Source organism: Nocardia grenadensis, assembly GCF_050942415.1.
In the GTDB taxonomy this organism is placed as follows: Bacteria; Actinomycetota; Actinomycetes; order Mycobacteriales; family Mycobacteriaceae; genus Nocardia; species Nocardia grenadensis.
The window spans coordinates 511713-742398 of sequence record NZ_CP192054.1; the positions used below are offsets into that span (position 1 = coordinate 511713).

Genomic DNA, 230686 nt, shown 5'->3' on the forward strand with positions numbered 1-230686 from the left:
GTATGTGCACCGCGCCGATCTGCCCTGCGGCTCCACCATCGGCCCGATGACCGCCGCGCGTACCGGTATGCCGACCGTGGACGTGGGTGCGCCCCAGCTGGCCATGCATTCGGCCCGGGAGATGATGGGCGCCGCCGATGTGACCGCCTACGCGGCGGCCCTGGCGGCCTTCCTCGCTCCATAGGCCGGTTCCGGTCCGGGTACGGCCGGGGTTTTGCGGTGACGGGGTCGGTAATCGGTCCGGCGCAGGTGGACGTAGGATTCGTGCTGGATCAACTCTGCCGGGGCCCCGCCGCCGAGGCCCGGCGTTCCGACCGAACCGTGGCACCGATGCCACCTGCCGTGAGCCGCGGCAGGCGCCCGGAGGGCCGGAGCCCGCGCGCGCCGGCGCGCCAACCTACGAAAGGATCCTGGTACCCCCGTGACTGCGCAGGTCGATACCGTCGCCACCGCCGCCGCCACCCCGGAGACGCCGCAGCCGTACGCCGAGCTCGGCCTCAAGGACGACGAATACGCCCGGATCAAGGAAATTCTGGGGCGCCGGCCCACCGATGCGGAACTCGCCATGTACTCGGTGATGTGGAGCGAGCACTGTTCCTACAAATCCTCGAAGGTGCATCTGCGCTACTTCGGTGAGACGACCACCGAGGAGATGCGCATCGCCATGCTCGCCGGTATCGGCGAGAACGCGGGCGTGGTCGATATCGGTGACGGCTGGGCGGTCACCTTCAAGGTGGAGAGCCACAACCATCCGTCCTATGTCGAGCCCTATCAGGGCGCGGCCACCGGTGTGGGCGGGATCGTCCGCGACATCATGGCCATGGGTGCGCGTCCCATCGCGGTGATGGACCAATTGCGTTTCGGTGCCGCCGACGCCGCCGATACCCGCCGGGTGTTGGATGGCGTGGTCCGTGGGATCGGCGGCTACGGCAACTCTCTCGGCCTGCCCAATATCGGCGGCGAAACCGTCTTCGATGCCTCGTACCAGGGAAATCCACTGGTCAACGCCCTGTGTGCGGGGGTCATGCGGGTGGAGGACCTGCACCTCGCCTTCGCCTCGGGCGCCGGGAACAAGATCATTCTCTTCGGTGCGCGGACCGGGCTCGACGGTATCGGCGGCGTTTCGGTGCTGGCCTCGGACACCTTCTCCGGTGACGATTCCGGTAGCGGTCGCAAGAAACTGCCGAGCGTCCAGGTGGGCGACCCATTCACCGAGAAGGTCCTGATCGAATGCTGTCTGGAGCTGTACCACGCCGGACTGGTGGTGGGTATCCAGGATCTCGGCGGCGCCGGACTGTCCTGCGCGACCTCCGAACTGGCCGCTGCCGGTGACGGCGGGATGCGCATCGAACTCGACCGGGTTCCGCTGCGCGCCGCCGATATGACCCCCGCCGAGGTGCTCTCCAGCGAATCGCAGGAGCGCATGTGCGCGGTGGTGACCCCGGAGAACGTGGACGCCTTCCTCGCCGTCTGCGCGAAATGGGATGTACTGGCCACGGTGATCGGTGAGGTGACCGACGGCGAGCGGCTGGAGGTCACCTGGCACGGCGAGACCGTGGTGGATGTGCCGCCGCGCACCGTCGCGCACGAGGGCCCGGTGTACGAGCGGCCGGTGCGGCGTCCCGCCGACCAGGACGCGCTCAATGCCGACACCCCCGACAACCTGCCCCGGCCCAAAACCGCCGAGGAACTGCGCGACACCCTGCTGAAGATGGTGGCCAGCCCGCAGCTGTGCAGCCGCCGCTGGATCACCGAACAGTACGACCGCTACGTGCGCGGTAACACCGTGCTCGCCGAACAGGCCGACGCCGGGGTGATCCGGATCGACGAGGTGAGCGGCCGCGGTATCGCGCTGGCCACCGACGCGTCGGGGCACTACACCAAGCTCGACCCGTACACCGGTGCGCGGCTGGCCCTGGCCGAGGCCTACCGGAACGTGGCCGTCACCGGCGCCACGCCGAAGGCGGTCACCAACTGCCTGAACTTCGGATCCCCGGAGGATCCCGGTGTGATGTGGCAGTTCCAGCAGGCCGTCCGCGGTCTCGCCGACGGCTGTGTGGAACTGGGTATCCCGGTCACCGGCGGCAATGTCAGCTTCTACAACCAGACCGGTGAGAACGCCATCCTGCCGACTCCGGTGGTCGGCGTCCTGGGTGTGATCGACGACGTCCATCGCCGCATTCCGACCGGTCTGGGCCTGGAACCGGGGGAGACGCTCATCCTGCTGGGCGACACCCGGGACGAGTTCGGCGGTTCGGTCTGGTCACAGGTGGCGCACGGGCATCTGGGCGGGCTGCCGCCGCAGGTCGATTTCGGCCGTGAGAAACTGCTCGCCGATGTTCTCACCGCGGGTTCGCGCGACGGCATGATCAGTGCCGCCCATGACCTGTCCGAGGGCGGTCTGGCGCAGGCCGTGATCGAGGCGGCCCTGGCCGGTGAGACCGGTTGCCGGATCCTGCTGCCCGAGGACGCCGACCCGTTCGTGATGCTGTTCTCCGAATCGGCGGGCCGGGTGCTGGTCGCGGTGCCGCGCTCGGAAGAGACCCGCTTCACCCGGATGTGCACGGCCCGGGAACTGCCCTGGGTGCGCATCGGTGTGGTCGATCAGGGTGCGGATTCGGTGGAGGTGCAAGGTCAGTTCTCCATCGGCATGGCCGAGTTGCGCGCCGCGCACGAGGGCACGCTACCTGCGCTCTTCGGCGGCCACGCCTGACCCGGACCCGCGGCTGGCGCGCCGGAGGTGACCCGGGCCACCCTCCGGCGCCGGTCCCGCCCGCCATACTGGACAGGTGCTGGAGACCGCCGATTCTGTGACCAGGTTGCGGCGGCGGTGTGTCGCCGCGGTCCGGCGGACCGAGCACATCATCGACCTGAACTATGTGGGTCTGGTGGTCGCGACGGTATTCTTCGCGTTGTCGGTATCACCGTCGCTGCTGCCGCGCGACTGGATGTTCCAGGGTCTGATCAGCGGGATCAACGCGGCCATCGGGTACGGCGTGGGCTGTCTGCTGGAATGGTTGTTCCGGTTGTGGGTGCGGCCCCGGCTCACCCGAATTCCGGCGCCGCCCACCTGGACCCGGTATGCCCTGAAATCCGCGGTGCTGACGACCGCCGCGCTGAGCGCCGCCTACATGCTGGTGCAGTCGGCGCACTGGCAGCGCGAGATCACCGCGCTGATGGGGATGGAGGGCACCACGACGCCCGCCTACCTGCGCACCGGCGGTCTCAGCCTCACGGTCGGGGTGCTGGTGGTCGCCTGCTATCGCACTGTGCGCGAACTCATCCTGTATCTGGCCCGCCAGCTCAACCGGTGGGTCAAGATACCTCGGGAGCTGGCTCCCTCCGCGGGCTTCCTGGTTCTGGTACTGCTCGTGGTGACCCTGTTCAACGGTGTCGCCACCCGTGCCTTCTTCGCCGCCGCGAACTCGGCTTTCAGCGTGCGCAACGACCACACCTCCGAGTACGCCGTCCAACCACGCCTCGCCGAACGCTCGGGCAGTCCGGAGTCGTTCGCGCCCTGGGAAACTCTCGGATTCGAGGGCCGCTGGTTCGTCTCGCACGGACCGAGTGCCCAGCGCATCTCCTGGGTCACCGGCCGGTCCGCGAAGGAACCCATCCGTGCCTATGTCGGACTGGAATCGGTCGAGGACACCGGACTGAGCCAGGCCGAGCTGGCGGTCGCCGAATTGGAGCGCACCGGCGCCTTCGACCGGGAGGCGCTGGTCGTGGTCACCACCACCGGCACCGGGTGGGTCAACTCCATGGCCGCCAACTCCATCGAATACATGTACGGCGGCGATTCGGCCATCGTGGCCACCCAGTACTCGTATCTGCCCAGCGCGCTGTCGTTTCTGGCCGACCGCGGCAAGGCCGCCACCGCGGGCCGGGAACTGTTCGACGCGGTTTACCGCAAAACCCTCACCCGCCCGGCCGCCGAACGACCGAAACTGCTCGTCTACGGCGAAAGCCTCGGGTCGCAGGGTTCGGAGGCCGCTTTCGACGGGCTCGCCGATCTGCGGGAGAAGGTGGACGGCGCGCTCTGGGTCGGACCGCCGAACTCCAATCGGCTGTGGCAGCAGTTCGTGAACCGGCGTGATCCCGGCTCCACCGAAACCGAGCCCGTCTACGCCGACGGTCTGGTGATCCGGTTCGCCGGAGACCGGGAGGACCTCGCCCGGCCCGGCCCGGAATGGCGGGCACCGCGGATCGCCTACCTGCAGCACGCCTCCGACCCGATCGTCTGGTGGTCCCCGGATCTCGCGCTGACCCGGCCGGATTGGCTGTCGGAACCGCGTGGCGTCGACGTCTCGCCCCGGGTGCGCTGGGCGCCGCTGGTCACCTTCTGGCAGATCAGCGCGGACCTCACGAACGCCCAGGGCGTGCGCGACGGGCACGGTCACCGCTACGGCACTCTGGTACTGGACGGCTGGGCCGCGGTCGCCCAGCCCCCGAACTGGAACCGCGAACTCGCCGAACGGATCCGGCTGGAGATCGCGGCGTACGAGGCATACGAGCGCGAGGTGAAATGAGAGTTCGGGTAGCGGGGGCAGTGGGTCTTCCGCTGTTGTGGAACAACGTGGTGCTGCCGCGCCTGCGTCTCTGCCACCGAGGGCGCACGGCAGCGAACGCCCTCGCCGCGACCGGGTACGCCCTGGTCTTCGACGGCGCACCGCGGTGGACTTCCGCGCGGGGGCTGGGCTACGGAATCGGTTGCGCCGGTATCGTCGCCGCCGGTTTCGCCGTCGCGTCGGCCGTGCCCCCGCTACGCCGCGTATTGTCGGCGCCGCCGGACCGGGTGCCGGAGACGAGCACGGTGGAATGGGTGGCCGTGCAGATCCCCCTGGGCACTGTCTACACCGAAGAGCTGATCTTCCGGGCCACGCTGGAACCGCTGCTGGACAGTGAATTCGGCGAGCGGGCCGGTCGGCTGCTGGGCGCGGCGGTGTTCGGCCTGTGGCATATCCATCCCGCCCGGACCGCCGGTGACAGTGTGCCCGCCACCGTCGCCTTCACCGGCGCGGCCGGTCTGCTCTTCGGCGCTCTGTACCGGCACACCGGCAGCGCCACCGCACCGGCACTGCTGCACTGGGCCGTGAACGCCGGCGGTGCGCTGGTACCCAGGCTGCTGCGCGGCAATCGGACGATGAACTAGGCGTGACTGTCCCGATGGTGACACACTGCGCCGGTGAGGTTGATCGACAGCGACGGATACGGTGTGGAACTCTCTGTTGCCGGATACCAATTTCCGGACCACATCGATCCGCGAATCCGGTACAGCTGGCTGGTGATCGCCGGTACCGCGAATTGCCCCGACGGGAACTGGTCCTTCCGCTGGCAGGCGCTGAGCCTGGACGACACGGTCGAGTTGGCGGACTGGCTGGGCCGGATCGCGGCCGAGGCGGAACCGGCCGGCGCGTCCACCGACGGTCCCGCCCGGCTGGCCTTCACCGAACCCGATCTGAGTTTCACGGCCACCCGTACCGGCGGTGAGATCGAATTGCGGATCGGCCTGGATCTGGAGTTCTCCCCGCCCTGGGACCGGCGGGCCACCGCGGGCTCGCCGTACATCGTCACGGCCCGGCTCGCGGCCGCCGATATCGCCACGGCCGCCAAGGACCTGGGCGCCGAGGTCGACAGTTACCTCCCGCCCGGTGGCAGCCTGCTCGGTCGTGCCCGCTGAGCGGTGCGCACGGGTCGCGTTCCCGGCGCCGCCACGGGTGATATCGCCCACGTTGCGCCGGGCGGCGCGCGGGGCTTATGGACGAGGCGGCCCGGGCCGCACCGTGGCGAGGCCCGCAGTAGTCCGGCTCTCCCCCGTTTCAGCAGGTGAAAGGGGGGTTAACTGGGCGTGAAGGTTTGCTGGGCCGCTCGACGGCCGGCTGCGGGCCCCGGTAAGGGACGTTCCGGGCCCGCTTGCTACCCGAGTGCTGATCCGGTGACGCGCGAGCGTGACACACCCGTAGAATGTCGAGTGCCCCCCACACCCGCCCGACCAGGGAGCGCACGGTGACCCACGCCGACCAACCGGCAGTCAGCAATCCCACCGCAACCGATGAGACCGAGAATCCGCCCCGCGAGGAATGCGGAGTCTTCGGAGTCTGGGCCCCGGGTGAGGACGTGGCCAAACTCACCTATTACGGCCTCTATGCCCTGCAGCACCGCGGCCAGGAAGCCGCGGGTATCGCGGTCTCCGACGGCTCCCAGGTGCTGGTCTTCAAGGATCTCGGCCTGGTCAGCCAGGTGTTCGACGAGCAGACCCTGGCCGCCATGCCGGGCCACGTCGCCGTCGGCCACTGCCGCTACTCCACCACCGGAGCCACCACTTGGGAGAACGCCCAGCCGATCTTCCGCACCACCGCCGTCGGTTCCGGGCTCGCGCTCGGCCACAACGGCAATCTCGTCAATACCGCCGAATTGGCCGACCGGGCACGTGAACTGGGTCTGGTCGCCGGCCCCGGCCGCCCCGGCGCCGTCTCGGCGACCTCCGACTCCGATGTGATGACCGCGCTGCTCGCGCATGCCTCCGCGGATTCGAGTATCGAGCAGGCCGCCATGGAGTTGCTGCCCACGGTGCGCGGCGCCTTCTGCCTGACCTTCATGGACGAACACACCCTCTACGCCGCTCGCGATCCACACGGGGTCCGCCCGCTGGTGCTCGGCCGCCTCGAACGTGGCTGGGTGGTCGCCAGCGAAACCGCAGCCCTCGATATCGTCGGCGCCTCCTTCGTCCGCGAGATCGAACCGGGCGAATTGCTCGCCATCGACGCCGACGGCGTCCGCTCCTCCCGATTCGCCAATCCCGAACCCAAGGGCTGCGTTTTCGAGTACGTGTACCTGGCCCGCCCCGACAGCACCATCTCCGGGCGCTCGGTGCACGCCACCCGCGTCGAGATCGGCCGCCGCCTCGCCGCCGAACACCCGATCGACGCGGACCTGGTGATCCCGGTCCCGGAATCCGGTACCCCCGCCGCGGTCGGCTACGCACAGGGATCCGGCGTGCCCTACGGGCAGGGCCTGATGAAGAACGCCTACGTCGGCCGCACCTTCATCCAGCCCAGCCAGACCATCCGCCAGCTCGGTATCCGGTTGAAACTCAACCCACTGCGCGAAGTGATCCGCGGCAAACGTCTCATCGTCGTCGACGATTCGATCGTCCGCGGCAACACCCAGCGCGCCCTCATCCGGATGCTGCGCGAAGCCGGCGCCCTGGAGATCCACGTCCGGATCGCCTCCCCGCCGGTGAAATGGCCGTGCTTCTACGGGATCGATTTCGCCTCCCGCGCCGAACTGGTCGCCAACAATGCCGGCACCGACCCCGACGGAATGCCCGCCGATCCGGAGGCGATGCACGACATGGTCGAAGGCGTCCGCCGCTCCATCGGCGCCGACACCCTCGGCTACATCTCGATCGACGGCATGGTCGCCGCCACCGAACAGCCCCGCACTCGCCTGTGCTGCGCCTGTTTCGACGGGGACTACCCGATCCCGCTGCCCACCGAAGCCGCGATCGGTAAGAACCTGCTGGAATTCGGGGGTCGCTCCCAATCCCACGTCCTCACCGAGAACGTCAACGCGAGCGCCCTCAGCCGGCCGTAGGGGTTCGGGTCCGCACCCGTTTCGACGGCGGGACTCGATGGTGAAGTCACTCGGTCGCGCGCCCGGTCGTGAGGGTTAGGAGACGGCCTCGCGCGCGAAGCCGGACACGCACGCCCGCTTGCGCCGTCGGAGGTGGTCCTTGCCTGGTGAATGAAGGTACGGGCGTCGCGCAGTTCGGATACCGGCCTGTTCGTGAAGGTGGGATGTGGACCTGCTCGCGAAGGTGCTGTGTTTTTCGGCGCCGCCTGCGGCGGCGCGGGGTCGAGGCCCCCTTGGTCTCGCCGTTCCGGCCTCGAGCCTTGGCCGAAGGTGCTCAATGGTCGCACTCTATGGGCGGCTCACCGCACATCGCATGCGCTTCGAGGCCGAAACGGCGAGACGGGCCTCAACCCTTTGAGGTGTCGCGTAGAACTCGACGCATGCGGGTTGCGTCGGCATTCGAGGGTCGGATCGGATGCCGACTCGTTCCGATGGGATGCCGACTCGGCCACTGGTCGGCCGGGCGCCTGATCGCCTTCACGAACTGGCGCACCTTCGCGGTGCCGAGTCTTACGAGGCCCTGAAAGGGTCGAGGCCCGTCCCGCCGTTCAGGCCTCGAAAGCGCATGAGCCGAAGGCTCGAGTCTCGAGGCCTGAACGGCGGGACCTTCGGGGGCCTCGCCCCCGCGCGCCGAAGGCGCGCCAGAAAACACAGCCCGGCCCCCCACGCTTCGGGGCGACGCCATAAACTCTGAGCAGGCAATTATCCGCGAATTCGGTTTGGAGCTTTCCCCGACAATGACTGAGCAGAACCCCACCGGTGCCGGTGCGTCCTATGCCGCAGCTGGAGTGGATATCGAGGCCGGTGACAGGGCTGTCGAGTTGTTCGCCCCGCTGGCGCGTAAGGCGAGCCGGCCCGAGGTGCAGGGCGGGATCGGTGGCTTCGCCGGGTTGTTCGCGCTGAAGAAGAGCTACCGGGAGCCGCTGCTGGCTTCGTCGACCGACGGGGTCGGTACGAAGATCGCGGTGGCCCAGGCGCTGGACAAGCACGACACGGTGGGGCTGGACCTGGTGGCCATGGTGGTCGACGATCTGGTGGTGTGTGGGGCGGAGCCACTGTTCCTGCAGGATTACATCGCGGTCGGCAAGGTGGTTCCGGAGCGGGTGGCCGAGCTGGTGTCCGGTATCGCCGAGGGGTGCGTGCGGGCCGGTTGCGCGTTGTTGGGCGGTGAGACGGCCGAGCATCCGGGGATGATGGGTGCCCAGGATTACGATCTGTCGGCGACCGGTGTCGGTGTGGTCGAGGCCGATGATCTGCTGGGGCCCGACCGGGTGCGTCCGGGGGATGTGGTGATCGCGATGGGTTCGTCGGGTCTGCATTCCAACGGTTACAGTCTGGCGCGCAAGGTGCTGCTGGAGATCGACCGGATGGCATTGACCGGGCATGTGGAGGAGTTCGGCCGCACCCTCGGTGAGGAGTTGCTGGAGCCGACGCTGATCTATGCCAAGGATTGTCTGGCGTTGATCGCCGAGACCGATGTGCGGACGTTCGCGCATATCACCGGTGGTGGTCTGGCCGCGAACCTGGCTCGGGTGCTGCCCGCGGGGCTGGTGGCCGAGCTGGATCGCGGGACCTGGAATCCGGCGCCGGTGTTCAAGATGATCGCGCAGCGTGGCCGGGTGGAGCGCGTGGAGATGGAGAAGACGTTCAATATGGGCGTCGGGATGGTCGCCGTGGTCGCGCCCGAGGATGTCGATCGCGCGCTGGCAGTGCTCACCGCGCGCCATATCGAGTGCTGGACGCTGGGCAGTGTGAAGAAGGCCAAGGATGTGGATGCGCCGCGAGCGGTTCTGCTCGGGGATCATCCGCGTTTCTGATCCGCGGTCCGGCCGTCGTGATCCGGCGGCCGGATCTTCCGGATTCCATTGATGTTCTACGCGTCTGATAGTCCGCGCGTCCTGACATCGCGATAGCGCGGGGTCCCGATGGTCCGCGGGTCACCGCGTAGCTATCGGCGTTCCGCAGTGGTGCACTCGGAGCGCGAGCTCCAGCGCGGTGACCGGACTTCTCGGACTCGACTTCCGCCCGGTGGGTGACGGATCACCCACCGACTCTCGGTCGGAACCGACGCGAGGATTCAGATGCGGCTCGGGTCGTACCGCCGGTTCACGTCGTCCACCGCCGGGCGAACCGGCGGGAAACGGCGCGAACCGGCGTAAACGACCGAAAGGGAGGCCTATGGCCTCCCCCGAGCGTATGCACCCTGATCAGCGGCGCCAGCTGTCGTAGTCGTCGTCCTCGTCCCACTTGGACAAGGAATTATCCGCGTCGTGCTCATCCGACAGGACGCCACCGCGTGGGGCGTTGTCGCTACCGGAAAGCTCGCGCTGAAGGCTCGCGAAGTCGGTCGACGGCGAGCTGTACTTGAGCTCGCGTGCAACCTTGGTCTGCTTTGCCTTAGCCCGGCCACGGCCCATGGCTGACCCCCTCGCGTCACAGCGGGGCGGCCTGGGGATTGGTGGCGGCCCCGTTCGAATTAATATCTTCCTGACAGACACTTTAGCGCGTGTCCGGCCGTCGCGCTTCCACGAGTCGGCTATCCGCTGGATCAACCGACCGGTTTGCCGATGTTTCGCCGCTCAGTCGCCAGGCGGGACCGATCCGGGTATGACCCGGATCACACCAACCCGGGCCCCGCCGCCGAGCACCGGAGGGGCCGCCAGCGCCGCCAGTTCATCGGACCACCTGACGCCCATACGCTGCAGAACCGCCATGGTCAGCGGGATTCTGGCGCGATCGGCACCGTCGTCGATCTTGTACGCGAAGGCGCTGCCGTCGGGTAACGCTCCGGCGTGTACGCCATCGGCGCCGACCTTGCAGATGAGTCCGGGAACGGCGTTCATGGTCAGCAGGTCGGGACCGTTGGTGCCCGAAATCACCCGCGGGTGCGCGCGGAGCGCCGTGGCGATCCGGCGTTCGGGGGTGCCGTCGGTGGCCGTGGCCAGGGCCGCGAAGGCACGCGCCAGATTCGTCAGCGAGACCGGGACGATGGGCAGGCCGCAGCCGTCGATGCCGAGATCGGTTTCCGGCTCACCGGTCGTCTCGATGATCTGGGCCAGTACGGCTTGTTGCAGCGGGTGCCCGACATCGGTGTATCCGGCGACCGGCCAGCCGTTCACCGCGCAGGTCGCCAGCATGGCCGCGTGTTTGCCCGAGCAGTTCATATACCGCTTGGCGGGTTTCTCACCGCGATACAGCACCCCGGCGCGGGTCCGCTCGTCGCCGGGCAGGTCCGGGGGACATGCCAGATCGTCCTCGCCGAATCCGAACCGCCGCAGCAATCGCTCGACCAGTTCGATGTGCTCGGGTTCGCCGGTGTGCGACGCGGTCGCGATGGCCAGTTCCGCGTCGTCGAGCGGGGTGAAACCTTGTTTGAGCAGGGTGAGTGTTTGCAGCGGTTTATTGGTGGAGCGTGGGTAGATCGGCACGTGCACCGAACCGGCCGCGAAAGTCGGTTCGCCGTCGGGTCCGATGAGCACCACCGAGCCCCGGTGCACGCATTCCCGGAATCCCGAGCGCACCACCTCGACCAGGTCCACGCTCATCCGATGGTCTCCTGTTCCGGCGCCGGCTCGGCCGTGCGACGTCGCGTGTGCCGGGCGATCTGCGCGCGGATCTCGTCGGAGACGGTGGGCTCGGCGGTGAGCAATCGTTCGAGGCGTGCGGGGTCTGCGCCGGTGAAGACATCGCGGACGGTGATGCCGTGCTCGGGTACGTGGACGAACTCGACCGGGTCGCCGGCGCCCACCTCGCCCTCGGTGAGGACCCGGAAATAGCATCCGGTGTTCGCCCGCAGGGCGAATCGGCGCACCCACTGCCGTTCCCCCGACCAGTGCCCGAAGGTGGCGCACGGCACCCGGGGCGCGCTGACCTCCAGCAGTGCGTCGCCGACGCGGCAGCGCGCGCCGAGTACAGCGTCGCTGAGTGGCAGCCCGGAGATCCGCAGGTTCTCCCCGAACCAGCCCGGTCCGAGGGTGCGGCCGAGTTCGGCAGACCAGGTCCGGGCGTCTTCTTCGGCGTAGCCGTACACCGCCTGGTGGACGCCGCCGTGGTCGCGGGTGTCGCACACGTGATCACCGTCGAGCCCGAGTCGCCCGGCCCGCACCCGGCCGGGGACCGGGCGCTTGTCGATCGCGCTGCGCCCTACCCGGCCGGGTACCTCCAGGTCGGCATGGACCACACAGGCGGCCAGTACCCGACCGATGGCACCGACGTGCACAGCTGTCTCCTCTCGGCTCGTCGTCCGGGGCCGATCAGCGGCCACGGAGCCGTTCGACGGCGCGACGCCCGGCCTGCGGGGTGTCGTCGGCGATCACCGAATCGGGGTCGATGGCCGCGGCGATGCCACCCACGGTCAACTGGGTGTCGGCGGGGACGGATCGCTTGATCAGGGCGAGCGCGACCGGGCCCAGCTCGTAGTGGTCGATCGTGGTGCCGAGGACGCCCACCGCGCGGTTGCCGGCGGTGACCGGTTCACCCGGAGCCGGCCGTTCATCGGCGGAGCCGTCCAGATGCAGCAGGACCAGTCGGCGCGGCGGTTTGCCGAGGTTGTGGACCCGGGCCACGGTTTCCTGGCCGCGGTAGCAACCCTTGTCCAGGTGGACGGCACCGTATTCGGCGGGTCCGCCGATCCAGTTCACCTCGTGCGGGATGGTGCGGTCATCGGTGTCGACGCCCATCCGGGGCCGCACGGCGGCCACCCGCAAGGCCTCATAGGCCCAGGAACCGGCCGGTTCGGCACCCGCGCCGGTCAGCTCGTTCCACCGTGACATGAGCTGTTCGCGGGGCAGGATGAGATCGAAGGAGTCCGCGGTCGGCCAGGGCATCCGGCGCAGGAAACCGCCGGCCGGGACGGCGATCGCCTCGTAGGTATCGGGCAGTCGATCGATCCCGAGTACGCCGGTCAGGGTCGCGACACCCGGGCCGAGCAGGCTCACGACGGCGTGATCGGCCGCCTCCCGCGGCTGCGCATCGGCCCAGAACACCATTTTGGTGAGGAAATCCAGCAGGCCGGGACCCCGGTCGCCCTCGGTGTCGATCCACACCGTCGCGCCCAGTTCGGTGAGCACGAAATGGTGCAGTACCCGGCCGTTGAGATCGAGGTCCAGGTTCTCCGCGGAGTGGCCTTCGCCCAGGTCGGCGATGTGCTGGCTGGTAATGGTGTGCAGCCAGCTCAGCCGTTCGGCGCCGGCGACGGTGAGTACGAAACGATGCGAACGGTCCACGATGGCCACGCGTTCGATCGCGGCGCGTTGTTCGCCGAGCGGGTCGCCGTAATGCCAGGGGACGGACTCGTCCGGGGAGCCGGTCGGGGCCGCGACGGCTCCCGGTACTGCGAGGACAGGGCTGGGTGCGGCGAGCACGGACACGGCTTCCACTCTAGGAGCAGATCACCCTCTCGTGCATCAGCGGGGGTTGACCAGGCGATTCGCCGCAGGTCAGGTTTCGGGGCGTACCGGGACCAGCGGCAACCAGTGGCCGATCTCGGCGGCCCGGCTACCGGAGGCGTCCACCGCGCCCGTGGCGACGGCCGCCGCGAACTCCCGCAGGCCGGTCGCCAACAGCAGCCATGTCCGCGGGTCGGTCTCCACCACGTTGGGGGGAGTGCCACGGGTGTGCCGGGGGCCTTCGACGCACTGCACGGCGACGAAGGGCGGGACCCGCACCTCCACCGAATGTCCGGGAGCGGCCGCGGCCAGGGCCTGCGCGGTCCCGCGCACCGCTGCCGCCAGATCGGCCCGGGACGGGGCCGGATGGTTCTCGTCGAGCAGCCATTCCCGGACCGCGGTCACTGCGGCTCGCACCGCGCCGGGGTCGATTTCCGTCCGTCGCGCCATTGCCCGACCTTAGCCGGCGCGGCCGGCGTGATCGAAATGGTGGGCCCTGGGCGGATGCTGCGGTATGAGGGCCGGGAAATCGGCCGACATTATCCGGGCCGCCCGGATTTATGTCCGTCATAGTGAGCGGTGTTGGCCTACGCTCGTGCCATGGTGGATCGAGTTCTTGTAACACTCGACGGCGAGGTCCGCGATGCGGATCAGCCGTTGCTGTATGCCGACGATATCGGCGTCCTGCGGGGCGACGGAATTTTCGAAACGGCTCTGGTCCGCGGTGGCACGGTCTGCGCGCTCGATTTCCATCTGGCCCGGCTACGCCGTTCCGCCCAGGCGCTCGATCTACCCGAGCCCGACCTGGCCCGGTGGCGCAGCGCGATCGAGACCGCGGCCAAGGAATGGGGCAGCGAGCAGGAAGGGGTTATGCGCCTGGTGCTGACCCGCGGCCGGGAGAGCGCGCTCGGCAGCCCCAAGGCGGGGCTGCGCTCCGGCGAGCTGTCCGAGGCGGTTCCGGTCCCGACGACCTTCGTGATGGTCACGGAGCTGGCCGACCGGGTGGCGGCGGCGAGAACCGAGGGCGTCGCCGTGGTCACCTTGACCCGGGGTATCTCGATCGACCTCGCGCAGGCGGCGCCCTGGCAATTGCTCGGCGCGAAAACGCTCTCCTACGCGACCAATATGGCCGCGCTGCGGTTCGCCGCCCGGATGGGCGCCGACGACGTCATCTTCACCAGTACCGAGCACCGGGTACTGGAGGGTCCCCGTTCCACGGTGGTGATCGCCCGGGACAAACAGCTGATCACTCCGCCGGCGAAGAACGGTGTGCTGCCGGGAGTCACTCAGCGGGCGTTGTACGCCGAGGCCGAACGCCGTGGTTACGACTGCCGTTACGAACCGTTGTTCACCGCCGACCTGTTCGACTGTGACAGCATCTGGATGCTCAGCAGTGTGACGCTCGCCGCACGGGTCAATTCCCTTGACGGCGTACGGATGTCGGCGACGGAGTCGGTTTCGGAGATCATCGAGATGGTCGATCGCGGGATCGAACGGGCCGGGACCATCGCCGATTGGTGATCGCGGGCACCGCCGGGTGACCGGACCGTTTCCGGTGTGACCGGGACCCGTTGCCGAGTCGTTGGTGAATCGCCGCGCATGTCGTGTCCGCCGACACATTGATCGGGCCGCGGCGGCGCGTAGTCTGGGTCTACGACACGTCGTAGTAACAGGAGGCTCGGTGTGGACGCCCTGGATGTCTCGCGATGGCAATTCGGCATCACGACCGTCTACCACTTCTTGTTCGTCCCCCTGACGATCGGCCTCGCGCCGCTCGTCGCGGGAATGCAGACGGCCTGGGTCGTCACCGGCAAGGAGCACTGGTACCGGCTCACCAAATTCTTCGGGAAATTATTCCTGATCAATTTCGCGCTGGGCGTTGCCACCGGAATCGTGCAGGAATTCCAGTTCGGAATGAACTGGAGCGAATACTCCCGATTCGTCGGTGATGTTTTCGGCGCACCGCTGGCGCTGGAAGGCCTCGTGGCCTTCTTCCTGGAGTCCACTTTCATCGGACTCTGGATATTCGGCTGGTCGCGGCTACCCAAGCTCGTCCATCTCGGCACCATCTGGATGGTGGCAATCGGCGTCAACGCCTCCGCGTACTTCATCATCGCGGCCAATTCCTTCATGCAGCACCCGGTGGGTGCCCGGTACAACCCGGAGACCGGACGGGCCGAACTGTCCAGCATCACCGAACTGCTCACCAACAACACCGCGCTGGCTGCCTTCCCCCACGTGGTCGCGGGGTCGTTCCTGACCGCGGGCACCTTCGTCGCCGGAATCGCGGGCTGGTGGATGGTCCGCAAGGCGCGCAGCGGGGATACCGGAGAACTCGCCGAGGCGCGCACCGTATGGCGTCCGGCGGCCCGGGTGTCGTTGCTGGTGGTGGTCGTCGCCGGTCTCGCGCTGGTATACACCGGCGATGTCCAGGGCAAGCTGATGTTCGAGCAGCAGCCCATGAAGATGGCCTCGGCGGAATCGCTGTGCCACACCGAGACCGACCCGGACTTCTCGATCCTCACGGTCGGGACGCACAACAACTGCGACAGCGTCATCCATGTGCTCGAGGTGCCGTTCGTGCTGCCCTGGCTGGCGGAGGGCAAGTTCACCGGGGTGGAACTGGAGGGCGTCGTCGATCTGCAGCAGGCCTACAACGAGAAGTTCGGGCCCGGCGACTACCGGCCCAACCTCTTCGTCACCTACTGGTCGTTCCGCGCCATGATCGGCCTCGCCGCCGGGTCCGCGCTGCTGGTCCTCGCCGGATTGTGGATGACCAGGCGCGGCCGGATCCCGCATCAGCGCTGGTTCTCGTGGCTGAGCCTGCTCGCCATTCCGACCCCGTTCCTGGCCAACGCGGCCGGCTGGGTGTTCACCGAGATGGGCCGCCAGCCCTGGGTCGTGGTGCCCAACCCGACCGGTGACCAGGATCTGCGGTTGACGGTGCAGCAGGGTGTGTCCGATCACGCGGCCGCGACGGTTTGGATCTCGCTCATCACCTTCACGGTGGTCTACGGATTGCTCGCCGTCGTGTGGTTCTACCTCATGCGGCGCTATGTGCTCGAGGGACCGGAGCGGCCGGCGGGCGAACCCGCGGCCGGGTCCGCGGAGAAACCTGTCGCCGAACAGCTTTCGTTCGCCTACTAGGAGCCGGGTATGGGACTGCAGGAATTCTGGTTCGTACTGATCGGGGTGCTCTTCACCGGGTACTTCGTGCTCGAGGGTTTCGACTTCGGGGTCGGCATGCTCATGCCGATCCTCGGCCGGGGCTCTGCATCCGCGCGCGGTGCGCGCGGGCCCTCCGTGGTTACGCAGGCTGCCTCCTCCGGGCCTGATGCGCTCACCGCGGACACCCGTCGCCGGGTCGTACTGAACACCATCGGCCCGGTGTGGGACGGCAACGAGGTCTGGCTGATCACCGCCGGTGGTGCGCTGTTCGCCGCGTTCCCGGAGTGGTACGCGAGCATGTTCTCCGGTTTCTACTTCGCGTTGCTGCTGCTCCTGGTGGCCTTGATCCTGCGCATCTGCGCGATCGAATACCGGGGCAAGATCGACGATCCGCGCTGGCGGGCGCGCTGCGACCTCGGTATCGGGATCGGATCCTGGGTGCCCGCGCTGGCCTGGGGCTGGGTATTCGCCAATATCGTGCGCGGCGTGCCCCTGGATGCCGACAAACAGTTCACCGGTGCCTTCGGCGAACTGTTCGGCCCGTACGCGCTGCTGGGCGCGCTCACCACCGGACTGCTGTTCGCATTGCACGGGGCGGTGTTCCTGGCGCTCAAGACCGCCGGCGAGGTCCGCGACGACGCGCACCGCATCGCCCGGCTGCTGCTCGCGCCGACGGCCCTGGTCGTGGCCGGCTTCGGTCTGTGGACCCAGTTCGCCTACGGATCGGGCTGGACCTGGATCCCGCTGGGGCTGGCGGTATTCGGATTGCTCGCGGGCGCCGCGGCGCTGCTGGCCGGGCGCGACGGATGGTCCTTCACCGGGACTGCGCTCACCGTGCTGGCCGCCACCGCGCTGCTGTTCGGCGCGCTGTTCCCGGATGTGCTGCCCTCTACGATCGACCCGGCGTTCAGCCTGACCGTGGACAACGCCTCCTCGACCCCGTACACGCTGAAAGTAATGAGCTGGGCCGCGGTGATCGTGACCCCGGTGGTGCTGGGTTACCAGGCCTGGACCTACTGGGTGTTCCGGAAACGCATTAGTGTCGAACACATCCCACCCGGAATCGGACTTCCACCCCGCGTTGTCACCGAGGAGTGAGCCAATGGCCCGCCCGCCCGTGGACCCTCGCCTGTGGCGGTACGCGCGTTCGGCGCGACGCTATCTCGCACTGAGCGTCGCCCTTTCGCTGGTGACCACGGTCGGCATCGCCGGCGCGGCCGTGCTGCTGGGACGGGTGCTGGCCGGGGTCATCACCGACCCGGCCCGCCGCTCCCTCGGCTCGTGGACCGCGGAACTGGTGCTGCTCGCCCTGGCTCTCGGCGCGCGGGTGCTGGCGGCGTGGTGGCAGTCGCGGATCGCGCACCGGGCCGGCGCCCGGGTCGTCACCGAACTCGAACAGGCGGTCCTCGCCGCGGGCGCCGGACTGCCGCCCCGCGAACTCGAAACGCGGCGGACCGAACTCGCGGTCGTGGTGGGCAGCGGCCTCAACGGTTTGCGCGCCTACCTGACCGGCTATGTGCCCGCACTGCTGCTCGCGGTCCTCGTACCCCCGGTGATACTGACGGTGATCGCCGTCCACGACCTCACCTCAGCGGTCATCGTGGTGATCACCCTGCCGCTGATCCCGATATTCATGGTCCTCATCGGCCTGCTCACCGAAGGCCGGGCCCGGGAGACACTCGCGGCCACCACGCGCCTCTCGGATCAACTCCTGGACCTGTTCGCCGGTATGCCCACCCTGCGCGCCCTCGGCCGGGAGACAGGCGGGGTGACCGATATCCCCGGCCGCACGATGAGCGGGCGCGTCCGGGAACTCGGCGAAACGCTGCACCGGCGCACCATGAGTGCCCTGCGGATCGCGTTCCTGTCCTCGATGGTGCTCGAACTACTGGCCACCCTGTCGGTCGCGCTGGTAGCGGTGGCGATCGGGATGCGCCTGGTGCACGGCGATATGAGCCTCTACGCCGGAATCGTCGCCCTGATCCTCGCCCCGGAGGTCTATCTGCCGTTGCGGACGGTGGGGGAACGTTTCCATGCCGCGCAGGACGGAATGGCCGCCGCGGACCGGGCTTTCGCCGTGCTGGACCCCGCCGCCGGAGACGCCGCGGACGCGATCTCGCCATCCGGCGCCCCCGCGCCCAATGCGGCGAGCGTCGGCGGTATGCGGCACGATCGGCAGGATGCCCCGGGCGCAGGTGTTGTCGAACTCGTCGATCTGACGGTCGATTCCCGAGACGGTGCCGCACCGGACGGTCTGCACGCCGTTTTCCGCCCCGGCGCCGTCACCGCGCTGACCGGGCCCAACGGTTCCGGGAAATCGACCGCGCTGCAGGCCGTGCTGGGATTGATCGAACCCACCCGCGGCGCGGTGTTCGCCGACGGTGTCGATATCCGGGAGATCCCGGCCGAGCAGTGGTGGGCACGGCTGGCCTGGCTTCCGCAGCGGCCGGTACTGGTGCCGGGCACGCTCCGGGAGAACCTCGAACTGCTCGGTGCCACCGTGGCGGGGCCGGCGCGCCGGGGCCCGGCCCGGGTGCTCAGCGAATTGGACGCCGCCTGTGCCGTAACCGGTTTCGATGCCGTGCTCGAGGCGCTGCCCGCCGGGTGGGATACCGTGGTCGGGTCCGGGGGGATCGGACTGTCCCTCGGCCAACGGCAGCGGCTCGCGCTGACCCGAGTGCTGGCCGCGGATCGCCCGATCCTGTTGCTGGACGAACCGACCGCCCATCTGGATCCCGACAGCGAAGTCGCGGTGGCGGCGGCCCTCACCACACTGGCGCGTACCGGCGCGACCGTGGTCGTGGTCGCCCACCGACCGGCCCTACTGTCCGCAGCCGACGAGATCGTCGCGGTACCGACGACCTGCCCCCGAATATCGCGATGAGCTCTCGAACCGAAACCCCTCGTCCCCTACGCCGCCGGTCCCGCGCTGCCCGCCGCTGGGCCCGCCTGCGGCTGCTGCTGCGTGATACCCGCCAGATGTGGGATCTGCTGGAGGTATCCCGCCGACGGCTGGCGTTCGCGACCGGGTGGGGCGTGCTGGCCCTGGGCAGTGGACTGGGTCTCGCCGCGCTGGCCGCCTGGCTGATCGCCCGGGCCTGGCAGATGCCGCCGGTGCTGGATCTCACCGTCGCGGTGGTCGCGGTGCGGGCACTGGGTATCTCGCGCGGGGTCTGCCGGTATCTGGAGCGGCTCGCCACCCACGATGTCGCCCTGCGCTCGATGACCGCCGCCCGCGCATCGGTGTACCGCGCCCTGGCCCGGGCACCACTGTGGCTGGCCCGCCGCGCCGATATTCCGGCGATCACGGCGGGCGGGTCCACCGTCCCCACCGCGCCGGGTGGACCCGGGGTGCCCGGCCGACTGCGGCGCGGGGACGTGCTGGTGCGGGTCGGCACCGATATCGACGATCTGGGCGCGGTCGTGGTCCGGACCTTCGTCCCGATCGCGGTAGCGCTGGTGCTGGCAGTGGCCGCAGTGGGGTTGCTGGCCTGCATTTCCCCCCCCGCCGCCGGGGTGCTGGCGGCCGCCCTGGCCTTCTCCGGAATCGTCGCGCCCTGGCTCTCCGCTCGCGCCGCGGCGGCCGCCGAACGGTCGGCACGCGCGGACCGCGCCGAATTCGCCGCATACGCCCTCACCGTGCTCGACCATGCCGCGGAACTTCGGGTCGCCGGGAAATTGGATTCGGCGCTGCACACCGCGGCGGCGGCGAACCAGCGGGCACTGGCCGCCGAGGACCGGGCCGCCGGTCGCAATGCGTGGGCGGCGGCCGCGATCCCGCTGGCCACCGGGGTGACGGTGCTCGCCGCCCTGCTGATCGGGATTATCGGCTACGGTCCCGGCGGGGGCACACCGGGCGCGATGACTCCGATGGCGCTGGCCGTTCTGGTACTGCTACCGCTGTCCGCCTTCGAGGCGACCGGCCCGCTGCCGGCTGCCGCCCAGACTCTCACCGTCGCACGTGCCGCCCTGCACCGGTTGCGGGCGGTATCGCCCGACCACCGCCCGGAGCCCCTCGAACGGGACGACGAGCCCACCGTGGACGCCGCCGGCGGCATACCGCGGGCCATCGATACCCGCAAACGGTTCGGCACCGGCGGCTATCCGCATCCGTTCCCCTACGCCGACAGCCGCGCCGATGGTGTCGTCATCGGCTGGGTGGGCGATGGGCAGTGGCAGATCCCGGTACGTCCGCAGGCATCCCGGGTCGTGATGGTCGGCCCCAGCGGCGCCGGGAAAACCACCCTGCTGATGGCCTGGGCCGGTCTTTTCGATGATCCGGACGACCAGGTGCGGTTCTTCGCCGAGGACGCCCATCTGTTCGGCACCAGCGTGCTGGAGAACCTGCGGGTGGCCCGCGGTGATCTCGATGCCGAGACCGCCGAGCGGGCGCTTCGGACGGTCGGCCTGGGGGACTGGCTGGACGGACTGCCCGACGGCGTGCACACCGATCTTCCCGGCGGCGCCGCCGCGGTCTCCGGCGGTCAGCGTCGCCGGATCCTGCTCGCCCGCGCCCTGGTGTCACCCGCCCGCGCGCTCCTGCTGGACGAACCCACCGAACACCTCGACGCGGTGGCCGGCGCCCGGCTGATGCGAGATCTGCTCGATATCGACAGCGGTTTGGTCGCGGCCGACCGCGATGTGGTGGTGGTCACACATCAGTTACCGGCCGGGCATCGCGCCGGCCTGGTGATCACCGTCGATGAATCGGGCCAGGTCCGGGCGGCTTTCGCGGACGGGAAAGCGACCAGTTACGCCCTCGATGAAATTCCGTTGCCGACTGCCATCGGTGGTGGCTAAGTTCGGAGTTACACAAGGAAGGAGGTGATCCCAAGAATGGAAATTCTCAGGACGCGTGAGGTGGCTGCCAGCTGAGGCTGTAGCCGGCTGTCCTTTCGGATTCCGATCGCTATAGAGCTGAGCGAATCCACGGCAGCCACCCGGCCCCCGAGTCCCCGATCCGTCCGATCGGGATCGGCCGCGAGACCCATCGGTATTCACACCACGGGCCCGCGCCGATACGGCTCGGGGGTCGTTCTGTATCCGGGCCCCCGCGGCGTCAGCCGATATAGCGCTGCAGTCGTGCGGACAGGCGCGGCTGCAGCGGCCCGTCGGCCACCACACGCTCCTCCACATAAGCGAGATCGCCGCCCTCGACTATCCCGTACAACCGTTTGGCGCCGCCCACCACCGCGCCGCTCTGGCTGCGGATCACCACATCGGTGGCCAGTTCCCAGGATGCCTGGGTGAGTGCGGTGCCGTAGAAGAGTTCGACAATGCCGGTGCTGTGGGTGAGCAGCAGTTCCAGCACCTCGTCGCTGCCGTCGACCCCGACCCGCCAGAATCCGGTCTCACGCAGGTCCGGCCCGCCATAGCTGCCGTCGGATTCGACGAACCAGGACCGCGAATCCCAGCTCAGATAGTCGCCGCCGTCGTGGGAGACCACGATCTGCTGCCCGAAGCGATAGTCCCCGCGCTCGGGATTGTTGCCCTCGCCCTCACCCCGCCAGACGCCGACCATCGGCAGCAGCGCCAGCATGGCCGGATTCAGGTCCGGGCCGAGGCGCAGATTCGCCGTATCGTCGGGGAGCGGGAGGTCCGGGAGCACCGGGATATTGCGGCCGCCGGTCGCCTTGGCGCGTTCGGCCGCGTCGGCCACCGCCCGATCGCCGCTCAGCGACGACGGGGCATCGGCCGAACGGCCGTTACCGTTCTGGCCGTGCGTATCGGCCGGAGGCCTTCCGTTGCTGTTGTCGCTCGCTCGCTCGGCCGGATCGGAACCTTCGCTCGCGAGACCGCTCATGATTCGGTGAACAGCCGGTAGAAGACGTACAGGCCGAACCATCCGATGAGGATCGAAACGGCGATCAGCAGAATCTCGAAGAAGAGGACCACACACCGATTCTATTGCCCCGCCTCCGGCAAGCCGGGTCGGGGCCCTCGTGACCCCGGCCACGAATGCCCATCATTCGCGGTAGACGGAATGATCGCGCGGCTGCCCGACGTGATCGGTACGCACCGCACGGGAGATGCTCGCGGGTCGCTCCATGGCCGGATGGGCTGCACGCGCCGGGGAGCCGGGCGGGCCCGGCCTGGGATCCGACCCCCGCATCGCGGGGAGTGATGTGTTCGGCGACGTAGCCGGGTGGAAATGGAACGGCCCGGGATACGTCCCGTCAGAGGGCGTATCCCGGGCCGTGCGGTCCCGTCCTACTTCGAGACGGCGACGTCCAGGTTGTGGATGCCCGGGCCGTCGGGGGTGAGCTCGGCCGTGCCGTTGCCCGCCGAGGAGAGGGCGCGCAGCGTCCAGGTGCCCGGCGCCGCGAAGAAACGGAAGTCACCGGTGCCCGAGGCGACGACCTCGGCGGTGAAATCCCCGTTGCCGTCCAGCAGTCGCACGAAGGCGCCCGCCACCGGCTCACCGTCCGTGGCGAGAACCCGGCCGGTGATGACCGTTTCCTTCTCCACATCGACCCCGGCCGGGATGGCCTGGCCCTGGGTAGGTGCTGCACACATGCTGGTTATTCTCCCAACTCGATAGGGGCGCCGATGAGCGAGCCGTATTCGGTCCAGCTGCCATCGTAGTTCTTGACGTTCTGGTGTCCGAGCAGCTCCTGCAGCACAAACCAGGTGTGCGAGGAGCGCTCGCCGATACGGCAGTAGGCGATGGTTTCCTTGTTACCGTCCAGGCCGGCCGAATTGTAGAGCTCGGCGAGTTCGGCGTCGGAACGGAAGGTGCCGTCCTCGTTGGCGGCCTTGCTCCACGGTACGTTGATCGCGCCGGGGATATGGCCGGGGCGCTGGCTCTGTTCCTGCGGCAGGTGCGCGGGGGCCAGGATCTTGCCCGAGAACTCGTCGGGGGAGCGCACATCGACCAGGTTCTTGGTGCCGATAGCCGCGATGACCTCGTCGCGGAAGGCGCGGATGGAGTTGTCCGGCTGCGCGGCCTTGTACTGGGTGGCCGGGCGGCTCACCGGGTCGCTGGACAGCGGACGCCCGTCGAGCTCCCACTTCTTACGGCCGCCGTCGATCAGCTTGACATTATTGTGGCCGTACAGCTTGAAGTACCAGTAGGCGTAGGCGGCGAACCAGTTGTTGTTGCCGCCGTACAGGACCACCTCGTCGTCGTTGGCGATACCGCGCTCCGAGAGCAGTGCGGAGAACTGCTCCTGGTTCACGAAATCACGACGGACCGGATCTTGCAGGTCCTTCTTCCAGTCGAGCCGTACGGCGCCCTCGATGTGTCCGCCTTCGTAGGCGGTGGTGTCCTCGTCGACCTCGACGAAGACCACGCCGGGGGTCTCGAGGTTCTCTTCGGCCCAGTCGACGGAGACCAGGACATCGGAGCGAGCCATGTTTTCCCTTTCAGTGGTGACAGCGGATCGGTGTTCAGTTCGATGCGGGGAGTTCGGACGTGGTGTTCGGACGCAGCCGCGCGACCAGCGGGTACAGCTTGCAGCCGAGGCAGATACCGAACGCGGCATTGAGGAACGCCGCGAACAGGGCGAACCCGGCGAAGAGCGCGCCCACGGCAGTGCTGCCGAGGAGGAAGCCCAGCAGGCTCACCGCGGCGAACACGAACCCGAGCAACTGCGCGAATCGTAACGGGGCGGTCGGTTCGGTCTCGGTGGCCGGGCCCAGGCGCGGCGCGACGAAACGCGCGTAGATCGCGCCGTACGGGTGCCGGCGCGGCCCCAGCCCGGCGCCGAGCGCGAACACCAGCGTCTGGCCGGCGACCAGCACGGTGGCGGCGATCGGGGCGAACGCGGCGAGTACCAGGATCAAGACCAGAACGCCGGTGGTCACCCAGGCCACGAAGCGCGGACCGCGGATATCGACCCGATTCGCGAGGGTAGTGATAGTGGACATGAACAAAGCTCCTGCGCTCGAACTTCTCGGCGGAATTCGGCCGGTTCGCCGGGGGATGAAATCGCTCGCGCGGACGAACCGTGGTCGGCGTCAGGAAAGTAGACCCGACCGCTCAGCGGCACAGGCAGCAACAACCACCGAGGCGGCACAGGTCGACTGTGCGGCGACGGGTGAGCATCAGCTCGCGGTGGTTTTGCACAGAAGAAGTCTACCCAATTACTCCGCTGTGCCAATGCGGAGGGTGTCCCCTCCAGGACAGGGGCCTCACCGGACGGTATCGGCCGTTCTGGGAGCGGCGGCCACCGAGCACCTGCAGTACCGCGGACCTACTGGGCCGTTCGGGGCAGCGCGTCCGGAAACTTCCTCCGTCTGCCCCGACCGGTCCGCATTCGTGGTCGGGGCCGGCCCCCGGTTCCGGAGCGTATGCAGCCGCCAGTCCAGAGAATGCCGACCATTGAGCGCTTGCAGTGATGTGAGCCCACCCACGCTCGTCGAGGTGCTCGACGGCATGCACCTTCTGTCTATTCCGGATGGTCTACCACAATGGTCGGGGCCCGCCCCCGATTCTGGACCGACGGAGCGAAGGAGCGCAGCGACTGAGCGGAGGAGGGAAGAATCGGGGTCACAGGGCCCCGATCCGCGCGCCGAAGGCGCGCAAATAGGCACAGCTCAGCCGGCGGCCGAACCGGCGGTCAATGGGCTGAGCGCGCTGCGCAGGTCGCTGGTCTTGGGGACGCCGGAGATCCGGAACCGTTCCCGGCCCTCGGCGTCGAAAACGAAGGTGGTCGGAAGCGACAGCACATTGAGGGCCCTGGCCAGCGCCGGATCGGCGTCGATATCGATCTCGATATCGCGTGGCGGTCGCGGGGAGTCGGCCAGATCGCCGGTGGCATCGGCCACGACCCGGCGGACCGCCGCGCAGGGGCCGCACCAGTCGGCGGAGAAATGCAGTACCGCGGGCCCCGATCCGGTCAGACCGGCGGCGACGAGCAGATCGTCGCGCGCGGCGGTATCGCGGTCCAGGGTGACCGGGGCGGAGCGCACCGCGCCCTCGCGTCGGCGTAGGTACAGGCCGACGGCCAGCCCGGCCAGCAGCATTACCGCCAGAATGGTGATCTCGATCATGGGCGCCGCAATCTGTTCAAATCGATCGTCACATCTCTACCCCGGCCCTCGACCACGATATGGCCGCCCAGGGCGGTCACCTCGGTGGGCCGGATACCGAACGGCAGTTCCTTGGTATCGATCGTACGGGTGAACATCGCCAGCACCGCCGGGATGTCGGCGTCGTCGACGACCGGTTCGGAGGGGACCGGCGAGATCTCCTCCGAGTACAGGCCGGTGGCCACGATCCGTACCTGATCGCCGTCGAGCAGCAGATCGGCCGCGACGCTCACCCGTTCCCCGGCGAAACTCGCGCTCTGCTGCCCGCTCGGCGCCGACGGCAGCGTTCCGGTCAGTACCAGCGCGCCCGCTGTGGTCATTCCCGACCCGCCCGAACCGCCGGTGCCGTCCGATTTGTCCGCCGGACGGGAATGGACCTCCAGATCCGGGATGCCGAACAGCCGGCCCAGTTCGGTGGGTGCGACCCGCATCCGGACGTCGACCTGCTCCACCGGCACATTCCGCACCCGGCCGTCGACCAGATCGCCGAGCGGGAGGTTCATCCCCAGCAGCGTGGCCTCCAGGCCGATCTCGCCGGGAATATCGGGCCGGACGCTGTCGGCCTTGATCTCGATATTGTCGTAGCGGCCGTCGAGCGCCTGCCGCAGGAACGGGAAACCGTGGAAAGTGACCTCGGGATCGGCACTGAGGTCGGCACCGACCTTCAGCGAACGCGATACGCGGTATTCCGAATATGCGGCCGCACCGAAATCGACGACCACTGCCAGCCCCGCCAGGCACAGCAGTCCGATGATCAGCTTCCGCATGGCATGCACCCTAGTGGACGCGCCCGGGACGGGCTTCGCGCCCGTGGACGAGAGTGGCGGGTACGGGCCCCCGACCCGCGGCGCTGCAGGCGACGCGAATAAACACAGTTCGACGCGCTAATCTTGCAACGATTACAGATGGATGAGCAACGTGGCGACGGCGACGAAGCTGGCTTTCGCGTAGCTACGAGATGGGAGGAGTGCTTGTGGAGCTGCTCCTGCTGACCTCCGACGCCGACCCCGAATCGGTTCTGCCCTCGTTGTCGCTGCTCGCGCACAATGTGCGGCCCGCGCCCACCGAGGTGGCGTCGCTACTGGAGGCGGGTACCGCCGATATCGCGCTGGTGGACGCGCGCTCGGATCTGGCGGCCGCTCGCGGACTGTGCCGGCTGCTCGGCAGCACAGGTTCGTCGGTCCCCGTGGTCGCCGTGCTCACCGAGGGCGGGCTGGTCGCGGTGAATGCCGACTGGGGTCTCGACGATATTCTCCTGCCCAGTACCGGGCCCGCGGAACTGGATGCCCGGCTCCGGCTGCTCGTCGGCCGGACCGGCGGTTCGACCGGCCCGGAGAACTCCGGGAAGATCACCCTCGGCGAGCTGGTGATCGATGAGGGCACCTATACCGCGCGGCTGCGCGGGCGCCCGCTCGATCTGACCTACAAGGAATTCGAACTGCTGAAGTACCTCGCCCAGCACGCCGGCCGGGTCTTCACCCGGGCCCAGCTGCTGCAGGAGGTGTGGGGTTACGACTTCTTCGGCGGTACCCGGACCGTCGACGTGCACGTTCGGCGGTTGCGCGCGAAGCTGGGCAGTGAGTACGAGTCGTTGATCGGTACCGTGCGCAATGTCGGGTACAAGGCGGTGCGGCCCGCTCGTTCGAACAACAAGAACGACCCCGATGCCCGGTCGGCGGGCGGCGATAAGGACGGGACCGAAGAGGATTCGATGGCACCGGTCAACGGCACGGTCCAGTGAGTCCGGCCGATATGGGTGAGTACGCACTGCAGTGGTGCGAGCTTCCCTCCGCCGCCCGGACCGGTCGGCTGAGCGCGCTGTTCGACGCCGCGGCGACCGCCGACGGCGTCGAGCCGGTTTCCGAACAGGTCCGGCTGGGCCTGCGCCGGGAATCGCCGGCCCGCCACCTGCTGGCCGTGGCGGGCGACGAGGTGGCCGGATACGCGAGTCTGACTCCGGCGCACGGCGAGCACCCTGCCATGGCCGAGGCGGCGGTGGCCCCGGAATGGCGGGGGCGCGGAATCGGCGGGGATCTGGTGGCGGCCGTGCTGGCCGCCGGCGGGCCGGGAGCCCGGATCTGGGCGCACGGGAAACTGCCGGCCGCGGAGGCGGTGGCGCGGCGGCTGGGGCTGTCGGCGGCGCGGGAGCTCTGGCAGATGCGGCGCCCGCTGGCGATCCCCGAGCTACCGGCGGTCGAGGTGCCCGACGAGCTGGTGGTCCGTACCTATCGCGGCCCGGCCGACGACGCGGAGCTGCTGCGGGTCAACAATGCGGCGTTCGATTGGCACCCTGAGCAGGGCGGCTGGTCCGCCCGCGAGCTGGAGGAGCGCCGCGCCGAACCGTGGTTCGATCCGGCGGGGCTCTTCCTGGCCTTCGATGCGCAGCGGCCGCAACGGTTGCTCGGGTTCCACTGGACCAAGGTCCACCGTGACGAGGAGCCGCCGGCCGGTGAGGTGTACGTGGTCGGTATCGATCCGGCCGCCCAGGGGCGTGGACTGGGCCGGCTGCTCACCCTGATCGGCCTGCACCATTTGCGCGACGCGGGCTTGGGCGAGGTGCTGCTGTACACCGAGGCGGACAATGCGCCGGCGGTCCGCACCTATCGCGGACTGGACTTCGCCCCGGCGCATATCGATATCGCCTACTCGATACCGGGCTGAGACGGGGGAACCGGACGGTTACGGAGCGGTGTGCGACTGTTACCTCCAGGGGTGGGAATGTCGCATTCCGGTATGTGCGGAGTAACGGCGCGGCAAACATCACACATAACGGACGTGTTCGCGCCGCCCTGTTCACCTTCCGTTCACTTGCCCTGGTCCAGCTGTCCACCGACGCGCCCTAGTTTGATTCTGGGCGGCAGTGGGTCGCCCGGTGTGCAAGTTCCCCGCGAACGGCCGCACCACGACACGCGCCCGGGCCGGTGAGGGACCGGGCGAGTAGGACGTATCCGGAGGACTGGAGTGAAGTTCAAGCGCAGCAGCGCCCTCGTCGGTGTGATCGCGGCCGTGACCCTGCCGCTGGCCGCCTGCGGTAGTGACGACAATGCGTCCTCGACCGGAGTCGAGGCCAACTCCGACATCACCTGCGGCGGCAAGGAGGCCCTCAAGGCCAGCGGCTCCTCGGCGCAGAAGAACGCCGTCGAGCGTTTCACCGCCGCCTTCGAGACCAACTGTGACGGCCAGACCCTCAACTACACCTCGAGCGGTTCCGGCGCGGGCGTCAAGGAATTCCTCGGCGGCCAGACAGATTTCGCCGGTAGCGACTCCCCGCTCAGTGAGAAGAAGGGCGAGCCCGCCGCGGCCGCCGAGCGCTGCGCTTCCCCCGCGTGGAACCTGCCGACCGTGTTCGGCCCGATCGCCATCACCTACAACATCGACGGCGTCACCGATCTGGCGCTCGACGGCCCGACCGTGGCCAAGATCTTCAACGGCACTGTCAAGACCTGGGACGCCCCGGAGATCAAGGCGCTCAACGAGGGCAAGCAGCTGCCCGCCGAGCCGATCAAGGTCGTCTACCGGTCCGATGAGTCCGGCACCACCGACAACCTGCAGCTCTACTTGGACTCCGCGTCCGAGGGCGCGTGGGGCAAGGGCGCCGGCAAGGTCTTCAACGGCGGTGTCGGGGAGGGCACCCAGGGCAACGAGGGCACCTCGGCCGCGGTGAAGAACACCGAGAACTCGATCTCGTACAACGAGTGGTCGTTCGCCAAGTCGCAGAACCTGTCCGTGGCCCGGATCATCACCTCCGCGGGTCCCGAACCGGTCGAGCTGACCTCCGAGACCGCCGGTAAGGCGATCAACGGCGTGAAGATCAAGGGCGAGGGCAACGACCTGGTGCTCGACACCTCGTCGTTCTACAAGCCCACCGAGGCCGGTTCCTACCCGATTATCCTGCCGACCTATGAGATCGTGTGCTCCAAGTACACCGACGGGGCGACCGCGACCGCTGTCAAGGCTTTCCTGACCTCCGCCGTCACCAACGGCCAGGCCGGTCTGGCGGACAACGGTTACGTGCCGATCCCGGAGGAGTTCAAGACCAAGCTGACCACGGCGATCAACGCCATCTCCTGATAGCGCGAATATGACAGTCAACCCAGAGGTAGCCTCCGCGGGCTCGTCCAGCGCGACGGGCCTGCCGAAGGCAGGAGTCCCCGCATCGATGTCGAGCCATCCGAGCAAGCCACCACTAGGCGGTGAAAGTCGCGGTCACGGCAGGCGGGCCGAGTTGGTGTTCAAATCGCTGGCGACCACCGCCGCGGCGATCATCGTGGCCTCCATCGCGCTGATCGCATTGTTCCTACTGATTCGTGCGGTGCCTTCGCTCCGGGCTGACGAGGTGAACTTCTTCACCAGTGCGGAGTTCAATACCGGTGACGCGGACAATCTCCGCTTCGGCATCCGTGACCTGTTCATGGTGACGGTGTTGAGCTCCGCATTCGCGCTGGTTATCGCAGTGCCGATCGGTGTCGGGATCGCGCTGTTCCTGACCCGGTACGCACCCAAGCGGCTCGCCCGCCCGTTCTCCATGCTGACCGATCTGCTGGCCGCGGTGCCTTCGATCGTGTACGGCCTGTGGGGCCTGCTGGTACTGGCGGAGTATCTGAAACCGGTCCAGGAGTTCCTGAACAACAACCTCGGCTGGTTCTTCCTGTTCTCCGACGGCAACGTCTCGATCGGCGGCGGCGGGACCATCTTCACCGCAGGCGTGGTGTTGGCGGTGATGATCCTGCCGATCATCACCTCGGTCTCGCGCGAGGTCTTCGCGCTGACTCCGCGGGCGCATATCGAGGCGGCCCAGGCGCTCGGCGCCACCAAATGGGAGGTCGTGCGGATGACCGTCCTGCCCTACGGCCGCAGCGGTGTGATCGCCGGTTCCATGCTCGGCCTGGGGCGGGCGCTCGGTGAGACCATCGCGGTCCTGCTCATCCTGAAGATCTCGGCGACCCCGGGTACCTGGTCGCTGTTGGACGGCGGCTTCACCTTCGCGTCCAAGATCGCCTCGGCCGCCGCCGAATTCAGCGCACCACTGCCGACCGGCGCCTATATCGCGGCGGGCTTCGTGCTCTTCGCGCTGACCTTCGTCGTCAACGCGCTGGCCCGGCTCGCGGCGGGCGGAAAGGTGAACGGCTGATGACCACCACCACGACGATCGGCCTGGACAAGCCGATCAAGGCGCCGGCATTCCGGGACGTGAGTACCGCTCGCAAGATCAAGAACAACCTGGCGACCGGGATCTTCACGCTGTGCTTCCTCATCGCGCTCATCCCGCTGGGCTGGGTGCTGTGGATGGTGGTCAGCAACGGTATCGGTGTCGTCCTGTCGCTCGAATGGTGGCAGAACTCGCAGAAGGGCGTGCTACCGGATCAGACCGGTGGCGGTGTGTACCACGCCATCTACGGCACCATCGTGCAGTCGGCGGTGGCCGCGGTCATCGCCGTACCGCTCGGCATCATGGCAGCGGTCTATCTGATCGAATACGGCACCGGCCGGTTCGCCAAGGTGACCACCTTCATGGTCGATATCCTCGCCGGTGTCCCCTCCATCGTCGCGGCGCTGTTCATCTTCGCGCTGTGGATCGCGACCCTGGGCTTCCCGCAGAGCTCCTTCGCCGTGGCGCTGGCCCTGGTACTGCTGATGCTCCCGGTGGTCGTTCGCAATACCGAGGAGATGCTCAAACTCGTCCCGGACGAGCTGCGGGAAGCCTCCTACGCGCTCGGCATCCCGAAGTGGAAGACGATCGTGCGGATCGTCATCCCGACCGCCCTGCCCGGCATGATCTCCGGGATCCTGCTCGCACTGGCACGCGTGATGGGCGAAACGGCGCCCGTGCTGGTGCTGGTCGGCTACAGCAAGGCGATCAATATGAACATCTTCGACGGCAATATGGCCTCGCTGCCGCTGCTGATCTTCCAGGAATTGAAGAGCGCCGAAGACGCGGGCCGGCAGCGGGTGTGGGGTGCCGCGCTGACGCTGATCCTCATGATCGCGGTGCTCTACCTGGCGGCCGCGGCTGTCAACAAGCTCCTCACGCGGAACCGATAAGGGCGGAAACGGAAAACAGATGGCCAAGCGGATCGACATCAAAGACCTGAACATCTTCTACGGCAAATTCCACGCCGTCGCCGATGTCTCGCTCAACGTCTTGCCGCGCAGTGTGACCGCCTTCATCGGACCGTCGGGTTGTGGGAAATCCACGGTGTTGCGGTCGCTGAACCGGATGCATGAGGTGACCCCGAACGCCAGGGTCGAGGGCGCGGTGATGCTCGACGGCGAGGACATCTACGCCTCGCAGGTGGACCCGGTCGGCGTGCGCCGCACCATCGGCATGGTGTTCCAGCGGCCGAACCCGTTCCCCACCATGTCCATTCGCGACAATGTGGTGGCCGGCCTCAAACTGCAGGGTGTGCGCAACAAGGGCGAACTCGACGAGGTCGCCGAGCGTTCGCTGCGCGGCGCGAACCTGTGGACCGAGGTGAAGGATCGCCTGGACAAGCCCGGTGGCGGGCTCTCCGGCGGTCAGCAGCAGCGTCTGTGCATCGCGCGCGCCATCGCGGTGTCCCCGGATGTGCTGCTGATGGACGAGCCCTGCTCGGCTCTGGACCCGATTTCCACGCTGGCGATCGAGGACCTGATCACCGAGCTGAAGAAGGAATACACGATCGTTATCGTCACCCACAATATGCAGCAGGCGGCGCGGGTGAGCGATAAGACCGGGTTCTTCAATCTCGAGGCCCAGGGTAAACCGGGCCGGCTCGTCGAAATCGACGATACCGAGAAGATCTTCTCGAACCCGGGCGAAAAGGCCACCGAGGATTACATCTCCGGCCGCTTCGGTTGAGCTCCGAATACAGAGAAGGCCCGCACCATCCGGTGCGGGCCTTCTCGTTCGGGTCAGGACTCCGTGTCCTCGTCCGTCGGGAGCACACCGGTCACCAGGAAGATCACCCGGCGGCCGATCTCGACCGCGTGGTCGGCGAAACGCTCGTAGTAGCGGCCCAGCAGCGTCACATCGACCGCCGCGGCCACCCCGTACTTCCATTCGCGGTCCATCAGCAGGGTGAACAGGTGACGGTGCAGATCGTCCATCGCCTCGTCGTCCTGGTTCAGCTGGGCCGCGCGCTCGGGATCCCGGGTGTCGAGCACTTCCTGGGCGCCGTTACCCATACTGACCGCGATCCGGCCCATTTCGGCGAAGTAGCCGTTGACCGCTTCGGGCAGGGCGTGGTTCGGATGCCGCCGACGGGCCACCTTGGCCACATGCAGCGCCAGGGTACTCATCCGGTTGACATCGTTGACGATCTGGATCGCGCTGACCACCTGCCGGAGGTCGCCCGCGACCGGGGCCTGCAGGGCCAGCAGGGCGAACGATTTCTCCTCGGCGTCGGCGATCATCTCGGCGATCCGGTCGCCCTCGCCGATGACCTGTTCGGCCAGCGACAGATCGGCCTGGAGCAGAGCCTGCGTGGCGCGATCCATGGCCGAACCGGCGATACCGGCCATCTCGCCCAACAGGTGGGCGAGGTCGGCCATTTGCTCGTTGTAGATGACACGCATAAAACAGACAGTAGTTGGCGGTGCTGACCAAGTCACCAACAGGCGGTGAATCAGTGGTGCTCATACCTGGCGCCGTTACCGCGGTTCTGACGACGATGATTTCCTGCCTGATGTAGGGATGCCGGAGGACGACGGAGTCCGGGTAGGTTCGCAAAGAACTCCGGGTGGTCCCTGTGCGGGACCACCCGGAGTTCAGCTATGAGTCGACGGCGGTCGGTCGATCCGTGTCCGCGGGTCAGGCGGCGCAGGGGTCGTCGGCGGCGTTCACATGTTCGAGATCGCTGGGCAACTCCACCGGGGCAGCGCTCGCGGCGGGCACATCGGTGATCGGGCTGCCGACCGGCGTGGGTTCGTTCACCACCTGCTGGAAGTTCTCACCCAGGACCAGTTCGACGATACTGTCCAGCGTCTCGTCGAGTTCCATGGTGGCCCCAGGAACAGCGCTGGCAACCGTCGCCGCCTCGGCCTCGTGGCCGGGGGAGTAACGAACTTTGGTCTCGGTGGAATTGCCCTCGGTGTAATTACCGGCGTTGTAGATATTGAAACCGACATTTGCCAGTTGGCTGGCTGTCTGATTGGCGAGACCCGAGATGCCCGAACCGTTGGATACCAACAGCGACAGGATGCTCGGGTCCACCGCGGTCAGCGACGGTGGGACCGGCGCCTCCGAGGTCGGCGGCGGTGCGGGCGCGGTCTTCTCGCCCGGAAGCGGCTGGTCGTCGCGGATCGCGCGGAAGATCGCCTGGATATCCGCGGTTCTGGGGATCTCGTTGCCGTAGGAGGTCGTGCCCGCCGTGGGAACGGTCAGGAAAGTGACGGCACCGGACTCGAGGTCCTGTAGCGAACGTCCCAACATGAGCAGATCGTTCGGCTGTACATTGTCGACGAAGGTCGCATCCTTGAATGCTCCGATGATGCCGTTCAATTTGCCCGGATCCAGCAGGACTCTGCCGGAGAGGGTCCCGCGCAACAGTGAGGCGAGGAACTTCTGCTGCCGGTTGATCCGGTCGTAATCGCTGCGCTCTTCCCCGTATACGTGCCGTGCTCGGACATAGTTGAGGGCGGTTTTCCCATCGATGCGATGGCGGCCCGTTTCCGGGAGGATGGGGCCGAGCGTGTCGTCGATGAGAGGTTTGCTCACACACACCTCGACCCCGTTGACCTTGTCCACCATCTGCTCGAAACCGGCGAAGTCGATACCGATGAAGTGGTTGATCGTGCTGCCCGTCAATCGCTGGATGGTGGACAGCAGGCAGCGGGGACCGCCCAGCGCGTACACGGCATTGAGTTTGTCACCCATCGCCGAGTCGTACATCTCTTCGGTGTAGCTGTTGTTCTCGTTGTCGAAACCGTGGCATTCGGGCCGGGTGACATCGAGGTCGCGCGGGAAGGACACTACGACCACTCGCGACCGATCCTTCGGGATGTGCACCAGCATCGTTGTGTCGGCGCGAGCGCCCTCCGCGTCCTCCACACTGCCGGCGCCGATATCGCCGTTCGCGCCCGCCCTGGTGTCGGTACCGACGATCAGATAGTTCTCGTCGCCGAGCTGGGCTTGGGCGTCGATGACATCGTCCTCGTTCTCGGAGAGAGCGGATACCTGCGTGAAGCTGTTGCCCGCGGCACGAAGGTAGCTCCAGCCACCCCCGGTGATCAGGAGCGCGAGAACAGAGAAGAAGGCGACCGCGGCCCGGCCCGCGATCCGTAGTCGCCTGCTGCGCCGGCTTTCGGGGGCGCGCCGCCTCCTCGGTTTGCCGACCGTATCCGGTGCCGCCGGTCCGGAGGTGGGCCAACCGGCAGTGTCGGTCCGGCCGCCGATCCGAGGGTCGCTCTCGTCGAGCGGGTCGAGAATGTCGGTGACCGTTTCGGGTGGCTCGGCGGCCGCCTTCGCGCTTTTGCCGCGACGTGGTGTGCCGGAAGGTTGCCGAGGGTGTTTGGGAGGCGGTTCGCTACCCGGTCGCGAACCACCTCGAACGGGGTCGGATTGCCGCGGAACCGCCGTGGTCGGATCGGCGGACTCGACCGGTGCCGCGGCGGGTCGCTGTCCGGTCGGCGGGCGCTTCGACGGGTCTGGTGCGGGCTTGGCGGGCGGCGGTACCGCCGCCCGGTTGCCGGTCGCCGGACGGGAGGCATTCGGGCCCGGGGGCTTCTCCGCGGGCGCCCGGCCGGGGGGCCGAACCGGCCCGGGCTGATCCTGACCGGGCCGCTGCGGTGGTGCGGGCGGCTGGTTCCGGGCAGCGGGGGGTGGCGGAGGACCAGGCCGTCGTGGTCCGGCAGCAGAGGGCTGGGCCGCGGGGGACGAGCCGGTGGGCGGGCGGCCCGGGGTGGCAACGCCGCCTCGTACCGGTGGTGCGGGCGGGCGGTTCGGGCGGCCGACGGGCGGACCTTCGGGACCGGGTTGGTCGGTGCGGGGCCGTTCTTCGGCATTCGGTCGTGGCCCGTGACCCGCTGGACGCGCGGGGCGGTCCGCGGGCGCGCCGTGGCGCGGCGCATCGCCCTCACGTCGCCGGACCGTACGCTCACTGTCCACCCGGTCGACCAGATCCTGGACCGTCAGCGGCCCGGGGTTGGCGGGCGGCTCCGGCTGCCGTGGCCGACGGGACCCCCTCGCGCCGTCCATTTCGGGGGACTCTCCCGCGGGATACCGCTCCCACGGGGCGCGACCTCCGGGCCCTGATGATCGCCCGTGCCGATCGTCACCCACCAATGAACCTCGCTTTTCCGCAACTCGCTGCCGCCGCAACCATCCTCGAAAGGCTGCGCGGGATTCCGCAATGATAACGATCTCGCCACTGAGAGCCACTCGGACATTACGAGAGGGTCGGAAAAGCGGTTAATGCTGGGAAGTTGCCCGCAGTTATGTTTGCACGCGCATGCGATATTCTTCCGGCGTGTCGAATCGGCGTGTCGAATCGGTCGGCGGCCGGCTGTCGGTATTCAGCCGCCGCTGTGCATGACATCGGCGGCGGTCGGGACGGTCCCGTCCTCGGGGTCGTCCAGCCAGCCGTGCGGAAGCGCGACCTTACCCGGTGAACCCTGCCGCCCCCGGGGGCCTTCGGCGTCCTGAGGGAACGCAACGGTCGGATCCAACTGGTCGACGAGCGCACCGAGTTCGGCCAGCGAGGACACCGTCGCGAAACTGCGCCGCAGCTCGGCGCCCAGCGGGAAGCCCATGAAATACCAGGCCATATGTTTGCGCAGATCACGCATGCCTTTGTCTTCACCGTGGTGTTCGGCGAGTAGACCGGCATGGCGGGTCAGGATCGCGCCGACCTCCCCGAGGGTCGGCGGCACCGGCGCGGGTTCGCCTCGGAGGGCGGCACCGAGCTCGCCGAACAGCCAGGGCCGGCCCAGGCAGCCACGCCCCACCACGACCCCGTCGCAGCCGGTCTGTGCCATCATCGCCACCGCGTCGGCCGCACCGAAGATATCGCCGTTACCGAGTACCGGGATGGTGGTGACCGCCTCTTTCAGGCGCGCGATGGCCGACCAGTCGGCGGTTCCGGAGTAGCGCTGCGCCGCGGTGCGCGCGTGCAGGGCGACCGCCGCGGCGCCTTCGCTCTCGGCGATGCGACCGGTATCGAGGTAGGTCTGATGCTCGTCGTCGATTCCGATACGGAATTTCATGGTCACCGGCACTCCGGCCGGTTCGGCAGCCCGGACCATCTCCCGGACGATCCGGGCGAACAGATTGCGCTTGTAGGGCAGGGCGGCACCGCCGCCGAGCCGGGTCACCTTGGGGACCGGGCAGCCGAGGTTCATATCGATGTGATCGGCCCAGCCCTCGCCGACGATAATCCGGACGGCTTCCCCGAGGGTGGCCGGGTCCACACCATAGAGCTGCATCGACCGCGGCGATTCGCCCTCGTCGAACGACATCATGTGCAGCGTTTTCTCATTGCGTTCCACCACCGCGCGGGCGGTGATCATCTCGCAGACGTAGATCGCGGTCGGGCTACCGAACTCCCGGCAGAGCTTGCGGAAGGCCAGGTTGGTGATGCCGGCCATCGGCGCGAGGACGACCGGCGGGTCGACCGGGTAGGGGCCGATTCGCAGACGTGTCTCCTGCTCCAGCTGTGTTCGCACAATGTTCTATTTTCCCTCGAGCGTCCGGACCCGGTCACTGTCGGGTGCCTCACCGCGTGACCACGCACCGCCGGAGCCCCTTTCGGCGGTGGCGGTGAGCGGCGCGGCGCCCCCCGCGGGGTAGCTGCCGGTCCGGCCCGGCCGGGCGTTAGCCTCGTGAACGCCGGACCCGCCGGCCGCCCGATTTCCGCTGGATATACCGCCGGGGCCGCTGCCCCGATCGGGAGCAATCGAAAGAGGACGACATCCATGGCCGAGAACACCGACGACGCCGGCCGTGAGCCGGAGGAGAGCGCCGGTAGCCCGGGCGCAGCCGCCGCCACCTCCGCGAAACCGGCGCCGGCCGAATCCCGCCCGGGCGCGGTGTCCATCCAGGTTTCCAGCCTGATCCGCGGCGCGGTCGTCGCGGTGCTCGCTGTGGCGGCGACCATCTTCGCCGTGTTGTATTTCACCGCGCGAGGCGAAGTGGCCGATCGCGACGAGCGTGCCGCGGCCGACAGTCGTGCCGAGCAACTGGCCACCGAGTACGCGGTGGGAGCGGCCACCGTGAACTTCAAGGATCTCGATGTCTGGATCGCCGCACTGAAGAAGAACACCAGCCCCCGGCTGGCGGGCAAGTTCGACGACACCGCGCCCAAACTGGAACAGATCCTGGTGCCGCTGCAGTGGACCTCGACCGCCACCCCCATCACCGCGAAGGTCATGTCCGAACAGGACGGGGTCTACAAGGTGAATGTCTTCGTGAACGTGACCTCGACCAATGCCCAGAATCCGGACGGCACGCAGTCCACGGTCACCTATACGGTCACGATCGACGAGGACTCCGGTTGGCAGATCACGGACGTGGGCGGTGTGGACGGCGCCCTACCGGTGAAGTGAGGTGTTCTGGAGCGACAGAGTGAAGGAGCGCAGCGACTGGGCGGCGGAGTGAAGAATCGGTGTCACAGGGCCCCGACCCGCCCCACCGAAGGCGGGCATATAGACACCGAGACCGCCGGTGCCACCGGCGGTCTCGGTCGTTGTGTTCCCGGTTGCGGACGGCTCAGCCGTTCACCGTGGCGAAGGCCTTCTCCCGTTTGGCGGCCTCGCGGGCGAGCATCCGGTCGCGCTGTTCCTCGAACTTCACGACATCCTTGGACAGCTTGTCCAGGAAATCGGCGAGCTGCTCCCGCTTCTGCTCGCCGCGCGCGGTGAAGTCGGTACGGCCGAAGATGTTCCATTTCTTCAGCACCGGCTGCACGACCTCTTCGAGGTGCTGGCGCAGATCGTAGATGCCATGCTTGGCCATCAGCACACCGTTGCGCCGGAAATTCGGCATACCGGCGCCGGGCATCTGGAAATTCTCCAGAATCAGGGTGATGGCGTCCAGCGCCTGATCCGGGCACAGGTCCAGGGCGGCTCCGCACATGTTGCGGTAGAAGATCATGTGCAGGTTCTCGTCGGCCGCGATGCGCTGCAGCATGCGGTCGGCAATGGCGTCGTCGCACACCTTGCCGGTATTACGGTGCGAGACGCGGGTGGCCAGTTCCTGGAAGGTCACATAGGCCACCGAATGCAGAAAGCCGGCATCGGCCTCGGCAGGGGAGGCGAAACCGTTGGTCATATGAACCATGCGGGCCTGCTCCAGGGCGACCGGGTCGACGCCGCGGGTCACCACCAGGTAGTCGCGCATGACGATCCCGTGCCGGTTCTCCTCGGCGGTCCAGCGGCCGACCCAGGTGCCCCACGCGCCGTCCTGGGAAAAGTTCTCGGCGATTTCCCGGTGGTAGGAAGGCAGGTTGTCCTCGGTGAGCAGGTTGGTGATCATGGCCGCCTTGGCGACCTCGCCGAGCTTGGATTGCTCGGGGTCCCAGTCCTGTCCGCCGAGTGCGGCGAAGTTGCGACCCTCGTCCCAGGGGACGTAGTCGTGCGGATGCCACTCTTTTGCCAAGGAGAGGTGCCGGTTGACGTTCTGCTCGGCAACCGGCTCCAACTCTGTGAGCAGCTCGAGTTGAGTCAGATCCCTTGCCATGTAATCAAGCCCTTCATATGTGCGTTGGTGGGGGTCACCTGATGTAGACCGTTGCCGATGCGGCCATACCTTACGGCACCGTAGGTGTGATGCGAAACGCATCCGACCGCAAAAGAGTGCACGTTGGCGCAGGTGCCCCTGCCCGGGGTCACACCCGAGTGTATGGCCGGATCCGCAGTCATGGGCGTATCGCCGGGTGTCCCGATTGCGTTAGCGGCCGTGGGAAATAGCACAGCGGCCGGCGCGGGACCGGTGTCCGGCCGGTGGTTACGAGGCTGATCAGGCTGTTCGTCGTCATTGTGGAACCGCCCGAGCGGTGGGCTGAGGGAAGGCGGCGTGGGTCGGCTCCGGTCACAGTTCGGCCGGGTCGAGGCTGGTCCAACTCACAGGTGGGAGCTGCCGGGGTGGGAAGAAGGGCCGGGCGCCCGACCGGTGGGCCGGGCGCGCCCGGGGGTGCCCCCACCAGGGCTCGAACCTGGGACCTGCGGATTAAAAGTCCGTAGCTCTACCAACTGAGCTATAGGGGCGCGGCCGCAAGTGTACTGGTCGAGTCCGCGTTTCTCGTAATCGGGTGGCTATGCTGGTGCTTTCCGTCACTCAGGTCGCGGTGGCCCGGTCCGGCGTGGCTCGGGCGGAGGACGCCCCGGCGGGGTCGTAGGGGAGGTCGGGCCCGTTCGGTCGGCGGCCCGGTGAGCGGGAAACCATACCCATGAGTTCGGTATCACGGTACCTGCGGCATTGTTGATACAACGGGTAGCACGATACGATCCAAATATGTTGGATACCAATGCCTTTGGATGGGTAAAGGCAGATTTCTCGCAGATGTGGGGTCCGGGAACCGGCTTTCCGGAGTGTTGCGCTCCGAACGGGGCGTATGAGCGGGGCGGTATCAATCCAGGGGCCGGAGTGGCCTGCTGAGTACCGGTCCCGAACCTGCCCGAGCGGTCGAACATCCTGCGTTACCGGAGGATTCGCTCGGCCATTCGTTCGGTCTCGTCGGTGTCCGGTTCGTGAAATCCGGACGGCGAAATGGTAGCCCGCTGTATCGGTTTACCGCATGCCGGTACGAGATTCCGAGTACCGTGACGAATCAGCGAATTCGGGGTGTCACTCGGGACGGCGCTGCGGGAGGCGTATGGGGGACCAGGAACGGCGCAACGGAATGCCCGGATGCGCACCCCCTGCGGCGCACCCGGGCCATCGAATTATACCAGCCGGTGTGTTTCCTCTGCGGGCTGGGTTTCGTACCAAAGGTTCGGTACAGGTCAATAAACCGACCGCAGGTCTACATACAACAGGATAAGTTCGCGGCCCGGGCCCGCTCCTCGAAGGCGGATGGACGGTCGCGAGCATTCCGCGGGTGTAAATCCCGCGGATTGCACAAGGCTTCGGAGGCGTTTCGAGCATGGCACGGCAGCAAGAGCGGGCCCGTCGGACACGGGCAGCAATTATCCGGTCCGCCGCCGTTGAGTTCGGGAAGAGCGGCTATGCCGCGGCTTCACTCAACCGCATTTTGGAGGGATCGCGGGCGACCAAGGGCGCCATGTACTTCCATTTCGATTCGAAGGAAGATCTGGCGCGGGCCGTCCTCGATTCGGCGATCGAGCGATACCGCAGCACCATCGATCGCTGGCTCGTGCGCACGGACCTGGGCCCGCTCGACATTCTGCACGGCGTCTTCGACGAGATCGCGCTGCGACTCGAGCACGACATAATCGTGCAGGCCGAATTCCGGCTCGTCATCGATCCCGGCTTCCATCGGCAGGGCCACGGCGGCTGTCCGATGCTCTCCGCGGCCATCCGTGATCTGACGGTCGCGGCGATCGAACAGGGGCAGCTGCGCCCGGACACCGATCCCGACCGCTTCACCCGGACCCTCGCCGGCGCGCTGATCGGTCAGCGCTATATGACCGACGCCCACGGCGGTGAGCCGGATCTGCGCACTCGGTTCCGGGAGTCACTGGAGGTCTTGGTCCAGGCCGCTTGTACCCCGGCGTGGGTGGCGGAGTTCGACCGGTCGGGGTGGCAGGCGAGCGCGCGTCTGGAAGAGCTGGGTTCGTCCGCTTGACCAGCAGATTTGGGAATTGTGTGCACCCTGTCATAAGCTATGCGAGCTCCCAACGGACAGCCGTTGAAAGCCGGTCCGGAGAGATCCGGGACGAGCCCCCTTCGTCTAGCGGCCTAGGACGCCGCCCTTTCAAGGCGGTAGCGCGGGTTCGAATCCCGTAGGGGGTACCACCTATGCGAATAGGTGGCACACAGCAAGGCCCTGTGGCGCAGTTGGTTAGCGCGCCGCCCTGTCACGGCGGAGGTCGCGGGTTCGAGTCCCGTCAGGGTCGCCAATGGATGCCGGAGCAATCCGGCTTCCATCGGATGGCATTCGTTCCGGGTGCCTGCGGCCAGGTAGCTCAGTTGGTACGAGCGTTCGCCTGAAAAGCGAAAGGTCGCCGGTTCGATCCCGGCCCTGGCCACAATCAACCCCCTGATCACCACGATCGGGGGGTTTTTGCTGTTTCGGATCCCGGCCGGGTGGAATGCTGTGACCATGGCCGAACGGTGGTATTACTGCTTGAAGCATCAGCGCGCCGAGCGTGGGCGTCAGTGCTGGTTCCGGGACCGCATGGGGCCGTATCCGGACCAGGCCACGGCCGAACGCGCGCTAGAGATCGTGCAGCAGCGCAATGCCACCCAGGACGCGGCGGACCGGGCGTATCGCGAGGGCGACTGATTCGCCCCGAGAACTACCGATGGTCCCGCTCGGCGCCCCTATCACCGATGCGCTTCATTCCCGGGTGGGCGGTTGGGCTACCGTTCACGGGTAATACGTAGCGACGCTCGCGGCCTGCTGTACCCGGCCGCCGGGCGAGACCAGGTGAGCAGGGAGGGCGACCCTTGAGGGTTACCGTTGTTGTGCCGACCTACAACGAGCGGGACAATCTGCCGGTAGCGGTGGAGCGGTTGACTGCGCTACCCGTGCCCGACCTGCACGTACTGGTAGTCGACGACAACTCCCCGGACGGCACCGGTGAGGTGGCGGACAAGCTGGCCGTGGAGCTGCCCGATGTCGTGTCGGTACTGCACCGCACGGAGAAGGACGGGCTGGGCCGGGCCTACATAGCCGGTATCACCCGAGCCCTCGAGGAGGGCGCGGATGTGGTGATCCAGATGGACGCGGACCTGTCCCATCCCGCCGAGGTGATCCCTGCCATGCTCGCGGAGCTGGACCGGCCGGGTACCGGAGTCGTGCTCGGGTCCCGCTACGTGCCCGGCGGTTCCACCGCGGCGGAATGGAAGTGGTACCGCAAGGCGCTGTCGGCGTGGGCCAACTTCTATGTCAATGCCATCCTGCGGCTCGGGATCAAGGACGCCACCGCCGGTTTCAAGGCGTGGGAGGCCGATACGCTGCGCGCCATCGAGGTCGGCACGATCCGCAGCAACGGCTACTCCTTCCAGGTCGAGATGAACTACCGGGCCAAGAAGCAGGGCATCGGTATCGCCGAGGTACCCATCCGCTTCGAGGAGCGGACCCTCGGGGATTCCAAGATGAGCCTGAAGGTGCAGCTGGAATCGGCGCTGATGCCGTGGAAGCTGCTTCTCGGCCGCGCCCTCTGACCGTTCAGCGCGGCCAGTCGCGGAGTGTGTCGAGGTAGCGCTGCCGTACCTCGGCGACCTTCTCGTCCAGTTCGGCCGGGTCCTGTGTGTCCACCGCGATCGGCGGCAGGATCGCCACCTCGACCACACCGGGCCGCGCGATCATCGAATCCCGCCGGCCGACCTCGGCGGCATTGCGGATCACCACCGGGATCACCGGCACCCCCGCCTGCCGGGCCATGTGGAAGGCGCCCTTCTTGAATCCGCCGGGCTGCGCGGTGTACGAGCGGGTGCCCTCCGGGGCGATCGCGACGGACAGCCCGCCGCGCAGCGTATCCACCACCGGTGCCAGCGAGGCCTTGGCGAGGTCGGTGTTCGACCGGTCGATGAAGGTGACGCCGACGAACCGCATGAGTGGGCCGAAGATCGGATGCCGGATGAGTTCTTTCTTACCGACGCCGGTGACGTGTCCGCCGAGCACGGCGGGCACGATGAGCACGTCGAACTGACTCTGGTGGTTGAACAGGAAGACCGCGGGCCGCGGTTGGCGGGCGTGCTCCGCACCGGTGACGCGGAGCCGGATCCCGCACAGGCGCAGCGGCCAATCGGTGCCGTACTTCATCAGGGCGTCGGCCATGGCCCGCCGGTCGCGGGTGTAGGACTTGCGCAGTACCCCGTACAGCGCCCCGCCGAGCAGGGCGAAGAGCCCGAGTACGGTCCGCAGATAGTCGGCCGGGCGCGGGGCGGTCCGCGGGCCCACGGCGAGTGCGGCCCAGCCGTACTCGGCCGCCGTGGCCGCGAGTACGGGGCCCGGTGCGATCGGGACCCGCGTGCCGCCGCGGGACAGGAGCGGGAGATCGCTCGCGCTGCCGCTGTAGATATAGGAACGAGCGAGGTCGACCCCGTGGGCGGCCGCGAATTCCGCCACCGCCTCGGCCTTCTCGGGGCCGTAACGCACTTCGCCGTGGATGAGCCCGGTCAGCCGGCCCTCCGACACCGCCGCCCGGCTGCCGAGCACCCGTGGGATACCGAGCGCGGCGGCCGCCGGGAGTAACTGGAATTCCGCCGCGTCCCCGGTCAACACCACGGTGTGCCCGGCCGCGATATGTTCCTGCACCAAGCGCAGCGGCTCGGGGCGTAACCGGTCGTACCAGCCCCGTTTGAACAGGCGTTCGCCCAGCGCGGTGAGCTCTTCCGGTGTCCGTCCGGCCGCGGCCCGCACAGCGCGCTCGAGCATCTCGCCCGCCGCGTTCTCGCCGCTGTGCCGCAACTGGTCGAACAGCGTTTCCAGCACTTCACGGTCCGGCCCGCGCCACCGCGGCACGGGCACGGACCCGAGTTCGGCTACGGCCGTCAGATCGAAGACAGCGCCGACCTCGGCGCCGCGGGGGCCGGAACGGATGGTGGCCACCACGGCGTCTATCCCGGACGGCGCGGGATTCTCGCCGGTGCGCCCGGTGCCCGCTTCCCGGGTGCTCACCGGATCCGCCCGGCCGGGAGATTGGAGGGGTCGAGGGTGGCGGCCCGGGAGATCCGGAAGCCGATGGTGCGCAACCGCTCGGCGAACTCGGCACGCCGAGTGGCCAGTTCGGCCACCGATTCCGCCGATTCCGGGTCCGCGGGTTCGAGCAGCCCGCGATTGGCGGCCAGTTTCAGCGCACTGCCGAACAGCTCGGTGGACACCGACTCCGTACTGTGCAGCCGTTGCTGCAACAGCATCTGCCTGCCGACCGAGACGCATTCCTCGACGAACTCCTTGCGGTCGATCGGCGCGGCCGGGTCCCGGGCGGCCAGCCGTTCGGCCACCACCAGCTGCGCGTCGAAGAACGAGCGCAGTACCCGGTGGGCCATCATGAAGCCGGTGCCGGTGAGCGCGGCCAGGATCTCGCTGCCGAGAGTGTCACGTGACCGCGACCGCCAGCGCGGGTCGATGAGCAGTACCTCCGCGGTCATCCGCTCGGCGAACTCGGTCCGGTCCGGGAAGAAGAACTCGAATTTCAGCAGATCCCGCAGCCGGTAGGCCTCGTCCCAGCCGACGTCCAGGGCGTCGGCGTCCGGTCCGACGGCATCGCCGGCCGGATCGTCGGGCGCGGCGTCGACCGCGGCCAGGATCGCCAGCTCGACAATGGCCCGATCGACGAACCAATGCACCGCGCTGTTGCGGTAGAACGCGGCTTCGAGGTGGGCACCCGCTTCGATGGAGTACACCGGCTCGACACCCCCGCGGTAGACGGTGACCACCTTCGCGAGCGATAACTGCTCGAGGACCACCGCCAGGCTCTGCTCGTCGCGCAGTTTCGCGATCTCGCCGCAGGGCAGGTTCCGCTGTTCGATGTAGTCCAGTACCGGGGCGAGTACCTCGCACACCTCGGTCCGTGTCAGTGCCCGCTGGTGGACGCCCAGTAAGACCAGCGTGACCAGGGCGTTGACGGTGATCGGGGTGACCGAGTTGATGCCCACGGCGACATCGAACGCCAGCCGCTGTACCGCCAGGCGTTCCTTTTCGCCGATTTCGTCGGGTGGCTCGCCGGGTTCGGTCCAGGCCCGGCCGGTGGCGTCGGCCGGGTGCAGCGGGATGGTGACAGGGGGCGCGATCAGCGGGTCGCCGTGCGCGGCGAGACGTTCGCGGGCCGAAAGCGGGGCCCCGAAGCGGACGTAGACGTGCCCGGCCGAATGCTGCTGGTTGCGGACGTAGCGGGCCAGCCAGGCCAGGCCCTCGGGTTTCTTACGACCGCCCATCTGCTCGTCGGCGATGGCGCCGAGTTCGTTGAGCCGTTCGTAGGTGATCGACACCGGGACCAGCAGTGCGTCGGCGATCCGGTCCTGGCGCACGGCCGCGGCGAGATAGTTGAGCAGGCCGTAGCGGGGTGGGCGTAGCTTTCCGGTGCGGGTACGGCCGCCCTCGAAGTACCACTCCAGGTTGAACCGCCGCGCCATCAGATAGCCGAAGTACTCCTCGACCACCGCCTGATACACCGTGTCGCCCCCGAAACTGCGCCGGATGAAGATCGTTCCGGTACGCCGGGCGATCGGGCCCATGGGCCAGAACCGGAGGTTCGCGCCGCCCACCACGTGGTTGGGCGGGAAATCGTTGCGGGCCAGCACATCGCCCAGGACGAAGGCGTCCACATAGGACCGGTGGGAGGGGAGGAAGATCAGCGGGTAGCGCCGGTTGAGGTCACGCAGGGCGGTGAGCCCGGATTCGTCGCAGTCCACCTTCCAGGTCGACGCGTGGACCGGGCGCATGGCCTGGGTGAACAGATCCGAGACCGTGCGGCTCTGCGCCGCGACCAGTTCGTTCAGTGCTTTCTCGGCGCGCCGGTGCACCTCCTGAGGCGCGGCCCCGATCTCGTCGGCGATCGATTCGAGCCGGCGCAGGAATTCCGGCGAGTCCAGGATCTCCTCGGTGACCAGGCGGGGCACCTTGTACCGGTCACCGATCACGCCGCGTTCCGCGCGTTCGAGCGCGACGACCGCGGCACGTACCACCGCGCGGGCGAACGGGTCCGCGGTGCCGGCGTAGTGCAGGGCGGTGGCCTCGGGATTGTTGGCCCGCAGTTCGCTCAGCCGGGCCGGGCTGCCGGTGAGCACGAGGTGCCGGTCGGGGGATCGTTCGACCAGCCGCCGCTGGGCGAGCCGGTTCGGGCGGCGCGGGTTGGTGAGCTGGGCGAGATCACCGAAGGTCACCCGCCGGACGCCGTCGCGTTCGGGCGGTAGCCACAGCACCCGGACCGGGACCACCAGTGGATCGTCGGCGCGGCCGGTGAGCCGGTCGGCGACGGCACCGGCGTCCAGGTCGAGCTGGGTGACCGGGGCGCGTACGCCCAGTTCGGCGGTCAGGCCGCCGTCGGCGATCCAGCGACCGATCAGTTCCCGTTCGGTACCCGATGCCGAATCCACCAGCGCGACCACCGATTCCAATGGCAGATCGGAGAGTGCCGGAGCTCCACTGCGGTGCTCGATCATGGTGTGGATCCTCTGCTCGGATGGGGGCGGTCGGCCCCGGCCCGGATGGGGCCGTATGACCGGATCGGCGAAGCCCGATCGGTCGTCGGCTCGAAAATACTCCTTGCCAACCACTATGGACGGCTCTCGCGCCGTTGGGGTTGTTTGGCTCGTTTCCGGTCGTTTCCGAGACCTCCCAACAAAAGAGGTAATGCTAACCTTACTTCCGATTTCAGGTCGGTTAGCCTTGGAGGATCGTTGTCGACCACTGACGAACGTTTACGTGCCGAGTATGTGACCGACCCGGCGGCAGCGATGGCGCGCCTGGCGGCCGAGAACCACTCCGGCGACCATATGGTCTACGAGCGCGGCGGGGAATGGGTCTTCGCCGCGGATCCGATCGGCACCGTCGAACTCGACGCCGGCGAACTTCGGATCACCTGGGCCGGCGAGACCACGGTCCGCGGCTGGTCCGGCAGCCCGGCCGCGCTGATGCACAGCGTGCTCGCCGAACTGCCGATGACCGGCCGCAATGCCTACGGGTGGATCGGGTTCGAATTCTGCGCGTGGTCGCTGGGCGCCACCGGATATCTGCGCCCCGGCATTGCCCTGGCCCATCTGATGATCCCGCGCGTGGAGGTCCGAATCGACACCGCCGGGGCGGTGTGGATCACCGGAGCCGATCCGGCCGAGGCCGCGACACTCGCCGATACCGTCGCGAGTTCCCGGGATACCGCGCTCCCGCAACCCCATCCGGTCGATGTCCGGGTGGATACCTCCGGCTACCGCGAGCGCGTCGCCGCGGCCGTGGCGGAGATCGAGGCCGGGCGGTACCAGAAGGTCATTCTCTCGCGGAAGGTCGAGCTACCGTTCGCGGTGGACATCCCGGCCACCTACCGGCTCGGCCGGGCGCACAACACCCCCGCCCGGTCCTTCCTGCTGAATCTGGGCGGGTTGCAGGCGGCCGGATTCAGCCCGGAACTGGTGCTCTCGGTGGACGACGACCGGACGGTCAGTACCGAACCGCTCGCCGGCACCCGCGCCTTCGGGCTCGGGGCCGAGATGGACAGTGCCGCGCGCGCGGAGCTGATCTCCGATCCGAAGGAGATCGTCGAACATGCCCTCTCCGTACAGACCTGCTTCGCCGAGATCGGTACGGTCGCCGAACCCGGCACCACCTCGGTCTCGGATTTCATGGCGGTGCGCGAGCGCGGCAGCGTGCAGCATCTGGCCTCCACCGTCCGGGGGCGCCTCGCGGCCGGCCGTACGGCCTGGGACGCGCTGGACGCGATCTTCCCTTCAGTGACCGCCTCGGGCATTCCGAAGCGGCCGGGGGTCGATTCGGTCTTCCGGCACGACCGGCCGCGTGGTCTGTACTCCGGTGCGGTGCTGATGGTTTCGCCCACCGGCGCGTTGGAGGCGGCGCTGGTGCTGCGGGCGGTGTACCAGACCGGTGCGGGCGCGTGGTTGCGCGCGGGAGCGGGCGTGGTCGCGCAGTCGCGGCCCGATCGGGAATTCGAGGAGACCTGCGAGAAGCTGGGCAGCGTGGCGCCCTACGTGGTGAAGGCGTAGGGCACCTCGGCCGGTACGAAGACGGCCCGGCCCGTCTTCTCGCCTACACTTGGGCGCGCAGCGTCTTCTTGTCGATCTTGCCCACCGCGGTCAGCGGCAGGGCGTCCGCGCGGCGCAGGACGTCCGGGAGTTTGTAGGTCGCCAGGCCCCGCTCGGCGAGGAACTCCTTGATCTCGGCCAGGGCCGGCATATCGCCGGTGACGACCAGTACCGCGCAGACCTTTTCGCCGAGACCGGGATCTGGCAGGCCGACCGCGGCCGCGTGCCGGACAGCGGGGTGGGCGAGCAGATGCTCCTCGAGTTCGTCGCAGGAGACGTTCTCCCCGCCCCGGTTGATCACATCCTTGATCCGGCCCGACACCATCAGATGGCCACTGGGCAACTGCCGCACCAGGTCGCCGCTGCGGTAGTAGCCGTCGGGAGTGAAGGCGCGGGCATTGTGTTCGGGGGCGCGGTAGTAGCCGCGTAGCGTGTACGGGCCGCGGGTGAGCAGTTCACCCTCCGCGCCCGGTGCGACGTCCACACCGTCCTCGTCGACCACCCTGATCTCGTCCGCCGGGCACAGCGGACGGCCCTGAGTGGTGCAGACGATATCCGGATCGTCGTCGAGCCTGGTGAAGTTCAGCAGCCCCTCGGCCATGCCGAAGACCTGTTGCAGGGTCACCCGCAGCGCGGGCGCCACTTCGCGGGCGTTCACCTCGGCCAGTTTCGCGCCCCCGACCTGCAGCAACCGCAGGGAGGAGATATCGGCCTCCTCCCATTCCACCGCGGCCGACCACAATTGCGCCAGCGGCGGCACCACGGCGGTGACGGTGACCTGATGGCGTTCGATCGCCGCGAAGGCACTCTCCGGGCTCGGGTCGGTGACGAAGGCCAGCGCGCCCCCGGTCGCCACCGTGCCCAGGATGCCCGGGCAGGCCAGCGGGAAATTGTGCGCGGCGGGCAGGGCGGCCAGATAGACGTCCCGGTCGTCGAGTTCGCAGACGGCCGCGCTCGCGGTGGCGTTGTAGACGTAGTCGTCATGGGTGCGGGCGATGAGTTTGGGGAGCCCGGTGGTACCGCCGGAGACAAGCATGAGCGCGATATCGGCTGGGTCGACCGCGGGCAGCGATCCGGTGTCCCGCGCGATGGACATCAGTGCGGTGAATTCGCCGGCCGCACCGGCGACCAGGACGTGCCGCAACGATTCGACGGTGGTCAGCAGGGTGGCGGCCAGTTGCCGGTAGTCGAAATCACCCTGCCGGTCGGCGACCAGATACGCGACCGCGCCGGAAAGACCGGCCAGATGCTCGATCTCGGACCGGCGGTGCGCGGGCAAGGTGAGTACCGGAATGATGCCGGCGCGCAACAATCCGAACAGCGCGATCACGAACTCGGGGGTGTTGAGCAGTTGGACGATCACCCGGTCGCCCGGCGCGATCCCGAGGGCCAGGAATCCGTAGGCCATCCGGTCGGCTTCCGCGTCCAGTTCGGCGTAGGTGAGCGGCCGGTCGCCGAGCAGCGCGGGATGCTCCGGGCTGCGGCGCGCGGTATCGCGGAGCAGATCCCCCACGGTGGTGCCGGTCCAGTAGCCGACGGCACGGTAGGTCTCGGCCAGGTCCTCGGGGAAGGGAACGTAACCGTCACGGTGGGTGCCGGCGGCGGTGGAAGTCACGATATGCCTCATAGGGAAAAAGGGACTCGAAAGCGTGTGCGGCGCGTTTCCGGTCCATTGATAGGTTAGGCAACCCTATATCTTTTGAAAAGAGCGTGTCTCTGCCGCGCAGGTCCCGGCGGTGCGCGAGAGATCCGGATCCGGTCCGCGATACCCGGTCCGTCGCGCCCGGTGCACACCCCCGTCGCGCATTAGACTCGCCCCATGAGTGGTTGGGGCGTCGGGGACATCCCCGATCAGCAGGGTCGAACCGTCATCATCACCGGCGCGAACAGCGGGCTGGGCGCGGTCGCCGCGCGGGCCCTCGCCGGAGCCGGGGCCCAGGTGATCCTGGCCTGCCGGAATGTGGGCAAAGGTGAGGCCGTCGCCGCCGAGATCGGTGAACGGGCGCAGGTCCGGCGGCTGGATCTGGCCGATCTGGCCTCGGTCCGGGAGTTCGCCGCCGGGGTGGAGAGCGCGGACGTCCTGATCAACAATGCCGGCGTGATGGCGGTACCGCTGCGGCGGACCGCCGACGGTTTCGAAATGCAGATCGGCACCAACCATCTCGGCCATTTCGCGCTCACCGGCCTGCTACTCGGCAAGATCGGTGAGCGGGTGGTCACCCTGTCCAGCGGTGCCCACGTGGCGGGGGCCATCGACCTCGAGGATCTCAACTGGCAGCGGCGCCCGTACAAGCGCTGGTCGGCCTACGGTCAGTCGAAGCTGGCCAATCTGCTCTTCGCCTTCGAGTTGCAGCGCCGGCTCACCGCGGCCGGCTCGGCGAAGCTGTCGGTGGCGGCCCACCCCGGCTACGCCGCCACCGCACTGCAGTCGCATACCGAGACCGTGCTCGACTCGGTGATGAACATCGGTAACAAGGTGTTCGCGCAGAGCGCGGAAATGGGGGCGCTGCCGGAGCTCTTCGCCGCCACCGCCCCGGTCGAGCCGGGCGCCTACTACGGGCCGACCGGCCTGGGCGGGATGCGCGGCCACCCTGGTCGGTCGGGTTGCTCGAAGCGGGCGAAGGACCAGCTCACCGCGCGTTCGCTGTGGGAGCTCTCAGAGCGGTCGACCGACGTGAAGTTCGACTTCTCGGCCTGAGGGGCCCACCCGTCCGCGATACTCCCCGCGGGATGTCACGCCTGCGTTCGCTGCGCCGTCGTCTCTGTGACAAGGCAGGAACGAAAGGAATCCGGATATGGAACCCCGTGTGAATCTCGCAGAGAACAAGGTGACCGCGAGCTACGTCAAGAGGTTGGTCACCGCCGGCAAGGTGGTCGAGAACTCGGGTCTGCCCGCAGCCACCTACGAACTGGTGAAGATCCGGGCGAGCCAGATCAACGGCTGCGCGGTGTGCCTGGATATGCACACCAAGGACGCTCTGCATGCCGGGGAAACCACACTGCGGATCAACCTCATCGCCGCATGGCGGGAGGCCACCGTCTTCACCGAGGCCGAACGTGCCGCGCTCGAACTCACCGAAGCGGGTACCCGGCTGGCCGACGGCGGCGGGGTGAGTGAGCAGACCTGGCAGCGGGTGCGCAAGCACTACGGCGACGACCAGATCGGTGGGCTGCTCGTCGCCGTCGCCACCATCAACGCGTGGAACCGGCTCAACGCCATCGCCCACTCCCCGGGCGGGAACTACGAGCCCGGCCAGTTCTGAATAGACGGCGGGGCGAGATTGTGTCTAATATCACTTTCCGCCATGCGATTCCGCCCCGCGTCCATCCTCGTGGACAACCGCCTGGTACCGTCACCAATCGTGCAGCGCGTGTATTTCTGGTTTAGCAAGCCGGCCCGGGGTGGGTCGGTCTGCGGCTACCACGCGCGCTGACCAGTTTCCCCGAGCCGGATGACGACCGGCTCGACGGGCGAATATTTCCGTGGGTCGGCCCGAACGAGAAGGACACCACCCACGATGACAACCGCAGTCGATATCGACGCACGCCATTCCGATCTGGACGATCAGCGGACCCTCAGTGTGAGCCCGCTGCGCTCGCCGGCCGAAGTGCGCCGGGTCCACGCCATCACCGACGAGCACGCCGCCACCGTGCGGGCCGGACGTAAGTCCACCGTCGAGGTGCTCAACGGGGTCGACGACCGCCTGATGGTGGTCGTCGGGCCGTGCTCGGTGCACGACCCGGTCGCCGCGCTCGATTACGCGCGGCGGCTGACCGCCGCGTCGGCGGAACTCTCCGATCGGTTGCACCTGATCATGCGGGTCTACTTCGAGAAGCCGCGTACCACGCTGGGCTGGAAAGGGCTGATCAACGATCCGCATCTCAACGGCAGCTTCGATGTCAACACCGGGCTGGGTATCGGCCGTCAGCTGCTGCTCGACATCACCGCGCTGGGCCTGCCGGTCGCCTGCGAGTTCCTCGATCCCATCACTCCGCAGTACATCTCGGATCTGGTCTCCTACGGCGCGATCGGCGCCCGTACCGCGGCCAGCCAGGTGCACCGGCAGCTGAGCAGCGCCCTGTCCATGCCGGTCGGGATCAAGAACGGGACCGACGGCGATGTGCAGGTCGCCGTGGACGGGGTCCGGGCGGCCGCGGCCAGCCATGTGTTCCCCGGTACCGATCTCGACGGCCGGGCCGCGCTGATCCAGACCGCGGGCAACGAGGACTGCCATGTGATCCTGCGCGGGGGATCCAACGGCACCAACTACGACGCGGCCTCGGTGGCCGACGCCTGCGCGCGGCTGGAGAAGTCCAAGCTGCCACAGCGGATCGTGGTCGACGCCAGCCACGGCAACAGCAACAAGGACCACCGGCGGCAGCCCGTCGTCGTCGCCGATATCGCCGAGCGGCTGGCCGCGGGTGAACCGGGTGTGGTCGGGGTGATGCTGGAGAGCTTCCTGGTCGAGGGCCGCCAAGACCTCACTCTGGGCCGGTCCGCCGATCTCACCTACGGCCAGTCCATCACCGACGCCTGCATGGACTGGGACACCACCGCCGCCCAGCTGAACCGGCTGGCCGACGCCGTCGCCCGGCGCCGCCGGCGTTGAGGATCCGGTCGCTGCGCCGTACGGACCGGGAGTCCGCGGCGCGAGCGGCCGGGCCGGCGACCGTGCGTCTCCGGCAGCGACCACCCGACGGCCGGATCAGACCCCGGCCGGCCAGCCGTCCGCCGGACCGGGCGGATCGGTGTCCAGCCGGGCGGCCATCCAATGGTCGCGGCGACTCCCACGTAACACGCTGCCGAGCCGGGCCAGGCCCTCGTAACGGAAGCCCTGGGCGCGGACCGCGGCGGCGGATGCGTGATTACCGACAAAAGCCCGCCAATGGATACGGGCCAGGCCCATCCCGTCCGGGTCGAAGCCGAAATCGCACGCCAGCGTGAGCGCCCGCGATATCAGGCCCTGGCGTCGGTACTCGGCGGCGAGCCAGTAACCGATCTCGGCGGAGCCGCTGTCCGGCGGCCGCACACCCAGGCCCACGGTCCCGATGAGGCGGCCGTGCTCGCCGAGCCGGATCGCCCAGCACGGACTGCCATCGGCCCAGCCCTCCGCCGACCTGGTGCGGACGAAGTGCTCGGCGTCGGCGCGCGCGTAGGGCACCGGGACGGTCACCCATTCGGCGATCGCCGGGTCCTGGCAGCATTCGACAATCGACTCGATATCGGACTCCACCGGCCGGCTCAGCCAGACGGTCCCGTCGGTCAGTGTGCGCTCCTTCACGCGGCGATGGTGGCAGCCGGCGAAGGCCTTCGGCATCCGATTTCTCGGGCCGGCGCGCCGGGTCGCCACCCGGCCGGGCGGCGGGGCTCCGTAGAATTCCCGCGGTGGTAGCCACACTTCTCGCCGACCTCTTCGAGTCCCATCGCGGACATCTGCTGGCGGTGGCCTACCGGCTGACCGGCAGTGTGGCCGATGCCGAGGACGCGGTGCAGGAGAGTTGGTTGCGGCTGGCCGGCACCTCGCAGTCGGAGATCGAGGATCTGCGCGCCTGGTTGACGACCGTGGTCGCCCGGCTCTGCCTGGACCGGTTGCGCAGCGCCGCGGTGCGCCGGGAAAGTTATGTGGGGCAGTGGCTTCCCGAACCGGTGGTGAGTCCGCTGACCGGTGTGCCGGGGCCGGACCCGCTCGCCGCGGTGGTGCTGCGCCAGGAGTTCCGGATGGCCGCCCTGGTGGTGCTCGATCAGCTCACGCCGCCGCAACGCGTGGCCTTCGTCCTGCACGAAGGCCTGCAGGTGCCCTACGCCGAAATCGCGAACATCCTCGACATCACCCCGGACGCGACCCGCCAGCTGGCTGCCCGGGCGCGCAAGGTCGTACGCGAACAGACCCCGCCGGTCGCCGCCGACACCGAGCACGAGGCGGCCGTGCAGAAACTCCTGGTGGCACTCGAAACCGGTGATGCCCGTGCGGTCGCGGCGGTGCTGCACCCCGACGCGAAGATGATCGGCGATTCCGGCGGCACCACCCGGACCGCGCGCAATGTGATCCTGGGACCGGACAAGGTCGCCCGGCTGTTCCTCGGCCTCATCCGCCGCTACGGGCTGGACCGGCCGGGCGCCGGTCTCGGGGCCGAGGATATGGAGTTCGTCCGGGTCAACGGCCAGCTCGGCGTGCTGTTCCATGCTCGTCCGGGTGACGGCGACTATCCGGGATTCCCGTCGCGGGTCATGGGATTCACCGTGGTGGATGGTGTGATCCAGGGTGCCTACGACCACGCCGATCCGGCGAAACTGCGCGGGGTCCGGTTGCGCTGACTCGACCGTTCAGGCCGGCACCGGACGGGTCCGGTCGGTGAGCAGTAGGGCTGCCATCGCCCCCAGCACCGAACCCATCACGAAGCGCTGGACGCGTAACCACAGCGGCCGCCCGCTCAAGAACCCCGCGACGGTGCCGGCGGTGCACACGATGAGTGCGTTCACCACCAGCGCGACGGTGATCTGCACCGCCCCGAGGCACAGACTCTGGGCCCATACCGGGCCCGCCCCGGGCGATACGAACTGCGGGATCAGCGCCAGGTACATGACGGCGATCTTCGGGTTCAGCAGATTGGTCACCAGCCCCATGGTGAAGAGCTTGCGGCCGGGATCCCGGGGGAGTGGTTCGGGGGTGAAAACCGAGACCGCGCCCGGCCGGATCGCCTGCCAGGCCAACCACAGCAGGTAGGCGGCCCCGGCCGCCTTCAACGCGGTGTACAGCGCCGGGACCAGAGCGAACACCGCGGTGATCCCGGTCGCGGCGGCAGTCAGGTAGACGCCGAAACCGGCGGCGACCCCGGTCAGCGAGATCATTCCGGCGCGCCGGCCCTGCGAAATAGTGCGGGAGACCAGGTACATCATGTTCGGGCCGGGGGTGAGCACCAGGCCGAGCGCGGCCACCGCCACCCCGGCCGCCGCCGCGAGTTCGATCATGGGTTCAATACTGGTTTGCCGGTCGGGCGGTGTCTCGGTCCAGTTCGCACCAAGTGGTTGTGCAAGACAGTGCCGCGGGTCAGGCTCCGGTCACGTTCACCGTTCCGAGATGGGTGAATTCGGCGGCGATCTGCGTACCGGACTCGACGGGGACGGCATCGGTCATCCCGCCGGTCAGCACGATCCATCCGGCTTCGAGCGCCAGTCCGCGTTCGGCGAGCGCGTTCGCGGCGAGCGCGAGCGCCTGGGCCGGATGGCCCTGAACGGCCGCACCCGTCGCCGAATCGACCACAGTGCCGTCCACGCGCAGCACACACTCCTCGAGTGCGAGATCGAGGTCGGCCGGGCTCCGCTCGACCCCGCCGACGACGAATCGAGCCGAGGACGCGTTGTCGGCGAGGACATCGGGCAGGGTGAAGCGGAAATCGGTGAATCGGCTGTCGATCACTTCCAGGCCCGCGAAGACGGACCCGACGGCGGCCATCGCGGTGGCTGCGGTGACCCCGGGACCTTCGAGTCGTTCGCCGAGCACGAAGACGATCTCTGGCTCCACCCGGGGGTGGATGAGCTCCCCGGTAGGAATCGGCGTACCGGCCTCGAGCACCATCGCGTCGGTCAACCATGCGGTCAGCGGCGAGCTGATCCCCATCCGCTGCTGCTTGGCCTGTGAGGTCAGCCCGAGTTTCACCCCGACGATCTTCTCGCCGGCCGCCACCTTGCGGGCGATCAACGCATCCTGCACCCGGTACGCGGTCGCCACGTCGAGACCGGGCCAGTCCTCGGTGACCGGCTTACGGTCGGTCCTGGTCCGCTCGGCGCGGAGCAGGACTTCGGCGGCGGTCTCGACATTCCACCCGGTGCTGTCTGTATTCATGCGGAGAAGAGTTCCTTTCCTGCGGTGATCCCGGCCTCGGGCTATCCCGCGTCGGGCTGTGGTCAGCGGGCGAGGTCGTCGGATGGCCCGAGGTTCCCGGTCTCCAGTTCACGCCCTCGGGTCTCGGGCAGGAAGAAGAAGACGATCGCGGCGGCGAGCAGGTAGAACAGGGCTGTACCCATCATCGCGGCGCCGACTCCGGCCGAATGCGCCATGAATCCGACCATGGCCGGGGCCAGTGCGCTGGCGGCGCGGCCCGCGTTGTAGATGAACCCCTGCGCGAAGGCTCTGATCTCGGTGGGGAAGAGTTCCGCGAAGGTGGGACCGAATCCGGAGTAGAAACCCGTGCCGAACAACGCCATCACCGGGCCGAAAGCGAAAACGACGGCGGGAGCGGTCAGCGTGAGGAAGATCGGTATGCAGATCACGGCCGCGCCGAAGTAGACGATGAAGGCGTTCCGCCGGCCGATCCGGTCGGCGACGTAGCCGAAGGAGATGAATCCGGCCGCGGCCCCGATCTGCATGACGATGATCCAGGTGGTCGACGACAGCATGTTCATCCCGCGCCCGCCTTCCTCGACCGGTGAGGCGAGGTAATTCGGGATCCAGGTGAAAAGTCCCCAGTACCCGCACATGGCGGCGGCGGTGAACGAGAGGCAGACCGCGACTGCTCTGGGTTGCTGCGTGAACAGCTGCCGCAGCGAGGCGAGAGCGCCGAGTCGGGTGCCCGCCTCGAGCCAGATCTTCGATTCCTTGGTCTCCCGCCGCACCCAGATGGCCAGCACCGCGGGGAAGACACCGATGAAGAACGCCCACCGCCACCCGAGCGTGGGTACGACGAGGAACGCGATCAATGCCGCGAGCCCGTACCCGGTGGCGAACGCACTCTGCACCCAGGCGAGGACCTTGCCCCGATGGCGCGCGGGCCAGGTCTCGGAGACGAGGGCGGTCCCCGCACCCCATTCCCCGCCGACACCGAGTCCGACGATGACCCGCGCGGCCATGAGCGTTCCCATACCGGTCGAGAAGCCGCAGAGCATCGTCCCGATCGAATAACAGAGAATGCTGGCGACCATGGCCTTGGTCCGGCCGAAACGATCGGCGATATAGCCGAAGATCATGCCGCCGAACGCGGATGCCAGCAGCGTGAAGGACGCGATCATGCCCGCTGTGTCCCGGTCGCTTCCGAAATCCGAGATCACGTAGGTCAGGACCATCGAGAAGATGACGAGGTCCATGATGTCGAGCACCCATCCGAGGTAGGCACTCCAGAAAGCGCGCCACTGATCTTTGGTGGCTCCGCGGTACCACCGCGCTTCCGGGGCTGGTCCTGTCACGGTCATCTCCTTCTGAGAACGCAACCGCGCCACATGTATCGATCAGCGAGACTCGAATTCAGACTGTCGTGACGTCGGCGTGGCGACGGTAACACGAAATCCGGTACTGTTGCGACCATTGGTACATGCGTATCGATGAGCGATACGAAGCTTGGATTTCGCGAAAGGGTTCCGCCATGCCACACACGATGTTCCTATTCGAGGACCACCTGCCCGCCGGCACCAAGCCGGTCTACCTGCCTCGCGGAAACCGCTCGATCTACGTCGTATCCGGCGGACTCGATATCCACTCCGACGACTGCACCCGGTACCTGTCCGAAGGCTCCGCCCTCGTCGCCGAGGACGAACTGGCGCTGCACGCCACCGAGGTCGACTCCACGATCTGGCGATGGGAACTGGCCGGCGCGGACTCCGACGAGACAGCGCACACGCTGCGTTCGGCCCCCCAGGCATCCAGCGCGCTGAAGCTGGCCGCGAGCCTCGATATCGACGAGCGCTACACCTGGCTCATGCGGTGCGACACCGTGACCTTTCCGCCCGGAGGTACCGCCCTGACCCATCTGCACCAGGGCCCCGGGGTTCGCATCACCCTGTCGGGCGAGATCACCATCGAGACCGAGGGCACGACGCAGGTGCACGGCCCGGGTTCGGCCTGGGCGGAGAAAGGAGTTGTCCCGGTTTTCGCGCCGACCACCGAGAAGGGTCCCACCGTCTTCGTCCGATGCTTCCTGCTGCCCAAACAGAACAAAGGCGCGAGCTCGATTCGTTTTGTCCATCCCGAAGACAACGAGAAGATCAACACCCAGAAGTACCGAGTCCTCATGGAAAGGGTGATCGTTGCCTGACAACGCGAACGAAGACGCGCTGCCCGAGCCGCCGGCGACCGGGCCCCGCGCGCCGGCCGTTCCCGCGTCGGACGCCCAGCCGACGCCGACCCTTCTTCCACTGCTGATCCTGGAGAAAGTGCTCGAACGCAGCGAGCCGTGGGGGGTGACGGCACTGGCCGCCGCGTTGGGTCTACCCAAAGCCCGTATCCACCGGCACCTCGGCAGCCTCAGGGACTCGGGTTTCCTCTCCCAGGATTCGGCAACGCGCGCCTACGAACCGGGGTGGCGTCTGCTGCTGCTCGGGCAGCGCATCGGCAAGCGGGCCGAGATACTCACTCTCGCGCGCCCCGTCATGACCCGGTTGCGTGACGAGATCGGCCAGACGATCGTGCTCTCGCAACTCACCGACCACGGCGTCACGGTCACCGAGGTCATACCCGGCGGGTCGCCGATCGATGTGATCTTGAGCCCGGGGACGCAATTCGGCTACAACAGCGTCGCGCAGGGGAAGGTGGCCCTGGCGTTCGGTTCCGCCGACCAGGTGCGCACCTGGTCGCGCCTCGCACCCGAATATCGCACGCCGAGTACGATCCTGGATCCGGCGCAGTTCCGCGCACAGGTGGCGACCGCCCGCCGGCAGGGTTGGGCATCCGCCCCGGAGGAGACGTTCCGCGGAGTAAATGCCGTCGCGGCGCCGGTGTTCGCGCACGGCGGCGACCTGGTCTGCACCTTGGCGGTGATCGCTTCCATCCACTATCTGCCGGATCCGCCGGCCGACGCTGTGGTCGACGCGCTCACGAGCGCCGCGCGGGCGTTGTCCGAGGAGCTCGGTCACCGGATTCGAGACCACCGACCATGATCGTTCGAAGGAGAACCCCGTGCCGATAGTTCAGATCACCCTCGTCGAGGGCCGGGCCGCGGAGAAAGTCGAGAATTGCATTCGTGAGGTGGCCAGAACCGTCGCCGAGACCTTGGAGGCGCCGATCGGGACGGTCCGCGTCGTGGTCCACGAGGTCGAGCCGAGCCGGTTCGCGGTCGGTGACACGTTGAAGAGCGATAGCTGAGGCAACTCGCCTCCCGGGTCCCTCCAGGTCGGCTGTCGCAGCCGGATCGGCGGGCCGGACGGGGCGCCGACCCGGCCGGTCGCCCCGCGCCGGCGCCCCTGTCGGTGGTTTCGGGGACAATGGGTCGGAGCCGAGGTGAGGAGGTGTCCGTGGCAGACGGGCCGCTGATCGTGCAGAGCGATAAAACAGTGTTGCTGGAAGTCGATCACGAACTCGCGGATGTGGCGCGCCAGGCGATCGCCCCGTTCGCCGAGCTGGAGCGGGCGCCCGAACATGTGCACACCTACCGGGTGACTCCGCTGGCCCTGTGGAACGCGCGGGCCGCCGGGCACGACGCGGAGCAGGTGGTGGACGCGCTGGTCGGGCATTCCCGGTTCCCGGTGCCCCAGCCGCTGCTGGTCGATATCGTCGAGACGATGGCCCGTTACGGGCGATTGCAGCTGGTGAAACATCCGGCACACGGATTGACGCTGGTCAGCCTGGACCGCGCGGTACTCGCCGAGGTGCTGCGGCACAAGAAGATCGCTCCCATGCTCGGCGAGCGCATCGACGAGGACACGGTGGTGGTGCACCCGTCCGAGCGCGGGCACATCAAACAGCAGTTGCTCAAGATCGGCTGGCCCGCCGAGGACCTGGCCGGCTATGTCGACGGCGAGGCCCATCCGATCGACCTGGACTTCCACGGCGCGAGCTGGCAGTTGCGCGACTATCAGGAGATGGCCGCCGATTCCTTCTGGGCCGGCGGGTCCGGGGTGGTGGTGCTGCCGTGCGGGGCGGGCAAGACGATGGTGGGTGCGGCCGCGATGGCGCGTGCCAAGGCCACCACCCTCATCCTGGTGACCAATACCGTCGCCGGCCGCCAGTGGCGGCGGGAGTTGCTCGCGCGTACCTCGCTCACCGACGAGGAGATCGGTGAGTATTCCGGGGAGCGCAAGGAGGTCCGGCCGGTCACCATTGCCACCTACCAGGTGATCACCCGTAAATCGAAGGGTGAGTACAAGCACCTGGAACTTTTCGACAGCCGGGACTGGGGCCTGGTGATCTACGACGAGGTGCACCTGCTGCCCGCTCCGGTTTTCCGGATGACGGCAGATCTGCAGTCGCGGCGGCGGCTCGGTCTTACCGCGACCCTGGTCCGGGAGGACGGCCGGGAGGGCGATGTCTTCTCGCTGATCGGCCCCAAACGCTATGACGCGCCGTGGAAGGATATCGAGGCCCAGGGCTGGATCGCCCCGGCCGAATGTATCGAGGTCAGAGTCACGCTGACCGATGCCGAGCGGATGACCTACGCGACCGCCGAGCCCGAAGAGCGCTACAAGCTCTGTTCCACCGCGCACACCAAGATCGCGGTGGTGGAATCCATCCTGGACCGGCATCGCGGGGCGCCCACCCTGGTCATCGGGGCGTATCTGGACCAGCTGGAAGAACTGGGCGCCGCCCTGGACGCACCGGTGATCCAGGGGTCGACGAAGAACAAGGAGCGTGAGGCCCTGTTCGACGCCTTCCGCCGCGGCGAGATCCCGGTGCTGGTGGTCAGCAAGGTCGCGAACTTCTCCATCGACCTGCCGGAGGCGTCGGTGGCGGTGCAGGTCTCCGGCACCTTCGGGTCGCGCCAGGAAGAAGCCCAGCGGCTGGGCCGGCTGTTGCGGCCCAAACAGGACGGCGGTCAGGCCCATTTCTATTCGGTGGTGGCCCGCGACACTCTGGACGCGGATTATGCCGCGCATCGGCAACGTTTCCTCGCCGAGCAGGGTTATGCCTATCGCATAACGGATGCCGACGATCTGCTGGGGCCCGCCATCGGACCCGGCGAACAATAAGGGCATTCCGAACTCGACGAATTGTGTTAGGAATGGCGACGTGCGACGCATCGAATTTGCGGTGGACCGCCGGCACGCCCACGCGGTCAATGAAGTAGTCGCCGAACGCCGCCGGGTGCGGCTGTCCGCGGTGCTCGCCGCCGTCGCCGCGACGGCTGCCACCACCTCTCTGGTGTGGCTGGGGCATCCCTGGTCCTATCCGCTGGCCCTGGCCTGCGCCCTGAGCGCGGCGACGGCGCTGTGGGTGGCGCTGTGGGCGCCGCGCCGGGCCGGAATCGACCGCCTCTACGCCGAGGGCGAACTGGTGCCGGCGGTGGTCTCGCGCATCCAGGCCCGCGGCGCGGTGCTGCTCGCCCTGGTCAATCTGGCTCGCCGCGATTCCGGCGAGCAGCGATACGCGCTGGTCACCAAGAAGGTGCGCCGTCTGCCCGGACATCGGGTAGTCGAGGGGGAACGCGTTCCGGCCGTCGCGGTGCGCGGCGACCGGACCACCCGCTCGATCGGCGAGCGCTGGATCCCGGTCGAGACGATGCCGATCGCCTGGGGTACCGCCGATACCGCGGTGATCGAGCGGGCCCGCGCGGCCATCGCCGAGAACGAATGGCGGCTGCTCACCGACAATCTCGCCCGCGCCGACGAGGTCCATCGCAGTGCGGCAAAGCGGTTGCTGCTCGACCCGGCTCAGCTCCCGGAGGGGCTCGGCGCCTGATCCGGCCCGGATACCGCCGGACGTGTAGTGGATCCGGCGTCGGGAAACGCTCGCGCGCCGCGTTTTCCCGGGTACCGGAATCCGAGACCGAATGCGACTAACGTCGTCGGACGAGATCACCCGGGAAACACGATTCGATCACGGAAGGTGGAAACGTATGAGGCTCGGCCGCTGGCTGATCGCCGGGGTGGTTGTGCTGGCGAGCCCGGCGCCGGTTCCGGCCGCGGCACAGGCGCCGTCCGCGGCACTGGCGGGATCGGACGGCCTGGGTGACCCATACTTTCCGCAGGACGGTAACGGCGGTTACGACGTCGCGCACTACGACGTGACCCTCGGCTACGATCCGGCCGATCACCGGCTCACCGGATCCACCCGGATCGACGCGGCCGCCACCCAACCGCTGACCGCGTTCAATCTGGATTACAGCGGCCCCCCGGTGCGCGCCGTGCGGGTGAACAACGCACCGGCCGGCTTCGAACGGCAGGAAGCGCACGAGCTGGTGGTGCACCCGGCCCTGCCGCTGCTGCCCGGGCTGCCCTTCACCGTCACCGTCGAGTACGCGGGTACCGCCCCGGATACCCGCGGCGAGGGCTGGACCTACGCACCCACCGGTGGCGTTTTCGCCGCAGGACAACCACATTCGGCGAGCAGCTGGTATCCGCTCAACGATTCCCCCCGGGACAAGGCGACCTTCACACTGCACACGACCGTTCCCGAGGAATGGGAGGTGGTGTCGGGCGGGGTTCGGGTGCGCGACGAGGTGCGCGACGGATTCCGTACGGTGAGCTGGGAGCAGCGGCATCCGGTGATCGGCTATCTCACCACTGTCGCCATCGACCGTTTCGACTACCTGGAGCAGCGCCGCGCGAACGGTATGCCGCTGCTCAGCGCTTTCGCGCCGGGCGCCGAGGGCTTGCGGCAGTATGAGGAAAAGCTGCCGCAGGTGCTCGATTTCATCGAAGGCCTGTACGGCCCGTACCCGTTCGACGCCGGCGGCGGTATCTTCCTGTCCGCCGATATTCCGTTCTCCCTGGAAACCCAGACCCGGCCCACCTACGCGGCCTGGGCGGACCTGAACACCGTGGTGCACGAGACCGCCCACCAGTGGTGGGGCGATTCGGTGTCGGTGCACAGCTGGTCCGATATCTGCCTCAACGAATGCATCGCCAGCTATACCGCCGACTATCTGTGGCCCGAGCGGACCGAAGGCGCCGATGTGGACGCCGAATACCGCAAGACGATCCGGGAGATGCTGGCGGAGCCGAAATTCTGGGCCGTTCCACTGGAGGATCCCGGCCCGGAAAAAATGTTCACCTCGGTGTATTACCGAGGGCCGCTGTTCTTGCACGCCTTGCGGAAACAGCTGGGAGACGAGGTCTTTTTCGCGGCTCTGCGTGAATTCGTGACCTTCCACGCCTACGGCAATGCCTCGATGCGGGACTTCCGTACCTTCGTCCAGTCGAAATCGCCGACCGATCTCACCGGTTTCTTCGACGCCTGGCTGCGCGGTACCACGCCGCCGCCCGAGCAGTACCTCTACCCGGGATCGCTACGCGGCTGAGCACCGCGGCGGCACGGTTATTCGAGCAGCGCCACCGACGAGATCCGGTGCAGGGTGAACTGCCGGACCGTGCCGGTGACCGGGTCCAGCGCGTCCAACTGCCCATTACCGACCCGCACCGGTTCGACGACCCGCTGGATCGCGGTGCCCTTGGCGTCGACATAGCCGATATGCACCTGCCGCCGCACCCGCGCGGCGAGCTGGAGCAGGGCCAGGGCGGCGGCCGTGCTGGTGCGGGTCCCGTCACTGCGTACCACCTGCCCGGAGGTGGCGGTCGCGGCACGCTCCCCGGCGCGTAGCTCGGTGACCAGCAGTTCCAGCTGATCGGATGTCGGCGGGGCCGGCCGATACGGTTGCCGGGCCAGCGGCCGCACACCGATCCGCGCACCGCGTTGACGCAGGTCCACGATCGCGCCGGAGGCGTCCTCGCCCGCGGGCGCGAAGCCCGCCCGGCGCAGTTCTTCGAACAGTTCGCCCAGCGGCGCCTGCGATATCGCCACCGTCGGCGCGATCCCACGCAGGGCCAAGGTCTCGGCCACCGGGGAGGCCAGGACCTGCGCCAGCAGGGCCGGGTCCTCACTGCGCACGAACGACTGCGCCATCCCGGCCCGCAACCGGCCGTGCCGCCGCGCCACATCGTCGATCAGATAGGTGAGGGTCTGTGGAACCGGAGTCCGGGAATGCCGGCCGAACAGGCTGTGCAGCTCGGCGGCGGTCAGACCGGCGTCGAGCGCGCGGCGCAGGGTGGACTCTCCGATCCGGTAGACGGTGGCCGCCCCGGCCGACTCCACATCGGCGACCAATTCGATCCGGCGCTGAAGATCGGCGGTCAGCGGTCCGGGAGCCACCACCGTCAGATCGGCCTGGACCAGCACATGGTCCACCGGCTCGGGGAGGGCGGCCTCCAGGGCGGCTTCGGCGGCCGCGAGGGTATCGGTCAGCAGCATCCGGCCCGCTCCGGTGAGCGCACCCCGGCCCACCACACCGAGCCCGGCGGCCTCGTACAGGGTGTTGTCCACCACTTCGCGGCGGAAATGCCGACGGCGCCGCGGGGTACGCCAGGCCAGCAGCCGGGCGAGTCCGGCGGGTTCGAGTTCGGTGCCGGGTGGTTGCTCGGCGAGTGCTTCGAGCACGATCCGCCGGTCCCGCACGGCGTACGGCACCCGGAGTTCGTGTGCGAGCGCGGCCAGCGGTTTATCCGCGGCATCGCGCAGGCCGATCATCCATGGATAGCGGTCCAGCTCCAGCCAGGCATGCACGAGCGGGACCCAGCGGCGGGCCGACGGCGCCTCCAGCCAGGAATCCGCGGCCGGGGTCGGCGCCCAGAAATCGTCGGCATCGGCCTCCGGCGGCGGGTCGGGGAAACCTTTCTCGATCAGTTTCGCCGCGGCCAGCAGTTCCACCAGCAGGCCCGCCCGGGTCTCATCGATACCGGCGGCCTTGGCTATCCGGCGCAGTTCTCGTACGCCGAGACCGCCCGCGCGCAGTGCCGGCGCGGGCAGCTGACCCAGCACTTCCAAGATCGCGGCGCAGTGCCGCAGCAGCTCGCCGACCTCGCCCGCACCGACGCCGTCGACTTCGCTCGGTGGGTGCGGGATCGCCCGGGGCCCGGGTTCGGCGAGCCGGTACGGGTCGGTGACCGGTTCGCCGCGCAGCAGCTGGCCCACGGCGGCCGGTAGCTCCACCGTCTCGTCGTCGATCCGGCGGAGCAGCCGGGCGGCCAGCAGCCGGGGGACGGGCCGGTCGGCGGGCGCGTCCGGGGCGGCATCCCGGGTACGTCCGCGTGGTCCGGTCCCGGCGAGTTTGTCCAACAGCGCGCGTTCGGCCTCGGGAAGATCGGTGAGCGCGGCGGCTATCTCCGATTCGGACAGCGCCGGGGCGGTCTCCACGCCGCTGCCCAACGGCCACGGCAGCGCCTCGGCGACGGCGGGTACGAGACGGATGCGGTCGCCTTCGAACCAGAGCAGCGCCCGGTCGGCCAGTTCGGTGACGGCCGCGTCCACCGTCGCGGCCTTGGCGTGGGCACGCAGCGCGCGTTTGAGTTCGGTGCGGGTCATCGGTTCACCGCCGCCCGCGGTATGCAGGGCCAGCATTTCCACGACCGCGAAGGGCACGGTGCCGAGATCGTCGGCCGCGCGCAGTACCGAAGCGCGCTGTTCGGCGCGGGCGGCGAGCACCGCCATGGAGGCCGGCAACGGGACCGCGAGATCGGGCCGACGTTCCAGCAGTGCCACCAGCTGTGCGTCGGACCGGGCGCCGAGCCAGGCGGTGAACGAGTCTTGGCCGGTCATCCGGTCCAGACTAGCCGGGCGCCGCGGGTTCGGTGGGGCGTGGCCCGGCGACTCACGCGGCTCGGTCCGGCGGGCCGGTCCCGAGCCCGCGGCGGGTGTCGCCGAGGCGGTTGACATGCGGTACCGCGGCGAGGCCATGCCAGAATGAGAGGGTGGTGAACAAATCGAAGAAACCCTATATCGACAACGGCTGGCCCGAGGTGGCCGACGGTGAGCACGCGGTCACCGAGCTGTCGTCGTCCCGCTCCGGTAATCTCTCGCCCTTCGGCGAGGACACCGAGTTCCCGGTGGCTGCCGACCAGCTGCCGTACCTGCACCCGCACACAGTGATCAACCGCTGAGCGGACGAACGAAAGAACCCCGCGTCACCTGATGGTGGAGCGGGGTTCTTTCGTAGTAGAGGTGCCCGGTCAGGAGGGCAGCAGGCCCTTGTTGGCCTCGAAGACATTGAGCAGGCCCGGGTCGAGCTGCGGGGTGCCGGCCTTGACGGCTTCGAACAGATCCAGTGCGGGCTGCGGGACCTGAACACCCTGCGCCTGAACGGCGGCGAGCGCACGATCCACGGCGGTGTAGACCTCCTGGGTCTGCGTGGGTGCCTGGGCCGGAGCCTGGGCCTGGGTGCCGGGCGCGGCCTGGCTGCCCGGGGTTTCGGTCTGCACGGCCGGAGTGTCGGCCGGGGTTTCGCGCGGGGTCGCGCCGCTGGACAGGCCCAGCGAGGAGGAGCAGGAGGGCCAAGCGCCCCAGCCCTGCGAGGCGAGCACATTCTCGGCGACAGCGATCTGCTGTTCGCGGCTGGCCTGGTTGGCGGTCGGCGCGTAATCTCCGCCGCCGTTGGCCTGCCAGGTGCTCTGCGAGAACTGCAGTCCGCCGTGATAGCCGTTGCCGGTGTTGATGGCCCAGTTGCCGCCGGCTTCACACTGCGCGAGTCGATCCCAGTCGGAGTCGGGTGCCGCGCTGGCTGTACCGGCGAGGGCTACACCCGCACCGCTGATCATGGCGCCGGTGACGGCAACCTTGGCCACAGTGCGACCGGTATTGGTGGGCTTGCGGTGGCGTCCACTCATTCGGGTTCGTCTTCCTCTCGTACGCACCTGCGAGGTATTCGCTCGGGTCCAGGCTGAGAGGGTGCCCGTCCCGCCCTCGCCCCTCTTGGTTTCCGTTGGGGTCCGGTACCCGCGGGGCGAGGTTCGGTGCGGCGGGCCGGTGGGCCGGATGTGCCCGGCTGGGGTAGACGGTACGACGTTCCGGCCGAAAAATCACTATTTGGTAACCGGCGTGTGCGGATGGGTTGCGGAGCGGTCACAACCGCCCGCCAGCGACTCTCCGCAGCTAGTGGGACTGCATGAGGTATCCGCCGGGAGACACGCTGCCCCGTTATCATGCCGTTATGTGATTATCATCACATCAGGCTTGGGAATTCGATGAGCCGGGTATTCGACAGTTGTCACCTGGATCGGCGACCGGAGCGCAGTGCGAAGATCAACGCCACGACAAAGCCGACGGGAGCCAGCATGGCGCCCAGGTACAACCAGAGCCCCGGCTCGCCGTCGGTGAGGATCGGGGTGAGGAAGATCGCCACCACCGACAACAGTCCGAGGGCGAAAAGACCCAGCGCGAGCTGAAGTAACCAGTTGCCGGGGGTGCGCCCGGACGGGGGGCCGGAAGGCCGCGGATCGGCAGGATTCGTCACCGCTCGACCGTAAAACTGATGTGCTGGGGCTGTACCCACCGGGGTAGACTCGAAACGATCTCGCGTCCTGCTGCTTGTGGGGCGCGTTTTTCGAGTAGGGGAAAAGACCTGCCAACAGCGGGTTTCAGCAGACGAGCGTGCCCGGGCCCGGTGGGCCGGGCGCCGAACAGACGAACGGGTGAGCGCAGTGCCGACCGGCAAGGTGAAGTGGTACGACGTGGAAAAGGGCTTCGGCTTCCTTTCCCAGGACGAGGGTGAGGACGTCTATGTCCGCTCGTCCGCGCTGCCCCAGGGCGTCGAGACGCTCAAGCCCGGTCAGCGGGTCGAGTTCGGGATGGCGGCCGGGCGGCGCGGGCCGCAGGCGCTGAGCCTGAAACTGGTGGAGGCGCCCCCGTCGGTCCGGCAGAACCAGGAGCGCGGCGCCCGCAAGGAGCCGATAGCTCGGAAACACAGCCCCGACGAACTGCACGGCATGGTCGAGGACATGATCACGCTGCTCGAGGCGAAGGTGCAGCCCGACCTGCGCAAGGGTCGCTACCCGGATCGCAAGACCGCGCAGCGGATCTCGGAGGTGGTGCGCGCGGTCGCGCGGGAACTCGACCGCTGACCCGACGCGCACGACGCCGTAGTGGGCCGGCCGGATCATCCGGCCGGCCCACTGTCGTCTCAGTCCGTTTTGATCGACCACACCGCGTGTGGGATGGGGAATTCGTTGCCGGCCTCATCGATCGCGATGATCATCACCTGCAACTCCACACCGATCAGCTCCAGCCCCGGTTCCGGCCGGGAGGCAACGGTCAGGGCGCGAGTATTCGCCGGATGGTCCCGGTAGGAACTGGGCCGCTCGACGATCTCCCCGTTCTCGCGGGCGTACAGCGGCAGCAGTTCCCACGGGCTCTCCACGAGAGCGTCCGGCAGCGAGATCTGCAGGGGGTTACCGGCCGGCACGTCGAGATAGACGGTTTCGCCCTGCCGGCAGTCCTCCATCCGCACCGTGCAGTAGCGGAACGGCGGCACCGTCACCGTGGTGCCGTGCGCGTAGGCGGTGAGTTCCGGGTCCTTCGGCTCGACGTTCCGGGCCAGCAGCCAGACCACGCCGGCGGTCGCGGCCACCAGCACCAGGATCCCGGTCAGGGCCAGCGCGAGGGTCGTGCGGACTTTGTTCGTACTCACCGGGCGGCTTCTCCTCGTGGGGGGTCGTAGTGCGGGAATTCCTGCTCGGCGTGCAGCGGTCGGCGACCGCCGAGACCGGGCAGCAGACTGAACCCGCGGTAGCTCAGCACAGTCTGGACGAGGCCCCCGACCAGTACCGCACTGACCACCGCGAAACCCTTCCAGTAATCGGTCGGCAGCAGGACTCCGCCGGCGCCGCCGATCACCCAGCTGAGCTGCAGGACGGTTTCGGACCGGCCGAATCCGGAGGCGATCGACTCGGGCGGTAGATCGTCCTGGATGGCGGCATCGAGCGACACCTTGGCCAGGGCGCTCGCCCCGGCGGCGATCAAGGCGGCCACCGCCGCGCCGAACAGGTTGTCCATCACCACGGCGAGCACGGCGACGGCCGCGCAGCCGATGGTGCAGTTCACCACGATCAGCGAAGGCCGGCCGAGCCGGAGCCGGGCCCCGGCGGCGTTACCCGCGAAATTACCGACGGCGGCCGCCGCGCCGACCAGGCCGAGCATCGCGGCTTGCTGTACCGGCCGGTGTTCGGTCGCCTTGGCCACGAACGCGACGTAGAAGGTCAGGAATCCGGTGAGCACGCGGATACTGCCGTTACCCCACAGCCCGGTGACGACGGCGCGCCCCAGCGGCTGACGGCGTTTGCGGGCCGGTACCGGGTCGTCGGCGGCGGCGCCGTAGGTCTCGGTGTCCCCGGCGCGGGCGTGGTAGCCGAGCGTGGTCGGCACTTCCCCCTCGGTGATCTCCACCCAGCGCGGGATCTTCCAGCTCAGATAGGCCCCGCCGACGGCGATACCGGTGGCCAGGATCAACGCACCGGTCGAACCCGCGATCGCCGCGACGGCCGCGGCGACGCCGCCGGCACCCAGGGTGCCGCCGACCAGGCCGAATACGGTCAGCCGGGAGTTCGTGCGCACCAGATCGATATCGGGCGGCAGCACTCTGGGTGTCACCGCGCTCTTGAGCACCGCGAACGATTTGCTGAGCACCATCATGCACAGCGCCAGCGGGTACAGCACCCAGCTGTCGAAACTGAAGATCAGCACCACCGCCACGACCGCGCGCGCGGCGAACGAACTCGCCAGGGCCAGTCGCCGGCCGCGCTGCAAGCGGTCCAGCGCGGGCCCGATGAGCGGCGCGATGACCGCGAACGGGGCGATCGTGATCAGCAGATACAGCGCGACCTTCGTTTTACTCTCCGCGGTCGCACTGGCGAAGAACAGGGTGTTGGCGAGCGCGACCGCGATGGCGGCGTCCAGTGCGAAGTTCGCCATCGTGGCGTAGGTGAGCGCGGTCAATCCGGATTTGTCCGCGCCGTCGGCCTCGGCCGCCCGCCGGAAGGTGGCGATACCTTTCTCGGTGATCTCGCGGCCGCGCATCGCCGCCACCCGGGTGACGGTGAGTTTGCGGGGGACACGCCGGCCCTCGGCGTCGTAGTCCGTGGCGGCTTCCGCGCTCGGGTACTCCTTGGTCGCGGGCGGTTCCTCCGCACCGCCGGCATGCGCGGCGGTGCGCCTGTCGCGCACGCCGTTCGGTGCGGTGCGGTCCCACGCGTCGGCCCCGGGGCCCGGCCGGTCCGCGGGCTCGGAGCGGCCCGCGGTGGGTGGCGGGCGTCGTCCGGCGGCACCGGACCCACCCGGATCACGCTGGGCCCCGGGGTCGGCCGGGGAAGCCGAGCCCCCGGGGGTGCGGTGATCCATGGGTGGGCCCGGTCGGAAGCGCGAGGTCGACCCCGCATCGGCCGCCGGTCCGGCACCACCGGCCCGCGGAGCGGAGCTGCCCGCGACGGGAGCACCCGGGATCGGCCGTTCCCGCTCGCCGGCGGGCCGCCGGCTGTTCCCGGGCGGGAGCGGCGCGCCGTTCGGCTCCTCGGCCCGCCGGCCGGGGCCCGGTTCCGCAGTCCCCGGCCGCACCGGTGGATCGGGCGGTTCCGCCGACCCGCGTGACCCGCTCAGCGAGCCGAGTATGCGAGCGAAGCGACCCCCTCGCCCCGGCGCACGGTCCCCGGACTCCACCGGCGGGTTCCGGTGACCACTCTGCGCCGACCGGGACGAATGGTCGTCCGGCCGCGCGCCGGACCCGGCAGCGGGCAGCGGGCGGGTCGGCGGCGGGGTAGGACGACGGTTGCCGGGGTCGGGCTCCCGATTGCGGTGTGGCACGTTCGGCGGGGGGTAGCGGTCGAAACCTGGATGCCGCTGCGGTGGCGGAGACTCGCCGGCGGGCCACTGACCGCGATCGGAACCGGAGGGCTCGCGGGAAGTGGGCACATCATCAATTCTGGCCCACCGCGGCGCCCGGCAAACTCCGCCCTGCTCACAGCGGCCCGAAAGTGAGATGTGTCGCGCCGTCAGGCCGGCACGAAACGGACCTCGAACACCGTGGGCCAGTACTTTCCGGTGAGCAGGAAGCGGTCGGTGCCCGGAATCTGGGCGATTCCGTTGAGCACGTCGGTCTGCGCGCGTTCGGCGGGTGGCAGCAAACCGGCGGCATCGACGATCGCCAGGACACGCCCGGTTTCCGGATCGATCCGCAGAATTTCGTCGGTGGGCCAGGAGTTGGCGTAGACCGAACCGTCCTCGGCGCATTCGAGTTCGTTCAGGCGGGCGTCGGTGTGCGTGGTCAGTCGCACCGATCCGGTCCGCGCGAAGGACACCGGATCGCGGAACGTGAGCCCGGCCGATCCGTCGCTCATGACCAACTGCCCGTCGCGGGCGCACAGGCCCCAGCCCTCGCCCTCGTAGCGCACCTGACGTTTCTCGGCCAGCGTCCGCGGGTCGCGAGCGAAGGCGACCCCTTCTTTCCAGGTGAGCTGCCACAGCGTGTCGCCGGCCAGGGTGATCCCCTCGCCGAAGAAAGGCGGCGGGAGAGGGACGCGGGCGAGTTCGGCGCCGGTCGCGCGATCGGTTGTCCGCACCCCGGAGAACCCGACCATCCCGGTGCTCTCGTACAGCACCTCGCCGTCGATCTCCAGCCCCTGTGTGAACGCGCCCAGGTCGTGCCGATGGGTCGCCAGCACCTCGATGTCCAGGCGCGGTACCGCGTCGTCGGTGTTCCGGCAGGCGGCCGTGGCGAGCAGGCAGACCAGCACGGCACCGACCCAGGTTCGCCGAGTGCGCTTCATACGGCAAAATGTAGACCGTGAGCGCAGTATCTGTTTCGGACACCGAGGTGCGGACGATCCTGGCAGGGTCCGTCGACCTGGCTCGTAGTGCGCTCGTGGACCTGGAACCGACCGGGGTCGGAGCGCATCTGGGAGTCCGGGCCGAGGACGAATGTTCGGCGACGCACCGTTTCGAGGCCACACTGCCCGGCTACCACGGCTGGCAGTGGGCGGTGGTGGTGGCCGCCGCGCCCGGCACCGACCGGGTGACCGTGAGCGAGTCCGCGCTGCTGCCCGGCCCCGACGCGTTGATCGCGCCGGAGTTCGTGCCGTGGGACCAGCGCGTCCGGCCCGGCGACCTGGCGCCCGGCGACCTGCTGGCCCCGCCCGCCGACGACCCACGGCTGGTCCCCGGCTATACCGCTACCGGCGACCCCGAGGTCGACGAGACGGCCCCCGAGGTGGGTCTGGGCCGTAAACAGGTGCTCAGCCGGGAGGGCCGGGCCGAGGCGGCCGAACGCTGGTACGCCGAGTACGGCCCCGATACCGAGATGGCCAAGGCAGCACCCGGCTCCTGCGAGACCTGTGGTTTCTATATGCCGCTGGCCGGTGCGCTGCGCGCCTGTTTCGGCGTCTGCGCGAACGCCATGGGCGCCGACGGCCATGTGGTCCACATGGGCTACGGCTGCGGCGCGCATTCGGACACCCAGCTGCCGACGGGCGCCGGGTCACCGATCTATCAGGCCTACGACGACGCCGCCATCGAAGTGGTCGCCGTACCGCCGAAGTCGCCGGAGACCGGATCCGGGAGTGAGGCGGCCGCCGAGGCCGACGTCGCGGCGAACACGGTGGTGCCGGGACACGCGGTCGTGGCCGCTCCGCCGGTGAGCGGGCCGGGGCCGGAGGCGGCAGCACCCGAATCCCGGACCGCTACCGAGGCCGTGAGCCCGGCCGGTGACGACCCGGCCGCGCAGGCCACCGCCGGTCCGGTCGCCACGAGCGAACCCGGTCCGGCCGGCGATTCGAGTACCGAAGCAGCCGCGGAACCGATCACCGATTCGAGCACCGGACCGGCTGCCGAATCGGCCGCTGAGCCGGTTGTCGAGTCCGGCCCCCCACCGGCCGCCGAGGCCGCCGAACCGGTTGTCGATTCGGGCACCGAATCGGCGATGGAGTCCGGTTCCGAACCGGCCGTGGAACCGGAAACCGCCGCCACGGACCGGACCGGTGTACCGGCCGCCGGGCGGGAGACCGGCGAGCAGACCACGTCGGAGACCGGCGACTCGGCCCACGGACCGGTCGACCACTGACCAGCCGGCCGCTGCCCCGGCTGTGCACGGTAAGCCCGCTGCGCTCGGGCACGTACGCTGGCTCGCGTGAGTGAGACCGGTGCGGTGGGCAATACCTTCGGGCCCGTGGGAACAGATGCCGGAACCGCGGATCCCTTCGGCACCGCCGATCTGCGTGCCGCGGTGCTGGCTGCCTGGCGCGATTCCCCGACCCGGCTGCGCGAGGACGCCGCTACCGAGGCGGACCTGGTGCGCGCCGGTTACCGCGATCGCCTGCTGACGGAGTTGGCGCAGAACGCGGCGGACGCGGCGGTGAAAGCGGGGGTGCCGGGCCGGATCGCCGTACGGTGCACGGGCCGGACCCTCTCGATCGCCAATACCGGCGCGCCGCTGGATATCGCCGGAGTGCACGCGCTGACGGCCCTGCGGGCATCGGGGAAATCGGGGAGCGGCGGGGAGACCGGGCGATTCGGTGTCGGTTTCACCGCGGTGCTGACGGTTTCCGACGAACTGGAATTCCGCTCCACCAGTGGATCGCTGCGCTTCTCCCGGGAGTCGACCCGTGAGGCATTGCGCGCGTCCGGCATTTCGGCGCCGGGTGATGGGGACGTGCCGGCGCCGCCGGTGCTGCGCCTCGCGTGGCCGGTGGCCGCCGACCCGGCCGTCGGCGCGGAGACCGAGATCGTCCTGTCGCTGCGTGCCGGGATCGACCCGGTCGCATTGCTGGAGTCCATGCGGGCCGAGGCAGCGGACCTGCTGCTGGAGTTGCCGGCGCTGCGCGAGATCCGGATCGGCGAGGAGGTGGTGCGCGCCGAGACCCGTGATGCGCCGTTCGCCGGAGTGCGCGAGTTGCGGATCGGCGGTTCCGGGTCCGAACGGGTGTGGTGGGAGTTCCGGACCGCGCGGGCGCGCTGGCTACTGCCGTTACGCGACGGGGTCCCGGTGCCCGCCGCGCCCGACGTGCTGCGGGCACCGACCCGTTCGGACGAAGAGTTGTCCCTGCCCGCGGTACTCATCGCCGATATCCCGATGCAACCCGACCGGCGGCGCGTGCTGCCGGGCAATCATTCGGCCGAACTCGCCGCCGGGTACGCCGATTTCGCCCGCGCGCTGCCCCGGCGGCACCGGCTCGTGCTGGTCCCGGCTCCGGGATTCGCGCGCAGCGAGACCGACGGGCTCTTACGCGAGGCGATCCTGCGTGAGCTGCGGACCGGTAGCTGGCTACCGGTGGTCGCCGCGCCCGCGGATGCCGGACTCGACGAGTCCCCCCGGAACGGCGACGCGGACGACCGGGTGGCCGTACCCGCGCGGGCGAGCGTATTTCCCGATCTCACCCCCGAACTGGCCGAGTTGCTGGGTGGTGTGCTCGATCCACTGGTGGTCCCGGAACTGTCCGGCGCCCGCTACGCCGAGGCACTCGCGGCGCTGCAGGTGCACCGGCTCGGTCCGGCGCGGCTGGCGGAGCTGTCCGCCGGACTGGAACGGCCGCCGGCCTGGTGGTTCGCTCTCTACTCCGCACTGGAACCGTTCGTCACCGACCCGCTGGCAGTGGAGGAACTCGGCGCCCTGGCGGTGCCGCTCGCCGACGGACGGACGGTGACGGGACCGCGGACGGTGGTGCTGGACGACGAACTCAAGGCGTTGCCCGCGGCGGTTCCGGTGCACTGGGCGCGGCTGGTGCATCCGGACGCGTCGCATCCGCTGCTGGCGCGTCTCGGTGCGCAGCGGGCGCGGATCGCGGATCTGCTATCGGATCCCGCCCTACAGGCGGAATTGACCGAGCACCCCGACGATCCGGAGACCATCGAGGCGGTGCTCCGCTTGGCCGCGGCGGCCGATCCGGCCGAGTTGCCGGACTGGCTCGGCATGCTCGAACTTCCCGACAGTTCCGGTGGTGTGCGTCCGGCCGACGAACTACTGCTCCCCGATGCGCCCTTGATCGAAATTCTGGTCCCGGACTCGCCGTTCGGGGTCGTCGCGCGGGAGACGGTCGCCGAGTACGGTGCCGACGCGCTGCGGGCGATCGGTGTGGGATGGGATTTCGGGGTGGTCGCCGAAACCGACCCCACCGGTCCCGACCATCACCTCGACGACGAGGAGACCTGGTGGTCCGGGCTCGCCGAGGATCCCGCGGAACTGGTCGCCGTGCGTGATCTGGATCTGGTGGATGACGCGGCGTGGCCGGAGGCGCTGTGGCGGTTGCTCACCGCCGAACGGACCCGGCCGCTGCTCGGTGACCGGGACGGGTATACGGCGTGGTGGTTGCGCCACTATGCCCGGATCGACAGCATCGCGTTGGGTGGCTATCGGCATCCGGCGGATACCGAATTCGCCGGACTACTGCCGGAACTGCCGATCACCGGCCTGTCCGCGGCCGACCTCGACGCACTGCGCGGCTGCCTGGCCGACCCCGCGACCTTGGATCGCGATCTCGTCGAAGCGCTGCTGGCGGCGCTGGCCGACAGCGAGAAGACCCCCGCGCCCGAGGTGGTCGCGCTGGTCCATGCCCGGCTCGGCGCCGCGGTGCCGCGGCTGGAGCTCGGCACGCTCGACCCGCCCGATCGCGTCCGGGCCCTGTCCGGAGCGGTGATCGATGCCGGCGACGCCCTGGTGCTGGACCGGCCGTGGTTCGGTCTCGCGGTGCCTGCGGACCGGCTCGTGGCCGCCGATCCGGCGACCGCCGCCGACCTGGCGCTGCTGCTGGATCTGCCGTTGGTCTCCGAACAGGTCGACGCGGAGGTCGTCGGCCGGGGACACGAAACCGATTGGGCACGCGAGCCGCTGGGTGTGGTGCTGCGCCGGCTGTTCGATCTACCCGCGCAGGACGGGCCCCTGATCCTGCACGACGAACTGTGTATCCGGCTGACGGGCGCGGTTGATCGGACGGTCACCGTGCCGTGGTGGCGGGACGGTTCGGCCACCCATGTGCAGCGTCCGGGCCGGCCCGCCTGAGCAGGCTATTCCGCGTGCCCCGCCAGCGCCGCGGCGAGCAGATCGAGTTGAGTGCGTACGCTGTCGCTGTCGTTGTCGACCAGCCAGCGCAGGACGAGGCCGTCGATCACGCTGAGCGTGAAACGCGAGAGCTGGGCCACCGGAACGGTCCAGGTACTCCCCGTGGCATCGCGGGCGTGGTCGAGGATATCGGCGACGGTGGAATCGTTGAAGGCGTACTGTTCCCGGGCGATCGCCAGTTTCGCGGGGGTCTGTTCGCCCTCGCGCAGGGCGTAGGTGGTGGTCTCGTAGGTGAGCAGCTGACGTTCGGGGGTGGCTTCGATATTGAGCCACATGAGTTCCAGACCCGCGCGCAGCAGATCGCGTAGCGCCGTAGTACCACTGCCCGCTTCCTGCCAGACCGATTCGCCTGTGTCCACCGAATCGCGCAGTTCCATCGACAGCGCCTTGACCAGCTCGGTCATCAGCGCGTCTTTGTTCTCGAAGCAGTAGTGCACCACGCCTAGCGAGACACCCGCCGCCTGAGCGACATCGCGGGTGGTCACCCCCGCGACCCCCTTCTTCTCGGCAAGGCCGATCGCGGCCTCGATAAGGTGGGCCCGTCGTTCTTCGACGCTCAATCGAGAGGACACCTGAGCGAGTTTGGCCCGAGAGGCCCGAACAGTCAATTCCCGGCGAGCAGCATCGGATCACCGGGGTCCCGCTCGACTTCCGGCTGCCGCCTGGTCGATATCGCCGCCGCCGCCGGAAAGCGCGGCGCTTCGGCGTCACAACCCGGTCTGTGCTCCCTTGTCACCGCGCCGGGCACCGCGGCGCTGTATCGCGAAGATGATGTACCCGAGCAGTCCGACCGCCAAACCCATCAGGCATACCGGGCGAGCCGATTCCCACCGGGGCCCGCTGAGCCAGACCACCGCGGTCGCGACGGCGAACAGCGCGCACCCGAGGGCGAGGACCGGCCGGGGGTCGGTCAGCCAGGTGGGGAGCTGCGGGAGCTGCGGGGCCATTCGGTCAGCGTAACCGCTGTACGCACGCCGATCCGACGTGTGTCACGTATGGTTCACTTTGTGACTACCCACTCGGATGTGCGGGCGCTGGCCAGCGACCTCTCGCTGGCGGTGGTGCGCTTGACGCGGCATCTACGGGGGCGGCGGACGGAATCGCAGATATCGCTGACCCAGCTTTCGGTCCTGGCCACCCTCGGGAACGAGGGCGCGATGACGCCCGGGGCGCTGGCGGCCAAGGAACGGGTCCAGCCTCCCTCGATGACCCGGGTGATCGCCTCGCTCACCGATCTCGGTCTGGTGGAGCGCAACCCGCATCCGACCGACGGCCGGCAGATCATCGTCTCGCTCTCCACTGCCGGTCACTCGCTGCTCGCCGATGAACGCAGCGCCCGGGAGGCCTGGATGAGCGACCAACTCGCGGGTCTGGAACCCGATCAGCTCGAAGACCTGCAACGGGCGGTCACGATCATGAACCAGATCGTCGCCGATTCGGAGTGAACCGGTAGCGGCGTCCTACCGGGGCCCCTGAATCCGCCCGGGTCGGAGATCATCCGCGGCACCGTGCGCCGTGGCCTCAGCGCGCCGCGAACGGCCGGTCACTGTCGACGATTTCGCGGCCCAGCGGGAAAAGGGCGAGCGGGATCAGTTTGAGATTCGCCCAGGCGAACGGGATTCCGATGATGGTGCAGGCCAGGGCGATGCTGGTACCCAGATGGCCCAGGGCCAGCCACCAGCCGGCCACCACGAACCAGATGATATTGCCCAGCAGCGCCCCCGCGCCGGCGCCCGGCTTCTCGACCGTGGTGCGGCCGAACGGCCACAGCATGTAGACGCCGTTGCGCAGCGCGGCGACCCCGAACGGGATCGTGATGATGAGCACGAAGCAGATCAGGGCGGCCAGGAAATAGCCCAGCGCCATCCAGAACCCCGCGAGCACGAGCCACAGGATATTGAGCAGGAGCTGGATCGGCTTCATATCTCGAGCATGCCCTAAAGCGGCGCCGAGCGCACCCGCCACCGAACGCCGGTGGTGGGGGTTGGCAGGATGGGCGCCGTGGCCGTGGTTCTCGAGGTGAACAGTGTGGACGATCCGCGGGTGGACGATTTCCGCGACCTGAAGGCCGCCGACCGCAGACCCGATCGGCCCGGCGGGAAAGGTCTGGTCATCGCGGAGGGAACCGTGGTGGTCCGGCGGATGCTGGATTCGCCCTTCCGGCCACACGCGCTGCTCGGCGTGGACAAGCGGTGGCAGGAACTCGCGCCCGAACTCGCGGCGGTGGATGTGCCGTTCTACCGGGCCTCCGCGGAAGTGATGGCCGAGGTGGTCGGGTTCCATCTGAACAGGGGGGTGCTGGCGGTGGCGCACCGCCCGCCCGAACGCGATTTCGACGAGATCATCGCCGCTGCCACCACAGTGGCGGTGCTCGAAGGCGTGAACGACCACGAGAACCTGGGGTCGATGTTCCGTAATGCGGCCGGCCTCGGAGTAGACGCGATCCTGTTCGGCGATCGCTGCGCGGATCCGCTGTACCGTCGGTCCGTGCGGGTTTCCATGGGTCATGCGCTGCGGGTGCCGTTCGCCCGGGTACCGGAGTGGCCGGACGGGCTCGACCGGCTGCGGCGGCGAGGGTTCCAGGTGGCGGCCCTGACCCCGGACCCGGCGGCTCCGACGCTGGCCACCGCGCTCACCGGCGACCGGGTGGCGCTGCTGCTGGGCGCCGAGGGCCCCGGCCTGACCGAGGAGGCCATGGCCGCGGCGGATGTGCGGGCGCGGATACCGATGTCGGCGGGGACCGATTCGCTCAATGTGGCGACCGCGGCGGCGATGGCGTTCTACGAGCGGGTGCGGGCGTCGTGAACCCGGTGCTCGGAGGCTCCGGGGCCGGCCGGCGGCCTGATGAACCCACCCCGTGGGCGGCGGGTATCACGGTCGCGGTGCTGGTGGCCGCGCTGACCGCCGTCGGGGTCTTCGCCTTCGGGGCGGCGCTGGCCCGGGTGCACCCCGTGCTGTCGCTGGCGGTGAATCTGGTCGCGGTCGGTGGGGTGGCGCCCACCGTGTGGCGCTGGCGGGCGCGCCCGGTGACCCGCTGGGTGCTGGCCGGCGCGAGTAGCGGGGTGGCGCTGGCCTGGATCGGCCTGCTGTTCTCCGTGTGACCGGGACCGGTCTACTGATCGGCGCCCACGGTGGCTTCGTGCCCGCGCAGCCAGGACAGCAGGCCCTTTCGTTCGTGCGTGACCCGATTGTTCGGCTGCGGTGGTTCCGGCTCGTCGGGGCGATCGCCGCGGGGCCGCAACCGGAAACCACACACTCGGATGTCCTTGGGATCCACCGGGCGGGCGGCGTCGGCGTCGGCCGCGGTCTCCCTATCCGCGCTGGCCGTGGGGAAGTACCGGAAACCCAGCCATTCGTGATTGGCGGTATCGGCGAAACCGGGGGGATCGAACGGTAGGACCAGCGGATCGGGTAGCTCCCCGAGCCGCCACGCGATGGGATGTTCGCCCGCCCAGTGCGGTCGCTCCCAGATATGGGGCAGACCGTGGTCCTGCAGAATGTTGAGCCGGGTGGAACTGAACGCCCGGCGCAGTTCGCCACGCTCCCAGTGCGCGAACGCGCCCCAGCCGTATTCGAGGTCGAACGACACCAGATAGGTGTGCTCTTCGGCGAGCGGCCGCACCAGCAGCTCCGGGATGGCGGTCGGCTGCACCCGGGCGGCGTAGGAACTGCACAGCAGAGTGAGTCCGGGATAGCTGCCGATATAGACCTCGTCGGCTTCCGGGCCGTCGAGGTCGCCGAGGGGGACCGATTCGGTGGGCTCTACGTCCAGATCGGGATGCAGTTGCCGGGCCAGCGCGTACGCCGCGTCCGGATCGGGGTCGGGATCGGCGCGTAGCACCGCCGGCGGGTCGGGGGTATCGACGTACCACACGGACGAAACCTTGGACAGCATCGGTCCACCTCCGATAGCGCACGAAACCAGGTCGCGAACTCCTCGGCGCAACTGCTGTCGTCGTCCGGGCTGGCCCCGGAATCATCGGACCGCGTCGCCGTATACACCGAACTTACTCGCGCAAACGGATGATCCGGGCGGTTGCGCGGGGTAACACGCCGGTCCGTAGCCGGTCAGTGACCCGAACTGCGGACGCCGAGCAGTACGTCCTCCCAGGACGGCATGGGTGCCTTGCCGCGCTTGGTCCGGGGCGCCGGCTTCGTGGCTTTGGCGGAGGGTTTCTCGGCCGCCGGTTTCGCCTCGGCCGGTGCGGGATCCGGTGCTTCGGCGGCAGGTTCCTCGGCGGGGGCCTCGGGCATATCGGCTTCCGCGGGCGCGGTCTCTCCCACGGCCGGCGCGGCGGTTTCCGCCGTGGCCGTCCCGGCTTCCGGGGCGGGAGCCGGTTCGGCGGCGACCGGCGCGGGCTGCGGCGCCGCCACGGGGGCGGGCGCGGCCGCCAACGGAGCCGGTTCGGGCACGACGGCAGCCGGTGCCGGCTCGGGCTCCGGCGCAACGAGTTCGGGGGCGGCGGTTTCGACCGGAGTGGTCGGCGATTCGGCCGCCGGGGCGGGTGCCGCGGGCGGTGCGGGCGCGGGCCGCGGCACCGCGGGGCGCGCCGGTTCGGCGGGGACCGGATACGTTTCGGCCGGGGGCCGGTAGGTATCCGCGGGGGGACGGTAGGTCTCGGCGGGAGCACTCGCCGCCGGGGTGCCGGCGGGCAGCGCCGTGCCGCCGGGGCGGGGGCCACCGGGGGAGAGCGGGGTCGCGGCGGCGGGCAGCGGTGTCGTACCGCCGGCGGCCACGGCGCGCTGCTCGTAGTAGTCGTCGACGGCGGCTCGGGCGGGTTCACGCCGTGGCTCCGCCATCGCTTCGGCCGCGGCCGCCGGCTCGGCATCGACCGGCAGGATCGAGGCGAGACCACGCAGCGCGCGACCGAAATCCGGGTCGATCAGATCGGTGGCCGGATCGTCGAGTGGGGAAACGCTGCCACCGTGCGCATCCGGCTGATAGCGCCAGTGCGCGGCGATCTCCGAACGGCCGTTCTGCCACTGCAACTGGGCGACCCAGAAGCCCTTCTCGTCCTTCCAGGCATCCCATTCGGCATTGTCGAGGGTATGTCCGCGCGCGGTGAAAGCGGCTGTCACCACATCGATCAGGATCTCCACGGCCGGGCCGTCGGGTCGGATCGGATGCGCCTTCTGTGCGAGCTCGGCCGCGCGGGCCCGCTCCAACAGCACCGGGTAGGCGAACCGCTCCACCCGGCTCACCGGCATACCGGATTCCTGTGTCACCTGCTCGACCGACGCGCCGGCACGGATTCGAGCCTGGATATCGCGAGGACGCATAGTAGCTTCCATTTCGATCTCGATCTGGCCGAATCGGGCAAGGTCGCCGCGGGCGGCGGCACGAAGTTTGTCGTCGGCGGGAAGCCGGAATTTCTGACCACTTTCGGTGTCGACGCACACGATATGGGCGGAGTCGGGCGTCACCCCGATCACTCGAAGTTCACGCACCGTAACCTCCTTATCGCGTCGCTCGCGATACCGCCCACGTTCTGGAACAGTAGTGCACTTCTGGGATTCGTGTGGCAAGACACGCGGCATCGAAATGTACCCTGTGGCCGTCATCTACCGCTAATCTGCTCTATTCCCTTGTGTATCAACTCGATTCCCCAAGACGTCGGCGGGCCCGCCGCGCGACACGCGCGACGGGCCCGAACCCGCAGGTGATCTCGTCTCAGCCGAGATTTTCCACGACCCAGTCGATGCAGCGGGTCAGCTGCCCGACATCCTCGGGGTCGATCGCCGGGAACATCCCGACGCGCAATTGGTTGCGGCCCAATTTGCGGTACGGCTCGGTGTCGACGATGCCGTTGGCCCGCAGCGTCTTGGCCACCGCGGCGGCGTCCACCGAGTCCGCGAAATCGATGGTGCCCACCACCTGGGATCGGTGCGCCGGATCGGTGACGAATGGAGTGGCGAATTCACTGGCCTCGGCCCATGTGTACAGCCGCGACGAAGAATCCAGGGTGCGTTTCACCGCCCAGTCCAGGCCGCCGTTGCGATTGAGCCAATCGATCTGGTTGGCGAACAGCAGCAGGGTCGCCAGTGCCGGGGTGTTGTAGGTCTGGTCCTTGAGGCTGTTCTCGATAGCGATCGGCAGCGAGAGGAAATCCGGAGTCCAGCGCCCCGATTCCTTGATTTCGGCCACCCGCGCCAGCGCGGCCGGGCTCATGAGCGCGATCCACAGTCCACCGTCGGCGGCGAAACATTTCTGCGGGGCGAAGTAGTAGACGTCGGCGTCGGCGATGTTCACCGGCAGACCGCCCGCGCCGGAGGTGGCGTCGATGGCGACGAGCGCGTTCTCCGAACCCGCCGGTCGCTGCACCGGCACGGAGACACCGGTGGAGGTCTCGTTATGCGCCCAGCCGATCAGGTCGGCGGCGGGATCGGCGACCGGCTGCGGCGCGCTGCCCGGATCGGCGGAGACGACGATCGGGTCGCCGAGGAAGGGGTTCTTCTTGGTGACACTGGCGAACTTGGCGCTGAACTCGCCGTAGGTGAGATGCAGGGAACGCTCGCGGACCAGGCCGAACGCGGCGGCATCCCAGAACGCGGTGGTGCCGCCGTTACCGAGGACGACCTCGTAGCCCTCCGGGAGGGAGAACAGGTCCCGTAATCCGGAGCGGACCCGGGCCACCACATCTTTGACCGGTTTCTGCCGGTGGCTGGTGCCGAATACCGAAGCACCCACCTCCACCAGGGACTGCAGCTGCTCCGGGCGAACCTTGGACGGCCCGCAGCCGAAACGACCGTCGGCGGGCTTGAGGTCTTCGGGGATGGTCGGGAACGCACTGGTCATGGCGAACAGCGTAGCCGCGCCGTTGCTGTGCCGCGTACCACACTCCGGCTAACGTGAACGGGTATGAGCATGCGGTCGTCAAGGGGCGCTGCCGGGGGTGGAGCCGGTGACAGCCGGGCGCGCGGCCGGAGTGAGCTCCCGGGTTCACCCGGGCCGCTCATCCGGTTGCGCGACCTGCTCCCACGCCGCCTCCGGCGTCGCGGCGAAGCCCCCACCGGCCCCGATCGCCGGGATCTGCTGGCCACCGGAAGGGCGGGTTCGGCGACCGTGCTGGCGACCCGCACCCGCCGGACCGAACCCGGCTACACCTTCCGGGTCCGTGTGCGGCTGCCCGGGTTGCCGCCGTACGAGGCACAGGTACGCCAGCGGGTATCCGGCGCCGAACTGGACCGGATGCGACCGGGTGACCTGGTGTGCTGCCGGGTCGATCCCGAGGACCGCGACCGCATGGTGCTGTATCTCCCCGGTGATACCGACCCCGGCCGGGCCGGCCTGACCAAGATCCTCGCCGAGGGTCGCCGCGCCGAGGCCACGGTCTTGGCGGTGACCGCGGTGGATGCCGACTATTGCGGCTGCGACGACCCGGTCCTGCGCCTGGACCTCGAATTACGCGCCCGGGACGAACCCGGGCCCTGGCGCGTCCGGGTGGTCCAGTCGGTTCCCCTGGCCGCCATCGGCCTCCTGGACCTCGGCGCCAAACTGGAAGCGGCCTTCTTCGCGGTCGACGCGGGGGAATCGGTCGCCATCGACTGGGAGGCGGAACCCGAACGGAGGTAACGGCCCGGGCGGCCTACACCGTGTGGACCTCGCCCCATCCCGCGACGTCGTGCGGTTTCCGCGGGCCCGGGCCGGTGTAGATCGCGGCCGGGCGGACCAGCTTGCCCAGCTTCTTCTGCTCCATGATGTGTGCGCACCAGCCGGCGGTCCGGCCACAGGTGAACATGGCGGGCATCATATGCGCCGGGACCTCGGCGAAGTCGAGGATGACCGCGGCCCAGAATTCGACATTCGTTTCGATGGCGCGGTCGGGCCGGCGTTCGCGGAGTTCGGCCAGGGCCGCCTGTTCGAGGGCGGCGGCCACTTCGTAGCGCGGCGCGGCCAGGCGGGCGGCGGTATCGCGCAGGACCCGGGCGCGTGGATCCTGGGCCCGGTAGACCCGGTGACCGAAGCCCATCAGCTTCTCCTTGCGGTCCAGGATCCCTTTGACCAGCGCGCGGGCATCGCCCGTGCGTTCCACCTCTTCGATCATGGGCAGGACCCGGGCGGGGGCGCCGCCGTGCAGCGGCCCGGACATGGCGCCGATGGCTCCGGAGAGCGAGGCGGCCACATCGGCGCCGGTGGAGGCGATGACCCGGGCGGTGAAGGTGGAGGCGTTCATGCCGTGTTCGGCCGCCGAGACCCAGTAGGCGTCGATGGCTTCGGTATGACGTGGGTCGGGGTCGCCCTTCCAGCGGGTCATGAAGCGGTCGGTGACCGTGGTGCATTCATCGATGCGGCGCTGCGGTACCGCGGGCTGGTAGATACCGCGGGCCGATTGCGCCACATAGGACAGCGCCATGACCGAGGCGCGGGCCAGGTTCTCCCGGGCGGTGGCGTCGTCGATATCCAGCAGCGGCCGATAGCCCCAGATGGGCGCGAGCATCGCCAGGCCGGCCTGTACGTCGACGCGTACGTCACCGGTGTGTACCGGCAGCGGGAACGGTTCGGCCGGTGGGAGGCCGTGCCCGAATTCGCCGTCGACCAGCAGAGCCCAGACATCTCCGAAGGTGACCCGGTTGCCGACCAGGTCCTCGATATCCACGCCGCGGTAGCGCAGCGCGCCCCCGTCCTTGTCCGGTTCGGCGATCTCGGTGGTGAACGCGACCACCCCCTCCAGGCCGCTGACGAAATCGTCCGGCACCCCACCGGACCCCGATACCGCGGAATTGGTGGTCATACGCGACTCTCCTCTCAACAGAACTCTAGCGCCGAGCTACCCGGGAGTAACGTCTGGCCCATGGCCGATGTGGAGGAGACGGGTGCCGATCTCGGCGCGATGCGCGCCGAATACGGTGCGGCCCATTCCGGTTCGCGTAACTCGGAACTGTTGCTGGGTGTGCACGACACGGAATTGGACGAACTGTCGGTGGCCGGCGGCTGGGAGCCGCTTCTGCGGTTGTGGATAGAACAGGCGACCGTCGCCGGGATCGCCGAGCCCAATGCCATGGTGCTCGGGACGCTCACCGGGTCGGGGGCCGATGCCCGGCCGGTGACGCGCACGGTGCTCTGCAAGGGCCTGTCACCGGAGGGCGTCACCTTCTATACGAACTACGATTCCGCCAAGGGCGCCCAGCTCGCGGCGACGCCGTACGCCTCGGCGACTTTCCTGTGGCCGCAACTGGCCCGGCAGGCCCACGTCCGCGGCCGGGTGGACCGGGTTCCCGCCGAGGTGACCGAACGGTACTGGCGGTCGCGGCCGCGGGAATCCCAGCTCGGCGCGTGGGCCTCGCATCAGTCCGAACCCATCGGTTCTCGCGCGGAACTCGATGAACAGCTGGCACGGACCGCACGGCGTTTCGCCGCGGTCGCGGAGGTACCCGTACCGCCGCGCTGGGGCGGTTATCTGCTGAATCCCGACGAGGTGGAGTTCTGGCAGGGTCAGCGCGGGCGATTGCACAACCGGATCGTGGTCCGGATCGACGACGCCGGTATGTCGGTGCGGCGGCTCCAACCGTGACGGCGCGAACCGGCCGGTTATTCGGTCGCACGGCCGTGTTCAGGCCCGTTACGCCCCCTCCGGTGATGTTTCGCACGGTTTCATCGACAGACTTGTGGGTACGTTCTGTGGGCGGTGGCGAACGGCAGTTTCCGTGGATGTGGCACGGGCGCTGTCCACAACCGGCCGAGATCGGTTATCAGGGGTATTTTCCCCGGTCACAGCCATACCGACCGGCAGGTGAACCGCTGAATCCCACGCCCGTGCGGGCCGATTGTGAGATCGGCGCGCGGGTACCCTCCCCGCCGGTCCCACCAGAGCAAGGACTAGCGTCTACCGATAACGCACCGTGTGCCGACCGCATGCGATGCCGACGGTCTTGAGCCTGAGAGGGAACCTTCCGTGCCGGAGAATCACATAAATGACGCCAAACCGGTTCTCACCTACCCCGGTGGCGAATACCCGATGACGATCGCCGAGGCTTCCGAAGGAAACGACGGTATCGACCTCGGCAAGCTGCTGGCGAGTACGGGATATACAACCTATGACCCGGGTTTCGTCAACACCGCGTCGACCAAATCGGCCATCACCTATATCGATGGTGAACAGGGCATTCTGCGCTACCGCGGTTACCCGATCGAGCAGCTCGCGGACAATTCGACTTTCATCGAGGTCAGCTATCTGCTGATCTACGGCGAACTACCCACCCAGGATCAGCTCGAGGATTTCACCGACAAGATCCGCCGGCACACCCTGCTGCACGAAGATCTGAAGCGCTTCTTCGACGGCTTCCCCCGTAACGCGCACCCGATGCCCGTCCTCTCCTCGGCGGTCAACGCGCTCTCGGCCTACTACCAGGACTCGCTGGACCCCCGCGATCCCGAACAGGTCGAACTGTCCACCATTCGGCTGCTGGCCAAACTGCCCACCATCGCCGCGTACTCGTACAAGAAGTCGGTGGGCCAGCCGTTCCTCTACCCCGACAACTCGCTGTCGCTGGTGGAGAACTTCCTGCGGATGACCTTCGGTTTCCCGGCCGAGCCCTACCAGGTCGACCCGGAGATCGCCGCCGCCCTGGACATGCTGCTCATCCTGCACGCCGACCACGAGCAGAACTGTTCGACCTCCACGGTCCGGCTGGTCGGCTCCTCCGACGCCAACCTGTTCACCTCCGTATCCGGCGGTATCAACGCGCTGTGGGGTCCGCTGCACGGCGGCGCCAACCAGGCGGTGCTGGAAATGCTGGACGGTATCCTCGCCGCCGGTGGTGACGTCAAGGAATTCATCCGCAAGGTCAAGGACAAGGAAGACGGTGTGAAGCTGATGGGCTTCGGGCACCGGGTCTACCGCAACTACGACCCGCGCGCCACGATCGCCAAGAAGCACGCCGACACCATCCTGAGCAAGCTCGGCAGCGATCCGCTGTTCGATATCGCCCAGGCCCTCGAAGAGGCCGCGCTGACCGACGATTACTTCGTCGAACGCAAACTCTACCCGAACGTCGATTTCTACACCGGCGTCATCTACAAGGCCATGGGCTTCCCGACCCGCATGTTCACCGTGCTGTTCGCCATGGGCCGGCTTCCGGGCTGGATCGCGCACTGGCGGGAAATGCACAGCGAAGCCATCAAGATCGGCCGTCCGCGGCAGATCTACACCGGCTATGGTGCACGGGACTACACCGAAATCACCAACCGCTGAAGCGATTGAATCGAAGGGGATTCAAGGTATGAGCAAACCGGAGATCGAATTTCAGGCGGGCCCCCCGCCCACCGAACTGGTCATCAAGGACATCACCGTCGGCGAAGGCCCGGAAGCTGTGCCCGGCGGCACCGTCGAAGTGCACTACGTCGGCGTGGAATTCGATACCGGCGAGGAATTCGATTCGTCGTGGAACCGCGGCGAATCGATCACCTTCCCGCTGCGTGGTCTGATCCAGGGCTGGCAGGACGGAATTCCGGGCATGAAGGTCGGCGGTCGCCGTCAACTCACCATCCCGCCGGAACTGGCCTACGGCCGGGCCGGTGGGGGTCATCATCTGTCCGGAAAGACCCTGGTCTTCGTGATCGACCTGCTGGACGCCAAGTAGGTCCGTACGCGGGGGATATCCTCGGCAATACTTCTCGGCCCCGGAGCTGCGGCTCCGGGGCCGAGTGCGGTTTCCGCCGCCGGGTATTCGGCGCCGCGTCAGGCCGGCCTCGGGACCACACGGTTCGGCAGGACGAGTACCAACCGGACCCCGCCCAGGGTGCCGTCGTCGAAAAAGGCTTGCCCACCGTGCAGCTGGGCCTGCTGGGCGACCAGGGCCAGCCCCAGACCGGATCCGCCCTTGCTGGCCCGGCTGCCACGGGTGAAGCGGGCGAAAACGGTGTCGCGTTCCTCGGGCGCCAGCCCCTGCCCGTTGTCGTCGATCGAGATGACGATGGTGTCGTCATCGGCGCGATGGGCCGACAGCAGGGCCTCGGTGGCGCCGCCGTGCCGGACGGAGTTCTTCACCGCGTTGTCCACCGCGAGACGTAGGCCCGCGGGCAGGCCGCGGGTGACGAGTTCGGCGTCGGTGTCTATCCGGACGGTCAACCCGGGGTAGTGGCGCATGGCGTCGTGGGCGGCCTGATCCAGCAGCTCCGCGATATCGGTATCGATATGGTCGCGCTCGGAGGTCAGATCGCCCGAGGCGAGGCGTTCCAGCGCGGCCAGCGTGGTCTCCACCCGCCCCTGGCTGCGCTGCAGATCGGCGAGGATCTCGACGCGCTGGGATTCGTCCAGATCGAGGGTCGCCAGCACCTCCAGGTCGGTGCGCATCGCGGTCAGCGGGGTACGTAGTTCGTGCGCCGAGACCGCGGCGAAATCCCGGGCGGTCTCCAGCGCGGCGGCCGTTTCGGCCTGCGCTTGGTCCACCCGGCGCAGCATGGTGTTCACCGCGTCGGCCAGCTGTTCGGCCTCCAGCACGCCGGAACTGTCGACGGGTTCGGGTGTAGCGTCGCCGTACCCGGTGCGGGCGCCGACCTGCCGGGTGAGCACCACGATCGGCCGGACCGCGCGCCCGCCGAACAACCAGCCGAGACCGGCCGCGGCCGCGATCGCGAGCAGACCTCCCAAAAGCACCCAGCGCTGCTGTTCGGCGGTCATCTCGGCCGCCTCCGCCGCGGGAATGGCCAGCGAGACCGAGCGGCCGGCCGGCTGATTCTCGGTGGTGGTCAATACCCGGTAAGGGGTGTCGTGCACAGTGACCGTCTTCGCGCCCGGCTCGAGATCCGGCAACTCGACGGAACTGGAGGCGAGGACCCGGCCCTCGTCGCGGACGGTCAACGCCATATCGCGGTCGGGACCCAGCAGGTTCACCACCCCCACGGCGACCATCGGCTCGATCAGCACCAGCCGCGAGGCGATCTGCAGTTGCTGATCGGTCTGCTGCAGGTTGTTGTGCTCGATGGCGGGAACCGCGATCGCGCTCACGACCGCTACGATGAGCACCGCCCCGGCCGCCGCCGCCCCGGCGACCCGGGTACGCAGCGAATACGATCGGTGGCGTCTTCGGCCGGAAGCGCGGCCGATCACTTGGTCTCTCGCAGCACGAACCCGACGCCGCGAATGGTGTGCAGCAGCCGGGCGGTCCCGTCGGCCTCCAGTTTGCGGCGGAGATAGCCGACGAATACGTCCACCACATTCGTATCGGCCGCGAAATCGTAGCCCCACACCAGTTCCAGCAACCGTTCCCGGCTCAGCACCACACCGGCGTTACGCGCCAGGGTCGACAGCAGTTCGAATTCACGTTTGGTCAGCTCGATCTCCTGGCCGTTCAGCATCGCTCGATAGCCCGCCGTATCCACCTGCAGCGGACCGACCGAGACGATATCCGGAGTTCCGGGAGCGGCGGTGGCGGTATCGGTGCGCCGCAGCAGCGCCTTGATCCGCGCCACCAGCTCCGCCAGGACGAAGGGTTTGACCAGATAGTCGTCGGCGCCCGATTCCAGGCCCGCGATCCGGTCACCGACCGAACTGCGCGCGCTCAGCACACAGATCGGCACCTCGTTCCCCATTGCCCGCAGGGCCGTCACCACCCCCGCCCCGTCCAACACGGGCATGTTCATATCGAGGACGACGGCGTCCGGCGCCGCCTCGGACACCGCACGCAGCGCGGCCGCCCCGTCCCGGGCGATACTCACCCGGAACCCGGACAATCTCAGACCTCGCTCCACCGACGCGAGAACATCCTCGTCGTCGTCGACAACGAGCACCGCCGGATTGCTGATCCGCTCCGTCACAACGTCCATTGTGCTGGATGAATTCGTTGCCGGCGGTGTCACGACACCGCCGGCAACGAACTCGGCTCAGTAGTTGTGGCAGGTGTCGGCTACGCCCTGGAGGGTGGTGCGGAGTTGTTCGGTCCGGGGGTCGTTCTCGGCCTGCTGGGCCGTTTCGGGGTTCTCGTCGATGTACTGCTGCAGTTCCGCGCGGCGCTGTTCGACCGGCTGGTCGAACTTGCTCTGCAGTTGTGCCTTCAGATCGGGGTTGTTGTCGAGCATCGACGCCAGTTCCGGAGCCTGGTCGTGGAGCGCGGCGTCGATCTGGGTGAAGGAGCAGTCGCTGGTGATCAGCGGTTCGGCGAAATCCGTCGGGGCCGCGGAGGCGACCGCGGGGCTCAGGAACGCGGTAACCGCGGCGGCGGCGCCCAGGGTGAGGGTGATCGGGCCGAATGCGCCGCGAAGCCGGGTTGTCGTGTGTGCCATGGGGTTACTGCCTCCTAGCGTGTCGTGTCGAGCCGGGGCTCGTGGACTGACTCAGACCGTATTGTGTCGTCATGGCCGGCCTCTGAGAGCTTCTTAAGAGGAGTTTGAGTTTTGTGCGGGTCGCACGATCCGGGCGAGTTCGTCCAGGACACCGGGATCTTCGATGGTGGAGGGTATTTCGTAGTTTTCGCCCGCTGTCATCTGGCGGATCGTTTTGCGCAGGATCTTGCCGGAGCGGGTTTTCGGCAGGGCGGGTACCACGACGGCGTCATACAGGCCGGCGACCGGCCCTATCTGTTTGCGGACGCGTTCGCTCAATTCGTCGCGCAACGTTTCGGGGTCGATGACGGCGTCGGCTTTGAGGACGACATAAGCGATGGGGCGTTGTCCTTTGAGTTCGTCGGGCAGCCCGATCACCGCGCATTCGGCGACGGCGTCGTGTCCGGCGACCGCCGCTTCGATACTGCCCGCAGAAAGGCGGTGTCCGGCCATATTGATCACATCGTCACTGCGGCCGAGGACGAACAGGTAGCCGTCTTCGTCGAAATAGCCGGAATCACCGGTGAGGAAATGCCCGGGATATGCCGAAAGGTAGGACCGCTGGTAGCGCTCGTTGTCGTGCCACAGGCCGGTGAGCGCGCCCGGGGGGAGCGGCAGGCCGATGACGATATTGCCTTCGGCGCCCGCGGCCACGGGGTTGCCGGAGGAGTCCAACACCCGCAGCCGGTAGCCGGGCACCGGTACCGAGGCCGAGCCCGGTTTGATCGGCAGCCGCTGCAGCCCGAGCGGATTGGCGCAGATAGGCCAACCGGTTTCGGTCTGCCACCAGTGGTCGACCACTGGGCAGTCCGCGCGGTCGGCGAGCAGTGTGTCCGCGGCCCACCGATAGGTCGCCGGATCGAGCCGTTCACCCGCGCAGAACAGAGAACGTAGCGAGCCGAGGTCGTATTCGCGGGCGAAGGCGGCGGTGGGGTCGGCGCGGCGGATGGCCCGCAGGGCGGTTGGTGCGGTGAACAGCGTATGCACCCGGTGTTCGGCCACCACCCGCCAGAAGGCGCCGGCATCCGGGGTGCCCACCGGTTTGCCCTCGTAGAGCAGCGTGGTGGCGCCGGCCAGCAGCGGCGCGTAGACGATGTAGGAGTGGCCGACCACCCAGCCCACATCGGAGGCGGCCCACATGACCTGCCCCGGGCCGACATTATAGATATTGCGCATAGACCAGGTCAGGGCCACGGCGTGGCCACCGTTGTCGCGGACCACGCCCTTCGGCCTGCCGGTGGTTCCGGAGGTGTACAGCACGTACAGCGGGTCGGTCGCCGCGACGGAAACCGGCGCGGCGGGGTCGGCATCGCGGACCACGGCGTCCCAGTCCAGCCACCGCACGGCTCCGTCGAGGACCGGATTGCCGTCGTGATTATGTGCCGGGAATTCCGCGCGCTGTTTAACCAGTACGGTCCGCGGCGCGGTGGTGCCGGCCAGTTCGAGAGCCTCGTCGACAATGGGCGGATAGGCGATGGCCCGGTTCGGTTCCAGCCCCCCTGACGCTGTCACGATCAGGACAGGTTCGGCATCGTCGAGCCGGGCGGCGAGTTCGGGGGCGGCGAATCCACCGAACACCACCGAATGCACGGCTCCGATCCGGGCACAGGCCAGCATCGCGACCACGGCCTCGGGAATCATCGGCAGGTAGATCACGACCCGGTCACCGGCGGTCACTCCGAGATCACGCATGGCGCCGGCGAATTTCGCGACTTCGTCGCGGAGTTCGCCATAGCTGTAAACACGGGTCCGGCCGGTCATCGCCGAGTCGTAGATCAGTGCCGCCTGGCCGGCCCGGCCGGCGTCGATATGCCGGTCGAGCGCGTTGTAGCAGGTATTGAGCCGAGCGCCGGGAAACCACCGCGAAGTGCGGCGATCGGCGTCGAGTGCCTGTTCAGGAGGCACATCCCAATCGACGGCCGAGGCGGCGCGGGTCCAGAACTCGGCGGGATCGACCAGGCTGGTCTGATAGACCGGTCGATACTCGTTCCTCGCGTGCACCCGTGCTCCCTAGCCTCGCAGCAATCCTCGCCTCGATAGATCAGCACGATTGTGGCAGACTTCACGCGACCCCCCGTCGGGTGTCGCGACCATGGCTTATGCCTGTAACCGGCTGGTCAATGTGCGTGAACCCGGGCTGAGTACACCAAGAAGTTATTGATCCGTTAGAATCTGATGACACAAATTCGGTCCGTCGTAGACGCAATTTCTCGGCCAGCCGCGACCCACGGGCAGCTCCACCCGTCGAGCCACTATGCGAGTGTGGAGTTCCGCTGATGGAGCATGGCTGGGGCCAGGTTGGAAAGTGAGTGGGAATGCGTGACGCCGCTAGGTCCGGCACGAAGCGCTGGGCGCTGAGTAACTGGGACCTTCGCTGGAAGGTTACGGCCGTGCTGGCTGTACCGTTGGCGGTCGCGGTCGGACTCGGTGTCTCCAGGATTTCGGCGGAATGGAGCAACGCGAACCGGCTGGGTTCGGCCTCCGAGAACGTCAGTATCGTTCCGTCCGTTATCGATCTCAGTACTGCCACGTCCGCCACGGCGGGCTCTCAGGTGATCGCCATCGCGCCGGGCCGGTCGATGGTCACCGAGGACAACCTCACCGCTCTGGACCAGGCGATCGCCGCGGCCGAATCCGCGCTCGTCGAACTCGACGATCTACCGGCCGCGAATCAGGCGCTCACGGAGATGATCGATCAGGCGAAGGGAGTGCGCGCCGGCGGTATGGCCCCGTCGAATCTGCCTCCGGACGAAGCGGTGCAGGTCCTCGACAAAGCGCGTAACGCCGGAGTCCGGGCCGTGGAGGCCATTCTCGGGGAGATCGGTGACGCTTCGATCGACCCGGCCAAACTCCGGCTCGTCGACGCGCTGAACCTGCGGTCCACCATGGTCGGTGAGATCACGGCCGCGGCGGAACTGCTGCGCAACCAGGAATCCGGCGAGCAGGCCTACCGCACCGCGACCAATACCGAACGCGCGCTGCTGAATATCCTGAGTCAGCGTTACAGCGCCGAGAACACCGATATCGCGATCCTGCGTCAAGGAATCGACAACCGGGCCGGGATGCTCGAAACTCCCGAGGCGCAGGCCGGCCGGCTTCCACTGGGCGAGGCCCGCCAGTCGTTGCTGGACAGCACCGGGACGACGGACAAACTGATCGCCGAGGCCACAGCCTCGATCGACGACGGGGTGCGGAAGATGGCCGACAAGGCCCTCTCCGACGCGGTCATCTACTCGATCGTGGTGCTGTTGACGATCCTGGCGGCCCTGCTGCTCGCGGTGTTCGTGGCCCGGTCGATGATCGTGCCGCTGCACCGGCTGCGTCTGGCCGCCCTGCGGGTCGCCGAAAGCGATCTGCCAGACGAGGTCGCCCAGCTCCGTACCGGTGCCTCGCCGGAGGAAGTGCCCCTCGAACCGATGCCTATCCGGTCCGAGGAGGAGATCGGTCAGCTCGCGCGCGCGATCGACGATATCCACGGTCAGGCGTTGCGCCTGGCCAGTGATCAGGCGCAGATGCGTTCCCAGGTCAACGATATGTTCGAAACCCTGGCGCGCCGGAGCAAATCGCTCGTCGACCACCAGCTCAGCCTCATCGAGGCGATGGAGTACGACGAGAAGGACCCGCGCCTGCTGGAGAACCTCTTCCGGCTCGACCATCTCGCCGCGCGTATGCGCCGTAACGGCGACAACCTGCTGATTCTCGCCGGCACCAAACAGCGCCGCGCCAAATCCGCGCCCGTCGAGATCGCCGACGTGCTGCGCGCCGCCATCTCCGAGGTCGAGGACTACGAGCGGGTCAAGCTCGGCGCCACCCCGCGCGGTGCGCTGATCGAACCGGCCGCCTCCGATATGGCGCACCTGTTCGCCGAACTCCTGGACAACGCCCTGCGCGCGTCGCCACCGGAGACGGATGTGAAGTTCACCTTTGCGCAGGCGCACGACCAGGGCCTGCTCATCGAGGTCGCCGACCGCGGTATCGGTATGCCGCCGAGCGAGATGGCCGAGATCAACCGCCGGCTCGAGAGCACCGCCGAACCCGGGCCGGATACCGCCCGCCACATGGGTCTGTTCGTCGTGGGCCGGCTCGCCGACCGGCACGGCCTCAATGTGCGGCTGCGGCCGACCTTCGATACCGCGCGTGATCCGGGCGTCACCGTCACGGTGCACGTCCCGATGAGCCTCATCGTCGCCGGAGAGACCCAGATCCTGCCACTGGCTACCGGTTCCGGGCCGCAGGCCGTCATCGCGAACGACGCCGCGAAGAAGAAGCCGGAACAGTCGCCCGACGAGGCCGCCGCGGCCGCGCTGCGCAACGCGCCGGGCGCACCGTCGATGCAGACCCGTGGCATCAGCCGTACGGCCGCCGGGAACATGATGGTGACCGTCGACCCCGGTATGAGCGGGCCGCTGCCGGCCGTCGAACGGCCCAAGCCGCCGGAGCGTCCGGCCGCTCCCGCGCCGCTCGGCTCGGGCGGGCTGCCGCAGCGGCAGCCGGGCAACGCGATGGCCGGTGGTACACGCGAGGGCGAGGGCACCACCAGTCTGCGGGAGGCCAGCGCCGGCAGCACCGCCCAGCGCGGCAAACTCGCCGCGGCCAGCCTGCCCAAACGTAATCTGGGGCCGAGCGGCGGCGGCGCCACACCGACTCTGCCGCCGCGTACCCAGGGCGAATCGACCGCGGGCGGTCCGCCGCCGCGGGAGACCAAAACCGGCCCCGGCGGGCTGCCGCAGCGGCAGCCCGGCACCGCCGGCGCACCGCAGTCGGGTGGTCCGGCCGAAATGGGCGGGTTGCCGCAGCGCCGGCCCGGCGCGAACGGAGCGCCCGGTAGCCACCGGGACGCCGCGCCCGCTCGCCCGGCCGACGAGCGTCCCACCGAGGCTGCCTCGGAAGCCGCCGCGCCGCCGCGTCCGGCCGGATCGTTGCCCACGCGTCAGCCGGGCCATCAGCGCCCGGGCGGTCTGCCGCAGCGGGATCCGGGCACCAACGGTGCCCCGGCCCGCGAGAACGGGGCCTCCGGGCTGCCGCAGCGCGGAGGGCCTGCTGCCGGCGGAGCGGCCCGGAGGGCACCGGAACCGCGTCCCGCCGCCGAATCCGCATCGGACGGACTGCCCACCCGTCGCGACCCCGGAGCCAACGGTCTGCCGCAGCGGGATACCGCGTCGGGCCTGCCACAGCGGGGTACCGCCAATGGTCTGCCGCAGCGCGACGCCGCGTCGGGTCTGCCGCAGCGGGATACCGCCAATGGTCTGCCGCAGCGCGACGCCGCGTCGGGTCTGCCGCAGCGGGATACCGCCAACGGTCTGCCGCACCGGGATACCTCCGGCGAGTTGCCGGCCCAGCGTGACCCGGCGGCGGCCGGTGGGTTGCCGGCCCGGGAGAGCTCCGGCGAACTGCCGACGCAGCGCCCGGGCGCGTTGCCGCCGCGACGGGAAGCACCGGGCAACGGGCTTCCCCAGCGGCCGGCCGCCGGTGGCGGTCTGCCGCAGCGCGGAGCGCCGGGCGACAGCGGCCACACGGCCCGGGAGCGTTCGAACACGCTGCCGCAGCGGGAGACCGCGGCACCGAGGCGGCAGGCCCCGCCCGCCGAGCCGGGCGCGCTGCCGCGCCGGGAACCGGGCGGGTACACCGCCGAGCGGTTCGATAACCCGCCGGGTGTCGCGCTGCCGCGGGCAACCGAGCCCGCCGAGGGCCCGGCGTCCGCGCGGGAACCCGGACGGCACAGTTACAAGTCCAATCCCGCGAAAACGGCGTCCTTCTTCCAGACCCGGCTGCAGCCGGCCGAGGAGACGGACAGCGTGCTGGGCGGGACGCCCATCTTCGCGGAGATGATGTCGGCATGGCTGTCGGATTCGGACGCCGATCGTTCCCAGGCCGTCGCGTCCTTCGACTCCCCGGGTGACGAGGGCTGGACCGCGGCCAGGCGGGCCAGCGAAGCCGAGCCCGAGACCCGCACCGCGGCCGGTCTGCCGCAGCGTAATCCGGGTGTCCGGTTGGTACCCGGCGCTGTCAGCGGCGCCCAGGAACGGACGCCGAGTCGCAATCCCGAGACGATCCGGTCTAGTTTGAGTCGGCACCAGCAAGGTGTTCGGGATGGCCGCGCAATGAGAGCAATGAACCTAACCGGAGACAAAGGAGACCGATGAACCCCGAACTAGGTGGTACGAACCGTCAGTTGGATTGGCTGGTTTCGAACTTCGCAGGCGAGGTTCCTGGCGTAGCCCATGCCGTTCTTGTCTCGGCCGACGGCCTGCTGATGGCGGCGAGCGCCCAACTACCGGTCGACCGGGCCGAGCAGCTCTCGGCGGTCACGGCCGGCCTGGCGAGTCTCTCGGTGGGTGTGTCCAATCTGTTCGAAGGCGGCACGGTTCTGCAGTCCGTCGTCGAAATGGAGCACGGCTACCTGCTGCTCATGGCGGTGGGCGACGGGTCCTATCTCGCGGTCCTGACCAATACGTCCTGCGATATCGGACAGGTCGGCTACGAGATGGCTTTGTTGGTCGAACGCGTAGGCCAGACAGTTCAGGCCACCCCACGCGTCACGATGGGTTCCTGATGGTGGGATGGACATAGAGGATCACCGCGTGGGAGGCTTCGAGCCCAGTCTCGTGCGCCCGTACTCGCTGACCGCCGGTCGTACCCGGCCGAAGGTGGAGTTGGCGCTCGAGGCTCTCGTCGCGTCCCATCCCATTTCGCTCGAACGCCAGTACGAACTGAGCAATATCGAAAACTCGATAGTCGAGTTGTGCAGGGAGTCGCCGTCGGTCGCCGAACTAGCGGCTCGACTGGGTATACCGATCGGGGTGGCGCGTGTACTTGTAGCGGACCTGATCGAAGCCGGGCATGTCCGCGTTTCGGCGACATTGAAAGACGATTCCAGCGACGATGAACGTCGCGAGCTGATCGAAAGGGTTCTTAGTGGACTCCGGCGTATATGATTCGACGGCACAGGTCGATACCCGCCAGACCAAGCCGACCTCGGCGAAGATCGTGGTCGCAGGCGGTTTCGGCGTGGGCAAAACGACGCTGGTGGGGGCAGTTTCGGAAATCGTCCCGTTGAGAACCGAGGCTCTGGTGACCAATGCCAGCGCCGGGATCGACAGTCTCGCGGGTATCGAGAGCAAATCCACCACCACGGTGGCAATGGACTTCGGCCGGATCAGCCTGGCCGAGGATCTGGTGCTGTACCTGTTCGGCACTCCGGGCCAGTACCGTTTCTGGTTCATGTGGGATGACCTCATCCGCGGTGCGATCGGCGCGGTCGTGCTGATCGACACCCGGCGGCTGGAGGACAGTTTCGCGGCGGTCGACTACTTCGAGGCGCGGAATCTGCCGTTCCTCGTGGCGCTCAACCAGTTCGACGACGCCCCGCAGTACCCGATCGAGGACATCCGGCAGGCGCTGGCGGTGCCGGCCGACGTGCCGATCATGCCGATCGATGCGCGCCGCCGGGAACCGGCCAAGGAGGCGCTCGTGCGGCTGACCGAATACGCGCTGCAGAAGGTCACCCGGGGCTACTGATCCGGCTGCCCGGCATACTGGTCGGCGTGCCGGTGTGGACAGTTGCGGTGCCGAGCGCCCCGGGGCGGCTCGGATGACGTCGTCGCGAATCGGCGCCCGGCAGCTACTCGAGGCGCTGTTGGATCCCGATTCCTTCGTGACCTGGGATTCCCCGCCCTTGGACATGGCGCGGGCCGGTGCCTACCGGTCCGCGCTCGCCCGAGCGAGCGCGGCGGCGGGAACCGACGAATCGGTGCTCACCGGCGAGGGACTGTTACGTGGTCGCCGTATCGCGGTCATCGCGTGCGAGTTCGGGTTCCTGGCCGGTTCGGTGGGGGTCGCCGCGGCCGAGCGGATCGTCACTGCGGTCGAACGTGCCACCGAACTGGGGTTGCCGCTGGTCGCCTCGCCGACCTCCGGCGGTACCAGGATGCAGGAGGGCACTCTCGCTTTCGTACAGATGGTGAAGATCGCCGGGGCGGTGGCCGCCCATAAATCGGCCGGTCATCCCTACGTCGTGTACCTGCGCAATCCCACCATGGGCGGGGTGTTCGCCTCCTGGGGGTCGCTGGGACACATCACCTTCGCCGAACCGGGCGCGCTCATCGGTTTCCTCGGGCCGCGGGTGTACGAGGCGCTCTACGGTCATCCGTTTCCCGATGGTGTGCAAACCGCGGAGAACCTGTACCGCAACGGTGTGATCGACGGGGTCGTCGAGGTGCCGGTGTTCCGACGTATCGCCTTTCGTGCGCTGAGCGTTCTCAGCGGTCGGGCACGGGCGTCCACCGAGACGGAACCGGCTGTCGCGCAAGAGTTCCCGGAGACCGAGGCCGCGATCGGGGCCTGGGATTCGGTTGTCGCCTCCCGTCGGCCGGATCGCCCGGGACTGCGCGAACTGCTCCGCCGCACCACCCAGCGGGTCCCACTCAGCGGCACCGGGCAGGGGGAGGCGGATCGTACCGTGGTGCTGGCCCTCGCGCGGTTCCACGGCCGGCCGTGTGTGGTGTTCGGTCACGACCGGGCCCATCAGGACCCCGAGCACACCATGGGCCCGGCGGCGTTGCGGGAAGCGCGCCGCAGTATGCAACTGGCGGCCGAACTGCGGCTACCGCTGGTGCTGGTGATCGATACGATCGGCGCCGCGCTGTCCCAAGAGGCCGAAGAGCGGGGTCTCGCGCCCGAAATCGCACGTTGCCTGGCCGATTTGGTAACGCTGGACACCCCGACGGTTTCGGTACTGCTCGGCCAGGGAACCGGCGGTGGCGCGCTCGCGCTGCTCCCGGCGGACCGGGTGCTGGCGGCCAGGCACGGCTGGCTCGCACCACTTCCGCCGGAGGGGGCCAGCGCGATCGTCCATCGCGATACCGAGCACGCACCGGAAATGGCCGCGGCGCAACGTATCCGATCGGCTGATCTGCTGGCCGACGGGATCGTGGACCGTATCGTGCCGGAGTATCCCGACGCCGCGGACGAACCGGTCGAGTTCGCGCGCCGCACCGTCGCGGCGATCGCCGCGGAACTCGACCGGCTGAACGCGCAATCACCCGCCGAACGGCTGGCGACCCGGCAGCGCCGTTACCGCCGGCTGGGGGTCCCGCCCCGACGCGGCGGGACCGGTCGGCCGAAGGAGCCGAGTACCGACTGAGAGGAAACAGTGGCCGGAACCCCTGTGCCGCGAGCGGCGGTCAGTTCTCCGGTTCGGGCTCGGAGCGATTCCAGGCCAGGATCATCGCGGGGGCGCAGCCGCCGGCGAGCAAGGTCGCCAGGACCATCACCCCGCCGGCGTAGGCGGTGCGGAAGGCGTCCGCTTCGGGGAACAGTGCCCCGCCCCAGACGAGATACATCAGCGGCAACACCGTCAGGCCCTGGGTGACGGACAGACCGAACGACCGGGCCTTCTCACGCTGGGCGAACTCCATCTCGTCCAGCGTTTCGGCCGGTGCGTTGTCCTGGGCCTGCGAGACGATTCGCAGCATCGTCCAGGACGGCAGGAAGACCAGGGCGCTGAGTCCGGCGAACAGTGCGGCCCACGCCAACCCGAACGCGCAGAGCACGCCGGTGACGAAGAGCGCGGCGAGCGCGGCGATCACCAGCACCACCAGGGCGCGGCGACGCGGGGTGGTGCGCCAGCCCGGCAGCATCCCGGCGATCTGCTTCTCCCGGACGAGCCAGCGCCGTACGCGGTAGGCCTGGTATCGGTCGAGCAGGGTGGTCGGTTCGGTGGCGGTCATGGCTGCTGTCCTTTCTCGCGGGAGTACACCTCGGCCGATAGGGGGGTGAATTCGGTTCGGGAGAACACCGCCTCCACCGGCAGCCGGAACACCTCGCATATCCGCAGGGCGAGGTCCAGGCTCGGGTAGTGGTTGCCGCGTTCGAGCGCGCCGATTGTCTGGGGGTTGACGTTCACCGCGTCGGCCAGGGCCGCACGCGACATGCGGTGTTCGGCCCGCAGTACTGCGATCCGGTTGAAGATCGGTAGTGTTTCCCCGCGCCTTACTGGGCTCACGCAATGAAGTGTTGTAAAAACACAACGATATGTCAAGTGGATCTGTAGTCGGGTGGTCGATGGACACGGGCCGGCCGTTCGTTGACCTGCCGCCCAAGCGCTTCTACCGTCGAGGCGGTGACCACTAGACGTGAGACCGGTGTAGTTCCTCCGATCGTGTTGAACGACGGGAGCTTGATCCCACAGCTCGGTTTCGGGGTGTTCCAGGTGCCGGCCGACCAGGTGTTCGACACTGTCACCGCCGCGCTGAACGCGGGTTACCGCAGTATCGACACCGCGGCGATCTACGAGAACGAAGAGGGCACGGGGCGTGCCATCCGGCAGTTCGGCCTACCCCGCGACGAGGTCTTCGTCACCACGAAACTCTGGAACGCCGACCAGGGCTACGACTCCGCGCTGCGGGCGTTCGACGCCAGCATGCAGCGGCTCGGGCTCGACTACCTCGACCTGTATCTCATCCACTGGCCCGTGCCCGCCGCGAACCGTTTCGTGGACACCTTCCGCGCGTTCCAGCGTTTGAAGGCCGACGGCCGGGTCCGTTCCATCGGGGTCTCCAATTTCCGGATCCCCGACCTGGAGCGGCTCATCGCCGAGACCGGGGAAACGCCCTCGGTGAACCAGATCGAGTTGCACCCCCGGCTGACCCAGCCCGAACTGCGCGAGTACCACGCTGAGCACGCCATCGCCACGGAGGCGTGGAGCCCGCTCGGCCAGGGCGCCGTCCTCGACGATCCGGTGATCACCCGGATCGCCGATGAGGTCGACCGCACGCCGGCGCAGGTGATCATTCGCTGGCATCTGCAACTCGGCAATGTGGTGATCCCGAAATCGGTGACCCCGGCCCGGATCGTGGAGAACTTCGACATTCTCGGGTTCGAGTTGTCGGCCGATCAGGTGGCGGCGATCTCCGCGCTGAACTCCGGGAAGCGCACCGGCGCCGACCCGGAAACCTTCGCTTTCGGCCTGGAGAACTGAACCCGACGCCGGTAGCCGCGCGGCCGACGGCCGCGCGGCCATGACCCGTATCGACTTCCCCGGACGAGTGACGCTCCTGTGGCAGAGTGGGCAGTAGCGCCTCGTTATCGGCGGTTGTATCGGTATTCGTTCCGCGGGGAAGGACACACATGCTCGGGGTCAGCCGTGACGGCGACGTCGTCACCATCGAACTACAGCGCGAGGAACGGCGTAACGCGCTGAACCTGGATCTGGTCACCCGGCTGCGGGAGGCGCTGTCCAATGCCCGCCTCGATTCCCGGGCGATCGTGATCACCGGTAGCGGCTCGGTGTTCAGCGCGGGCGCGGATCTGGACGGTGTGTACTCCACCGAGTTCCTCGACGCCCTGCTGGACATGCTGCATGAGGTCGAGTCCATGCCGGTCCCGGTGATCGCGGCGCTGAACGGCCCGGCACTGGGCGCGGGCGTGCAATTGGCGATGGCGGCGGATCTTCGGGTGATGGCCCAGGACTCCTATATCGCCATACCGGCGGCGAAACTGGGCATCTCGGTGGACCGCTGGACCACCCGCCGGCTGGTGACGCTGGTCGGCGGCGGCCCCGCCCGGACGGTACTGCTCGGGGCCGAGCCGATCTCGGCCTCCGACGCCTACACCTTCGGTTTCGCGAACCGGCTCGGCACGGTGGCCGACGCCCAGGGCTGGGCGAAAACCATTGCCGAGCTGGCGCCGTTGTCGCTGCGGCACCTGAAACTCGAACTCAACGACGACGGCACCCGGGATCCGGCCAACCGCGAACAGCAGGCCGCGCTGGAGGCAGCATGGTCCAGCTCGGACGCGGAAGAGGGCAGGCAGGCCCGGCAGGAGAAGCGTCCCGCCAAGTTCGTGGGCAAATGATGAGGGCCCGCACGGCCGCCGCCGCGGCCGCCGGCCTGGCCGGAATGACCGTCTTCGGCTGGGTGGCCCGAGCCCTGGACGGACTGCCGGCCGCGCTCGGCGCGTCCGTGTCCGCCATCGCGCCCACCGCCACGGGCGCGCGCAGTTATCGCGACCGCCAATTCCACAACACCGAACCCGCGGCCCCGATCGTCGTGCGGGAGAACCCGACCGGCCTGTTGTCCATGGTGACCGGTATGCGCGCGGGCCGGCCGAAGGACGCGGTGCCGCTGGCCCGGCCCGAGCATCCGGGCGTGGCGGCAGACCTCGCGGTGACCTGGTACGGGCATGCCAGCGCGCTGATCGAGATCGACGGGTACCGGGTGCTCACCGACCCGGTGTGGAGCGAGCGCGTCTCGCCCTCCCGGCTGGTCGGTCCGTCCCGCATCCATCCTGTCCCGGTCGCGCTGGAGGAGTTGCCGCAGGTGGACGCGGTGGTCATCTCACACGATCACTACGACCACCTGGACGCAGATACCATCGCCACGCTGGTCCGCACCCAGCAGTCGGTTTTCGTGGTGCCGATCGGGGTCGGTGCGCATCTGCGGCACTGGGGCGTGCCGGAGGCCCGGATCGTCGAATTGGACTGGAATTGCGCGTATTCGCTGTCCACGGCCGACGGCGACCGTCCCGAACTCACCATCGTCTGTGCCGAGGCCCGGCATTTCTCGGGTCGCGGACTGGTCCGCAACACCACCCTCTGGGCGGGTTGGGCGCTCGTCGGGCCGAAACATCGCGTCTACTTCGGCGGGGACACGGGATTCACCAAAGCGTTCGCGGCCACGGGCGCGCAGTGGGGTCCGTTCGATCTGACCCTGCTGCCGATCGGCGCCTACGACCCGCACTGGGCCGATATCCACATGAATCCGGAGGAGGCGGTGCGCGCGCACGCCGATCTGTGCCTCGGTGAACCGGAGCACGGCGTTCTGGTGCCGATCCACTGGGCGACGTTCAACCTCGCGCCCCATCCCTGGGCCGAACCGGTCCGCCGGCTGGTGGACGCGGCCGCGGCGGCGGATACCGAGATCGCGGTGCCGGTGCCCGGGCAGCGGCTCGATCCGCGTGACCTCCCGCCGGAGCGCCGGTGGTGGGAAGATATGGAGTGAACACTTCCGCACAGTGACAGGGAAGGAATCGGCTATGAGCTTGATGGAAAACCTGAAGAACCTGGTCGGCAAGGGGCAGGAGACAGCTGCCAAGAACTCGGACAAGATCAACCAGGCGGTCGACAAGGCCGGGGATTTCCTCGACCAGAAGACCAAGGGGAAGTACTCGGACAAGATCCAGAAGGGTAAGGAAGCCGCCCACAAGGTGGTTCCGACGGAACACCCGGACGGTGGCCCGGGCCGGCCCGGCGGACCGGGCCCGGAACCGCGTCCGTGAGGTACCGCACGGCGCCGAGCGGGGTTGTCCGCCCGCGGATGTGATCCGGGGTGCGCCGGAGTTTCGGAGGTGAGCCGGGACAGCCGGATATCGAGGTCCGGCTGAGCAACCCGGACAAAGTGCTGTATCCGGCGACCGGCACCACCAAAGGCGAAGTTCTCGAGTACTACGCCGAGATCGCCCCGGCCATGCTGCCGCATCTGGCGGGCCGGCCGGTCACTCGCAAACGCTGGCCCGACGGTGTCGGCGCGTCCTCCTTCTTCGAGAAGAATCTGGCCGCCGGCACCCCGTCCTGGGTGCCGCGCCGTACCCAGCGGCATTCCGGCCGCGCGGTGACCTACCCGGTGATCTCCTCGCAGGCCGGGCTGGTCTGGCTGGGTCAGCAGGCCGCGCTGGAGATCCATGTGCCGCAGTGGCGCTTCGACGGTGACGAGCGCGGTCCGGCGACCCGGCTGGTGTTCGATCTCGATCCCGGGCCGGGCGCGGGGCTGCCCGAATGCGCGCGGGTGGCGCTGGGCATCCGGGATATGGTCGGCGAGATCGGAATGCGCGCCTACCCGCTGACCAGCGGCAGCAAAGGGATCCACCTCTATGTTCCGTTGGATCGCACGCTCAGTCCCGGTGGTGCGTCGACGGTGGCCAAACAGGTGGCGGAGAATTTGGAGAAACTGCTGCCCGATCTGGTGACGGCCACCATGGCGAAGAAGGTCCGCGCGGGCAAGGTGTTCCTGGACTGGAGCCAGAACAATCCGGCGAAGACCACGATCGCGCCGTACTCGCTGCGCGGCCGGGAGGAACCGAACGTCGCGGCGCCGCGCAGCTGGGACGAGATAGCGGACCCGACGGCGCTGCGGCAGCTGCGTTTCGACGAGGTGCTGCGCCGATACCGGTCCGACGGTGATCTGCTCGCCGGGCTGGACCCGCCGCTCGACGACGCCCTGACGAGGTACCGGTCCATGCGGGACCCGGCCCGGACTCCCGAACCGGTACCCGCCGCACCGCCCCGGAGCGGCTCGGGGGATCGGTTCGTCGTCCACGAACACCACGCGCGCCGCCTGCACTGGGACGTGCGGCTCGAACGGGACGGAGTCCTGGTCTCATGGGCGGTGCCCAAGGGTCCGCCGGACAGCCCGAGCCAGAACCGGCTCGCCGTGCACACCGAGGACCATCCGCTGGAGTATCTGGATTTCCACGGCACGATCCCGTCCGGCGAGTACGGCGCGGGGGAGATGTCGGTATGGGACACCGGCACCTACCGGGCCGAGAAGTGGCGGGACGACGAGGTGATCGTGGTGCTGCGCGGGACCCGGCTGAACGGCCGGTACGCGTTGATCCGCACCGAGGGGGACCAGTGGCTCATGCATCTGATGAAGGAGCAGCCGGCGCCCGTGGCCGGCCTCCCGCGCGGTCTGGCGCCCATGCTGGCCACCAGCGGTGATGTTTCGGTGCTACCGGAATCGGAATGGGTGTTCGAGCGCAAATGGGACGGCTTCCGGCTCATCGTGGAGATCGAAGCGGGCGAGTTCCGGTTGCGCAGCCGGGCCGGCAACGATGTGACCGCGCAGTATCCGCAGTTCGCGAAGCTGGCCGCCGATCTGGACGGGCACCAGGTGGTGCTGGACGGGGAGATCATCGTCCGCGACCCGGACGGCGCGGTGAACGTCGCACTGCTGAAGGCGAATCCGCGGCGGGCGGAATTCGTGGCCTTCGATCTGCTCTATCTGGACGGCACCTCACTGCTGCGTAAACGCTACCGCGACCGCCGCCGGGTCCTGGAGGCACTTGCCGCGACCGCGCCCACCCTGCGGGTGCCGCCGCCGTACGCGGGCAGCGGTGCGGACGCCGTGCGGCAGAGCGAACTGGACGGGGTGGAGGGGGTCGTCGCCAAGAAGGTCGATTCGGTGTATCTGCCCGGAACCCGCGGCCGGACGTGGGTGAAGCAGCGCAACTGGCGGACCCAGCAGGTGGTGGTCGGTGGAATGCGGCGCAGTCGCGCTCGTCCGTTCGCGTCACTGCTGGTGGGCATTCCCGCCGAGGACGGTCTGGTGTACGCGGGACGGGTGGGCACCGGATTCGGGGACGCGGGTATGCGCGAGTTGGCCATCCGGCTGCACCGGCTGGAACGCAAGACCAGCCCGTTCGTCAACGAGATGTCGGCCGACGAACGCCGCGACGCGATCTGGGTGACGCCGAAGGTGGAAGGCACTGTGCGCTACATGGATTGGACCGAGACCGGCCGGCTCTGGCATCCGGCGTGGCTGGGCGAACTGTGAGCGCCGTCGCCACCGGTGATGTCACCCCTGTGTCGAATCCGCTGGGTACTGTGATGTTCGAGCGAGTTCGAGCAAGGAGTACGACATGGATTTCAAGGGTCTGGCGAACAAGGCATTGGGTCTGGCGCGCAAGAACGCCGACAAGGTCGACCCGCTGATCGAGAAGGTCGGCGACGCGGTGGACAAGAAGACCGGCGGCAAATACGCGGGGCAGGTGGACAAGGCGCAGGAGGCGGCGCGGAAAGCGGTGCGCGACCAGAAGCAGAAGTAACTGTGGCCGGAACCGGCCTCTCGTGACTGTGCCCGGTCAGATCAGAAGTTCGGCGGTGAGCGCTCCGGCGCAGACCGCTACCACCACTACCAGGGCGAAGGCGTCGTTACGGCCGGGGGCGGCCGGGCGGGCGGTGAGCTGTCCCGTCCCGCCCCGGGCGGTGATCGCTTCACCCAGTTCGCCGGCCCGCCGGGTGGATACCGCCATGGCGGCGGTGAGGATATCGATGACCGGGTCGGTGGTGCGGCGCAGCAGATCGGGTTTGGGGCGCAGGCGGCGGGCGGCGCGCAGGATACGGATCTCCTCGAGCAGCAGGGGGAGGCCGCGCAGGGTCAGCGCCACCACCACGGCCAGCTCGTCCACCGGTATCCGCAGGCGGCGCAGCGGCCGGCCGAGAGTGGCCAGGGCGGGAGCGATTTCGCTCATAGGTGTGGTCCAGGCGATGAGCATGGACGCGGCCACCAGGATCAGCCCGAACACCACCACCTGCGCGTAGCGCAGTACGGCGGCGCCACCGACCGGCACATTGATCAGCGCGCCCAGCGCGATCAGCAGCCAGAACAGTAGCGGCAGGCGGGGCAGTACCCCCAGCGGCAGCCGGGCCACGAGTCCGATCGCGATCAGGAACACGATCACGACGCCGAGGATCGGCCAGCTCGGCAGGATCATCAGCAGCAGGCTGATCAGGAACGCGGCGATCATCTTGGTTCCGGCCCACAGGTTGTGGACCGGGCTGGCCACCGGGACCCGGCGCAGCAGGACGGTGCTCATGGGGTGCCTCCGTGGTCGATGCCGTGGGCGTCGCCGCCGCGCAACCGCCAGGCCGCGCCCGGGGCGCGCCGGTGAGCCGGACCGGACGGATGGACAGCCGGAATGGGTGCGGTGTCGGCCTCCCCGCCGGGCACGGCGGCGGCCGCCGTCTCGGTTTCCGGGATACGGCCCGCGCGCAGGTGGACGGTGCGATCGCAGATGGCCGCCACATCCTCCACATCGTGGGAGATGACGATCAGCGTGAGCCCCGAATCGCGGAGCCGGGCCAGTAGTTCGACGATATCGGCGCGGCCCTCGGGATCCAGTCCGGCCAGTGGTTCGTCCAGCACCACCACCTGTGGGTGGGCGGCGACTATAGCGGCCAGCACCACCCGTTTGGCCTGGCCGCCGCTGAGTTCTTCGATGGACCGGGTGGTCAGGGAGCGGTCGAGGCCGACGGCATCCAGGGCCTTGCCCACGGTGCCCGAACCGGTGCCTTCGCCGCCCCAATCGGCGACCTCCTCGCCGACGGTATGCCGTTGTAGCTGCAGCCGGGAATGCTGGAAGGCCAGTTCCACCCGGCCGATCTGTTTGCTGACCGGCTTGCCCGCCAGCTCGCAGCGTCCGGTGCTGGGCGCGATGAGTCCGGCCATGATCCAGGCCAGGGTCGATTTTCCCGACCCGTTCCCGCCGACCACCAGCAGTGCTTCCCCGCGGCGGACCGACAGGTCGACACCGTGCAGGGCGGGCGCCTCCCACGGTGTGCCGCGGTTGTAGGTGTGCCGGACCCCGCGCAATTCGAGCAGCGTCTCGCCCATGGGACGGTGGCGCCGGGCCCGGGCCGGTTTCGGCCAGGCGGGCAGCCGGCCGACCATCCGGCCTGCGGCCAGATGCACCACCCGGTCGGCGGCGTCGGCGTCGGCTTCGTGATGGGTCACCAGGACGACGGCCATGGCGTGCCGTTTCGGCAGCCCGGCCAGTAGTGTCACCAGTTCGCGGCGGCCGTCCGGGTCGATCATGGAGGTGGCTTCGTCGGCGATGAGCAGGGCCGGTCGCCGCGCCAGGGCCGCCGCGACCGCCAGTCGCTGCTGCTGGCCACCGGACAGGGTGGCGGTCTCCCGGTCGCCCATCCCGTCCAGCCCGACCTCGTTCAGCAGGGCGTCGATATCGACCTCGGCCGCGAGGGCGGTGGGTAGTCCCCAGACCACATCGTCGGCGACCAGCACACCCAGCGTCTGGCTTTCCGGCCGCTGCAGGACCAGCGCCGTCCCGCCCAGATGGCCGAGCCCCGCGGAGCCGGGCCGTTCGACCGACCCGCTGCTCGGCGGCAATCCCGCCAGCAGCCGGGTGAGAGTCGATTTCCCGGACCCGTTGTGGCCGACCACCGCGACGAATTCGCCGACCTCGACCCGCAGGTCGACACCGGTCAACGCGTCGGCGGTGCCGCCGGGGTACCGGTATCCGGCCGCGCGCAGGGTCACCGGCAAGGGGGCTATCGGGCGGTCGTCGGCGGGGGCGTCGAGGCGGTCGGTGCCGGGGAGCCAGGCGAGACGGTCCAGCACGGACCCGAGCACGAACCACGAGACCAGCGCGGTGACCACGGTCCCGGCCAGGACGGTGCCGCCGATGTAGACCCACCACCACTGCAGGACCACATCGGTGGCGTGCAGGACACCGCGGCCGAGCGGTTCCAGGTGCTGCTGGCGGGAGGTGAGTTCGGCCAGGCCCGTCGCGGTGTTGCGGACGGTGTCGAAGAGCAGGTCGCGGGTGGCGGAGAAGGCCAGCAGGAAGCCGACCGAGAATGCGCCCCAGGCGACGCCGGCGAGAACCGAGAGCCCGGTGACCGCGACGATACCGCCGCGGCGACGTTTGACCGTGCCGACGATGCCGCCGATGGTGGCGGTGGCCACCATCGCCATGGCGGCGGTGAGGCCGGCCGCCACGAAGGTGACCAGGGCGGCCGAGATCGAGGCGGTGAGTACGGTCCGGAATCGGTAGCGGTGTGCGAGCAGGCCCATGGGCACGGCCGCGACCAGTTGCAGGGCGGCCGCGAAGGGGATCACGGCGCCGACGGTCACCAGTCCGACGGTGACGCCGCCGAGTACCGCGCCGGTGGCGAGCTCGATGGGACGCAGCGCCCCGCCGCGCTCGGTCCGGCTCGGCGCGGTGCCGTGGTCGTCGCCGTCGGACGCGGTCGTGCCGAGCACGGTCGCGCCCGGCTCACCGGCGGCCGGGTCCGGTGCGCCGGGACGGGGGGCTGCGGACTGGTCGCTCACGTACTCGAGTCTGCCAGCCCGGCGGGTGGGCGCGAATCGAAGGTGTTGCAAACATGCGCATTGACGCATATGTTTGTCGGGTGGGACATGATCATAAGCATCACGTATCACCGGAGAGTGCTTCCGGGAAATATGTCGGCCGCCTGGGGATCGCCCTGGCCATCGGCCTGGGATTCATGCTGATCGAGCTGGTGGTCGCGCTGGCCACCGGTTCGCTGGCACTGCTCTCGGACGCCGCCCATATGCTCACCGATGTCGTGGGTATCGCCATGGCGTTGTCGGCCATCATGCTCGCCCGCAATACGCGACCCAGCTATACCCGTACCTTCGGTTACTACCGGGCCGAGGTGATCGCCGCACTCGCCAACGCCGTCCTGCTGTTCGCGGTCGCCGGGTATGTACTGATCGAGGCGGTGCGCCGCTTCGGGGAACCGCCGGAGGTGCCCGGTGGGCCGGTGCTGGCCGCCGGTGTCATCGGCCTGCTGGCCAATATCGCGGCCTTCCTGCTGCTGCGGCGCGGAGCCGAGGAGAGCCTCAATGTGCGCGGCGCCTATCTGGAGGTTCTGGCCGATATGGTCGGGTCGTTCGGTGTGCTGCTGTCCGCCGCGATTACGCTGACCACCGGCTGGCTCTACGCCGATATGATCGTCGGCGTCGCCATCGGCCTGTGGGTGCTGCCCCGGACCTATCTGCTGGCCCGGCGCGCGCTGCGCATCCTGTTCCAGCACAGCCCCGAAGAGCTCGACGTCGAGAAAGTGGCGGCCGAACTGGCCGCGGTCCCGGGCGTCTGCGACGTGCATGACCTGCACGTATGGACATTGACCTCGGGTATGGAGGTCGCCTCGGCCCATATCACCACCACCGGATCCGATTCCGGTGACGAGGTACTACGCGCCGCCCAGCACCTGCTCGCCGATCGCTTCCACATCCACCACGCGACCCTCCAGGTGGAGACCACCGATACCGCCCGCCGGTGCGCGGAACTGTCCTGGTGACCGCATAATGACCAATCGAGATATTCGGCCATAATGTCGGCATGGTGCAACGTCCGTCGATCCGGGACTGGGACTTCCCGCGGGGAGTCGCCAGTGTCGCGCTCATGGCCGGATACGGCGGGGAGCACGGAGTTCCCACCGCCGCACTACTGCGCGGAACCGATCTCACCGAAGCGCGGCTGCACGACCCGGACGCGCAGATCGACGCACACACCGAACTCGCGGTGGTGCGCAACCTGGTCCGCGAACTCGACCGCCCCGGTATGGGCATCGAGGTGGGCCGGCGCTACCGCATCACCACCTTCGGCATCTTCGGTTTCGCCTGTGTCAGTAGCCCGACCCTGGCCCAGGCGATCGATTTCGCCCTGCGCTACCTCGAACTGAGCTTTACCTTCTGCCTGCCGGTGACCCAGTGGGAGCACGGCGAATTCATCGGCCGCATCCACGACGAATCGGTGCCCGCCGATATCCGTCAGTTCCTGGTGGAACGCGATGTGACCGCCATGCACCAGGTGATGAGCGATCTGCTGGGCCGGCACCTCGCCCTGGTGCGTGCCGAATTCCGATTCCCCGAACCGGCCTACGCCGACCTGCTCGCCGAGGTGACCGTGGCCCGGCCGCGGTTCGGACAGCCGCACCATCTGGTGGCCATCGACCCGGCGATCCTGGACCGGCCGCTACCACAGGCCAACGAACACACACTGGCCATCTGCCTGGCACAGTGCCGAGACCTGGTGCACCGGCGGCGGGCGCGAACCGGGATCGCCGCGGAGGTGCGCGCGCGGCTGGTGCCCCGCGGCGGGATGGACGGACTCACCGCGCCGCCCGGTATCGACACCGTGGCCGCCGACCTGAACATGAGCACCCGTACCCTGCGCCGCCATCTCGACGCCGCCGGTACCAGTTATCGGGCCCTGTTGGACGAAGTACGCCACGCCTTGGCGGAGGAGATGCTGACCACCACCCCGCTGTCGGTGAGTGATGTGGCGATCCGGCTCGGCTATGCGGAGGCCTCCACCTTCATCTACGCGTTCCGGCGCTGGACCGGCGGCACCCCCGCCGCCTACCGGCGAGCCCGCGCCGGCCGGTACTGAACCGGATCAGAACGGCGTACCGATCCAGCCGCCCATCGGGACGCTGCGGAAATGGGTGATCAGCCGGTGTTCGTCGTCGATGACGTGCAGCGCGACCGCCGGGTCCGGCGCGTAGTCCATCACCCGCTCGGGCGGCGCGAGTTCCCATTCACCGCCGAGCACCGAGGCGGTACTCGGGCCCATGAGCAGCGGCCGCCCGCCGAAGGTGGCGACCGCGGCGGTGTGCGCGTGCCCGGTCAGCGTGCCGATGATCCGTTCGTCGCCGGTGATGACCGCGGCCAGTCGCTCCGGCCCGGCCAGCGCGATGGGATCCACGATCGGGCTGTGCAAGAACACCGGGGGATGGTGCAGCGCCAGCAGAACGGCATCGTCGGCGGGGGTCTCGGCGAGAGTCGCGTGCAACCAGTCGTAGGTTTCGTCGGTCAGCCGCCCGGCGGACTGCCCCGGAACACTGGAATCGAGCAGGATCAGCGTGACACCGCCGACCCGGTGCACCTGGTTGACGGGGTCGTCGAGCGGGGGCGCGCCGAGCAGCACCTCCCGGAACGCCGCCCGCTCGTCGTGATTCCCCGGAATCGCCAGCACCGGCAGATCGGCCTGTAGCGCCGCCCGGGCCTCGGCGTACTCCTCCGGTTTGCCGGAATCGGTGATATCGCCGGTCACCACGATCACATCGGGCCGCCGCCGCAGATCCGCGAGATAGGCCATGACCCGCTGCGCCCGTTCGGTGTTACGGGTGCCGAGATCGAAATGTGTATCGCTGATCTGAGCCACCAAGATCATCGGACGCTCCTGTGTTTATTTGCGGCGCCTTCGGCGCCGCGGGGGCGAGGCCCCCGAAGGTCCCGCCGTTCAGGGTCTCGAGACTCGTGGCTTCGCCACATTCGCTTCGAGGGTTGAACGGCGGGACGGGCCTCACCCCTTTCAGGGTCTCGTAAGACTCGACACCGCCTGGGGTCCCGGTCCGGCGCCGCGTTCGTCAACCGTGTGTCCCGGTCCGGTGCTGGGTCCTTCGACCAGCTTAGGGCAGTTGGCCAGTGCGAACAGTGCGGGTGAGAGGGAGGACACCACCGGGCGGGGTGCTGCGGGATGTGGCCGGGACCGCTTGCAATCGAGACGTCGTCGGGTACGCCTCGGTATCACCGGGAACGCCTCGGCATCAGCCGATGCAGCGCCGGAAAGAAACAGCCCGCCCCCGAGCTCGGGGCGGGTAGCTATCGCGGCCGGGTGCCGAGGACCACGGGCCGAAACCGGCCCCGGGCGGTTCGGCAACGGCGATCAGTGCGCACGAGCCGGAGCCGAAGAACGCTTCGGCCTCGGCCACCGAATATCGAGGCGTTCACGATGGCCCGGTGGTGGCCACGCAGTATTCGGGGTTCACCGAGGCCCGGGCAGGGCGGGTGGCGGACCGGGGAGTGGTGACCAGAAATCGTCGCCGGGCGGGGCCTCCAGATCCAGTCTGCCGTCGGGGCGCCACTCGGCGGCCAGGCCGAGGCGCCAGGAGTGCAGATGGGCCCGCGGGATGGTGCCGGAGCGGTCGAACAGGGGATCGCCGAGGAGGGGGTGGCCGATCCAGGCCAGGTGTACGCGGAGCTGGTGGCGGCGGCCGGTGGTCGGGCGCAGCGCTACGACAGTGTGCTCGCGGTGCCGGGCGAGGACGGTGAACTCGGTGGTCGAGGGGTAGTTCTTGGTGTTCAGCAGGTCCGCTTCGGCAACGGACCAGCGGTCGCCGGCGCGGCGGATCGTTTCGCGCGGGGCGGCGACCCGGACGCGGTTCTTGCGACCCACGCTGAGCGGGAGATCGATGGTCCCGGTATCGGGGAGTTCGGGAGAACCGGCGGCGACGATCGCCAGGTAGACCTTGTCGGCGGTCTGCTTGTTGAACTGGCGGGTCAGCGGGCCGTGGGCGGACAGTTCCCGGGCGAACAGGATGAGGCCCGAGGTCACCTTGTCGATCCGGTGGACCGGGTACAGCTTCTCGCCGTGCGCCTCGGCGGCGGCCACGATATCGATATCGTGGCGCTCCCCGGTGACCGATATCCCGGCGGGTTTGTTCAGGGCCAGCACCGCCTCGTCCGCGATGAGCAGGCTGCGGGCGCGTAGCTCGGGCCAGTCGATATCCACCGGTCGAGCCTAGGAGCCGACGACGGCGTGCGGTCGAGCAGGCTCCGCCGGTGATATCACGCCACTCCCGGAATCGGCGAGTGAGCCGTGAGTCGGGGCCCGTAGCAGGCACAATGGCGACAGCAGGCCGTGAGTCAGTGATATCGCGATATCGGCGGTTCGGGAGGGTCTGGCCTTCCCGACCGCGTTCGACGACCGAATCGCCCGTCGAGCGGTGGGACAAGGTGTCCATCGGGCGCGAGAGCTAGCCGGACCGATCTCCCCAGGAGTGATGGTGGCCTCTTCGACTCCGCTGGATCCGGGCCGAGCCAGAGCCGGCGACCGTACCGTGACCGGCGCGCGCACGCTGATGCTGGTCCTGGCCACGGTGGGTTTCGCGCTCAATTTCTGGGCGTGGGCGCTGCTGAGCCCGCTCGCGCCGCGGTTCCGCGACGACCTCGGGCTGAATTCCTTCCAGGAATCGCTGATGGTGGCCGTTCCGGTGATCGTGGGTTCGCTGGGACGGATCCCGGTCGGCGCGCTGGCCGACCGCTACGGCGGGCGTCTGATGTTCCCGGCGGTTTCGCTGATCACGGTGCTGCCGGTGCTGTTCCTGGGCCTGGTCGGGCATTCCGCGTTGGCAGCCCTGCTGATCGGCGGTTTCTTCCTCGGCATCGGCGGCACGGTGTTCGCGGTCGGTGTGCCGTTCGTGAGTGCCTGGTTCCCGCCCGAGAAGCAGGGGCTGGCGATCGGTGTGTACGGGATGGGCATGGGTGGTACCGCCATCAGCGCCCTGACCACCGTGCGCCTGGTGGACGCGGGCAATACCGCCACACCGTTCCTGCTGTGCGCGGTCGCGCTGGTGATCTACGCGACCGCCGCCTGGTATCTGCTCCGTGACGCACCCGGCCGCACCCCACCCACCGAATCCGTCACCGCCCGGCTGAACCGGACCGTACGGCTGCCCGCGACCTGGGCGGCTTCGGCGCTCTACGCCGTCACCTTCGGCGGCTTCGTGGCGTTCTCCGTCTACCTGCCCTCTTACCTGCGCACCGCCTACGACCTGTCCCAGACCGACGCGGCCAACCGGATGGCCGGGTTCGTGCTGCTCGCGGTGGTCATGCGACCGGTCGGCGGCTGGCTGGCCGATCGGTTCGACGCGCCGACGGTGCTCGCCGCCATGCTGTGTGCCGTCGTGATCGCCGCCTCCGTGCAGGCCACGACCCCGGGCCTGGCGCCGGTCGGCACCCTCGCCTTCCTGGTGCTGGCCGCCGCGCTCGGCGCGGGTAGCGGCGCCACCTTCGCGCTGGTCGCCCTGATCGCGCCCGCGGGCAGAGTCGGAGCGGTCACCGGGTTCGTGGGGGCGGCCGGTGGGCTGGGCGGCTTCGTGCCGCCGCTGGTGATGGGCGCCGTCTACGAGGCGACCTCCGACTACGGCCCGGGTCTGCTGGCGCTCGCGGTGGTGGCGCTGGTCGCGCTGCTGTTCACGCTGATCGTGGTGCGCCACCAGGTGGAGCGGGACCACATATGAGGCGATACCTCAGCCGGCGCTCCGGCCTTCGCGGGGCCGCCACCACACACCTCGAGGGAGGTGCGATACCGCCGCTACCACGGCTTCCGCAGACCACGAGTGCACACTTCGAAGGAGGTTCTATGACTCATCGCCGCCCGCGGCAGGCGGGGCTCGACGACGAACTGACCGAAGCGCTGGTGGGTACCCGGCGGTTCTTCACCCGCGCGCAGATCTCCCCGGACCGGCGTTCGATGTTCGAGGTGGGCGGGCGGCAGGCGGACGAGTTCTACCGGGACCGCTGGAGCCACGACAAGGTGGTGCGTTCTACGCATGGCGTGAACTGCACCGGATCGTGTTCCTGGAAGATCTATGTCAAGGACGGGATCATCACCTGGGAGACCCAGCAGACCGACTATCCGTCGGTGGGCCCCGACAAACCCGAATACGAGCCACGTGGTTGTCCGCGCGGTGCCGCGTTCTCCTGGTACACCTACTCGCCGACCCGGGTGCGCTACCCGTATGTGCGAGGTGTGCTGCTGGAGATGTATCGCGCCGCGAAGGCCGCCACCGGCGATCCGGTGACCGCCTGGGAAACGATCGTCGAGGACCCGGATTCGGCCCGGCGGTACAAATCCGCGCGCGGTAAGGGCGGTCTGGTGCGGGCCACATGGGACGAGGCGACCGAGATGATCGCGGCCGCCCATGTGTACACCATCGCCCGGTACGGCCCGGACCGGATCGCGGGGTTCTCACCGATCCCGGCCATGTCGATGGTGTCGCACGCGTCCGGATCCCGGTTCGTCTCGCTGGTGGGCGGGACGATGCTGTCCTTCTACGACTGGTACGCGGATCTTCCGGTGGCCTCGCCGCAGGTGTTCGGCGATCAGACCGATGTGCCGGAATCGGGGGACTGGTGGGACGCGGGCTATCTGATCATGTGGGGGTCGAATCTGCCGGTGACCCGGACTCCGGACGCGCACTGGATGGCCGAGGCCCGCTACCGCGGGCAGAAGGTCGTCGCGGTCTCCCCGGACTACGCCGACAATGTGAAGTTCGCCGACGAATGGCTGGCGCCGCACCCCGGTACCGACGGCGCGCTGGCCATGGCGATGGGGCAGGTGGTGCTGCGCGAGTTCTTCGTGGAACGCGAGGTGCCGTATTTCGCGAGCTACGTGCGTCAGTTCACCGATCTGCCGTTCCTGGTCCGGCTGGTGGAGACCGAGGGCGGCTATACCCCGGGCAAGTTCCTGACCGCCGCCGACCTCGACGAGCACGCCGGGTTGGAGAACGCCGCGTTCAAAACGGTGGTGCTCGACGCGGCCGGCCGCCCGGTCGTTCCGAACGGTTCGGTGGGTCATCGCTACGGCGAAGCCGGGGTGGGGACCTGGAATCTCGACCTCGAGGGGGTGGTGCCCCGGTTGACACTGTTCGGCGAGACTGCGGTGTCCGTGCTGCTGCCCCGCTTCGACACCGCGGCCGGTGACGATCCGACGCTCCGGCGCGGCGTGCCGGCGCGGCGGGTGAACGGCCATCTGGTCACCACGGTGTTCGACCTGATGCTGGCGCAGTACGGGGTGCACCGGGACGGCCTGCCCGGGGTCTGGCCCATCGACTACGACGATTTCTCGCACCCATACACCCCGGCCTGGCAGGAAACGATCACCGGTGTACCGGCCGCCGCGGTCCTGCGGATCGCGCGCGAGTTCGCGGCCAATGCCGAGGAGAGCCACGGCCGTTCGATGATCATCATGGGCGCCGGGACCAATCACTGGTTCCACTCCGACACGATCTACCGTGGGTTCCTCGCCCTGACCACCCTCACCGGATGCCAGGGCGTGAACGGTGGTGGCTGGGCACACTATGTGGGCCAGGAGAAATGCCGGCCGGTCACCGGGTGGACACAGCTGGCCTCGGCCCTCGATTGGTCGCGGCCGGCGCGGCAGATGATCCAGACCGCCTTCTGGTACCTGCATTCCGACCAGTTCCGGTACGACTGGTTCGGTGCCGACAGACTCTCGGCCACCCCGGGTGCCGGCCGGCTGGCGGGAATGAGCACCGCCGACGTGATCGCGCAATCCGCGCGTCTGGGCTGGATGCCGTCGTATCCGACCTTCGACCGCAACCCATTGGAACTGGCCGATGCCGCCGCGGCCGAGGGCGGCTCGGTGACGGGCTATGTGGTCTCCGAACTGCGTTCGGGGCGGATGCGTTTCGCCTGCGAGGACCCCGATGCCCCGGAGAACTTCCCGCGGATACTGAATGTGTGGCGGGCCAACCTGCTCGGTTCCTCGGCCAAGGGCAACGAGTACTTTCTCGAACATCTGCTGGGCACCGAATCGTCGCTGCGGGCCAAACCTACTCCGGCCGGCGCGCGCCCGCGTGATGTGGTGTGGCGGCCGGACGCGCCGCGCGGCAAACTCGACCTGCTGCTGACCCTGGATTTCCGGATGACCAGCACCACGCTGTTCTCCGATATCGTGCTGCCCGCCGCGACCTGGTACGAGAAACACGATCTGAACACCACCGATATGCACCCGTTCGTGCACTCGTTCAACCCCGCCATCGCACCGCCCTGGCAGACCCGCACCGATTGGGACGCCTTCCGGGCCATCGCCGAGAAGTTCAGCGAACTCGCCGGTCCGCGGCTCGGGGTCCGCAAGGATGTGGTCGCGGTGCCGCTGTTGCACGACACCCCGGACGAACTGGCCACCCCGCACGGCCGGGTCGCGGATTGGAAGACCTCGGATGTGGAACCCATTCCCGGGGTGACCATGCCGAAACTGGTGGTGGTGGAGCGCGATTACGGTGCGATCGCGGCGAAGATGAACGCGCTCGGCCCGCTGGCGGAAAAACTCGGCGGCACCACCAAAGGCGTCACCTTCGATTTCGGGCCGGAGGTCGAGTACCTGCGGCACAAGAACGGCGTGGTCCGCGGCGGACCGGCCGACGGGCGGCCGTCGTTGCAGCGCGGTATCCAGGCGTGCGAGGCGATCCTGGCGCTGTCCGGCACCACCAACGGGCGCCTGGCCACCGAGGGTTTCCGCACCCTCGAACAGCGCACCGGAGTGCGGCTGGCCGATCTGGCCGCCGAACACGAGGGTAAACAGATCACCTTCGCCGACACCCAGGCCGCCCCGGTACCGGTGATCACCTCGCCGGAATGGTCGGGGTCGGAAACCGGGGGGCGCCGGTATTCGCCGTTCACCATCAATATCGAACGCCGAAAACCCTGGCATACGCTCACCGGCCGCCAGCATTTCTATCTCGACCACGACTGGATGACCGAACTCGGCGAGGGGCTGCCGGTGTACCGGCCGCCGCTGAACATGGCCGCACTGTTCGGCGAACCCGTACTCGGTTCGACGGGGGAACTGGGCGTCACCGTCCGCTACCTCACTCCGCACAGCAAATGGTCCATCCATTCCGAATACCAGGACAACCTGTTCATGCTGAGTCTTTCGCGCGGCGGGCCCACCATCTGGATGGCGCCCGCGGATGCCGCGACCATCGGCGTGGCCGACAACGAATGGGTCGAGGCGGTCAATCGCAACGGTGTAGTGGTGGCGCGGGCGGTGGTCTCGCACCGGATGCCCGCCGGGACCGTGTACATGTACCACGCACAGGACCGGCTCATCGATGTGCCGATCAGCGAGACCTCCGGGCAGCGCGGCGGTATCCACAATTCGCTGACCCGGCTGCTGGTCAAACCCAGCCACCTCATCGGCGGCTACGCCCAGCTCAGTTTCGCGTTCAACTATCTCGGACCCACCGGTAATCAACGCGACGAGGTGACCGTGATCCGTCGTCGCAGCCAGGAGGTGAGCTACTGATGCGGGTGATGGCGCAGATGGCGATGGTGATGAACCTCGACAAATGTATCGGCTGCCATACCTGTTCGGTCACCTGCAAACAGGCGTGGACGAATCGGTCGGGCGTGGAATATGTGTGGTTCAACAATGTGGAGACCCGGCCGGGGCAGGGCTATCCGCGTACCTACGAGGATCAGGACCGGTGGCGTGGCGGCTGGGAACTGAACTACCGGGGCAGATTGCAACTCAAAGGCGGCGGCCGGCTGCGCAAATTGTTCACCATATTCAGCAATCCCATTCTGCCCGCGCTGAGTGATTACTACGAACCCTGGACCTACGACTACGAGAATCTGACCACCGCGCCGGCCCAGCGGCACACTCCGGTAGCCCGGCCGAAATCGCTGATCAGCGGCGGGGATACGAAAATCGAATGGTCGGCGAACTGGGACGACGATCTCGGCGGCGCGCCCGAATACGGCCACCGCGATCCGCTGCTGCGCAAACTGTCCGAACAGGTGCGTTTCGAATTCGAGCAGACCTTCATGTTCTATCTGCCGCGGATCTGCGAACACTGCCTGAATCCGTCCTGTGCCGCATCGTGCCCTTCGGGTGCGATCTACAAACGCAGCGAGGACGGCATCGTCCTGGTGGACCAGGACCGGTGCCGGGGCTGGCGAATGTGTGTCTCGGGCTGTCCCTACAAGAAGGTCTATTTCAATCACCGCACCGGGAAGGCGGAGAAATGCACCTTCTGTTTCCCGCGGGTGGAGGTCGGGCTGCCGACCGTTTGCGCCGAGACCTGCGTGGGCCGACTGCGCTATATCGGGCTCGTTCTCTACGACGCCGACAAAGTGCTGGAGGCCGCGGCCACCCCGGACGAACACGGGCTCTACGAAGCGCAACGGGAGGTCTTCCTCGATCCCGCCGACCCCGAGGTGCGGCGGGAGGCCGAACGCGCGGGTATTCCGTGGGACTGGGTGGAGGCCGCCGACCGGTCGCCGATCTATTCGCTGATCAACACCTACAAGGTCGCGCTGCCTCTGCATCCGGAATACCGCACCATGCCCATGGTCTGGTACATCCCGCCGCTGTCGCCGGTGGTCGATATCGTGCGGGATACCGGCCACGACGCCGAGGATCACGGCAATCTCTTCGCCGCCATCGAGGCATTGCGAATTCCGGTGGACTATCTCGCGCAGCTGTTCACCGCGGGCGATCCCGGCCCGGTGACCGCCATCCTGCGCCGGCTGGCCGCCATGCGCAGCTATATGCGCGATATCAATCTCGGCCGGGAACCCCAGGAACGTATCGCCGAGGCGGTCGGTATGTCGGGTGAACAGATCTACGATATGTTCCGGTTGCTCGCCCTCGCCAAATACGATGAGCGCTATGTGATTCCACCCGCGCACACCGAATCGGCGCACGGGCTCGAAGAACTCGCCACCGAATGCAGTCTCGACTACGCGGGCGGTCCGGGAATGACCGGCTCCGGGCCATTCGGCGAGAATTCGGGCGGGGTCTCGTCCATCGCCGTGGAGAACTTCCGGATGCTGCGCAACCGGCAGACCTCCGAAACCTCCACCAGTATCGGCGGCCGTGGCCGGGTGAATCTGCTCAACTGGGACGGAAAGGTTCCCGACGGGCTGTTCCCGCCGGAGGGCGTAAACCGGGGTCCCGGTGACATGGAGTCGCCGCGATGAAAACGACCAGGACGAACGCCCTCGACCCGGCCACTCGGGCCGCGGCCTGGCAGGTGCAGTCCCTGCTGCTCGGCTATCCGGACGAATCCCTGCGCCGTAATCTCGATCTGCTGAGCACGGTGTCGGCGACGCTGCCGCCTCCGGTCGGCGCTCCGCTCACCCGGTTCCTCGGCCATGTGCGAACCCGGTCTGTCTTCGAACTCGCCGCCGACTATGTGGCGACCTTCGACCACCGCAAACGATTCAGCCCTTATCTCACCTACTTCGCCTACGGTGACACCCGCAAACGCGGTGTCGCCCTGTTGCGGTTCAAACAGGCGTACCGCGAGGCCGGGCTGACACTCTCCGAGGAGGAACTGCCCGACCACCTGTCCGTGGTGCTGGAATTCGCCGCGGCCGACAACGCCGAGACCGGGTTGCGTCTGCTCACCGAGCACCGAGCCGGTCTCGAGGTGATGCGTCGCGGCCTGCGGGAGACCGGCTCGGCCTGGGCCGACGTTCTCGAATCGATCACCGCCACCCTCCCCGCCCTCGCCGGGACCGAAGAGGACGCCGTCGCCCGGCTCATCGCCGCGGGCCCACCGGAGGAAGCCGTCGGCCTGGCCCCGTTCGCCCCGCCACAGCACCTCCCCGATCCCGCCGTATTACCAGCGTCCCGGAGAACCCCGGGGGGCACGGAGACGGCCGCGACCTTCCCGGGGTCGTCGGCGTTCGAGGTCGGGGCCCGCGCCGGTTCCGGAGCGACAGAGCGAAGGAGCGCAGCGACCGATCGGCGCAGTGGAGAACCGGGATCACGAGGGCCCCGACATGCGGCGCCGGAGGTGTCGCAAAGCAACACGGAGGCGTGCCGATGAACTCATTGCTGCTCGCCGCACCTGGTGAGAACCTCACCGCGTTCGACATCCTGCTGTGGGTCGCCCTGCCCTACGCCGCCATCGCGACCTTCCTGGTGGGCCACTACTGGCGCTACCGCTACGACAAATTCGGCTGGACCACGCGCTCCTCCCAGCTCTACGAGAGCCGCCTGCTGCGGCTGGGCAGTCCGCTTTTCCATTACGGAATCCTGCTGGTGATCGTGGGCCATATCGTCGGCCTGCTGGTTCCGGAGGGTTGGACCGAGGCCGTCGGCGTGGGCGATTCGGTGTACCACATGGCCTCCGCCAGTCTCGGGATCGTGGCCGGTGTCGCCACCCTGGCCGGTGCGGCCATCCTGATCTACCGCCGCCGCACCACCGGACCTGTCTTCTCCGCGACCACCCGCAACGACAAGATCATGTACGTACTGCTGCTCGGCACGCTGGTACTGGGCTTCGGCACCACACTGGTGAACAATGCGAACAACCATCCGCATGACTACCGGGAGACGGTCTCCCCGTGGTTCCGCTCCGTCCTCTCCTTCCGCCCCGACACCGACCTGATCCTCGCCGCGCCCCTCGGTTTCCAGCTCCACGTGATCGCCGCCTGGTTGCTGTTCGCATTCTGGCCGTTCACCCGGCTGGTCCACGTGTTCTCGATGCCGATCGGGTACCTGACCAGGCCCTATATCGTCTACCGCAGCCGGGACCGGGAGTTGGGATCTCGGCCGCAGCGGCGGGGGTGGGAACGGATCCAGTAGGACGACCGTGTTTCCACTATGCCCTTGTCGGCTATCGTCATATATGACACCATACGCATATGTCACTTAAGCGCACTATGGTGTATGCCGATCCCGAGGATCTCGCGATCATCAAGGAAGCGGCGGCGCGTACACAGACGAGTGAGGCCGAAATAATCCGCGAAGGTATTCATTTGGCGGCACTCCGAGTACGGCGACGTTCCGAGCCGCTGCGCCTGCGCCGGTTCGCCAGCGGCGATCCCACCCTGGCGGATCGTGTCGACGAAATCCTTGCCGACGACGACGCGGAATGACCGCCTCCACATCTCCGGCGCGTATAGGGATCGTCATCGCGGACACTTCCGGCCTCCTCGCCGCCTTCGATACGTCCTCGGCCGAAAGTGACAAGGCTTTCGCGGTCCTCGAATCGGCCGGGCTCGTGGTTCTGTCGCCGCTCGTCCTGGCCGAACTCGACCACGTGGGCCGTCGTGCGCTCGGACAGCGGCATGCCGTCTCGATGATCGAGGATATTGCGGCCGAAGCGCGTAGCGGTTCATTCGAAATCGCCACGGTGACAACGGATATTCTCGACCAGGCCAATGCCGTACGCACTCTCTATCCAGCGCTGTGTCTCGATCTCGCGGATGCGGTATGTGTGGCCCTCGCCGCTGAATACGAAACGAATTCGGTGCTCACGCTCGATCGCCGTGACTTTCGGGCACTCGGCCCGCTGACCCGCCACCAAGCGTTTCGGGTTCTTCCCGACGACCTGTGACTGTCGCGGACGAGGCGCTTTCGGGGGCCTGCCGAACTCGTGCTTCGGCTGCCACGCGCTGTTATCGGCCCGGGGGCGGAGAAAGCTGGATCTCGGCTGGTGGCTGATGCCACGCATATCCTTGACGTAATGATCGCGTCAACCTATCGTTGCGGAATGCTGTTTCCCACACCTGCGCTGACCAGCGAAGACAGCGACGTGCTGGCCGAGGTGGACCGCATGCGGGGCGAGCTTCGTCGTCGGCTGCAAGAGGTGCCTGCGAAGTGGGCCGGGGGGTTGCGGAAGTTTCTCACAGCCGACGCCGTGGCGGCGTCGAACTCCATCGAGGGTTTCAAGGTGGCCACCATCGACGTCGAGGATTTGCTCGCCGGCGAGCGCGATGTAAATATCTCCGAGGAGAACCGCGCCGAGACACTCGCCTACGAGCAGATGATTACCTACATCCAGACCCTGCACGATGTCGAGGATTTCGCCTACAGCAAGGTGTTGCTCAACGCGCTGCACTGGATGTTGCAGGGGCATAGGCATTCTCCGCGTAAGCCGGCGGGACAGTGGCGACGGGGGTCGGTCTATGTGACCGATGCCCGCGACCCGAGCATCGCCGCGTACACCGCGCCGGAGGCCGATGCGGTGCCTGCGCTCATGGCGGAGCTGGTGGAGTGGCTGGAGACAGTGGACGGCACCCATCCGCTCGTCCGTGCCGCGATGGCCCATCTGCATCTTGTGTCCATACATCCCTGGGCCGACGGAAACGGCCGGATGTCGCGCTCGCTACAGACGCTGATGATCGCGCGGGAGGGGGTGCTCGCTCCGGAGTTCTCTTCGATCGAGGCATGGCTCGGGCGACCGGGCAATACGTGGGAGTACTACCAGGTGTTGGGACGCCGGGGTAGTGAGTATCTGCCCGACCAGGATGTATCGGAGTGGATTCGGTTCAATCTGATCGCCTACCACCAGCAAGCGCAGACTGTGCATGCGCGCTTCGTCCGGTCCGGACGGGTGTGGGAACACTTGCTGGAGTTTGCCGTCGCCGAGTCACTCGACGAGCGGCTCGTCACCGCGTTGCACGACGTCGCGATGGCGGGCCGGGTACGCCGGAGCCGCTACGAACGCAGCGAGAGTCTGAGCGTTCAGCAGGCCCAGCGGGACCTGCGTGAACTGGTGCGTCGGCAGATCCTGGAGCCGGTGGGACGGACCCGCGCCCGGTTCTATGTCGCCGGTGCTCGCTTTCCCGAAAAGGTTTCCGAGGTGGCGCATACGCCGACGACACTGCGGAACCCCTACCGCACGTAGTCGTTTCCCGCCGACCGCCGGTCCGTGGGTCCGAGCGCGAACTCGGGCGGCGGTGCGGATCGTGATCGTCTGTCGGGTGTGGCGTACCACTCTGGTCCAACCATGCGAATGCGTGTTAACTTAAATCGAACGGTCATTAACTTGACCGGCCGGAACGAGCAATTCAGGAGGGACCATGCAGTCCGCCGTCATCGTCGATGTGGTTCGCACGCCGTCCGGGAAGGGTAAGGCCGGTGGGGGGTTGTCCGGGGTCCACCCGGCGACTCTGCTGGCCGGGGTACTGAGCGAGCTGCTGCAGCGCAACGACCTGGATCCGGCGCTCGTCGACGATGTGATCGGCGGCTGCGTGACCCAGAGCGGGGAGCAGGCCTTCAATATCTCCCGCACCGCCGTACTGGCCGCCGGATTCCCCGAATCGGTACCGGCCACCACGGTGGACCGGCAGTGCGGATCCAGCCAGCAGGCCGCGCATTTCGCCGCGCAGGGTGTGCTCGCGGGCGCCTATGATATCGCCATTGCCTGCGGTGTCGAGTCGATGAGCCGGGTGCCCATGTTCTCCAACGCGCAGGGGCGCGACGCCAATCGCGGTCCCATCGTGCACCGGTACCCGGAGGGTCTGGTGCAGCAGGGTGTCGCCGCCGAGATCCTGGCGGCGCGCTGGAAGTTCGACCGGGCCACCCTCGACGAATTCGCGGCCCGGTCCCATCGGCTGGCGGCCGAGACCGCCGCGGCCGGCGGGTTCGACCGGGAGCTGGTCGCCGCCGGGGCGCTGACCGCGGACGAGACCATCCGGGCCGGATCCACTCCGGAGAAGCTCGCGGGCCTGAAGCCGGCCTTCGTCGACGAGCAGTACACGCGGCGGTTCCCGGAGATCGACTGGTCCATCACCCCGGGCAACTCCTCGCCGCTCACCGACGGGGCGTCGGCCGCGCTGATCATGAGCGAGCAGGCCGCTAGGAAGCTCGGACTGCGGCCGCGGGCGCGTTTCCATTCCTTCGCGGTGGTGGGTGACGACCCGCTGCTCATGCTGACCGCGCCCGTGCCGGCCTCGAAGAAGGTGCTGGAGCGGGCCGGGCTGACGATCGACGATATCGACGCCTACGAGGTCAACGAGGCGTTCGCGCCGGTGCCGCTGGTCTGGCAGCACGAGCTGAACGCCGACCCGGAAAAGCTGAACCCGCGCGGTGGGGCCATTGCGCTGGGGCACCCGCTGGGCGCCTCGGGGGTGCGGATCCTGGCCACCATGGTCAACCATCTCGAGCAGACCGGTGGCCGGTACGCGCTGCAGACCATGTGCGAGGCGGGCGGTCTGGCGAACGCCACCATTATCGAACGTCTCTGATCACCGAACACGGCCCTCGGGACTACCCCGGTCCCGAGGGCCGTGTTCCGTGAGGTGCGCCGTGGGCCCGAGGCTGTGGTGCAGGCTTGCCGCCGGTCGAAGGGGAACCACGGTGCGGCTCGGGTCAGAAGCGGCGTGCTCCGACCACGGGCGAATACGACATCGGCGATATCTCCACGGTGGAGGTCGCGGCGTGGATCACCTGACCGTCTCCGGCGTACAGCGCCGAATGGCCACCACCGCTGTAGGAGATCACATCGCCGACACGTAGCTGGTCGAGCGGTACCGGTGTACCGGCGGCCAGCTGGGACCAGCTGGTGCGCGGTACCTGCACTCCGGCCTGCTGGTATGCCCACTGCACCAGCCCCGAACAGTCGAAGACGTTCGGTCCGGCACCACCGGTGACGTACGGTGCCCCGAGTTTGCTGCGCGCCGCCGCCACGGCGATATCGCCGACGGCCGGGGCGGGTACTACGGGCGGGGTGAGTGCGCCGATACCGGGGATTTCGGCCGGGAGGGGTATCTGATCGGGAATTTCGAAGGTGCCGAAGCCGGGCAGGGTGACCGGCTGGGCCTGGGCGGGTGCCGTTGTTCCGAGAATGGCGCCGGCCGCGGCGGCGAAAAGGGCCAGTGCGGCGCAGCGCTGACGTATCGGTACAGAATCCATAATTGCGGTCCTCCGTGCTCAGGTCGAGAGCCGGTGGGAGCGCCAACGGTTCGTACCGCCGAATGCGCGAGGAGAACATCACCGACCACTCGAACAGCGTTGGAAATACACCACAGCTATATGTCGGTCCTGCAAACCCGGGGAGTCATATTTCGCGTGATCGCACGCCGATCGGTAAACGACACGGGCAATGCGGATCACGAAAAAATAACTATCTGTATTTCCGCAGCGTAGCGGCGGTGTCCGAATTCAGCTCGGGCGATATCTGGCCTTGATGTGGAACCGCTCGCCCTGCGGACCGTAGATGCTCAGGTACTCCACCGGATGTTCGTCGGCGTTGCCGAACCAGTGCGGCAGATGGGTATCGAATTCGGCCACTTCCCCCGGTGTCAGGATCATGTCCCGGTCGCCGAGTATGAGCCGGAGTCTGCCGTTGAGCACATAGAGCCAGTGGTAGCCCTCGTGGGTGTGCATTTCGGGTTCGGCCGCGGCGCGGCCGGACAGGATCTGTTTGTAGGCCTGCAGGCCGCCCGGTCGGCGGGTCAGCGGGATGAAGGTCTGACCGTGCCGGGTCACCGGGCGGGTGTGGACCCGGGGGTCGCCGGTCTCCGGCGCGTCGACGAGTTCATCCAGCGGCACCTGGTGGGCCTTGGCCAGTGGGAGCAGCAGTTCGAGGCTGGGTTTTCGCTGCCCCGATTCCAGGCGCGACAGCGTGCTCACCGGGATGCCGGTGACCTCGGACAGTGCTGCCAGCGTCGTACCGTTGCGGCGGCGTAGTTCGCGCAGCCGTGGGCCGATCGCCTCGATGACCTCGCCGAACTCCCGATCCATCCTTCTATTGCAAAACTGGCAAATAAATTTGTCAAGCCAGCTGTTTGCTCGAATGCTGGGGTCATACCTCACGAGATCAGGAGTAAAGGATGGACCAGCAGTTCTGGGACGATATGTACGGCGAGAGCGAACGGCGGTTCAGCGGGTTGCCGAATGACGCCCTGGTGGCGGAAGTGACCGGTACGGCACCCGGCCAGGCCCTCGATCTCGGCTGTGGGGAGGGAGCGGACGCCTACTGGCTGGCCGAACAAGGCTGGCAGGTGACCGCGGTGGATATCTCGCAGGTCGCGCTGGACCGCGCGGCGGCCGGGTACCCGGAGATCTCGTGGCAGCGCGCCGATATCACCGTCACGCCGATGCCGCCCCGTTCCTTCGACCTGGTGTCGGCGTTCTATTTTCCGATCGCGCACGAAACCGATCACGCCACCGTGCGCGGGTTGCTCGCGGCCGTGGCCCCGGGGGGAACCCTACTGTTCGTCGCGCACGACCCCACCGAATTCCCGCCGCGCGAGGAGCATTCGCACGGGAGTGGGCATTCGCACGTGGGCGACGGACCCTCACCTCGGTTCGACCCCTACGAGTTCTATCAGCCGTCCGAGATCATCGAACTTCTCGGTGACGGCTGGACCGTGGAGGTCGACGAGCGCCGCGACCGCAACCGGCCCGCCGCCGGACATCAGGTCAAAGACCTTGTCCTGCGGGCACGGCGCGTGCGCTGACAGCGCGGCGTGGGCTCGGTCACCCGGATATCTGCCCACCTCGGGTTTCGGTGATCGGCCGAGTCCGCGCGTCGTAACGCGCTTCTATCAGAGCTGATTGCTATCGTCGGCTCCACCTGTGTGCGGAAACTACTGTCGGCGCCGACTGTGCGCGGAAACCGGAACCACGAGGTGGAGGGTTTGTTCATGCGGCTGTACCGGGTTCACGGGCTCGCGGCCGCGGCGGCCGCCACCGTGGTAGTCATCGTGACCGTGATCCTGGTGGTGGCAACCCAATCCGCGCGCCACCCGGTGCACCGCGACACCTCGCCGGCGGTATCGCCCGCCGAACTCGCCCAGCAGTGGACCGATCTGCACGACGGTCCGCAGCCGTATCCCGAAACGCGGATCGACAAAGACGTACTGATCACCATGAGCGACGGTGTGGTGCTGAAAGCCGATGTGTACCGGCCCGCGGCGGCCGGCGGGGCGGTGGAGATCCGCCCGTTGCCCACGATCGTCACCATGACGCCGTACTCGAAAATGATGTCGAGCATGATCGATTCGGCGCTTGGCGACCCCGAAGTGCGACGGTGGACCATGGATCTGGTCCGCCGGATCAACCTGACCGGCACCCCGATCAGCGGATTCGAGGATCTGCTGCACGCGCTGGACGGCGGCACGGTGGCGACCGTGCTCGGGCTCGACAGCCAACTCGTCCGCGCCGGTTACACGGTCGTCTCCGTCGATGTGCGCGGTACCGGGCAGTCGCAGGGGTTGTGGGACACCCTCGGTGAGCGCGAACAGCTCGATACCCGCGAGGTGATCGAATGGTCGGCGCGGCAGCCGTGGTCCAACGGGCGGGTCGCCATGAGCGGTGGTTCCTATGCCGGGATCAACCAGTTGCGTGCCGCGGAGAACGCCCCGAAACCGCTACAGGCCATCTTCCCGGTCGAACCGGGTAGCGATCTCATGCGCGATGTGGTGGCGCCGGGCGGCGGTGTCGGCGTGACCTTCCTGCCGCTGTGGCTCAATCAGGTGAACCAGGCCAAGCTCATGCCCGATGTGAAGGCCATGCTCAACGGCACCTTCGACTGGCAGTGGCTCAGCGACCGTATGGCCGATCCCGCGACGAACTACGATCTGCTCGCCCAGGCGCTGCTCACCCCGTCCCTGCGGGATATGCCGCCGGCCCTGGCCGACGCGTTGGACGAGAACAGCGCCTTCCGCCAGGGCATCATGGGCCATCCGGAGAAGATCACCGTGCCGACCTTCGTCTACGGCGGCTGGCACGATATCTTCGCCAACAGCGCGACCACGCTCTACAACGACATCCCCCTGCCGCCGGGCCGCAAACAGCTCATCGTCGGCGACACCTACCACGCCAACCCCGGTGCCGGGACCGGACGCCCCGGGGCGCCGCCGCGACTGGACGTGCTGCAACGCGCCTGGTTCGACCACTGGCTCAAGGATATCGACAACGGCATCACCGACTACGGGCCGGTGATCGTCTGGGAGCAGGGCGGGGACTGGGTCGTGCTCGACCGGTTCCCCCAGCCGGGTATGACGCACCGGCGGGTGTATCTGTCCGGGGCGGCGAGCGGAACGACCGGCGACTCGCTCCACGACGGTTCGCTCACCGATCGGCCGGGCGCGTCCGAACGGCTCACCGTGTCCCCGGGCCTGACCAATTTCTGCTCGCGGGACATGGCGCAGGGTTCGGCGGGGATCGGCGCGGCGCTGGATATGTGCGCCAAGGATTCCCGTATCGCCGAACGCAACGCGCTCACCTTCACCAGCGAGCCGATCGCCGAACGCACGATTCTGTCCGGCCCGATCAATGTGCACCTCAACACCGTGCACGACACCGCGGACGGCTACTGGAACGTGACGGTCAACGATGTGGCGCCCGACGGTACCTCGACGGTGCTGAGCACCGGCCAGCTCACCGCGTCGCTGCGGGCGATCGACGAATCCCGCAGTACCCGCTCGGCCAACGGTGACCTCACCGCGCCGCACAATCCGCTCACCCTCGACAGTGTGCAGAAAGTGGTGCCGGGCGAGCCGGTGACGCTCGATATCGCGGTCATCCCGATCCAGGCGGTCCTGGCGCCCGGGCACCGGCTGCGGCTCGACGTCTTCGCCGGCAATTCGCCGAAGGCATTGGCATTCCGGCCCATGCTGAACGACAGCGAGCTCGCACCGCAGCATCTGGAACTGGATCCGGCCGCGCCGAGTTTCGTCAACCTGCCCACCGACCGGCCGCTATTCGTCTCGCCCGCCGAACCCGCGCAGGCCGCGCCGCGCCCGGTGCCGGCTCCGGCTTCGCAGCCGGTACCGGCACCGCAGCCCGCGCAGGCCCCCACTCCGCCCGCGGCCCCGGCGAACCCGTCCGCCACGCAGCCGAACCCGCCCGCCGCGCGGCCCGAGAAGCCGAACCCGCCCGCCGAACATTCGGCACAACCGGCGGTTCCGACCGCACAGCCGGGAATTCCGGGCGCACAGCCGGCCGAAACCCACGTACCTCAGGGGGCTTCCATGCCGTCGGCCCCTTCGGCCGAGGCGCCCGTTCCCGCACCGGAGCCCACCGCGCGCCCCGTCGAGGTCGCACCGCGGCCCGTGCCCGCCGCGGTTCCGTAGACCACCCGGATCGCGACCGCGTTCGCCCTACTGCCGCGCGCCCGCCGACTCCGGCGGTCTCCGTGATCCCGGCCCGCCGGTATCCGGGCCGCTGCCCGGACATGACGCAGATCACCGCGGGATTCGCCCGGAGCGGTCGCGCGCCCGCCGGCGCGTCGTAAGGTTTCGCCCATGGTGTCGCAAGAGAGGGCCGAACTGGTGCGGGCGGCGGCCGAGGCGAGCCTGCTCGCCGGTCGCCGACGCTACAACCGCAACGAGGTGGCCGAAAGAGCCGAGGTGACACCCGAGCTCGCCCGGCGGCTGTGGGTCTCGCTCGGTTTCCCGGCCAGCGAGGACGATTGGGCGCGCGATTACACCGACGCCGATATCGCGGCCATTCAGCGGTTCCGGGAGGTGGGTGCCCTGGCCGGGGCCGATACCCGGCAGCAGGCCGCGACGGCTCGCACCATCGGGCAGACCATGGCACGGCTGGCCGAATGGCAGGTGGATCTGGTCCTGGCCGAGATCGATCGACGCGTCGCCGCGGCCGGAACGGACGGGGACCGGGAACAGATCACCCGTACCGCCACCGCGGAGACGGTGGAACTGCTGGAGGGCCTGCTGTCCTACGCCTGGCGGCGCCACCTCGACGTGGCCCTCTCGCGGAATCTGGAGGAGACCGGTCCGCCCACCGATTCCACCCGGGTGCTGGCCGTCGGATTCGCGGATATGGTCGGCTACACCCGGCTCACCCGGCATCTGCATCCCGACGAACTGTCCACGCTGCTGGAGGCGTTCGAATCCACCACCAACGACGCCATCGCCGAGAACGGCGGCTGGGTCGTCAAGAACGTCGGCGACGAAGTGATGTTCGCGGCCGAATCGCCGCTGGCCGCGGCCCGGATCGCATTGGCCCTCCAGGAATCCACCATGACGGTGGGCACCACACCGGAGCTGCGGATCGCGCTGGCCTACGGGCCGGTGCTGCAACGTTTCGGCGACCTGTACGGCTCGGTGGTGAATATCGCCGCCCGGCTCACCGGTGTCGCCCGGCCGGGCACGATTCTGGTGGACGACGGGGCCGCGGCGGAACTGGACGGCGAGTCCGAGCTGAGCATCAAACACCTGCGGAGTGTGCGCGTACGCGGGTTCAACCGGCTGCGTCCGCATCTGCTCCGGCGCAACGGCCGGGCCGCGTCCTGACCCCTCCCAGCGGCATTATCGGTTTCAGCATAGAAGATTTCTGACACCGTAAATCTCATATGGGTAGGGTCGTCGCGGGAGCCGGTCGCGGCTCACGCGTGAAAAGGAGACCAGGATGGCCAAGGGCTACGTCATCGTGACCGAGCTGATCAAGGACCCGGCGGGGATGGCCGAATACGGTAAGGCGGCCGGAAAGGCGATGGCCGCCGGGGTGAAGGTCCTGGCGATCGACACCAAGTTCGAGGTCCTCGAAGGGGAATGGCCCGCTACTCAGACCGTGGTGCTGGAATTCGAATCTCCCGAAGCGGCCCGGGCCTGGTACGAGTCCGAGGAATACCAGGCGGCGATCCCGCTGCGTCGGGCGGCCGCGGACTGCAACGCGGTAATCGTCAACGGGCTGTAGTCGCCCCTGTCCGGGTGCGGCCCGCGTAGGGCCCTCCGGCCGTGGCGGTTGCCGCCGCTGTGGCCGGGCGAGCGACGCGGTGGCGCGCGTTCGCCGGCCGCGGCCGGGCCGGGAATCTAGGCTGACGAGGTGACCCTCTCCGAGCGCATCACCCCGACCGGCCGCTCGATCGTACTGGAGCTCGCCGGCGTACGCGCCGAGATCGGCACCGTGGCCGCCGTCCTGCGTGGGCTGACCGTCGGCGGCGTCGCGGTCACCGAACCGGTTGCGGCCGAGTCGACGCCGCCGATGGGCGCCGGAATCGTTCTGGCGCCCTGGCCCAACCGGGTCCGCGACGGGATCTGGATCCTCGACGGATTACCCCAGCAGCTCGATATCACCGAACCGGCGCGGTCGAACGCGATCCACGGGTTGCTGCGCAACACCGGCTACGAGGTGCGGGAACTGTCGTCCGCCGCGGTGACCCTGGGCGCGCTCATACCACCCCAGCACGGCTGGCCGTTCCTCCTCGACACCTGGGTGCGTTACGAACTGCGCTCCGACGGGCTCGCCGTGATCCACGGCGTGGTGAACCACGGCGACCGGCCGGCACCGTACGCCGTGGGCGCGCACCCGTACCTCCGGGTCGGCGAGACGCCGGTCGAAGACCTGGTGCTGACGGTCTCCGCCGCAACCTATTTCGAGGTCGACGCCCGCATGAATCCGGTGGCCGAACACCCGGTCGAGGGCACCCGTTACGACCTGCGGGCCGGAGTGTCGCTGCCGGAGCTGGACCTGGACACCCCGTTCGGCGGGGTGACGCCCGCAGCGGCGGCCCGGCTCACCGCGCCCGACGGCGCGACGGTCGAACTCGTCCAGGATGCGGGGTGGGAGTACCTGCAGGTTTTCACCCCGCGGGAGTTCCCACGCCCGCGGGGACAGGGGCTCGCGGTCGCGCTGGAACCGATGACGGCCCCGCCGAACGCGCTGAACTCGGGTGACGGATTGCGTCACCTCGCACCGGGTGCGCGCTGGGAGGGCGGATGGCGTATCCGGTACACGCCCGGGGCCGACGGGGATCGTTGAATTCGCGCGGGGCGGCGGAACAGCGGGGCCGGATACCGGTTGTTGGAGGATCGACTCGCACGGTTCGACGGCGCGGTCACGATTTTGCGGTCCACGCTGTTCATGTCGAATACCGCGCATTGGTGGTCGGCGGGAATTCGGCAGTCCCGGACCGCGCCCGCGCCGTATGCCGATGTGGCTGTCGCGCCGATCGTCCGGAAACCGAGGGCATGGCCCGCTACCGCCGCGCCCGCGGCAGTCCTTCGGGGCCGGGGGCGACGGGCGGTCGGCTCACCTGTCGGCCAGCACCAGTGCGAATCGTTCGGCGGGGTCGGTCCAGGCGCGACGCATACGGAAACCGGCGGTGGCCAGTTCGGCGCGGAACCCGGACAGCCGGAACTGCGCCGAGATCGCGGTGCGCAGCTGCTCTCCGGTGGCGAAATCGACCATGAGATCCAGATCGGGGATCGTCACGCGCATCGCCTCGGTGGCCGCCAGGCGCATTTCGATCCATTCGAGGTCCGGGTCCCACACCGCGAGATGGGCGAATGCGAGCGGATCGAAATCGGCGCCGAGTCGGTCGTTCAGTACATGCAACATATTGCGGTTGAACTCCGCGGTCACTCCCGCGGCGTCGTTGTAGGCGGCAATCATCACGGCGGGGTCGGTGACCAGGCCCACGCCGACGAGCAGCTGTTCGCCCGGCGCGAGGACCTGGTGCAATTCGCCCAGGAATGCGGTGCGTTCGAAGGGTGGCAGATTACCCAGGGTGCCGCCGAGCAGCGCGATCAACCGGCGGCCGCCGGGCGGGAGTGCCGCGAGCATGGTGGTGAAATCACTGACGATGCCGTGAATGGACAGATGCGGGAATTCGCCGCTTGTCCAATCGGCCGCGGCCCGTAGCGCGGTTTCGGAGACATCCTGCGGTACGTAGGAGCACAGCGAGCCGTGCGCGGTGAGCGCGTTCAGCAACAGCCGGGTCTTCTCGGAGGAACCCGAACCGAGTTCGACCAGTTCGGTCGCGCCCGAGGCGTGCCGGGCGATCTCGTCCGCCGCGGTGTGTAGCAGTTCGCGTTCGGTGCGGGCGGGATAGTACTCCGGCAGCCCGGTGATGAGGTCGAACAGCGCGTTTCCGCGGGCGTCGTAGAACCATTTCGGGGGCAGCCATTTCCGGGGACCGGACAAACCCCAGAGCACATCGGTGCGCAGTTGCTCGCGCAGATCGGCCTCCGTGAGCTGAATATCGAAGGTGGGTGCGATAGCCATGGGATCCCTCTCTGTTCCGCGGCCGTCGCCGTGAAGTTAGGGCAACCGTGGCGGCGGGACATCCGCCAACTTCCAGCGGAATATCCGCACTTGTGCGCGATCTGTGGGGGTACCGGCTTTCCGTATCCGCGCAGATCGGCGAGGGATGCCGGTATCGCGGGCCGGCATTTCCCCGGGATCCACCGGGTAATCGGTCCGCGTGAACCCAGCCGGCATCCTTTTGGCAAACGCGAGTGCGTGCCAGTTTCGGGCCTTACGGTGAAGTCGTGCCGGGTAAATATGGGCATTACAAATGTGGATTTATCCCACCTGTGGCCGTTCCGCAACCGCGCCGCCGCTTGACACCCGCTACCCAGGAGGCGATATTGGCTACTGGTCGGACAATGATCGGATGCCGCGCCGCGGACAGCACGCACCGCTCCTGGACAGGAGAGATGGATGCCGCTCTTCTCGCCGGAATTCTCCGGCCGTCGCCGCGATACGTCGGCCGGACATCATCCCGATGTGCGGCTCTCCGCCCCGACGGCTGTTACGCCGATCGCGGTGACGCACCCGGGGCCGGTCTGGAATCGGGCCGGGACAGGCCCCATGAGCAGATCCGCGCCTGTTCTCGTGTGTCCGGACCGCCCCTCCCGCCCTCGGCGTGCACCGGGCGGCGAAGGTCGCGCGGTATTCGGCGAACCTCCCGACGGCCACACCTATCGCGATCCGGACCAGTGGTCCGCCGCGAGGAGCGAACCGGTACCTCATCGGCGGCCCGGAGGCCCGGGTGGACTTCTGGTGCACCCGGCGCGTGCCCGCCGACTGCCCGCGACCGGCAGGTCGGCTCACCCGGGCCGACCTGCCGGTCCACCACCGCCGCCGGAGTCGCCTGTTGTGTCCGCGACCCCGCCGGATGCCTCGGCCCGCCGGGATATCCCGCGGCGCGGTGCGCACCGCGTGTTCCGAACCGAGGGAAGGATGAACCGCGCCGATCCCGGCATCCCGGTGGCCGCCGCATAACGGAGCGGGTGGCCGCCCACCCGTGGAATGCCCGGTTAGCCTGGTCGTGTGCAGGTGAGTTCGTCGGACAGCGCTCCGGGCGGCGAATGGGAGATCGGCCCACCGTCGCGTGTCGTGCCGGGGCGCCGGGCGGCGATCATCGGGTTCCGTGATCGTCGCGAATCCGGTCTGGAACTGCGGGTCGCCGATATCCCGGCGGTCACCGTGGTGATCGAATTCGGGGGCAGCGGGCTGACTGTGGAGGGCGCGGGCGGCCGACGCGAACTCACCGCCTTCGTGGCGGGCTGCGCCAGCGGGGCCATGCGGATCGGCGGCGCCCGCCCCGCGTGGGTCGAGGCGCGGCTGTCGCCGGTGCAGGCTTATTCGCTGTTGGGTGTGGCGCCCGGCGAGCTGAGCGGCGCCGTCGTCGACCTCACCGAACTGTGGGGACCGCGGGCGGAGCTGCTGCGGGAACGGCTGGCCGCCGCCGCGACCTGGGAGCGGCGGTTCGCGCTCACGGAGGACTTCCTGACCGCGCGGGCCGATCCGGCCCGCGCGGTGGACCCCGAGGTGGCTGTGAGCTGGCGGCGCATCGTGACCGGTCGCGGGCAGGTGCGGATCGACGAGCTCGCCGAAGCGTGCGGATGGAGCCGTAAACGGTTGTGGGCGAGATTCCATGCCCAGATCGGGCTGACCCCCAAACGGGCCGCGATGCTGGTCCGGTTCCGGCACGCGGTCGACGGTCTGGTGGCGGGCGGGTCTGCCGCCGATATCGCCGCGTGCTGCGGTTATACCGATCAGTCCCATCTCGGCCGGGATATGTCGAGTTTCATCGGTGTCACCCCCGCCACGCTGACGCGCGAGATGCTGAATCCGTTCTCGAGGCGTCGCCACCAGGCCTGGGGAACATTCTTCCTAGACCGTGCCGAGCCGGCCGTTCGATAGTGGGCCCGCGCCGGCGGGTCTTCCGGTGCGATGCCACGAGTACGCCGGGAGGAAGAGTCGATGGCGGCCGAGATCCTGTTGTGGGCGGCGAATGTCGCGGGCCTGATCGCACTGGTGGTGCGGTGGCGCGGGGGGCTGCGCCGCCTGCGGCATATCGCCGTCCTCGCGCCGCTCGCGGCCTGCGCTCAATTGCTCGCCGACGGTTACCGCTGGCCGATGGTTCCGGCCTACGTCCTGTCGGTGACCCTGGCAGTGGTGTGGACGCTCGGGGCCACCCGTACCGGCAGTGCTCCCAAATGGTTGCATGCTCTCGGAATAGTATCTGGCACAGTGATTGTCGCTGTATCGGTGGCGACCCCGGTCGCGGTTCCGGTGTTCGGGCTGCCGCAGCCCGGCGGTCCGTACGCGATCGGCACCGTGACCTACCACTGGCGCGACGCGGTACGCCGGGAGATCTTCGATCCCGACCCCACCGCCCGCCGCGAACTGATGGCACAGGTCTGGTATCCGGCCGAGGCCGCCACCGATGCCTCCACCGCGCCGTATGTGGCCGACGCGAAAGAACTCTCGGCCGCGGCGGGCCCACTGCTCGGCGCCCCGGGTTTCGTATTCGACTTCTGGGACCGGGTTCCCACGCACGCCACCCGGCGCCCATCGGTGGCGGCGGCCCGTCCTCGTTACCCGGTATTGGTCTTCGCCTCCGGTCTCAACGCTTTCCGGCAGTCCAATATGTTCCAGGTGGAGCGACTGGTCTCGCACGGATTCGTCGTGGTGGGCCTCGATCAGCCGTACACCTCCGCCGCCACCGTGTTCCCCGACGGCCGCACGATCGCCGGATGGACGAAGGACCGGGTGTATCCGGCGATCCAGCAGAGCCTGACCCCGGTCACGCCCGCTCCCGCGCTCGGCTATGCCGAACTACCCGGCGGCCTCCTTCCCTACCTGGCAGGGGATATCGGGTTCGCGCTCGATCAGCTGGCCCGGTTGAACGCCGAGGATCCGGAGGGTCTGCTGACCGGCCGTCTCGACCTGGAACGGGCCGGCGCCTTCGGGGTCTCGCTCGGCGCGATGACGGTCGGCCAGGCCTGCCACGCCGACCGGCGGTTGCGCGCCTGCTCGATGATGGACGCCGCGATGCCGGCCGACGTAGTGCGTGACGGTCCGCGGCAACCGAGTATGTGGCTGACCCGTGACGCCGGATCCATTCTGCTCGAACGTGACCGCAGCGGTGGCTGGCCCGATCGGGAGATCACCGAAACGATCACCACCCAGCGCGACGTGTTCGCCGCGAGTCGGCCGGGACAGGGATACCACGTGGAGATCCCGGGAATGTTCCATCTGAATTTCACCGATGCCCCCGCCTGGACGCCCTTGGCGCAGAAAATCGGCCTCTCGGGGCCGATCGGGGGCGCGCGTGGACACGAAATCGTCGCCGCGTACACGCTGGCCTTCTTCGAGCGGTTTCTATCCGGAGGCCACTCGGCGTTGCTGGACGGGCCGGCCCCGTGGAGTGAGATCCGCATCGAGCGCCGATGATCCACCGGCCTGATCACCGCCGGACGGTCCGGCCGGGGGCGATGCCCGTGCCCGGCTCCGCACCGCGCCGGACGAAAGTTCGTGCCGGGCCGGGCCGGACACCACAGCGCGGCGGGCCCTCCCCGGGAAGGCCCGCCGCGCCGCGCTCGTACCGGGCGTTCAGACGACGCTCGCGTGCCGGACGATGATGTCGCCGTAGGAATTGTGTGCGTACACCCGCACGAGTTCCCCGTTGCTCGCCGCCGGGTCGGCCGGTTGCATCCGGTTCAGCACCGTGCCGTGCCGGGCACCGGCCTCCAGCCGTACCGCGCTGCCCGGGCCGATACCCACTTCGAGTTCGCCCATGGACGTCTCCAACCGCAGTTCCCCGCGTACCGCCTCGCCGATGCGGATATCGCCCTTGGCGGTTTTCGCGGTCACCGAATCGGCCGGACGCTCGACGACGATATCGCCGGCGGCCACTTACAGATCGCACCGGCCGAGTTCGCCGGTACCCATCATGCGGCCCACCGCGGTGGTGCCCTTCAGCCGGGAGCCGGTAGGCACCTCGATGGTCACCACGATCGACGGATTGCCGCCGAACGGGGTGTAGGTTCGCCAATCCCGCGGGGTGATCACGCGCAGGGTGCCGGCCGTGAAATCGATCCGGGTCTGTTCGGCGGCGCGACTATCGCCTTTCGCGGACTCGTTCGCCGGCCGGACCGTGACCACGGTGTCGGTGCGGTCGGTGGCCGCGACGGTGACTTCGCCGGACAGTATTTCGACGATGACGGCGACCGGTTCCGGCGTCTCGAAGGTGGGCATGGCTGTGCTCCTCGGGGTGTGAAAGCAATGGGGGTCTGCCGGCCGGGCGATCGGCGGGTGGTCCACCGGGCCGTCAGGACCAGGTGACCGGCAGTTCGTGGACGCCGTAGATGTTCATATCGGTCCGCAGCGGTACGTCTCCGGCCGGCAGGGCGAGCCGCAGAGTCGGGAAGCGGCGCAGCAGTCCGGCGAAGCCGGCGCGCATCTCCACTCGGGCCAGCTGCTGGCCCAGGCACTGGTGCACGCCGTGCCCGAAGGACACGTGTCCGCGCGCCCTGCGGTGGATGTCCAGGGTGTCCGGGTCGTCGAACCGCCGGGGATCGTGGTTGGCGGCCAGTAGCGAGACCACGACGGTGGATCCCGCGGGGATGGTCTCCCCGCCGAGTTCGAGATCCTCGGTGGCGTAGCGGTAGAAGATATCGGCGACCGACAGGTAGCGCATGAGTTCCTCGACCGCGTCCGGCATCAGGTCCGGGTCCGCGCGCAGTTCGGCCAGCTGTTCCGGATTCTCCAGCAGCGCGAAGGTGCCCAGTCCCAGCATGTTCGCGGTGGTCTCGTGGCCGGCGAGCAGCAGCAGGAAGGAGATGCCGGTCAGTTCCTCGATGGAGAGGTCGTCGTCACGGGCGAGGTCGGACAGGATGTCCTCGCCGGGCTCGGCACGTTTGGCCGTGACCAGTTCGGCCAGGTAGCCCATCATCGCGCCGTAGGCCCCCATCTTCTCCTCCAGCGGCTGGTCCCGGAGCAAGAACTTGGCGGAGTTGGTCTGGAACGTTTCCCGGTCGGCGTAGGGGACGCCGAGCAGTTCGCAGATCACCAGCGAGGGCACCGGCAATGCGAAGGCACGCACCAGATCGACCGGCGGGGTCGACTTCGCCATCTCGTCGAGTTGCCGTTCGACGACCCCGGCGATGTGCTCCTCGAGCTGTTTCATGCGCCGGACGGTGAACGCGCCGATGAGCTTGCGCCGCAGCCGGGTGTGGTCCGGCGGGTCCATGGCGATGAACAGACCCGGGATCTGCGGGGACGGTTCGGTCTGGGCGGGCATATCCGGAGTCGCGTCCAGTGCGTGCAGGATGCCGATGTCCTGGCGGGAACTGAAGCGGGTATCGGCCAGCAGCGTGCGGACCTCGTCGTATCCGGTGACGAGCCAGCCGGGGTGTCCGTCGGGGAAGCACAGGGGGCTCACCGGGCGCGTCTCGCGCAGCCGGGTGATCGCGCGGGGCGGGTCGAAGGGGCCGGCATCGCGTTCGGTGGGGAGGCCGTGCGGGACGGAAGCGGTGTCGCTCATCGTATTTCCTGTCGTTTCGAGGTCCCGGGCTGCGCGGGACAGGGGGTTGTCTGTGGTTTCGTGGCGGGCTGCGGTGAGCCGGATGTCCTGTCGCCGGTCAGTCGCCGCTGCGCCGTTCCGGCCCCGGCGCGGGCGCCGGGTCGAGAAGGGCGATGGCCGCGGCCGGGCAGTTGTGGGCGGCCTCGCGGGCGGCCGGATGGTGTGCGGCCGGCGGCGCGGGGGCGAGCAGCAGCACCCGGCCGTCCGCATCGTCCTGGTCGAACACTTCTGGAGCGAGCAGTGCGCACATACCGGCGCCGATGCAGCGTTCCCGGTCGACCACGAGTTCCACGGGTGCTCCCTCCCGCCGGGCCACCGGGCTGTCCGGGCCCGTGGTCGCTGTTGCCGATCTGGTCATGGGAGAACTGTCGCCGGGCCCGCTGATACCGGCCTGATACCGCACTGACACGTCCACTGGCGCAGTGTTATTGCTGGTAGCGAGGGTGATATCCATTCGCGAAAAGGCCGCGCGGTTCGCTGCGGCAGAATGGGCCGGTGCAGATCGCGTTGCTTGGACCCCTCGACATCCGAGCAGACGACGGGGGAGCCATCGAGGTACCGGGCGTCCGGCTACGGGCGCTGTTGATCGCCCTCGCGCTGGAACCCGGTCGCGCGGTCCCACGGGCCACGCTGGTCGACTGGATCTGGGGTGAGCAGCCACCCGCCGACGCCGCGAACGCCCTGCAGGCGCTGGTCTCCCGGCTGCGCCGGCTGCTGCCGGACGGATCGCTCGAGGGGCAGGCGGGCGGGGGATACCGGCTCACCGTGCGGCCCGGCGCGGTCGACGCGGTGCGGTTCGAACAGTACCTCGAAGAGGCTCGCGGCGGTGACGACGCGCAACGGACCCGGCTGCTGCGCGAGGCCCTCGACCTGTGGCGCGGTGCGCCGCTGCGCGATATCGAAGCAAGCGACAGCGCGGCCGTGGATGCCGTGATCACGCGGTTCGAGGGGCTGCGCCTGGCCGCTACCGAAGACCTCTACGAATCGGAGATCCGCCGCGGCCGGGCCGCGGAGCAGGTGGCCGAGCTGACCGAGCTGGTGGCCCGGTATCCGGTGCGGGAACGGCTGGTCGCCGCGTTGATGCGGGCACTCGGCGCCGCGGGCCGTGCTGCCGAGGCGCTGGTGGTGTACCAGGACGCGCGGGAGGCGCTCGCCGACACACTGGGCGTGGACCCCTCCCCGGAACTGTCCGCCCTGCATATCGCGCTGTTGCGCGGTGAAGTGGGCGGCGCGGAGAATGCCGAGCGCCGGACCAACCTGCGCGCCGAACTCACCGGGTACATCGGCAAATACGCCGATATCGCCGCCGTCCGCGATCTCATCGCCCGCCATCGACTCACCACCCTGACCGGGCCCGGGGGTTCGGGAAAGACCCGGTTGGCCCGGGAAACCGCGCAAACCCTGCTCGACGATCTACCCGACGGTGCCTGGCTGGTCGAACTGGCATCCCTCGACGCGAACGGTGACGTGGCGCAATCGGCCATCGCCGCGCTCGGCTTACGCGACGCGCTGCTCGGCGGGGCACCGGACGCCGAACCGATCGAGCGGTTCGTTGCGGCGGTCCGCGAGCGCGAAACACTGGTGATCCTGGACAACTGCGAGCACGTGATCGAGGCGGTGGCGGTGTTCGCCCACCGGGTCCTCGGGGAGTGCCGGCGGCTCCGGATCCTGGCCACCAGCCGGGAACCGCTCGGTATCACCGGCGAGGCGCTGTGGCAGGTCGAGCCGCTGGCACTACCCGCCGAGCACGCGGACCCCGGCGAGATCGAAGCGTCCCCGGCCGTGCAACTGCTGCGGGACCGAGCCGGCGCGGTGCGTAAGGACCTCGCCTCCGACTCCCGGGCGCCGGCGACCATGGGTCGCGTCTGCCGCGCGCTCGACGGGATACCGCTGGCGATCGAACTGGCCGCGGCCAGGCTGCGCACCATGACCCTCGAACAGCTCGCCGACCGTCTCGACGACCGGTTCCGCCTGCTCACCGGCGGCAGCCGCACCGCGATCCCGCAGCACCGGACCTTGCGCGCGGTGGTCGACTGGAGCTGGGAACTGCTCACCGACGCGGAACGGACGGTGCTGCGCAGGCTCGCGGTATTCGCCGGTGGCGCCGGTCTGGCGGCGGCGGAACAGGTGTGCGCCGATACCGGGGACGGCCTGGACGCGGGGGTCGAGCAGTGGGAGGTGCTCGAACTACTGACCGCGCTGACCGAGAAATCGCTGCTGCTCACCACGGCGGAGACCGAACCGCGCTATCGGATGCTCGATACGATCCGGCAGTACGCGCGCGACCGGCTGGAGGAGTCGGGGGAGGCCGACGCGGCGCGCCGCGCGCATCTCGGGTACTTCACCGGCCTGGCCGCGACGGCGGAACCGCACCTGCGCCGCGCCGAACAGCTGGAGTGGCTGGCCGTGCTCGGGGCCGAGCACGACAACATCGCGGTCGCGATGCGCGGCGCGCTCGCGGCCGGTGACACCGCGGGAGCGCTGCGGCTCGCCGCGGCCGCCGGGTGGTACTGGTGGCTCGGCGGGTACAAGGCCGAGGGCCTGGAATTCGTCACCGCGGTGGCGGACGCGCCCGCCGAGGTGGACGACGGGACCCGGGCCCAGGTGTACGCGCTGGTCGTGCATTTCTTGAGTACCGGGCGCAATGACGCGAACCAGGTGGGGGAATGGATCGGTAAGGCCTACCGCGTCGGCCGTGACGTGCGGGCCGGGCATCCGGCGGTGTCGTTCATCGCCGCGCTGGAACGTATGCTGCACGGCCCGGAAGCGTTGCCGACCGCGTTCGAACCGCTGCTCACCGACGACGACCCCTGGGTGCGTGCGCTGGCCCGGTTGCAGATGGGCAAGATGCGGATCGTGCTGGGCCGGGACGGACCGGAAGTGGACTGCTATCTCGAGGGCGCGCTGGCCGAGTTCCGCGCCCTCGGCGAGCGGTGGGGGATGTCGTTCGCGCTGACCGAGGCGGCGAACCGATACGCCACCCGCGGCGAATTCGCGGTGGCCTGCGAACTCTTCGAACAGGCGAACGCCGTGGTCACCGAGATCGGCTCGACCGAGGACATTGTCGGGCTGCTGTCGCGACAGGCCCAGTTGTACTGGCTCGCGGGTGACACCGAGGCGAGCGCGGCCGCCCTCGCCGAGGCGCAGCGGTGCGCGGACCGGGTCGCCTGGCCGGTGGCGCTGGCCGAACTGGCGCTGGCGAAAGCGGAGCTGGCCCGATGGCGCGGTGCGGCCGAGGAAGCGCACGAGCAGATCCGAGTCGCGACAACCATATTGGGCAGCGAATCCGAGATGCCCCAGCTCGCCGCCATGATCCACACCATGCTGGGTTACCTCGCCACCGATCTGGAACAGGCCCGGTCCCACCATGGCACCGCTTTCCGGGCGGCGGCCGAGGCGGGACATTCGATCCTGGTCGCTCAGGTGATCGTCGGGATCGCGGATCTGGCGCTGCGCGCGGACCGCGCTCCCGAGGCCGCGCGGCTGCTCGCGGCGAGTACCGCCGTGCACGGTGTGCCCGATCGTTCCCAGCCGGACGCGGCCCGGGTCGAGCGGGCCCTACGAGAACGTCTCGGCGAAGCGGACTTCACCGAGGCGATGCGCGCGGGTGCGGAAGCGGACTGGCAGGAACTGGCCGCCGGCACGCTCGCTTGGTGAACGTGGCCCGGGACCACACGTATTCCAGACGGCGAACCCGGCGCAGCAGGCGAGCGCCGCGGCCGTGTAGCCACCGGATGGAGTACCGGCCAGGAACCCCGCGCGGGGGATTCGATGATCGGCGTGAAGGGCCGGCTCCGTGTTCACTCCGGTAGCCCCGGGGATCCGGTGCGCGGACTGCCGGACGATCGCGGTGACCCGATGCCCACGGGCCGGCGCTCGATCGACCACCAACCTGCCGGTGCGACCGGTGGCGCCGAGAACAGTCAGTGCGGCCCATACCGATCGCGGCGGCGGCCACCGGCAACGCCATGAAAGGAGCGAGTACGACGAGAAGGTGGCGGTTCGATCCCTGGTTCTGCGGTGGCGGCCACCTGCCGGGGTAGGTGCTCAATTCGTGCGCTCCCGATCGCCGGACATTGCCCCGTCAGTCTGGTCGGCGCTGCCGGGGACAGGTGAGATGCTTCGGTGGAGCGGATCGGTTCCGAGTAGTGCTGGGCGAATCCGGGGGTCACCGAGGACGGAGAGATGGATGGCGAAACGGATACTGGTCACCGGTGGTACCGGCCGGCTCGGGCGCGTGTTCGTGCCCCAGCTGCTCGCCGCGGGTCATGACGTGCGGGTGCTGACCCGTTCCGAACGCGCACCGGAGGCCCATCGGTGGACGGTCGGGGACCTGAGTACCGGAGCCGGGCTGGACGAGGCGCTCGCCGGTACCGATGTGATCGTCCACCTGGCCACGACCAACGGCCGCGGCGATATCACCGCGACCCGTGCGCTGGTCGAAGCCGCGCAGGCATCCGGCCGCCCGCATCTGCTGTATCTGTCGATCGTCGGTATCGACAACCACGCACTCGGCTATTACCGCGCGAAAGTGGAGTGCGAAACCCTGATCCAGCGGTCCGACCTGCCGTGGACCATTCTGCGCGCCACCCAATTCCACGATCTGATCGCCGAGATATGTGACGCCCAGCGCCTGCTGCCGTTTCTCGCGATGCCGTCGAAGGTGAGCTTTCAGCCGGTCGACGTCACCGAGGTGGCCGGCCGCCTGGTGGCGCTCGCGGCGGGCCCCGCGAGCCGGCGGACGCCGGACCTGGGCGGTCCGCAGATACGCGCCGCCACCGATCTGGCCCGGGCCTACCTGCGAGCGGTCGGGCGCGGCAGACCGGTGTTGGCGGTTCCGTTGCCGGGCAGGGCGATGCGCGACTTCCGCGCCGGGCTCCAGCTCGCTCCGGACCACAAGGACGGCCGGATCACCTTCGAAGAGTTCCTCGTCGCGCGTAGCGAAAGGGATCGGGGCCGCTGATGTCCGATGGCTTCGCTCCGGCCGGTGGCCATGGCCGACCACCCGGCGCCTTGGACTGCCGCATCTATGCTCGGGCTCGCGGTTGTCCGGCCGGCCGGGAATGCCGTGCTCGCCCCGCGGCGACGTCGAGGTCGCGAGCCCCGATCCGGCAGTGCGTCATGTTCGGCAACGGTCGTGTCGGTTTCGTCCAAGACATCGGTGGCGGCTGTTCCTAGGCTGATCCCAGGCCGAATCCGAGGCCCGTAATCAGGAGGAACTGATGACACGCGAACTCGTCTACACGGGCTTCATGTCGCTGGACGGCGTCGTGGACTCACCGGGCGGGAAGGTCGAGGGGCACCGCGGCGGCGGCTGGGTGATGGATACCGAGTTCGTGCCCGAGGCGTTCGCGCTCAAAGGCGAGGAACTCGCCGATACGACCGCGCTCATGTTCGGCCGCCGCAGCTACGAGGCCTTTGCTCCGACCTGGCGCGATTCCGACGATCACGCCGCGTACAAGGAGCTGCCCAAATACGTCGTCTCGTCCGGCTTGGGCGAGGACGCGCTGATCGACGGGTGGGGACCGATTACGATCCTGCGCACGGCGGACGCCGTCGCGAAACTGAAGCGGACCGACGGCGGCCCGATCTACATCCACGGCAGCGCCGAACTCGCCCGCAGTCTCTCGGACGCCGACCTCATCGATCGGTACAACCTGCTTGTGTTCCCGGTGCTGCTGGGCGCCGGCAAGAGCCTGTTCAGCCGAGCCGACCGCGACAGGCAGACCCTGCGGGTGCGGGATTCGGCCACGTATTCCAACGGCGTGACCAAGCTCGTCTACGACGTCGTGCGCTGACCGGGATCGAGCGCGATCGCGCCGCCGTCCCCCGTGCGTAACTGCTGCGCCGTCCGCCCGACGTACCGGCGCAGTGCCCGGGCGAGATGGGGCTCGTCGTAGTACCCGAGCTTGTCGACGACATCGCCGGGCGCCTCGCCCGAGGCCAGCAGCAGAGCGGCGGTCCGGGCGCGCCCGATCTGCCGGACGGCGCCCCGGGTGAGGCCGGTCGCCGCCCGGAAACGACGCTCGAGCGTCCGCTCGGTCACCTCGGGCGGCGACCCGCGCAGCGTCGTCGAGACCAGCGGATCGCGCACCACGACTTCTTCGCGGACGAGTCGGCCGACCAGTGCCTCGGCATCGTCGGAGCGCGGTGTCTCCCGCTGGGCACCGTCGAGCCAGAACGTCCGGCCGGTCACATCGGGCAGGAAGACACCACCGTCTACCAGGGTCGGTGTCGCCGTCGAGCGCAGCGACGTCCCGACCGCGAACTGGATACCGACGAACCCCGCTCCTTCGGGCACCGGCGCGGTCCCGGTGCGGCTCTCCGGACCGGTGATCGCCGCGTACGGCCGCCCCGCCTGCTCCCAGAACACCAGCCCCCAGGTCTCGGACGCGACCGAGGTCATCTCCGAGACGTCCTCGCTGCGGCAGGTCCACACCGACTCGACCCACGCCGAATCAGACGCCCGCGTCGTGAACAGCAGTCCCACGGTCGGATACTAGGCCGAACCAGGCGTCTGGAGAACAGTGACCGCGACCGCGGGCATTGCCACCCGCGTCGCTGCAGGAGGACACTGGTGAAATGGTTGACAGGGAGCAACGCACGCCTTTCTACGGGATAGTGCTGATACTCGCTGCGCTCGGTGCATCATTGGCGGTCAGTTACTACGGACCGATGTGGTTGCGCGTCACCGTTTATATCCTCACGGCGCTGATCGTCCTGGTCGGCGGTGTCATGACATTTCGGGACTACCCGTACTGACGTAGCGAATGCGCGAGTACGTCTCCCCGATTCGTCAGGGGCGACGAGCGAATACTTGTCGATGCGCCAGGCCGGAGCCTGGCAGGCCGAGTGAGGTCCGCGGCCGGACTGTCCCGAGCCGACGGCACAGCTCCCGCGGGCCGCGCTCTGGATGGTTCCCATCCGCGTTTCGGTGGGCGGCACGAACCGTCCTGACCCCGCCTTGATGCATGCTAACCTATGCATGAAGCAGTGCATGTAATCGTGGTGGAGGTGGGCAGTGGCGACGATTCAAGTGCGTGAAGTGCCGGACGAAGTGGCTGCGGTGATCGCGGAGAAAGCCAGTGCGGAGCACAAGTCGGTGTCCGCGTATCTGCGGGACCTGATGGCAGCCGACGTACGGCGGGAATTGCAACGGCGGGCGATCGTCGAGTGGGACGAGGAGCTGGCACAAACGCAGCAGCTGCTGGGTGTAACCGGTAGGTCGATGGTCCCCGGAGCCGAAGTGGTCCGTGAGATCCGGGATGGCTACGACCGGGGCGACGAGTGATCGTCGTCGATGCCTCGGTCTGGGTCGATTTGCTTCGGGGGGTTTTGCCGCCCGGCTATGCGGATCGAATCCGCATAGCCGGGTGTGTTTCACCGCCGCACGTAGACTTCGAAGTAGGGTCGGCGCTGATCCGGCTGGCACGCCGCGGTGAACTGGAATTCGAGCAGGCGAATGCCTTGATCGGCGCGTTCAGCAGACATCCCGTGGAGCGGATCCGGGAGCCGATCGATTCGGTTGCCGCCGTGGAATTGATAGATGACTCCACCTGTGCGGATGCCTGGTATATCGCGCTGGCACGGCGCCTCGCCTATCCACTGATGACCCTGGACGAAGGCATGCAGGAAGCCGCTCGGATCCACGGAGTCGAGGTCGTGGGCGCGTCCGGCTGACAGTACGTCGCATCGGCGAGAGGAGTTCGGCGGCGCTCGTCCGCGCGTACGGGCTGTTCACCTCCGCATACGGTTCGGGTTACCGCCCGGGAGCGGCGAGATGGAGCCCGGCCCGCGCCGCCGGCCACCGCCAGGCGGCCGGCGGGCGTGAAGGCGGCGTCGGTCAGCGGCGCTCGCCCCGAGAACAGCGCATTCAGGGTGCGCTCGGAACAGCGTGGTGAACGCCGAGCGACACGACATGAACGTCCCCCGTCGCTCTCCCGTATCCACGGCATTTCCGACCGCTCGCACGGGCCGTAATTCGACATGATGAGACGGCGCGTCGGCTTCGGGCTCCTCGCCGTAAACGGAGCCGAACTGCCCGCGGGCCCGGCGAGATCGAAGAACGGTGCAGCAGCGTGACGGCAGCCGGGGTAGCAACAGTAGATGCCTGGTCGACCCCAATCGCTGAGCCGCATATGCGGTGAATGCTTGGATATCGACGAGCAGCATCCGGTCGGTAATCCGGGGTGAATTCCCGAACCTGCGCTACGAAGACTGAACTCGTGGCCGCGGTTGACAAATGGATGTGTTGGTACCCCCGCCAAGGGCATTTCGACCGTGGATGCATCGGTAATCGCCGTCGGCGGGGGTGATCGTAGTCGGTTCGGACGCTCGGTGACCGAACTGCGACGTCAGAAGCGATCGTCTCCGGAGCGGCGTTCCTGGTCGATCTCGTCGTCGCGTTCGCGGTCGCGCTCATGGTCGGTTTTGGCATTCGCGTTCCACGAGACCGGGTGTGCGCCGGGGCCGCAGTCCTGGCTCAACTGGATTGTCGATTCGGGGCGCATCCGTACCTCCTGGACCAGCGGGCGGAGGTCGCTGCACATTACGAATGCTCCGACGGTTGCCGGGCCCACATCGGTATTCGTGCATTCGATATCGACACGGCTGTCGACCGGAACCGCTGAGCAGAACGCTTCACGGGGCCGCGCTTCAGCAGACCCCGCACCGACGGTCGTCGATACCGTCACAGCCGCGAGACCGGACATCACCGCGCCCACGATCGATAGTCGCCAGGCACTTCTCTTGGGTACGGACACCGAGATTCTCTCTTTCACTGCACTACAGAACAATTCCCGAAATCATATGCATTCCGGAGCCGGATTCCCAAAGGAAGGAGTTCCCCACGGTAGCCAATTTCTGCTGTCGGCACGCGGACGAGCGTTGTGGCCGGCCGTGCTACGCAGACTCGAACAGAGATACAGTGATGCGCCCCTGCGGAGCTGCTTCTGTCCGCTTTGCCTCCGTTCGCCGCCGGTAAGACGGCTCCATCGCACGATCGACGCGCTACCACCGGCGACATCGGAATCGACCAACTCCCCAGGACATCGCCCGCGATGTTGACCAAGCCCTACATTCGCTACAACAAGACCGCCAACCGTGTGCGGTGCCGCAACACGCTGACCGGTGCGCCGCCGCCCACGCACACCGAACCACCGGCGCCGCGACCGTATCCACCTGGTCGACCTCGAAGGCCACGGTTTGTCCCGCGCCCATCGTGCCGCTGCCTCCGGGCACTTTCCAGATGACGATCGTACGGTCCAGTACCGAGAAATTGATCGGCCGGATCACCGGCACTCCATGCCCGAGATAGCCGATCCGGCCGGACATCAGGGCAGGCTGTCGCGCATCTTAGGCGAACTTTCAAGGCTTTGGGCATGCTGTGGTCGGCCGACGGCGAACCCCTACCGATCCCAGTGTCGGCCTCGATGATCCATGGCCAGACCAGGGGATGTGGCGGTACCGGGTGGTCGGAATCACCTCCGTCTGGGGGAGGCGCCCATGCACCGAGTCATGATTGCGGCCGGTCTGTGGTGGCGCTGACGGCGTTGCGCATCTGTGCCTGGGCTAGGTCTACGTTCGTGGCGGGGGCGATAACTAGCAAGCGGAGGCGCTGTTCGTGAGGGCCGAAGGCATACATCACGTGGAGTGGCTGGTCTGGGAGCGGCCCGGTGACCTGGATTCCGTCGGGGGCGTCGATGCGGCGTTGGGACAGACTCAGCGAATTCCAGTCGAAGCTGATGCGGGAGGTCGCGCCCAGTCGTGGGGTGAGAGCGGTGACCAGGTCGTGCAGTTCGGTGGTGAGATTGTCTGTCCTGGGCCACCAGGCGCCGTCGACGCTGCCGGATTCCTCGTCCCGGGCGCGCAGCAGCAGCCGCGGTGTGCGGGTCGGTGTGTCGAACGGTTGCCCTCCGCCGGCAGTGGCCTGAAATCGGCCTAGGCCGCGGTCCGCGGCAGCATCGCTGCTGTTCGGGTGCGGGTTCTGTGTCATATCCGGCCTCCAGTAAGGGGCGGGGATCACGGGATGGAACTGCGCCGGTCTGCCGGGTCGACCTGCGCGAGGTGTCCGCCGTCGTCGTCCCAGCGGTGTAACGCGGCGTTCTGGTTGCGTTCGAGACAGTGCCGGGTGTCAGCGGCTACGAGTTCGCCGGCGGTGAGTTCGTTGTAGGACCGGGATGACTCTGCCGGCTCGGCTGCCGAGTAGCGACTGCAGATCGGCCATTTCGGCGACCGAGTCGTTCGAGCGGGGCCACCAGGCCCCGCCGACCGTCCCGGGAGGGGAGCGGCGCGGTGTCGGTAACCGGCGTGATAGAGATAATCGGTCACGGAGGGAAAAGCGTGTAGAGCGGTCCAGCAGGATCGGATCGTGTTGTGGCGTCATCACGACGCTCCTGACCGGGCCCGCGCGGCGGGCCCTGTGCATTGGCCGGGCGACAACGAGGCCACGGGGCGTCTCGTACGAAAAATCCCCGGCATATCCTATATTCTACCTGCGTCTCCTACCTGCGTCCGCGCGGCGGACACCGGGCCGATAGCGGGCCTACGTCCGCGCCGACGTTCGAAGCGTCGCAGGAAAAACTCTCCATGGGGTGTCGGTCCGTCGACCCTGGACACCGTGCATGAACCCGGCGTTGACTCGGGGAGGTACGCACTACTCCATGGTGTGCAGCCTACGAGCCACGCCCTGGCCGACCGGTTCGCCGCCGGTATCGCCGCGCATTCGGCCGACTGGCACAATGCCGCAGCCGGTGTGGACCACCGACCAGCGCACTCGTGAGCAGGCGCGTAACAACCCACACTACTGATGTGCGCACTCGAACCGGACCGGTTCCGGGTAGCTTCCGCCGGGCGGGCCGCCTATGGGCGTAGGCTCGACGGTATCCGGCGGTATCGCGTGCGCTGACCAGCCGAGGTTGCGTCGTCACCGGATCCAACAATCCGGCCCCCACCAGGCCATGACGGGAGCGTCTCATGACGCCCTCACCGATATCCACACCTTCCTCACCACTGCGGGCCCCTGCCCCGCCCTCCCGATTGCATCTCCATTCGAACCTGGGCGACTACATCGACGCCACCTGGTGGCCACGAACGAGCAACCTCGCCACCGAGCTCCCCGACCTGATCACCGCACTCCAGCTACGGACAGGGCCGATATCGCACGTGGTCTACGACCCGACCGCCTGGGACCCCAGCGGCCGGCACCTACTCATGGGCGACCGCGCCATACGACTCGACCCGTACCCGTTCGAGCTGTTCGACACCATGTACGCATACGGAACCAGCAGCGTGATCGTGCTGCAGGTCGTCCACCCGAGCACCGAAACCGACCCGGCGCCCACAGCGACCGGTGCGCCCCGCCTGCTTCCAGCACCGAGGGCGGCGCCCCAGAACCACCAACCCCGACCCATCACCAATCACGCCGCGATGGGCGCCTCCGCCGATCGGTGACCCCCCGCCGACACGTACCCGAAACGGCCTTGGACCGAGGGTTTCACGGACGCTATGAATCCGGGCCCGATGACGCCCAGGGCAGCGCACCCGCGGGATCGGGCCCGCCGACGAAGCTTGCGCTCAACACCGCCCGCGATGGCGCCGCGCCCAACAGCTGTCCCAGCGACACCCGGAACTCGCCACCGCGAGCCCCGGCACCTCGACCCCGCCGAACGGCCCTGCAGCGCCGACGACCTCGGTGGTCTATATCGGACTACGAAGAAAGGCAAAGAATGTGCAGGTTCGAATTCACAGCCGGCCGATTACCGCGTCGAAGCCCCGTGGCGGCAGGTCACCGTCAGCGAAAAGCGAGGTGAGCACATGCCCATGAGTACGCAAACCATCTCCTACGCACATCTGTTCCGACTCAGTGACGACCGGGGGATATTCGAACACGCACGGCTCACCGAGCCTCGTATCGAAGGCGGGTACTGCGTCGACGACGTCGCACGCGGCCTCGTCGTCGCCGTCCGCGAACCCGAGCCCTCCCAGCGATTGCTCGACCTCACCACGGTGTATTTCGACTTCCTGATCGACGCGCTCACCCCGGACGGACGGTGCCACAATCGGCGTGGGTCGGACCGGCATTGGCAGGACGAACCGAGCCTCGACGATCATTGGGGCCGCGCGCTGTGGGCACTCGGCGCCGTGTGCGCGCACCGGCCCGATCTGGCGGAGACCGCGCTGGCGTGCTTCATGGTCGCTGCCCGGCAGCGGGCCCGGTCGCCCCGCGCGATGGCATTTGGTGCCTTGGGTGCGGTCGAGGTCTTACGGGCGCATCCCGGGAATCGTTGTGCTCGCGAATTCTTGAGCGATACTGCGACAGTGATCGGTCCCCCGACGCGCCGGTCCGATTGGCGGTGGCCCGAGCCGCGACTACAGTACGCCAATGCCGTGCTGGCCGAGGCGTTGCTCGCTGTTGGCTCGATCCCCGGCAAGGAACGCATCCTGGCCGATGGATTGGCGATGCTGCGCTGGCTGCTCGCAACTGAGACAGCCGGCGATCACCTCTCCGTGACCCCGGTAGACGGCTGGGCGATCGGGGAACCCAGGCCGGGCTTCGATCAGCAGCCCGTCGAGGTCGCGTGCCTGGCCGACGCCTGCGCTCGCGCCTACGACGCGACCGGCGACCGGCATTGGAGAGATGCGGTCATGCTGTGCGAGGCCTGGTTCCGCGGCAGCAACGATATCGGCGTCCCCCTGCTCGACCCGGACAGCTTCGGCTGTTCCGACGGGCTCGAGGCCACCGGCCGCAATGAAAACCAGGGCGCGGAGTCGACGCTGGCACTGATTTCCACTCAGCAGCAGGCCCGGCGCCTGGCGCGGGAACCGTTGTAGGAAAGGGCGATTCGGCACGCTCTTCAGTCGGTCGATTCGACGCTCGGACAACCATCGGTTCCCGAACCGAATCGTCGAAGCCGGCCTGACCGTGGGCAGGACAGGAGTACAGAATATGACGTCACGATCGAACGAGATCAAGGCTTGCCGGCAGGACTGGTCCGCCCGGCAGGTCCGGCTCGAAGTGGATCCCGCCGGCATCGGAGATGCCGATGGATTCTGGTGGCCGCACAGTCGTGACCTCGTCGCGGAGCTCGCGGGCCTGTTGCCGGTTCTGCGGCCCGGGTTCGGCCCGGTCCGTCGCGTGGCCTTCCGCCGCGACGAGTGGACCACCACACCGCAGGGCATGGTCAGCGGCGGGCTGCCGACTCGGCTCGACGGATACCGGCATATGCCCGCGCGTACTGTCGATATCATCGGTGTCGGCGCCACCCTGACCCTTCAGCTCATCACCCCGGTGGCCGGCGCTGCAACGAATACGGCACAGCACCGCTCGATCCGAGATGACAGGGCGGGACCCGAAATCGGCGCGTGGCTCCGAGATCGGCACCGGCGAAGCCGCTGATGAGGCCGTAAATGCGGAAGCCGGGGCGCTCCGCACCAGCTTGTGGTCCCGTCGCACCCCGCCGAGGTCCTACAGTCAACGGCGGTGACCAGGGTGCGTAGATAGCATGCCGCGGGCTTCGGTCGCGACGATTGGTCGGTTGGTGGCTGGATCTGGGCTATGTGTGGGTGGTGCCGCCGTCTCGGTAGGCCGCCTGCCATCGGGCGATTTCGCAGAACGCTGCCCGGAGTTACTGACACCGCGCGGACTGCTCGGACGGCTGTGCGCGCGCGGGATCGTGATTCTTGAAGACCGGCTGGTCGAATCGCGATGTCGCCCGATTTCTCGGAGAGGCGAATGTGGCAATGACCGCAGGCGAAACCAATGGCCGAGACTCCACTGCCACCTCGGCAGAACAAGATGACGTTGCGGAATACGTCTGGGATGAGGACGAGTCTCCGGCGCTGCGTCGGGCGCGCAAGGAGGCCGAGTTCACCGTCAGTGGGGACTCGACACGGGTGTATCTGAAGCAGATCGGGCGAGTTCCGCTACTTTCCGCGGCCGAGGAGGTCGATCTCGCGGTCCGGATCGAAGTCGGTCTGTATGCGGTGCAGAAATTGCAGGCCGAATGCGATGGACCCGCGGGTCTCACGATCGCAGGTCGCCGGGATCTGACCTGGATCGCGCAGGACGGCGTCGCGGCGAGAGATCATCTGCTGGAGGCGAACCTGCGGCTTGTGGTGTCGATCGCGAAACGGTACACGGGGCGGGGTATGGACTTCCTCGACCTGATCCAGGAGGGCAACCTGGGTCTGGTGCGGGCGGTCGAGAAGTTCGATTACAGCAGAGGATTCAAGTTCTCGACCTATGCCACATGGTGGATTCGCCAGGCGATTTCCCGCGCCACGGCCGACCAGTCCCGCACCATACGAATCCCTGTGCACATGGTGGAGATCATCAACAAGCTCGGGCGGGTGGAGCGCGAACTGCTGCAGCAGCTGGGCCGCGAGGCGACCGCTCAGGAGCTTGCCGCGGAATTGGGTATCACACCCGAGAAGGTTGTCGAGCTTCGGCAAATCTCACGGGAACCGATCTCGTTGGACCAGACGCTCGGTGACGAGGGCACAACCCAGTTCGGTGAATTCATCGAAGACTCCGAGGCCGTCGTAGCCGTCGAGAAGGTAGCGTTCACCCTGCTGCAAGAGCAGTTGCGGTCGGTACTCGATACACTCAGCGAGCGCGAAGCCGGCGTCATGCGCATGCGTTACGGCCTGGTTGACGGGCAGCCGCGAACGCTCGACGACATCGGGAAGGTCTACGGCGTCACCCGCGAGCGGATTCGGCAGATCGAGTCGAAGACGATGTCGAAGCTACGTCACCCATCGCGCTCACGTTTGCTTCGGGACTACCTCGAATAGAGGCATTGGTCTTTCTTCGAGTCACGGTCAGCCCATCCTCGTGCTCTGCGCGACACGCGTTCGACGAGTTCGGCGTTGGTGTAGTCGCCGGCGTTCAGCGGCGGTGGTGCGGGTATTGCGGTACACGCTGTTGGAAAGACAGGATCGCGGAGTTCTGGATCGCGCCGTCGCGGATCTCGATCGCGCGTCGGACGGTTTCGTGATCGTCCCAGGTGGAGCGTCCGGAAAGGACCGACCGCAGGTGCGGCAGCAACGCTTCGCTGATCTCCCAGGTCGCCGAGTTCCACAGGTAGGACGGGCTGTGATCGACAGCGTAGTAAATGACCCCGTCACCGACCGGGAGGGTCGGCCGGGTGAACGTCGTGGGCTGCGCCCAGCTGAAGCCCATGGCTTCGTCGCAGGAGACGTCGACGATGAGGCTACCAGGGGTGAAAGCGGCGAGATCATCTTCGATGAGGAAGGTCAGCGGCGCGTCGGTGTCCTGCAGTACGCAATTGACGACGATGTCATGCTCGGCGAGGAACCCGGCCAACGGCACCCGCCCGGGCCCGGTATGTGCGTAGCTTCGACGCGGGTCGCCCGGAGGGTTCGCGTCGTGGTCGAAATGCACCATCGTGGCGGAATGGATCGGCGAACCGATCGTGCTGAGGCCACGGGCAGTGAGAACTTCGACGTCGTGGATCCCGTGCGCGTTCAACGCAGTCACCGCGCCACGCGCGGTCGCCCCGAAGCCGATCACGGCCGCTCGCAGTCGGCGGCCGTAGTCTCCGGTCGACCCGGTCAACTGCAAGGCGTGCAGCACCGAGCAGTAGCCGGCCAGCTCGTTGTTCTTGTGGAAGACGTGCAGCCCGAACGAGCCGTCGCGTCGCCAGTGGTTCATCGCCTCGAACGCGATCAGGGTCAGTCGACGGTCGATGGCCAGTTGGGTCAGCTCGGCATCCTGCACACAATGGGGCCAGCCCCACAGCACCTGGCCGGCCCGCAGTGCGGCGACGTCCTCCCGCAGCGGTTTGGCCAGCAGGATGACCTCGCACTCGGCGATGAGCTGCTCGCGTGTGCGCATCCCCGCGACCATGCCCGCCAATAGTTCGTCGGGCACGCCGAAGGGTTCGCCGTAGCCGTGCTCGAGGTAGATGGTTTTCCGGAGATCGGCGTCGATCCGGCCGATGTGGTGTGGGTGGATCGGCAACCGCCGTTCGTTCTCTTTTCGTGAACGTGCGACGACGCCGAGACTGAGCTGGTGCAGCGGAGGCCCCTTTGCTAGGAACCAGTCTTAGCACACCCGCGGCAATCGTCATGTACTCGGGTGGATTCCGGTCCCGGTCTCGCACAGCACGCCCTCACCACCGCCGGCACGGACCAGGATCGGAGCTGAGCTCGTGAGGCCTGAACTCCTACGCCCAAACAGAAGTATGTCTATTTGCGCTTCTTGCTCTTGCTCTCCAAGGCTTCGACACCGGATTCGGTCGCGGCTGACTTGGCCTTCTTCTCCGCTCGTTTCTCCTTGATCGATTTCCCCTGCTTTTTGGACATCGTGCTACGCGGAGATTTGTCGGACAACTGGGCATCCTTTGTTTGCAAGACCTCTGCGGTCTTGTTCCCTTCGACAGTACGCTCCCGGAAAGATTCAAGCCCGGGGCTGAGCGAGGCGAGCCGGCGCTCGAGCGTTTCCGTGAGGAGCGCGGATGGTTTGCCCGTCGACGCATCCGGCCTCGGCCGTGGTGCGGAAGCCGATCGACCGTGGCGGTAGCCAGGGTTCTCGGCATGATCTCGGATCCGGCCGGTCCCGGCCGCAGCGGCCTCGGTCATACACCATGTCACGACGTCGGCAGCGCCCGAGTAGATCATCCGCAAGCTCCGCGAGGGCGCGCCACCGCTCGGTGAGAAGTTCACGAGCGAGGACGTGCCCTCGGCATGGCACGCAGAACAGGGGCAACTGGTAAATGCCTGGTCATGGTGGGTGGCTACTCGATCTAAGCATAGCGAACCTGGTTGCCGCTGCACGATGCTGTTTGAGCTGGTTGATGTCCGAGCAGGGCAACTGAAGTAGGACGGCATGTTGGCCGAGTTCATTTGTCGGTCACGTGTGATGGAGCCAACCATGGAACGTGCCCGAGAGTTACAGCGCATTCATCGCTTCCGAATGCCACATTCTCCCCGACGGGAATACAGGATGCGACGAGTTACCCCTTGGCATACACTTCGACCGAAGCAGATTGTCTTGACAGGTCTCCAGCCCTTGACCTTGTCACCGCGGAAAGGTCTCCTCATTGGCGAAGAATCCGGTTGTCGTATACGGCGCCTCTGGCTACACCGGAAGGCTCGTGTGTGAATACCTCTGTCAGTTCAACGTCCCTTTTACGGCGGCAGGATCGGATGCTTCAGAGCTCCATTCTGTTGTCACCAGAATACCTGGGATCGAGACGGCAGAATACGAGATCGTCGAGTCCGACATTTCCTACGCATCTCTGATGCGTTTATTCGGTGGATCGAGTGTAGTAATAAATACTGTGGGCCCCTTTGCTGCTCTGGCTTCAGATGTGGTGCAGGCAAGTCTGGATTCTGGGATGCACTATATAGATCCTTCCGGGGAGCAGAACTGGCTACTCAACGCAAAAGGTAACTGGGGAAAACTGTTTGCCGCATCAGATCTCCTGTTGGGGCCTGGGATAGCGCACATGTACACCACAGGTGAAATTGCTGCAGAATTCTGCCTCGAAACGCCAGGTCTGGATTCCCTTGATATATTGACCCTCTGGAAAGGCGTGCCCTCTGCTGCCTCCGCGAAAACGATCTTAACCAATCTTCGGGAAGAATGGTTCTACCTGGAACAGAATCAATACGTCAAAGGCGAAGCCCTGACCTTCTTCGAAGTCGTAGTTCCAGGCCGGCACGAGGTCACTCTGGCACTTCCCTGGGGTGGCACCGGTCACCCGGTTTGGTTCAAGGACGATCCTCGAGTCGCCAACGTGAGGGCTGCCGGTGGCGTTTTTGACAGACGTATAATGGAACAGACACTGGAAACCATGAGAATGATCCAGGAGCAGGTTGTAGACGTGCCTGAAGAAGAGCAGGATTCCGCGCTTGAACGGGTAGCGGCAACGATGCAATCCCGCACTCCGCCTCGCGAAAATCCCCGCATAAACCAAACCATCGACTCTGTTTATGCGACAGGACCGACCGGACAGAATCATTGCATAATTCGCGGCAACTGCAATTACAAGCAGACTGCTCTCCTGCAGGCTTATGCCGCATATTCGCTGCTTCAGCAGGGAAATCGCAGAAATGGATTCTCCTCCGGATGTCAGGCTTTCGGTCACCGAGAACTTCACGCAATTCTCAAGACCTTCGGTCTTGTGGCAGATCCAATCATCAGCAGTGCTACGAGCGTGCGATAGAGATGGATCGCATCAGGATCCTCCAGCTTGTAATCTGCGGAGCTCACCAAGCGAATGGAGTCCTCAAGATAATAAGCGTTGCTCAAAACGAGGGCTGGTCCGTACAAGTCGCAGCAACGCATTCAGCATTGGCCTTTGTCGATGCAAGGCAGGTGGAAGAACTCGTTGGCCAACCCATACGAACCGAACAACGCACTCCGCAAGATCCCCGTCCGCCGCGGGCGGATGCGCTGATTGTGGCACCTGCAACCTTCAACACGGTCAATAAAATTGCTCAAGGAATTGCCGACAACTATGCGACCAGCATAGCCGCAGAGGCAGTGGGGCTGAGGATTCCAGTCATTATAGCGCCCAGTCTGAATGCTGCACTCGCCGCTCGCGAGCCGTTTCTTCGATCTATTTCATCGCTGAAGCGAGAAGGTGTTCGGATAGTAACCAGTAGTCATCCTTCTGCCACTGGAACGGAACCAGGCGAAGAATTCCCTTGGTCAATGGTCATGCAGGAACTCAGGAGCCTTTCCGGGTAAATTCCTTGCATTGTAGTGCCGGTCGAATGTGGCAACGACCAATGAGTACTCCTGAGTTGTATGAACTTGCCGGGTCGAGAATAGCGAGAAAGTGGTATGGCGTTGGCCAAGCGGCTCCCATATGCAATAACCGGTATATCCGCTGTGGTGGCGGAACCGACACCAATCGACGAATGGGCGGCCAATGCGCAGATACCCAATCGGAAGCACCCTGATCAGTCGTTGACGGGAGCTGATATCACACGCATCCTCGGACTTCGCAGCAAAAGCTGGGACCCTGAGATTTTCTCGAGTCTCGGGCCGGCTGTGTCCGCGGCCCGTCGAGCGCTCGCTTCAGCGGGGATCGAGCCGCAAGACATCGACACACTGATAACGGTCACCTCTATTCCCTATCAGCCAATGATGGACGCCGACTCGATGGAAATTGCGAGAGAGCTCGGCCTGGCCGACAGTGTCGCACCCATCGGCCTCAGTACCGGATGTGCAGGGATGGTCAGAGCGGCCAGACTGTTGGCAGCTATGGACGTCGAACGGGCTCTGATCGTTACATATAACGCCCCCAGTCGAGTCATGGGGGACAAGGCCGGCAGAATCGACAGTCGCTATACGAGTAATATTCATCATCCGTTCGCTCGTGACTTATGGGCTTCACCCGCCCTGTTTTCCGATGGAGCCGCAGCTCTAGTTTTCAGTCGAACTCACATCGCGAACGCCGCCGAAGACGGGATTGTGACGTATTCGGGAGACCGTCATACGCCTTTTGGAGGCGCGCCTGGATTCGCGGACCCTCTCGTGCATCATCCCGGTGGGTCGGCCCTACTCCCCTTTGCTTCAGAAGACGGACTGCAATACTCCGCATACGGGATGAATGCGCCTGCCATCAAAGAATATTATATGGAGGGTATGGCCCTGAATCATCAGGAGCTATCTCGAGTGGCCCCGAACTATGACGATCTAGTGCGCCGAATATATCTTCACCAAGCCAATCCATTCATTGTCAATGATTTTCTACGAATGGCAGATCTGCCGGACCAGAAAACACCAACCCACGGCGAGACATACGGAAACCTCATAACAGTTGCGAGCCCGTTGATGCTGCATCAGGACATCATGACGCAGCAGGTTAGGACTGATGACCGCGTGGCTTTCTCGCTTGTCGGCGGTGGTCCCGAGCGCGGCTCGTTCATAGCGCCCATCCAAGTGCCTCACCCAGAGTGCCTGACGTCTCCCCATGTCTCGAGAGGCAGGTAGATTCGCTTCCTCAGTGTCAACTTCGGTTGAATCGGCATCGGTCGACCAACCGGGTTCCCCGCACGAGAAATTTCAAGATCGCAACTGCGGTAACAGGGCTCGCCGCAGCGATGATGATGCTGGCGGTACCCGGCACCGCTGCCGCCGCCGATTCGGCGAATGTCACCGGAGGGCGCGAGAAGATCACTGTGTCGGCAGAGTCCGACTACCAGTGCTGGAGCGCATACGCCCTGATCGACGGTGAGCTTCAGGTGCCACTCGCCAATGCCGAAAATCCGCAATTCGTCATCCCCGATGTCGCACCCGGCAGCCGCCATGTCATGGTGGTCTTGCAAGTCGCCGAGGGCGCGCACTGCCTCGACAATCCGCACGGGATCGAGGTCTTCAACCGGCAAGTCGAGGTCACCGAATCCAACCCCGTCCTCGATCTCATCGAAACCGGCAGCGGTTAGGTCGGTCTCCCGATTGCTGGTTCCGACACGGGTGTGGACGACCGCGCAGATCAATCCATCATCGCTGATTTGCGGCGCGGGTAGGTGAGGGCGGGGGTATGCGAACAGGAGAGATTCATGCGAAGAGTATTTGTGGTGGCTGCACTGGTGGCAGCGGCCGTGGGCCTCACCGCCTGCGATAGCGCGGTCGACCAGAGAGGAGCGCCGGTCACCACGTCGGCACCGAGCCTGCACGCCATCGCGTCCGACCAGCAGACCGCCGGATCGGCATCGGCGCCGGAGGCGGGCGCGCCGGTGTCCGGCTCGGCACCGGCACCTGTCACGGCGCCGGCGAATGCCTCGGAGACCTCCGCTCCTGCCAGTGGTGGCTTCACCGACGTCGACGCGAGTAAGTATCGGATCGACGGCAGCTATTTCTTCCAGTCACCTTCCGGGAACATCAAATGCGGCATCCTCGCCTCGGCGCCTTACGGTGTCGGCTGCCAGCTGGCGAAGGCGACCATCGTTACGCCGAAACTGCCGAACTGTACTGATGCGCCTGATCGCAAGGTCGCTGCGCACCTCTATGAGGGCAGGTCGGAGTTCCTGTGCACCAGCCAGGGCATCTTCGTCGGTATTTCGCCGGACGGTTCGCCCGCCGGTGGCGCGGTGCTGAACTACGGCGAGTCCCTGACTGTCGACGGGTACACCTGCAGCTCGTCCTCGCAGGGTGTCCGTTGTGTCGCGGGCGGCCACGGGTTCGCCATTGCCGCCGAAAACCAGCACATCTTCTGAGTGTGAAAAGGCTGAGGCGGCAGCAGAATCGTTCTGCCCGGTGGCGGCTGCGCTGCTGTGCGAACTGCTCCAGCTCGACATAGAGGATCTGGACCTGGCCGCACGTAGCGCCTTGGTGAAGTCCGAGGGCGCGAACACTCACCCACCGCCGCGGGCCCGCCCACCACGAACACGTCCTCGAAAACGGGTACTGGGAGGGGTATGGGGGTAGAGGCAGTTACTACCGGAACCCCGTAGTGCCGCAGATTTTCGCGGACCGCCCGCGGGGAGCCGAGGCTGGTGCCACCATGGCCGGTCTCGGCGACGAGCATGCCGACGCTTTGCGTGCCGAATTCGGCGAACCGGTTGTTGTTCTCGGTGTGTCCTCCGGTGGTTCGATCGCCCTGCAGCTGGCAGCCGAACATCCCGATGTGGTGCGCAAACTCGGTGTGGTGTTGGCGGCGCGCCAGTTGGATCCGCTGGTTCAGCCGGAGGTGCCGGGGGACACCGGGCTCGGCGAGATCACGGTGCCCACCTTTGATCGTCGGCGGCCCCCGCGATGGTTCCTACAGCACCGAGACCTTCCGGCGCGTCGCCGACGGCATCCCGGCCACGCGTCTGATCTTGTACCCGCGCACCGGCCATCTCGGCACTGTCTCGTATCCGCATTTCGTGGGCGACGTCGTTCGATTCCTCGGCGATTCGGAGCTGTAGCCGTCGTGTGGGGTGGTGGCCGGAGTGCCCTCCGGCCTGATCCAGTCCAACGGCCACGGCCGACCGACATCCGCGACAACCTGATCGTCCGGATCGCCGAGGCGGAACGGGAAGGATGGCTGGGCGAAGTCGAGGGCCTCCAGATCAGCCTCGTCGGCGCGCAAAACAAGCTGGACCAGCTCGATGCTGAAGCAGCCCGCCGCTCCTCCGCAGTCGGCCTCGGCATGCCGGCCTTCGCCGACATCGCCAACCGCACCACCACTACATCGACGGGCCAGCACCGTCCCTGAAATCCGTGGTCGCCCCGAAGCTGAACTGGCTACGCTCCAACCCATGCGAACTGTCTTCGTGTTTCCCACCGGTGAGCGAGCTGAGACCGTCGCCTCGCTCGATCGACATCTGCCTGGGCAGCGGGATCCGTGGACTCTGGACGGCAATCTCCACATCGACATCGACGATGAGCAGACCGGCTACCTCTTCTCCGACTGGGATCCCGAGGATGTGACGCTCCTCGAAGCGGCCATCGGACATCACCCCACTCGGGCGGTGCAGATCGACATCTCCGGGCGGATCGACGGCACCGCAGAGGTTCACCAAATGGTCGCTCTGCTGCTCGAGCATGGAGGCGTGGCAACGGACGACTACACCACCCACCCGTGGACCCTGCCGGAAATCCTGTCTGGAGCACTGATCGACGGCTTGCGCTTCTTCGCCTTTCGCGGCTACCACGAACTCAACCGCGAACACGGGCGCTCCTGACTCGATCGCCTCACCGGCGCAAGTTTAGAGAAGCAGCTGTGCTCGTGCTGACAGCTGGTGCCGTATGCTCGGCAGCATTCCCCAACCGCGAACCCAGCGCACGAACCTGCGACCGGTGACCTGCAGTTTCGCTCATATCCCAGTCTTCGCCTCTTATCGAAATGGGCCTGAAATGCGCAAATGGCGCAGAGATTGTGCCCTCGGCGGGGCACGTCGAACATGGGAACGGGACGACCTGCGGTTTTCCTGTGGGCGGTTGGTGGTCGAAGCCGATTATGAGTTATAGGTGGGTGGTGCTGCTGTCTCGCTGTACCGCTTGCCATCGTGCGATCGCATGGAAGGTGTTGGCCTGAAGTCGTGTGAGTGTCTCTGCCTCCGTTCCGTCGGCGAGGATGATTTCGAAGTCAGCTTCTGGTCCGTTTGTCCGTCGAGGCTGGCGGTCGGTGAGGTGTGGCTCGACGGGTTCGGTTGCACGGGGCGGCATGCGGGGGAGTATCTCGTATCAGTTGGTTTGCGAGGAAGGACACGCTCGAACCCTCGGTAATGCCGATCACCGGAGGTTCACGGAAGCCGCCGCACGACGTGCGGGTGGCGATGGTTCGGATATGCGTCGTCGATAGGCTCAAGGTGATGTCGCAGGGCTGTTCCGGTATGGGTATCTCATGCGTTGATCACGGTGTGCCGACCGAGGAGGCGCCGGGTCCGCCGTTGGTGTCTCGGTACGGATCAGGTAACCACGCCCTGCAGGGCCATTCTCGGGCTCCGGCGGATCGGCAGAAGCGCTGAAAGCTGTTGGCCTTCGACGCAATCGTGAAACCATCTTCGTGTGAGTAACTCGGTGTGCATGGTCTGTGGGGCGAGTGAGGGCGCGCAGGAAAGGCCCGTTCCGATGCGGACGGTCACCTGCGATCAGTGTTGGGACGAGGCGGTAAAGTTCCCGGACCGGGAGCCGGAGAAACTCGACCTCGAGCTGACCGTCGACCAGCTACGCGTCGCACCGGTGGCCGACGCCAGAGAAGGCACACCCACGGCGTGCAAGCACTGCGAGACCGAATGCTCATGGCATCGGACCAGAAACGGCCGTTGGCTGCTGATGGAACCGGGGTTCTATCCCACCGCGAAGATCCCGCCGGGCAAGCGTTGGCGCGTTGCGGGCGATGGCACCGCGATCAATCTTGGTGGTGCTAATCCGACTGACGAGTGCCGGATCACCCATTTCGACGTCTGCCCTGCCAGACGGGCTCCCGAGGACGGGACGCTGCTGCTTGCCATCTGGAGGGGGAACCACCGCGAATGGATGGCGCGACAGAACCAGTAACGATTCCGCGGATAGCTCGGGGACGGGTGTGGTCGGGGCCGTGGTAGTTGATGTTGCGATCTCCACAGGCACCGACCACGCGATATCAGCCACATCCGTGGGGCTGGGCTAGGCTCAGCGATTATGGCCGTTTACCTCGTCACCGGCGCTGCCGGGTTCATCGGCGCAAACTATGTGCACCTCCTGACCGGCTGGGAACCGGACGCGCAGGTGGTGGCGGTGGACTACGTCGGCTTCGCGGGGAACATGGCCAACCTGGATCCGGTGATCGACCAGGTGAGCTTCGAACGGGTCGATATCGCCGACCCAGCGGCAATGGAGACGATCTATCGCCGGTACCGGCCCGACTATGTGGTGAACTTCGCCGCCGAATCGCACAATGATCGCGCGATCCTCGGACCTGGCGCATTCATGCGGTCGAACGCGCTGGGTGCGCAGGTGATGGCCGAATGCAGCCGCATCGTCGGGGTGACCGCGCATGTGCACGTGTCGACGATCGAGGTGTACGGGGAGCTGGCGGCGGGCCAGCGCTGGTTCACCGAGCGCAGCCCGTTGAACGCCAAGACGCCCTACAGTGCGGCGAAGGCGGCCGGGGACCAGATCGTGCGCGCCTATATGGCGACCTACCCGGAACTCGATATCCGGATGACGCATTGCGCCAACAACTACGGTCCGTATCAGCTGCCGGAGAAGCTGATCCCCCTCGCGGTGACGAATCTGCTGCGGGGCAAGAAGGTACCGGTCTACGGTGACGGGTTGCAATCACGGGACTGGCTACACGTGGCCGACCACTGCTCTGCGGTACATCGCGTCTTGCACGCCGACCTGGACCCGATTCCGGCCGCCGCGGGCACCGACCCCGGACTGTTGCCGATATTCGATATCTCCGCACGCCGTGAGGTCACCAACCTCGATATCGCCCGTCATGTCGTGACCGCGCTCGACCTGGATCCGCAGGAGTGGATCGAACACATCCCCGACCGGCCGAACCACGACCGCCGGTACCTTATCGATCCGGCCAAGCTGGAAACCGATCTCCAGTGGCGTCCTGAACACGAGTTCGAGGCCGGAATTGCCGAGACCGTGGCCTGGTATGTCGAGCATAGAGAATGGTGGGAGACGATCATCGCCGACAAGGGCGAGCTTGGGTTCGACTGGAGCCAGATGGGTCCGGCTCCGGCGCATTAGATCAGAATTGTGGGCGTTCGTGGCGGAAACGCCGGTGGCCGGCGGTTCCGAGCCGGTCGAGGATCTCCCGGCGCAGTGCGTCGAAGACCCCGAACCAGCCCACACCATGAACCATCGATGCGTGGTCGGGACGTTCACCTCGAACGACAGCGGCAGATGCCTCCACGCACAACCACTGGTCAACACGATCACCACTGCGGTGAACACTGCTCGCTCGCCCACCGGAGCGGTCCCGCCGCCCTGTGATCTGGGCATGAACTCGGGTAGCAACGGTTTCACGTGTTCCACAAAGCATCCGGGACCAGTCTCTGAGCAAGCCTGTCGACCGCGGGTCAGATCATTGCCGGACAACGAATTACAGCCACGTGGGATACCCTCCCTGCTTAGTCCCCGAGACCGGGAGCAACGGCTCGATCGCGCGCCACTGATCCTCGGCCAACCCAAGCCTACGCGCCACGACCACACATCAAATCAAACTCGCACCTCGAACGCAGCAAGCTTTGAGGACACTCTCTGGACCAGTCACGAAGCCCCGTGCGACGATGTGCGCGTGCAGAGACTTGGCTCAGCCACTACAGGTAGGGCGGGCGTACATCAGGTGGGTTTGACCATCGAGAGCGACCTGAACTGGATCTTCCGCGAGCAGTCGATCGAGGACTACGGAATCGATGCTCACATTGAAATCGTCGCAGGCGGATCGCCCACCGGAAAGCTACTCGCAATCCAAATCAAGAGTGGCGCAAGCGCATTTGACAGTCCTACTGGTTCCGGTTGGTGGTTCTATCTCAAGCCCGAGCACGTCGAGTACTGGATGAGCCATTCGCTCCCTGTTGCGATCGTCCTTGTCGACGTCAACAACCGCTCAGCATACTGGGAGTTGGTGGACTCCGACTCACTTCAACGAACGAGCGGGAAGGGCTGGAAGATCCTCGTCCCACGCTCGAACGTCCTCGACACCGATTCGCGATTGCGACTTGCAGAAGCGGCAAAGGCGGATGTGACGTGGCTTCTATGCGGCGAGAAGTCAGAAATTGATGCACTTCCCAAGGTGCCTGCAACAGACGCAGAGCTCCACTTGCTCTTGCGTGACCGTCCAAACGCATGGGAGATACTCGCATTTGCTGGGGTCATCAGACTAGGACGTGCGAAACTTGCCAGCGAGCGCCGGGACCACAGGCTCGGTTACGCCCGCGCGAACGGCACACGGCTGGACAGCCAGCAGGCTCGTGCGCGAATAGGCGAACTTGATCGCGACATTGGACGAATCGAAAGGTCATTCGAGAAGGTGCTCGATCCCGCAGCTACGCGCGCTGCATTCGGCGAACCGCCCGGCGAGGAAAGCGCCGCGGTGCCGGGCGACGCGGATAGCATCGTGCACATCGGCGAGAGATTGGTAGACGTTTACAGCCAGCTCCTCGAACTCGCCGCTGAACTCCGCGGGCTGAGCGTTCCGTCCGAGCTGGAAGATGCGTTCGAGATCGCCGCCAGGCTCACCGACAAACCACTGGACAGCCTCGATAGCTTCATCGATTCATACATCGCCACTGCTGAATCCATTCCTGGGATAATCGCGACTGGCGAAAATGTCAACATCGAGATGGTCGCACCTCTGCATTTCTCAGACGAAGTGCTCGGCGAGTTGGTAGCTGAGCTCCGCAGAGTCGATGTCTTGGATTAAGCCGCCGGAGCGCGGCCTCGACCGCCAGTGACCACGCGACGAATCCGTTCGCTCGTCGATGCGCGAATCGCCGAACCACTATCAAGCCTGTCGCTGGGCTGGCCCGCAGATTTGTCAGGTCAGGAATACCAGCGCGGAATCGGCCACCTGGGTGCTCGGTCGGAATTGGCCCATCGGTTCCGCGGTGCGCCTTTGCGAAGCAAGATCGCGAGTGCGGTCTGCCGGTCCATGTTCTCGAGGTCGTGATCGTTCAGGGGTGTTACGAGTTCTCGACCTGGTACGTCGAGATCGGCGGCGATGTGATCGGTGGTCTGTTCGAAGGTGGTTCTCGTTGCGGCGGCGGCGACTTCGAGGTTGATTGACAGGGTTTCGTCCTCGGTCAACGTGAACGAGCCGCGATGTTGCAGGTCAGCGTGGAGCATCACGAGGATATGATGAGGGTCCAGTGGGTAGATGATGGCCGCGGAGTCGCGTAATCCGAGGAAAGTTTCGCGTGCATGGGGAGGTCCGGCAAGAGCGATGACGGGATCATCGCACGTAATGACTGGTGTCGCTGTTTTATAAATCGCCCAGCGCCGCCGGAATATGGCCATCGCCAGGACGTTCTTGACATCGGCCAGCATCAGGTGGATGGCTTCGTGCTTGTCATCGTCGTATCGGTTCCGGCACACCGCATCGATCTGCGCTGGTGAGGCCGCGGGCATGGTGAGCCGCAGGAATTCCTTCTTGATCGATCTCGGCGCTTTGATGATGAGCAGGTGGTAGTCGCGCTGGCTGGGTGTGCGAGTCCTCTGTAGGCCGAGGAACACGCTGAGGTCGCGCTTGAGCTTGCCATCGGTGATCTTCCCGGCGCTGGCTTGGTCGAGTTCGGAGAACCTGCGCGCGCAGGCGTTCTCTATCCGGCCGAGGTGTGTTTCGACCCACTTCAACGGCAGGTCCATGGTGTCTCCGGTGGAGGGCAGCGTGTAGAACTGGCGTTCCCGAGCTGCCATCCGCGGAGAACAAGGCCGCTGCCTGGTCTTGGTGTCGACGAGCGTCGGCTGAATCAGTTGCCCGACTGCCCACCGTGCGAGATAGAACCGCGGGACGTAGTGGTGCTCCTTGGCTGCCTCATTTGCTGCCTGCCTGCGGGACTCTTCCGCGAATGACTCGTCCAACCACGGGTGGTCGAACCGCATGGCAGCGAGTTGAGCCAGGAAATCGGGTCCCATCGCGCGATCCTACGACTGCGCGGGTCCGCGCCCGTCGCCATCGAGTGGTTGGACTCCGAGAATGCCTCGATTGTTTGCCGGGCTGGCCTGAGCCCTGCGAACTAACCGCTGACCGCGGCCTCGACCGCGGTGATCACCTGTTCGATGGTTTCGTTGTCCATGCTCCGCCACAGCGGTAGGCAGAAGTGGCGGTCAGCGAAGTCGTCGGCGGAGGGAAATGCGTCGGTGACGTTGAGGGCGGCGAACACTGGCTGTTCGTGCAGTGGCTGCTCGTAGACTCCCCGGGCCAAGGCCACGCCGTGGTCGGCGACGGTCGCGCGGAAAGCCGTGCGGTCGATGCCCTCGCCGAGCAGAGCGACGCATTTATGGCCGCTTACCTGTCCCTGGGGAGCAACGGTCGGGAAGGTCAGACCCGATGTCGCCAACTCTGCGGCGTAGCGGTCGATAACCTCTCGTCGGGCATCCACGTCGCGGGTGAGGTGCTCGAGTTGAGCGCTGCCGATGACGGCGCCGATCTCGGTCATCCGCCAGCTGTTACCGGCGATTATGTGCCGGCCGTTGTTGTCTTTACCCTGGTTGCGGGCTCGGCGGGCGAATGCGGCCACGTCGGGGTCGTTGGTGGTGAGCGCGCCACCCTCGCCGCCGGTGGTGATGACCTTGGTGGCGAAGAACGACCACGCCGCCGCCAGCCCGAACCCGCCTGCCGGTCTACCCGCCTGGTGCGCGCCGTGGGCGTGGGCGGCGTCCTCGATCAACGGCACCCCGGCGCGGGCGCAAATCCGTGCGAGTTCGGGGAGGTCTGGGCTGAGGTAGCCGCCGATATGGACTACCACCACCGCAGCAACGTCAGGGGTGAGGCGGGCGGCGATATCGTCGAGGTCTGGGTAGAGGCCGGAGTCATAGAGCTGCACTCGGGCACCGGCGTTGCCGGCGGCGGCTGCGGTTGCGTAGTTGGTGTTCGTCGGCACCAGCACGGTGCGCCCGGACACCTCGAGGCTGCGGAAGATGATCTCGAGCGCGGTGGATCCGGAGTTGACCGCCACCGCATGGTGGGTGCCGGCCATCACTGCGACTGCGGCCTCGAAGGTTTCGGTGTGGCGGCCCAGCACGAGGTTCCCGGACCGCAGGATCTCCTCGATGGCTGCGAGTGCGACCCGAACCTCGGCCTCGGGCAGAGCCGCGGTGAACGGAACGATCATTGCGCCTGCACCTCCTGGTGGACCGCCCACGGCGAGATCCCGACGAGTTCACGGGCACCGTCGAGATCGCGAAGCGTCGCGGGCGCCAAGCCCAGCGGCTTCGTCTCACCGGTGACCGCTGCGGCCACGTCACGGGAGGCGTGCAACGCCAGGGTCATCTTTCCTGGTAGTACGGTCCACAGCCCGCCGATCTCTTCACGCCGTTGATGGTCGATGACGGTGTAGTTCGGGGAGGTACCCCACTGGTCCTGGTCGCGGATCGTGTGTTCGGTCTTCGAACACACCCACGCGACCGGCTCGGCATGGTCGATTACTCCCGGCGCAATCCACTCGGCCAGTTCCCCGTCGAGCGCGGCGGCTTCCGCAGTCGGAACGGGCCAGCGCCCGCGCCGCTCCACCGTGCGTTGTGCTCCGCCGTAACGAGAAGCCAGCACGGTGCCGACGACAGCGGCGGGCGCGAGGGCCGGCCATCCGAACTCCAAGCCGATGACCGGGCGGGTCAGGGCGCCGGAATAGGCGGTCAGCATCTCCAGCCGCGAGGCCAGCTCTGCGCCGACCACCGAGCCAGCGCGGTCGAGCAGGTCCCGGGTGCCGATACCTGCGCACACCACCACCTGCCGGGCCGCACCACTCCGTCACCGGTGAATACGCCACGGACCCGGCCGTTGTCGATGAGGATCTGGTCGGTGGTGAGCCCCACCGACACCTCGACTCCCAGGTCCATGCATCGAGCGGCCAGCGCTGTCAGCAGCGCGCGGGTGTCGAGGACAACCTCGTCGATCGCGCAGGCCGCGATGTCGCGGGCCTCGGTTCGGAAGACCGTGCCGAGATCACGAGGATCGACTGTGTGATGGACGATATCGTGCCTGCACCACAGGTTTTGGTAGTTGTGCAGCGTGTTCACGGTCGCGAAGTACCAGCATGATTCGGCCGCGACAAGGCAGTCGGGGAACGAGGCCCGGTAGGCAACCTGTGCTTGTCGGCAGGCGGCGACGATTTCGGGATGCCACCGCGCGTATAACGCTCCGGAATGAATTAGTCCGTGGTTGCTAATCGTCGCGCCCGACCCGAGTAGGTCGCGCTCGATAAGCCGTACCCGCCGGCCGGATTCTGCGAGCCGAGCCGCAGTCATCAGACCAGTGACCCCACCGCCGACGATCACACAATCGACTTCGGTTGTCATCCTCCACCGCCTTATCTGCCTGTGGTTGGAAGGCATCAGGTGCCCAAGGTCCCAGGTCGGCGGCCGGAATTCGGAGAACCGCTCAGCCCAGCTCCGAATCCCGACGCTCGGGCACGCTCCCGGGCACCTGATGCTGGTATCAAGCCTGCACCGAGCCAATACTGTTGGGCGAGTGCATATACCGGGCGGGCGAATGTGCAGAATATGCGGTCGACAATCACGGCTCCGGCATACAGTCTCTGCCATAGTGACGGAATCAGTGCAGGTCAAATAGGTGGTGGGGCCATGAATGACCCGGTTTTCGCGTGGGACACATCAGAATTCCGTGCTGCCCTGGCTCAGGGCCGACCCGGCCGTGCGTTCAAGCTGGTCCGTAAGGCCGCCGGGCTCACTCAGGCCGGATTCGGTGAACTCATGCATTGGAACCGGACCCATGTGGGTCGGATCGAACGCGACGAGGTCGCCACGCTGTGCGATGTCTACCAGCTCGGACGTGCCGCCGACGCACTCGGTATCCCGCGGCTGGCATTGCTGCCGGCCTTGCTCCAAACCCCTGAGGTTGGGAACATCGAAATCACCGACTATCAAGGAGCCGATGTGGACCGTCGACAGTTCGGGCAGGTCAGCGCCCTCATCCTCGGCGCGGCCCTCACCGCCACCGCCTCACCGGCCAACGCTGCCGCACCAGCGACGCCCCGACTGGTCGGGTCCGACCATGTCCGGTATTTTGCGGCGGCTGCGGATCGGCTGTGGGCCCATGACAACGATTTCGGTAGCGGCGGCATGCTTCAAGCCGCGGTCGATCAATTCACCACCGCGCAGCGGTTGCTCGACCACGCTGACTACGACACCACGACCGGCACCGAACTGGCCGCCGTGACCGCTGATCTCGGACTGGTGAGCGGTTGGCTGTCCTACGATAGCGGTGACCAAGCCACGGCGGCCCGCTGCTACAAAGATGCCCTGATCCTGGCCGAACGCAGTGGTGACGACTCCGTTGCCGCCGACATCATCGATGCACTACGCCAGCAGGCATGGACCGCCGGCCGAATGCGCGAAGCGTTGCAGCTGAGCCTGCGGGCCAGTGACCGCAGCCGCAGTGATCGCTCCGCCCGCTTGCAAGCCATCCTCGCCGCTCGCGAAGGCGTCGCCTACGCCGCGGTCGGAGACCGCCGCGAATGCGAACGCGCGATCGCCGCCGCCTGGCGGCAGGTCGACCGGGGCCTGGACGACCCGGACGATCCGGTCCGGCTGCATTACATCACCGCGGATGAGATTCGCACCATCGAAGCCCACGCCCGCCGGTATCTCGGTGAATACGACACCGCTGCAGGGATCTACCGCGACACAATCCATGAGGGCCAGCATCCCCTGCGCGACGAGGCGTCCTACCGCGCCTACTACGCCGCTTCTCTGGCCGACCTCGGCGAAACCCAGGCCGCGTTGGCCGAAGGGCTCACCGCCCTCGCTCTGTTCGAAGGACCCGTGAAATCCCAGCGGCTGGTCAACGAGATGCGGCCAGTGCATCACCTTGCGCTCAGCACCTCCGGCAGCGACGCCGAAGAGTTCCGCATCCGATTCCATACCCTGACCACCATCGCTGCCTAATCGAGACAGGGCCATCGGACGAAACAGAACGGGATCTAACAATTGAGTAAGAAGAAAAAGAATAAATCCGGCAAATACAAGCGAGATAAAAAGGGCTTTGACCTTCTTATGGTCGCAGCGAAAGATGTCATCGAGGCTGTCGTGAGGCCTGTGCTCGGCGATATCGCCTTGGGTGATCTGGACGCCGACATCGTAAAGTCGCTGCGGGACAATATTGTGGCAGCAGGCTACTCGGACTTGTATGCGGACCTGGTCCGGTTGATACTATGCGACATGATCGATCTCGCGGAGGTCCGTGAGGTTGTCGCCAACAATGTAGCAGCTGAACTTTCGCCATCGGTCGGGGGATTCGCGAACTTCTTTCAGGGGCTGGAGTCTCGAAGCGAAACGATCGAACCGGATTCGTTCCGCGATCTCGTAGCCTACATTCTCCAGCATTATGTTCTGCCGATTCGTGAGGAAGCGACACCCGATACGACACTCGCCGATGCATGGGTGGAAGTCGAGCGCATTGCGGGAGATACCCCCGATCTCTACATAGAATTCGCGAAGCTCGTATTCTCCGAGGCTGTCGTGGCAGCGCATCGAGACGGATACGACCCGGCTCGGCTCTTTGATGCTTCTGGCGGCACAGAAGACCCCTACCAGAACTTGGTAACCATGCTGGAGCATCTACGTGAGTCCGATGAGGGGATGGAGAAATTTGATGAACTGGCTTCCAGTCCCGATGGCGATGTGAGCAACACTGTTCTAATCGCGATGCTTACAAATGAGATACTCAAAAAGTTCGACCTGCAGACTATGCCGTCGCACAAGCGATTGCACCGGGAGGTGGTTGAATTCGTGGTGGGTCTTCACTGGGACGAGGTCGATCTCGATGCTAACGCGCTTGCTCTCCCGGAAGACCTGGCTGTGCGGTTAGAAGCTGAGCGCGACCGAATGTGGGGGCCACAGAGCTAATTCCTTGTGATGCAACGCTCGTTATATAATCGGTCGCCGGATTCGGGGCCGATGCCGGGGATCTACCTGTGGGTTGTTTCATCTAATCGCTCTGCAGCACAAGCATTGTCGGTACCGAGGTGGGTACGGGGCGTGGTGTCCACGTGTCATCGGTGTCGACGCGAGCTCGACATCGACGTAATGCGTGCGCCCACTGCGGAGACTGCGCACACCCATGCGCTATCATATCCCGGTCCACGGGCTGCTCCAGGGATTTCCACGACGGAAGAACGGAGTTCCGTAGAGAACCTGTTGCTGTTGTGCCCCAGCTGTCACGACTATTCTGTCGACTGAGAAATCGCCGATGGGATCGATCGTTCAGATATCGGCTTCCGACTTCGCCAGCAGTCTCTTCGCGGTGGTGTTCCCGCCGTTCACAGCTCGGCGCAGTATGTCCTGTACTTCAGCATGATCGCCCCTCTTCATTCGTAGCTGGGCAATTTCCACCAAAGCTGCGCTGCTGCCTCTCGTCACCCGACGCCATAGTAAGTTTTCGGCACCTGCGATGTCTCCGCGATCCTGCCGGGCGGCGGCGACCGCGAACCATGCAGCTTCGTCCAGTGGCAACATAGACAGACGCTCGTATTGCTCGGCCAGCTGCTCGGCGGCATGAACGTCACCAATACGTTCATGCAACTCTGCAAGCTTCACGAGCGCATAGGGTTGTCCCGCTTCTATCAGTCTTCGGTAGACCCGCCGTGCGTGACGCATGCGCCCTTGCTCTTCACGAAGCTTTCCCAGCTCGAATAGCGAAATAGGATCTCCACCGTTGAAGGCCCTCCAGAGCAGCGCCGCACCCCGACGTTCACTTCCATACCTCAGGTGCATTATTCCAGCGACGCGCATCGCATTGGAATTTCCGGTCCGCTCAGCGAGGTCGCAATAGGCGAGCGTCAGATCTCTGTCCTCCCCTGTACTGGCGAGAATGATCAGCTCCGTGATCGCATCCTGAAACCCGAGCCGCATAGCCAGTTTCATCACAGCGAAAGCACGCTTGCTGTCAGTGGAAACGTAGGTCCAGGCCAGGCCCGTCAGGGCCGTGTCATTGCCGCCAGCGTATGCCTTCACGGCAAGATGAAGAGCCAGCCCGTGCTTACCTTGCGCGGCGAGTTCTCTGGCCTGATATTCGACTGCCTTCGCCCCGCCGGCCTTGAGCGCTTGCTCGAACAGCTGCTCCGCACGCTCAGCCTCTCCCACACGCAGTTGCATCGACGCCAATCCGACCAGGGCATGAGGGTTCTTCCCGTTGTCGGCGGCGCTGTACCACCTCGTCGCGGTATCGAATTCACCGCAGTCTTCGTGCCACGCGCCCATCACCACCTGAGACCAGGCATCACCATTTTCCGCCGCCAGCCGAAAGTAAGGTAGTGCGGCTTCGCGCCCGTCGGCGTTGTCAACCAATGAAGCAAAGCTGGCCACGCCTGACGCGTCACCGCGGGCCGCGGCGGCTTGGGCCAGCTGATGACCGATCTCCATCCGATTGCGGACGTAAGCGGCTTTGGCAAGTGACGCCTGGTCTTCCCTCGTAACAGGCTTGCGTAGCGCGGCTAGCCAAAACCCATCCGGCGGGCATACTTCTGAGCGAGTCTGCTTGGCGTACTGCTCAAGGTAATCAACCAAACGATAGGCCGTCTCGGATGAGTCTCCTGTCCTGGAATGGACCCGTGACAGCGGCCCACGGGCACCGCGGCACAACGGCAGTAGATAGCTGATCGCGCGGTCGAACCAGTCACCTCGCAGGTTGTCTTGCTGCAATTCTGTCAAGTACGCCCGTGCGGCGTCATCGAGGAACCGAGCGGGTAGGGACACACTCCAGCCGAGCCGACGAGCGTCCATCGCCGCGTGCAGAACAGCTTGTGCGGTCGGGTCCGCAGTCAGGTAGCGCTCGATCTGCGCCGGGCCACCTGCCAGATACTGCGTGACATGGCCGTCCTCGGCGTTGGCTTGCGCCTCTGTAAGTCGTGGATCTTGTGGTGCCGCCCTGGCAAGCTGGCGTAATTCACCGTCGGTAAAAGTCTCCGGCACCGCGATGAAGTGTCCGCTCAGGAGCGTTCGCACCTGTGGTCGGATGTCATTGTCGTCCTCTGCGGGCACCATCTGAAGCCGGTACTCGTGCCAGAGTGTGCCCAGTATCAGTACTGGGGCGCGATCCGAGTCCCGTAACGTTTGGCGGAGCCATGCAGCGATTGTCTCGTCACGCTGGGTGTCCTCGGTGTAGAGAAATCGATGTAACTCATTCAGCCACAGCACTACATGCCTGCCGAGTGCGGGGAGGTCCGCCAGAAGCTCGTCCGGAGAAATCGGTTGCCATAGCCGCCAGTGTCCGGGCAGGCGCTGAACTTGCTCCCAAGCAGAGCGCGTCTTCCCGGTCGATGAGTTGCCCAGCAAGACAGCAAGAGCACTATCACCTGTCAGCGACTGGTCGACGACCTTCTCCAGCTCACCGTCGTGCTGGCGCCGGACGTAAAGCGGTAACTGTGAAACGGGCGTGGCCCCGTGAGGACTGATCGACTCGTGCACTTCGAGCGCGAACGGGTCCCGAAATTCCGACACTGGTCGGCCCGGGCCGGTCGGCGCCTCATAGGGCTGGATAATCCTAGGTGCGGCGCGGCGCAGTAGTTCCTGCGCCGCCGATGCGTCGAAGACTTGACGACGTTTGTCCACCTTGATAATTCGCGAAGCCCGGCTCTGGGGTTCCGCGAATTCCTCTCTGATGTCGACCCACCACGCCTGATGTTGTTCGGGATGAGACAAGACAAGTATCACTGGCGCGTTTCCACGCAACCAAGAGTTGAGATCACGCGCGTCGCACGTATACCGAAACGAGGTGTCGGTTTCCGCGGTGAATGGCAAAGTACTGGCCTTGCTCTGGACCAGCAGCACCAAGTTGAGGACTTCGCCGCTCACGGGATCGACCAGGTCGATATGCCCGTCGATACCGTGGTCGACGCGGCGCGGGTGGAAGAGGAAACCCATCTCCGTGACACGGGTGTGGATCAATGCGATACCGGCTTCGCCGATCAGAGTCTGGCGAATCACCTTCTTGCCTAGAGGCACGATCCAGTCACTCCTTGTCGCCGATACGATGTGTCCGAGTCTGCCCCACGAGTCCGACACCGTTTGAACGACGCAGGCCGCCTCGCCGGTCTAGCCATCTGGGGCGGGCGCTGCTACTACAAAGAATACCGTCGATGGGGACTGCCCCCGGTTTGGTTGACTTCTGAACTGTGGGGGATTGCTCCTCGCTGGAAGGATGTCCACCATGCCGAAGCCGTATCCCGAAGAGTTCCGCCGCGACGTCGTCGCGGTCGCCCGCAAGGGCGAGATCTCGTTGACGCAGATCGCGAAGTACTTCGGAATATCGCAGAGCTGTATGAAGAACTGGCTCAAACAAGCCGACATCGAAGACGGCCACCAACCCGGCGCCACCCGCGACGAGTCGGCCGAGCTGCGCGAGGCGCGTAAACGGATCCGCCAGCTGGAACAAGAAGCCGAGGTCATGCGCCGCGCGGTCGCCTAACTCAATCGAAGGGGAGGGGTGTGAAGCGTTCGTGCCGATTGGCCCGGTTGTCCGGTGCGGATGGTCGCATTTGCGCGGTGTGCGTTCCCATGTTCGATGTGCCCTACTGGAGCCGCGTCTGACCTGGGGTTTCTCAATGCGGTGATTCTGGGATCTTCGCGGAAACTCCTGCTGATCTGCGCAAACGCTGTCGCAGGTTTGTGCCCTCGGCAGGATTCGAACCTGCGACACCCGCTTTAGGAGAGCGGTGCTCTATCCCCTGAGCTACGAGGGCCGGGCCGTGGCCGGTGGGCAGAGTCTACCGGGTCACCCACTTCGGGGCCGCATCGTGGGGAGCGGCCCCGGGGGGATCAGGCCGCGTGACTGGTTTCGTAGTGGGCGGGGTCGAAGCGGCGGGTCTTCCAGCGGTAGAGGATCGTGGCGCCCGGCCAGTTGTTGGTGATGCGGCCGGAGGCGTTGCGGTACCAGCTGGAGCAGAAGTTCCAGGGGGTGTCCTTCAGGCGTTTCTGGAGCCAATCGTCCCACCGCTGTTCGGTTTCCGGGCGGGCGGACAGGCCGTGGCGGGGGTTGTCGCGCAGGTATTCGACGGCCTGGCGGATGTAGCGGGCCTGTGCTTCGAGCATGTAGACGATGGAGCCGGAGCCGACGTTGGTGTTCGGGCCGTACATCATGAACAGGTTGGGGAACTGCGGTACCGAGACACCGAGGTAGGCGCGGGCGCCTTCGGCGGCCCAGGTGTCGGCGAGTTTGCGGCCACCCGCGCCGTAGATGTTCATGGGGGCGAGGAATTCGGTGCCCTTGAAACCGGTGCCGTAGATGATGACGTCGACCTCGTGGTGGATACCGTCGGCGGTGCGCACGCCGGTGGGGGTGATCTCGGTGATGGGGTTGGTCTCCACGGTGACATTCGGCCGGCTCAGGGCGGGGAAGTAGTCGTTGGAGAAGAGGGCGCGTTTGCAGCCGGGGGCGTAGTCGGGGGTGAGTTTCTCGCGCAGGATCGGGTCGGGGACCTGGCGGGAGCGGTGGGCGTCGGCGATCTTCACCACGGGGGCCTGGATGCCCTGGAGGTCGGTGAGGGCCAAGGCCATGACCTCGAAGAACATCCACCAGCCGAAGCGCTCGGCCCAGCGGACCGGCGGCAGGTACTTGAATACGGCGTGGTGGCGGGGGGTGTAGGCGGCGTCGGCCTTGGGCAGGACCCAGGCGGCGGAACGCTGGAAGAGGGTGAGGTGTTCGGTGAGCGGCTGGATACGCGGGATGTACTGGATGGCGCTGGCGCCGGTGCCGATGCAGGCGACGCGTTTACCGGCCAGGTCGACGGAGTGGTCCCATTCGGCGGAGTGGAACGCGGGTCCGGTGAAGGTGTCGATGCCGGGGATTTTCGGCATGGCGGGGCGGGAGAGCTGGCCGACGGCGGAGATCAGGATATCGGCGGTGAGCTGTTCGCCGTCGGTGGTGCGGATCTGCCACTTCGTGGTGGTCTCGTCGTATTCGGCGTCGCCGATCTCGGTGCCGAAGCGGATGTGGCGTTCGAGATCGTATTTGCCGACCACGCGGCGCATATAGGCGTGGATATCGGCCTGCTCGGAGAAGCGGCGGGGCCAATCGGAGCGGGGCTCGAAGGACCAGGAGTAGAGCGGGGACGGCACATCGCAGGCCGCGCCGGGGTAGGTGTTCTCGCGCCATACGCCGCCGAAGTCCTGGGCGCGTTCGAGGATGGCGAAATCTTTCACGCCGGAACGCAGGAGCTCCAGCCCCATACCGAGCCCACCGAACCCGGCCCCGATGATGATGATCGACGGCGATGTCATGGTCTCAGAGTAGGTCGGGCGGCGGTGCCGTCGAAGAGAACGGCGGTCAGTGAATCGAGATTTTCGGCCACGAAATCAGGCTCGGAGAGGTGATGCGCGTGCATATGTAAGCGAGCGCTCGCCGAGTTCGGCGTTACTGTCCCGGATGGGTAAAACCGGTGGTCCACATGCTTGCGAGCTGTGGATATTCGTCCTATGAACGGGTCATGAACCGGGTTCGTGTCTCGTTTGGATGTCATTTCGTTATCTGACTTGGCAGTGGGCCGGAAACCCCGTTATCACAGTGGAGTGCTCGGCGGCGATGGCGCAGTGCCGGTGGCCCGCAGGGGGCGTCGCGGGCATTGCGTTCCATCCCGCCGTCCGGCGCCGATCATCAATTCGCTCCTTTGTCATGCCGGCCAGCGCTCCCGGTGAATCCACCCGGTTTCCGTCTACCTCCACCACGCCCGGCTACTGCACGGTAGTGTTCGGCGGTGTGTGATGTGAGTCATGTCCGTTCCTGTGTCTCACAGGGGCGTGACCCGGACTCCCCGCGCGACCGTCCGCCGCCCAGATGAGTAGGGGTATTTCCGATGTTGAGCACCATGATGGACGACCAGCTGTCCTTGGCCACGCTGCTGCGCTACGCGTCCACCTTCGTCGGCGATTCCACGGTGTCCACCTGGACCGGGGACGGGGTGCGCACCATGACCTATCGCGAGGCCGGGGCCGACTCGGCCCGGCTGGCCAACGCGCTCACCGATCTGGGTATCGGCGAGGGCGATCGGGTCGGCACGTTCATGTGGAACAACAACGAGCATTTCCTGGCCTATATCGCGATCCCGGCCATGGGGGCGGTGCTACACGCGCTGAACATCCGGCTCTCGCCCGACCAGCTCGTTTTCGTGGCCAACCACGCCGAGGACCAGGTGGTACTCGTCGACGCCAGTCTGGTGCCGATGTTCGCCCAGTACCTGCCACATCTGAAAACGGTCCGGCATGTGATCGTGGTGAACGGTGACGCCGCGTCGCTGGCCGCGCCCGAGGGCGTGACCGTGCACGATTACACCGAACTGCTGGCGAAATATCCGGCCGAGTTCGACTTCCCGGTGCTGGACGAGCGCTCACCGTCGTCGATGTGCTACACCTCCGGCACCACCGGCGACCCGAAGGGCGTCGTGTATTCCCATCGATCCAACTGGCTGCATGCCATGCAGGCGACCACGCCCTCGTCGATGGGGACGCGCAATGACGACACCATGCTCGCGATCGTGCCGCTGTTCCACGCCAATGCCTGGGGGCTGCCCTATGCGGCGCTGCTGACCGGGGCGAATCTACTGATGCCGGACCGGTTCCTGCAGCCGGCACCGCTGCTGGAGATGATGGCCGCGGTGAAACCCACCTTCGCGGCGGCGGTGCCGACCATCTGGGGCGGCGTACTCGCCGCGCTGGAGGCGCATCCACAGGACATCACGCATCTGCGTTCGGTGGTGGTGGGCGGTTCGGCCGCGCCGCCGTCGATGATGAAGGCGTTCGAGCAGAAGCACGGGGTGCGGGTCATCCACGCCTGGGGGATGACCGAGACCTCACCGCTGGGCAGCGTGGCGCAGCCGCCGCAGGGTGTGACCGAGGAGGAGGCCTGGGCCTACCGGGTCACCCAGGGGCGGTTCCCGGCCGCGGTACAGGCCCGGCTGGTCGGCGACGACGGGAACGTGGTGCCCAACGACGGGAACTCCCTCGGCGAGGTGGAGGTTCGCGGGCCGTGGATCACCGGCTCCTATTATTCGCCCGACGGAGCGGACGTGGACCCCGGCAAGTTCGACGACGGATGGTTGCGCACCGGGGATGTGGGCAAGATCAGCCCGGACGGCTACCTGACGCTCGTCGACCGGTCAAAGGATGTGATCAAGTCCGGCGGTGAGTGGATCTCCTCGGTGGACCTGGAGAACGCGGTGATGGGTCATCCCGCAGTGGCCGAGGCGGCGGTGATCGGTATCCCCGATGAGAAGTGGGACGAACGCCCGCTGGTGGCGATCGTCCCGGCCGACGGGGCGTCGGTGGAACCGGCCGAACTGCGCGAATTTCTCGCGGATCGTTTCGCGAAATGGCAGCTGCCGGAGTACTGGACCTTCATCACGGAAGTACCCAAGACCAGCGTCGGCAAGTTCGACAAGAAGCGGCTGCGGGCTCAGCACGCGGACGGAGAACTGATCGTCACGACCGTGCACTGAGGGTGCGCGGACCGCGACGGTATCCGCGGCCGGGGTTGCCGGCCGGATGCGCGGTCCCCGGCGCGAATTCGCGCCGGGGACCGGCCGGGTCAGCAGTTACGCAGTTCCGGGCTCTGGTTGAGCAACTGGTTGCGGGGGCTGATGAAGCGGCTGTAGGTCTCGCCGCCGACGGCCGATAACGGGAACGCCGCCACCCGGTGGCAGTTCTGGAACGCCAGTTTGACGCCGAAGTGCCGTTCCAGGCCGCCCCGGATGGCATCCGAGGCCAAGGCGCGCAACAGCTGCCCGCGCGCCGTCTCGTCCGGCGGGGCCACTTCGTTGTCGGCGAATTCCGCGGTGCCGGAACCGAGTTCGCCGGCGACGCGGCTGACGACCTCCCACGCGTAGGGCAGCGAGTTGCGGACGCATTCGACGAATTCGGCATCGGTGACATCACCGCGTTCGGCACGTTCCAGCAGAGCGGTGGGGACATCTAGGGACACGGCGACCTCCTGGGTCAACTGGTCTTGCAACTGAGGGTGCGGAAACCCGCGTGCAGATCTGCCGGGCCGAGTCTAATCGAAATTGGTTGTCAATAGCAGTGGATTGGTTGTGAAACTCGTTCGCGGGGGCCGCCTTTGGTGGTAGCGGGGTCATTGCTGTCCTGATGGCCGGCTGTGCGGAGCGCGCGGGACGGCCGCTGTCGTGGGTCGGTGTGCGGGGTTTGCCGGGGGGTGACCGCCTCGCGTGGGTCGGCGCGAGAAGCTTGCGAATATTACGAAAAAGACAGTGTTCACAAGTGGGTGCGCGGACTGTATTACCCACTCGAGCTGGCCTTTTTCTGAAAAGGTTGCGATTCGATCACGGGCCGGTAGAGTTACCGTCACAACGGATGCCGAAACGTTACGTTTACCCGGCTCGAGTAGCTGGATCCGTGCACGGCGTTCGACCCTGATGACCGGATAGCGAGGACGGACCTTTGGCGCACCATCGATTAGGCCCCAGCTCCATCACCGTGATGAGCCTTGTCGGTGACGATGTGCAGGTCCGCCCCCGCCGCCACCGCGCCGCCGCCACCGCGGCCGAGAAGGTCCGTGCCGCGGCCGGTGCCGCTGTCGCGGCAGGCGCGCTGATCGGTACCGCTTCCCAGGTCGCTCCCGCCATCGCCTACGCGACGCCGCTGCTACCCGGCGGTGGCGACGAGGCCGTGAAGGCCGAACCCGTCACGCCCGCCGCGGACGCGTCGCCCGCCTCCGCCGAGCGGATGGCGCAGGCCGCGCCGGTCGCCGATACGCAGCCCGCGCCGGTCCAGGCCGCCCCGATCGCCGCGCCCGCGCCGGTGGCCGCACCGTTCGGCCTGCGGAATCTGCCGCCCGAGGTCGCCGCCCCGCTCGCCCACGCCGAGCAGACCCTCGAACAGTTGCATCAGCAGCTCGCTCCCGCCGCCGCGGTCCGGCCGGTCGCCGGCATCGTCAGCTCCACCTACGGCAGCCGGTGGGGCGCCATGCACTACGGTATCGACTTCGCCGATACACTCGGCGCGCCGATCAAATCGGTTGCCTCCGGCACGGTGGTCGAAGCCGGTCCGGCCTCCGGATTCGGAATGTGGGTCCGAGTCCTGCACGACGACGGCACCACCGGTGTCTACGGGCACGTCAACGATATCTACGTCAGCGAAGGACAGCGGGTGAACGCGGGTGATGTGATCGCCACCGTGGGCAACCGCGGGCAATCCACCGGCCCTCACCTGCATCTGGAGATCTGGGACCAAGGTGGTAGCAAAATCGATCCGATGACCTGGATGGTGTCCAAGGGGGTGCCGCTGGAGTGGGGACCCTCGCACTGAGATCGACAGAATCGCTCGACCGTCCGGTCCTTGCCACCCCCGCGGGGTTGGAGGCAGAACTGCGGGCGCCCGGCATGACCGAACTGGCCGATATCTTCGAACCCGACTCGCTCCACGGACGGGTGTACGCGGCTCTGGTGCAGCGGCCGCGGTCGGGGCTCGCCGATATCGCCCGGCACACCGCGCTGTCCGAGACCGTGGTCGAGAACGCGCTCGACGATCTGTGCGGGCTGCGTGCCGTGATCCGGCTCACCGAGCCCGACGGCACCCCGCGCTGGGACGCCCAAGCGCCGGAATCGCTGTCCGAAGCCGAGGCTCGACGGCGGCGCCAGGAGATCAGCACGATGCACGCGGCCGCCGCCCGGCTCAGCGAGACCTTCCGTTCCGTACGGCGCTCGCAGGGCTGGAACGGGGTGATCTCCCCGGTCTTCGAACGGGCCGAACTACTCGCCGACTTCGAGTCGCTGCACGCCAACGCGGACAACTCGGTGAAAATGGTCGAGCGCAGCCCGCATATCAGCGACCCCGAACGCGACAGCCGGATCGCCGAACTCAAACAGACCCGGATGGCCGAGGGCGTGCGGTACCGGATCCTCTACCAGGACACGATCTACCAGGACGCGGACCGGCTACGGCACACCCTGGCCACCAATGCCCGTGGTGCGCAGGCCCGTACCCTGCCCGATCCGCCGTTCAAACTGATCATCGCCGACGACGAACGCGCCAGTCTGGTGCTGCACACCGACGAACGCCGCCCCGACCCGATGGCACTACGGATCAACGGATCACCCCTGCTGGATATGTTGATCCGCAGTTTCGATGTGCTGTGGACGCTGTCCGCGCCGATCTCGGTGCAGCCGGAAGCCGACGAACTCGACGAACGCGACCGCGCGATCCTCACCATGATGGGGATGGGGGCGACCGACGATACGATCGCCCGCCGGCTCGGTATGTCGCGGCGCACCGTGGTCCGGCGCACCGCCCGGCTGCTGGAGCGGCTCGGTGCCAGCACCCGGTTCCAGGCCGGCGTACAGGCGATCCGGCGCGGCTGGTTGTGAACCCGTGCATCGAGTGGGTACGGGCGGCGATGCCCGGGCCTGTTCCTCCGGCGTAGCCACGGAAACCGAACGGCGGCACCAACCTCCCGGCACGGCGTGACGGCTGCCGGTCGCGGCTCGTTCCCCGGGCGGCGACCCGGGGCGCTCCCGAATATGATGGCCACACCGCGCCGGCCCCGGTCCATATGCCCTTCCACCCCCGCTGGGTATGTGAGGGGCCGGGACCTGGCTCGATGCGAGAGGTGAACGCACCCGAATGCACACTGCCCGCCGTCCTTTTCTCGCTGGTCGACGGCGTCGTTCGGGAAGCCCGCTGTTCGCCCAGCTGCTGACCGCCGCCGTCGAATCCGCCGCCACCGAGGTGGCGATCCGCTTCAACCCGACAGGCGACCCCGCCCATCAGCGCGAGATCACCTACCAGGAGCTGGACGAAGAGTCTTCACGGCTGGCCCGGGAACTCATCGAACGCGGGATCGGACCGGGCGACACGGTAGCGATCGGGCTCGCGCGCAGCCCCGAATCGGTGCTCGCGATATGGGCGATCGCGAAAACCGGCGCCGCACATGTACCGATCGACCCACGCCTCCCGGGTGACCGGATCGACCGGCTGGCCGCCGGTTCGGGCGCCGTTCTCGGCCTGACCACTTCACGCTATCGATCCGCGCTGGGCCGGTCCCTGTACTGGATGGAACTGGACGATCCGGTACAGGCCGAACGGATCACGCGGCGGGCGCGGCATCCGATCTCCTACGCCGACCGGGTTCGTCTGCTCGACGCTCGCCATCCCGCCTATATCGCCTACACATCCGCTCCGGGCGGGGAACATGCCGCCGTGGTGGTCCCGCACAGCGCACTGGCCCCAGTGGTGGCGGCGGCCACCGACCACTACGGCATCACCAGCGATTCGCGGGTGGCCCATATGTGCTCCCCGGACATCGACGTCTCGGTGCTGGAACTACTGCTGACCTTCACCTCCGGCGCCACGCTGGTGCTCGTCCCCGCGGAGACCTCCGACGGCCGCCACCTCACCGATCTGCTGGCCCGGGAACAGGTGACCCATGTGCTCACCACCCCGGCGGCCCTGGCCTCCGTGGATCCGGCGGGGCTCACCGACCTGCACGTGGTCGCCGCCATCGGTGGCACATGCGATTACGAGCCGATCGGCCGCTGGGCGCACGAGCGGAACTTCTTCACCGGTTACGGTCGCACCGAGGCCGGTGTCATCGCGACCGGTCCCGGTACGACGGCGCCGGGGGCACCGATTACGGTCGGGGCGGCCCTGAACGGAACAGGCGTTTTCGTTCTCGACGTCCGGTTGCGGCCGGTACCCATCGGTGTGGTGGGTGAGCTCTACCTGTCCGGGCCGGCGCTGGCGCACGGGTACCTCGAACGGCGCGGGCTCACCGCGCAGCGTTTCGTCGCCGCGCCCTTCGGCGCCGAACTCGGTCGGCCCGGCACCCGTATGCACCGCACCGGCGACCTGGTGCGGCGGATCGTCACACCGCGCGGCGAAGAGATCGAATACCTGGGCCGCGGCGGGTCCGGGGCGGCCGAGCGTGGCGAGGTTCGGCAGGCGCCGAGCGGTGAGGCCGACCGGGTTGCGCTGCCGGAAGGTTCGCATGGATTCGCGGAGCGAAGGGTATCGCCGAATCCGGCGGACCGGACAGGACACGAAACCCTGCCCGCGAGTACGCGCGTGCCGGAGCCGAATCCCCTCCGCGAATCCGGTCACGGTGGCCCGGGTGGAGATAGGCCCGCGGCGGCGCCCTCGGCTTCGGGCGAGCGGCGAGTACTACCGGAACGCGGCCGCGGGATCGGACATGGCGAGGTTCCGGCGGCTTCGGCCGCCGAGCTCGATCGGGAAAAGTTGCCGAGGTCTTCGTACGGGCGTGCGGGCAGTGAGGTGCCGGCCGCTTCGGTCCGTGAGGTCGGTCGAGGTGTGCTGTCGGGGTCTTCGTACGGGCGTGCGGGCGGTGAGGTGCCGGCCGCTTCGGGCGGTGAGGTCGGTCGGGATGACCTGCCGGGGTCCTCGCGCGGGGGCGAGGGAGGTGGGATTCCGGTGGCTTCGGCCGACGGGCTCCAGCGAGCTGCGCTGCCGCAGCGTGCGCGTGGGCTGGGGAGAGCGGTTCCGGCGGCTTCGGGCGGTGAGGTCGGTCGAGGTGTGCAGCCGGGGTTCTTGCGTGGGCGCGAGGGTGATGAGGTTCCGTCGCCTTCGGGCCGTGAGGTCGATCGGCCCGGGTTGCTGGCTTCTTCGCGTGGGCATGAGGGCGGGGACGCATCGGCCGGGGGGTTGGAACATGCTGCCTTGCCGCAACATTCGCGGGGCGTCGGGGGAAAGATGCCGTCGGCATCGGACCGTGAGGTCGGTCGAGGCGCGCTGCCGGAATCTGCGCTCGGGTCCGGGAGCGGGCCGGCGGTTTCGGCCGACGAGTTCGGAGGTGTACCACTGCCGGAGCGTTCACGTGGACCCAGGGCAGAGGTGCCGCGGGGGTCTGCCGTCGGACGCGGGGGCGAGCCGGTGGCATCGGCCGACGAGTTCGGACGTGAGCGTTCACGTGGACCCAGGGGAGAGGTGCCGCGGGGATCTGCCGCCGGAGGTGGGGGCGGTGAGGTGTCGCCGGATGGGCCCGGTGCGTTCGCGCTCGGCGCACTACCTCGGGACGGGAGCCCGGGGCGCGGAGAGGTTTCGCAGCCTCGGGGCGCTGCGCTGGATCACCCTGCGCTGCCACAACGTTCGCGTGGGGCGATGGAGGAAGCCGTTCCGCCTACCGGGACAGATGCGGTGATGCGCGACGCGCGGCCCGAATCCGGGCGCGCGAGTGGACCGGGGGCGGGCCTGTCGCCTTCGGCCCGCCGTTTCGAACACGGGGCCGCGCCGGAGAACTGGCGCAGCTCCCGGGGAGACGCGGTTTCGCCGGCTTCGGCGGGGCAGCCCGGGCTCCGGTCCCGACGCGCGTTCGGACGGCAGGACGCTCCACCGATCCCGGCCGACGGTATCGGTGCGGTGCCGCCGACCCCGATCCTGGCCGAGTACCTCGTGGGCGGTGTGCATTCCGGTTTCGCGCAGACCGGGGTGCTGGCATTGCCGGAGGGGATCGACCGGGCCTGGACGGCGGCGGTTCTCGGGGCCGTTGTGGAGCGGCACGATATGTTGCGGGCGCGGCTGGTGGCCGAGGACGGGCAGTACCGATGGGAGGTTCCCGACAGCGGGCCGGTGGGGGAGAGTTGGCTGCTGGCCGAGGTGGAGGTACCCGCGGGGACTCGTCCGGCCGAGGTCGCCGCGACCGCCCGCTCGGCGATGGAAACGACTGTGGCGCGGCTGGATCCGCTCGGCGGCCGGATGGTCGCCGCGACCCGGCTGTGCCGGGCGGGCGCTCGCGACGCGCTTTTGCTCGCCGTGCACCACTACGTGGTCGACACGGTGTCCTGGCAGATCCTTCTGGCGGATCTGGCCCGGGCCTGGGCGCAGGTGGCCGGCCGGTTACGCCCGCAGCTGCCGCCGGTCACCACTTCGTTCCGGCGATGGGCGCAGGCGGCGACCGAACCCGTCGCGCCACCGGAACGCGATACCGCACTCGTCCAGTGGCGGAAGGTGCTGGCCATCCCGGACCCGCTGCTCGGGACGCGGGCACTCGACCGCACTGTCGACACCCACGCGTCGGTGCGTCGGTTCGCGGTGGAGGTGCCGGCGGATATCGCCGAGGTGGTGCTGACCGAGGTACCGGCGCTGTACCGGACGGATCCCGAATGCCCGCTGCTGGCCGCGCTCGCCCTGGCGGTGCGGAACTGGCGGTCCCGGCGTGGGGTGGACTGCGCGACCACCCGGGTCCGGCTGCACGGCGACGGACGCGCGGAAGCACTACTGCCCGGAGCCGATCTCACCCGTACCGTCGGCTGGTTCGATACGGCATATCCGGCGGCCCTGGATCTCGGCGATATCGACCCCCGGGCGGCACTGGCCGCGGGTCCGGTGACCGCCGCGCTGCTGCGTTCGGTGAAGGAACAGCTGGTGGCGCTTCCGCGGCGGCTCGGTTTCGGGTTGCTGCGCCGCTCGGCCGTCGGTGAATTCGATGGACCCGTGGCGCAGATCGGGTTCGCCTGTACGGGCCGGTTGGCCGTGCCCGGTGCCGACGAGACGGCATGGCGGCCCCTCGGCGAGCTCGGTGGGTTCGCGACCGCCTTCGACCGGGATATGCCGGCGGAGACAGTGATCGATATCGATGCCGTCGTCGGCGGCGACGGCCGGATCACGGCCTCGTTCGCCTACGTCGCCGATATCGTCGACGAGCCGTCGGTCCGGGAGCTGGCCGACGAGTGGCTGGCCGCGGTCAACGCCATCGCCCGGCATACGACCGACCCGGCGGCCGGGGGTCTCACCCCCTCGGATCTGCCGCTGGTCCGTGTCGGGCAGCGGGAGCTCGATACCTGGCGCGCGGAGTACTCGGGCCTGGCCGATGTGCTGCCGCTGGCACCGCTGGGCGCGGGGCTGTTCTTCCATTCCCAGTTCACGACGGGCGGCCCCGACGACTATGTGATGGTGTTCGTTGTCGAGCTCGGGGGTGTCATAGACCTGGACCGGTTGCACCGGGCCGCGCAGGGGCTCGCCGACCGGCATCCGGTCCTGCGTACCGCGTTCGTGACCGCCGCGGACGGGACACCGGTGCAGTTGGTGGCCGAGACGGTCACGGTGCCGTGGCTGGTGGTCGACGATGTCGGCGACTACGAGATCCCGGAGCTGCTGGAGAGAGAACGGCTCACCCGGTTCGCCCTGGACACCGCGCCGTTGCTGCGGGTCACGGTGTATCGCACGGTATCCGGCCGTACCCATCTTGTGCTGGCCGCGCACCAGTTGCTCTTCGACGGCCGGTCGGCGCCGATCCTGCTCACAGATCTGCTGACCCTCTACGCCCACCACGGTGACCCGGCGGCGCTGCCGCAGCCTCCGGCCTACCGCGACTATCTGGGGTGGCTGGTCCGGCAGGACACCGCGGCCGGCCGGGCCCGCTGGGCGGAGGTTCTGCGGGGCGCCCGGCCGACCGAACTCGCTCCGGTGCTCGCCCCGCCCACCCGACCGGAAACCGGGATCGGGAAGGCTGATCTGGCGCTCGGCGATGTCGAGACCGCCGCCATGGCGGCATACGCGGCCGCGGCCGGGGTGACGGTCGAGACCGTGGTGCAGGCGCTGTGGGCGCTGCTGCTGGCGGGCCTGACCGGACGCCGGGACATCGTGTTCGGTGCCGTGGTCGCCGGTCGCCCGTCCGGGTTGAGCGGCGTCGACGAGATGGCCGGTCTGTTCGCCAACACCATCCCGATGCGGGTGCGTTTCGAGCCCGGATGGACGGTGCGGGATCTGCTGTCCCGCATCCGGTCCGAACAGCATGCCCTGCGCGACCATCACCATCTGAGCGCCGCGGATACGGCACCGGGCGCGGCGGGACTCTTCGACACCCTGCTGGCCTACGACCCGCACCCGGTCGGCACGGCGCGCCCGACCCCTGCCGGTGGCGTCGACGGGCTCCAGGTGTTGGATCAGACTTCTCATGCCTTCACCCATTACCCGGTGACACTGGTGGCGGAGTCGGCGGACCGGCTGCTGTTGCGCCTGTGGTACCGCCGCGAGCTCATCGACGAATCCGCGGCCGCCGCCCTCTCCGTATTACTGCACGCGCTCGTGGGCCAGCTGCTGGCGGTACCCGCGGAACTCGGACAAACCCCGGCGGCGGATTGGTGGCGTGCCCCCGGCACGCTCGTCGGCCGCGCCGAACTGCCCGCCGATCGACCGCGCCCGGCCGCCCCGTCCGGCGGCTGCGGCCAGCTGACGCGGGAGCTGAGTATCGACCTGCTCGATTCGCTGAACGATATCGCGACGCATCAGGGGACGAGCGCGTTCACCGTGATTCAGGCGGCGCTGGCCATTCTGCTGACCCGGCTGTCGGGGCATCGGGATATCGCCGTCGGCGCGTTCAATACCCAGCACGCCGCGGCCGGATTGTCGGTACTGCACACCGATCTGGATCCGGCGCTGCGCTTCGACGAACTGCTCGACACCGCCCGGATCGCCGGTGGTGCGCTTTTCGAGACCGGCGGTCGCGGCACCGAACGGCTGGGGCAACTGATCGATACGGTGCGCACCGCCGCCGGACAACCGCCCTTCCGGGTGCTGCTGGCCACCACGGATGCGCCCGCCCGCCTGCCGGACATGCTCGACCTGCGGGTGGACCTGCTGGATACCGGTGCCGAGGCGCGGCTGACCTTCACCTACACCAGCGACCTGTTCGACGCACCCACGCTCGGCGACCACGCGGACCGGCTCCTGCGGATCCTGCACGCCGTGGCCGCCGATCCGCACCGCATCGTGGGCGATATCGATCTGCTCGCTCCCGGCGAGCGCGAGCTGGTGCTGCGGGAATGGAACAGCGGCGGGGTGCCGGTGCCGGCGGTGACACTGGTCGACCTCATCGAGGCCCAGGCCCGCCTGCGGCCGCGGTCCCCGGCCGTACGGGCCGGCGGGACCGTACTGAGTTTCGCGGAACTGCTGAGCCGGTCGTATCAGGTGGCCCGCGCCCTGATCGCCGCCGGGGCGGCCCCGGAAACCCTGGTGGCCGTGGCGGTGCCGCGGACCGAGGAGTTGCCGGTCGCGCTGCTCGGTGTGTTGCTGTCCGGTGCCGGCTATCTGCCGCTCGACACCGCCTTCCCACGGCCGCGACTGGAAGCTGCGCTCGTCGAATGGCACCTGGTCGCCGTCCTCACGACCGCCGCCGAACGTGACGCGATCCCGACCGTGGACACGCCGGTGATCCTGCTCGCCGATACCGGGAACCGTTCCACCGAACCGCTCACCGGGGCCGAGCGCCGGGCCCCGCTGCACCCGGACAACCTGGCCTGTGTCGTGCACACCTCCGGTTCCACCGGCGCGCCCGGGGCCGTGGCCGTGGCGCATCGCAACGTGGTGGAACTCTTCGCCAACACCCAGTTGCTGTTCGAGTTCGACGACGCCGATGTGTGGACCCTTCTCCACTCGGTCGCCTTCGACTTCTCGATCTGGGAGCTGTGGTGCGCGCTGGCCAGTGGCGGATCGGTGGTGGTGGTCGGCCGGCCGGAAATTCGGTCACCCGAACGGTTCCGGGAACTGCTCATCCGTGACCGGGTCACCGTGCTCAACCAGACGCCGTCGGAGTTCTATCGACTCGCGGAAGCCGACCGGCTCGCGCACGGCGAGAGCAGCGGCGTACTCGCCCTGCGCTATGTGGTGTTCGGCGGTGAGACGCTGGATCTGCGCCGGCTGCGAAGCTGGTACGAACGCCACGGTGGGCCCGGAACCGATGGGCCGTGGCTGGTGAACATGTACGGCCTCACCGAGACCACCGTGCACGCCTCCTTCCTGGCGCTCGACGAGAAGCTGGTCGACAACCCGGCCGGTGTGATCGGCCGGGCGCTGCCCGGTCTGGACGCCTTCGTGCTCGACGAACGACTGCATCCGGCTCCGGTCGGTGTACCGGGCGAGATCTATGTCTCGGGGCGGCAGCTGACCCGCGGCTACCTCGGCAGTCCGGGCCGCACCGCCACCCGGTTCGTCGCCGACCCGTTCGGAGCGCCGGGGTCACGGATGTACCGCAGCGGCGATATCGGCCGCTGGGCCGCCTTCGGTGGTCGCGCCGATCTGGAATATGCCGGTCGCGCGGACGCACAGGTGCAGCTGCGGGGATTCCGGATCGAACTGGGCGAGGTCGAGTCGGCCCTGCTGCGCTGCCCGGGGGTGGGGCGGGCGGTCGCGCTGGTCCGCACCGACGAGGTGGCAGGGGACCGGCTGCTCGGTTACGCGGTGCCCGCCGCGGAACAGGAGGCCGTCCTCGATCCGGCGCTGCTGCGCGGGCAGGTCGCCGAATTCCTACCCCAATACATGGTTCCCGAGGCCGTGGTGGTCGTCGAGGAGCTGCCGCTGACCCCGCACGGGAAACTCGACCGGGACGCGCTACCGGTCCCGCCGGTGGCCGGCCGGGCGCCCTACACCGCCCCGGCGGGCCGGGTGGAAACGGTGGTGGCGGACGTGTTCGCCGATCTGCTCGGCGTCGAACGTGTCGGCGCCGAGGACGATTTCTTCGCTCTCGGGGGCAATTCACTGAGCGCCACCCGGGTGGTGGCCCGGATCAACGAGGAGTTGTCGGCCGAACTCGTGGTGCGCGTGCTGTTCGAGGCGCCGACGGTGGCCGCGCTGGCCGCGCGGGTGGTCCCCGGGGTCGTCCCGCAGGTGGAGCGACCGGCGCTGGCACGGGTCGATCGGCCGGAACGAATCCCGTTGTCGCCACGGCAATACCGGTTGTGGCCGGGCGACCGGCTCGTCCCGGATTCGGCGGTCCACAATATTCCGCTCGCCATCGGGCTCGACGGTGCGCTCGATACGTCCGCGTTGCGCTACGCCCTGTCCGATGTCCTGGAACGGCACGAGGTGCTGCGCACTCGCTACCCCGGTGGCCCGGACGGACTGCCGTACCAGGAGATCCTGCCGGTGGCGCAGGCGCTGCGCGGCGGTCTGGAATCGGAGACCGCCGAGGACGCGCTCACTCGGATCGGCGAACTGCTCGCGGTCGGTTTCGATGTGACCACCCAGGTACCGGTGCGCGGGCTGCTGCTCACCACCGGCCCCGACCGGCATGTGCTGGCGCTGGTCGTGCACCGTATCGCCGCCGACCCGGCCTCCCTCGCACCGTTGGCGCGTGACCTGATGACCGCGTATCTGGCCCGTGTCGGTGGGGAGTCGCCACGCTGGTCACCGCTGTCGGTGCAGTACGCCGACTACGCGATCTGGCAGGGCGCCGTACTCGGTGCGGGCACCGACGAGAACTCCGTCGCGGCAGCGCAATCGGCGTACTGGCGCGACCGGTTGCGCGGCGCGACCGGCGAACCGGAGCTGCCGCTGGACCGGCCGCGTCCGGTGATGCCCTCGATGCGGGGCAGAACCACGGGTTTCGCGGTGCCCGCCGAAGTACACGAGGGACTGGACCGGCTCGCCCGCGAACGCGGCGCCACGCTGTTCATGGTGTTGCACGCCGCGGTGAGCGTCCTGCTGCACCGGCTGACCGGTGCGGAGGACATCGCTGTGGGGACTCCGGTTGCCGGGCGGAATGAGCGGGCGCTCGACGACCTCGTCGGCATGTTCACCAATACGCTCGCCCTGCGTACGCGCGTCGATGCCACCCGGCCCTTCGCCGAACTGCTCGACGAGACACGGGAAACCGCCCTGGCGGCGTTCGACCGTGCCGATATCCCGTTCGAACAGGTGGTGGAGATCGTGGCTCCGGAGCAGGCCACCGCGCACAATCCGCTGTTCTCCGTGCTGCTCACGGTGGGGAACGACGAGCGGGTGGCGCTGAAACTGCCGGGCCTGTCCGTGTGGTCGCTCGATTGCCGGGAGCTCACCGCCACCTTCGATCTGCGGATAGATATCGACCCCGGCCACGACACCGACGGGGCGCCCGGTGGGCTGCACGCCGTACTGACCTATCCCACGGACCTCTTCGACGAGGAAACGGTGCGGTCGTTCGGCCACCGGCTGCGGCGGACCCTTTCCGCGGTCGCCGCCGAGCCGCTGATGCCGGTGGGCGATATCGATTATTCGGAGGCCCCCGAACGCCCCCGCGCACTCGCCCCGGCCGAGCAGTCGGTACCGGCCGCGACCGCGGGAACCGCGCTCGCCCAAACTCTCAGCGCCTCGGTGGAGGATGATCCGGAAGGCCCCGCAGTGGTGTGTGGCGAGACCACGGTGAGCTATCGCGAGCTCGACGCGCGGTCCTCGCGACTGGCGCGGGTACTGATCGCGCGGGGATGCGGTCCAGGCACCGGTGTGGTGAGTGCGCTGGAACGCGGGGTGGACGCGCTGGTGGCGACCTGGGCGGTATTGAAGGCGGGCGCCACTCTGGTGCCCACCGACGCCCTGGAGGTCGCGGCGGCCGCGGAGCTGGCGGTCACGGCCGGGCTGTCCGTGGGCCGGGCCCCGGCCGCGCCCCACCTCGAATGGCTGCTGCTCGACGAGCCGGCGCTCGCCGCGGAGATCGCCGCCGAATCGCCGCGGCCGGTCACCTATGCGCACCGGGTGCGACCGTTGCGCGGCAGTGATCTGGTCGTGGTGGACGGTACCGGCCGGCGGGTGAGCTACGACCAGCTGGCCACCGCGGTGACCCGGGTGCACACCGTTACCGGACTCACCTACGAGGCCAGGACCTACCGCGCCGGCCGCGGTGACGGCCCGGCGGCAGTACTGGAGACCGTGGCCGCCGGGGCCGCGGGCGCGTCGGTGGTGCTACTCCCGGGAGAGTTGCCGGATGCGACCCCGGCGGGTGAGTGGATCACGCATCTGTGGTCCGACGGCGCCGGTCTGGCGGCACTCGATCCCGGCGCACTCGAGGATCTGACCACGCTCGTCCTCGACGAGCAGGATGAGCCGGATGCGGCCTGGTCCGGTGTCGGCACGGTGCTCGACCTCCCCACACTACTGGGCTGACAGCGTGGAACAGGGCCGATTCCCAGAGGCCACGGCGGGTTTCGGCGCGGCCGGGCCGGGACGCACCGGCGCGGCCGGACCGGCGGCCGGGTTCCGCGGGTGTAGCTGTGCGCCGCCCCGACCGGTAACCTGCGGGTGCCATACCGGGTACCGGCGCATTGTGGCAGGCTGCTGTCCAAGCTGCGGCACGGTAGGGCGCGGCGGTGAAGTGCGACAGGCAGGCGAGGCGGACAGATGGATGCGGTAGTCGGTCAGCGGTGTGACCACCTCCGGAGGGCGAAAACGGTATGACGCGGCCAGTCCGGACCCGGCCCCACCGAACCCGGCGGCCCCGCGTGACCACCCTTCCGCAGCTGATCGCGAACGCTGTCGAGACCAATCCCGACGGTGCGGCCCTCGTCCTCGCCGACGGCACCGGCCCGTTGGAGCAGGTCAGCTATGCCGATCTGGACGCCTGGTCGAGCCGGTTGGCGCGGTCGCTCATTGCGCGCGGAATCGGCCCGGAGGATCTGGTGGCCGTGGCCATCCCGCGTTCGCTGGACGCGGTGCTGGCGGTCTGGGCAGTGGCCAAGACAGGAGCGGGTTTCGTACCGATCGATCCCGCCTATCCGCCCAACTGGATCGCGCATCTGCTGGTCGATGTCGGTGCGGTCTACGGTCTGGCGGTCTCCTGGGTCCGCAACGAACTCCCCGACGAGATCGAGTGGTTGCAGGTCGACACGGTCGGGGCCGCTCGGGCGCTGGAACAGTTCTCCGCCGAGCCGGTGACCTACGCCGACCGGATCCGCCCGCTGCGGGCCGAACATCCCGCCTATGTCAGCTATGCCAGCGACGGCGAGGCCTCGCCGGACGGTGTGGTGGTCACCCAGGCCGGTCTGTCCGGTCTGTGCGCCGAACAGCAGGGCCGTTTCCGGGTCGAACCAGAGGACCGCACGCTCGACTTCGCGCCGCTCCCCTCGGATTCGGCCGTACTGGAGCTGCTGCTCGCGCTCGGCGGCGCCGCGACCATGGTGGTTGTCTCCCCGCTGGTGTCCACGGCGGACGAACTCACCGAACTGTTGCGCCGCACCGGTGTCACCCATGCCTACCTGCCGCCGGAAGCGCTGGAGGTGATGGATCCGGCGGGGCTCGACGAACTGGGCGTGGTGATCGCCGGGCGCCGGCCGTGCCCGCCCGAACAGGTGGCGCGCTGGGCGATTCCCGTCGCCGGCGGGGCGACCCGGGTGCTTTATCAGGGGTACGGGCCGGCCGAGGCCACGATCATGACCAGTATCAGCACCGCGCTGACCCCGGACCGGGCGCCGACCGTGGGCGCGCCGATCCGCGGTGTGACGGCCCATATCCTGGACGGACAGCTCGCGCAGGTGCCCGACGGCGCGGTCGGCGAACTGTATCTCGGCGGTCCGCAACTGGCCCGTGGCTATCACCGCCGGCCCGGGCGGACCGCGCAACTGCTGGTCGCCGACCCCTACGCCGACGACGGTTCGCGACTCTTCCGCACCGGTGACCTGGTGCGTCGCACCGACGATGGCGAAATGGAGTATCTGGGCCGGGTCGAACCGCCGGCCGCACCATCGACGCTCTCGGGCGTCATGGGGCCGAGCGACTCGGATACACCGCCACTCGTCGCCGTCGACTCCGCCGCCGCACCGGAGGCAGCGCTCGCCGAATCACCGGCCGACTTCGAGCAGAGCCTGCCGATCCGGGAAACCGCTGCTCCGCCCGCGAAACCCGACCTTCCCGCCGAACCGGAGCAGCCGGTCGAGGACGGCGCCTTCACCGGTTACGGCGACGGACCGGCCGATCGGGAACCCGGCACCCCCGATCCGGTTCCCGCGCGCGGACTGCCCGGGGCGGACAGCAGGCTCGCCTCCGAGCGGCGTGATATGGAACTGCCCGGGCGCGGCTACCTGGAAATGCCCGACCGCTCACAACCTCTGGGCGCCCGCGGCACCCGGGCCGCGGAATCCTCGCCCGCCGGAGCGGAGGCCAACGATCCGGCGGAGCCGGATGCCGACACCTGGCTGAGCGCCGACCGGCAGCTGCCCGCGCCGAGCGATACCCAACCCTCCCGCGGGAGTTCGTTCCGGGCGGCCGGTGACGCGCTGGCGTTCTACGAGAATATGCCGGAGGGTGCGGACGCGCCGGGCAGCCGGGGCCCGAGCCCGGCGGTGCTACCCGCCACCCGCCCGGAGCCCGGGGGCTCGGATTTCCCGTTCGGCGCCCGGGACAGCAATGCCCCGAGCCCGCTGTGGCCCGACTCCGCCGGTGCGTCGCCGCGTGCGGAGGAACCATCGGCGCCGGAAACGGTTCCGGCGCCGGACGACCGTCGCGCCGCGGCGCGACCGGAATCCATCCCGCTCTCGCCCGGCCAACTGCGGTTGTGGGAACGCAACCGGTTCACCCCCGAAGAAGGCACCGATACCTTCACCGCCGCGATGACCCTGACCGGCACCCTGGACGCGACGGCCATGCAGGCCGCCGTCGCCGATGTGGTCGACCGGCACGAAACGCTGCGCACCGTCTACCCAGAGGTCGGCGGCACACCGCATCAGGTGGTGCTGCCGCGGGAACGGGCGGTACCGGAGGTGGCCGCCGAACCAGTTGCGCCCGCCGAACTGGCCGAGTGGTTGCAGGCCCTGTCCCGGACCGATTTCGATGTCGCCGATCCCGAACAGGTACCGGTACGGTTCGCGCTGGCCGAGACCGGCCCCCGGGAACATGTGGTCGCGGTGGTCGTCCACCGCATCCTCGCCGACGAGGTGTCGGCCGGTCTGCTGCTGCGGGATCTGCTGCGGGCGTTCCTGGGCCGGCGCAACCGGTCGCGGCCGCTGTGGCAACCGCTGTCGGTGCAGTACCTGGACTATTTCCTGAACCGGCAGTCTGTTCTCGGCGACAGCACCGATCCGGGATCGCTCGCCGCGGCGCGACTGGCGTTCTGGCGCGAATACCTGGCGGGGTTGCCGCCGCTGCTGGAGATTCCGGCCGCTACCGGCGGCTCCGGCGGCACGGGTTACGGCGTGCACGGTTTCGAGATCGGCACCCGCACCCATCGCCGGATCGCCGATATCGCCCGCCGGGGTGAGGTTTCCGAGTTCATCGTGGTGCGCGCGGCCTTCGCGGTGTTGCTGGCCCGCTCGGCCGCCGTCACCGATATCGTGCTCGGCAGTTCGGTGCGCGGGCACGATGAACGCGAACTCGACGACGCGATCGGCCCCTACGCCAACACCGTCGTCCTGCGCACCCGTATCGATCCGGCGGAGTCCTTCCTGGACCTGGTCACGCGGGTCGCCGAATCCGATCGCGCGGCGTTCGCCCACGCGGATCTGCCCTTCGAGATCGTGGACGCGGCGATCGGCGTCGGCGCGCCGCTGTTCGATATGGCGATCTCGTTGCGGCACAACGATATTCCGCGTCTGGAAATGCCGAGTCTGTCCACCGAGCCGATCGAGATCGCGAACTCGACCCCCGAGTGCGGTTTGCGGCTGGTGATCGACCCGCACCGGGCGCCCGACGGTTCACCCGACGGGATCGCGGCCGCGTTGCACTACGCCGCCGACCGGTTCGACGCCGCCACCGCCACCGAATTCGCGCGTCGGTTGCAGCGCGTACTCACCGTCGCCGGTGGTGATCCCGACGGCCCGGTCGGTGATATCGACCTGCTGTCCCGGGCCGATCTCGACCGATTGCTGGTGGTCTGGAACGACACCCGGTACCCGGTCGCGCCGGACCTGCTGCTCGACGGTTACCGCCGCACCGTCGCCACCCGCCCCGATACCGTGGCGGTGGCCGACGCGGAAGCCGAACTGACGTATCAGGAATTCGACGCCCGGGTGAACCGGCTGGCACGGCGGCTGATCGAGGCCGGAGTCGGCACCGAGACGCCGGTGGGTGTTGCGCTGCGCAACTCCACCGAGCTGCTGGTCGCGATCTACGCGGTGCTGTCCGCCGGTGGCGCCTGCCTGCCGCTGGACCCCGACGATCCGGCCGGCTGGAACGCGCGGCTCATCGATATCGCCGGACCGGCCTGTGTGCTGGTGGCCCCGGCCGACGAAGCGAGGCTGGCGGCGGTGGAGACGAGCACGGCGTCGCGGCCGCCGATTCTGGTGCCCGGTGCCGAAGATCTCGCCCGTCACTCCGCCGAGCCGGTGCGCCCGGAGGAACTGATCCGGCAGATACGCCCCGGTAACGCGGCCTATCTGCTGTGCGCCTCGGTGTCGCCGGACGGGCCGGAACTGGCGGTCCTCTCGCACAGCGCGATCCACAACCAGATCACGCTGATGCTCGCCCAGTACCCGATGGGTTTCACCGACGTCTACCTCCAGCAGAATCCGCCGACCCGCGGCACCTCGCTGTGGGGTACTTTCCTGCCGTTGCGCGCCGGGGCGGAACTGGCTCTGGCCCCGGCCGGAACGCACGACCCGGAGCGTATCGCCGCGACGATCGCCGCGCGAGCGGTGACGGTCACCGATTTCGGGCCCGACGAACTCGCCGCCTTCGCCGAGCACGCCGATCCGGGACCGATGCGCAGTCTGCGCGAGGTTTTCGTGACCGGCGGTCCGCTGGCGCCGGAAACGGCACGGGCGGTGCGGGAACGCTGCGGTGCGCGGACGCAGAATCTGTACGGGACCGCCGAAACCGCGGTGTCGGCGACCTCCTGGCCGGCCGCGGGATCGGCGGATCGGTCGGTGCCGATCGGGCTGCCGCAGTGGAACACCCGGGTGTACGTGCTGGATTCGCGGTTGCGGCCGGTCCCGCCCGGGGTGCCCGGTGAGCTGTACCTGGCCGGTGACCAGCTCGCTCGCGGTTACCTCGGCCGGCGCGGTGGCACCGTGCACCGATTCGTCGCGAACCCTTTCGGTTACGGCCAGCGCATGTACCGGACCGGGGATATGGTGCGGTGGCGCGACGCCACCGCCACCACCCCACAGCGACTCGACTACCTGGGCCGTACCGATGACCAGTTCGGTTTCCGCGGCCACCGCGTCCGCCCCGCCGCGGTCACGGCCGCGCTGCGCGCCCTGCCCGGGATCGCCGCGGCCGCGGTACTCACCCGTGGCACCGGTCCGGCCGTATCGTCGGCCGCGCGCCCCGGCGCACGCCTGGTCGCCTACATCGTTCCCGAGCAGGCCGGGAGCGAACCCGACCTTGCCTCGGTCCGCGCCGCACTCGCGCAGACGGTGCCCGCGGATCTGGTGCCGTCGGCTTTCGCGGCCGTCGAGCGGATCCCGCTGACCGGCACCGGCGAACCCGATCGGACCCGGTTACCGGACCCCGACGAGATCGCGCCGCTGCCGCCGGATGCAGGCCCGTGGGCAGCCGAAGCGCGCGTCGAACCCGTCGGCGCGCTCGATATCGCGGAGACCGCACTACCGGAACCGCCACCGCAGGCGGCCGAACCTGTCCCGACCGCCGCGGCGCCGGTCTCGTTCACCGGCGCCGCGGCGGAGACAACCGGTGAGCTGCCCGCGACACCCACCGCCGCCCGGCTGCTGGACAGTCCCGTACCCGGGGTCGAGGTCCGGTCGGTGGTACTCGATCTACCGACCGACCGGCCGCTGAGCCGGACCGAGATCGCGGTGCAGTCGCTGATGGCCCGGCATCCGATGTTGTCGGCCCGGCTCGACACCGGCGCCCGACCGCCCGTCCTGTGGATCCCGCCGCGCGAACAGCGGGGTGAGCGTCAGTACTGGTGGCGCGGGCCGGAAACCGGTGAGAACACCCTGGCCACCGACGATGTGGTGCAAGCGGCGGCCGACGCGCTCGACCCCGCGAACGGGCGCAATATCCATTTCGTCGTCACCGGCACCGAACCGGATCGACGGCTCGTAGTGGTGGCCAATGGACTGGCCGTCGACGACCGCTCGTGGCGGATCATCATCGACGAGCTGGTCGCCGGCTGGGCCGGCGCCGAACTCGCCGCGGCAGCCCCCGAGACCAAACTGCCGCAACTGGTGCACGCCCTGGACGCGCGCGCCCGCTCCATCGAACTACTGGACGAGTCCGGATGGTGGCGGCGCAACCTGGCCGGCGCGCAGATAGCGGCCCCCCTGGGGTCCGCCGATCTCCGGGTCCGCCGCCGGGTCTCCCTGGCCATCACCGCCGAGGGCACTGCGGCGGTGACCGCCGCGGCCGGCGCCTACGAGGCCACCGTGCCCGAGGTACTGCTGACCGCCGTCGCCGTCGCCCTGCACACCGGTGCGCAGGGCAAAGTCGCCCGCGCGATCGGATCCCTGGTGCGCTGTGACGCCGACGCCCGGTCGTTCGCGAACGGAACCGGCGATCTCGTCGGCGGTTTCGCCACGGAATTCCCGCTGTCGGTCCGGATCGTCGATATCGATACCACCGAGGCTCTGGTCGGTGGGCCCGCCGCCGGAAGCGCGCTGGTCCAGATCCGTGATCTCTACCGGTCGGTACCCGACGGTGGCGCGGGCTACGCGCTCCTGCGTCACCTGAACCCGGAGACCGCCGCCGAGTTCGCCGCCGCCGAATCCGGCCGGCTCACTCTGCGCTACCGGGATCTGCGGCCGGCCCGGGTCCACACCGACGGCCCGGCCGACGGAGTACCGCTGGCACTGACCGTCGACGCCACCGACGACGGTCTGCTCTGCCGGTTCGACTACGCGACCGACGTTTTCGCCGGTGAAGATGTGAAAACCTTCGCCGAGCATTGGGTCCGCGCACTCGGCGGCCTCGCCGAACACGGGTTGCGCCCGGATATCGGGCGCACCGCGCTCGCGCCGCAGCCCGCGCGGGAGTCGCAATCCGCGTCCGCGCCGCAGCCCGCGCGGGAGTCGCAATCCGCGTCCGCGCCGCAGCCCGCGCGGGAGTCGCAATCCGCGTCCGCGCCGCAGCCCGCGCGGGAGTCGCAATCCGCGTCCGCGCCGCAGCCCGCGCGGGAGTCGCAATCCGCGCCCGCGTCGGAGCCCGCGCCCGCGCCGCAGCCCGCACCCGAGTCGCAGGTCGCCGTCGAGTCGGCGCCCGCGCATGCGGCGCTGCCCGCGCACATGTCCGAACCGGTGCCGGACGCGGAGGTCACCTCACTGCTGCGCCCGATCACCGGCGTCCCGGACGCCGCGCCGCCCGAGCCGGTCCGCGGCACGCTACCGCGACACCACGCATACGACGCGGCCGCCGATCCGCTGCCGGACACGGCCGGCGCACCCGCTCCGGATGGGCTCCCGCGGCGCCGGACTACGGGCGCCGAAACACCCGCGACGGCCGTCCCCGGTACGGATGCCGAGGCGGCCGGTGCCGGGCTCCCGCAACGCCGGCCGGTCGGCGGAGCCGGCGCGCCCGCGCAACAGGAGACCGTCCCGGAGCGAACCGCGTTCCCGCAACGCGGCGCCGGGCCGCGTTCGGAATCCGAAACCGTGGCGAGCGGAATCGATCCGACCGCGACAGCGCTGCCGCGGCGCCGCACGCGACCCGATGCGGATCCGGCCGCGACGGTGGATTCGGGTTCGGTGTCGCTGCCGCAACGTGCCGCGCGACCCGACGCGGATTCTGCTGTGTCGGTGGATGCGGGTTCGGGTTCGTTGCCCCGGCGCCGGTCGGGGCTCGATGCGGATCTGGCCGCGACGGTGGATGCGGGTTCGGGTTCGTTGCCGCAGCGCCGGTCGGGGCTCGATCCGGATCCCGCGGCGACCGCGGACCCGGGCCGGGCCTCGCTGCCACAACGCCGCCCGGGTCCGGCGCATTCGACACCCGAGGCCGTGAGTCCGGAATCGGCCGCGCGATCCGGGGCCTTCCCGCAGCACCTGCCCCGGCACGACAGTGGGCCTGCCGGTGAGCCGCTGTCGGAGCAGGCAGCCGAGCCCTCGGCGACGCCTCCGCGGGGCGCGTTCCGGTACGGCGCGGGATCTGTCGCCGAGCCGATGGATGCCGTCGAGCCGCCCGCGCCGCCGGCCCTGCCCCGTCGCCGGCCCGGGCCGGCCGGCCAACCGGAACGCCTCGGCACAGAAATGGACTCGCCCGAAGCCTCCGCACCTCCGGGGTTGCCCCGGCGCCGCCCCCGGGTCGACAGCGGGTCCCGCACGGAACCGGAACAGGCCGAGATATCCGAACCGTCGCTGCCGCAGCGCCGTTCTCGGCTCGGCGCGCGGCCCGACGCCGATTCGGCGGGTGCCCTTTCCGAGCCCGTGTCCACCGAGAGCGGACCCGTACCGGATCCGCTGCCGGAACGCCGTCCCACCGCCGAGACGCGCCCCGCGTCCGCCGGCACCGAGTCCGAACCGGCGGGCGGGCCGGCGCTGCCGCGGCGCGGCGGCCGCTCCGCGGTGGAAGCGGAGGGTGCGACCGCCGGCAGCACAGCCGACCCGGGTCCGGCCGCGCTGCCGCGGCGCGAGGCACACGGCGAGGCCGAATCGGCGCCGGTCGAGCTCCCGCCGGCGCTGCCGCGGCGCCGGCCGCAACCGCTCCGGGACGAGACGGCATCGTCCGAACCGCGTGACTGGACCTTGAAGCGTTCGAAGTCCGCGGCCCCCGCACCCGGTCCCGAGCCGACCGCCGATCCCGGGCTCACCGCCGATCCCGGGCTCACCGCCGATCCCGGGCTCACTGCCGATCCCGGGCTCACCGCGGACCCGGAGCCCACCACCTTCCTGCGGCCGATTCCGGATGTGGAGACGACCGCCTACATGTCTCCGATTGCCGATCTGGCCTCGCGTGACGACCAGAGCACCCTGCTGTCGCTGTTCGACGAACAGGTGAGCCGGACTCCCACGGACCCGGCCGTGCGGCAGGGTGCGCGGGTGCTCGGTTACAGCGAATTGGACCGCAAGTCCCGGGCGCTGGCCGTGGAGCTGATCCGCTTCGGCGTCGGCGACCGAACCCTGGTCGCCGTGGCCATGCGACCCGGTATCGACCTGGTGGTCGCGGTCTGCGCGGTTTTGCGTGCGGGCGGCGGATATGTGCCGGTCGATCCCGGCCGCCCGGCCGCGGAAGTGGACGAGTTGCTGGCCACCGCGGCCCCGATCTGTGTGCTGAGCACCTCGGACGAGGGCTTCGCCACCGGCACCGGGATCTCGGTGGTCGCCATCGACCTGCTGTATCTGGACCTGCCTGCCGACCCGGCTGTCTTCCCACCGGTCGCCGCCGACGACCTCGCCGATATCCGGTACGTCCCCGGTGGCACGCCCGCTGTGACGAGCACGCACCGGCAGCTGGTGGAGCGACTGCGACGGGCGCAGCGCAGCCATCCCTACGATTCGTCCGATCTGGTGCTGCACGCGGCGCCGACCGTGACCGATATCACGCTGTGGGAATTGTTCCGGCCGCTGCACCACGGTGCCCAGATCCTGATGCCCGATCATCCGGGCCGGGCCGCCGACCTGTCCCGTTCGATCGCCGCCCACAAGGTCACGATCGTGCACGTGGTCCCGTCCCTGCTGGACCGGTTCCTCGATTCGGTGACCGACGGCGGCGGCCGCGCCGGGCATCTCAGCCTGCGGCGGGTCGTCGTGGACGGCGCCGCGCTCCCACCCGGTGGTGTCGAACGGTTCGTTACGCTGCTGCCCGGCGCGGAACTGGTGATCTGGTACGGCCACAACGAGACGGGTGTGATCACCGTCGGGTCGGTCGGCGGGCGGCCGGTCACCAATGACCGGGTGTACCTCCTGGACGAACAACTGCGCCCGGTACCGCCGGGCACCGTCGGCGAAATGTACATCGGAGGTCCGCAGTTGGCCCGGGGTTACCACGCCGCGGCCGCGGAGACGGCCTCGAGGTTCGTCGCCACCGGGGGTGGGGGCCGGCTGTACCGGACGGGGGACCTGGTCCGCCGCCGGGACGGTGTGCTGGAATATCTCGGGCGTGTCGAACGTGTCGGCGGGTCGCTCATGAGCGGTTCCCGGCGGGGCGGGCATGATTGAACCCGCTCCGGCGTCCGGGATCGCCGAGTCGGCGGGGTCCGGTACCGGATTCCCGGTCCGGTCGATCAAACCGTGGTAGCCGGGCAACGCTACGGTAACGATATGTCCGCAAGGTACGACTACAGGGACAGAACTCCCGGGTTGGGTCGATCCTGTCCCGTTACTGTGAGGCGTTCGGGACCCGGAGCCGGTTGTTGCGGTGCGGAAAGACCCCGGATGGAAATTCGAGACGAAGCGAAGGTGTGAAATTGATACGTCGACTCACCCGGCGTGGCGGTAGACGCGCCGCGGCAATGGTCGCGGCCACGGCAGTTCTGACCGGTGTGATGACCGGTCTCGGCGGGAGTACCGCCGGTGCGGATCCGATCATCGAATCCAAGACACTGCTCGCCGACCCCACCGCGCCCGACGGGTCACGCATCGTCAAGGCCGAGTACAAGGACGACCGCAACCTGCGGCTGTATGTGAACTCGGTGGCCATGGACAAGGACATCGTCGTCGACGTCCAGCGCCCGGCCGACGCCTCGGTGCCCCGGCCCACGCTCTACCTGCTCAACGGAGCGGGTGGTGGCGAGGACTCGGCATCCTGGCAGGCCCAGACCAACACCCTCGAATTTCTGTCCGACAAGAACGTCAATGTGATCCAGCCCATCGGTGGTGCCTGGAGCTACTACACCGACTGGATCAAGGACGACCCGGCGCTGGGCCGCAACAAGTGGAAGACCTTTTTCACCGAGGAGCTCCCGCCGCTGATCGACGGTGCGTTGGGCACCAACGGTGTGAACGGCCTCGCCGGTCTGTCCACCTCGGGCACCACCGTGCTGGCTCTGCCGATCGCCAAGCCCGGCCTCTACAAGGCCGCCGCGGCCTACAGCGGTTGCGCCCAGACCAGCGACCCGGTCGGTTCGGAGTTCGTGAAGCTCACCGTGAACACATGGGGCGGCGGCGACACCGACAACATGTGGGGTCCGCAGGGCTCGCCGGAATGGGCCGCGAACGATCCCTACCTGCACGCCGAAGCGCTGCGCGGTCTCGAACTCTACGTCTCCACCGGTAACGGCCTGCCCGGCCGCTGGGACACCCTGAACGGCCCGCACACCCTGCCCGGCTCCTACGGGCTGGCCAATCAGATCCTGGTCGGCGGCGTCATCGAGGCGGGTACCAACTTCTGCACCCATAATTTGAAGACGCGGCTGGATTCTTTGGGGATCCCGGCCACCTTCAACTTCCGTGACTCGGGTACCCACTCCTGGGGTTACTGGGAGGACGAGTTCAAGGTGTCGTGGCCGGTTCTGGCCCGTGGCCTGGGCCTCTAGTCCCAACGCTGTTTCTCGTGCCCGTGCCGGGGCGGCAGTACGCCGCCCCGGCACGTGCGTTTTCTCATGCCGGCCCGTTCGTGCGCGATGACGAGAACGCCCGCCCTGCCGGTGGGCAGAGCGGGCGTTCGCGCGATCGGGGTCGCGCCTACTCCGCGAAGACCGCTTTGCGTTTGCCGAGCATGGCGCCGGCGCCCTCGAAGAAGTCGGGGGATTGCAGTAGTTCGACCTGCCCGGCCTTCTCGTCGGCCAGGGCCGTGTCCAGGGCCCTGAGGGTGGCGCGATTGAGTGCCTTCTTGGTGAGTTCGAGCGCGCGCCGCGGACCGTGCGAGATCTTCTCGGCGGCGGCCTCGACGGCGGCATCGAGTTCCTCGGTGGTGGCCAGGACGTCGGTGAACAGGCCTTCGGCGCGGGCCGCGGGGGCGGGGAGACGTTCGCCGAGCAGTGCCATCCGAGCGGCCAGCGGGCGGCCGGCGGCCGCGGCCACCAGCGCCGCGGCGCCACCGTCGGGCATGAGACCGATATTGATGAATGCCAGCAGCAGGTAGGAGTCTGCTTCGGCGTAGACCAGGTCGGCGGCCAGCGCGATACCGACACCGACCCCGGCGGTCGCGCCCCGGAGGCGGGCGATCACCGGTACCGGTAGGTCGACGATGGCGCGCACGAGCCGGTTGGCGGCGTCCATCACCTGGTCGGGGGTGATGCCGCGGGCGCCCTCTTCGGCGCTGGCGGCCAGGTCGGCGCCGGTGCAGAAGTCGCCGCCGGCACCGGTGAGCACGACCACCCGCACGGCTTTGTCCTGCGCGGCCGCGAGGAAGGTGTCACCCAGCGCGACCAGCGAGTCGTAGTCGAGCGCATTCTTGCGCTTGGGCTTGGTGAGGGTGATCCGCAGTACCCGGCCGTCCTGCACGGCGGAGAAACCCGCCGGCTGCGTGGTGGGGGAATCTGTGTTGACCATGCGCGCTCCATCGAGTGCCCCCGGTGCCGACCAGGTGGCGAATAGCGGTTAACGTTGCGAATTGTGGTTAACTTAGGTTGACTTGTCGGGCGCTGTCAACACCGGCGGCGCCGCCGAGGCGAACGGAGAATGCATGGTCGCGGATAGCAGCCGGGTGGACCCGGTGCGCGTGCGTCCGGCCGACCGTGGCGCCGGCCAGGGCGGGCGGCGCCGGCCCAAGGACCGCAAGGTGCAGATCATGCGCGCCGCGGCCCGCGCCTTCAGCGAACGTGGTTACTATCCGGTCGGCGTGGACGAGATCGCGGCCGAGGTCGGGATCTCCGGTCCCGCACTGTACCGCCATTTCGCCAACAAGTACGCCCTGTTGGTCGCCGCCGCGGAGGAAGGTGCCCGGCAACTGCTCGAGGCCGCCCGGGCCGCGGACGAGCCGGAAGCGAAGCCGGACGAACGTCTCGACGCCCTCATCCGGGCGGTCTCCGAGCACACCATCGAGATCCGGCGCGAGGCAGGTCTGTACCGGTGGGAGGGCCGCTACCTGGAGCAGCCCGACCGCGCCCGCATCCGCACCCTCTACAACGGGATCAACGAGACGCTGTCCGCGCCGATCGAGCAACTCCGACCGGACGCCCCACCGGAGGACATCGCCCTGCTGGCCGCCGCGGTGCTCAGCGTGATCGGCAGTATCTCGGCCCATCGCACCGCCCTGTCCAGTGCCAAACTGCTGCCGCTGCTGCACGATATGGCCTGGTCGATCGTGCGCACCGAACTGCCGCCCGCCCCCGGGCCCGGCGAACCCGACAACACCCCGCGCGGCCTGCCGGTGACCTCCAAACGGGAGCAGTTGCTCACCGAGGCGATCCGGATCTTCGGCCGCCGCGGGTACCACGAGGCCAGTATCGAAGAGATCGGCGCGGCTGTCGGAATCAACGCCTCCAGCGTCTACCGGTACTTCAGCAGTAAATCCGACCTGCTGGCGGCAGCCTTCCACCGCACCGGCGACCGGCTGGCCTTCGCCATCACCGAGGCGCTCGCCGAGGCGAGCGGGCGCGCCGACGCGGTGGACAAGATCGCCGACCGCTACATCCGGCTCAGTTTCGCCATGCCGGAGATCATGCCGGTGTACTACGCGGAATTCCCGAACCTGCCCCCGGCCGAACAACACAAACTCCGGGCCATTCAACGGCAGAACGTGCACGAATGGGCGAATCTGCTCGACGGTGATCCCATCGAGGCGCGCTTCCGGGTGCATTCGGCGATCGGCCAGGTCATCGATGTGGGCCGGTTGATCCGTTTCGATTCCCGGCCCCAGCACATGGCCCGGGTGCACGCCCTCATGATGGCCGTGATGCTGGGCTGAACGGCCGAGAAGGTGTCGGGCTAATCGCCGCTGCCGGGCGGCGGCCGGCCGCCAGTACGCGCGATCGAGCGAAACGGTGTAGACCTCCTCACCGACCGTCGGTCGTGGCTTCGAGGACGCCGACGGTGAGTTCCTGGAACCCGAACGGCGCCACCTCGGGTGGCTTCGGGCCGAGGCGCACGGCCACGATTCCTTTATCGGGCATCACCGCCAGTGTTTGGTTCCGGAATCCGATGGCCCAGAATGTATCGGGGCCGGCATCCGGAACCAATGGCCCCGTCAGCGGGACCTGCTCACCGCGCCCGTTCGCGGCCGGCGCGGGTGACACCACCAGGCCGTCCGAGTTCAGCCACCAGAGTCGTCCATAGCCCCGGTTGAGGTCGGTACTGGGGCTGACCGACCTCTGCGCGTAATCGGCGTCGATGATCTGTTCGCCGTTCCAGGCGCCTTCGTGGAGCATCAGGACTCCCAGGCGGGCAATATCCGGACACGTCGAACGCAGGCCCATGAAGGTCATGGCTCCCCCCGAGCGATCCCGTTCCAGATGCGAGTCACGCATACCGAGCGGGCCGAAGAGGTGCAGCCGAGCGTAGTCGGAGGGATGTACACCGGTGGCGGAATGAAGGACCCTCGAAAGTACCTGCACGGCCGAATTGTTGTACACCCATTCCGTTCCCGGATCCCGTGCCTGACCGAGGCCGATGGCGAACGCGGTCTTGTCCGGCGCCTTTACTGCCATTTCCGCATAGTCGGTGACAGCGTCCCACTGGCGTCCCGAGGTGTTCGTGAGGAGGTGTTCGACTGTCACGCTCTCCGATGGAGTGCCGCGCCACTCCGGTACGTGATCGGCGACCTTGTCCGACACCGATAGTTCACCCCGCCGGACGGCGATTCCCACCAGGAGTCCGGTGAGCGATTTGGTGACCGAGAATGTTTCCCGAGGATCCGGTCCGGAGTGGGGATCCCGTTCGTCGACGACCAGCTTGCCGTCGCGGACCACGGCCAGGCAAGCCGAGCCACCGGCCTGGGCCCGGCCGGTGAGTGTTTCCAGCGCGTGCGGATCGAAATCACTGTCCGCGGCGGAGGTCCGCTCCCAATCCCGGCCGGGGAAGACGGCATTGTCGACGTGGGCCTGGCCAGGGTTGCCCTGCGCGGTGGGCAGTTCTCTGCCGCCACAGGCCAGCACGAGCACAGCGGTTGTCGCGATCGCTGCCCGCCACCATCGTGGAAATGCGGTATCGCGACGCGATTCGCTCGGCCGTCCCGATTCCGGCCCGCGATGCGAGAACATAGGCAAGCTCCTTGTCTATTTTTCGGCCAGTGTAACCGCATTGGGCGGTTTCGACGACGTGATGTCGTCGGTGATCGCCGGGTCTTGACTCGACCGCGGATACGGTGGTGGCCGGACTCCCGGCGTGCGGCTCGCGAAGGAATCGATGACTCCGGTGCCGACGGAGCCGAGCATCGTCGTGCTCGCCCTACCCCTCTCGATGAGCGGCGTAGGCATTTCGCAGAATGCGCAGGCAGATGTGCGATATGACGGCAAAGGCAGGTAAGCCGGTCACCAGATGGGCGACTCCCAGGGCCGCGACATCGTCGGCAAGATAGAACGGAATATGCGCTGCCAACCGGAGGCCGATAGCGCCGGCCCAGATGGCGGTGCATATGCGATATGCCCGCAGCAGAATCGGCTCCTGCTGCCATTTCGCGCCCCCGACCACCGGTCCCACGATAACTCCGACCATCGGATAGCGGCCGATCAAGGACAAGAGCAGGACGAGAACCCATATCGTGCTGCGGACGATGTGCAGCAGATAGAAGTCGGCGCCCCGGCCGGTGCAGATCGCGGGCAGGCCGGAGATCACCACCAGCACGAGGCCGGCCAGAACCGGTCGGAGCGGCTGCCGCATCAGAAGCCGCGCCGATACCAGACCGGCGCACCAGACCGATACCGATATCGCGGCGCTCGATACTTCCTGGGTGAGGAGGTAGACGGCGGCGTACAGCACATGGGGCGACACCACGTCGATCAGGCCCCGTCTATCCAGGATCCGGGCCCGCGATACGTCCGGTGAGGTGACCAGCATCCCTACCTGCCGCCGCAGTCGCGCGAGTGGAGTGCCCCTGCGGGCCCGGTCCATCGTCACCACGAACTCCCCGGCCCGCGAGTGCGGTAGCGACGCCCGTCCTCGGTGTCGAGCGGGCCCGTCGCTCTCCCTTCGCGGGTGCGTCCACACCGGTGGCACCGGCGGCGGCACTTCGTGCCCCGTGTCTCGTGCATGCTGATATCCGATCCGAGTCGAGTGAACCGGGTGCTGCGTGCTCGGCCACCGCCGGGTTACGCAGCCGCTCTGTCGATATGTGAGTGGAAGAATGCGGAGAATGACTGAGCACTCGGCCGCCGTTCCACCACCGACGTCACCGGCCTTGGTCTATCTTCTCGCTCGGTCGAGCAGTGTCCGGTTGGCCGAAGCTTTCGCCGAGCACGGAATGGCCGACCTCCTGCCCCGTCACGCATTACAGCTCTTCCCACTGCTCCTTTCGGGTGGATCACGGGCTTCGGAGCTCGCCGCGACGCTGTCCGTATCCCGGCAGGCGACCGCCCAGGTGATTCGGACGCTCGAGCGTGCCGGCTACCTCGCCCGAGTGGATGACCCCGGTGACAGGCGGGCGCAGCTGGTCTGCCTCACGCCGCGCGGACGAGCTGCGACACGGGTGTTGCGCAAGAGCCTGCAAGAGCTCGAGCGCGAATGGGAAGGCCGGCTCGGCGTCGAGCGTATGACCGAACTGCGTAGCGCCTTGACCATTCTCTTGGCGACGCCGGGCTGAACCTCTGCTGTCTCGCTCGGTCGGGGTATGACCGAGCGCGGCTCGGCCATCACTGTCAGTCCTTTCCGTGCAAGCTCTGTGACAATATCGTTTCGCCCCAAAGTAGACAAGAACCTTGTCTACAAACGCAAACCGCCGAGGATTTCGGTAGCCGTTCGGTTCGTGATCGGATCGGTCGGCAAGACATTCACCGCGACCGCGTTGCCGCCACTAGCCGACCAGGGGCTGGTCGAGCTGGATGCGCCGGTGCGGCGGTATGCGCCGGAATTCGCCGGGCCCGGTGTCGCGGCACGTGTGGTCACCGTTGCGCAGCTGCTCAACTACACCGCCGGAAGCCCACCGCCGTGCGGCGACCGAGCACGCCGCACGCCGCCTGGGCTGCCGGACACGTCGATCGCCACCCCGGCGACATCGCCCTCCCGGCCGGGCGCCGCCGATGATTCCGCGAGGAGAATTATCCGTCGTCCGTGGTCGCCGCCCGGCCTGAGTGGAAGCCGAAGGTCAGCCGTGGCGCAACCGAAAAACCATACGCGCCAAGCGCAATCGCCGCATACTGCGGTGGAAGCCGGACAGGCCCAGCGGTTTCCCGTAGCGGTTGCGGGCGATGGACAGGGTCCGGCTGAATTCGCGCAGTCCGTGTACCCCGTGGCTGTGTCCCTGCCCGTATTCGCCGACCCCGCCGAAGGGCAGCGCCGGGATACTGGCATAGGTGGTGGCGGTATCGACCGTGACCACCCCGACCCGTAGTCGTTCGGCGTAGCTCTCGACCTCGGCGATATCGCGGGTGAACACCGATACCGCGATACCGCGGCCGGCATCGTTGATCCGGTCCACGGCGTCATCGAGATCGCGCACTCTGTTAACGATGAGGACCGGGCCGATGCCCTCCTCGGTGATGGCGACACTCTCCTCCGGGACGTCGGCCAGCACGATCGGCTCGACATAGGGCTCGCGGATGGAATCCAGCCCACCGACCACCGCGCGCCCGCCGCGGGCCAGGGCGTCGCGAACCTGTTTGCGCACCACCTCGGTCTGCGATTCCAGGATCATCGGTCCGTAGGACGACCGCCGATCCGCGCCGGGCTTCAGGGCGCGCGCCCGCGCGACCACCAGCTCGAGGAACTGGTCGTAGACCGAGGTCGCGACATAGGCCCGCTGGACACCGGTCGCGTTCTGGCCGGCATTGGTCATGGCCCCGAACACCGCGGCGTCGGCGGCGTCGTCGAGTTTCGCGTCGACGTGCACAATCATCGCGCCCTTACCGGAGTTCTCGATGACCACCGGGGTCCTGGTCTGGGCGCACAGCGAGATCACCTCGCGGCCTTCGGCTTCCGGCCCCGCGTACGCGATCTTGTCGACCCCGGCGCGGCACAGCGCGGCCGTGGTCGAATCGTCACCGGTGACCGCCGCCAGAACGGGTTTGTCGGGAGCGATCTCGCGCCAGGTCTCGGCCAGCCACAGACCGGTGCCGCTGGTCACCGCGTGCGGTTTGAACACCACCGCGTTGCCGGCGGCCATGGCGTAGGCGATCGAACCCATCGGAGTGAAAACCGGGTTCTGCCAGGGCCCGAGAACGCCGATCACGCCCAGCGGCAGATAGCCGACCGATGCCCGCTGGTTGCGGGTCAGCCAGTTGGAGGCCAGCGGCTTCCGGCCCAGCGCGCGACCGGCATTGCGGGCCGCCCAGTCCAGATTCTCTACGGCGAGCATAACCTCGATCGCCGCGTCGGCCTCGGGTTTACCGGTTTCCTCGCGCAGGACCTCCACCAGTTGCGTGGCCCGGCGCGCGATAACTTTTTTCCACTCCAGCAGGAGTCGCTTGCGGGTTGCGAAACCCGCTGTCGACCACCACTGTTCGACCGTCCGCGCGGCATGGACCGCGCGTTCGAGTTCGCTGGGGCCGGCAACGGCATAACTGCCCACCACCTCACCGGTGCGGGGGTCGTGGGATGTGAGCACGCTCGGTCGGCCGGGTCCTCCCGAACGCGCCGCCACCTCGGGCTGCGCGGTATCGGCCATGGCACTCAGATTATGGTGGTGCCGTAGCGCCGACAAGGTACGAGCACTGCCCATGGACTGTCCCTGTACCGCCGACCAGGGTGGATCACCGGCCATGACGTCGCTGTGAGCAAAGGCACATCTGGTTCGACCCGGCATGGGGTAAGGGCGGCGCTCCGGCGCCCGGTTCCTCGGCCGGTAACATCGCGCCCGGCGCCAGGGATCATCCAGGGGGATACCGATGCGCCGGTCACCCCGCCAGCCAATCAGGCCGATAGTGGAGAGTTGATGCCGAGTTCGAACGAAGCCGTGACAACCGCCGGCGAGAATGCCCCACCGCTTCGATCGGTGCATTCCCGTCCCCCAGGTGCCGCGACAGCGGAGTACGGGAACGGTCGCGCCACGCCGGCGCTCGCACCCCTCCGCCCCCACGGCGCCGGACCCGCCTGGGCGGACACCGTTCGCGTCGAGGGCATCACCAAGTCCTTCGGTGAGGTGCACGCGTTGCGCGGGGTGAGTTTCTCGGCCAAGCGCGGCACCGTGCTCGGCATCTTGGGGCCCAACGGCGCGGGCAAGACCACCACCGTGAAAATCCTGTCCACGCTGCTGCGTCCCGATTCCGGGACCGCGGTGGTGGCCGGTCACGATATCCGCAAGGATCCGGCCGCGGTGCGTCGTTCGATCATGATGACCGGCCAGTACGCCGCCCTCGACGAAAACCTCTCGGGCCGGGAGAACCTCGAACTGTTCGGTCGGCTGATGGGCCTGGGCAAATCGGCGGCGCGGAAGCGCGCGGACGCGCTGCTCGAGGAATTCGATCTGGTCACTTCCGGCCGCCGCCCGGTCCGCCAGTACTCCGGCGGTATGCGGCGACGGGTCGATATCGCCTGCGGCCTGGTGGTCCGGCCCGCGGTGGTGTTCCTCGACGAACCGACCACCGGCCTCGATCCGCGCAGCCGCCAAGGTGTCTGGGAGCTGGTGACCGCGCTGAAAGAGCAGGGCATCACGGTGCTGCTCACCACCCAGTACCTGGAAGAAGCCGATGTGCTGTCGGACAACATCATCGTGATCGACAAGGGCACGGTGATCGCGGAGGGCACCGCCGACGAGCTCAAGGAGAAGACCGGCGGCAGCTACTGCGAGATCGTCCCACTCGACCCGACCCAGCTGGCCCGGGCCGCCGCCGCTCTCGGGGACCTGGTTCCGCCGGCAGTCGCCGCCGAGCTCGCCGGGTCCGAACGTCTGTCCATCCCGGCACCCGACGGTGCCGCGACGCTGGCCGAGGCCCTGCGCCGGTTGGACGCCGCCGGCATCACGCTGGCCGATATCGGGCTGCGCCGCCCTTCTCTCGACGATGTGTTCCTGTCCATCACCGGGCATCCGGGCGGTACCGAGCAGCCGGGTGGTCCGGCATGAGCGAGTCGGGCTCGGAGGCGGTAGCGGAGCGTGACCACGCGGGGCCCTCGCCCATGCCCCAGAAATACACTGTGAGCGCTCCCGCGGCCTCCCGGCTCGATCTGTTCGGTGACCTGCCCCGGACGCGGGTATCCACGTTCGCGCAGTGGCGGGCGTTGACCGGACGCGTCGTCTGGACCATGGTCACCAAGGGTGAGATGATCGCCGCGATCGTGATGCCGCTGGTCTTCACCCTCGGTTTCTATCTCCCGCTGCGCTATGTGATGCAGTTCCAGGGCATCGACTACGCGCAGTTCGTCATGCCGATCGTGGTGCTGCAGACCATGGCGTTCACCATGATGTCCAATGCGCAGCTGGCCGCTGTGGAGGCGCTCACCGGGTTCAGCACCCGGTTGCAGACCATGCCGATCGGCATGCTGGTACCGCTGGGTTCGCGGATCGCGGCCGGACTGTTCCGCTCGGTCGTATCCTTGGCCGCGGCCCTGATCTACGGCCACATCATCGGTTTCGAGTTCACCGCGGGCTGGGGGCAGACCATCGGCTTCTGCGCTTTCGCCCTCGCCGTCGGGACCGTGCTGGCGGTCGGCGCGGACGGGCTGGGCAGCCTGACCAAGAGCCCCGCTTCGCTGAGCCAGGCGCTCACCTTGCCGACGCTGATCTTCGGCATGATGTCGTGCGGTTTCGTGCCCGAGACCGGTTTCCCCGAATGGGTGCGGCCGTTCGTGCGCAATCAGCCGATCACCCAGTTCGCCTACGCACTGCGCGATATGGCGGGTGACGGGGTGACCTGGGAGGTGCTGCGAGTGGGATTGTTCTGGCTGGTCGGCGCGGCGGCGGTGTTCACCCCGTTCGCGGTCTGGGCGAGTGTGAGGCGGTCATGAGCGAGTCAGGCCCGGAGGCGGTAGCGGAGCGTAACCACGCAGGGCCCTCGCTCATGACCGATCGACACAGCATGAGTGAGTCAGGCCCGGAGGCGGTAGCGGAGCGTAACCACGCAGGGCCCTCGCTCATGACCGATCGACACAGCATGAGTGAGTCAGGCCCGGAGGCGGTAGCGGAGCGTAACCATGGAGGGCCCTCGCTCATGACCAAAGGACACAGCGTGAGCGTTATCGAACAGCCCGCGGCGACCGGAACCGAGGAGTTGTCGGTGCATATCGCCGCGCTCGAACTGCCCCGGGTCACCCCACGGTCCGAACGATCGCTCGTGGTCTGGGCAGTACACAGCTCCATCCAGTGCAAACGGCTGCTGACGGGCTGGCTGCGCGATCCGGCCACCACCATCCAGACGATCGTGTACCCGGCGCTGACGCTGGTGATGTTCTGGATCGTGCTCGACGATTCCATCTCCGGTTTCACCGGTAAGCCCGCCATCTACGGTACGGTCCCGATGATCACCCTCGTCGCGGCCATGACCGGCGCGGTGGTCAGCGCGCTGGGCTTCAAGGTCGAGAAGGCCACCGGGCTGCTGGGCCGGTTCTGGACCATGCCGATCCATCGCGCGGCGAGCCTGACCGGCCGGTTGTTCGCCGAGGTGATCCGGATCTCGCTCACCACGGTCATCATCATCGCCGTCGGTTTCGCCCTGGGATTCCGCTTCGACCAGGGACTGTGGGCCGCACTCGGACTCATGGGCATCCCGATCCTGTTCGGGCTCGCGTTCGCCGTCTTCATCACCGCGATCGCGGCCTCCACCGAGGGGCCGCTGCTGGTCCAGCTGGTCGCGATCTTCATGAACCTGCTGCTGTTCTTCAATTCCGGTTTCGTCCCGGTGTCCGCCTATCCGAGCTGGCTGCGGTCGACGGTGGAGAACCAGCCGATGAGCTGCGCCATCGAAGCGATGAAGGGATTGTCTCTCGGCGGTCCGGTCGCCGAACCGCTCGTGGACACCCTGCTGTGGGTGGTCGGCGCCATCCTGGTGTTCGGCTATCCCGCGGTCCGCGGCTACCGCAAATCCGCCGAACGTAGCGGCTGATCGCGCTCGGCTACTTCCGGGTCTCGGAAGTGGCCGCAGCGAACGGGTAGCCGAGCCAGCGGTCGCGGTTGGTCCAGCCGACCAGGTCGTAGCGCCAGCGGAACGGCCAGGTGTGCGAGACGGTGTTGAACAGCACCGCGCCCAGCGCCGCGTAATCGTCGTGGGCCGAGAGCAGGGCGCGCTGTCCGCGCGGCGAGGCGGAGAAAAAGGAATCGAACATGGCGATCGACTGCTCGGTGGTCAATCGGCCCAACCCCCACAGGCCGCGCATCCGCATCCAGTAGGTGAGCCGGGCCTGCCACGGCCACAGCGCGGCGATCGGGTCCTCACCGGCCAGGATCGCGGTGACCGCGGTATCGGCCAGTGCGAACGAATCGGCGACGCTGTAACCGGTGCAGGGGTGCATCATCCCGCCGCGCGACCCGTAGGGCACCACCTTCCCCACCCCGTTCTTCGGTGGTGGGGTGTCCAGCGGGTAGTGCGCGGCCTCGCTCGGCTCCGCACCGGTCAGTTCGATACCGTGCGCGGTCAGCCGCGCGAGGGTGCGTCGGCGCAGTTCGTGCTGGGGCATCCCGCCGCGCAGCCCCAGACTGGTCTCCTCGAAGATCACGGTGCCGTCGCCGAGGGGCACCGAATACAGGAACGACGGCGGCTCGTCGGGCCCGGCACCGTTCTCCGGCCGCCAATCCAGCAGCAGGCCCTCGCCCTCACCGACCATCGGCGCCGCGGTCTCGGCGTTCACGAAGATGCCGTGCGCGCTGGCCCCGCGCCGGTTGCCGAGCGGCGGCATCCCACGCGAATCCACCACCACCGCCGCACCGATCACGGTGCCGTCGGCCAGCTCGACCTCATGCGCCTCCACCCGGGCCGCCCGCCCCACGTACACCTGGGCGTCGTCGAGCGATAGCGCCTCGTGCAGCAACGGCTTGGACAACACACAATAGGGCCGCTCGATCTTGATCGCGGACGTCGTCCAGACCACCGGCGCCGGAATCCGGCTCGCGATCACACTGTGCGGCAACCAGTCCGGGAGCTCGTCGATCCAGCAGGAGAAAGTCGGCGGCCACAGGCGATCCGGGCGGGGATCGACGGCGGCGACACGGAGACCGGCCACAACGGCCCGGTGGGCCAGCGCCCGCCCGGACGGGCCCAGCCCGACGACACAGATATCGAACTCACGGACCACGCTGTCTGCCATGTAGTGCATTCAACGGGGTGGGGCGGGGGAGGGCAACAAGCCGCTTGTGAAGCCGCTTGTGAAGGTGGGAAGTGGGTCTCCTCGGGAGACGAGGCGCGCCGATACGCGAAGGCGAGCATGCGCGCTTGCTCGTGAAGGTGCTGTGTTGTTGGCGCGCTGGCGCGCGGGGGCGAGGCCCCCTTGGTCTCGCCGTTTCGGCCTCGAGCCTTGGCCGAAGGTGCTCAATGGTCGCACTCTATGGGCGGCTCACCGCACATCTCATGCGCTTCGAGGCCGAAACGGCGAGACGGGCCTCAACCCTTGGAGGTGTCTCGTAACACTCGACGCATGCGGGTTACGTCGGCATATGACGGTGAGGTCGGCATGCGGACCTGTAGGTAGGGGTGGACCAGTGGTGTGTGTTGGGGGACTACGGGTGTGGCGGGGGCGCGCCGTTCTCTGTCCGCAGGTTTGTCCCGGGTTGCTAGTTCTTCGGGGTTACCCAGGTGGTGATGTCGGCGTGGACGACTTCTTTGCCGGTCTTGTCGTAGATCGAGACCGGCACGGTGAGGTCTCGGCCTTCGGTGATCGTGGCGAAGTCCGGGATATCCGTCAGTTCGGCGACGGCGCGCAGGCCCGTGGTGGCTTTGGTCAGGTACTGGACCTGCATCGCCTTGGGGATCCAGCGGTGGGTGGTGGGCACGGTGGCCTCGCTCAGCATGCCCATCGCGATTTCCGCGAGGTTGCAGGCGGCGATGGCGTGGAAGGTGCCCAGATGGTTGTGCACGCCGAACCATTTGGGGGCTTTGACCTCGCAGAGTCCGGGTTCGAGACGGACCACCCGGGGCAGCACCGTGGCGAAGTACGGCACCCGGGCCACCATCGACAGGGAGAACAGGCCGTGGCCGAAGGGGTTGTCCGGCAGTTTGCGCCAGCCGCGGTAGGTACCGGTCTCGTTGGTCATATCGCTATCTTACTCATCGGTAAGGTAGCGGCGGCGCGGTATGGTGGCCGCAGCGTCGGACCTCGGCCGACCCCGATTTGAAACGCCTCGGGGGGCTCGTGCATACTGTTCGGGTTGCCTTGCCCCGGGTGGCGGTCGTTTTCATGAAACGGCCAGGCCGGGCGGGGTGAGTAAAACCAGCGAGTACCTCATCGATTACCGATGTGGGTACGTCCGGGACGCAAGTTCCGAAGGCCACGATCGAAGTTTTCTTCCGAGGCCGAGGAATGAGCGGAGGGGCGACACGCCCGACCGCGTGGACCGGAGAACCATGACAGATGAACAGCGGCGCGGACTGGGTTGACCCCTGGTCGTGGTCTCCACTGTGTCGGTCTGGTGCCCGATCGGAAGCCCTGCGTAGTTACGCAGGCTGCCTCCGCCGGGCTCTGACCGATAGGGCGCGGGACGTCATCGTGTGTTCGGGCTGTGCAAATGAAGGTGGTACGGACGCCCTAGCCGGTATCCGGATCACGGACGAAAGCGGAGAAAAGGACACTTAGCGTGGCGGGACAGAAGATCCGCATCAGGCTCAAGGCCTATGACCACGAGGCGATCGATGCGTCTGCGCGCAAGATCGTCGAAACGGTGACCCGCACCGGGGCCCGGGTCGTCGGGCCGGTGCCGTTGCCGACCGAGAAGAACGTGTACTGCGTCATCCGTTCGCCGCACAAGTACAAGGACTCGCGCGAGCACTTCGAGATGCGTACGCACAAGCGGCTGATCGACATCCTCGACCCGACGCCGAAGACGGTGGACGCGCTCATGCGCATCGACCTGCCGGCCAGCGTCGACGTCAATATCCAGTGACGGGGACTCGAGACATGACTGACAACAAGAGCAGGCCCGCGGCCGGCATCCTGGGCACCAAACTGGGCATGACCCAGGTGTTCGACGACAAGAACCGGGTCGTCCCGGTCACCGTCGTCAAGGCCGGACCGAACGTGGTCACCCAGATCCGCACCGTCGAGCGCGACGGCTACAGCGCCGTACAGGTCGCCTTCGGTGCCATCGACCCGCGCAAGGTGAACAAGCCGGAGTCCGGCCAGTTCGCCAAGGCCGGTGTCACCCCGCGCCGCCATGTCGCGGAGATCCGGGTCGCGGATGCCTCCACCTTCGAAGTCGGCCAGGAGATCTCGGCCGCCGCGTTCGAAGAGGGCACCTACGTCGACGTCACCGGCACCAGCAAGGGCAAGGGCTTCGCCGGCACCATGAAGCGCCACGGCTTCCGTGGCCAGGGTGCCTCCCACGGTGCGCAGGCCGTGCACCGTCGCCCGGGTTCCATCGGTGGCTGCGCCACCCCCGGCCGCGTGTTCAAGGGCATGCGCATGTCGGGCCGCATGGGTAACGACCGCGTCACCACGCAGAACCTGTCGGTTCACAAGGTGGACGCCGAGAACGGCCTGCTGCTGATCAAGGGAGCGATCCCGGGTCGCAAGGGCGGCGTCGTGATCGTCAAGAGCGCCGTGAAGGGTGGTGCGCACGCATGACCAGCCTCGAGAAGAAGGCCAATCTGACGCTGCCGGTCAAGGAACTCGGTGGCAAGACCAACGGCACCGTCGATCTCCCCGCCGAGATCTTCGACGTGACCGCGAACATCGCGCTGATGCACCAGGTGGTCGTGGCCCAGCAGGCCGCCGCCCGCCAGGGCACGCATTCCACCAAGACCCGCGGCGAGGTCCGCGGCGGTGGTAAGAAGCCGTACCGCCAGAAGGGCACCGGCCGCGCCCGCCAGGGTTCGACCCGCGCGCCGCAGTTCGCCGGTGGTGGCATCGTGCACGGCCCCAAGCCACGTGACTACAGCCAGCGCACCCCCAAGAAGATGATCCAGGCCGCCCTGCGTGGTGCGCTGTCGGATCGGGCGCGTAACGAGCGGATCCACGTGATCAGCGAGCTCGTCGCGGGCCAGGACCCCTCGACCAAGACCGCGAAGACCTTCCTGTCCGAGCTCTCGGATCGCAAGAAGTTCCTCCTGGTCGTCGGCCGCGACGACGTCGCCGCCTGGAAGAGTGCCCGCAACCTGGAATACGTGCACACCATCGCACCGGACCAGCTGAACACCTACGACGTGCTGGACAGCGACGTAGTCGTATTCAGCGTCGAGGCGCTCAACGCCTTCGTGCACGGCCCGGCTGAGGCTGCACAGGAGGAGAGCAAGTGAGCACCATCGCCGATCCGCGCGACATCCTGCTGGCGCCGGTCATCTCGGAGAAGTCCTACGGGCTGATCGAGGAAGGCACCTACACCTTCATCGTGCACCCCGACTCCAACAAGACCCAGATCAAGATCGCGGTCGAGAAGGTCTTCGGGGTGAAGGTCACCAGCGTCAACACCGCCAACCGTCAGGGCAAGCGCAAGCGGACCCGCTTCGGTTACGGCAAGCGCAAGGACACCAAGCGCGCGCTCGTGACCATCTCGGCCGACAGCAAGCCCATCGAGATCTTCGGAGGCCCGGTCGCGTAGGCGGCGGGGAGTCCAGAAAGCAGAGAAGAACTCATGGCAATCCGTAAGTACAAGCCGACTACCCCGGGCCGCCGCGGGTCGTCCGTCTCGGACTTCGCCGAGATCACCCGGTCGACCCCCGAGAAGTCGCTCATCCGCCCGCTGACCAAGAGCGGTGGCCGTAACGGCCACGGCCGGATCACCACCCGGCATCGCGGTGGCGGTCACAAGCGCGCCTACCGGCTGATCGACTTCCGCCGGCTGGACAAGGACGGCGTGCCGGCCAAGGTCGCTCATATCGAATACGACCCCAACCGCACCGCGAATATCGCGCTGCTGCACTACCTGGACGGCGAGAAGCGCTACATCATCGCGCCCAAGGGCATCGCGCAGGGCACGAAGATCGAGTCCGGTCCGACCGCGGATATCAAGCCCGGCAACAACCTGCCGCTGCGCAATATCCCGACCGGTACCACCATCCACGCGGTGGAGCTGCGTCCCGGCGGCGGCGCCAAGATGGCCCGCTCGGCCGGTGCCAGCATCCAGCTGCTGGGTAAGGAAGGCCCCTACGCCACGCTGCGTATGCCCTCCGGTGAGATCCGCCGCGTCGACGTGCGCTGCCGCGCCACCGTCGGCGAGGTCGGCAATGCCGAACAGTCGAACATCAACTGGGGCAAGGCCGGTCGTATGCGCTGGAAGGGTCGCCGCCCCACGGTCCGTGGTGTGGTCATGAACCCGGTCGACCACCCGCACGGTGGTGGTGAGGGCAAGACCTCCGGTGGTCGCCACCCGGTCTCGCCCTGGGGTCAGCCGGAAGGCCGCACCCGTAAGCCGAACCGTCCGAGCGACAAGCTCATCGTCCGTCGCCGTCGTACCGGCAAGAAGCGCTAAGGAGGAGGTAAGAAATGCCACGCAGCCTCAAGAAGGGCCCGTTCGTCGACGACCACCTCCAGGCGAAGGTGGACGTGCAGAACGACAAGGGCACCAAGCAGGTCATCAAGACCTGGTCGCGTCGTTCGACCATCACCCCCGATTTCATCGGTCACACCTTTGCCGTCCACGACGGCCGCAAGCACGTGCCGGTGTTCGTCTCGGAGAACATGGTCGGGCACAAGCTCGGTGAGTTCGCGCCGACCAGGACGTTCCGCAGCCACGTCAAGGAAGATCGGAAGAGCAAGCGGCGATGAGCACAGAAACGCAGAATCCGACTGCGCGCGCGACCGCCAAGCACGTGCGCGTGACCCCGATGAAGGCTCGCCGGGTCGTGGACCTGGTCCGCGGTAAGCGCGTCTCGGACGCGCTCGACCTGCTCCGGTTCGCCCCGCAGGCCGCCAGCGAGCCGGTCGCCAAGGTCGTGGCCAGTGCCGCGGCGAACGCCGAGAACAACCTCGGCCTCAACCCCGACACCCTGGTCATCTCGACGGCGTATGTCGACGAGGGCGCGACCATGAAGCGTTTCCAGCCGCGCGCCCAGGGTCGCGCGTTCCGGATCCGCAAGCGCACCAGCCACATCACCATCGAGGTCGAGAGCGTCCCCACCGCCGGTGGCACTCGTGGCCGCCGGAAGGGAGCGGCAAAGTAAATGGGACAGAAAATCAATCCCCATGGCTTCCGCCTCGGAATCACCACCGACTGGAAGTCTCGTTGGTACGCCGACAAGCAGTACTCGGACTACGTCAAGGAAGACGTCGCCATCCGGAAGCTGCTGAGCACCGGCATGGAACGGGCCGGTATCTCCAAGGTGGAGATCGAGCGCACCCGTGACCGGGTTCGCGTCGATATCCACACCGCGCGTCCGGGCATCGTCATCGGCCGCCGCGGCGCCGAGGCCGACCGCATTCGCGCCGAGCTGGAGAAGCTCACCGGCAAGCAGGTCCAGCTGAACATCCTCGAGGTCAAGAACCCCGAATCGGATGCCCAGCTGGTAGCCCAGGGTGTGGCCGAGCAGCTGTCCAACCGTGTGGCGTTCCGTCGCGCGATGCGTAAGGCCATCCAGTCGGCCATGCGTTCGCCGAACGTCAAGGGCATCCGTGTGCAGTGCTCGGGTCGCCTCGGTGGCGCCGAGATGTCGCGCTCGGAGTTCTACCGCGAAGGCCGCGTCCCGCTGCACACCCTGCGTGCCGATATCGATTACGGCCTGTACGAGGCCAAGACCACCTTCGGTCGTATCGGTGTCAAGGTCTGGATCTACAAGGGCGATATCGTCGGCGGCAAGCGTGAGCTGCCCGCCCCGAGCGCGCCGGCCGGGGATCGCCCGCGCCGGGAGCGCCCGAGCCGCCCGCGTCGTTCCGGTTCCTCCGGCACCACCGCGACCAGCACCGAGGCCGGGCGCGCCGCTACCGCGGTGGCCGAGCCCCCGGCAGAAAAGCAGGAGGGCTGACCAATGCTGATGCCCCGCAAGGTCAAGTTCCGTAAGCAGCATCACCCGAGCCGCAGCGGTCTCGCCAAGGGCGGCACCTCGGTGTCGTTCGGTGACTTCGGCATTCAGGCGCTGGAGCCGGCGTACGTGACCAACCGGCAGATCGAGTCGGCGCGTATCGCGATGACCCGCCACATCAAGCGTGGCGGCAAGATCTGGATCAACATCTACCCGGATCGCCCGCTCACCAAGAAGCCGGCCGAAACCCGCATGGGTTCCGGTAAGGGTTCGCCGGAGTGGTGGGTCGCGAACGTCAAGCCCGGCCGGGTGATGTTCGAGATGAGTTACCCCAATGAGGAGATCGCTCGTGAGGCGCTGCGCCGCGCGATGCACAAGCTCCCGATGAAGTGCAGGATCGTGACGAGGGAGGAGCAGTTCTGATGGCAACCGGTACCCCTGCCGCAGAGCTCCGCGAGCTGACCGAGGAGGAGCTCGTCTCCCGCCTGCGCGAATCGAAGGAAGAGCTGTTCAACCTGCGCTTCCAGATGGCGACCGGTCAGCTGACCAACAATCGCCGGCTGCGTGTGGTGCGTCACGAGATCGCGCGTATCTACACGGTCATGCGTGAGCGCGAGCTCGGTTTGGCCACCGGACCCGCTGACAAGGGAGATGCGGCATGAGCGAGAAAGAGCAGGAGCGCGGCCGCCGCAAGGTGCGGACCGGCTACGTCGTCTCCGACAAGATGAACAAGACGATCGTCGTCGAGTTGGAAGACCGTCACCGGCACGCTCTCTACGGCAAGATCATTCGCACCACCTCCAAGGTGAAGGCGCACGACGAGAACGAGACCGCCGGTGTCGGCGATCGCGTGCAGCTGATGGAGACCCGGCCCACCTCGGCCACCAAGCGGTGGCGGCTGATCGAGGTCCTGGAGAAGGCCAAGTAAGGTCGCTCTTCGGCTGCGAAGGTCGAAAACGTAAGGCCCGCTTCCCATTCGGGAGGCGGGCCTTCGTGCATCGTGCGGGGTACCGAGGCGTGCCTTCGGTGCTCGGTCAGCTGGTGGGGCTGGTCGCCTACGGGGCTCTCACCGGCCAGCAGGGTGGGTGACCGGGACCACGGTCAGCAAGCCGTCGAGAGATCGAAAATCTTTCGGGTTCACTGTGTAGAGCGGTATTCGTTGTGCCGATGCGATAGCGGCGATCATCAAATCGACTCGGCGTGGCTTGAGGTTGTGGCCGGAACCCAGGGCCGCGGCTACGAGATGGCCGTAGCGGCGGGCGGCCGTGGTATCGAAGGGGAGTGGGTCGAACTGTGCTTCTGCGTTTTGGAGCCGTTCGATGCGTTCAGCGCGTTCGACCGGGTTGTCGGTGAAATGCGGTCCTGCGGCCAGTTCGGCCATAGTGACCGTGCTGACCGCGATATCTTCGGGCACGTTCCTCGGGACTCAAACGGTTGATCAGAATCAGGACGTTGGTATCGACCAGACCCCGACGTGTTGCCGTCATTCGCTGGTGTCCTCGCTGAAGGCGCCACGTCGATGGGCGCGGTCGTACGGGTCGTACAGCGAGTCGTCGACGAACCGTTCGAGATCGGTGTGGGCGGCGTCGGTCGGCGACAGGTCACCGAAGGCTTCGAGGATTTCCGCGCGGGGTACCCAGACTCGACGCCTGGTATGGCGGTGCGGAACGAGGTCGGCCACCGGAGACCCGTCAACCGTGATTGTGTACGACTGGCCGGCTCCGACCTCCCGGAGGACCCGGCTCACCTCGTTGCGTAGTTCACGTTGCGGGATCTCGGAGAACTCTGCTGCCGAAGTCAATTGGCCATCCTAGCTCGCAGGCTACGGGGTTGCTACGGAGATACTACGGTTGCCGACCGGTATAAATCGCGAGCCCGCGAACTCATGTCGTAGAGACGCCGGTGACGATTCCGCGCCGGTATCGCTCGCCCCATGATTCGAGCAACTCCGCCACCGGCCGCAGGCTCACGCCGAGTTCGGTGAGGTCGTATTCGACCTTCGGTGGCACTTCGGCGTAGACCGTGCGACGGATCAGCCCGTCGGCTTCCAGTTCGCGGAGTTGGCGGGTGAGCATGCGCTGGGTGATGGTGGGCATGGCGCGGCGGAGTTCGCCGAAGCGCAGGGTGCCCTCGAAGAGATGGTTGACGATCGCCATCTTCCATTTGCCGCCCACCACTTCCATGGCGGCTTCGACGGTGCAGTATTCCGGTACGTCGTCGTGCATATGACCTCCATGGGTATACGTAATGTGCCTACCGCACAGAAAAGACTGTACTTGTACGAAGGGCCGGTAGCGCGGAATCTGTTCCCGAACCGGTTTCCGGCTAGTGCGAGGAGTTTCCGTGACCATTCATCCTGTTCTGTCCGAGGTGCGGATCGGTGCGCTGCGGTTGCGCAACCGCGCGGTCGTCGCGCCCATGTCGCGGGTGAGCACCGCAGGTGACGGCGTGCCCACCGACGCCATGGCGGAGTACTACGCGGGGTTCGCGGCGGGTGGGTTCGCGCTGATCACGACGGAGGGGGCCTATATCGACGCGGAGTTCAGCCAGGCGTATCCCGACCAGCCCGGCATCGTGACCGAGCGTCAGATCGAGGCGTGGCGGGTGGTTACCGACGCGGTGCACGCGGCGGGCGGGATGATCGCCGTGCAGTTGATGCATGCCGGTGCGCTCGTGCAGGGCAATCGTCATAGTGACCGGAGTATCGCGCCGTCGGCGGTGCAGCCGTTGGGGGCCAAGATGGCGGCGTACGGCGGGGAAGGCCCGTTCGCGATGCCCGAGGCGGCGACCCGCGCGGATATCCGCCGGATAGTGGACGGGTTCGGCGTGGCGGCCGAGCGGGCCCGGGCCGCCGGGTTCGACGCCGTGGAGATCCACGGGGCGAACGGGTACCTCATCGACCAGTTCCTCACCGACTACACCAATCAGCGGGACGACGAGTACGGCGGCGAACCGGCGCGGCGAGTGCGGTTCGCGGTGGAGGTGGTCCAAGCGGCACGGGCGGCGGTGGGGCCGCAATTCCCGGTGGGGCTGCGGCTTTCCCAGACCAAGGTCAACGATCTCGGCTATCGGTGGTCCGGGGCCGGGGAAGCCGAGACGATCTTCCGCGCGGTCGGCGCGGCGGGGGTCGACTATCTGCATCTCGCGAGCGAGGGCCGGGACTGGTACGACACCGCCGTCCTGGACTCCGGAGAAACCGTTACCCGGCTGGCCCGGACGATCACGGGGCTGCCCGTGATCGTCAACGGCGGTATGCACGCTCCCGAGCTCGCGCGGACGGTACTCGAAGAGGGACACGCGGATCTGGTGGCGCTCGGCCGCGGCGCGCTCGCGAACCCGGATTGGCCGCGGGTGATCGCGGCGGCGGCCCGACCGGCCGACTTCGATCGCGGAATGCTCTATCCGGTGGTGACACTAGCCGCTCAGCGCGCCTGGGCTCGAGCGCGGCGCGGGCAGGCCGCTGTGGTCGGATAGCGCAGTGGCGGCAACCGATGGGACGAACCCGGGGACGTGGGCCCGGCTGGCGGCCGGTGCGCTGTTCGTGCGCGCCGGTACCGGGGGCGATGAGGTGCTGCTGGTGCACAAGACGTACGGCATCGGCTGGGATATTCCGGGCGGTTATGTGGAACCGGGGGAATCTCCGGCGCAGGCCTGCCGGCGGGAGGTCGCCGAGGAACTCGGGCTCGATCGGTCGCCCGGTCGGTTACTGGTGCACGATTGGGCGCCGAACCCAGGGGAGGGGGACAAGGTTCTCTACGTGTTCGACGGCGGTGGGCTCGATGATCGGGGCATTGTCCTGCAAGCCGCGGAGCTCGACCGCTGGGAATGGGTGCGGGTGGATCGGCTGGATGAGCGTGTCGTGGCGCGGCTGAGTCGTCGACTGCGGTGTGCGCTGGTGGCCCGGTCGCGCGGGGTGACTCTGTATCTGGAGCGGGGCGTGGCCGCGCCGGAGGAACTCGCACCACCGGGTTGACCGCTGGTCACCGTGTGGGTTCCGGCACCCGAAATGTGATATGGGGGAGGGCGGTTGACGGGCCCCGGGTCCTCGGCGCTACGGTGTACGAGCTATGAGGGACGCTGCGACAACGATTTCGGGGGCCTGGCGGATCGACGACGGTACAGCGGTTACCTTCCGCGATGCCGCGGTGGCCTGGGCGATGGCCGCACATGAGGTGCTGGCCGAGACGGCGACGGAGTACGGATACTTCGTCACCGTGCAGGAACTCGCCGACCGGGTGCAGGAGATGTCCGGGGTGCATACCGATGCCCCGACCCGCACCTGGATGGACGCGATCCTGCGCAAAGTCGCCCGGCGCTGCCACAATGCGGGCGAGCCGCCGCTCACGGCCCTGTGTGTGAAACGCAATTTGAAAGTCAGCGACAGCTACAAGTATGTGCTGGAGCTGGCGGCGCTACCGGTGCCGGCCGATATCGAAACCCACGCCGCGTACGCCCGCTGGGCCTGCTACGCGGCCCACGGTGCCGATGTGCCCGCCGACGGTGGCACCCCGCCACTGATCCCACGCGGTGGTAACGCCCGGCGGACGGTCGCCACCACCCGGACAGCCACGACCGCGCACAAACCGGAAACCGGAGCCCGCACGGTGGTGTGCTCCAGCTGTTTCATCCAGCTCCCGGCCACCGGTATCTGCGAACACTGCTGATCCCGCGGCGCGGGCGGGCTCACGCCAGGGTCGTATGCCAGAGGAGCGCGGCGGTCAGGGCGCCGGCCCCGTTGACCGCCCAGTGCAGGGCGATGGGTGCCAGCAGGCTGCCGCTGCGGTGCCGTAGCCAGGTGAACACCACGGCGGCGGCGGCGGTCGCGGCGACGGCGATCAGTACTCCGCCGATCTGACCGGCCGCCCCGCCGCCGATCAGTTCGGCCAGTCCCCGGTTACCTGCGGTGAGTCCGAGAGACGAGGCGATATGCCAGAGCCCGAAGAGCAGGGACCCGGCCGCGAAGACACCCCGGGCGCCCCACGCCCGATCGAGGGTTCCGTGCAGGACCCCGCGGAAGGCGAGTTCTTCGGGGATCACGGTCTGCAGCGGGATCACGATCATCGAGGCGATGAGCGCGCCGGAGACGGTGGCGTAGCGGTCGGCCAGGAAGAACGGGCGGGTCAGCGGGAGCGCGGCCCCGATGACCACCGCCGCCAGCACCACCCCGACCGCGCCGAGTGCGTATTTGGTCCCGGTCCGCCAGTGCCGGGGTGACAGGCCCAGCTCCGACCAGTGCAGGCCGCGCCGGCGCATGAGCCCCAGCAGCACCAGGGCGGCGATCGGCACGCTCACGATATTCGCCCACGCGGTGGTGAAATGGGCGATCAGATTGGTGCAGGTGAGCACCACCACGACGACCGCGACATCGGCATAGGCGTGGACTCTGGCGCGCGGAGCAGCTGGTTCCTGGGTAACCGGGTGGAGCATTCGGCCCAGTGTACGGACGGGCGGAGGGCACGCGGTGCCGGCTCGAAGATGGCAGGCCGGGGTCCGGCGGTCCGGACCGGGATACCCTGGCCGGCCCGCTCGATGCCGGTCGTCGCAGCTCGGCGCGATCGGCGCCTCGGAATACTCAGGAACCGGGGGCCGGTTCCACGTCCCCGGCCCAGCCGTGCGGGTCGGTCCAGGCCTGCAGGCCGCGGCGGCTGTCGAAACGCCTGTTCTCGCCGGTCACCGGGTCGGTGAATTCGAGGGTGGCGGCCAGTAGCTGGAGCGGGCGAGTGAAATCGTCGACGGATTTATCGGTGATCAGCGGATAGAAATCGTCGCCGAGGATGGGGATGCCCAGTGAGTTCATGTGCAGGCGCAGCTGGTGGGTGCGGCCGGTCGCGGGGTGCAGTCGGTAGCGGGCGATATCGCCGCGCCGCTCGATGAGCTCGATCCGGGTCCGCGCGTTCGGCGCGCCGGGCACCTCCTGCGCGGCCAGGACGTGCTTTTCCTTGATGATGCGGCTTTCCAGGGACAGCGGGAAGATCAGCCCGCTACGGTACCCGGCCACGGCCTCGTATTCCTTGCGGACCCGCTGCCGCTGGAACAGCGTCTGGTAGGTGCCGCGGCGGGTCGGGTCGACCACGAACAACACGAGGCCGGCGGTGGCGCGGTCGAGACGATGCGCGGGGATCAGATCGGGCAGGTCGAGTTCACGGCGCAGTCGGACCAGGGCGGTCTGCAGGATATGACTGCCGCGTGGAATGGTGGCCAGGAAATGCGGTTTGTCGGCGACCAGGATGGTGTCGTCGCGATAGACGATCGGCAGGTCGAAGGGCACCGGTTTCTCATCGGGCAGATCGCGATGAAACCAGACCGCGCCCCCGGGCACGTAGGGCGCGTCGGGTGGGAGCGGGCCGGCCAGATCGACGATCTCACCGGCATGCAGCATTTCGTCGATGCGTGCGGGATCGACGCGGGGCAGCCGGTGGACCAGATGGTCGCGAACGGTCGCCCAGTCACCCTCGTCGGGCAGCCGCAAGCGGGCCGGATCCAGCCCGAACCGTTTCGGTAGCGGCGGCTGCTGCCTTCTTCTCACCGGTCGCAGCATAGTCCGCGCGGCGCGGGCGTCGGCCGGGCCGCCCGCGGCCGGTAATGGCGGTTACTTCCAGTAGCCCTGGGCTTTGATCTGCGTTTTCGGCAGTGCGTGGGTGGTCCGCAGACTTTTCACGATGGCGCGGGTGCTGGCGGTGTCGCAGGCGACCCAGGCGAAGGCGTCGGGGGCGACGGTGAGCTGTTCGGCCTGTTCGCGCATGGCGCGGCCGTCGTCGATGCGCTGGAGCCAGGTGACCTCGTGGTGCGGTTTGTTGCGGACCGGCAGGTCGGTGTCCGATTCGTACTGCCATTCCAGCCAGACGCGGGCTGGGACGTCGCCGATCGATTCGAGCAGTGTATTGATCGCCGGCAGCGAGGCGGAATCGCCGAAGATCACGTACTCACCGGGTGCGGTCGCGGGCAGTTCGAACTTGGAACCCAGTACCGAGGTTTCGATGACATCACCGACCCGGGCGCGTTCGGCCCACTGGCTGGCCGGTCCGCTGTGTACGGCGAACTCGATGTGGAAGTGGTCGTTGTCGGGGTCCTGGTCGATGAGGGTGTAACCGCGGTGGTGCAGTTTGTCGGTCTCGGCGTCGGGGATCCACAGGCGGATGAACTGCGTCGGGTGTACCGGGTGATCGGCGAGTAGACCCCCGGCGGTGAAACCGATGCGGACGTACTTGTCGGTGAGCCGCTCCGTGGAGGTGACGGTCAGCCGGTAGTCGTCGGCCCGCCACATCTTCAGCATTACGCCATTACTGCCTCTTCCCATGCAGGTTAGCTTAACCTAATTTTCAGTCGGGATCGGGGCTTCGGCGCGCGCCGAGGTGAAACGGTTATCGTGGTGGCGCACCGGCCGGCCGCCATCGCGCACGCCGATCGGATCCACTTCCTGGGTGGCGGCCGGGTCGTCGAACGCGGGACCCTGCCGAGCTACCGGGGCCGCTACGCCGACTTCTGGAACGAGCGGTCCGGGTCGGGGGTCGGCGGCTGGAACGGACTGTCGGATAAGCGGTTCGGGGGTGCGGGGAGCGGCGGCGAGGCCGTACGCGCGTTCCCGGGAACCGGCGTTTAGCTTAGCTAAGCAATTTATACGAGTGCGTGGTCTGGAGAATCGCACTCTCGGAATGTAAGGTAAACCTAAGCTTATACGTGACAGTGGTTCGGCAGCCGAGGCCGTACCGAGCAGTACGCAGGAGGTCGGATGACCGAACCGTTCGTGGTCGCCGCCTCCGCTGCCCGTAGCAGGAGGTGACTGATGACCGTCGTCGACGATATCAGGAGTGTCGAACCGCTGGCCGTGGCCGGCCCGACGGGCATCGAGCGCGAGCGAATGCTCGGGGAGTGGGCCACCGGCGTCGAACCCTATGATGTATCCGCACTGGTCACCGTGATCCGGCACGGTCATATGGTCCCCTCGGCCCGATCGGCGGCACGCTGCGCGGACGAGCAGCTCACCTACGGCGATCTATTCGACGACCTCGACCGGTTCCGCGGCGTGTACCGCTCCTCCGCGGTACCCACCGCCGCCGGTGTCGCCGCGCTGCTGAGCGAATTCGTCACCGCCTCCCGGATCGGCGTCGGCCGCTTCGGCCGGGCCGGCCTGCTGCTGGGGGTCGACGCTCTCGCGGTGGCCGTCGCCGACCGCCGCTGTGTGGCCGCCGACCGCCGGCTGCGGTGGTTCGATCCGGCGGCCCGGCCCGCGGATGTGCGGCTGCTGGCGCTGCCGTGGGACGATCCGCAGAACGCGGTGGACCTGCTGGCGGCGTGGTCGGCCGGGGCGTCGGTGGTGGTACCGACCGAGACCCAGCGTCGTGACCCGGCGCTGCTGGCCGGGCTGATCGAAACCCACGGGGTCACCCAGGTCGTCGCGGACGCCGAACTGCCGGTGTTGCTGATGGCCGAGGGGGTCGACCGGTTGCCGACCGTGGCCCGCTGGGATCTCGTCGGCACCTACGGCGGCTCGGCGCCGGCCGAAGCGGTGCGCTGCCTGTCGCCGGAGGCGGTGGCCACCGTCGCGTTCCATTCGGTCGCCTACCTCGGAGCGGTCTCCCGGGGGCCGCTCGCGCCGACCGGCTGGACCCGGCCGGTACCGGGGGC

200 protein-coding genes, 5 tRNA genes and 5 pseudogenes (2 of these 210 only partly in view) are annotated in these 230686 nt (G+C 67.9%); 129 read left to right on the forward strand and 81 right to left on the reverse strand.

The window, feature by feature from the left end; translation table 11 throughout:
• The 7 genes from ACQPYS_RS02390 to purM form a co-directional block, all read left to right on the forward strand.
• Positions 1–184 carry the 3' portion of a M18 family aminopeptidase gene (locus ACQPYS_RS02390; RefSeq protein WP_433491581.1) on the forward strand. It extends 1091 nt beyond the left edge of the window, so only the last 184 of its 1275 coding nucleotides appear in the window; its start codon lies off the left edge, out of view; the stop codon is at positions 182–184.
• A 237-nt stretch (positions 185–421) separates the two neighbouring features.
• The gene (purL, locus tag ACQPYS_RS02395) at positions 422–2713 is read left to right on the forward strand and encodes a phosphoribosylformylglycinamidine synthase subunit PurL (RefSeq protein ID WP_063035459.1); all 2292 of its coding nucleotides are present in this window, start codon (positions 422–424) and stop codon (positions 2711–2713) included.
• A 76-nt stretch (positions 2714–2789) separates the two neighbouring features.
• On the forward strand, positions 2790–4529 hold the full coding sequence (locus tag ACQPYS_RS02400) for an alpha/beta hydrolase (RefSeq protein WP_063035460.1): 1740 nt from the start codon (positions 2790–2792) through the stop codon (positions 4527–4529).
• The gene (locus ACQPYS_RS02405) at positions 4526–5152 is read left to right on the forward strand and encodes a CPBP family intramembrane glutamic endopeptidase (protein ID WP_433491582.1); all 627 of its coding nucleotides are present in this window, start codon (positions 4526–4528) and stop codon (positions 5150–5152) included. Before ACQPYS_RS02400 ends, ACQPYS_RS02405 begins: the two co-directional genes overlap by 4 nt.
• Before the next feature lie 33 nt (positions 5153–5185).
• Positions 5186–5680: a WapI family immunity protein gene (locus tag ACQPYS_RS02410; RefSeq protein ID WP_063035462.1), complete on the forward strand. Its 495-nt coding sequence runs from the start codon at positions 5186–5188 to the stop codon at positions 5678–5680.
• Between the two features lie 326 nt (positions 5681–6006).
• A complete protein-coding gene (gene purF, locus ACQPYS_RS02415; protein WP_063035463.1) occupies positions 6007–7596 on the forward strand; it encodes an amidophosphoribosyltransferase in 1590 nt (529 codons plus the stop codon).
• 776 nt (positions 7597–8372) lie between these two features.
• Positions 8373–9452, forward strand: coding sequence for a phosphoribosylformylglycinamidine cyclo-ligase (gene purM, locus ACQPYS_RS02420; RefSeq protein WP_063035464.1), 1080 nt, complete (start codon positions 8373–8375; stop codon positions 9450–9452).
• Positions 9453–9842: 390 nt separating this feature from the next.
• On the opposite strand, the gene ACQPYS_RS02425 is transcribed toward purM, so the two are convergent.
• The 5 genes from ACQPYS_RS02425 to ACQPYS_RS02445 form a co-directional block, all read right to left on the reverse strand.
• A complete protein-coding gene (locus tag ACQPYS_RS02425; protein WP_039821949.1) occupies positions 9843–10052 on the reverse strand; it encodes a DUF3073 domain-containing protein in 210 nt (69 codons plus the stop codon).
• 162 nt (positions 10053–10214) lie between these two features.
• The gene (locus ACQPYS_RS02430; protein ID WP_433491583.1) at positions 10215–11180 is read right to left on the reverse strand and encodes an asparaginase; all 966 of its coding nucleotides are present in this window, start codon (positions 11178–11180) and stop codon (positions 10215–10217) included.
• Positions 11177–11854 carry an MOSC domain-containing protein gene (locus ACQPYS_RS02435; RefSeq protein WP_431940728.1) on the reverse strand — a complete coding sequence of 226 codons (678 nt, stop codon included), beginning with the start codon at positions 11852–11854 and terminating at the stop codon, positions 11177–11179. Before ACQPYS_RS02435 ends, ACQPYS_RS02430 begins: the two co-directional genes overlap by 4 nt.
• A 34-nt stretch (positions 11855–11888) precedes the next feature.
• The gene (locus ACQPYS_RS02440) at positions 11889–13004 is read right to left on the reverse strand and encodes a YgfZ/GcvT domain-containing protein (protein ID WP_084480529.1); all 1116 of its coding nucleotides are present in this window, start codon (positions 13002–13004) and stop codon (positions 11889–11891) included.
• A gap of 69 nt (positions 13005–13073) precedes the next feature.
• Positions 13074–13472 carry a sterol carrier family protein gene (locus tag ACQPYS_RS02445; protein WP_433491584.1) on the reverse strand — a complete coding sequence of 133 codons (399 nt, stop codon included), beginning with the start codon at positions 13470–13472 and terminating at the stop codon, positions 13074–13076.
• Positions 13473–13622: 150 nt separating this feature from the next.
• Here ACQPYS_RS02445 and ACQPYS_RS02450 point away from each other — a divergent pair, with 150 nt between their 5' ends.
• The 5 genes from ACQPYS_RS02450 to cydC all read left to right on the forward strand — a co-directional run bounded on the left by ACQPYS_RS02450 (position 13623) and on the right by cydC (position 20990).
• Positions 13623–14543, forward strand: a complete 921-nt coding sequence (locus ACQPYS_RS02450; protein ID WP_431940726.1) for an aminodeoxychorismate lyase — start codon at positions 13623–13625, stop codon at positions 14541–14543.
• A 162-nt stretch (positions 14544–14705) separates the two neighbouring features.
• A complete protein-coding gene (locus ACQPYS_RS02455) occupies positions 14706–16169 on the forward strand; it encodes a cytochrome ubiquinol oxidase subunit I (RefSeq protein WP_433491585.1) in 1464 nt (487 codons plus the stop codon).
• Positions 16170–16178: 9 nt separating this feature from the next.
• Complete coding sequence (cydB, locus tag ACQPYS_RS02460) at positions 16179–17288, forward strand: cytochrome d ubiquinol oxidase subunit II (protein WP_433491586.1); 1110 nt, start codon at positions 16179–16181, stop codon at positions 17286–17288.
• 4 nt (positions 17289–17292) lie between these two features.
• Complete coding sequence (gene cydD, locus ACQPYS_RS02465; protein WP_433491587.1) at positions 17293–19074, forward strand: thiol reductant ABC exporter subunit CydD; 1782 nt, start codon at positions 17293–17295, stop codon at positions 19072–19074.
• 95 nt (positions 19075–19169) lie between these two features.
• Positions 19170–20990 (forward strand): thiol reductant ABC exporter subunit CydC, encoded by a 1821-nt coding sequence (gene cydC / locus ACQPYS_RS02470; RefSeq protein ID WP_433492954.1) that lies wholly within the window; start codon positions 19170–19172, stop codon positions 20988–20990.
• A gap of 259 nt (positions 20991–21249) precedes the next feature.
• Here cydC and ACQPYS_RS02475 read toward each other — a convergent pair whose 3' ends face one another.
• From ACQPYS_RS02475 to ACQPYS_RS02500, 6 genes are all read right to left on the reverse strand, one after another.
• Positions 21250–21993, reverse strand: a complete 744-nt coding sequence (locus tag ACQPYS_RS02475) for an FABP family protein (protein ID WP_364602839.1) — start codon at positions 21991–21993, stop codon at positions 21250–21252.
• Positions 21994–22400: 407 nt separating this feature from the next.
• Positions 22401–22706 carry a DUF1416 domain-containing protein gene (locus tag ACQPYS_RS02480; RefSeq protein WP_433491588.1) on the reverse strand — a complete coding sequence of 102 codons (306 nt, stop codon included), beginning with the start codon at positions 22704–22706 and terminating at the stop codon, positions 22401–22403.
• Positions 22707–22711: 5 nt separating this feature from the next.
• Positions 22712–23545, reverse strand: a complete 834-nt coding sequence (locus tag ACQPYS_RS02485; protein WP_431940721.1) for a sulfurtransferase — start codon at positions 23543–23545, stop codon at positions 22712–22714.
• Between the two features lie 34 nt (positions 23546–23579).
• Positions 23580–24059, reverse strand: a complete 480-nt coding sequence (locus ACQPYS_RS02490; RefSeq protein ID WP_063035477.1) for a DUF4395 domain-containing protein — start codon at positions 24057–24059, stop codon at positions 23580–23582.
• Between the two features lie 669 nt (positions 24060–24728).
• Complete coding sequence (locus ACQPYS_RS02495; protein ID WP_433491589.1) at positions 24729–25184, reverse strand: thioredoxin family protein; 456 nt, start codon at positions 25182–25184, stop codon at positions 24729–24731.
• Entirely contained in the window at positions 25181–25990 is an 810-nt protein-coding gene (locus ACQPYS_RS02500; protein ID WP_063035479.1) for an LmeA family phospholipid-binding protein, read from the reverse strand. The genes ACQPYS_RS02495 and ACQPYS_RS02500 overlap by 4 nt, the downstream gene beginning before the upstream one ends.
• Positions 25991–26196: 206 nt before the next feature.
• Between ACQPYS_RS02500 and ACQPYS_RS02505 the strand changes: the two genes are divergently transcribed.
• From ACQPYS_RS02505 to pstB, 6 genes are all read left to right on the forward strand, one after another.
• Positions 26197–26964 carry a winged helix-turn-helix transcriptional regulator gene (locus ACQPYS_RS02505; RefSeq protein ID WP_431940718.1) on the forward strand — a complete coding sequence of 256 codons (768 nt, stop codon included), beginning with the start codon at positions 26197–26199 and terminating at the stop codon, positions 26962–26964.
• An 11-nt stretch (positions 26965–26975) separates the two neighbouring features.
• On the forward strand, positions 26976–27884 hold the full coding sequence (gene mshD, locus ACQPYS_RS02510) for a mycothiol synthase (RefSeq protein WP_084480531.1): 909 nt from the start codon (positions 26976–26978) through the stop codon (positions 27882–27884).
• A 300-nt stretch (positions 27885–28184) separates the two neighbouring features.
• Positions 28185–29294, forward strand: a complete 1110-nt coding sequence (gene pstS, locus ACQPYS_RS02515) for a phosphate ABC transporter substrate-binding protein PstS (RefSeq protein WP_433491590.1) — start codon at positions 28185–28187, stop codon at positions 29292–29294.
• 88 nt (positions 29295–29382) lie between these two features.
• Entirely contained in the window at positions 29383–30354 is a 972-nt protein-coding gene (pstC, locus tag ACQPYS_RS02520) for a phosphate ABC transporter permease subunit PstC (RefSeq protein WP_063035482.1), read from the forward strand.
• On the forward strand, positions 30354–31265 hold the full coding sequence (pstA, locus tag ACQPYS_RS02525) for a phosphate ABC transporter permease PstA (RefSeq protein WP_431940714.1): 912 nt from the start codon (positions 30354–30356) through the stop codon (positions 31263–31265). Before pstC ends, pstA begins: the two co-directional genes overlap by 1 nt.
• Before the next feature lie 19 nt (positions 31266–31284).
• Positions 31285–32061, forward strand: a complete 777-nt coding sequence (gene pstB, locus ACQPYS_RS02530) for a phosphate ABC transporter ATP-binding protein PstB (protein WP_063035484.1) — start codon at positions 31285–31287, stop codon at positions 32059–32061.
• A gap of 53 nt (positions 32062–32114) precedes the next feature.
• On the opposite strand, the gene phoU is transcribed toward pstB, so the two are convergent.
• Both phoU and ACQPYS_RS02540 read right to left on the reverse strand, forming a co-directional pair.
• On the reverse strand, positions 32115–32777 hold the full coding sequence (gene phoU / locus ACQPYS_RS02535; RefSeq protein ID WP_063035485.1) for a phosphate signaling complex protein PhoU: 663 nt from the start codon (positions 32775–32777) through the stop codon (positions 32115–32117).
• A gap of 235 nt (positions 32778–33012) precedes the next feature.
• On the reverse strand, positions 33013–34182 hold the full coding sequence (locus ACQPYS_RS02540) for an LCP family protein (RefSeq protein ID WP_245664475.1): 1170 nt from the start codon (positions 34180–34182) through the stop codon (positions 33013–33015).
• A gap of 21 nt (positions 34183–34203) precedes the next feature.
• Here ACQPYS_RS02540 and ACQPYS_RS02545 point away from each other — a divergent pair, with 21 nt between their 5' ends.
• The gene (locus ACQPYS_RS02545) at positions 34204–34485 is read left to right on the forward strand and encodes a hypothetical protein (RefSeq protein ID WP_245664476.1); all 282 of its coding nucleotides are present in this window, start codon (positions 34204–34206) and stop codon (positions 34483–34485) included.
• A 1229-nt stretch (positions 34486–35714) separates the two neighbouring features.
• On the opposite strand, the gene dusB is transcribed toward ACQPYS_RS02545, so the two are convergent.
• Positions 35715–36863: a tRNA dihydrouridine synthase DusB gene (dusB, locus tag ACQPYS_RS02550; RefSeq protein ID WP_084480468.1), complete on the reverse strand. Its 1149-nt coding sequence runs from the start codon at positions 36861–36863 to the stop codon at positions 35715–35717.
• A gap of 249 nt (positions 36864–37112) precedes the next feature.
• On the opposite strand from dusB, the gene ACQPYS_RS02555 reads away from it, so the two are divergent.
• Positions 37113–37742 (forward strand): hypothetical protein, encoded by a 630-nt coding sequence (locus ACQPYS_RS02555; RefSeq protein ID WP_433491591.1) that lies wholly within the window; start codon positions 37113–37115, stop codon positions 37740–37742.
• A gap of 163 nt (positions 37743–37905) precedes the next feature.
• Here ACQPYS_RS02555 and ACQPYS_RS02560 read toward each other — a convergent pair whose 3' ends face one another.
• Positions 37906–38874: an acyl-ACP desaturase gene (locus ACQPYS_RS02560; protein WP_063035488.1), complete on the reverse strand. Its 969-nt coding sequence runs from the start codon at positions 38872–38874 to the stop codon at positions 37906–37908.
• Positions 38875–39328: 454 nt separating this feature from the next.
• Positions 39329–39401 (reverse strand) — tRNA-Lys (locus tag ACQPYS_RS02565).
• An 878-nt stretch (positions 39402–40279) separates the two neighbouring features.
• Between ACQPYS_RS02565 and ACQPYS_RS02570 the strand changes: the two genes are divergently transcribed.
• The 6 genes from ACQPYS_RS02570 to ACQPYS_RS02595 all read left to right on the forward strand — a co-directional run bounded on the left by ACQPYS_RS02570 (position 40280) and on the right by ACQPYS_RS02595 (position 42486).
• Positions 40280–40942: a TetR family transcriptional regulator gene (locus ACQPYS_RS02570; RefSeq protein WP_431941106.1), complete on the forward strand. Its 663-nt coding sequence runs from the start codon at positions 40280–40282 to the stop codon at positions 40940–40942.
• Between the two features lie 94 nt (positions 40943–41036).
• Positions 41037–41112, forward strand: a tRNA-Glu gene (locus ACQPYS_RS02575).
• A gap of 27 nt (positions 41113–41139) precedes the next feature.
• A tRNA-Asp gene (locus ACQPYS_RS02580) sits at positions 41140–41216 on the forward strand.
• 55 nt (positions 41217–41271) lie between these two features.
• Positions 41272–41345, forward strand: a tRNA-Phe gene (locus ACQPYS_RS02585).
• A 74-nt stretch (positions 41346–41419) separates the two neighbouring features.
• Positions 41420–41602: a hypothetical protein gene (locus ACQPYS_RS02590; RefSeq protein WP_063035685.1), complete on the forward strand. Its 183-nt coding sequence runs from the start codon at positions 41420–41422 to the stop codon at positions 41600–41602.
• Between the two features lie 164 nt (positions 41603–41766).
• The gene (locus ACQPYS_RS02595) at positions 41767–42486 is read left to right on the forward strand and encodes a polyprenol monophosphomannose synthase (RefSeq protein ID WP_433491592.1); all 720 of its coding nucleotides are present in this window, start codon (positions 41767–41769) and stop codon (positions 42484–42486) included.
• A 4-nt stretch (positions 42487–42490) separates the two neighbouring features.
• Here the strand turns inward: ACQPYS_RS02595 and ACQPYS_RS02600 are convergent, their stop codons facing one another.
• Together ACQPYS_RS02600 and ACQPYS_RS02605 are read right to left on the reverse strand one after the other, a co-directional pair.
• Positions 42491–43945 (reverse strand): 1-acylglycerol-3-phosphate O-acyltransferase, encoded by a 1455-nt coding sequence (locus tag ACQPYS_RS02600; protein ID WP_433491593.1) that lies wholly within the window; start codon positions 43943–43945, stop codon positions 42491–42493.
• Positions 43942–46431 (reverse strand): glycerol-3-phosphate 1-O-acyltransferase, encoded by a 2490-nt coding sequence (locus ACQPYS_RS02605; RefSeq protein WP_433491594.1) that lies wholly within the window; start codon positions 46429–46431, stop codon positions 43942–43944. The genes ACQPYS_RS02600 and ACQPYS_RS02605 overlap by 4 nt, the downstream gene beginning before the upstream one ends.
• A gap of 237 nt (positions 46432–46668) precedes the next feature.
• Between ACQPYS_RS02605 and ACQPYS_RS02610 the strand changes: the two genes are divergently transcribed.
• Positions 46669–47982, forward strand: a complete 1314-nt coding sequence (locus tag ACQPYS_RS02610) for a salicylate synthase (protein WP_433491595.1) — start codon at positions 46669–46671, stop codon at positions 47980–47982.
• Positions 47983–48025: 43 nt separating this feature from the next.
• Here the strand turns inward: ACQPYS_RS02610 and ACQPYS_RS02615 are convergent, their stop codons facing one another.
• Positions 48026–49648, reverse strand: a complete 1623-nt coding sequence (locus ACQPYS_RS02615; RefSeq protein ID WP_433491596.1) for a (2,3-dihydroxybenzoyl)adenylate synthase — start codon at positions 49646–49648, stop codon at positions 48026–48028.
• A gap of 192 nt (positions 49649–49840) precedes the next feature.
• Between ACQPYS_RS02615 and ACQPYS_RS02620 the strand changes: the two genes are divergently transcribed.
• The 3 genes from ACQPYS_RS02620 (at position 49841) to ACQPYS_RS02630 (ending at position 52631) form a co-directional block, all read left to right on the forward strand.
• Complete coding sequence (locus ACQPYS_RS02620) at positions 49841–50719, forward strand: oxidoreductase (protein WP_433491597.1); 879 nt, start codon at positions 49841–49843, stop codon at positions 50717–50719.
• Between the two features lie 97 nt (positions 50720–50816).
• Positions 50817–51284, forward strand: coding sequence for a carboxymuconolactone decarboxylase family protein (locus ACQPYS_RS02625; protein WP_063035496.1), 468 nt, complete (start codon positions 50817–50819; stop codon positions 51282–51284).
• A gap of 255 nt (positions 51285–51539) precedes the next feature.
• Positions 51540–52631: a 3-deoxy-7-phosphoheptulonate synthase gene (locus tag ACQPYS_RS02630; protein ID WP_433491598.1), complete on the forward strand. Its 1092-nt coding sequence runs from the start codon at positions 51540–51542 to the stop codon at positions 52629–52631.
• A 96-nt stretch (positions 52632–52727) separates the two neighbouring features.
• Here ACQPYS_RS02630 and ACQPYS_RS02635 read toward each other — a convergent pair whose 3' ends face one another.
• Positions 52728–53303 carry a GNAT family N-acetyltransferase gene (locus ACQPYS_RS02635; protein ID WP_433491599.1) on the reverse strand — a complete coding sequence of 192 codons (576 nt, stop codon included), beginning with the start codon at positions 53301–53303 and terminating at the stop codon, positions 52728–52730.
• 104 nt (positions 53304–53407) lie between these two features.
• On the opposite strand from ACQPYS_RS02635, the gene ACQPYS_RS02640 reads away from it, so the two are divergent.
• Complete coding sequence (locus ACQPYS_RS02640) at positions 53408–54337, forward strand: sigma-70 family RNA polymerase sigma factor (protein WP_433491600.1); 930 nt, start codon at positions 53408–53410, stop codon at positions 54335–54337.
• Between the two features lie 9 nt (positions 54338–54346).
• Here ACQPYS_RS02640 and ACQPYS_RS02645 read toward each other — a convergent pair whose 3' ends face one another.
• From ACQPYS_RS02645 to ACQPYS_RS02655, 3 genes are all read right to left on the reverse strand, one after another.
• Positions 54347–54991: a LysE family translocator gene (locus ACQPYS_RS02645; protein WP_431941116.1), complete on the reverse strand. Its 645-nt coding sequence runs from the start codon at positions 54989–54991 to the stop codon at positions 54347–54349.
• A 79-nt stretch (positions 54992–55070) separates the two neighbouring features.
• A complete protein-coding gene (locus ACQPYS_RS02650; protein WP_431941117.1) occupies positions 55071–55865 on the reverse strand; it encodes a 2-keto-4-pentenoate hydratase in 795 nt (264 codons plus the stop codon).
• A 62-nt stretch (positions 55866–55927) separates the two neighbouring features.
• Positions 55928–57202 (reverse strand): MFS transporter, encoded by a 1275-nt coding sequence (locus tag ACQPYS_RS02655; RefSeq protein WP_218020745.1) that lies wholly within the window; start codon positions 57200–57202, stop codon positions 55928–55930.
• Between the two features lie 176 nt (positions 57203–57378).
• On the opposite strand from ACQPYS_RS02655, the gene ACQPYS_RS02660 reads away from it, so the two are divergent.
• From ACQPYS_RS02660 to ACQPYS_RS02685, 6 genes are all read left to right on the forward strand, one after another.
• Positions 57379–58047, forward strand: a complete 669-nt coding sequence (locus tag ACQPYS_RS02660) for a hypothetical protein (RefSeq protein WP_063035503.1) — start codon at positions 57379–57381, stop codon at positions 58045–58047.
• Positions 58040–58888: an IclR family transcriptional regulator gene (locus tag ACQPYS_RS02665; RefSeq protein ID WP_431941118.1), complete on the forward strand. Its 849-nt coding sequence runs from the start codon at positions 58040–58042 to the stop codon at positions 58886–58888. Before ACQPYS_RS02660 ends, ACQPYS_RS02665 begins: the two co-directional genes overlap by 8 nt.
• Before the next feature lie 19 nt (positions 58889–58907).
• On the forward strand, positions 58908–59093 hold the full coding sequence (locus ACQPYS_RS02670) for a tautomerase family protein (RefSeq protein ID WP_063035505.1): 186 nt from the start codon (positions 58908–58910) through the stop codon (positions 59091–59093).
• Between the two features lie 149 nt (positions 59094–59242).
• Positions 59243–60913 (forward strand): DNA repair helicase XPB, encoded by a 1671-nt coding sequence (locus ACQPYS_RS02675; protein ID WP_063035686.1) that lies wholly within the window; start codon positions 59243–59245, stop codon positions 60911–60913.
• A gap of 40 nt (positions 60914–60953) precedes the next feature.
• Positions 60954–61622 (forward strand): DUF3239 domain-containing protein, encoded by a 669-nt coding sequence (locus ACQPYS_RS02680; RefSeq protein ID WP_174551678.1) that lies wholly within the window; start codon positions 60954–60956, stop codon positions 61620–61622.
• A gap of 157 nt (positions 61623–61779) precedes the next feature.
• Entirely contained in the window at positions 61780–63183 is a 1404-nt protein-coding gene (locus tag ACQPYS_RS02685) for a M1 family metallopeptidase (protein WP_433491601.1), read from the forward strand.
• 17 nt (positions 63184–63200) lie between these two features.
• On the opposite strand, the gene ACQPYS_RS02690 is transcribed toward ACQPYS_RS02685, so the two are convergent.
• A complete protein-coding gene (locus ACQPYS_RS02690; protein ID WP_433491602.1) occupies positions 63201–65474 on the reverse strand; it encodes a helicase-associated domain-containing protein in 2274 nt (757 codons plus the stop codon).
• A gap of 152 nt (positions 65475–65626) precedes the next feature.
• On the opposite strand from ACQPYS_RS02690, the gene ACQPYS_RS02695 reads away from it, so the two are divergent.
• Entirely contained in the window at positions 65627–65815 is a 189-nt protein-coding gene (locus ACQPYS_RS02695; protein ID WP_039822140.1) for a hypothetical protein, read from the forward strand.
• Positions 65816–65884: 69 nt separating this feature from the next.
• Here the strand turns inward: ACQPYS_RS02695 and ACQPYS_RS02700 are convergent, their stop codons facing one another.
• Together ACQPYS_RS02700 and ACQPYS_RS02705 are read right to left on the reverse strand one after the other, a co-directional pair.
• Positions 65885–66538, reverse strand: coding sequence for a transglycosylase family protein (locus tag ACQPYS_RS02700; RefSeq protein ID WP_063035508.1), 654 nt, complete (start codon positions 66536–66538; stop codon positions 65885–65887).
• Positions 66539–66918: 380 nt separating this feature from the next.
• A complete protein-coding gene (locus ACQPYS_RS02705; protein ID WP_063035509.1) occupies positions 66919–67164 on the reverse strand; it encodes a hypothetical protein in 246 nt (81 codons plus the stop codon).
• Between the two features lie 187 nt (positions 67165–67351).
• On the opposite strand from ACQPYS_RS02705, the gene ACQPYS_RS02710 reads away from it, so the two are divergent.
• Positions 67352–67771, forward strand: coding sequence for a cold-shock protein (locus tag ACQPYS_RS02710; RefSeq protein ID WP_063035510.1), 420 nt, complete (start codon positions 67352–67354; stop codon positions 67769–67771).
• A 59-nt stretch (positions 67772–67830) separates the two neighbouring features.
• On the opposite strand, the gene ACQPYS_RS02715 is transcribed toward ACQPYS_RS02710, so the two are convergent.
• The 3 genes from ACQPYS_RS02715 to ACQPYS_RS02725 all read right to left on the reverse strand — a co-directional run bounded on the left by ACQPYS_RS02715 (position 67831) and on the right by ACQPYS_RS02725 (position 71464).
• Complete coding sequence (locus tag ACQPYS_RS02715) at positions 67831–68337, reverse strand: DUF2771 domain-containing protein (RefSeq protein WP_431941122.1); 507 nt, start codon at positions 68335–68337, stop codon at positions 67831–67833.
• Entirely contained in the window at positions 68334–70043 is a 1710-nt protein-coding gene (locus tag ACQPYS_RS02720; protein WP_433491603.1) for an MFS transporter, read from the reverse strand. The genes ACQPYS_RS02715 and ACQPYS_RS02720 overlap by 4 nt, the downstream gene beginning before the upstream one ends.
• A gap of 647 nt (positions 70044–70690) precedes the next feature.
• Complete coding sequence (locus ACQPYS_RS02725) at positions 70691–71464, reverse strand: glutaminyl-peptide cyclotransferase (RefSeq protein WP_063035512.1); 774 nt, start codon at positions 71462–71464, stop codon at positions 70691–70693.
• A gap of 17 nt (positions 71465–71481) precedes the next feature.
• Here ACQPYS_RS02725 and ACQPYS_RS02730 point away from each other — a divergent pair, with 17 nt between their 5' ends.
• Positions 71482–72753: a DUF3027 domain-containing protein gene (locus ACQPYS_RS02730; RefSeq protein ID WP_433491604.1), complete on the forward strand. Its 1272-nt coding sequence runs from the start codon at positions 71482–71484 to the stop codon at positions 72751–72753.
• Between the two features lie 162 nt (positions 72754–72915).
• Positions 72916–75684: a sacsin N-terminal ATP-binding-like domain-containing protein gene (locus ACQPYS_RS02735; RefSeq protein WP_433492955.1), complete on the forward strand. Its 2769-nt coding sequence runs from the start codon at positions 72916–72918 to the stop codon at positions 75682–75684.
• 5 nt (positions 75685–75689) lie between these two features.
• Here ACQPYS_RS02735 and ACQPYS_RS02740 read toward each other — a convergent pair whose 3' ends face one another.
• Together ACQPYS_RS02740 and ACQPYS_RS02745 are read right to left on the reverse strand one after the other, a co-directional pair.
• Positions 75690–76316, reverse strand: coding sequence for a TetR/AcrR family transcriptional regulator (locus ACQPYS_RS02740; RefSeq protein WP_433491605.1), 627 nt, complete (start codon positions 76314–76316; stop codon positions 75690–75692).
• Positions 76317–76451: 135 nt separating this feature from the next.
• The gene (locus tag ACQPYS_RS02745) at positions 76452–76691 is read right to left on the reverse strand and encodes a DUF2530 domain-containing protein (RefSeq protein ID WP_063035514.1); all 240 of its coding nucleotides are present in this window, start codon (positions 76689–76691) and stop codon (positions 76452–76454) included.
• A 48-nt stretch (positions 76692–76739) separates the two neighbouring features.
• On the opposite strand from ACQPYS_RS02745, the gene ACQPYS_RS02750 reads away from it, so the two are divergent.
• On the forward strand, positions 76740–77189 hold the full coding sequence (locus tag ACQPYS_RS02750; protein WP_063035515.1) for a MarR family winged helix-turn-helix transcriptional regulator: 450 nt from the start codon (positions 76740–76742) through the stop codon (positions 77187–77189).
• A gap of 76 nt (positions 77190–77265) precedes the next feature.
• Here ACQPYS_RS02750 and ACQPYS_RS02755 read toward each other — a convergent pair whose 3' ends face one another.
• Positions 77266–77667, reverse strand: coding sequence for a YccF domain-containing protein (locus ACQPYS_RS02755; RefSeq protein ID WP_030522800.1), 402 nt, complete (start codon positions 77665–77667; stop codon positions 77266–77268).
• A gap of 78 nt (positions 77668–77745) precedes the next feature.
• Between ACQPYS_RS02755 and ACQPYS_RS02760 the strand changes: the two genes are divergently transcribed.
• Together ACQPYS_RS02760 and ACQPYS_RS02765 are read left to right on the forward strand one after the other, a co-directional pair.
• Complete coding sequence (locus tag ACQPYS_RS02760; protein ID WP_157107162.1) at positions 77746–78549, forward strand: TrmH family RNA methyltransferase; 804 nt, start codon at positions 77746–77748, stop codon at positions 78547–78549.
• On the forward strand, positions 78546–78845 hold the full coding sequence (locus tag ACQPYS_RS02765) for a DUF2537 domain-containing protein (protein ID WP_245664479.1): 300 nt from the start codon (positions 78546–78548) through the stop codon (positions 78843–78845). The genes ACQPYS_RS02760 and ACQPYS_RS02765 overlap by 4 nt, the downstream gene beginning before the upstream one ends.
• Before the next feature lie 11 nt (positions 78846–78856).
• Here the strand turns inward: ACQPYS_RS02765 and ACQPYS_RS02770 are convergent, their stop codons facing one another.
• The 3 genes from ACQPYS_RS02770 to serC form a co-directional block, all read right to left on the reverse strand.
• On the reverse strand, positions 78857–79639 hold the full coding sequence (locus ACQPYS_RS02770; RefSeq protein WP_433491606.1) for a DUF6928 family protein: 783 nt from the start codon (positions 79637–79639) through the stop codon (positions 78857–78859).
• Positions 79640–79812: 173 nt separating this feature from the next.
• Entirely contained in the window at positions 79813–81192 is a 1380-nt protein-coding gene (gene sepH / locus ACQPYS_RS02775) for a septation protein SepH (RefSeq protein WP_431941127.1), read from the reverse strand.
• 223 nt (positions 81193–81415) lie between these two features.
• Positions 81416–82540 carry a phosphoserine transaminase gene (gene serC, locus ACQPYS_RS02780; RefSeq protein WP_433491607.1) on the reverse strand — a complete coding sequence of 375 codons (1125 nt, stop codon included), beginning with the start codon at positions 82538–82540 and terminating at the stop codon, positions 81416–81418.
• Positions 82541–82705: 165 nt separating this feature from the next.
• Between serC and ACQPYS_RS02785 the strand changes: the two genes are divergently transcribed.
• Positions 82706–83317 (forward strand): hypothetical protein, encoded by a 612-nt coding sequence (locus tag ACQPYS_RS02785; RefSeq protein WP_433491608.1) that lies wholly within the window; start codon positions 82706–82708, stop codon positions 83315–83317.
• Positions 83318–83330: 13 nt separating this feature from the next.
• Here ACQPYS_RS02785 and ACQPYS_RS02790 read toward each other — a convergent pair whose 3' ends face one another.
• Positions 83331–84476 (reverse strand): citrate synthase 2, encoded by a 1146-nt coding sequence (locus ACQPYS_RS02790; protein WP_433491609.1) that lies wholly within the window; start codon positions 84474–84476, stop codon positions 83331–83333.
• A gap of 60 nt (positions 84477–84536) precedes the next feature.
• On the opposite strand from ACQPYS_RS02790, the gene pdxH reads away from it, so the two are divergent.
• The 3 genes from pdxH (at position 84537) to ACQPYS_RS02805 (ending at position 87324) form a co-directional block, all read left to right on the forward strand.
• The gene (pdxH, locus tag ACQPYS_RS02795) at positions 84537–85256 is read left to right on the forward strand and encodes a pyridoxamine 5'-phosphate oxidase (RefSeq protein ID WP_063035521.1); all 720 of its coding nucleotides are present in this window, start codon (positions 84537–84539) and stop codon (positions 85254–85256) included.
• A gap of 381 nt (positions 85257–85637) precedes the next feature.
• The gene (locus tag ACQPYS_RS02800; protein ID WP_084480474.1) at positions 85638–86936 is read left to right on the forward strand and encodes a citrate synthase; all 1299 of its coding nucleotides are present in this window, start codon (positions 85638–85640) and stop codon (positions 86934–86936) included.
• 28 nt (positions 86937–86964) lie between these two features.
• Positions 86965–87324, forward strand: coding sequence for an FKBP-type peptidyl-prolyl cis-trans isomerase (locus tag ACQPYS_RS02805; protein WP_030522790.1), 360 nt, complete (start codon positions 86965–86967; stop codon positions 87322–87324).
• Positions 87325–87422: 98 nt separating this feature from the next.
• On the opposite strand, the gene ACQPYS_RS02810 is transcribed toward ACQPYS_RS02805, so the two are convergent.
• The 4 genes from ACQPYS_RS02810 to ACQPYS_RS02825 all read right to left on the reverse strand — a co-directional run bounded on the left by ACQPYS_RS02810 (position 87423) and on the right by ACQPYS_RS02825 (position 92005).
• Positions 87423–88790 (reverse strand): sensor histidine kinase, encoded by a 1368-nt coding sequence (locus ACQPYS_RS02810; RefSeq protein ID WP_433492956.1) that lies wholly within the window; start codon positions 88788–88790, stop codon positions 87423–87425.
• Positions 88790–89509 carry a response regulator transcription factor gene (locus tag ACQPYS_RS02815; protein WP_433491610.1) on the reverse strand — a complete coding sequence of 240 codons (720 nt, stop codon included), beginning with the start codon at positions 89507–89509 and terminating at the stop codon, positions 88790–88792. The genes ACQPYS_RS02810 and ACQPYS_RS02815 overlap by 1 nt, the downstream gene beginning before the upstream one ends.
• Positions 89510–89566: 57 nt before the next feature.
• Entirely contained in the window at positions 89567–89965 is a 399-nt protein-coding gene (locus ACQPYS_RS02820; protein WP_063035523.1) for a hemophore-related protein, read from the reverse strand.
• 93 nt (positions 89966–90058) lie between these two features.
• Positions 90059–92005, reverse strand: a complete 1947-nt coding sequence (locus ACQPYS_RS02825; RefSeq protein ID WP_433491611.1) for an AMP-binding protein — start codon at positions 92003–92005, stop codon at positions 90059–90061.
• A gap of 389 nt (positions 92006–92394) precedes the next feature.
• On the opposite strand from ACQPYS_RS02825, the gene ACQPYS_RS02830 reads away from it, so the two are divergent.
• From ACQPYS_RS02830 to ACQPYS_RS02850, 5 genes are all read left to right on the forward strand, one after another.
• Positions 92395–96147, forward strand: coding sequence for an ATP-binding protein (locus ACQPYS_RS02830; protein ID WP_433491612.1), 3753 nt, complete (start codon positions 92395–92397; stop codon positions 96145–96147).
• On the forward strand, positions 96144–96557 hold the full coding sequence (locus tag ACQPYS_RS02835; RefSeq protein WP_030522784.1) for a roadblock/LC7 domain-containing protein: 414 nt from the start codon (positions 96144–96146) through the stop codon (positions 96555–96557). The genes ACQPYS_RS02830 and ACQPYS_RS02835 overlap by 4 nt, the downstream gene beginning before the upstream one ends.
• 7 nt (positions 96558–96564) lie before the next feature.
• The gene (locus ACQPYS_RS02840) at positions 96565–96939 is read left to right on the forward strand and encodes a DUF742 domain-containing protein (RefSeq protein ID WP_063035525.1); all 375 of its coding nucleotides are present in this window, start codon (positions 96565–96567) and stop codon (positions 96937–96939) included.
• Positions 96920–97522, forward strand: coding sequence for a GTP-binding protein (locus tag ACQPYS_RS02845; RefSeq protein ID WP_174372388.1), 603 nt, complete (start codon positions 96920–96922; stop codon positions 97520–97522). The genes ACQPYS_RS02840 and ACQPYS_RS02845 overlap by 20 nt, the downstream gene beginning before the upstream one ends.
• A 73-nt stretch (positions 97523–97595) precedes the next feature.
• Positions 97596–99146: a carboxyl transferase domain-containing protein gene (locus ACQPYS_RS02850; RefSeq protein WP_433491613.1), complete on the forward strand. Its 1551-nt coding sequence runs from the start codon at positions 97596–97598 to the stop codon at positions 99144–99146.
• 40 nt (positions 99147–99186) lie between these two features.
• Here ACQPYS_RS02850 and ACQPYS_RS02855 read toward each other — a convergent pair whose 3' ends face one another.
• Positions 99187–99732, reverse strand: a complete 546-nt coding sequence (locus ACQPYS_RS02855) for a hypothetical protein (protein ID WP_433491614.1) — start codon at positions 99730–99732, stop codon at positions 99187–99189.
• Positions 99729–100007, reverse strand: coding sequence for a helix-turn-helix transcriptional regulator (locus ACQPYS_RS02860; RefSeq protein ID WP_084480478.1), 279 nt, complete (start codon positions 100005–100007; stop codon positions 99729–99731). Before ACQPYS_RS02860 ends, ACQPYS_RS02855 begins: the two co-directional genes overlap by 4 nt.
• Before the next feature lie 117 nt (positions 100008–100124).
• Here ACQPYS_RS02860 and ACQPYS_RS02865 point away from each other — a divergent pair, with 117 nt between their 5' ends.
• From ACQPYS_RS02865 to ACQPYS_RS02890, 6 genes are all read left to right on the forward strand, one after another.
• Entirely contained in the window at positions 100125–100982 is an 858-nt protein-coding gene (locus ACQPYS_RS02865; RefSeq protein ID WP_063035529.1) for an aldo/keto reductase, read from the forward strand.
• A 149-nt stretch (positions 100983–101131) separates the two neighbouring features.
• Complete coding sequence (locus ACQPYS_RS02870; RefSeq protein WP_063035530.1) at positions 101132–101857, forward strand: enoyl-CoA hydratase; 726 nt, start codon at positions 101132–101134, stop codon at positions 101855–101857.
• Positions 101854–103002, forward strand: a complete 1149-nt coding sequence (locus ACQPYS_RS02875; protein ID WP_431941138.1) for an MBL fold metallo-hydrolase — start codon at positions 101854–101856, stop codon at positions 103000–103002. The genes ACQPYS_RS02870 and ACQPYS_RS02875 overlap by 4 nt, the downstream gene beginning before the upstream one ends.
• A gap of 34 nt (positions 103003–103036) precedes the next feature.
• Positions 103037–103279, forward strand: a complete 243-nt coding sequence (locus tag ACQPYS_RS02880; RefSeq protein ID WP_063035532.1) for an antitoxin — start codon at positions 103037–103039, stop codon at positions 103277–103279.
• Positions 103280–103329: 50 nt separating this feature from the next.
• The gene (locus tag ACQPYS_RS02885) at positions 103330–105552 is read left to right on the forward strand and encodes an ATP-dependent DNA ligase (protein ID WP_431941139.1); all 2223 of its coding nucleotides are present in this window, start codon (positions 103330–103332) and stop codon (positions 105550–105552) included.
• Between the two features lie 85 nt (positions 105553–105637).
• A complete protein-coding gene (locus tag ACQPYS_RS02890) occupies positions 105638–105823 on the forward strand; it encodes an antitoxin (RefSeq protein ID WP_063035534.1) in 186 nt (61 codons plus the stop codon).
• A gap of 36 nt (positions 105824–105859) precedes the next feature.
• On the opposite strand, the gene ACQPYS_RS02895 is transcribed toward ACQPYS_RS02890, so the two are convergent.
• Both ACQPYS_RS02895 and ACQPYS_RS02900 read right to left on the reverse strand, forming a co-directional pair.
• Entirely contained in the window at positions 105860–106594 is a 735-nt protein-coding gene (locus ACQPYS_RS02895; protein ID WP_433491615.1) for a CbiQ family ECF transporter T component, read from the reverse strand.
• Positions 106591–108708, reverse strand: a complete 2118-nt coding sequence (locus tag ACQPYS_RS02900) for an ABC transporter ATP-binding protein (RefSeq protein WP_063035694.1) — start codon at positions 108706–108708, stop codon at positions 106591–106593. Before ACQPYS_RS02900 ends, ACQPYS_RS02895 begins: the two co-directional genes overlap by 4 nt.
• Positions 108709–108929: 221 nt before the next feature.
• Here ACQPYS_RS02900 and ACQPYS_RS02905 point away from each other — a divergent pair, with 221 nt between their 5' ends.
• Positions 108930–109844, forward strand: coding sequence for a cation diffusion facilitator family transporter (locus ACQPYS_RS02905; RefSeq protein ID WP_281179724.1), 915 nt, complete (start codon positions 108930–108932; stop codon positions 109842–109844).
• A gap of 41 nt (positions 109845–109885) precedes the next feature.
• Positions 109886–110938, forward strand: coding sequence for an AraC family transcriptional regulator (locus tag ACQPYS_RS02910; RefSeq protein WP_433491616.1), 1053 nt, complete (start codon positions 109886–109888; stop codon positions 110936–110938).
• Positions 110939–110944: 6 nt separating this feature from the next.
• Here ACQPYS_RS02910 and ACQPYS_RS02915 read toward each other — a convergent pair whose 3' ends face one another.
• Both ACQPYS_RS02915 and ACQPYS_RS02920 read right to left on the reverse strand, forming a co-directional pair.
• Complete coding sequence (locus ACQPYS_RS02915; RefSeq protein ID WP_433491617.1) at positions 110945–111721, reverse strand: metallophosphoesterase; 777 nt, start codon at positions 111719–111721, stop codon at positions 110945–110947.
• A 594-nt stretch (positions 111722–112315) separates the two neighbouring features.
• On the reverse strand, positions 112316–113062 hold the full coding sequence (locus ACQPYS_RS02920) for an RluA family pseudouridine synthase (RefSeq protein ID WP_063035539.1): 747 nt from the start codon (positions 113060–113062) through the stop codon (positions 112316–112318).
• A gap of 271 nt (positions 113063–113333) precedes the next feature.
• Between ACQPYS_RS02920 and ACQPYS_RS02925 the strand changes: the two genes are divergently transcribed.
• The 9 genes from ACQPYS_RS02925 (at position 113334) to ACQPYS_RS02965 (ending at position 125067) form a co-directional block, all read left to right on the forward strand.
• Complete coding sequence (locus ACQPYS_RS02925) at positions 113334–114572, forward strand: MFS transporter (protein ID WP_431941143.1); 1239 nt, start codon at positions 113334–113336, stop codon at positions 114570–114572.
• Positions 114573–114694: 122 nt separating this feature from the next.
• Positions 114695–118384, forward strand: a complete 3690-nt coding sequence (locus ACQPYS_RS02930) for a nitrate reductase subunit alpha (RefSeq protein WP_433491618.1) — start codon at positions 114695–114697, stop codon at positions 118382–118384.
• Positions 118384–120063 (forward strand): nitrate reductase subunit beta, encoded by a 1680-nt coding sequence (gene narH / locus ACQPYS_RS02935; protein WP_431941145.1) that lies wholly within the window; start codon positions 118384–118386, stop codon positions 120061–120063. The genes ACQPYS_RS02930 and narH overlap by 1 nt, the downstream gene beginning before the upstream one ends.
• Entirely contained in the window at positions 120060–120917 is an 858-nt protein-coding gene (gene narJ, locus ACQPYS_RS02940) for a nitrate reductase molybdenum cofactor assembly chaperone (RefSeq protein WP_433491619.1), read from the forward strand. The genes narH and narJ overlap by 4 nt, the downstream gene beginning before the upstream one ends.
• On the forward strand, positions 120914–121678 hold the full coding sequence (narI, locus tag ACQPYS_RS02945) for a respiratory nitrate reductase subunit gamma (protein WP_431941147.1): 765 nt from the start codon (positions 120914–120916) through the stop codon (positions 121676–121678). Before narJ ends, narI begins: the two co-directional genes overlap by 4 nt.
• 59 nt (positions 121679–121737) lie before the next feature.
• On the forward strand, positions 121738–121971 hold the full coding sequence (locus ACQPYS_RS02950) for a ribbon-helix-helix protein, CopG family (protein ID WP_063035543.1): 234 nt from the start codon (positions 121738–121740) through the stop codon (positions 121969–121971).
• Positions 121968–122432 (forward strand): PIN domain-containing protein, encoded by a 465-nt coding sequence (locus ACQPYS_RS02955; RefSeq protein ID WP_433491620.1) that lies wholly within the window; start codon positions 121968–121970, stop codon positions 122430–122432. The genes ACQPYS_RS02950 and ACQPYS_RS02955 overlap by 4 nt, the downstream gene beginning before the upstream one ends.
• Before the next feature lie 99 nt (positions 122433–122531).
• Positions 122532–123725 carry a Fic family protein gene (locus tag ACQPYS_RS02960; protein ID WP_433491621.1) on the forward strand — a complete coding sequence of 398 codons (1194 nt, stop codon included), beginning with the start codon at positions 122532–122534 and terminating at the stop codon, positions 123723–123725.
• A 175-nt stretch (positions 123726–123900) separates the two neighbouring features.
• Positions 123901–125067, forward strand: coding sequence for a thiolase family protein (locus ACQPYS_RS02965; RefSeq protein WP_431941150.1), 1167 nt, complete (start codon positions 123901–123903; stop codon positions 125065–125067).
• A 124-nt stretch (positions 125068–125191) separates the two neighbouring features.
• Here ACQPYS_RS02965 and ACQPYS_RS02970 read toward each other — a convergent pair whose 3' ends face one another.
• Positions 125192–125734, reverse strand: coding sequence for a C40 family peptidase (locus tag ACQPYS_RS02970; RefSeq protein ID WP_063035546.1), 543 nt, complete (start codon positions 125732–125734; stop codon positions 125192–125194).
• Positions 125735–125983: 249 nt separating this feature from the next.
• A complete protein-coding gene (locus ACQPYS_RS02975; protein ID WP_063035547.1) occupies positions 125984–126565 on the reverse strand; it encodes a helix-turn-helix domain-containing protein in 582 nt (193 codons plus the stop codon).
• An 89-nt stretch (positions 126566–126654) separates the two neighbouring features.
• Between ACQPYS_RS02975 and ACQPYS_RS02980 the strand changes: the two genes are divergently transcribed.
• The 5 genes and pseudogenes from ACQPYS_RS02980 (at position 126655) to ACQPYS_RS03000 (ending at position 132553) form a co-directional block, all read left to right on the forward strand.
• Positions 126655–127284 (forward strand): class I SAM-dependent methyltransferase, encoded by a 630-nt coding sequence (locus ACQPYS_RS02980; protein ID WP_433491622.1) that lies wholly within the window; start codon positions 126655–126657, stop codon positions 127282–127284.
• Between the two features lie 186 nt (positions 127285–127470).
• Positions 127471–129531, forward strand: a pseudogene (locus ACQPYS_RS02985) (CocE/NonD family hydrolase); the annotation flags it as partial.
• A 543-nt stretch (positions 129532–130074) separates the two neighbouring features.
• On the forward strand, positions 130075–131085 hold the full coding sequence (locus tag ACQPYS_RS02990) for an adenylate/guanylate cyclase domain-containing protein (RefSeq protein ID WP_433491623.1): 1011 nt from the start codon (positions 130075–130077) through the stop codon (positions 131083–131085).
• A gap of 115 nt (positions 131086–131200) precedes the next feature.
• Complete coding sequence (locus ACQPYS_RS02995) at positions 131201–131488, forward strand: DUF1330 domain-containing protein (protein WP_431941153.1); 288 nt, start codon at positions 131201–131203, stop codon at positions 131486–131488.
• Positions 131489–131617: 129 nt separating this feature from the next.
• On the forward strand, positions 131618–132553 hold the full coding sequence (locus ACQPYS_RS03000) for an aldose 1-epimerase family protein (RefSeq protein ID WP_433491624.1): 936 nt from the start codon (positions 131618–131620) through the stop codon (positions 132551–132553).
• A gap of 270 nt (positions 132554–132823) precedes the next feature.
• Here the strand turns inward: ACQPYS_RS03000 and egtD are convergent, their stop codons facing one another.
• On the reverse strand, positions 132824–133798 hold the full coding sequence (gene egtD, locus ACQPYS_RS03005) for an L-histidine N(alpha)-methyltransferase (protein ID WP_433491625.1): 975 nt from the start codon (positions 133796–133798) through the stop codon (positions 132824–132826).
• 1050 nt (positions 133799–134848) lie between these two features.
• On the opposite strand from egtD, the gene ACQPYS_RS03010 reads away from it, so the two are divergent.
• Together ACQPYS_RS03010 and ACQPYS_RS03015 are read left to right on the forward strand one after the other, a co-directional pair.
• Entirely contained in the window at positions 134849–135724 is an 876-nt protein-coding gene (locus ACQPYS_RS03010) for a helix-turn-helix domain-containing protein (RefSeq protein ID WP_433491626.1), read from the forward strand.
• A gap of 60 nt (positions 135725–135784) precedes the next feature.
• Positions 135785–137260, forward strand: a complete 1476-nt coding sequence (locus tag ACQPYS_RS03015) for an alpha/beta hydrolase family protein (RefSeq protein WP_433491627.1) — start codon at positions 135785–135787, stop codon at positions 137258–137260.
• A gap of 159 nt (positions 137261–137419) precedes the next feature.
• Here ACQPYS_RS03015 and ACQPYS_RS03020 read toward each other — a convergent pair whose 3' ends face one another.
• From ACQPYS_RS03020 to ACQPYS_RS03035, 4 genes are all read right to left on the reverse strand, one after another.
• Positions 137420–137722, reverse strand: coding sequence for a hypothetical protein (locus ACQPYS_RS03020; protein ID WP_433491628.1), 303 nt, complete (start codon positions 137720–137722; stop codon positions 137420–137422).
• Positions 137723–138064 (reverse strand): hypothetical protein, encoded by a 342-nt coding sequence (locus tag ACQPYS_RS03025; RefSeq protein WP_433491629.1) that lies wholly within the window; start codon positions 138062–138064, stop codon positions 137723–137725.
• 73 nt (positions 138065–138137) lie between these two features.
• Positions 138138–139352, reverse strand: a complete 1215-nt coding sequence (locus ACQPYS_RS03030) for a cytochrome P450 (RefSeq protein ID WP_433491630.1) — start codon at positions 139350–139352, stop codon at positions 138138–138140.
• Positions 139353–139449: 97 nt separating this feature from the next.
• Positions 139450–139749 (reverse strand): ferredoxin, encoded by a 300-nt coding sequence (locus ACQPYS_RS03035; protein WP_433491631.1) that lies wholly within the window; start codon positions 139747–139749, stop codon positions 139450–139452.
• Between the two features lie 137 nt (positions 139750–139886).
• On the opposite strand from ACQPYS_RS03035, the gene ACQPYS_RS03040 reads away from it, so the two are divergent.
• Entirely contained in the window at positions 139887–143048 is a 3162-nt protein-coding gene (locus ACQPYS_RS03040; protein ID WP_433491632.1) for a BTAD domain-containing putative transcriptional regulator, read from the forward strand.
• Here ACQPYS_RS03040 and ACQPYS_RS03045 read toward each other — a convergent pair.
• Complete coding sequence (locus tag ACQPYS_RS03045; RefSeq protein ID WP_433492957.1) at positions 142950–143318, reverse strand: NmrA family NAD(P)-binding protein; 369 nt, start codon at positions 143316–143318, stop codon at positions 142950–142952. The two genes, ACQPYS_RS03040 and ACQPYS_RS03045, sit on opposite strands and share 99 nt — an antisense overlap.
• Before the next feature lie 262 nt (positions 143319–143580).
• Here ACQPYS_RS03045 and ACQPYS_RS03050 point away from each other — a divergent pair, with 262 nt between their 5' ends.
• Together ACQPYS_RS03050 and ACQPYS_RS03055 are read left to right on the forward strand one after the other, a co-directional pair.
• Positions 143581–144354 (forward strand): SDR family oxidoreductase, encoded by a 774-nt coding sequence (locus ACQPYS_RS03050; protein WP_433491633.1) that lies wholly within the window; start codon positions 143581–143583, stop codon positions 144352–144354.
• Positions 144355–144613: 259 nt separating this feature from the next.
• Positions 144614–145189 (forward strand): dihydrofolate reductase family protein, encoded by a 576-nt coding sequence (locus tag ACQPYS_RS03055; RefSeq protein WP_431940829.1) that lies wholly within the window; start codon positions 144614–144616, stop codon positions 145187–145189.
• Here the strand turns inward: ACQPYS_RS03055 and ACQPYS_RS03060 are convergent.
• Entirely contained in the window at positions 145171–145881 is a 711-nt protein-coding gene (locus tag ACQPYS_RS03060; protein WP_063035558.1) for a helix-turn-helix domain-containing protein, read from the reverse strand. The two genes, ACQPYS_RS03055 and ACQPYS_RS03060, sit on opposite strands and share 19 nt — an antisense overlap.
• 92 nt (positions 145882–145973) lie before the next feature.
• On the opposite strand from ACQPYS_RS03060, the gene ACQPYS_RS03065 reads away from it, so the two are divergent.
• The 3 genes from ACQPYS_RS03065 to ACQPYS_RS03075 all read left to right on the forward strand — a co-directional run bounded on the left by ACQPYS_RS03065 (position 145974) and on the right by ACQPYS_RS03075 (position 147071).
• The gene (locus tag ACQPYS_RS03065; protein WP_063035559.1) at positions 145974–146153 is read left to right on the forward strand and encodes a hypothetical protein; all 180 of its coding nucleotides are present in this window, start codon (positions 145974–145976) and stop codon (positions 146151–146153) included.
• Positions 146154–146412: 259 nt separating this feature from the next.
• On the forward strand, positions 146413–146682 hold the full coding sequence (locus ACQPYS_RS03070; RefSeq protein ID WP_433491634.1) for a hypothetical protein: 270 nt from the start codon (positions 146413–146415) through the stop codon (positions 146680–146682).
• Positions 146679–147071, forward strand: a complete 393-nt coding sequence (locus ACQPYS_RS03075; RefSeq protein ID WP_433491635.1) for a type II toxin-antitoxin system VapC family toxin — start codon at positions 146679–146681, stop codon at positions 147069–147071. The genes ACQPYS_RS03070 and ACQPYS_RS03075 overlap by 4 nt, the downstream gene beginning before the upstream one ends.
• Before the next feature lie 674 nt (positions 147072–147745).
• Here ACQPYS_RS03075 and ACQPYS_RS03080 read toward each other — a convergent pair.
• The 3 genes from ACQPYS_RS03080 to ACQPYS_RS03090 all read right to left on the reverse strand — a co-directional run bounded on the left by ACQPYS_RS03080 (position 147746) and on the right by ACQPYS_RS03090 (position 149817).
• Positions 147746–147940, reverse strand: coding sequence for a hypothetical protein (locus ACQPYS_RS03080; RefSeq protein ID WP_157107165.1), 195 nt, complete (start codon positions 147938–147940; stop codon positions 147746–147748).
• Positions 147941–148905: 965 nt separating this feature from the next.
• Positions 148906–149385, reverse strand: a complete 480-nt coding sequence (locus tag ACQPYS_RS03085) for a DUF5994 family protein (RefSeq protein WP_433491636.1) — start codon at positions 149383–149385, stop codon at positions 148906–148908.
• Positions 149386–149523: 138 nt separating this feature from the next.
• Entirely contained in the window at positions 149524–149817 is a 294-nt protein-coding gene (locus ACQPYS_RS03090; RefSeq protein ID WP_433491637.1) for a DUF5994 family protein, read from the reverse strand.
• A gap of 548 nt (positions 149818–150365) precedes the next feature.
• Between ACQPYS_RS03090 and ACQPYS_RS03095 the strand changes: the two genes are divergently transcribed.
• The 4 genes and pseudogenes from ACQPYS_RS03095 to ACQPYS_RS03110 all read left to right on the forward strand — a co-directional run.
• Positions 150366–150842, forward strand: coding sequence for a DUF5994 family protein (locus ACQPYS_RS03095; RefSeq protein ID WP_433491638.1), 477 nt, complete (start codon positions 150366–150368; stop codon positions 150840–150842).
• Between the two features lie 369 nt (positions 150843–151211).
• On the forward strand, positions 151212–152222 hold the full coding sequence (locus ACQPYS_RS03100; protein WP_433491639.1) for a glycosyltransferase: 1011 nt from the start codon (positions 151212–151214) through the stop codon (positions 152220–152222).
• Positions 152223–152337: 115 nt separating this feature from the next.
• Positions 152338–152787: a DUF5994 family protein gene (locus ACQPYS_RS03105; protein WP_433491640.1), complete on the forward strand. Its 450-nt coding sequence runs from the start codon at positions 152338–152340 to the stop codon at positions 152785–152787.
• Positions 152788–153137: 350 nt separating this feature from the next.
• Positions 153138–154184 (forward strand): annotated as a pseudogene (locus tag ACQPYS_RS03110) (RNA polymerase sigma factor); the annotation flags it as partial.
• A gap of 94 nt (positions 154185–154278) precedes the next feature.
• On the opposite strand, the gene ACQPYS_RS03115 reads toward ACQPYS_RS03110, so the two are convergent.
• Entirely contained in the window at positions 154279–155430 is a 1152-nt protein-coding gene (locus ACQPYS_RS03115) for a N(5)-(carboxyethyl)ornithine synthase (protein ID WP_433492958.1), read from the reverse strand.
• 170 nt (positions 155431–155600) lie between these two features.
• Positions 155601–156032, reverse strand: a complete 432-nt coding sequence (locus ACQPYS_RS03120; RefSeq protein WP_433491641.1) for a hypothetical protein — start codon at positions 156030–156032, stop codon at positions 155601–155603.
• Positions 156033–156454: 422 nt separating this feature from the next.
• On the opposite strand from ACQPYS_RS03120, the gene ACQPYS_RS03125 reads away from it, so the two are divergent.
• The 9 genes from ACQPYS_RS03125 (at position 156455) to ACQPYS_RS03165 (ending at position 164544) form a co-directional block, all read left to right on the forward strand.
• Positions 156455–157582, forward strand: a complete 1128-nt coding sequence (locus ACQPYS_RS03125; protein ID WP_433491642.1) for a DUF5938 domain-containing protein — start codon at positions 156455–156457, stop codon at positions 157580–157582.
• Positions 157583–157584: 2 nt separating this feature from the next.
• Entirely contained in the window at positions 157585–158109 is a 525-nt protein-coding gene (locus ACQPYS_RS03130) for a flavoprotein (RefSeq protein WP_433491643.1), read from the forward strand.
• A gap of 96 nt (positions 158110–158205) precedes the next feature.
• Entirely contained in the window at positions 158206–159360 is a 1155-nt protein-coding gene (locus ACQPYS_RS03135; protein ID WP_431940833.1) for a 3-oxoacyl-[acyl-carrier-protein] synthase III C-terminal domain-containing protein, read from the forward strand.
• 110 nt (positions 159361–159470) lie between these two features.
• The gene (locus ACQPYS_RS03140) at positions 159471–159812 is read left to right on the forward strand and encodes a hypothetical protein (RefSeq protein WP_431940834.1); all 342 of its coding nucleotides are present in this window, start codon (positions 159471–159473) and stop codon (positions 159810–159812) included.
• A gap of 135 nt (positions 159813–159947) precedes the next feature.
• The gene (locus tag ACQPYS_RS03145; RefSeq protein WP_431940835.1) at positions 159948–160586 is read left to right on the forward strand and encodes a DUF6636 domain-containing protein; all 639 of its coding nucleotides are present in this window, start codon (positions 159948–159950) and stop codon (positions 160584–160586) included.
• A 287-nt stretch (positions 160587–160873) separates the two neighbouring features.
• Positions 160874–161569: an alpha/beta fold hydrolase gene (locus ACQPYS_RS03150; RefSeq protein WP_433491644.1), complete on the forward strand. Its 696-nt coding sequence runs from the start codon at positions 160874–160876 to the stop codon at positions 161567–161569.
• 43 nt (positions 161570–161612) lie between these two features.
• On the forward strand, positions 161613–162038 hold the full coding sequence (locus ACQPYS_RS03155) for a hypothetical protein (protein WP_433491645.1): 426 nt from the start codon (positions 161613–161615) through the stop codon (positions 162036–162038).
• A gap of 826 nt (positions 162039–162864) precedes the next feature.
• A complete protein-coding gene (locus tag ACQPYS_RS03160; RefSeq protein WP_174552591.1) occupies positions 162865–163356 on the forward strand; it encodes a DUF6083 domain-containing protein in 492 nt (163 codons plus the stop codon).
• Positions 163357–163479: 123 nt separating this feature from the next.
• The gene (locus ACQPYS_RS03165) at positions 163480–164544 is read left to right on the forward strand and encodes a dTDP-glucose 4,6-dehydratase (protein WP_433491646.1); all 1065 of its coding nucleotides are present in this window, start codon (positions 163480–163482) and stop codon (positions 164542–164544) included.
• A 37-nt stretch (positions 164545–164581) separates the two neighbouring features.
• Here ACQPYS_RS03165 and ACQPYS_RS03170 read toward each other — a convergent pair.
• Positions 164582–164849, reverse strand: a pseudogene (locus ACQPYS_RS03170) (transposase); the annotation flags it as partial.
• Positions 164850–165094: 245 nt separating this feature from the next.
• Here ACQPYS_RS03170 and ACQPYS_RS03175 point away from each other — a divergent pair.
• Positions 165095–166222, forward strand: coding sequence for a DUF4365 domain-containing protein (locus tag ACQPYS_RS03175; protein WP_433491647.1), 1128 nt, complete (start codon positions 165095–165097; stop codon positions 166220–166222).
• Positions 166223–166341: 119 nt separating this feature from the next.
• On the opposite strand, the gene ACQPYS_RS03180 is transcribed toward ACQPYS_RS03175, so the two are convergent.
• From ACQPYS_RS03180 to ACQPYS_RS03195, 4 genes are all read right to left on the reverse strand, one after another.
• Positions 166342–167433: a DUF4238 domain-containing protein gene (locus ACQPYS_RS03180; protein ID WP_433491648.1), complete on the reverse strand. Its 1092-nt coding sequence runs from the start codon at positions 167431–167433 to the stop codon at positions 166342–166344.
• A gap of 101 nt (positions 167434–167534) precedes the next feature.
• Positions 167535–168632: a DegT/DnrJ/EryC1/StrS family aminotransferase gene (locus ACQPYS_RS03185; RefSeq protein WP_433491649.1), complete on the reverse strand. Its 1098-nt coding sequence runs from the start codon at positions 168630–168632 to the stop codon at positions 167535–167537.
• A complete protein-coding gene (locus tag ACQPYS_RS03190; RefSeq protein WP_433491650.1) occupies positions 168629–169192 on the reverse strand; it encodes a hypothetical protein in 564 nt (187 codons plus the stop codon). The genes ACQPYS_RS03185 and ACQPYS_RS03190 overlap by 4 nt, the downstream gene beginning before the upstream one ends.
• Positions 169153–169815, reverse strand: a complete 663-nt coding sequence (locus tag ACQPYS_RS03195; protein ID WP_433491651.1) for an NAD(P)/FAD-dependent oxidoreductase — start codon at positions 169813–169815, stop codon at positions 169153–169155. The genes ACQPYS_RS03190 and ACQPYS_RS03195 overlap by 40 nt, the downstream gene beginning before the upstream one ends.
• 285 nt (positions 169816–170100) lie before the next feature.
• Between ACQPYS_RS03195 and ACQPYS_RS03200 the strand changes: the two genes are divergently transcribed.
• From ACQPYS_RS03200 to ACQPYS_RS03210, 3 genes are all read left to right on the forward strand, one after another.
• Positions 170101–171423: a hypothetical protein gene (locus tag ACQPYS_RS03200; protein ID WP_433491652.1), complete on the forward strand. Its 1323-nt coding sequence runs from the start codon at positions 170101–170103 to the stop codon at positions 171421–171423.
• A gap of 42 nt (positions 171424–171465) precedes the next feature.
• A complete protein-coding gene (locus ACQPYS_RS03205) occupies positions 171466–172383 on the forward strand; it encodes a hypothetical protein (protein ID WP_433491653.1) in 918 nt (305 codons plus the stop codon).
• Positions 172384–172563: 180 nt separating this feature from the next.
• Entirely contained in the window at positions 172564–172716 is a 153-nt protein-coding gene (locus ACQPYS_RS03210) for an HNH endonuclease (protein ID WP_433491654.1), read from the forward strand.
• Between the two features lie 24 nt (positions 172717–172740).
• Here ACQPYS_RS03210 and ACQPYS_RS03215 read toward each other — a convergent pair whose 3' ends face one another.
• A complete protein-coding gene (locus ACQPYS_RS03215; protein ID WP_433491655.1) occupies positions 172741–175479 on the reverse strand; it encodes a DUF4365 domain-containing protein in 2739 nt (912 codons plus the stop codon).
• A 205-nt stretch (positions 175480–175684) separates the two neighbouring features.
• Between ACQPYS_RS03215 and ACQPYS_RS03220 the strand changes: the two are divergent.
• Positions 175685–175936 (forward strand): annotated as a pseudogene (locus ACQPYS_RS03220) (transposase); the annotation flags it as partial.
• Positions 175937–176143: 207 nt separating this feature from the next.
• On the opposite strand, the gene ACQPYS_RS03225 reads toward ACQPYS_RS03220, so the two are convergent.
• Both ACQPYS_RS03225 and ACQPYS_RS03230 read right to left on the reverse strand, forming a co-directional pair.
• Positions 176144–176216 (reverse strand) — tRNA-Arg (locus ACQPYS_RS03225).
• A gap of 76 nt (positions 176217–176292) precedes the next feature.
• Positions 176293–177753 (reverse strand): flavin-containing monooxygenase, encoded by a 1461-nt coding sequence (locus tag ACQPYS_RS03230; protein WP_433491656.1) that lies wholly within the window; start codon positions 177751–177753, stop codon positions 176293–176295.
• 572 nt (positions 177754–178325) lie between these two features.
• Here ACQPYS_RS03230 and ACQPYS_RS03235 point away from each other — a divergent pair.
• Positions 178326–179963 carry a long-chain fatty acid--CoA ligase gene (locus ACQPYS_RS03235; RefSeq protein ID WP_433491657.1) on the forward strand — a complete coding sequence of 546 codons (1638 nt, stop codon included), beginning with the start codon at positions 178326–178328 and terminating at the stop codon, positions 179961–179963.
• A gap of 89 nt (positions 179964–180052) precedes the next feature.
• Here the strand turns inward: ACQPYS_RS03235 and ACQPYS_RS03240 are convergent, their stop codons facing one another.
• Positions 180053–180445: an SCO5389 family protein gene (locus tag ACQPYS_RS03240; protein ID WP_039828431.1), complete on the reverse strand. Its 393-nt coding sequence runs from the start codon at positions 180443–180445 to the stop codon at positions 180053–180055.
• 515 nt (positions 180446–180960) lie between these two features.
• Between ACQPYS_RS03240 and ACQPYS_RS03245 the strand changes: the two genes are divergently transcribed.
• The 5 genes from ACQPYS_RS03245 to ACQPYS_RS03265 all read left to right on the forward strand — a co-directional run bounded on the left by ACQPYS_RS03245 (position 180961) and on the right by ACQPYS_RS03265 (position 204532).
• The gene (locus ACQPYS_RS03245) at positions 180961–181788 is read left to right on the forward strand and encodes a M23 family metallopeptidase (protein WP_431940856.1); all 828 of its coding nucleotides are present in this window, start codon (positions 180961–180963) and stop codon (positions 181786–181788) included.
• Positions 181789–181835: 47 nt separating this feature from the next.
• Positions 181836–182846, forward strand: a complete 1011-nt coding sequence (locus ACQPYS_RS03250; protein WP_433491658.1) for a LuxR C-terminal-related transcriptional regulator — start codon at positions 181836–181838, stop codon at positions 182844–182846.
• A gap of 256 nt (positions 182847–183102) precedes the next feature.
• Positions 183103–193344 (forward strand): amino acid adenylation domain-containing protein, encoded by a 10242-nt coding sequence (locus ACQPYS_RS03255; RefSeq protein ID WP_433491659.1) that lies wholly within the window; start codon positions 183103–183105, stop codon positions 193342–193344.
• 287 nt (positions 193345–193631) lie between these two features.
• Complete coding sequence (locus tag ACQPYS_RS03260; protein ID WP_433491660.1) at positions 193632–203216, forward strand: AMP-binding protein; 9585 nt, start codon at positions 193632–193634, stop codon at positions 203214–203216.
• A gap of 326 nt (positions 203217–203542) precedes the next feature.
• The gene (locus tag ACQPYS_RS03265; RefSeq protein ID WP_174551683.1) at positions 203543–204532 is read left to right on the forward strand and encodes an alpha/beta hydrolase; all 990 of its coding nucleotides are present in this window, start codon (positions 203543–203545) and stop codon (positions 204530–204532) included.
• A 148-nt stretch (positions 204533–204680) separates the two neighbouring features.
• On the opposite strand, the gene ACQPYS_RS03270 is transcribed toward ACQPYS_RS03265, so the two are convergent.
• Positions 204681–205490 (reverse strand): enoyl-CoA hydratase-related protein, encoded by an 810-nt coding sequence (locus tag ACQPYS_RS03270; RefSeq protein ID WP_433491661.1) that lies wholly within the window; start codon positions 205488–205490, stop codon positions 204681–204683.
• Positions 205491–205623: 133 nt separating this feature from the next.
• Here ACQPYS_RS03270 and ACQPYS_RS03275 point away from each other — a divergent pair, with 133 nt between their 5' ends.
• Positions 205624–206847, forward strand: coding sequence for a TetR/AcrR family transcriptional regulator (locus ACQPYS_RS03275; protein ID WP_084480542.1), 1224 nt, complete (start codon positions 205624–205626; stop codon positions 206845–206847).
• An 88-nt stretch (positions 206848–206935) separates the two neighbouring features.
• Here the strand turns inward: ACQPYS_RS03275 and ACQPYS_RS03280 are convergent, their stop codons facing one another.
• Both ACQPYS_RS03280 and ACQPYS_RS03285 read right to left on the reverse strand, forming a co-directional pair.
• Entirely contained in the window at positions 206936–208138 is a 1203-nt protein-coding gene (locus tag ACQPYS_RS03280) for a serine hydrolase domain-containing protein (RefSeq protein WP_433491662.1), read from the reverse strand.
• Positions 208139–208325: 187 nt separating this feature from the next.
• Positions 208326–208988, reverse strand: a complete 663-nt coding sequence (locus ACQPYS_RS03285) for a DUF3159 domain-containing protein (protein WP_433492959.1) — start codon at positions 208986–208988, stop codon at positions 208326–208328.
• A gap of 241 nt (positions 208989–209229) precedes the next feature.
• On the opposite strand from ACQPYS_RS03285, the gene ACQPYS_RS03290 reads away from it, so the two are divergent.
• Both ACQPYS_RS03290 and ACQPYS_RS03295 read left to right on the forward strand, forming a co-directional pair.
• The gene (locus tag ACQPYS_RS03290) at positions 209230–209676 is read left to right on the forward strand and encodes a MarR family winged helix-turn-helix transcriptional regulator (RefSeq protein ID WP_433491663.1); all 447 of its coding nucleotides are present in this window, start codon (positions 209230–209232) and stop codon (positions 209674–209676) included.
• 27 nt (positions 209677–209703) lie between these two features.
• Positions 209704–210009 (forward strand): annotated as a pseudogene (locus ACQPYS_RS03295) (serine hydrolase); the annotation flags it as partial.
• A gap of 168 nt (positions 210010–210177) precedes the next feature.
• Here ACQPYS_RS03295 and ACQPYS_RS03300 read toward each other — a convergent pair.
• Positions 210178–211695, reverse strand: a complete 1518-nt coding sequence (locus ACQPYS_RS03300) for an aldehyde dehydrogenase family protein (protein WP_433492960.1) — start codon at positions 211693–211695, stop codon at positions 210178–210180.
• Between the two features lie 267 nt (positions 211696–211962).
• On the opposite strand from ACQPYS_RS03300, the gene ACQPYS_RS03305 reads away from it, so the two are divergent.
• The 3 genes from ACQPYS_RS03305 to ACQPYS_RS03315 all read left to right on the forward strand — a co-directional run bounded on the left by ACQPYS_RS03305 (position 211963) and on the right by ACQPYS_RS03315 (position 215065).
• Positions 211963–213090: an ATP-binding cassette domain-containing protein gene (locus ACQPYS_RS03305; protein ID WP_433491664.1), complete on the forward strand. Its 1128-nt coding sequence runs from the start codon at positions 211963–211965 to the stop codon at positions 213088–213090.
• 71 nt (positions 213091–213161) lie between these two features.
• The gene (locus ACQPYS_RS03310) at positions 213162–213971 is read left to right on the forward strand and encodes an ABC transporter permease (RefSeq protein WP_433491665.1); all 810 of its coding nucleotides are present in this window, start codon (positions 213162–213164) and stop codon (positions 213969–213971) included.
• 221 nt (positions 213972–214192) lie between these two features.
• A complete protein-coding gene (locus ACQPYS_RS03315; RefSeq protein WP_433491666.1) occupies positions 214193–215065 on the forward strand; it encodes an ABC transporter permease in 873 nt (290 codons plus the stop codon).
• 10 nt (positions 215066–215075) lie between these two features.
• Here the strand turns inward: ACQPYS_RS03315 and ACQPYS_RS03320 are convergent, their stop codons facing one another.
• Together ACQPYS_RS03320 and ACQPYS_RS03325 are read right to left on the reverse strand one after the other, a co-directional pair.
• A complete protein-coding gene (locus tag ACQPYS_RS03320; protein WP_063035704.1) occupies positions 215076–216263 on the reverse strand; it encodes a lycopene cyclase family protein in 1188 nt (395 codons plus the stop codon).
• A gap of 463 nt (positions 216264–216726) precedes the next feature.
• Entirely contained in the window at positions 216727–217206 is a 480-nt protein-coding gene (locus ACQPYS_RS03325) for a hotdog fold domain-containing protein (protein WP_063035575.1), read from the reverse strand.
• A gap of 540 nt (positions 217207–217746) precedes the next feature.
• Here ACQPYS_RS03325 and rpsJ point away from each other — a divergent pair.
• The 11 genes from rpsJ to rpsQ are packed head-to-tail and all read left to right on the forward strand — an operon-like array spanning position 217747 to position 222989.
• Positions 217747–218052: a 30S ribosomal protein S10 gene (rpsJ, locus tag ACQPYS_RS03330; protein WP_003938093.1), complete on the forward strand. Its 306-nt coding sequence runs from the start codon at positions 217747–217749 to the stop codon at positions 218050–218052.
• A gap of 14 nt (positions 218053–218066) precedes the next feature.
• The gene (gene rplC, locus ACQPYS_RS03335) at positions 218067–218732 is read left to right on the forward strand and encodes a 50S ribosomal protein L3 (RefSeq protein ID WP_039822429.1); all 666 of its coding nucleotides are present in this window, start codon (positions 218067–218069) and stop codon (positions 218730–218732) included.
• A complete protein-coding gene (gene rplD, locus ACQPYS_RS03340; RefSeq protein WP_063035576.1) occupies positions 218729–219403 on the forward strand; it encodes a 50S ribosomal protein L4 in 675 nt (224 codons plus the stop codon). The genes rplC and rplD overlap by 4 nt, the downstream gene beginning before the upstream one ends.
• Positions 219400–219705 carry a 50S ribosomal protein L23 gene (gene rplW / locus ACQPYS_RS03345; RefSeq protein ID WP_030522697.1) on the forward strand — a complete coding sequence of 102 codons (306 nt, stop codon included), beginning with the start codon at positions 219400–219402 and terminating at the stop codon, positions 219703–219705. The genes rplD and rplW overlap by 4 nt, the downstream gene beginning before the upstream one ends.
• Positions 219706–219738: 33 nt before the next feature.
• Positions 219739–220575 (forward strand): 50S ribosomal protein L2, encoded by an 837-nt coding sequence (gene rplB, locus ACQPYS_RS03350; RefSeq protein ID WP_063035577.1) that lies wholly within the window; start codon positions 219739–219741, stop codon positions 220573–220575.
• A 14-nt stretch (positions 220576–220589) separates the two neighbouring features.
• A complete protein-coding gene (rpsS, locus tag ACQPYS_RS03355; RefSeq protein WP_030522695.1) occupies positions 220590–220871 on the forward strand; it encodes a 30S ribosomal protein S19 in 282 nt (93 codons plus the stop codon).
• Positions 220868–221266 carry a 50S ribosomal protein L22 gene (gene rplV / locus ACQPYS_RS03360; protein ID WP_039822432.1) on the forward strand — a complete coding sequence of 133 codons (399 nt, stop codon included), beginning with the start codon at positions 220868–220870 and terminating at the stop codon, positions 221264–221266. The genes rpsS and rplV overlap by 4 nt, the downstream gene beginning before the upstream one ends.
• Positions 221267–222064, forward strand: a complete 798-nt coding sequence (rpsC, locus tag ACQPYS_RS03365) for a 30S ribosomal protein S3 (protein WP_063035578.1) — start codon at positions 221267–221269, stop codon at positions 222062–222064.
• A 3-nt stretch (positions 222065–222067) separates the two neighbouring features.
• Positions 222068–222484 carry a 50S ribosomal protein L16 gene (gene rplP / locus ACQPYS_RS03370; RefSeq protein ID WP_039822434.1) on the forward strand — a complete coding sequence of 139 codons (417 nt, stop codon included), beginning with the start codon at positions 222068–222070 and terminating at the stop codon, positions 222482–222484.
• Entirely contained in the window at positions 222484–222723 is a 240-nt protein-coding gene (gene rpmC, locus ACQPYS_RS03375; protein ID WP_039822435.1) for a 50S ribosomal protein L29, read from the forward strand. The genes rplP and rpmC overlap by 1 nt, the downstream gene beginning before the upstream one ends.
• On the forward strand, positions 222720–222989 hold the full coding sequence (gene rpsQ, locus ACQPYS_RS03380; RefSeq protein ID WP_063035579.1) for a 30S ribosomal protein S17: 270 nt from the start codon (positions 222720–222722) through the stop codon (positions 222987–222989). Before rpmC ends, rpsQ begins: the two co-directional genes overlap by 4 nt.
• Positions 222990–223127: 138 nt before the next feature.
• Here rpsQ and ACQPYS_RS03385 read toward each other — a convergent pair whose 3' ends face one another.
• The 3 genes from ACQPYS_RS03385 to ACQPYS_RS03395 all read right to left on the reverse strand — a co-directional run bounded on the left by ACQPYS_RS03385 (position 223128) and on the right by ACQPYS_RS03395 (position 224286).
• Positions 223128–223475, reverse strand: a complete 348-nt coding sequence (locus tag ACQPYS_RS03385) for a type II toxin-antitoxin system VapC family toxin (protein WP_433491667.1) — start codon at positions 223473–223475, stop codon at positions 223128–223130.
• Positions 223476–223544: 69 nt separating this feature from the next.
• Positions 223545–223862, reverse strand: a complete 318-nt coding sequence (locus tag ACQPYS_RS03390) for a type II toxin-antitoxin system Phd/YefM family antitoxin (protein WP_433491668.1) — start codon at positions 223860–223862, stop codon at positions 223545–223547.
• An 82-nt stretch (positions 223863–223944) separates the two neighbouring features.
• On the reverse strand, positions 223945–224286 hold the full coding sequence (locus ACQPYS_RS03395) for a winged helix-turn-helix transcriptional regulator (protein WP_063035582.1): 342 nt from the start codon (positions 224284–224286) through the stop codon (positions 223945–223947).
• A gap of 118 nt (positions 224287–224404) precedes the next feature.
• Between ACQPYS_RS03395 and ACQPYS_RS03400 the strand changes: the two genes are divergently transcribed.
• The 3 genes from ACQPYS_RS03400 to ACQPYS_RS03410 all read left to right on the forward strand — a co-directional run bounded on the left by ACQPYS_RS03400 (position 224405) and on the right by ACQPYS_RS03410 (position 226725).
• A complete protein-coding gene (locus tag ACQPYS_RS03400; RefSeq protein WP_433491669.1) occupies positions 224405–225535 on the forward strand; it encodes a tRNA-dihydrouridine synthase in 1131 nt (376 codons plus the stop codon).
• A 4-nt stretch (positions 225536–225539) separates the two neighbouring features.
• Positions 225540–226034: an NUDIX domain-containing protein gene (locus ACQPYS_RS03405; protein WP_433491670.1), complete on the forward strand. Its 495-nt coding sequence runs from the start codon at positions 225540–225542 to the stop codon at positions 226032–226034.
• 94 nt (positions 226035–226128) lie between these two features.
• Complete coding sequence (locus ACQPYS_RS03410; RefSeq protein ID WP_245664489.1) at positions 226129–226725, forward strand: hypothetical protein; 597 nt, start codon at positions 226129–226131, stop codon at positions 226723–226725.
• Positions 226726–226744: 19 nt separating this feature from the next.
• Here the strand turns inward: ACQPYS_RS03410 and ACQPYS_RS03415 are convergent, their stop codons facing one another.
• The 3 genes from ACQPYS_RS03415 to ACQPYS_RS03425 form a co-directional block, all read right to left on the reverse strand.
• Positions 226745–227488 (reverse strand): CPBP family intramembrane glutamic endopeptidase, encoded by a 744-nt coding sequence (locus ACQPYS_RS03415; RefSeq protein ID WP_431940870.1) that lies wholly within the window; start codon positions 227486–227488, stop codon positions 226745–226747.
• A gap of 145 nt (positions 227489–227633) precedes the next feature.
• Complete coding sequence (locus ACQPYS_RS03420) at positions 227634–228587, reverse strand: pseudouridine synthase (protein WP_063035706.1); 954 nt, start codon at positions 228585–228587, stop codon at positions 227634–227636.
• 63 nt (positions 228588–228650) lie between these two features.
• Positions 228651–229358 carry a siderophore-interacting protein gene (locus tag ACQPYS_RS03425; protein WP_431940872.1) on the reverse strand — a complete coding sequence of 236 codons (708 nt, stop codon included), beginning with the start codon at positions 229356–229358 and terminating at the stop codon, positions 228651–228653.
• Between the two features lie 69 nt (positions 229359–229427).
• Between ACQPYS_RS03425 and ACQPYS_RS03430 the strand changes: the two genes are divergently transcribed.
• Positions 229428–229661, forward strand: a complete 234-nt coding sequence (locus ACQPYS_RS03430) for a hypothetical protein (RefSeq protein WP_433491671.1) — start codon at positions 229428–229430, stop codon at positions 229659–229661.
• Between the two features lie 183 nt (positions 229662–229844).
• Positions 229845–230686, forward strand: partial view of a hypothetical protein gene (locus ACQPYS_RS03435; RefSeq protein ID WP_433491672.1) — the 5' portion only. It continues 211 nt past the right edge of the window; only the first 842 of its 1053 coding nucleotides appear in the window; the start codon lies at positions 229845–229847; its stop codon lies beyond the right edge, outside the window.

What these genes read in the sequence shown, in the direction of transcription:
- ACQPYS_RS02405 (WP_433491582.1), top strand. Translation starts at nt 4,526, where the DNA reads ATGAGAGTTCGGGTAGCGGGGGCAGTGGGTCTTCCGCTGTTGTGGAAC.
- purM (WP_063035464.1), top strand. Translation starts at nt 8,373, where the DNA reads ATGACTGAGCAGAACCCCACCGGTGCCGGTGCGTCCTATGCCGCAGCT.
- ACQPYS_RS02425 (WP_039821949.1), bottom strand. Translation starts at nt 10,052, where the DNA reads ATGGGCCGTGGCCGGGCTAAGGCAAAGCAGACCAAGGTTGCACGCGAG.
- ACQPYS_RS02430 (WP_433491583.1), bottom strand. Translation starts at nt 11,180, where the DNA reads ATGAGCGTGGACCTGGTCGAGGTGGTGCGCTCGGGATTCCGGGAATGC.
- ACQPYS_RS02445 (WP_433491584.1), bottom strand. Translation starts at nt 13,472, where the DNA reads ATGGCGCGACGGACGGAAATCGACCCCGGCGCGGTGCGAGCCGCAGTG.
- ACQPYS_RS02450 (WP_431940726.1), top strand. Translation starts at nt 13,623, where the DNA reads ATGGTGGATCGAGTTCTTGTAACACTCGACGGCGAGGTCCGCGATGCG.
- cydB (WP_433491586.1), top strand. Translation starts at nt 16,179, where the DNA reads ATGGGACTGCAGGAATTCTGGTTCGTACTGATCGGGGTGCTCTTCACC.
- cydD (WP_433491587.1), top strand. Translation starts at nt 17,293, where the DNA reads ATGGCCCGCCCGCCCGTGGACCCTCGCCTGTGGCGGTACGCGCGTTCG.
- cydC (WP_433492954.1), top strand. Translation starts at nt 19,170, where the DNA reads ATGTGGGATCTGCTGGAGGTATCCCGCCGACGGCTGGCGTTCGCGACC.
- ACQPYS_RS02475 (WP_364602839.1), bottom strand. Translation starts at nt 21,993, where the DNA reads ATGAGCGGTCTCGCGAGCGAAGGTTCCGATCCGGCCGAGCGAGCGAGC.
- ACQPYS_RS02480 (WP_433491588.1), bottom strand. Translation starts at nt 22,706, where the DNA reads ATGTGTGCAGCACCTACCCAGGGCCAGGCCATCCCGGCCGGGGTCGAT.
- ACQPYS_RS02485 (WP_431940721.1), bottom strand. Translation starts at nt 23,545, where the DNA reads ATGGCTCGCTCCGATGTCCTGGTCTCCGTCGACTGGGCCGAAGAGAAC.
- ACQPYS_RS02490 (WP_063035477.1), bottom strand. Translation starts at nt 24,059, where the DNA reads ATGTCCACTATCACTACCCTCGCGAATCGGGTCGATATCCGCGGTCCG.
- ACQPYS_RS02495 (WP_433491589.1), bottom strand. Translation starts at nt 25,184, where the DNA reads ATGATCGAGATCACCATTCTGGCGGTAATGCTGCTGGCCGGGCTGGCC.
- ACQPYS_RS02500 (WP_063035479.1), bottom strand. Translation starts at nt 25,990, where the DNA reads ATGCGGAAGCTGATCATCGGACTGCTGTGCCTGGCGGGGCTGGCAGTG.
- mshD (WP_084480531.1), top strand. Translation starts at nt 26,976, where the DNA reads ATGGGTGAGTACGCACTGCAGTGGTGCGAGCTTCCCTCCGCCGCCCGG.
- pstC (WP_063035482.1), top strand. Translation starts at nt 29,383, where the DNA reads ATGTCGAGCCATCCGAGCAAGCCACCACTAGGCGGTGAAAGTCGCGGT.
- pstA (WP_431940714.1), top strand. Translation starts at nt 30,354, where the DNA reads ATGACCACCACCACGACGATCGGCCTGGACAAGCCGATCAAGGCGCCG.
- pstB (WP_063035484.1), top strand. Translation starts at nt 31,285, where the DNA reads ATGGCCAAGCGGATCGACATCAAAGACCTGAACATCTTCTACGGCAAA.
- phoU (WP_063035485.1), bottom strand. Translation starts at nt 32,777, where the DNA reads ATGCGTGTCATCTACAACGAGCAAATGGCCGACCTCGCCCACCTGTTG.
- ACQPYS_RS02555 (WP_433491591.1), top strand. Translation starts at nt 37,113, where the DNA reads ATGGCCGAGAACACCGACGACGCCGGCCGTGAGCCGGAGGAGAGCGCC.
- ACQPYS_RS02560 (WP_063035488.1), bottom strand. Translation starts at nt 38,874, where the DNA reads ATGGCAAGGGATCTGACTCAACTCGAGCTGCTCACAGAGTTGGAGCCG.
- ACQPYS_RS02570 (WP_431941106.1), top strand. Translation starts at nt 40,280, where the DNA reads ATGGCACGGCAGCAAGAGCGGGCCCGTCGGACACGGGCAGCAATTATC.
- ACQPYS_RS02590 (WP_063035685.1), top strand. Translation starts at nt 41,420, where the DNA reads ATGGCCGAACGGTGGTATTACTGCTTGAAGCATCAGCGCGCCGAGCGT.
- ACQPYS_RS02605 (WP_433491594.1), bottom strand. Translation starts at nt 46,431, where the DNA reads ATGATCGAGCACCGCAGTGGAGCTCCGGCACTCTCCGATCTGCCATTG.
- ACQPYS_RS02615 (WP_433491596.1), bottom strand. Translation starts at nt 49,648, where the DNA reads ATGAGGCATATCGTGACTTCCACCGCCGCCGGCACCCACCGTGACGGT.
- ACQPYS_RS02620 (WP_433491597.1), top strand. Translation starts at nt 49,841, where the DNA reads ATGAGTGGTTGGGGCGTCGGGGACATCCCCGATCAGCAGGGTCGAACC.
- ACQPYS_RS02625 (WP_063035496.1), top strand. Translation starts at nt 50,817, where the DNA reads ATGGAACCCCGTGTGAATCTCGCAGAGAACAAGGTGACCGCGAGCTAC.
- ACQPYS_RS02630 (WP_433491598.1), top strand. Translation starts at nt 51,540, where the DNA reads ATGACAACCGCAGTCGATATCGACGCACGCCATTCCGATCTGGACGAT.
- ACQPYS_RS02645 (WP_431941116.1), bottom strand. Translation starts at nt 54,991, where the DNA reads ATGATCGAACTCGCGGCGGCGGCCGGGGTGGCGGTGGCCGCGCTCGGC.
- ACQPYS_RS02650 (WP_431941117.1), bottom strand. Translation starts at nt 55,865, where the DNA reads ATGAATACAGACAGCACCGGGTGGAATGTCGAGACCGCCGCCGAAGTC.
- ACQPYS_RS02660 (WP_063035503.1), top strand. Translation starts at nt 57,379, where the DNA reads ATGCCACACACGATGTTCCTATTCGAGGACCACCTGCCCGCCGGCACC.
- ACQPYS_RS02685 (WP_433491601.1), top strand. Translation starts at nt 61,780, where the DNA reads ATGAGGCTCGGCCGCTGGCTGATCGCCGGGGTGGTTGTGCTGGCGAGC.
- ACQPYS_RS02690 (WP_433491602.1), bottom strand. Translation starts at nt 65,474, where the DNA reads ATGACCGGCCAAGACTCGTTCACCGCCTGGCTCGGCGCCCGGTCCGAC.
- ACQPYS_RS02700 (WP_063035508.1), bottom strand. Translation starts at nt 66,538, where the DNA reads ATGAGTGGACGCCACCGCAAGCCCACCAATACCGGTCGCACTGTGGCC.
- ACQPYS_RS02720 (WP_433491603.1), bottom strand. Translation starts at nt 70,043, where the DNA reads ATGGATCACCGCACCCCCGGGGGCTCGGCTTCCCCGGCCGACCCCGGG.
- ACQPYS_RS02725 (WP_063035512.1), bottom strand. Translation starts at nt 71,464, where the DNA reads ATGAAGCGCACTCGGCGAACCTGGGTCGGTGCCGTGCTGGTCTGCCTG.
- ACQPYS_RS02745 (WP_063035514.1), bottom strand. Translation starts at nt 76,691, where the DNA reads ATGGCCCCGCAGCTCCCGCAGCTCCCCACCTGGCTGACCGACCCCCGG.
- ACQPYS_RS02750 (WP_063035515.1), top strand. Translation starts at nt 76,740, where the DNA reads ATGGTTCACTTTGTGACTACCCACTCGGATGTGCGGGCGCTGGCCAGC.
- ACQPYS_RS02755 (WP_030522800.1), bottom strand. Translation starts at nt 77,667, where the DNA reads ATGAAGCCGATCCAGCTCCTGCTCAATATCCTGTGGCTCGTGCTCGCG.
- ACQPYS_RS02770 (WP_433491606.1), bottom strand. Translation starts at nt 79,639, where the DNA reads ATGCTGTCCAAGGTTTCGTCCGTGTGGTACGTCGATACCCCCGACCCG.
- serC (WP_433491607.1), bottom strand. Translation starts at nt 82,540, where the DNA reads ATGACCAGTGCGTTCCCGACCATCCCCGAAGACCTCAAGCCCGCCGAC.
- ACQPYS_RS02790 (WP_433491609.1), bottom strand. Translation starts at nt 84,476, where the DNA reads ATGACCACCAATTCCGCGGTATCGGGGTCCGGTGGGGTGCCGGACGAT.
- pdxH (WP_063035521.1), top strand. Translation starts at nt 84,537, where the DNA reads ATGGCCGATGTGGAGGAGACGGGTGCCGATCTCGGCGCGATGCGCGCC.
- ACQPYS_RS02805 (WP_030522790.1), top strand. Translation starts at nt 86,965, where the DNA reads ATGAGCAAACCGGAGATCGAATTTCAGGCGGGCCCCCCGCCCACCGAA.
- ACQPYS_RS02815 (WP_433491610.1), bottom strand. Translation starts at nt 89,509, where the DNA reads ATGGACGTTGTGACGGAGCGGATCAGCAATCCGGCGGTGCTCGTTGTC.
- ACQPYS_RS02820 (WP_063035523.1), bottom strand. Translation starts at nt 89,965, where the DNA reads ATGGCACACACGACAACCCGGCTTCGCGGCGCATTCGGCCCGATCACC.
- ACQPYS_RS02835 (WP_030522784.1), top strand. Translation starts at nt 96,144, where the DNA reads ATGAACCCCGAACTAGGTGGTACGAACCGTCAGTTGGATTGGCTGGTT.
- ACQPYS_RS02840 (WP_063035525.1), top strand. Translation starts at nt 96,565, where the DNA reads ATGGACATAGAGGATCACCGCGTGGGAGGCTTCGAGCCCAGTCTCGTG.
- ACQPYS_RS02850 (WP_433491613.1), top strand. Translation starts at nt 97,596, where the DNA reads ATGACGTCGTCGCGAATCGGCGCCCGGCAGCTACTCGAGGCGCTGTTG.
- ACQPYS_RS02855 (WP_433491614.1), bottom strand. Translation starts at nt 99,732, where the DNA reads ATGACCGCCACCGAACCGACCACCCTGCTCGACCGATACCAGGCCTAC.
- ACQPYS_RS02870 (WP_063035530.1), top strand. Translation starts at nt 101,132, where the DNA reads ATGCTCGGGGTCAGCCGTGACGGCGACGTCGTCACCATCGAACTACAG.
- ACQPYS_RS02875 (WP_431941138.1), top strand. Translation starts at nt 101,854, where the DNA reads ATGATGAGGGCCCGCACGGCCGCCGCCGCGGCCGCCGGCCTGGCCGGA.
- ACQPYS_RS02880 (WP_063035532.1), top strand. Translation starts at nt 103,037, where the DNA reads ATGAGCTTGATGGAAAACCTGAAGAACCTGGTCGGCAAGGGGCAGGAG.
- ACQPYS_RS02890 (WP_063035534.1), top strand. Translation starts at nt 105,638, where the DNA reads ATGGATTTCAAGGGTCTGGCGAACAAGGCATTGGGTCTGGCGCGCAAG.
- ACQPYS_RS02895 (WP_433491615.1), bottom strand. Translation starts at nt 106,594, where the DNA reads ATGAGCACCGTCCTGCTGCGCCGGGTCCCGGTGGCCAGCCCGGTCCAC.
- ACQPYS_RS02910 (WP_433491616.1), top strand. Translation starts at nt 109,886, where the DNA reads ATGGTGCAACGTCCGTCGATCCGGGACTGGGACTTCCCGCGGGGAGTC.
- ACQPYS_RS02915 (WP_433491617.1), bottom strand. Translation starts at nt 111,721, where the DNA reads ATGATCTTGGTGGCTCAGATCAGCGATACACATTTCGATCTCGGCACC.
- ACQPYS_RS02925 (WP_431941143.1), top strand. Translation starts at nt 113,334, where the DNA reads ATGGTGGCCTCTTCGACTCCGCTGGATCCGGGCCGAGCCAGAGCCGGC.
- ACQPYS_RS02930 (WP_433491618.1), top strand. Translation starts at nt 114,695, where the DNA reads ATGACTCATCGCCGCCCGCGGCAGGCGGGGCTCGACGACGAACTGACC.
- narH (WP_431941145.1), top strand. Translation starts at nt 118,384, where the DNA reads ATGCGGGTGATGGCGCAGATGGCGATGGTGATGAACCTCGACAAATGT.
- narJ (WP_433491619.1), top strand. Translation starts at nt 120,060, where the DNA reads ATGAAAACGACCAGGACGAACGCCCTCGACCCGGCCACTCGGGCCGCG.
- narI (WP_431941147.1), top strand. Translation starts at nt 120,914, where the DNA reads ATGAACTCATTGCTGCTCGCCGCACCTGGTGAGAACCTCACCGCGTTC.
- ACQPYS_RS02950 (WP_063035543.1), top strand. Translation starts at nt 121,738, where the DNA reads ATGTCACTTAAGCGCACTATGGTGTATGCCGATCCCGAGGATCTCGCG.
- ACQPYS_RS02955 (WP_433491620.1), top strand. Translation starts at nt 121,968, where the DNA reads ATGACCGCCTCCACATCTCCGGCGCGTATAGGGATCGTCATCGCGGAC.
- ACQPYS_RS02965 (WP_431941150.1), top strand. Translation starts at nt 123,901, where the DNA reads ATGCAGTCCGCCGTCATCGTCGATGTGGTTCGCACGCCGTCCGGGAAG.
- ACQPYS_RS02970 (WP_063035546.1), bottom strand. Translation starts at nt 125,734, where the DNA reads ATGGATTCTGTACCGATACGTCAGCGCTGCGCCGCACTGGCCCTTTTC.
- ACQPYS_RS02975 (WP_063035547.1), bottom strand. Translation starts at nt 126,565, where the DNA reads ATGGATCGGGAGTTCGGCGAGGTCATCGAGGCGATCGGCCCACGGCTG.
- ACQPYS_RS02980 (WP_433491622.1), top strand. Translation starts at nt 126,655, where the DNA reads ATGGACCAGCAGTTCTGGGACGATATGTACGGCGAGAGCGAACGGCGG.
- ACQPYS_RS02990 (WP_433491623.1), top strand. Translation starts at nt 130,075, where the DNA reads ATGGTGTCGCAAGAGAGGGCCGAACTGGTGCGGGCGGCGGCCGAGGCG.
- ACQPYS_RS02995 (WP_431941153.1), top strand. Translation starts at nt 131,201, where the DNA reads ATGGCCAAGGGCTACGTCATCGTGACCGAGCTGATCAAGGACCCGGCG.
- egtD (WP_433491625.1), bottom strand. Translation starts at nt 133,798, where the DNA reads ATGGCTATCGCACCCACCTTCGATATTCAGCTCACGGAGGCCGATCTG.
- ACQPYS_RS03015 (WP_433491627.1), top strand. Translation starts at nt 135,785, where the DNA reads ATGGCGGCCGAGATCCTGTTGTGGGCGGCGAATGTCGCGGGCCTGATC.
- ACQPYS_RS03025 (WP_433491629.1), bottom strand. Translation starts at nt 138,064, where the DNA reads ATGCCCACCTTCGAGACGCCGGAACCGGTCGCCGTCATCGTCGAAATA.
- ACQPYS_RS03030 (WP_433491630.1), bottom strand. Translation starts at nt 139,352, where the DNA reads ATGAGCGACACCGCTTCCGTCCCGCACGGCCTCCCCACCGAACGCGAT.
- ACQPYS_RS03035 (WP_433491631.1), bottom strand. Translation starts at nt 139,749, where the DNA reads ATGACCAGATCGGCAACAGCGACCACGGGCCCGGACAGCCCGGTGGCC.
- ACQPYS_RS03050 (WP_433491633.1), top strand. Translation starts at nt 143,581, where the DNA reads ATGGCGAAACGGATACTGGTCACCGGTGGTACCGGCCGGCTCGGGCGC.
- ACQPYS_RS03055 (WP_431940829.1), top strand. Translation starts at nt 144,614, where the DNA reads ATGACACGCGAACTCGTCTACACGGGCTTCATGTCGCTGGACGGCGTC.
- ACQPYS_RS03065 (WP_063035559.1), top strand. Translation starts at nt 145,974, where the DNA reads ATGGTTGACAGGGAGCAACGCACGCCTTTCTACGGGATAGTGCTGATA.
- ACQPYS_RS03080 (WP_157107165.1), bottom strand. Translation starts at nt 147,940, where the DNA reads ATGTGCAGCGACCTCCGCCCGCTGGTCCAGGAGGTACGGATGCGCCCC.
- ACQPYS_RS03085 (WP_433491636.1), bottom strand. Translation starts at nt 149,385, where the DNA reads ATGACACAGAACCCGCACCCGAACAGCAGCGATGCTGCCGCGGACCGC.
- ACQPYS_RS03090 (WP_433491637.1), bottom strand. Translation starts at nt 149,817, where the DNA reads ATGCACAGGGCCCGCCGCGCGGGCCCGGTCAGGAGCGTCGTGATGACG.
- ACQPYS_RS03095 (WP_433491638.1), top strand. Translation starts at nt 150,366, where the DNA reads ATGACGCCCTCACCGATATCCACACCTTCCTCACCACTGCGGGCCCCT.
- ACQPYS_RS03100 (WP_433491639.1), top strand. Translation starts at nt 151,212, where the DNA reads ATGAGTACGCAAACCATCTCCTACGCACATCTGTTCCGACTCAGTGAC.
- ACQPYS_RS03105 (WP_433491640.1), top strand. Translation starts at nt 152,338, where the DNA reads ATGACGTCACGATCGAACGAGATCAAGGCTTGCCGGCAGGACTGGTCC.
- ACQPYS_RS03120 (WP_433491641.1), bottom strand. Translation starts at nt 156,032, where the DNA reads ATGATCTACTCGGGCGCTGCCGACGTCGTGACATGGTGTATGACCGAG.
- ACQPYS_RS03130 (WP_433491643.1), top strand. Translation starts at nt 157,585, where the DNA reads ATGGATCGCATCAGGATCCTCCAGCTTGTAATCTGCGGAGCTCACCAA.
- ACQPYS_RS03135 (WP_431940833.1), top strand. Translation starts at nt 158,206, where the DNA reads ATGGCGTTGGCCAAGCGGCTCCCATATGCAATAACCGGTATATCCGCT.
- ACQPYS_RS03140 (WP_431940834.1), top strand. Translation starts at nt 159,471, where the DNA reads ATGATGATGCTGGCGGTACCCGGCACCGCTGCCGCCGCCGATTCGGCG.
- ACQPYS_RS03150 (WP_433491644.1), top strand. Translation starts at nt 160,874, where the DNA reads ATGGCCGGTCTCGGCGACGAGCATGCCGACGCTTTGCGTGCCGAATTC.
- ACQPYS_RS03155 (WP_433491645.1), top strand. Translation starts at nt 161,613, where the DNA reads ATGCGAACTGTCTTCGTGTTTCCCACCGGTGAGCGAGCTGAGACCGTC.
- ACQPYS_RS03165 (WP_433491646.1), top strand. Translation starts at nt 163,480, where the DNA reads ATGGCCGTTTACCTCGTCACCGGCGCTGCCGGGTTCATCGGCGCAAAC.
- ACQPYS_RS03180 (WP_433491648.1), bottom strand. Translation starts at nt 167,433, where the DNA reads ATGGGACCCGATTTCCTGGCTCAACTCGCTGCCATGCGGTTCGACCAC.
- ACQPYS_RS03185 (WP_433491649.1), bottom strand. Translation starts at nt 168,632, where the DNA reads ATGATCGTTCCGTTCACCGCGGCTCTGCCCGAGGCCGAGGTTCGGGTC.
- ACQPYS_RS03195 (WP_433491651.1), bottom strand. Translation starts at nt 169,815, where the DNA reads ATGACAACCGAAGTCGATTGTGTGATCGTCGGCGGTGGGGTCACTGGT.
- ACQPYS_RS03200 (WP_433491652.1), top strand. Translation starts at nt 170,101, where the DNA reads ATGAATGACCCGGTTTTCGCGTGGGACACATCAGAATTCCGTGCTGCC.
- ACQPYS_RS03210 (WP_433491654.1), top strand. Translation starts at nt 172,564, where the DNA reads ATGCGTGCGCCCACTGCGGAGACTGCGCACACCCATGCGCTATCATAT.
- ACQPYS_RS03230 (WP_433491656.1), bottom strand. Translation starts at nt 177,753, where the DNA reads ATGACATCGCCGTCGATCATCATCATCGGGGCCGGGTTCGGTGGGCTC.
- ACQPYS_RS03235 (WP_433491657.1), top strand. Translation starts at nt 178,326, where the DNA reads ATGTTGAGCACCATGATGGACGACCAGCTGTCCTTGGCCACGCTGCTG.
- ACQPYS_RS03245 (WP_431940856.1), top strand. Translation starts at nt 180,961, where the DNA reads ATGAGCCTTGTCGGTGACGATGTGCAGGTCCGCCCCCGCCGCCACCGC.
- ACQPYS_RS03255 (WP_433491659.1), top strand. Translation starts at nt 183,103, where the DNA reads ATGCACACTGCCCGCCGTCCTTTTCTCGCTGGTCGACGGCGTCGTTCG.
- ACQPYS_RS03260 (WP_433491660.1), top strand. Translation starts at nt 193,632, where the DNA reads ATGACGCGGCCAGTCCGGACCCGGCCCCACCGAACCCGGCGGCCCCGC.
- ACQPYS_RS03265 (WP_174551683.1), top strand. Translation starts at nt 203,543, where the DNA reads ATGACCGGTCTCGGCGGGAGTACCGCCGGTGCGGATCCGATCATCGAA.
- ACQPYS_RS03270 (WP_433491661.1), bottom strand. Translation starts at nt 205,490, where the DNA reads ATGGTCAACACAGATTCCCCCACCACGCAGCCGGCGGGTTTCTCCGCC.
- ACQPYS_RS03275 (WP_084480542.1), top strand. Translation starts at nt 205,624, where the DNA reads ATGGTCGCGGATAGCAGCCGGGTGGACCCGGTGCGCGTGCGTCCGGCC.
- ACQPYS_RS03280 (WP_433491662.1), bottom strand. Translation starts at nt 208,138, where the DNA reads ATGTTCTCGCATCGCGGGCCGGAATCGGGACGGCCGAGCGAATCGCGT.
- ACQPYS_RS03285 (WP_433492959.1), bottom strand. Translation starts at nt 208,988, where the DNA reads ATGGACCGGGCCCGCAGGGGCACTCCACTCGCGCGACTGCGGCGGCAG.
- ACQPYS_RS03290 (WP_433491663.1), top strand. Translation starts at nt 209,230, where the DNA reads ATGACTGAGCACTCGGCCGCCGTTCCACCACCGACGTCACCGGCCTTG.
- ACQPYS_RS03300 (WP_433492960.1), bottom strand. Translation starts at nt 211,695, where the DNA reads ATGGCCGATACCGCGCAGCCCGAGGTGGCGGCGCGTTCGGGAGGACCC.
- ACQPYS_RS03305 (WP_433491664.1), top strand. Translation starts at nt 211,963, where the DNA reads ATGCCGAGTTCGAACGAAGCCGTGACAACCGCCGGCGAGAATGCCCCA.
- ACQPYS_RS03320 (WP_063035704.1), bottom strand. Translation starts at nt 216,263, where the DNA reads ATGGCAGACAGCGTGGTCCGTGAGTTCGATATCTGTGTCGTCGGGCTG.
- ACQPYS_RS03325 (WP_063035575.1), bottom strand. Translation starts at nt 217,206, where the DNA reads ATGACCAACGAGACCGGTACCTACCGCGGCTGGCGCAAACTGCCGGAC.
- rplC (WP_039822429.1), top strand. Translation starts at nt 218,067, where the DNA reads ATGACTGACAACAAGAGCAGGCCCGCGGCCGGCATCCTGGGCACCAAA.
- rplD (WP_063035576.1), top strand. Translation starts at nt 218,729, where the DNA reads ATGACCAGCCTCGAGAAGAAGGCCAATCTGACGCTGCCGGTCAAGGAA.
- rplB (WP_063035577.1), top strand. Translation starts at nt 219,739, where the DNA reads ATGGCAATCCGTAAGTACAAGCCGACTACCCCGGGCCGCCGCGGGTCG.
- rpsS (WP_030522695.1), top strand. Translation starts at nt 220,590, where the DNA reads ATGCCACGCAGCCTCAAGAAGGGCCCGTTCGTCGACGACCACCTCCAG.
- rplV (WP_039822432.1), top strand. Translation starts at nt 220,868, where the DNA reads ATGAGCACAGAAACGCAGAATCCGACTGCGCGCGCGACCGCCAAGCAC.
- rpsC (WP_063035578.1), top strand. Translation starts at nt 221,267, where the DNA reads ATGGGACAGAAAATCAATCCCCATGGCTTCCGCCTCGGAATCACCACC.
- rplP (WP_039822434.1), top strand. Translation starts at nt 222,068, where the DNA reads ATGCTGATGCCCCGCAAGGTCAAGTTCCGTAAGCAGCATCACCCGAGC.
- rpmC (WP_039822435.1), top strand. Translation starts at nt 222,484, where the DNA reads ATGGCAACCGGTACCCCTGCCGCAGAGCTCCGCGAGCTGACCGAGGAG.
- rpsQ (WP_063035579.1), top strand. Translation starts at nt 222,720, where the DNA reads ATGAGCGAGAAAGAGCAGGAGCGCGGCCGCCGCAAGGTGCGGACCGGC.
- ACQPYS_RS03395 (WP_063035582.1), bottom strand. Translation starts at nt 224,286, where the DNA reads ATGCACGACGACGTACCGGAATACTGCACCGTCGAAGCCGCCATGGAA.
- ACQPYS_RS03410 (WP_245664489.1), top strand. Translation starts at nt 226,129, where the DNA reads ATGAGGGACGCTGCGACAACGATTTCGGGGGCCTGGCGGATCGACGAC.
- ACQPYS_RS03415 (WP_431940870.1), bottom strand. Translation starts at nt 227,488, where the DNA reads ATGCTCCACCCGGTTACCCAGGAACCAGCTGCTCCGCGCGCCAGAGTC.
- ACQPYS_RS03425 (WP_431940872.1), bottom strand. Translation starts at nt 229,358, where the DNA reads ATGGGAAGAGGCAGTAATGGCGTAATGCTGAAGATGTGGCGGGCCGAC.